The organism is Flavobacterium lacustre (assembly GCF_027474525.2).
Taxonomy (GTDB): Bacteria; Bacteroidota; Bacteroidia; order Flavobacteriales; family Flavobacteriaceae; genus Flavobacterium; species Flavobacterium lacustre.
On record NZ_CP114882.2, the window covers coordinates 2,536,647 to 2,767,332 of the forward strand.

The 230,686-nt window shown below is 33.6% G+C and carries 197 protein-coding genes, 1 tRNA gene and 1 pseudogene; 91 read left to right on the forward strand and 108 right to left on the reverse strand.

The genetic code is table 11. The features are described 5' to 3' along the window. Nucleotides 1-236: 236 nt before the first annotated feature. Both O6P34_RS11025 and O6P34_RS11030 read left to right on the forward strand, forming a co-directional pair. Entirely contained in the window at nt 237-638 is a 402-nt protein-coding gene (locus tag O6P34_RS11025) for a hypothetical protein (RefSeq protein ID WP_269684559.1), read from the forward strand. Nucleotides 639-894: 256 nt separating this feature from the next. Then, the gene (locus O6P34_RS11030; protein WP_269684560.1) at nt 895-2,124 is read left to right on the forward strand and encodes a multidrug effflux MFS transporter; all 1,230 of its coding nucleotides are present in this window, start codon (nt 895-897) and stop codon (nt 2,122-2,124) included. 3 nt (nt 2,125-2,127) lie between these two features. Here O6P34_RS11030 and O6P34_RS11035 read toward each other — a convergent pair whose 3' ends face one another. The 4 genes from O6P34_RS11035 to O6P34_RS11050 form a co-directional block, all read right to left on the reverse strand. Then, entirely contained in the window at nt 2,128-3,384 is a 1,257-nt protein-coding gene (locus tag O6P34_RS11035) for an NAD(P)/FAD-dependent oxidoreductase (protein WP_269684561.1), read from the reverse strand. 99 nt (nt 3,385-3,483) lie between these two features. Further along, nucleotides 3,484-4,821 (reverse strand): DEAD/DEAH box helicase, encoded by a 1,338-nt coding sequence (locus O6P34_RS11040; RefSeq protein ID WP_269684562.1) that lies wholly within the window; start codon nt 4,819-4,821, stop codon nt 3,484-3,486. Nucleotides 4,822-4,886: 65 nt separating this feature from the next. Then, nucleotides 4,887-6,425, reverse strand: a complete 1,539-nt coding sequence (locus tag O6P34_RS11045; protein ID WP_269684563.1) for a DEAD/DEAH box helicase — start codon at nt 6,423-6,425, stop codon at nt 4,887-4,889. A 110-nt stretch (nt 6,426-6,535) separates the two neighbouring features. Next, complete coding sequence (locus O6P34_RS11050) at nt 6,536-7,060, reverse strand: DUF6155 family protein (RefSeq protein WP_269684564.1); 525 nt, start codon at nt 7,058-7,060, stop codon at nt 6,536-6,538. Nucleotides 7,061-7,166: 106 nt separating this feature from the next. On the opposite strand from O6P34_RS11050, the gene O6P34_RS11055 reads away from it, so the two are divergent. Further along, on the forward strand, nt 7,167-7,451 hold the full coding sequence (locus tag O6P34_RS11055) for a DUF3817 domain-containing protein (protein WP_269684565.1): 285 nt from the start codon (nt 7,167-7,169) through the stop codon (nt 7,449-7,451). Further along, entirely contained in the window at nt 7,444-8,712 is a 1,269-nt protein-coding gene (locus O6P34_RS11060; protein WP_269684566.1) for a mechanosensitive ion channel family protein, read from the forward strand. The genes O6P34_RS11055 and O6P34_RS11060 overlap by 8 nt, the downstream gene beginning before the upstream one ends. A gap of 83 nt (nt 8,713-8,795) precedes the next feature. On the opposite strand, the gene O6P34_RS11065 is transcribed toward O6P34_RS11060, so the two are convergent. Then, the gene (locus O6P34_RS11065) at nt 8,796-9,179 is read right to left on the reverse strand and encodes an acyl-CoA thioesterase (protein WP_269684567.1); all 384 of its coding nucleotides are present in this window, start codon (nt 9,177-9,179) and stop codon (nt 8,796-8,798) included. 70 nt (nt 9,180-9,249) lie between these two features. On the opposite strand from O6P34_RS11065, the gene O6P34_RS11070 reads away from it, so the two are divergent. The 16 genes from O6P34_RS11070 to O6P34_RS11145 all read left to right on the forward strand — a co-directional run bounded on the left by O6P34_RS11070 (nt 9,250) and on the right by O6P34_RS11145 (nt 25,647). Further along, nucleotides 9,250-9,648: a glyoxalase gene (locus tag O6P34_RS11070; protein WP_269684568.1), complete on the forward strand. Its 399-nt coding sequence runs from the start codon at nt 9,250-9,252 to the stop codon at nt 9,646-9,648. A gap of 258 nt (nt 9,649-9,906) precedes the next feature. Next, a complete protein-coding gene (locus O6P34_RS11075) occupies nt 9,907-10,620 on the forward strand; it encodes an alpha/beta fold hydrolase (RefSeq protein ID WP_269684569.1) in 714 nt (237 codons plus the stop codon). Nucleotides 10,621-10,630: 10 nt separating this feature from the next. After that, nucleotides 10,631-11,578: an ATP-grasp domain-containing protein gene (locus tag O6P34_RS11080; protein WP_269684570.1), complete on the forward strand. Its 948-nt coding sequence runs from the start codon at nt 10,631-10,633 to the stop codon at nt 11,576-11,578. 120 nt (nt 11,579-11,698) lie between these two features. Beyond that, nucleotides 11,699-12,805, forward strand: coding sequence for a carboxylate-amine ligase (locus O6P34_RS11085; RefSeq protein WP_269684571.1), 1,107 nt, complete (start codon nt 11,699-11,701; stop codon nt 12,803-12,805). A 38-nt stretch (nt 12,806-12,843) separates the two neighbouring features. After that, nucleotides 12,844-13,674: a type 1 glutamine amidotransferase gene (locus tag O6P34_RS11090; protein ID WP_269684572.1), complete on the forward strand. Its 831-nt coding sequence runs from the start codon at nt 12,844-12,846 to the stop codon at nt 13,672-13,674. A 14-nt stretch (nt 13,675-13,688) separates the two neighbouring features. Next, a complete protein-coding gene (locus O6P34_RS11095; protein WP_269684573.1) occupies nt 13,689-14,879 on the forward strand; it encodes a hypothetical protein in 1,191 nt (396 codons plus the stop codon). 356 nt (nt 14,880-15,235) lie between these two features. After that, nucleotides 15,236-15,799 (forward strand): gluconate 2-dehydrogenase subunit 3 family protein, encoded by a 564-nt coding sequence (locus O6P34_RS11100; RefSeq protein ID WP_269684574.1) that lies wholly within the window; start codon nt 15,236-15,238, stop codon nt 15,797-15,799. A 55-nt stretch (nt 15,800-15,854) separates the two neighbouring features. Further along, the gene (locus O6P34_RS11105; RefSeq protein WP_269684575.1) at nt 15,855-17,558 is read left to right on the forward strand and encodes a GMC oxidoreductase; all 1,704 of its coding nucleotides are present in this window, start codon (nt 15,855-15,857) and stop codon (nt 17,556-17,558) included. Nucleotides 17,559-17,568: 10 nt separating this feature from the next. Beyond that, nucleotides 17,569-18,735 (forward strand): Gfo/Idh/MocA family protein, encoded by a 1,167-nt coding sequence (locus tag O6P34_RS11110; protein ID WP_269684576.1) that lies wholly within the window; start codon nt 17,569-17,571, stop codon nt 18,733-18,735. A 39-nt stretch (nt 18,736-18,774) separates the two neighbouring features. Continuing rightward, a complete protein-coding gene (locus O6P34_RS11115) occupies nt 18,775-19,827 on the forward strand; it encodes a sugar phosphate isomerase/epimerase family protein (RefSeq protein WP_269684577.1) in 1,053 nt (350 codons plus the stop codon). 13 nt (nt 19,828-19,840) lie between these two features. Next, a complete protein-coding gene (locus O6P34_RS11120) occupies nt 19,841-20,206 on the forward strand; it encodes a c-type cytochrome (RefSeq protein WP_269684578.1) in 366 nt (121 codons plus the stop codon). Between the two features lie 100 nt (nt 20,207-20,306). Beyond that, entirely contained in the window at nt 20,307-21,761 is a 1,455-nt protein-coding gene (locus O6P34_RS11125; RefSeq protein WP_269684579.1) for a Gfo/Idh/MocA family protein, read from the forward strand. Nucleotides 21,762-21,800: 39 nt separating this feature from the next. After that, nucleotides 21,801-22,532, forward strand: coding sequence for a 3-keto-disaccharide hydrolase (locus O6P34_RS11130; RefSeq protein WP_269684580.1), 732 nt, complete (start codon nt 21,801-21,803; stop codon nt 22,530-22,532). 69 nt (nt 22,533-22,601) lie between these two features. Then, nucleotides 22,602-23,840 (forward strand): nucleoside permease, encoded by a 1,239-nt coding sequence (locus O6P34_RS11135; protein ID WP_269684581.1) that lies wholly within the window; start codon nt 22,602-22,604, stop codon nt 23,838-23,840. A gap of 13 nt (nt 23,841-23,853) precedes the next feature. Beyond that, a complete protein-coding gene (locus O6P34_RS11140) occupies nt 23,854-24,747 on the forward strand; it encodes a hydroxypyruvate isomerase family protein (RefSeq protein WP_269684582.1) in 894 nt (297 codons plus the stop codon). 24 nt (nt 24,748-24,771) lie between these two features. Next, complete coding sequence (locus tag O6P34_RS11145) at nt 24,772-25,647, forward strand: sugar phosphate isomerase/epimerase family protein (protein ID WP_269684583.1); 876 nt, start codon at nt 24,772-24,774, stop codon at nt 25,645-25,647. Between the two features lie 161 nt (nt 25,648-25,808). Here the strand turns inward: O6P34_RS11145 and O6P34_RS11150 are convergent, their stop codons facing one another. Together O6P34_RS11150 and O6P34_RS11155 are read right to left on the reverse strand one after the other, a co-directional pair. Further along, the gene (locus tag O6P34_RS11150; protein WP_269684584.1) at nt 25,809-27,878 is read right to left on the reverse strand and encodes a six-hairpin glycosidase-like protein; all 2,070 of its coding nucleotides are present in this window, start codon (nt 27,876-27,878) and stop codon (nt 25,809-25,811) included. A 240-nt stretch (nt 27,879-28,118) separates the two neighbouring features. Further along, complete coding sequence (locus O6P34_RS11155; protein WP_269684585.1) at nt 28,119-29,111, reverse strand: phytanoyl-CoA dioxygenase family protein; 993 nt, start codon at nt 29,109-29,111, stop codon at nt 28,119-28,121. Between the two features lie 153 nt (nt 29,112-29,264). Here O6P34_RS11155 and O6P34_RS11160 point away from each other — a divergent pair, with 153 nt between their 5' ends. Continuing rightward, on the forward strand, nt 29,265-30,101 hold the full coding sequence (locus tag O6P34_RS11160) for an AraC family transcriptional regulator (protein ID WP_269684586.1): 837 nt from the start codon (nt 29,265-29,267) through the stop codon (nt 30,099-30,101). A 50-nt stretch (nt 30,102-30,151) separates the two neighbouring features. On the opposite strand, the gene O6P34_RS11165 is transcribed toward O6P34_RS11160, so the two are convergent. The 14 genes from O6P34_RS11165 to pckA form a co-directional block, all read right to left on the reverse strand. Then, nucleotides 30,152-31,807, reverse strand: a complete 1,656-nt coding sequence (locus O6P34_RS11165; protein WP_269684587.1) for a M1 family metallopeptidase — start codon at nt 31,805-31,807, stop codon at nt 30,152-30,154. Nucleotides 31,808-31,852: 45 nt separating this feature from the next. Further along, nucleotides 31,853-33,067 carry an ATP-grasp domain-containing protein gene (locus tag O6P34_RS11170; RefSeq protein ID WP_269684588.1) on the reverse strand — a complete coding sequence of 405 codons (1,215 nt, stop codon included), beginning with the start codon at nt 33,065-33,067 and terminating at the stop codon, nt 31,853-31,855. 3 nt (nt 33,068-33,070) lie between these two features. Then, nucleotides 33,071-34,504: a leucyl aminopeptidase family protein gene (locus tag O6P34_RS11175; RefSeq protein ID WP_269684589.1), complete on the reverse strand. Its 1,434-nt coding sequence runs from the start codon at nt 34,502-34,504 to the stop codon at nt 33,071-33,073. A gap of 51 nt (nt 34,505-34,555) precedes the next feature. Then, complete coding sequence (locus O6P34_RS11180) at nt 34,556-35,680, reverse strand: alpha/beta hydrolase (RefSeq protein ID WP_269684590.1); 1,125 nt, start codon at nt 35,678-35,680, stop codon at nt 34,556-34,558. 123 nt (nt 35,681-35,803) lie between these two features. Then, nucleotides 35,804-36,403, reverse strand: coding sequence for a bifunctional phosphoribosyl-AMP cyclohydrolase/phosphoribosyl-ATP diphosphatase HisIE (gene hisIE / locus O6P34_RS11185; protein ID WP_269684591.1), 600 nt, complete (start codon nt 36,401-36,403; stop codon nt 35,804-35,806). 83 nt (nt 36,404-36,486) lie between these two features. Beyond that, complete coding sequence (gene hisF / locus O6P34_RS11190; RefSeq protein ID WP_269684592.1) at nt 36,487-37,242, reverse strand: imidazole glycerol phosphate synthase subunit HisF; 756 nt, start codon at nt 37,240-37,242, stop codon at nt 36,487-36,489. 33 nt (nt 37,243-37,275) lie between these two features. After that, nucleotides 37,276-37,635 carry a four helix bundle protein gene (locus O6P34_RS11195; protein ID WP_269684593.1) on the reverse strand — a complete coding sequence of 120 codons (360 nt, stop codon included), beginning with the start codon at nt 37,633-37,635 and terminating at the stop codon, nt 37,276-37,278. Nucleotides 37,636-37,644: 9 nt separating this feature from the next. Further along, on the reverse strand, nt 37,645-38,376 hold the full coding sequence (gene hisA, locus O6P34_RS11200) for a 1-(5-phosphoribosyl)-5-[(5-phosphoribosylamino)methylideneamino]imidazole-4-carboxamide isomerase (protein WP_269684594.1): 732 nt from the start codon (nt 38,374-38,376) through the stop codon (nt 37,645-37,647). Between the two features lie 46 nt (nt 38,377-38,422). Then, nucleotides 38,423-39,004, reverse strand: a complete 582-nt coding sequence (gene hisH / locus O6P34_RS11205) for an imidazole glycerol phosphate synthase subunit HisH (protein ID WP_269684595.1) — start codon at nt 39,002-39,004, stop codon at nt 38,423-38,425. Between the two features lie 80 nt (nt 39,005-39,084). Further along, entirely contained in the window at nt 39,085-40,221 is a 1,137-nt protein-coding gene (gene hisB / locus O6P34_RS11210) for a bifunctional histidinol-phosphatase/imidazoleglycerol-phosphate dehydratase HisB (RefSeq protein ID WP_269684596.1), read from the reverse strand. A gap of 12 nt (nt 40,222-40,233) precedes the next feature. Continuing rightward, nucleotides 40,234-41,283 carry a histidinol-phosphate transaminase gene (hisC, locus tag O6P34_RS11215; protein WP_269684597.1) on the reverse strand — a complete coding sequence of 350 codons (1,050 nt, stop codon included), beginning with the start codon at nt 41,281-41,283 and terminating at the stop codon, nt 40,234-40,236. Then, entirely contained in the window at nt 41,273-42,565 is a 1,293-nt protein-coding gene (gene hisD / locus O6P34_RS11220; protein WP_269684598.1) for a histidinol dehydrogenase, read from the reverse strand. Before hisD ends, hisC begins: the two co-directional genes overlap by 11 nt. A 63-nt stretch (nt 42,566-42,628) precedes the next feature. Beyond that, nucleotides 42,629-43,486 (reverse strand): ATP phosphoribosyltransferase, encoded by an 858-nt coding sequence (gene hisG, locus O6P34_RS11225; protein ID WP_269684599.1) that lies wholly within the window; start codon nt 43,484-43,486, stop codon nt 42,629-42,631. A gap of 363 nt (nt 43,487-43,849) precedes the next feature. After that, nucleotides 43,850-45,457, reverse strand: a complete 1,608-nt coding sequence (gene pckA / locus O6P34_RS11230; RefSeq protein ID WP_269684600.1) for a phosphoenolpyruvate carboxykinase (ATP) — start codon at nt 45,455-45,457, stop codon at nt 43,850-43,852. A gap of 289 nt (nt 45,458-45,746) precedes the next feature. On the opposite strand from pckA, the gene O6P34_RS11235 reads away from it, so the two are divergent. After that, nucleotides 45,747-47,441: a putative transporter gene (locus O6P34_RS11235; protein ID WP_269684601.1), complete on the forward strand. Its 1,695-nt coding sequence runs from the start codon at nt 45,747-45,749 to the stop codon at nt 47,439-47,441. Between the two features lie 88 nt (nt 47,442-47,529). Here the strand turns inward: O6P34_RS11235 and O6P34_RS11240 are convergent, their stop codons facing one another. The 10 genes from O6P34_RS11240 to O6P34_RS11285 form a co-directional block, all read right to left on the reverse strand. Then, nucleotides 47,530-48,021 (reverse strand): DUF2231 domain-containing protein, encoded by a 492-nt coding sequence (locus O6P34_RS11240; protein WP_269684602.1) that lies wholly within the window; start codon nt 48,019-48,021, stop codon nt 47,530-47,532. Nucleotides 48,022-48,056: 35 nt separating this feature from the next. After that, on the reverse strand, nt 48,057-49,175 hold the full coding sequence (locus tag O6P34_RS11245) for a VIT1/CCC1 transporter family protein (protein ID WP_269684603.1): 1,119 nt from the start codon (nt 49,173-49,175) through the stop codon (nt 48,057-48,059). A 10-nt stretch (nt 49,176-49,185) separates the two neighbouring features. After that, nucleotides 49,186-50,301, reverse strand: a complete 1,116-nt coding sequence (locus O6P34_RS11250) for an efflux RND transporter periplasmic adaptor subunit (RefSeq protein WP_269684604.1) — start codon at nt 50,299-50,301, stop codon at nt 49,186-49,188. A gap of 10 nt (nt 50,302-50,311) precedes the next feature. Then, nucleotides 50,312-54,646, reverse strand: coding sequence for a CusA/CzcA family heavy metal efflux RND transporter (locus O6P34_RS11255; protein WP_269684605.1), 4,335 nt, complete (start codon nt 54,644-54,646; stop codon nt 50,312-50,314). Nucleotides 54,647-54,720: 74 nt separating this feature from the next. After that, nucleotides 54,721-56,100 (reverse strand): sensor histidine kinase, encoded by a 1,380-nt coding sequence (locus O6P34_RS11260; RefSeq protein ID WP_269684606.1) that lies wholly within the window; start codon nt 56,098-56,100, stop codon nt 54,721-54,723. A gap of 3 nt (nt 56,101-56,103) precedes the next feature. Continuing rightward, the gene (locus O6P34_RS11265) at nt 56,104-56,772 is read right to left on the reverse strand and encodes a response regulator transcription factor (RefSeq protein WP_269684607.1); all 669 of its coding nucleotides are present in this window, start codon (nt 56,770-56,772) and stop codon (nt 56,104-56,106) included. 3 nt (nt 56,773-56,775) lie between these two features. After that, a complete protein-coding gene (locus tag O6P34_RS11270; RefSeq protein WP_269684608.1) occupies nt 56,776-58,227 on the reverse strand; it encodes a DUF3570 domain-containing protein in 1,452 nt (483 codons plus the stop codon). Nucleotides 58,228-58,275: 48 nt separating this feature from the next. Continuing rightward, nucleotides 58,276-58,488, reverse strand: a complete 213-nt coding sequence (locus O6P34_RS11275) for a DUF4266 domain-containing protein (RefSeq protein WP_269684609.1) — start codon at nt 58,486-58,488, stop codon at nt 58,276-58,278. Nucleotides 58,489-58,501: 13 nt separating this feature from the next. After that, nucleotides 58,502-59,485 carry an FAD:protein FMN transferase gene (locus tag O6P34_RS11280; protein WP_269684610.1) on the reverse strand — a complete coding sequence of 328 codons (984 nt, stop codon included), beginning with the start codon at nt 59,483-59,485 and terminating at the stop codon, nt 58,502-58,504. Beyond that, the gene (locus O6P34_RS11285) at nt 59,485-59,919 is read right to left on the reverse strand and encodes a thioredoxin family protein (RefSeq protein ID WP_269684611.1); all 435 of its coding nucleotides are present in this window, start codon (nt 59,917-59,919) and stop codon (nt 59,485-59,487) included. Before O6P34_RS11285 ends, O6P34_RS11280 begins: the two co-directional genes overlap by 1 nt. 550 nt (nt 59,920-60,469) lie before the next feature. Between O6P34_RS11285 and O6P34_RS11290 the strand changes: the two genes are divergently transcribed. Continuing rightward, a complete protein-coding gene (locus O6P34_RS11290) occupies nt 60,470-62,566 on the forward strand; it encodes an LTA synthase family protein (RefSeq protein ID WP_269684612.1) in 2,097 nt (698 codons plus the stop codon). A gap of 57 nt (nt 62,567-62,623) precedes the next feature. Beyond that, the gene (locus O6P34_RS11295) at nt 62,624-63,424 is read left to right on the forward strand and encodes a YoaK family protein (protein WP_269684613.1); all 801 of its coding nucleotides are present in this window, start codon (nt 62,624-62,626) and stop codon (nt 63,422-63,424) included. Here O6P34_RS11295 and O6P34_RS11300 read toward each other — a convergent pair. The 15 genes from O6P34_RS11300 to O6P34_RS11370 all read right to left on the reverse strand — a co-directional run bounded on the left by O6P34_RS11300 (nt 63,365) and on the right by O6P34_RS11370 (nt 77,683). Beyond that, nucleotides 63,365-64,327 carry a YeiH family protein gene (locus tag O6P34_RS11300; RefSeq protein ID WP_489886165.1) on the reverse strand — a complete coding sequence of 321 codons (963 nt, stop codon included), beginning with the start codon at nt 64,325-64,327 and terminating at the stop codon, nt 63,365-63,367. The two genes, O6P34_RS11295 and O6P34_RS11300, sit on opposite strands and share 60 nt — an antisense overlap. Nucleotides 64,328-64,420: 93 nt before the next feature. Next, nucleotides 64,421-65,317: a LysR family transcriptional regulator gene (locus O6P34_RS11305; protein ID WP_269684615.1), complete on the reverse strand. Its 897-nt coding sequence runs from the start codon at nt 65,315-65,317 to the stop codon at nt 64,421-64,423. A 22-nt stretch (nt 65,318-65,339) separates the two neighbouring features. Further along, nucleotides 65,340-67,367 carry a hypothetical protein gene (locus tag O6P34_RS11310; protein ID WP_269684616.1) on the reverse strand — a complete coding sequence of 676 codons (2,028 nt, stop codon included), beginning with the start codon at nt 67,365-67,367 and terminating at the stop codon, nt 65,340-65,342. An 81-nt stretch (nt 67,368-67,448) separates the two neighbouring features. Next, a complete protein-coding gene (gene fabG / locus O6P34_RS11315; protein WP_269684617.1) occupies nt 67,449-68,195 on the reverse strand; it encodes a 3-oxoacyl-[acyl-carrier-protein] reductase in 747 nt (248 codons plus the stop codon). Between the two features lie 197 nt (nt 68,196-68,392). Beyond that, on the reverse strand, nt 68,393-68,821 hold the full coding sequence (locus O6P34_RS11320; protein WP_269684618.1) for a hypothetical protein: 429 nt from the start codon (nt 68,819-68,821) through the stop codon (nt 68,393-68,395). A gap of 80 nt (nt 68,822-68,901) precedes the next feature. Beyond that, nucleotides 68,902-69,774 carry a succinate--CoA ligase subunit alpha gene (gene sucD, locus O6P34_RS11325; RefSeq protein WP_269684619.1) on the reverse strand — a complete coding sequence of 291 codons (873 nt, stop codon included), beginning with the start codon at nt 69,772-69,774 and terminating at the stop codon, nt 68,902-68,904. A 94-nt stretch (nt 69,775-69,868) separates the two neighbouring features. Continuing rightward, entirely contained in the window at nt 69,869-70,231 is a 363-nt protein-coding gene (locus O6P34_RS11330; RefSeq protein WP_269684620.1) for a nuclear transport factor 2 family protein, read from the reverse strand. Beyond that, nucleotides 70,221-71,162, reverse strand: a complete 942-nt coding sequence (locus O6P34_RS11335; RefSeq protein ID WP_269684621.1) for a UDP-3-O-(3-hydroxymyristoyl)glucosamine N-acyltransferase — start codon at nt 71,160-71,162, stop codon at nt 70,221-70,223. The genes O6P34_RS11330 and O6P34_RS11335 overlap by 11 nt, the downstream gene beginning before the upstream one ends. Before the next feature lie 75 nt (nt 71,163-71,237). After that, nucleotides 71,238-71,804 carry an elongation factor P gene (gene efp, locus O6P34_RS11340; protein ID WP_269684622.1) on the reverse strand — a complete coding sequence of 189 codons (567 nt, stop codon included), beginning with the start codon at nt 71,802-71,804 and terminating at the stop codon, nt 71,238-71,240. 97 nt (nt 71,805-71,901) lie between these two features. Further along, nucleotides 71,902-72,687, reverse strand: a complete 786-nt coding sequence (gene lpxA, locus O6P34_RS11345; protein ID WP_269684623.1) for an acyl-ACP--UDP-N-acetylglucosamine O-acyltransferase — start codon at nt 72,685-72,687, stop codon at nt 71,902-71,904. A gap of 70 nt (nt 72,688-72,757) precedes the next feature. Then, on the reverse strand, nt 72,758-74,146 hold the full coding sequence (locus O6P34_RS11350; protein ID WP_269684624.1) for a bifunctional UDP-3-O-[3-hydroxymyristoyl] N-acetylglucosamine deacetylase/3-hydroxyacyl-ACP dehydratase: 1,389 nt from the start codon (nt 74,144-74,146) through the stop codon (nt 72,758-72,760). Continuing rightward, the gene (gene lpxD, locus O6P34_RS11355; protein ID WP_269684625.1) at nt 74,139-75,182 is read right to left on the reverse strand and encodes a UDP-3-O-(3-hydroxymyristoyl)glucosamine N-acyltransferase; all 1,044 of its coding nucleotides are present in this window, start codon (nt 75,180-75,182) and stop codon (nt 74,139-74,141) included. The genes O6P34_RS11350 and lpxD overlap by 8 nt, the downstream gene beginning before the upstream one ends. A gap of 39 nt (nt 75,183-75,221) precedes the next feature. Beyond that, nucleotides 75,222-76,451 carry an HD domain-containing protein gene (locus O6P34_RS11360; protein WP_269684626.1) on the reverse strand — a complete coding sequence of 410 codons (1,230 nt, stop codon included), beginning with the start codon at nt 76,449-76,451 and terminating at the stop codon, nt 75,222-75,224. 146 nt (nt 76,452-76,597) lie between these two features. Continuing rightward, nucleotides 76,598-77,392, reverse strand: a complete 795-nt coding sequence (locus O6P34_RS11365; RefSeq protein ID WP_269684627.1) for a 3-keto-disaccharide hydrolase — start codon at nt 77,390-77,392, stop codon at nt 76,598-76,600. Nucleotides 77,393-77,482: 90 nt separating this feature from the next. Next, nucleotides 77,483-77,683 (reverse strand): hypothetical protein, encoded by a 201-nt coding sequence (locus O6P34_RS11370; protein WP_269684628.1) that lies wholly within the window; start codon nt 77,681-77,683, stop codon nt 77,483-77,485. A 471-nt stretch (nt 77,684-78,154) separates the two neighbouring features. Here O6P34_RS11370 and O6P34_RS11375 point away from each other — a divergent pair, with 471 nt between their 5' ends. From O6P34_RS11375 to O6P34_RS11395, 5 genes are all read left to right on the forward strand, one after another. After that, entirely contained in the window at nt 78,155-78,283 is a 129-nt protein-coding gene (locus O6P34_RS11375) for a hypothetical protein (protein ID WP_269684629.1), read from the forward strand. Nucleotides 78,284-78,389: 106 nt separating this feature from the next. After that, complete coding sequence (gene porX / locus O6P34_RS11380; RefSeq protein ID WP_269684630.1) at nt 78,390-79,943, forward strand: T9SS response regulator signal transducer PorX; 1,554 nt, start codon at nt 78,390-78,392, stop codon at nt 79,941-79,943. Nucleotides 79,944-79,994: 51 nt separating this feature from the next. Continuing rightward, the gene (gene tsaE / locus O6P34_RS11385; protein WP_269684631.1) at nt 79,995-80,402 is read left to right on the forward strand and encodes a tRNA (adenosine(37)-N6)-threonylcarbamoyltransferase complex ATPase subunit type 1 TsaE; all 408 of its coding nucleotides are present in this window, start codon (nt 79,995-79,997) and stop codon (nt 80,400-80,402) included. 39 nt (nt 80,403-80,441) lie between these two features. After that, nucleotides 80,442-81,641, forward strand: coding sequence for an alanine dehydrogenase (locus O6P34_RS11390; protein ID WP_269684632.1), 1,200 nt, complete (start codon nt 80,442-80,444; stop codon nt 81,639-81,641). A 37-nt stretch (nt 81,642-81,678) separates the two neighbouring features. Beyond that, nucleotides 81,679-82,053: a DUF4258 domain-containing protein gene (locus O6P34_RS11395; RefSeq protein WP_269684633.1), complete on the forward strand. Its 375-nt coding sequence runs from the start codon at nt 81,679-81,681 to the stop codon at nt 82,051-82,053. Between the two features lie 12 nt (nt 82,054-82,065). Here the strand turns inward: O6P34_RS11395 and O6P34_RS11400 are convergent. The 3 genes and pseudogenes from O6P34_RS11400 to O6P34_RS11410 form a co-directional block, all read right to left on the reverse strand. Next, nucleotides 82,066-82,538, reverse strand: a pseudogene (locus tag O6P34_RS11400) (uracil-DNA glycosylase); the annotation flags it as partial. Between the two features lie 45 nt (nt 82,539-82,583). After that, nucleotides 82,584-82,964 carry an HU family DNA-binding protein gene (locus tag O6P34_RS11405; protein ID WP_269684634.1) on the reverse strand — a complete coding sequence of 127 codons (381 nt, stop codon included), beginning with the start codon at nt 82,962-82,964 and terminating at the stop codon, nt 82,584-82,586. Nucleotides 82,965-83,210: 246 nt separating this feature from the next. After that, nucleotides 83,211-84,365, reverse strand: coding sequence for a helix-turn-helix domain-containing protein (locus O6P34_RS11410; protein ID WP_269684635.1), 1,155 nt, complete (start codon nt 84,363-84,365; stop codon nt 83,211-83,213). Between the two features lie 394 nt (nt 84,366-84,759). Between O6P34_RS11410 and O6P34_RS11415 the strand changes: the two genes are divergently transcribed. The 4 genes from O6P34_RS11415 (at nt 84,760) to O6P34_RS11430 (ending at nt 95,110) form a co-directional block, all read left to right on the forward strand. Beyond that, complete coding sequence (locus O6P34_RS11415) at nt 84,760-88,926, forward strand: phage tail-like protein (RefSeq protein WP_269684636.1); 4,167 nt, start codon at nt 84,760-84,762, stop codon at nt 88,924-88,926. A gap of 9 nt (nt 88,927-88,935) precedes the next feature. Then, nucleotides 88,936-92,361, forward strand: coding sequence for a beta strand repeat-containing protein (locus O6P34_RS11420; RefSeq protein ID WP_269684637.1), 3,426 nt, complete (start codon nt 88,936-88,938; stop codon nt 92,359-92,361). A gap of 50 nt (nt 92,362-92,411) precedes the next feature. Beyond that, nucleotides 92,412-94,196, forward strand: coding sequence for a DUF8696 domain-containing protein (locus O6P34_RS11425; protein ID WP_269684638.1), 1,785 nt, complete (start codon nt 92,412-92,414; stop codon nt 94,194-94,196). Nucleotides 94,197-94,375: 179 nt separating this feature from the next. Then, on the forward strand, nt 94,376-95,110 hold the full coding sequence (locus tag O6P34_RS11430) for a T9SS type A sorting domain-containing protein (RefSeq protein ID WP_269684639.1): 735 nt from the start codon (nt 94,376-94,378) through the stop codon (nt 95,108-95,110). A gap of 90 nt (nt 95,111-95,200) precedes the next feature. On the opposite strand, the gene ung is transcribed toward O6P34_RS11430, so the two are convergent. Continuing rightward, nucleotides 95,201-95,887, reverse strand: a complete 687-nt coding sequence (ung, locus tag O6P34_RS11435) for a uracil-DNA glycosylase (protein ID WP_269684640.1) — start codon at nt 95,885-95,887, stop codon at nt 95,201-95,203. Between the two features lie 115 nt (nt 95,888-96,002). Between ung and O6P34_RS11440 the strand changes: the two genes are divergently transcribed. Both O6P34_RS11440 and O6P34_RS11445 read left to right on the forward strand, forming a co-directional pair. Then, nucleotides 96,003-98,168: an endonuclease MutS2 gene (locus tag O6P34_RS11440; RefSeq protein WP_269684641.1), complete on the forward strand. Its 2,166-nt coding sequence runs from the start codon at nt 96,003-96,005 to the stop codon at nt 98,166-98,168. A gap of 8 nt (nt 98,169-98,176) precedes the next feature. Next, nucleotides 98,177-98,590: a thiol-disulfide oxidoreductase DCC family protein gene (locus tag O6P34_RS11445; protein ID WP_269684642.1), complete on the forward strand. Its 414-nt coding sequence runs from the start codon at nt 98,177-98,179 to the stop codon at nt 98,588-98,590. Between the two features lie 283 nt (nt 98,591-98,873). Here the strand turns inward: O6P34_RS11445 and ettA are convergent, their stop codons facing one another. The 3 genes from ettA to holA are packed head-to-tail and all read right to left on the reverse strand — an operon-like array spanning nt 98,874 to nt 101,845. Continuing rightward, nucleotides 98,874-100,568, reverse strand: coding sequence for an energy-dependent translational throttle protein EttA (gene ettA / locus O6P34_RS11450; protein WP_269684643.1), 1,695 nt, complete (start codon nt 100,566-100,568; stop codon nt 98,874-98,876). Nucleotides 100,569-100,607: 39 nt separating this feature from the next. Further along, a complete protein-coding gene (locus O6P34_RS11455; protein WP_229329396.1) occupies nt 100,608-100,790 on the reverse strand; it encodes a CAL67264 family membrane protein in 183 nt (60 codons plus the stop codon). A gap of 50 nt (nt 100,791-100,840) precedes the next feature. Next, nucleotides 100,841-101,845 carry a DNA polymerase III subunit delta gene (gene holA / locus O6P34_RS11460; protein ID WP_269684644.1) on the reverse strand — a complete coding sequence of 335 codons (1,005 nt, stop codon included), beginning with the start codon at nt 101,843-101,845 and terminating at the stop codon, nt 100,841-100,843. 72 nt (nt 101,846-101,917) lie between these two features. Here holA and O6P34_RS11465 point away from each other — a divergent pair, with 72 nt between their 5' ends. Genes O6P34_RS11465 through O6P34_RS11475 form a run of 3 tightly spaced genes read left to right on the forward strand, consistent with a single transcriptional unit; the run spans nt 101,918 to nt 104,307 of the window. Beyond that, nucleotides 101,918-102,373, forward strand: coding sequence for a type I restriction enzyme HsdR N-terminal domain-containing protein (locus O6P34_RS11465; RefSeq protein ID WP_269684645.1), 456 nt, complete (start codon nt 101,918-101,920; stop codon nt 102,371-102,373). A gap of 49 nt (nt 102,374-102,422) precedes the next feature. Next, complete coding sequence (locus tag O6P34_RS11470; protein WP_269684646.1) at nt 102,423-103,424, forward strand: glycosyltransferase family 2 protein; 1,002 nt, start codon at nt 102,423-102,425, stop codon at nt 103,422-103,424. Between the two features lie 49 nt (nt 103,425-103,473). Continuing rightward, nucleotides 103,474-104,307 carry an OmpA/MotB family protein gene (locus tag O6P34_RS11475; RefSeq protein ID WP_269684647.1) on the forward strand — a complete coding sequence of 278 codons (834 nt, stop codon included), beginning with the start codon at nt 103,474-103,476 and terminating at the stop codon, nt 104,305-104,307. A 272-nt stretch (nt 104,308-104,579) separates the two neighbouring features. Here O6P34_RS11475 and O6P34_RS11480 read toward each other — a convergent pair whose 3' ends face one another. The 3 genes from O6P34_RS11480 to O6P34_RS11490 form a co-directional block, all read right to left on the reverse strand. After that, nucleotides 104,580-105,200, reverse strand: coding sequence for an L-threonylcarbamoyladenylate synthase (locus O6P34_RS11480; RefSeq protein ID WP_269684648.1), 621 nt, complete (start codon nt 105,198-105,200; stop codon nt 104,580-104,582). 82 nt (nt 105,201-105,282) lie between these two features. Then, entirely contained in the window at nt 105,283-107,619 is a 2,337-nt protein-coding gene (locus tag O6P34_RS11485) for an ATP-dependent helicase (protein ID WP_269684649.1), read from the reverse strand. Between the two features lie 104 nt (nt 107,620-107,723). Further along, a complete protein-coding gene (locus tag O6P34_RS11490) occupies nt 107,724-108,491 on the reverse strand; it encodes a sulfite exporter TauE/SafE family protein (RefSeq protein ID WP_269684650.1) in 768 nt (255 codons plus the stop codon). A 123-nt stretch (nt 108,492-108,614) separates the two neighbouring features. Here O6P34_RS11490 and O6P34_RS11495 point away from each other — a divergent pair, with 123 nt between their 5' ends. After that, complete coding sequence (locus O6P34_RS11495; protein ID WP_269684651.1) at nt 108,615-109,136, forward strand: DUF7935 family protein; 522 nt, start codon at nt 108,615-108,617, stop codon at nt 109,134-109,136. Nucleotides 109,137-109,156: 20 nt separating this feature from the next. Here the strand turns inward: O6P34_RS11495 and O6P34_RS11500 are convergent, their stop codons facing one another. Then, nucleotides 109,157-111,220, reverse strand: coding sequence for a M1 family metallopeptidase (locus O6P34_RS11500; protein WP_269684652.1), 2,064 nt, complete (start codon nt 111,218-111,220; stop codon nt 109,157-109,159). A 100-nt stretch (nt 111,221-111,320) separates the two neighbouring features. On the opposite strand from O6P34_RS11500, the gene O6P34_RS11505 reads away from it, so the two are divergent. Next, complete coding sequence (locus O6P34_RS11505; RefSeq protein WP_269684653.1) at nt 111,321-112,058, forward strand: Dph6-related ATP pyrophosphatase; 738 nt, start codon at nt 111,321-111,323, stop codon at nt 112,056-112,058. Nucleotides 112,059-112,120: 62 nt separating this feature from the next. Here O6P34_RS11505 and O6P34_RS11510 read toward each other — a convergent pair whose 3' ends face one another. After that, nucleotides 112,121-113,605, reverse strand: a complete 1,485-nt coding sequence (locus tag O6P34_RS11510; protein WP_269684654.1) for an aminopeptidase P N-terminal domain-containing protein — start codon at nt 113,603-113,605, stop codon at nt 112,121-112,123. Between the two features lie 90 nt (nt 113,606-113,695). Next, nucleotides 113,696-114,241, reverse strand: a complete 546-nt coding sequence (locus O6P34_RS11515) for a DUF1697 domain-containing protein (RefSeq protein ID WP_269684655.1) — start codon at nt 114,239-114,241, stop codon at nt 113,696-113,698. 86 nt (nt 114,242-114,327) lie between these two features. Here O6P34_RS11515 and recG point away from each other — a divergent pair, with 86 nt between their 5' ends. The 6 genes from recG (at nt 114,328) to O6P34_RS11545 (ending at nt 124,223) form a co-directional block, all read left to right on the forward strand. Further along, nucleotides 114,328-116,436, forward strand: a complete 2,109-nt coding sequence (gene recG, locus O6P34_RS11520; RefSeq protein WP_269684656.1) for an ATP-dependent DNA helicase RecG — start codon at nt 114,328-114,330, stop codon at nt 116,434-116,436. A gap of 272 nt (nt 116,437-116,708) precedes the next feature. Beyond that, on the forward strand, nt 116,709-117,764 hold the full coding sequence (locus O6P34_RS11525) for an efflux RND transporter periplasmic adaptor subunit (RefSeq protein ID WP_269684657.1): 1,056 nt from the start codon (nt 116,709-116,711) through the stop codon (nt 117,762-117,764). 69 nt (nt 117,765-117,833) lie between these two features. Beyond that, nucleotides 117,834-120,929 (forward strand): efflux RND transporter permease subunit, encoded by a 3,096-nt coding sequence (locus O6P34_RS11530; RefSeq protein ID WP_269684658.1) that lies wholly within the window; start codon nt 117,834-117,836, stop codon nt 120,927-120,929. A 92-nt stretch (nt 120,930-121,021) separates the two neighbouring features. Then, nucleotides 121,022-122,335 carry a TolC family protein gene (locus O6P34_RS11535; RefSeq protein WP_269684659.1) on the forward strand — a complete coding sequence of 438 codons (1,314 nt, stop codon included), beginning with the start codon at nt 121,022-121,024 and terminating at the stop codon, nt 122,333-122,335. A 25-nt stretch (nt 122,336-122,360) separates the two neighbouring features. Then, nucleotides 122,361-123,224, forward strand: a complete 864-nt coding sequence (locus tag O6P34_RS11540) for a bestrophin family protein (protein ID WP_269684660.1) — start codon at nt 122,361-122,363, stop codon at nt 123,222-123,224. Between the two features lie 75 nt (nt 123,225-123,299). After that, entirely contained in the window at nt 123,300-124,223 is a 924-nt protein-coding gene (locus O6P34_RS11545) for an AraC family transcriptional regulator (protein WP_269684661.1), read from the forward strand. Between the two features lies 1 nt (nt 124,224). On the opposite strand, the gene O6P34_RS11550 is transcribed toward O6P34_RS11545, so the two are convergent. After that, nucleotides 124,225-124,599 carry a DUF779 domain-containing protein gene (locus tag O6P34_RS11550; RefSeq protein ID WP_269684662.1) on the reverse strand — a complete coding sequence of 125 codons (375 nt, stop codon included), beginning with the start codon at nt 124,597-124,599 and terminating at the stop codon, nt 124,225-124,227. Nucleotides 124,600-124,675: 76 nt separating this feature from the next. Continuing rightward, nucleotides 124,676-126,181 carry an aldehyde dehydrogenase family protein gene (locus O6P34_RS11555; protein WP_269684663.1) on the reverse strand — a complete coding sequence of 502 codons (1,506 nt, stop codon included), beginning with the start codon at nt 126,179-126,181 and terminating at the stop codon, nt 124,676-124,678. Nucleotides 126,182-126,447: 266 nt separating this feature from the next. On the opposite strand from O6P34_RS11555, the gene pheT reads away from it, so the two are divergent. Continuing rightward, the gene (gene pheT, locus O6P34_RS11560; protein WP_269684664.1) at nt 126,448-128,868 is read left to right on the forward strand and encodes a phenylalanine--tRNA ligase subunit beta; all 2,421 of its coding nucleotides are present in this window, start codon (nt 126,448-126,450) and stop codon (nt 128,866-128,868) included. 121 nt (nt 128,869-128,989) lie between these two features. Here pheT and O6P34_RS11565 read toward each other — a convergent pair whose 3' ends face one another. The 6 genes from O6P34_RS11565 to lon all read right to left on the reverse strand — a co-directional run bounded on the left by O6P34_RS11565 (nt 128,990) and on the right by lon (nt 137,644). Next, nucleotides 128,990-129,544, reverse strand: coding sequence for a fasciclin domain-containing protein (locus tag O6P34_RS11565; RefSeq protein ID WP_269684665.1), 555 nt, complete (start codon nt 129,542-129,544; stop codon nt 128,990-128,992). 322 nt (nt 129,545-129,866) lie between these two features. Then, on the reverse strand, nt 129,867-131,645 hold the full coding sequence (gene rpsA, locus O6P34_RS11570; RefSeq protein WP_269684666.1) for a 30S ribosomal protein S1: 1,779 nt from the start codon (nt 131,643-131,645) through the stop codon (nt 129,867-129,869). 276 nt (nt 131,646-131,921) lie between these two features. Beyond that, nucleotides 131,922-133,178, reverse strand: a complete 1,257-nt coding sequence (locus O6P34_RS11575; RefSeq protein WP_269684667.1) for a nucleoside permease — start codon at nt 133,176-133,178, stop codon at nt 131,922-131,924. A 71-nt stretch (nt 133,179-133,249) separates the two neighbouring features. Further along, nucleotides 133,250-133,945: a (d)CMP kinase gene (cmk, locus tag O6P34_RS11580; protein WP_269684668.1), complete on the reverse strand. Its 696-nt coding sequence runs from the start codon at nt 133,943-133,945 to the stop codon at nt 133,250-133,252. Between the two features lie 58 nt (nt 133,946-134,003). Further along, on the reverse strand, nt 134,004-135,026 hold the full coding sequence (gene porQ / locus O6P34_RS11585; protein ID WP_269684669.1) for a type IX secretion system protein PorQ: 1,023 nt from the start codon (nt 135,024-135,026) through the stop codon (nt 134,004-134,006). Nucleotides 135,027-135,190: 164 nt separating this feature from the next. Further along, nucleotides 135,191-137,644, reverse strand: coding sequence for an endopeptidase La (gene lon, locus O6P34_RS11590; protein WP_269684670.1), 2,454 nt, complete (start codon nt 137,642-137,644; stop codon nt 135,191-135,193). A 310-nt stretch (nt 137,645-137,954) separates the two neighbouring features. On the opposite strand from lon, the gene O6P34_RS11595 reads away from it, so the two are divergent. Genes O6P34_RS11595 through O6P34_RS11610 form a run of 4 tightly spaced genes read left to right on the forward strand, consistent with a single transcriptional unit; the run spans nt 137,955 to nt 140,852 of the window. Beyond that, nucleotides 137,955-138,509 carry an RNA polymerase sigma factor gene (locus O6P34_RS11595; RefSeq protein WP_269684671.1) on the forward strand — a complete coding sequence of 185 codons (555 nt, stop codon included), beginning with the start codon at nt 137,955-137,957 and terminating at the stop codon, nt 138,507-138,509. Continuing rightward, nucleotides 138,506-139,051: an anti-sigma factor gene (locus O6P34_RS11600; protein WP_269684672.1), complete on the forward strand. Its 546-nt coding sequence runs from the start codon at nt 138,506-138,508 to the stop codon at nt 139,049-139,051. The genes O6P34_RS11595 and O6P34_RS11600 overlap by 4 nt, the downstream gene beginning before the upstream one ends. Continuing rightward, nucleotides 139,035-140,099 carry a hypothetical protein gene (locus O6P34_RS11605; protein ID WP_269684673.1) on the forward strand — a complete coding sequence of 355 codons (1,065 nt, stop codon included), beginning with the start codon at nt 139,035-139,037 and terminating at the stop codon, nt 140,097-140,099. The genes O6P34_RS11600 and O6P34_RS11605 overlap by 17 nt, the downstream gene beginning before the upstream one ends. Before the next feature lie 18 nt (nt 140,100-140,117). Then, complete coding sequence (locus tag O6P34_RS11610) at nt 140,118-140,852, forward strand: head GIN domain-containing protein (RefSeq protein ID WP_269684674.1); 735 nt, start codon at nt 140,118-140,120, stop codon at nt 140,850-140,852. A gap of 20 nt (nt 140,853-140,872) precedes the next feature. Here the strand turns inward: O6P34_RS11610 and O6P34_RS11615 are convergent, their stop codons facing one another. The 7 genes from O6P34_RS11615 to O6P34_RS11645 all read right to left on the reverse strand — a co-directional run bounded on the left by O6P34_RS11615 (nt 140,873) and on the right by O6P34_RS11645 (nt 151,930). Further along, nucleotides 140,873-142,207, reverse strand: a complete 1,335-nt coding sequence (locus O6P34_RS11615; protein ID WP_269684675.1) for an MFS transporter — start codon at nt 142,205-142,207, stop codon at nt 140,873-140,875. 136 nt (nt 142,208-142,343) lie between these two features. After that, nucleotides 142,344-143,162, reverse strand: coding sequence for a M48 family metallopeptidase (locus O6P34_RS11620; RefSeq protein ID WP_269684676.1), 819 nt, complete (start codon nt 143,160-143,162; stop codon nt 142,344-142,346). Between the two features lie 207 nt (nt 143,163-143,369). Continuing rightward, nucleotides 143,370-145,277, reverse strand: a complete 1,908-nt coding sequence (gene glgB, locus O6P34_RS11625) for a 1,4-alpha-glucan branching protein GlgB (RefSeq protein WP_269684677.1) — start codon at nt 145,275-145,277, stop codon at nt 143,370-143,372. A 54-nt stretch (nt 145,278-145,331) separates the two neighbouring features. Further along, on the reverse strand, nt 145,332-146,972 hold the full coding sequence (locus O6P34_RS11630) for a maltokinase N-terminal cap-like domain-containing protein (protein ID WP_269684678.1): 1,641 nt from the start codon (nt 146,970-146,972) through the stop codon (nt 145,332-145,334). Then, nucleotides 146,972-148,906, reverse strand: a complete 1,935-nt coding sequence (locus tag O6P34_RS11635; RefSeq protein WP_269684679.1) for an alpha-1,4-glucan--maltose-1-phosphate maltosyltransferase — start codon at nt 148,904-148,906, stop codon at nt 146,972-146,974. The genes O6P34_RS11630 and O6P34_RS11635 overlap by 1 nt, the downstream gene beginning before the upstream one ends. A gap of 326 nt (nt 148,907-149,232) precedes the next feature. Next, entirely contained in the window at nt 149,233-150,513 is a 1,281-nt protein-coding gene (locus tag O6P34_RS11640) for a glucose-1-phosphate adenylyltransferase (RefSeq protein WP_269684680.1), read from the reverse strand. Continuing rightward, complete coding sequence (locus O6P34_RS11645) at nt 150,503-151,930, reverse strand: glycogen synthase (RefSeq protein WP_269684681.1); 1,428 nt, start codon at nt 151,928-151,930, stop codon at nt 150,503-150,505. The genes O6P34_RS11640 and O6P34_RS11645 overlap by 11 nt, the downstream gene beginning before the upstream one ends. Nucleotides 151,931-152,123: 193 nt before the next feature. On the opposite strand from O6P34_RS11645, the gene O6P34_RS11650 reads away from it, so the two are divergent. The 3 genes from O6P34_RS11650 to O6P34_RS11660 all read left to right on the forward strand — a co-directional run bounded on the left by O6P34_RS11650 (nt 152,124) and on the right by O6P34_RS11660 (nt 154,102). Continuing rightward, nucleotides 152,124-152,990: an alpha/beta fold hydrolase gene (locus O6P34_RS11650; RefSeq protein WP_269684682.1), complete on the forward strand. Its 867-nt coding sequence runs from the start codon at nt 152,124-152,126 to the stop codon at nt 152,988-152,990. A gap of 74 nt (nt 152,991-153,064) precedes the next feature. After that, nucleotides 153,065-153,457, forward strand: a complete 393-nt coding sequence (gene msrB, locus O6P34_RS11655; RefSeq protein ID WP_269684683.1) for a peptide-methionine (R)-S-oxide reductase MsrB — start codon at nt 153,065-153,067, stop codon at nt 153,455-153,457. Between the two features lie 3 nt (nt 153,458-153,460). Then, entirely contained in the window at nt 153,461-154,102 is a 642-nt protein-coding gene (locus O6P34_RS11660) for an endonuclease III domain-containing protein (protein WP_269684684.1), read from the forward strand. Here the strand turns inward: O6P34_RS11660 and menD are convergent. Beyond that, entirely contained in the window at nt 154,099-155,760 is a 1,662-nt protein-coding gene (gene menD, locus O6P34_RS11665; RefSeq protein ID WP_269684685.1) for a 2-succinyl-5-enolpyruvyl-6-hydroxy-3-cyclohexene-1-carboxylic-acid synthase, read from the reverse strand. The genes O6P34_RS11660 and menD overlap by 4 nt on opposite strands. Nucleotides 155,761-155,856: 96 nt before the next feature. On the opposite strand from menD, the gene O6P34_RS11670 reads away from it, so the two are divergent. Both O6P34_RS11670 and O6P34_RS11675 read left to right on the forward strand, forming a co-directional pair. Continuing rightward, complete coding sequence (locus tag O6P34_RS11670; protein ID WP_269684686.1) at nt 155,857-156,354, forward strand: GNAT family N-acetyltransferase; 498 nt, start codon at nt 155,857-155,859, stop codon at nt 156,352-156,354. Between the two features lie 86 nt (nt 156,355-156,440). Then, nucleotides 156,441-157,397 carry a tRNA dihydrouridine synthase gene (locus tag O6P34_RS11675; RefSeq protein WP_269684687.1) on the forward strand — a complete coding sequence of 319 codons (957 nt, stop codon included), beginning with the start codon at nt 156,441-156,443 and terminating at the stop codon, nt 157,395-157,397. Between the two features lie 64 nt (nt 157,398-157,461). Here O6P34_RS11675 and O6P34_RS11680 read toward each other — a convergent pair whose 3' ends face one another. The 5 genes from O6P34_RS11680 to O6P34_RS11700 form a co-directional block, all read right to left on the reverse strand. Continuing rightward, nucleotides 157,462-158,049 carry a glutathione peroxidase gene (locus O6P34_RS11680; RefSeq protein ID WP_269684688.1) on the reverse strand — a complete coding sequence of 196 codons (588 nt, stop codon included), beginning with the start codon at nt 158,047-158,049 and terminating at the stop codon, nt 157,462-157,464. 146 nt (nt 158,050-158,195) lie between these two features. After that, on the reverse strand, nt 158,196-160,409 hold the full coding sequence (locus tag O6P34_RS11685; protein ID WP_269686754.1) for a TonB-dependent receptor: 2,214 nt from the start codon (nt 160,407-160,409) through the stop codon (nt 158,196-158,198). Between the two features lie 4 nt (nt 160,410-160,413). Further along, the gene (locus tag O6P34_RS11690) at nt 160,414-161,709 is read right to left on the reverse strand and encodes a tetratricopeptide repeat protein (protein WP_269684689.1); all 1,296 of its coding nucleotides are present in this window, start codon (nt 161,707-161,709) and stop codon (nt 160,414-160,416) included. A 103-nt stretch (nt 161,710-161,812) separates the two neighbouring features. Then, a complete protein-coding gene (locus O6P34_RS11695; protein WP_269684690.1) occupies nt 161,813-162,364 on the reverse strand; it encodes a DUF4331 family protein in 552 nt (183 codons plus the stop codon). Between the two features lie 25 nt (nt 162,365-162,389). Next, nucleotides 162,390-163,040, reverse strand: a complete 651-nt coding sequence (locus tag O6P34_RS11700) for a DUF4331 family protein (RefSeq protein WP_269684691.1) — start codon at nt 163,038-163,040, stop codon at nt 162,390-162,392. 231 nt (nt 163,041-163,271) lie between these two features. On the opposite strand from O6P34_RS11700, the gene O6P34_RS11705 reads away from it, so the two are divergent. After that, nucleotides 163,272-163,802 (forward strand): RNA polymerase sigma factor, encoded by a 531-nt coding sequence (locus O6P34_RS11705; protein ID WP_269684692.1) that lies wholly within the window; start codon nt 163,272-163,274, stop codon nt 163,800-163,802. Next, the gene (locus O6P34_RS11710; protein ID WP_269684693.1) at nt 163,802-164,587 is read left to right on the forward strand and encodes an anti-sigma factor; all 786 of its coding nucleotides are present in this window, start codon (nt 163,802-163,804) and stop codon (nt 164,585-164,587) included. Before O6P34_RS11705 ends, O6P34_RS11710 begins: the two co-directional genes overlap by 1 nt. A 162-nt stretch (nt 164,588-164,749) precedes the next feature. On the opposite strand, the gene O6P34_RS11715 is transcribed toward O6P34_RS11710, so the two are convergent. From O6P34_RS11715 to O6P34_RS11725, 3 genes are all read right to left on the reverse strand, one after another. Next, on the reverse strand, nt 164,750-165,133 hold the full coding sequence (locus O6P34_RS11715; RefSeq protein ID WP_269684694.1) for an HU family DNA-binding protein: 384 nt from the start codon (nt 165,131-165,133) through the stop codon (nt 164,750-164,752). An 811-nt stretch (nt 165,134-165,944) separates the two neighbouring features. Next, nucleotides 165,945-168,440 (reverse strand): DUF8740 domain-containing protein, encoded by a 2,496-nt coding sequence (locus O6P34_RS11720; protein WP_269684695.1) that lies wholly within the window; start codon nt 168,438-168,440, stop codon nt 165,945-165,947. 3 nt (nt 168,441-168,443) lie between these two features. Next, the gene (locus O6P34_RS11725; RefSeq protein ID WP_269684696.1) at nt 168,444-168,911 is read right to left on the reverse strand and encodes a T9SS type A sorting domain-containing protein; all 468 of its coding nucleotides are present in this window, start codon (nt 168,909-168,911) and stop codon (nt 168,444-168,446) included. A 452-nt stretch (nt 168,912-169,363) separates the two neighbouring features. Here O6P34_RS11725 and O6P34_RS11730 point away from each other — a divergent pair, with 452 nt between their 5' ends. After that, complete coding sequence (locus O6P34_RS11730) at nt 169,364-170,536, forward strand: helix-turn-helix domain-containing protein (RefSeq protein ID WP_269684697.1); 1,173 nt, start codon at nt 169,364-169,366, stop codon at nt 170,534-170,536. A 52-nt stretch (nt 170,537-170,588) separates the two neighbouring features. Here O6P34_RS11730 and O6P34_RS11735 read toward each other — a convergent pair whose 3' ends face one another. Next, nucleotides 170,589-173,792 carry a cytochrome c biogenesis protein CcsA gene (locus tag O6P34_RS11735; RefSeq protein WP_269684698.1) on the reverse strand — a complete coding sequence of 1,068 codons (3,204 nt, stop codon included), beginning with the start codon at nt 173,790-173,792 and terminating at the stop codon, nt 170,589-170,591. Nucleotides 173,793-173,991: 199 nt separating this feature from the next. On the opposite strand from O6P34_RS11735, the gene O6P34_RS11740 reads away from it, so the two are divergent. The 11 genes from O6P34_RS11740 to O6P34_RS11790 all read left to right on the forward strand — a co-directional run bounded on the left by O6P34_RS11740 (nt 173,992) and on the right by O6P34_RS11790 (nt 186,501). Further along, nucleotides 173,992-174,765 (forward strand): Rossmann-like and DUF2520 domain-containing protein, encoded by a 774-nt coding sequence (locus tag O6P34_RS11740; protein WP_269684699.1) that lies wholly within the window; start codon nt 173,992-173,994, stop codon nt 174,763-174,765. Further along, complete coding sequence (locus O6P34_RS11745) at nt 174,749-175,276, forward strand: KdsC family phosphatase (protein WP_269684700.1); 528 nt, start codon at nt 174,749-174,751, stop codon at nt 175,274-175,276. The genes O6P34_RS11740 and O6P34_RS11745 overlap by 17 nt, the downstream gene beginning before the upstream one ends. 48 nt (nt 175,277-175,324) lie before the next feature. Beyond that, complete coding sequence (locus O6P34_RS11750; RefSeq protein ID WP_269684701.1) at nt 175,325-176,245, forward strand: geranylgeranylglycerol-phosphate geranylgeranyltransferase; 921 nt, start codon at nt 175,325-175,327, stop codon at nt 176,243-176,245. After that, on the forward strand, nt 176,238-176,822 hold the full coding sequence (locus tag O6P34_RS11755; RefSeq protein WP_269684702.1) for a Maf-like protein: 585 nt from the start codon (nt 176,238-176,240) through the stop codon (nt 176,820-176,822). The genes O6P34_RS11750 and O6P34_RS11755 overlap by 8 nt, the downstream gene beginning before the upstream one ends. A gap of 11 nt (nt 176,823-176,833) precedes the next feature. After that, nucleotides 176,834-177,364, forward strand: coding sequence for a mechanosensitive ion channel domain-containing protein (locus O6P34_RS11760; protein ID WP_269684703.1), 531 nt, complete (start codon nt 176,834-176,836; stop codon nt 177,362-177,364). 158 nt (nt 177,365-177,522) lie between these two features. After that, nucleotides 177,523-178,719, forward strand: coding sequence for an AI-2E family transporter (locus O6P34_RS11765; protein WP_269684704.1), 1,197 nt, complete (start codon nt 177,523-177,525; stop codon nt 178,717-178,719). A gap of 101 nt (nt 178,720-178,820) precedes the next feature. Further along, complete coding sequence (locus tag O6P34_RS11770) at nt 178,821-180,641, forward strand: BamA/TamA family outer membrane protein (protein ID WP_269684705.1); 1,821 nt, start codon at nt 178,821-178,823, stop codon at nt 180,639-180,641. A 182-nt stretch (nt 180,642-180,823) separates the two neighbouring features. After that, on the forward strand, nt 180,824-181,141 hold the full coding sequence (locus tag O6P34_RS11775; protein WP_269684706.1) for a hypothetical protein: 318 nt from the start codon (nt 180,824-180,826) through the stop codon (nt 181,139-181,141). A gap of 171 nt (nt 181,142-181,312) precedes the next feature. Then, nucleotides 181,313-181,819, forward strand: coding sequence for a hypothetical protein (locus O6P34_RS11780; RefSeq protein WP_269684707.1), 507 nt, complete (start codon nt 181,313-181,315; stop codon nt 181,817-181,819). Between the two features lie 299 nt (nt 181,820-182,118). Further along, nucleotides 182,119-184,650: a PIG-L family deacetylase gene (locus tag O6P34_RS11785; RefSeq protein ID WP_269684708.1), complete on the forward strand. Its 2,532-nt coding sequence runs from the start codon at nt 182,119-182,121 to the stop codon at nt 184,648-184,650. Nucleotides 184,651-184,773: 123 nt separating this feature from the next. Then, nucleotides 184,774-186,501, forward strand: coding sequence for a sodium:solute symporter family protein (locus O6P34_RS11790; RefSeq protein WP_269684709.1), 1,728 nt, complete (start codon nt 184,774-184,776; stop codon nt 186,499-186,501). Between the two features lie 87 nt (nt 186,502-186,588). Here the strand turns inward: O6P34_RS11790 and O6P34_RS11795 are convergent, their stop codons facing one another. The 5 genes from O6P34_RS11795 to O6P34_RS11815 are packed head-to-tail and all read right to left on the reverse strand — an operon-like array spanning nt 186,589 to nt 190,199. Further along, complete coding sequence (locus O6P34_RS11795; protein WP_269684710.1) at nt 186,589-187,434, reverse strand: DUF2911 domain-containing protein; 846 nt, start codon at nt 187,432-187,434, stop codon at nt 186,589-186,591. Between the two features lie 53 nt (nt 187,435-187,487). Continuing rightward, a complete protein-coding gene (locus O6P34_RS11800) occupies nt 187,488-188,162 on the reverse strand; it encodes an HAD family hydrolase (protein WP_269684711.1) in 675 nt (224 codons plus the stop codon). Nucleotides 188,163-188,201: 39 nt separating this feature from the next. After that, nucleotides 188,202-188,918 (reverse strand): tRNA threonylcarbamoyladenosine dehydratase, encoded by a 717-nt coding sequence (locus O6P34_RS11805; RefSeq protein ID WP_269684712.1) that lies wholly within the window; start codon nt 188,916-188,918, stop codon nt 188,202-188,204. A gap of 34 nt (nt 188,919-188,952) precedes the next feature. Beyond that, on the reverse strand, nt 188,953-189,600 hold the full coding sequence (locus O6P34_RS11810) for a TatD family hydrolase (RefSeq protein WP_269684713.1): 648 nt from the start codon (nt 189,598-189,600) through the stop codon (nt 188,953-188,955). Then, on the reverse strand, nt 189,600-190,199 hold the full coding sequence (locus tag O6P34_RS11815; RefSeq protein ID WP_269684714.1) for a DUF1684 domain-containing protein: 600 nt from the start codon (nt 190,197-190,199) through the stop codon (nt 189,600-189,602). The genes O6P34_RS11810 and O6P34_RS11815 overlap by 1 nt, the downstream gene beginning before the upstream one ends. A gap of 97 nt (nt 190,200-190,296) precedes the next feature. Between O6P34_RS11815 and O6P34_RS11820 the strand changes: the two genes are divergently transcribed. The 4 genes from O6P34_RS11820 to O6P34_RS11835 all read left to right on the forward strand — a co-directional run bounded on the left by O6P34_RS11820 (nt 190,297) and on the right by O6P34_RS11835 (nt 194,121). Further along, a complete protein-coding gene (locus tag O6P34_RS11820) occupies nt 190,297-191,514 on the forward strand; it encodes an MDR family MFS transporter (RefSeq protein WP_269684715.1) in 1,218 nt (405 codons plus the stop codon). Nucleotides 191,515-191,639: 125 nt separating this feature from the next. Beyond that, entirely contained in the window at nt 191,640-192,008 is a 369-nt protein-coding gene (locus O6P34_RS11825) for a BlaI/MecI/CopY family transcriptional regulator (protein ID WP_269684716.1), read from the forward strand. Nucleotides 192,009-192,031: 23 nt separating this feature from the next. Further along, nucleotides 192,032-193,909, forward strand: a complete 1,878-nt coding sequence (locus O6P34_RS11830; protein WP_269684717.1) for a M56 family metallopeptidase — start codon at nt 192,032-192,034, stop codon at nt 193,907-193,909. Nucleotides 193,910-193,980: 71 nt separating this feature from the next. Then, on the forward strand, nt 193,981-194,121 hold the full coding sequence (locus tag O6P34_RS11835; RefSeq protein ID WP_269684718.1) for an SsrA-binding protein: 141 nt from the start codon (nt 193,981-193,983) through the stop codon (nt 194,119-194,121). Here O6P34_RS11835 and O6P34_RS11840 read toward each other — a convergent pair. Beyond that, nucleotides 194,118-194,630, reverse strand: a complete 513-nt coding sequence (locus O6P34_RS11840) for an adenine phosphoribosyltransferase (RefSeq protein WP_269684719.1) — start codon at nt 194,628-194,630, stop codon at nt 194,118-194,120. The two genes, O6P34_RS11835 and O6P34_RS11840, sit on opposite strands and share 4 nt — an antisense overlap. Nucleotides 194,631-194,730: 100 nt before the next feature. On the opposite strand from O6P34_RS11840, the gene O6P34_RS11845 reads away from it, so the two are divergent. The 3 genes from O6P34_RS11845 (at nt 194,731) to O6P34_RS11855 (ending at nt 197,640) form a co-directional block, all read left to right on the forward strand. Further along, nucleotides 194,731-194,804: transfer RNA gene (locus O6P34_RS11845), tRNA-Arg, on the forward strand. Nucleotides 194,805-194,940: 136 nt separating this feature from the next. Continuing rightward, nucleotides 194,941-197,031, forward strand: coding sequence for a TonB-dependent receptor family protein (locus O6P34_RS11850; RefSeq protein ID WP_269684720.1), 2,091 nt, complete (start codon nt 194,941-194,943; stop codon nt 197,029-197,031). A gap of 39 nt (nt 197,032-197,070) precedes the next feature. Beyond that, nucleotides 197,071-197,640 carry a pentapeptide repeat-containing protein gene (locus tag O6P34_RS11855; protein WP_269684721.1) on the forward strand — a complete coding sequence of 190 codons (570 nt, stop codon included), beginning with the start codon at nt 197,071-197,073 and terminating at the stop codon, nt 197,638-197,640. Here O6P34_RS11855 and O6P34_RS11860 read toward each other — a convergent pair whose 3' ends face one another. From O6P34_RS11860 to glyA, 3 genes are all read right to left on the reverse strand, one after another. Then, the gene (locus O6P34_RS11860) at nt 197,641-198,138 is read right to left on the reverse strand and encodes a GNAT family N-acetyltransferase (RefSeq protein WP_269684722.1); all 498 of its coding nucleotides are present in this window, start codon (nt 198,136-198,138) and stop codon (nt 197,641-197,643) included. A 25-nt stretch (nt 198,139-198,163) separates the two neighbouring features. Then, the gene (locus tag O6P34_RS11865; RefSeq protein ID WP_269684723.1) at nt 198,164-198,757 is read right to left on the reverse strand and encodes a MiaE family protein; all 594 of its coding nucleotides are present in this window, start codon (nt 198,755-198,757) and stop codon (nt 198,164-198,166) included. A gap of 115 nt (nt 198,758-198,872) precedes the next feature. After that, complete coding sequence (glyA, locus tag O6P34_RS11870; RefSeq protein WP_269684724.1) at nt 198,873-200,147, reverse strand: serine hydroxymethyltransferase; 1,275 nt, start codon at nt 200,145-200,147, stop codon at nt 198,873-198,875. Between the two features lie 107 nt (nt 200,148-200,254). Here glyA and fahA point away from each other — a divergent pair, with 107 nt between their 5' ends. The 12 genes from fahA (at nt 200,255) to argH (ending at nt 213,572) form a co-directional block, all read left to right on the forward strand. Next, the gene (fahA, locus tag O6P34_RS11875) at nt 200,255-201,538 is read left to right on the forward strand and encodes a fumarylacetoacetase (RefSeq protein ID WP_269684725.1); all 1,284 of its coding nucleotides are present in this window, start codon (nt 200,255-200,257) and stop codon (nt 201,536-201,538) included. Nucleotides 201,539-201,675: 137 nt separating this feature from the next. Then, a complete protein-coding gene (locus O6P34_RS11880; protein WP_269684726.1) occupies nt 201,676-202,857 on the forward strand; it encodes a hypothetical protein in 1,182 nt (393 codons plus the stop codon). A gap of 488 nt (nt 202,858-203,345) precedes the next feature. Beyond that, a complete protein-coding gene (locus O6P34_RS11885; RefSeq protein WP_269684727.1) occupies nt 203,346-203,963 on the forward strand; it encodes a GNAT family N-acetyltransferase in 618 nt (205 codons plus the stop codon). A gap of 4 nt (nt 203,964-203,967) precedes the next feature. Next, entirely contained in the window at nt 203,968-205,161 is a 1,194-nt protein-coding gene (locus tag O6P34_RS11890; RefSeq protein WP_269684728.1) for an argininosuccinate synthase, read from the forward strand. Then, nucleotides 205,154-206,131 (forward strand): N-acetyl-gamma-glutamyl-phosphate reductase, encoded by a 978-nt coding sequence (argC, locus tag O6P34_RS11895; protein WP_269684729.1) that lies wholly within the window; start codon nt 205,154-205,156, stop codon nt 206,129-206,131. Before O6P34_RS11890 ends, argC begins: the two co-directional genes overlap by 8 nt. A 74-nt stretch (nt 206,132-206,205) precedes the next feature. Next, nucleotides 206,206-207,345 (forward strand): aspartate aminotransferase family protein, encoded by a 1,140-nt coding sequence (locus O6P34_RS11900; protein ID WP_269684730.1) that lies wholly within the window; start codon nt 206,206-206,208, stop codon nt 207,343-207,345. 3 nt (nt 207,346-207,348) lie between these two features. Continuing rightward, nucleotides 207,349-208,545 carry a glutamate-5-semialdehyde dehydrogenase gene (locus O6P34_RS11905; protein ID WP_269684731.1) on the forward strand — a complete coding sequence of 399 codons (1,197 nt, stop codon included), beginning with the start codon at nt 207,349-207,351 and terminating at the stop codon, nt 208,543-208,545. Between the two features lie 78 nt (nt 208,546-208,623). Next, nucleotides 208,624-209,385, forward strand: coding sequence for a glutamate 5-kinase (gene proB, locus O6P34_RS11910; protein WP_269684732.1), 762 nt, complete (start codon nt 208,624-208,626; stop codon nt 209,383-209,385). Nucleotides 209,386-209,443: 58 nt separating this feature from the next. Then, nucleotides 209,444-210,391, forward strand: a complete 948-nt coding sequence (locus tag O6P34_RS11915; RefSeq protein ID WP_269684733.1) for an N-acetylornithine carbamoyltransferase — start codon at nt 209,444-209,446, stop codon at nt 210,389-210,391. Next, nucleotides 210,381-211,166 carry an acetylglutamate kinase gene (gene argB, locus O6P34_RS11920; protein WP_269684734.1) on the forward strand — a complete coding sequence of 262 codons (786 nt, stop codon included), beginning with the start codon at nt 210,381-210,383 and terminating at the stop codon, nt 211,164-211,166. Before O6P34_RS11915 ends, argB begins: the two co-directional genes overlap by 11 nt. After that, the gene (locus O6P34_RS11925; protein WP_269684735.1) at nt 211,163-212,233 is read left to right on the forward strand and encodes a M20 family metallo-hydrolase; all 1,071 of its coding nucleotides are present in this window, start codon (nt 211,163-211,165) and stop codon (nt 212,231-212,233) included. Before argB ends, O6P34_RS11925 begins: the two co-directional genes overlap by 4 nt. 58 nt (nt 212,234-212,291) lie before the next feature. Further along, nucleotides 212,292-213,572, forward strand: a complete 1,281-nt coding sequence (gene argH / locus O6P34_RS11930) for an argininosuccinate lyase (RefSeq protein ID WP_269684736.1) — start codon at nt 212,292-212,294, stop codon at nt 213,570-213,572. Nucleotides 213,573-213,683: 111 nt separating this feature from the next. Here argH and O6P34_RS11935 read toward each other — a convergent pair whose 3' ends face one another. The 12 genes from O6P34_RS11935 to O6P34_RS11990 form a co-directional block, all read right to left on the reverse strand. Beyond that, complete coding sequence (locus O6P34_RS11935) at nt 213,684-214,397, reverse strand: response regulator transcription factor (protein ID WP_269684737.1); 714 nt, start codon at nt 214,395-214,397, stop codon at nt 213,684-213,686. Nucleotides 214,398-214,400: 3 nt separating this feature from the next. Continuing rightward, a complete protein-coding gene (locus O6P34_RS11940) occupies nt 214,401-215,987 on the reverse strand; it encodes a sensor histidine kinase (protein ID WP_269684738.1) in 1,587 nt (528 codons plus the stop codon). Nucleotides 215,988-216,046: 59 nt separating this feature from the next. Continuing rightward, nucleotides 216,047-216,643, reverse strand: a complete 597-nt coding sequence (gene coaE / locus O6P34_RS11945) for a dephospho-CoA kinase (protein WP_269684739.1) — start codon at nt 216,641-216,643, stop codon at nt 216,047-216,049. Between the two features lies 1 nt (nt 216,644). Further along, a complete protein-coding gene (locus O6P34_RS11950) occupies nt 216,645-217,643 on the reverse strand; it encodes a glycosyltransferase family 2 protein (RefSeq protein ID WP_269684740.1) in 999 nt (332 codons plus the stop codon). Nucleotides 217,644-217,765: 122 nt separating this feature from the next. Further along, nucleotides 217,766-218,956: an enoyl-ACP reductase FabV gene (fabV, locus tag O6P34_RS11955; RefSeq protein ID WP_269684741.1), complete on the reverse strand. Its 1,191-nt coding sequence runs from the start codon at nt 218,954-218,956 to the stop codon at nt 217,766-217,768. 112 nt (nt 218,957-219,068) lie between these two features. Continuing rightward, on the reverse strand, nt 219,069-220,721 hold the full coding sequence (gene recN / locus O6P34_RS11960; RefSeq protein WP_269684742.1) for a DNA repair protein RecN: 1,653 nt from the start codon (nt 220,719-220,721) through the stop codon (nt 219,069-219,071). Between the two features lie 53 nt (nt 220,722-220,774). After that, complete coding sequence (porD, locus tag O6P34_RS11965) at nt 220,775-221,659, reverse strand: type IX secretion system protein PorD (protein WP_269684743.1); 885 nt, start codon at nt 221,657-221,659, stop codon at nt 220,775-220,777. Beyond that, on the reverse strand, nt 221,652-222,866 hold the full coding sequence (gene coaBC, locus O6P34_RS11970) for a bifunctional phosphopantothenoylcysteine decarboxylase/phosphopantothenate--cysteine ligase CoaBC (protein ID WP_269684744.1): 1,215 nt from the start codon (nt 222,864-222,866) through the stop codon (nt 221,652-221,654). The genes porD and coaBC overlap by 8 nt, the downstream gene beginning before the upstream one ends. A gap of 9 nt (nt 222,867-222,875) precedes the next feature. After that, nucleotides 222,876-223,193, reverse strand: a complete 318-nt coding sequence (locus O6P34_RS11975) for a DNA-directed RNA polymerase subunit omega (protein ID WP_026709525.1) — start codon at nt 223,191-223,193, stop codon at nt 222,876-222,878. Nucleotides 223,194-223,201: 8 nt separating this feature from the next. Next, a complete protein-coding gene (locus O6P34_RS11980; RefSeq protein WP_269684745.1) occupies nt 223,202-223,996 on the reverse strand; it encodes an outer membrane protein assembly factor BamD in 795 nt (264 codons plus the stop codon). 137 nt (nt 223,997-224,133) lie between these two features. Further along, on the reverse strand, nt 224,134-225,015 hold the full coding sequence (gene dapA, locus O6P34_RS11985) for a 4-hydroxy-tetrahydrodipicolinate synthase (RefSeq protein ID WP_269684746.1): 882 nt from the start codon (nt 225,013-225,015) through the stop codon (nt 224,134-224,136). A gap of 6 nt (nt 225,016-225,021) precedes the next feature. Then, on the reverse strand, nt 225,022-225,540 hold the full coding sequence (locus O6P34_RS11990) for a DUF6913 domain-containing protein (protein ID WP_269684747.1): 519 nt from the start codon (nt 225,538-225,540) through the stop codon (nt 225,022-225,024). A 47-nt stretch (nt 225,541-225,587) separates the two neighbouring features. Between O6P34_RS11990 and O6P34_RS11995 the strand changes: the two genes are divergently transcribed. Both O6P34_RS11995 and O6P34_RS12000 read left to right on the forward strand, forming a co-directional pair. Beyond that, the gene (locus tag O6P34_RS11995; RefSeq protein WP_269684748.1) at nt 225,588-226,367 is read left to right on the forward strand and encodes a 5'-nucleotidase C-terminal domain-containing protein; all 780 of its coding nucleotides are present in this window, start codon (nt 225,588-225,590) and stop codon (nt 226,365-226,367) included. A 130-nt stretch (nt 226,368-226,497) separates the two neighbouring features. Then, nucleotides 226,498-227,409, forward strand: a complete 912-nt coding sequence (locus O6P34_RS12000) for a bifunctional metallophosphatase/5'-nucleotidase (RefSeq protein ID WP_269684749.1) — start codon at nt 226,498-226,500, stop codon at nt 227,407-227,409. Here O6P34_RS12000 and O6P34_RS12005 read toward each other — a convergent pair. From O6P34_RS12005 to O6P34_RS12015, 3 genes are all read right to left on the reverse strand, one after another. Beyond that, a complete protein-coding gene (locus tag O6P34_RS12005; RefSeq protein WP_269684750.1) occupies nt 227,399-228,115 on the reverse strand; it encodes a hypothetical protein in 717 nt (238 codons plus the stop codon). The two genes, O6P34_RS12000 and O6P34_RS12005, sit on opposite strands and share 11 nt — an antisense overlap. A 15-nt stretch (nt 228,116-228,130) precedes the next feature. Then, complete coding sequence (ligA, locus tag O6P34_RS12010) at nt 228,131-230,128, reverse strand: NAD-dependent DNA ligase LigA (RefSeq protein WP_269684751.1); 1,998 nt, start codon at nt 230,126-230,128, stop codon at nt 228,131-228,133. Nucleotides 230,129-230,206: 78 nt separating this feature from the next. Continuing rightward, on the reverse strand, nt 230,207-230,680 hold the full coding sequence (locus O6P34_RS12015) for a DUF6495 family protein (protein WP_269684752.1): 474 nt from the start codon (nt 230,678-230,680) through the stop codon (nt 230,207-230,209). Nucleotides 230,681-230,686: the final 6 nt, after the last annotated feature.

Here is a 230,686-nt window from a genome sequence, read left to right on the forward strand (position 1 = left end):
GGGAGGGTTACGATTACCATTATATAAATATTTATAATAGGAAAACACAAAAGTATATTTCTCGTCAATATTTTGACAAGTATATTATAGATAAACCTTTGTATTAAGTTACAAGGGTTTTTTTTTAGGTTTATTATTAATTCTCTGTAGGGATTATTTATTAGCGAGATTTAAATTTTGGCACTATATTTGAAAAATAATTATCAACTTTAACCTACTAAAAAAAAATAAAAATTATGAAAAAAATTACATTGTTATTTCTGTTGTTTACTGCTTTTTCTTATTCTCAGACTACTGAGCAAGAATATAATTATTTAACAAAAGGTTATAAAGAAACTGTTTCTAAAGGTTTAGATTTAAAACAAGGCTATGAATTGCAAGATTTTTATAAATATTCAGAAACACTTTATACCTTTGATTTTAAATTATTTGTTAATCAAAAGACAAAAAAAAATTCTGCTATTTTGGTTATAGCTAATTCAAAAATGTGGAATAATTATTATTATTTATGTATTCCTATTGGTAACCCTGATTTATATCAACGTTATCAAAAGGATTTAACTCCATGGGATTCAATGATATTACAGTCTTATTCAACTGCTCTTTCTCAAATTTTATCTATTTCATTACAACCGTAAAAATCAATAAATGAACCCCAATAAAACGGGGTTTTTTTATTTCCAAATATTTACCTTAAAATTGTTTATAAACTTGTTAACAACTTGTTTGACGTTCTATGCCTCTTATTATAAATTATAGTTCAAATAAGAATAAGCATAAAAAAATGCTAACTAAAAGATATCGGTGTTTTTTATCTTGTATTGCTTACCAAATCGTTTAGATTAGCATCTTAAATATTTACATTTGCAAAAAAATATAAAAGATTCCTTTTTCATGACAAAAGCAAAATACATCAAATTAATTTTCATTTTAGGTTCATTGACAGCACTTGGGCCATTTTCGATAGACATGTATTTGCCCGGTTTTGAAGGTATTGCTAACGATTTGAATACTACTGTCGCTAAGGTTTCGATGACTCTATCTAGTTATTTTATTGGAATTTCTGCAGGACAATTATTATATGGGCCATTATTAGACCGTTTTGGAAGAAAGAAACCTTTATTTGTAGGTATTTTGGTTTATATTCTTGCTTCTTTAGGTTGCTCTTTTGTAACTAATATTGATACTTTTATAGGATTACGTTTTATACAGGCAGTTGGTAGTTGCGCTGCTGCAGTAGCTTCTGTGGCAATGGTTCGAGATTTATTTCCTGTAAAAGATATTCCCAAAGTATTTTCTTTATTGATGTTGGTTGTAGGGCTTTCGCCAATGTTAGCGCCTACAATTGGAGGTTATGTTACGGCTTATTATGGTTGGCATGTAGTATTTTTAATTTTGATGGGTTTAGGAATTATTATACTTATTGGTGCAATGATTGAACTTCCTAATACCTATGTTCCTGATACTTCAATTTCATTAAAACCAAAACTAATTATTACCAATTTTATAAGTATCCTGAGAGAGCCTCAATTTTATACTTATGCCTTTACCGGAGCAGTTGCTTTCTCTGGCTTGTTTACTTATGTGGCGTCTTCTCCTATTTTGTTTATGACTATTTTTAAAGTAGATCCTAAAACGTATGGTTGGATTTTTGCATTTATGTCTTTGAGTTTTATATCTGCCAGTCAATTGAATTCCTTTTTGTTAAGAAGATTCAAAAGTGAACAAATGATTTTTGGAGCGTTAATAACTCAAACAATATTGAGTATTATTTTTCTTGTGGCGGCTTTAAATAATTGGCTGGGTTTGTATGAAACTATAGCTTTGTTATTTTTGTTTTTAGCTTGTTTAGGAATTTCAAATCCTAATACGGCTGGTCTCACCCTTGCTCCTTTTACCAGAAATGCAGGAAGTGCTTCTGCTTTAATGGGAGCCATTCAGTTGGGATTAGGAGCATTAGCCTCTTTTGTGGTAGGTATTTTCGTTATAGATTCAGTGGTTCCAATGGTTGTAATTATGTGTATTACAACAATCACAGCTTTTGTGATTTTGAATATTGGAAAACGAAATATTAAAAAAACTATCATTAGTTCATCGGATCAGGAAGTAACGATAGTTCATTAATTTTTACTTTTTATCAGGTCTGATAATCATTCGTAAAGATTGGTCTTTTGCAAAATAAGCAGTCATCCAATTGTAAAAAGTCAATATTCGATTTCGATAGGTTATTAATGAAATTAAGTGAACAAATAACCAAATTATCCAAGCAAAAAATCCTTTGAAATGTAATTTAGGACTTGGTAAATCTACAACAGCTTTATTTTTTCCAATGATCGCCATAGCTCCTTTGTCCTTGTATACAAAAGGAATTAACGGTTTATTCTGATTCATTGATTTGAAATTTTTAGCTAAATTCAATCCTTGTTGAATGGCTACTTGAGCCACTTGCGGATGACCTCCAGGAAAATTTTTATCCGTAAGCTGGATGCAGGTATCTCCTATTGCATAAATGTTTTGGGTGCCATTAACTTTATTAAAAGCATCTGTAGCCAAACGTTTTCCACGGCCATAACTTTCTGTTGGAATTCCTTCAAATTCTCTTGCCGAAACGCCCGCTGCCCAAATTAAATTTTTGGTTTGAATCGTTTCTCCATTCGAGAAAAATACAGTATCATCTACATAATCAGTTACCCGACTGTTTAATTTTACAACAACACCAAGTTTGGTCACTGCCTCCAAGGTATCTTCTTGCGATTCCTTACTCATAGGCGATAATAAGGCATCACCACCATCGACTAAATAAATATTACTGGCCGTGGTCCCAAGTTCAGGATATTCTTTAAGGAAAATGTTTTTTCTCATCTCAGCAAACATTCCCGAAAGCTCTACTCCTGTTGGTCCGCCACCTGCAACTACGATGGTTAATAATTTTCGTCGTTTACGAATATCTTTACAAATTGCAGCTTTTTCTAAATTTTTCAGTATGGTATTTCGCATTTCAATGGCATCATTGAGCGTTTTCATCGGAATTGCATTTTTCTTCACATTTTCCATTCCAAAATAACTTGTTTCGGCTCCGGTTGCAAAGACTAAATAATCGTATGTTAATTCTCCGTTGTTGAGAATAATTTTATTTTCGGTGGGGATTACTTTTTGAAGTTCTCCCAAACGAAATTGCAGATTCTTTTTTCCGGCAAAAAATTTTCGAAAAGGATAGCTGATACTGGAAGGTTCTAAAAAAGCCGTAGCAACCTGATATATGAGTGGTGGAAAGAAATTATAGTTATTTTTATCAACAAGCGTTACATGAATTCCTTCCTCATTCAGGAGTTCTTTCGCCAAATTCAATCCAGCAAACCCACCGCCAACTATTACAATCTCCATATTTTTCTAATTTTTGTTGTATAAAAAAAAGCATCCTATAAATATAAGTTATTTACAGCATGCTTTTGAATGTACAACTATTAAAAAAAGATTAAAATATTAGTTCCTTTTTAATTTTTTAACGGGTTTTTCTGCAGGTTCATTTTTGGCTTGAAGCAAATGGTTGGCCAATAATTTCTCTATCAATTCGTCTTTGGTCAAATGATGAAAAATCGTTTTTATTTTAGTTTTTAATGCTGAATCAACCTCGTGATTGGGTTTGGTTTTAAAGATTTGTTTGGCCCACAAAAGCGTATTGTTTTCTTCGATACTTGCAACTGTTGGCTTATTAAATTCAATAAATTTGATTCCTAATTCTTTTTCGAAACCGGCAATTTCCATTACCTCTTCGGGTTGCAAAATCGTTAATGAAAGCCCCTTTGCTCCTGCTCTTGCAGTTCTTCCGCTGCGGTGTACATAAACTTCATACACATCCGGCAAATGATAATTTACCACATATGATATTTCTTTTACATCAATTCCTCTTGCGGCTAAATCTGTTGCGACTAATATATTGATGTGTCCTTCACGAAATTGCTCCATAATTCTGTCACGAATTCCTTGAGATAAACTACCGTGCAAAGCACCTGATGAAAATCGATTAATGGCTAAATTTTTAGCCAGTTTATTCACTGCAGCTTTAGTTTTACAAAAAATGATTCCGCGTTCTCCTTCTTTCGAATTCAAAAAATGCATCAAAACATCAAGTTTTTCTATCGGATTTACGACTATATATTGGTGATCAATTCCTTGATTTCCCACAGTTTCCATATTGGCACTTACCTGAACTACATTTTTATTTAAGTAATTCTGAACCAGTTGTTTTATTGTTCCTGGCAAAGTCGCCGAAAACAAAAATGTTCTGTGATCTTTAGGTATTTCGGCAATAATCTCATCTAAACCTTCTTTTAAAATCGTCACCATTTCATCGGCTTCGTCTAGAACAAGAAATTTAGTTTCTTTTAAAGAAATTGCTTTACGTTGAATCAAATCAATTAATCTTCCCGGAGTAGCAACTACAATATGTGTTGGCAATGTTAAGCGCTCTATTTGAGGTTTTATTGGGATACCTCCACAAGTGGCTGCGATAGAAACTTCGGGCAGGTATTTTGCAAAATCTTCTAAATTTCTAAAAATTTGTTGTCCTAATTCACGAGTCGGAACCAGAATTACAGCTTGAATTGTTGCTAAATTCGGGTCTATTAATTGTAAAAGAGGCAATCCAAAAGCGGCTGTTTTTCCAGTTCCAGTTTTGGCAAGTCCAACTAAATCAGTTGTGTTTGATAAAAATAGCGGAATTGTTTTTTGCTGAATTTCTGTAGGTACTACAATTCCTAATTCGGTAATCGCTTTTAGTATTGGTGCTGAAATTCCTAAATCAGAGAATTGTTTTGACATTATTTTGGATTTATAATTTTTTTAAAAGTGCTTTTGATCGTTTAGTTTTTACCGTGAAACAGGTATCAATCTGGTTCGTTCATGATTTTTTCACGGTATTTTTTACCGGTCAACAAAATCAATTTTAATTTGTAATCATCAACAAGCCATTCGCGGTAATTTTTGCTGCATTGGCTCAAACATTTAGAATATCGTTTGATACGACAATCAATATCGTCTTCTAACTCTTTTCCTAATGCCTTTGCTTCCTGTAAAGTTTCAGAATTGTCCACACACATTGCGGCATGTTGTTCTAATGATTTTTCTAAAACTACTTTTGAACGTAAATTTTGTTTAATAATTAATTTATGCTCTTCATCGACATCAAAAGTAACGACTTCAGTTTTACTGAATTTAGCCCGTAATTCCGGAGGCATCGTATATTTAAAATACAGTTCAATTTCGTTATCATCACGTAAATTCTCTAAATAAAATTCAGGCGATTTAAAGATATGTTGCCAGTTTACCGGCTCACTCCATAAACCAAAACGCGCGGCATTGTTTCCTAAATCAATAACTGTAAACTCATCTTTATTAGGCAATTTTCTGGAACCACGACCAATCATCTGGAAATATAAAGTCAATGATTTTGTGGCTCTGTTTAGGATTATTGTCTCAACTGTAGGTTCATCAAAACCAGTTGTAAGGATACCAACTGAGGTTAAAATTGCATCCGGAGTTTTTTTGAACCAATGCAAAATATCTTTTCGTTCCTCGTTATTGCTGGTGTTGTCAAGATGTCTTATCGGATATCCCGCTTCTCTAAAAGTTTCATAAACATATAGTGAAGTATTGATTCCGTTGTTGAAAATTAAGGTTTTCTTTCCCAAAGATTTTTCGGTGTAGGCATGCAACAATTTTTCTTGCATGGCCATATTCGTGTATAAATCATCGGATGATTTTACGGTATAATCACCATTAATCCCTACTTTCAATGATGTTAAACCAACATCATAACTATAAGTAACGGCTTTCGCCAAAAAACCTTTCTCAATCAAAGAACCAATAGTATCTCCTACAATTAATTCGTCATAACTTTCATGCATTGGTAATTTAATATTAGAACTCAACGGCGTGGCAGTTACTCCTAATATGAAAGCATTTTTGAAAGAACTTAATAATTTACGGAAGGAATTATAGTGGGCCTCATCGATGATTACTAAACCTACATTATCTAAATGCAGTTTTTCGTCATTGATACGGTTTTTTAAAGTTTCGACCATGGCAACAAAACAGGAATATTCGTTTTGATCCGGAAGTTCTTTTACTTTACTGTTTATGATTTTATTTTTTACGTCAAAACCTTTCAACATTTTTGAAGTTTGTTTACACAGCTCTATTCTGTGGGTCAAAACAACTACTTTTTTATCGTGTTGGGATAAATAACGACGAACAATTTCTGAAAACACCACTGTTTTACCACCACCTGTAGGCAATTGATACAATAAATGATGTTGCGCCGGAGCATTGTCAATTCGTTCAAAGATGGCATCTATATCTCCTTTTTGGTAGGCATAAAGCTCTTTTTTGTCTTCTATTTCTATTTCTAAAGTATTTTGGGACATTGATTTTTGTTGGATTTTTGCAAAAATACACCTAAAAAACAGTTTTTTTGTTAATTTTAATTAAAAAGAAATAGGACTCGTTAATTAAAATTGGTTATTAAAAACTTTTTCTATTCCAATCGCTCGATAACAGCATTAAATTCAGGTTCGTTAAACCATTTTTGTACAATAGTTTCGTTGTGAATGGAATGAATTCGGGATTTAAATTCATTCAAAATTCCATTGGATATCAAAAAAACGACAGCTTGATCAAATGAATTGAACATGCTTTTATAAAAAAGCTCTTGTTTTACAGGATGTTCCGCTGAAAATGTTTGGGCAATTTCGATATTGTAAAGCATTATATCTGCAATGATAAAAGAATCAACTCCTAAAAGAATAAAATGCTTAATGTATTTTTGGGCAACAGAACGCCTCATTTTTGGTTTGCTTCTCCTCCCCGATTTTTTTATCGGATAATATTCATGTGAGATTTTAAGTTTAGATTCCTGCAAAAGCGTTTCTTCTTTTGGATTAAAAACAAAATTATAGTACACTTTTACCGGACTAAACTTTTCATACAATTCCAAAATTTGCTCTTCGAGTTGCTCTTTATTGAGTTCGGTCAGGTATTTTTTTAAATCACGTTTGCTCATTATCAAAGTTTAAGATTACAAAAGTAAATTACTTTAGGAATCAATACACCGAAAATCAATGATAATACTTAATTTTGCTTACTATCTATATCCAAATTTTATTTTCATGCTTAAGATTTTCAAAATTATCGCTATTCTCGAAGGAATTTCCTATTTGGTTTTATTTTCAAACATGCTTTTTATTAAACCTAATCATTTTGATTTGTATAAAACATTGCTTTATCCAATTGGGATGTCACATGGCGTTTTATTCGTGGCTTACATTGTTTTGGCTGTATTACTAAAATTCAAAGAAAATTGGGATGCAAAAAAACTGGGAATTATTGGTGTAGCTTCGGTAATCCCTTTTGGTACTTTTTATATTGAAAAGAAATACTTAAAAAATGCGTAAAATAATAGAAATTATATTCAATTTTCTATATCCAATTCTCCGAAAATGGGGATTGGGAAGCACTTTTGCCTCTTATTTAAGTTTAGCTATAAATCTATTAATACTGTGTGTTTTAGCATACGGAATCTATGTTTTATCTCGGCTTATTCTGGTTACGGCTATGGCTATTGTAGCTCAAAAAACCAAAACAAGATTCGATGATTTATTGGTCAGTAACAAAACAGCCAAATACATCGCCTATCTAATTCCATTGTCATTCATTTATAAATCGGTACCGGTTATTTTAGACCGATTTGAATATTGGGAAGGCGTTTTTGGAAAAATGGTTGGTATTTATATCGTCATGTTACTTCTATGGATTGTTCGAACCATTTTTAATGCATTAAGAGATTATCTCAAATTAATACCTTCTTACAGTGATAAACCAATAGATAGTTTCATCCAGGTAATTATGATTGTCTTGTGGGCCGTTGGAATTACTGTGATTATTTCAAAATTATTTGATATCGACCAAAAGGAATTATTGACTATTTTGGGAGCAGTTTCGGCTTTGATTATCTTAATTTTCAGGGATACTTTGTTGGGATTTGTGGCTAGTGTTCAGGTTTCTATAAACGATATGGTTCGTATTGGCGATTGGATTACGATGGATAAATTTGGTGCCGATGGAGATGTGATAGAAATTAATTTGGCTACCGTAAAAGTTCGAAATTTTGATAATACCACCACTACAATCCCTACGTATAGTCTGAGTTCCGATTCTTTTCATAACTGGCGCGGTATGCTGAATTCGGATGGACGACGAATAAAAAGACATATTCTTATCAAAACAGGCAGCATCCGATTTCTTGAAGATTCAGAATTAGAAGATTTGAAAAAAATTGAACTTATAAGTGCTTATATCGATACCCGAAAACTAGAAATTGATGACTATAATTCAACTAATAAGATAGATAAATCACTGGCTATTAATGGTCGGAATTTAACCAACTTTGGTTTGTTTCGTAAATATATCACACAATATCTTCAGAATTATCCGGGATTAAACCGGGAGATGGTTATGCTTTGTCGCCAATTGCAGTCAACTTCACAAGGCACTCCGCTTGAGATTTATGCTTTTTCGCACGACAAACGTTTTGAAAATTATGAATACATCATGGCCGATATATTTGATCATATTATAGCTTCGGTTCGTTATTTTGATTTAGAAATATATGAACTGCCTTCAGAGAAAGATTCTCTTGGTTCAGAAATACAATAATAAACAAAAAATATTCAGAATTTCGTTTCAGTTTATGGAATTATTATTTGTTTCTAAAAGATAAGTAATGATTCCATTTTTTATTACAATCGATCTTTAACAAATTCAATTTGTGTTTTTCCATGCGCTTTTGGTTTTCCATCAGCACCAAGATTAACCATTGTGGTATTGTCAATTGTGATAATTGTTTCTCGTGTCATCATGTTTCTGGCTTCACAGGTAAGAACAAGCGAAGTATTTCCGAACTTAACTACATCAATTCCAATCTCTATAATATCTCCTTGTTTAGCAGAACTTCTAAAATTAATTTCCGACATATGTTTGGTAACAATTCTGGAGTTTTCTAGTTGAATAATAGAATATAAAGTTAATTCTTCGTCCAACCAAGCTAATAATTTTCCTCCAAATAAAGTTCCGTTTGGATTTAAATCTTCGGGTTTAACCCATTTTCTAGTATGAAATCGCATAGTTTTTATTTTATAAGTGCAAAATTAAACTATTCCTATTGCTATTTTTTCTATTTTTAAAGAAAAAAAGATGAATCAAAGAGATGTTTTTATAAAGGAATTTCGAGGACCAGCAATAGGGATTGTAACCGCACAATCTTCAACAGAAGAATCGTTTCAAAATGAAGTCCTTCGCCCTGTTTTGAAACTGCAGAACGATTTATTTGTCGCTTCATTCCTCAATTATATAAGTAAAAATAAAGCTGATTTTTACACACATACCGTAGAGAAAAAAATGGCTATTATAGAAAATGCAATTCAAAAAGATATTAAGTTTAGAAATGCACTGAAAGGAATGATTATCGGATTATTTACCGCCGATGAATATTGCTTGTATATAAAAAATTCCTCCAGTCTCAACAAAAGAATGATGAGTATGCTCACAGAACGATTGAAAAGCCAAGTACAATTGTTTGATGTCATAACATAAATTACAAATTTCCAAAAGTGTATTTTTAATTTACTTTAGGACTCGATTGTGCCATAATTGAATGGTTTTTTTGAATAATTTTTTATAAAAGAATGAGATGTTGACTTAAATTTTACAATTCCATAATCTTTTGATTATTCTTTGTTTTTTTTATAATAATTTTTTGACAAACTAAATTATTGATGTATTTCGTTCGTTTTTTTTCATTTTAATTGTTATATGTAATCGCACGGAATTCCTGACTTTATAAAGTTTACGATGAAAGAAGAATATTTCAAATGGTACTCACCTAATCTAAGCCGGGATATCGAAATGTTAGTTTTTGGACATTCCGGATATCCTGTGATTTTGTTTCCAACTTCTATGGGAAGTTTCCATGAAAATAAAGATATGGGACTCATTGACGCTGCAAAATGGTATGTCGAACAAGGATTAATACAAATATTTTGTCCTGCAAGCATTGATAAAGACAGTTTTTACAACAAACAAATTCTTCCGATTCATCGCATAGAAAATCATACTTGGTACGATAAAATGATTTGTCATGAGATTGTTGAAAAAGTAAGACATAATTCTCCTTCGGGAAAAGTGGTTATGGCCGGTTGTAGTTTTGGAGGGTATCATGCTGCTAATTTTGCGTTTCGTCATCCGGGATATGTGAGTCATCTGTTTTCTATGAGTGGTGCTTTTAGTATAAAAAGCTTTATGGAAGGTTTTCATAATGACGATGTGTTTTTTAATAGTCCTGAAGATTTTTTATACGGACTAAACGACCATGAACTTTGGAATATGGACATAGTTTTAGGAACCTCTAACTGGGATATTTGCTATGATGCCAATCTAAAGTTAAGTAAGGTTTTAAGCGACCGGAATGTGCATCACTGGTTAGATTTGCGCCAAGACAGGGCACACGATTGGCCGGTTTGGGAAGAAATGTTTCCTCATTATTTATCACGAATCAAGTTTTTTTAAAATATACAAGATGAAAAAAATCGGAATTTTATTTGGAATGGAAGATACCTTTCCACAAGCATTTATAGATCGTGTAAACTCAAAAAACGAAAAAGGAATTATTGCCGAGGCGGTTGCTATTGATAAAGTGGTTCAAAATAGTGATGGTGAATACGCCGTAATTATAGATCGTATTTCACAAGATGTTCCTTTTTATCGTGCGTATTTGAAAAATGCGGCTTTAACAGGAACAAATGTGATTAATAATCCGTTTTGGTGGAGTGCTGATGATAAGTTTTTTAACAATGCGTTGGCCGATACTTTGGGCGTTCCGTTGCCTAATACCGTAATTCTTCCTTCGGCGGAACATCCTACAGATACTACTGGAAAATCGTTTCGGAATTTAAAATATCCAATGGATTGGCAAGGTATTTTTGATTATGTTGGATTTCCTGCATACATGAAACCGTATGCTGGCGGTGGTTGGAAAAATGTGTATCGATTAGAAAATAAAGAAGAGTTTTGGGAAAAACATCAGGAAACGGGACAGTTAGTAATGATGTTACAAGAGGAAATTGTTTTTACAGAATATTTCAGAGTGTATTGTTTGGGCTGCAAAGCGGTTCGAATTATGCAATATGAACCTAGAAATCCCCATCATTTGAGGTATGTTATTGACGGTCCTCCTGTGGATAAAAAATTATTAGCGACTATAAAAGACTATACTTTACGACTTTGTAAAGGTTTGGGTTATGATTTTAATACAGTTGAATTTGCTGTTCGTGACGGAATTCCGTATGCGATAGATTTTGGAAATCCTGCCCCTGATGCTGAATTAAGTTCTGTTGGTGCCGAAAATTTTGAATGGGTTGTTGAGGAAGCTGCAAAAATGGCTATCGCTGCCGCAAAAAAACAAAAACCAGGTAAAATGAATTTGACTTGGGGAACCTTTATCAAAGAAGCTGTTGCGGGGAAATAAATCCAATTTGAGGATTCTCGATTGGTCCTAGCCCTGATGGAAGTGACATCCTTTTGTTCTGGAGTTCAGAACAAAAGATATAACGTACAGCAGGAAACAGCTCCTAAAAATTAAAAAAAAATGAAAAAATTACCTGTTTTCACACTTGGTGTGGAAGAAGAATATCAGATTATTGATCCTGTTACCAGAGATTTGCGTTCGCATTTGTCTAAAATTGTAGATGGTGCCAAAATCATATTGAATGAGCAAGTCAAAGCTGAAATGCATCAATCTGTTGTAGAAGTTGGTACTAATATTTGTAAAAGTGTTGCTGAGGCTAAGGCTGAAATCAAGTTTTTGCGTTCTAAAATTGTAGAATTGGCCGATAAACAAGAACTGATTGTGGGCGGCGCCGGAACGCATCCTTTTTCGAAATGGCAAGACCAGCCCATTACGGATGATCCGCGTTATCATGACATTGTGAATGAATTGCAGGATGCGGCACGTTCGAATTTAATCTTCGGAATGCATTGTCATGTGGGTATTGAAAATCGAGAAATTGGTTTGCAATTGATGAATCAGGCAACTTATTTTTTGCCACATATTTTTGCGCTTTCTACGAATTCTCCTTTTTGGGAAGGCCGACAAACGGGTTATAAATCTTTTAGAACTAAAGTTTTTGATAAGTTTCCAAGAACTGGATTGCCGGAATATTTTGATTCAGTTAGTTCGTATGAGAATTATTTGGAGACTTTGGTGAAAACCAATTGTATTGATAATCCCAAAAAAATATGGTGGGATTTACGTTTACATCCATTTTATAATACGATCGAATTCAGGATTTGTGATATGTGTTTAACGGTTGAAGAGACGATATGTATTGTTGCTATTATTCAGGCAATTGTGGCTAAATTATATAAGCTGAATATGAATAATACGAGTTTTAATATTTATCGATTGGCGTTAATCAAAGAAAATAAATTTAGAGCGGCTCGTTATGGAATCGATAATAATATGATTGATTTTGGTTTGCAAAAAGAGGTTGAAACCAAAATGCTTATTCTGGAGCTTTTAGAATTTATTGATGATGTTGTTGATGAATTAGGAAGTCGTGAAGACATAAATTATGTACATGAAATTTTGAAAAACGGAACCGGAGCAGATAAGCAACTTGCCGTTTTTCAAGAAACAAATAATCTTTCAAAAGTCGTTGACTTTATAACAAGTGAATTTACCAAGGGGTTGTAAATTAAATTACCTTTGCTAACTGTTTTTAAAGTAAAAAAATGAGCGATAAAGTCATAAAAATAGCCCTTTTGGATATGTACAACGGTGAACCTAATCAAGGAATGCGATGTATTATTGATATTATTAACCGGTTTACGCCAGTAGTGACTTTTAAAGTTTTTGATGTTAGAGGAAAATGTGAATTGCCACAAATTGATAAATATGATATTTATATTTCATCCGGCGGACCAGGAAACCCGTTGATTGGTGATGGAGATTGGGATACTAAATATTATGAATTTATTGATGCTCTGAATAAATGGAATACAGATAAACCAACAAAAAAACATGTTTTGTTTATTTGTCATTCCTTTCAAATGGCTTGTAAACACTTTGGTCTGGCCGAAATCACCAAACGCAATGACACTTCTTTTGGAGTTATGACTATTCATAAAACGAAAGAAGGGTTAGATGATCCTCTTTTTGAAGGATTGTCAGATCCATTTTATGCCATAGATTCCCGAGATTATCAGGTTGTACAGCCTAAATTGAGTGTTTTTGCTAAAAAAGGAGCTAAAATTATTTCTTTGGAAAAAATTAGGGATTATGTGCAATACGAACGCGCAATAATGGCTGTTCGTTTTACAGATTATTTTGTGGGAACACAATTTCATCCAGAAGCAGATCCGGTGAGTTTTATTACTCATTTAAGAAATAAGGAAGCCAAAAATAAAATTAGGGCTATGAAAGGCAAAAAGAAGTTCCGTAATATGCTGGAAGATTTATTAGATGACGATAAGATTTACAGAACTAACGAGACTTTGATTCCAAATTTCCTTCGCATTGCCATAAATGACTTGATAAAGACTAAAAAAATCATGTCTAATTAATCCCCCAATTCTATATGATTCCAAAATATCGGGAGTTATTTAATGCCCAATTCACAGACAAAAAATATCAGGAATTCAAAGATGATATTGCTTCCGATTTTGATTATGCGCCTACTTTTCGATTAGGGGAAACTCCTTTTTTTATTTCAAATGAATTAAAAAAACAGCTGACAGAAGGTTGTAATGAAGTTATAGCTTTGATTCAGAAAGATGGTTTTAAAGAATTAACCAATAAGGCTTTAGAATTAAATATTAAAGTGCCAAATGAAGATGAACACACCACTTTTTTGGCAATAGATTTTGGTATTTGTGAAGAAGATGGAGTTGTGATTCCAAAATTGATTGAGGTTCAGGGATTTCCAACTTTATATAATTATCAGATTAATTTATATGAAAAGTTCAGAAAGCATTATCCTTTTCTAAACGAATTAACTCCATTTATAAACAACATTAATACTGAAGAATATCTAGAGATTCTGAAAGAAGTAATTTGCAATCATCATCCTGAAGAAAATGTTATTTTACTCGAAATAGAACCTGAAAAGCAAAATACAAAAATCGATTTTCTTTATTGCCATAAAGACATTGGTATTCCTATAGTTTGTGTGACTGATGTGATTAAAAAAGGAAGACAACTTTTTTACAAAAATATAAACGGCGATTTGGTTTTAGTAAAACGCATATACAATAGAGTGATTTTTGATGAATTGAATTCGCGAACTGATTTAAAATTGAATTTTAGTTTCTCAGATGATTTAGATTTAGAATGGGCTGGACATCCCAACTGGTTTTTCAGAATTAGTAAATTTATATTACCCTACTTAAAAGGAAAATATTTTATAGAAACTACCTTATTAAGTGACTTGATAGTAATTCCCGAAGATTTAGAAAATTATGTTTTGAAACCTTTATTTTCTTTTTCGGGTTCCGGCGTTATTTTTCATGTCAAAAAGGAAGACATCGAAGCTGTTGTTGAAAAAGAGCTTTATATTTTACAAAAAAAAGTAAATTATATTCCAATTGTTCAATCTCCTGATGGAAAAGTAAAGGCAGAGGTTCGTGTTCTTTGCACATGGAAAAAAAATGATGTTTCCCCTACTCTGCTTTGCAATTTAGTTCGTTTGAGCCGTGGCGAAATGATTGGTGTTAAATTCAACAAAGATAAAGACTGGGTTGGTGGTACATTAGGATTATTTGAAAGTTAAGTTTTTTTCAAAAATTCTATCCTAAGATGTCATTTTAACGCATTGAAATTTTAATAAAACGTTTTAGCTAAACAAATAAATAGCTTAATACTTACAAAAAATATTATTTCTAGTCAAAAAAGCAGAGGTGTTCATTGTTTTTTTTGAAAAAAAAATCAATTTTTTGCAATTTTTATTAATTACAGATAGTCTTTGGTGCTTTTTTTAAATCTATTCTCTTAATAATTTATAAATTATTGAATTCTGTCAATAATTTAACATTAAAAAAATGAATCTGTCTTTTTTTTATTTATTATTGTAATACTTAAATAATTACATAATTTTCATCAATAATTAATATATTTAATATTAAAGCAATGGATAGACGGGAAGCACTAAAAAAAGTTGCATTTTTAATGGGAGGCGCAATATCTGCGACTACAATGGGGGTTTTATTTGAAAGTTTTACGGTATTGGAAAAGGATAAAAACTTTGTGTTTTTCTCTGCTTCAGATGAAGAAATTTTGGCTGAATTTGCCGATATTATTATTCCAACAACTGCATCATCTGCAGGAGCAAAAGCAGCTGGTTTAGGTGCGTTTATTCCAATGATGATTAGGGATTGTTATCCAGCGCAAATGCAACAAATGTTTGCTTCCGGAATGAAAGACATGCAGGCAAAATGTTTCAAAGATTTCAATAAAGATTTTTTGACAATGACTGTAGAAGAACGTCAGAAATTAATGAACAGCTTAAAAGATGAAGCCATTGCAACAGATAAAGCACCTTCTTTCTTTTTACTAGCCAGAGATTTAACTATATTGGGTTACTTTTCTTCAGAAATAGGTTGTACTCAAGCCCGTGAATATTTACCAGTACCAGGTCGATATGACGGAAGTGCGGACTATACACCAGGACAAAAAGCTTGGGCTACAAACTAATTACCTTTAGAATTTATTAGCTAAAAAATATTTAAAAAACCAAAAATTACTACACGTGAATATAAATACGGATTTAAAAAAACAAAATACTTATGATGCTATAGTTGTAGGATCTGGTATTAGTGGCGGTTGGGCCGCAAAAGAACTTACCGAAAAAGGATTAAGAGTTTTGATGTTGGAACGCGGAATGAACATTGAGCATGTTAAAGATTATGAATCAGCTATGAAAGCTCCATGGGAATTTCAACATGCAGGAAAACTTACCGAAGAGCAAAAAGCAACACATCCTGTTCAAACAAGAGATTACCCATACAGTGAAGCAACTGAAAAATGGTGGGTGAATGATATTGAATGTCCTTATACTGAAGACAAGCGTTTTGACTGGTACAGAGGGTTTCATGTAGGTGGAAAGTCATTAATGTGGGGACGTCAGAGTTACCGTTTTAGTGACCACAATTTTGAAGATAATGCAAAAGATGGTCATGGTAATGACTGGCCAATCCGTTATAAAGATATTTCTCCATGGTATGATTACGCAGAGAAGTTTGCAGGAATAAGTGGTCAAAATGAAAATTGGCCTTTATTGCCGGATGGTCATTTTCTTCCGCCAATGGATATGAACTGTGTAGAAAAATCAGTTAAAGAAAGAATAGAAAAACACTATAATAAATCAAGAATTATGACCATTGGCCGTACCGCAAATTTAACGGTTCCACACAACGGTCGTGGAAATTGTCAATATAGAAATTTATGTAGTCGTGGATGTCCGTTTGGTGCTTATTTCAGTACACAATCAGCTACACTTCCTGCTGCAATGGCAACCAAAAGATTAACCGTTAGACCCTACTCTATTGTGAATCACATCATTTATGATAAAGAGACTAAAAAAGCAAAAGGAGTTATGGTTATCGATGCAGAAACTAATGAAACAATGGAGTTTTATGCAAAAATTGTTTTTGTTAACGGATCTACTTTAGGCTCGACTTTTGTATTATTAAACTCTACTTCAGAAGCGCATCCTAATGGATTAGGTAATGCCAGTGGACAATTAGGACATAATTTAATGGATCACCATTTCCGTTGTGGAGCAGAAGGAAGTGCAGAAGGATTTGAAGATAAATACACTTACGGTAGAAGAGCTAATGGAATTTATATACCAAGGTATCAAAACGTAGGTAATGACAAAAGAGATTACTTAAGAGGCTTTGGTTACCAAGGTGGTGCCAGTAGAGGTTTGTGGCATAAAGAAGTAGCTGAATTAGCTTTTGGTGGAGATTTCAAAGATACTATGTCACTTCCTGCAGATTCTTGGAGCATGGGATTAGGTGGTTTTGGTGAAATGTTACCTTATTATGAAAATAAAGTTTACATCGACCATTCTAAAAAAGATAAATGGGGACAACCGGTTTTGGCTATTGATTGCGAATACAAAGAGAATGAAGCAAAAATGCGTGAAGACATGATGAATGACGCTGCTGAAATGCTTGAAGCAGCTGGAATCAAAAATGTAAAAACGTATGATAATGATTGTTATCCAGGTATGGCCATTCACGAAATGGGAACTGCGAGAATGGGTAACGATCCTAAAACATCTGTTTTAAACAAATGGAATCAAATGCATGAAGTTAATAACGTATTTGTGACAGATGGTTCTTGTATGCCTTCAATCGCTTGTCAAAATCCATCATTAACATTCATGGCTTTAACAGCTCGTGCTTGTGATTATGCAGTAAAAGAATTAAAGAAAAAAAATATCTAGGTTTCAAATTATGACAAGAAAATTAAGAATGGGAATGGTCGGTGGCGGCCAAGATGCTTTCATAGGAGCTATTCACAGATTAGCTGCAAACATGGACGGTCTTATTGAATTAAGTTGTGGTGCATTGAGCATTAATCCAGAAGTTGCTGTAGCATCTGGTAAAGCATTGTTTCTGCCAGAATCAAGAACATACCTGACTTATGAAGAAATGATTAAAGCAGAAGCAGCATTACCTGCTGATGTTCGAATGGATTTTTTGACCATTGTTACACCAAATTTTGCACATTTTGCACCAGCTATGATGGCTTTAGATTATGGTTTTAATGTAGTTATCGAAAAACCAATCACTTTTTCATTAGAAGAAGCTAAACTATTAGAACAAAAAATAAAAGAAACAGGATTAATCCTTTGTCTGACTCATACATATTCTGGTTACCCAATGGTAAAACAGGCAAAAGCAATGGTTAGTGATGGAAAACTGGGAAAAATCCGTAAAGTTTGGGTAGAATATCCTCAAGGATGGTTGAGTAAATTATCCGAGAGAGAAGGAAACGCACAAGCAGCTTGGAGAACTGACCCTAAAAAATCTGGAAAAAGTTCTGTTATGGGTGATATTGGAACTCATGCTGCTCATTTAGCCGAGTACATTACAGGTTCTAAAATTACAGATGTTTGTGCGGAATTAAACACTTTGGTTGAAGGCCGTATCATGGATGATGATGGTGCTGTAATGTTGAAATTTGATAATGGTTCAAAAGGGGTTTTAATGGCATCTCAAGTAGCAGCCGGAGAAGAAAATGCATTACGAATCAGAGTGTATGGTGAAAAAGGCGGAATCGAATGGTTTCAACATGATCCGAATACTTTAATGGTTAGATGGTTAGATGAACCTGCACAGATTTTAAGAGCTGGTGCTAATTACGGCGCGCATTTATCTTCATTTGCTACTCATAATTGCAGAACTCCTGGCGGACATCCAGAAGGATATTTAGAGGCATTTGCTAATATTTATCGCAATTTTGCCTTGACATTAGGTTGCAAATTAGAAGGAAAAGAACCAACACCTGAAATGTTAGATTTTCCTTCTGTTGATGATGGATTAAGAGGAATGGCTTTTATTGATAACGTGGTGATTTCTGCACAGTCCGATAAAAAATGGACTCCTTACGTTTTATAGTAAATTAGGAATTCATAAAAGTTTAGACAATAATAAAATATGACAACAATACAAGGACCAGCAGTCTTTTTAGCACAGTTTATTGGTGATCAAGCACCATTTAATTCTTTAGATGGAATTTGTAAATGGGCAGCTGATTTAGGTTTTAAAGGCATACAAATGCCAACCTTAGATACTCGTTTTATCGATTTACAGAAAGCTGCAGAAAGTAAAACATATGCAGATGAGTTAACCGGAAAAATGGCCTCTTATGGATTACAAATTACTGAACTATCCACTCATTTACAAGGTCAGTTAGTAGCGGTTCACCCTGCATATGATGATTTTTTTGATGGATTTGCTCCTGCTTCTCTTCGGGGAAATCCAAAAGCAAGACAAGAATGGGCGGTACAACAGTTAAAATATGCTGCAAAAGCCTCTCAAAATTTAGGATTAAATGCTCATGCAACTTTTAGTGGTTCGTTGCTTTGGCAATATTTTCACCCTTGGCCACAGCGTCCACCGGGTTTAATTGAAGAAGGTTTTGCTGAATTAGCAAAAAGATGGACGCCTATTTTGAATGAATTTGACCAAAATGGAGTTGATGTTTGTTATGAAATTCATCCGGGTGAAGATTTATTCGACGGTGAAACATACGAAATGTTTCTGAAAGCAGTTAATAATCATTCAAGAGCTTGTCTTTTATACGATCCTTCACATTTTGTATTGCAGCAATTAGATTACATTCAGTACATTGATTTTTATCATGAACGAATTAAAGCATTTCATGTTAAGGATGCCGAGTTTAATCCAACAGGAAAACAAGGGACATTCGGGGGGTACCAAAGTTGGGCAAATCGTGCCGGAAGGTATCGTTCTCCTGGTGATGGCCAAATTGACTTTAAAACTATTTTTAGCAAATTAGCGCAATACGATTTTAAAGGTTGGGCCGTTATGGAATGGGAATGTTGTATCAAAAATCAGGAAGACGGTGCTCGAGAAGGCGCTGAATTTATAAAAAATCATATCATTAAAGTGACTGAGAAAGCATTTGATGATTTTGCAGCCGTTGAAACGAACAGCCAATTAAACCGAAAAAATTTAGGATTATAAAAATAAAAAAAACATGAAATTTACTTATTTACTTTTAGGTGTCGCGATGATTACTTTATCTTCTTTTGAGAATGATAATTCAAAAGAGAAATACACAAAAAAATCGAACACTGTAGAACAACAATCAGAAGGGGAAAAATTAATCTCAAGAATGGATTGTGTTGGATGTCATAAATTAGACAAAAAATTAATTGGTCCATCCTATTTAGACATTGCCAAAAAATACGATTTGAATGATAAAAATATTAATTATTTATCTGCCAAAATTATTAAAGGCGGATCTGGAGTTTGGGGAAATATTCCAATGGCAGCTCACTCAACATTAAAGAAAGAGGATGCAAAGACAATAGCTAAATATATCTTGTCTCTAAAAAAATAAAAAAAAGACATAGTAAATTACTTTTTTAAAGAGTAGTTAACTATGTTTTTTTAATGTATAACCTATTTTTATTTAATTTACAAATTACACTAAATCATAAATGAAAAAAGAAGAAGAAAATAAAATCACAAACAACCGTCGTGATTTCATAAAAACAGGTGCTTTGGCAGCTGCAGCTTTCATGATTGTTCCTCGTCACGTTTTAGGAAGAGGATTTGTGGCGCCAAGCGATCGTCTATTGATAGCCAGTATTGGTGTAGGTGGAAAAGGAAAATCAGATATTGCTATGTTTGATAAAAGTGGAAAAGCTAATATTGCTTTCCTTTGTGATGTCGACACCAGAAGAGCTGCATCAAGTGTGAATGCTTTCCCTAAAGCCAAATATTACAAAGATTGGCGAGAAATGTTAGATAAAGAGCATAAAAATTTCGATGCTGTTTCAGTATCAACACCGGATCACAATCATGCAATTCAAGCATTGGCAGCTATGCAATTAGGCAAACATGTTTATGTTCAAAAGCCAATGGCTCATGATATTTATGAAGCACGTATTTTGACTCAAGCGGCCAAAAAATATAAAGTGGTAACCCAAATGGGAAATCAAGGTGCCTCAAATGATGGTACTAGAATAATGAAAGAATGGTACGAAGCCGGATTAATAGGCGATGTTCATACAATTCATGCTTGGACTGACAGACCGGTTTGGCCACAAGGAATTCCTTGGTCAGCCAATAAAGCAGATATTCCAAAAGAATTAGATTGGGATTTATGGTTGGGAACTGCTCCTTACAAAGAGTATGTAAACAAATTAGTGCCATTTAACTGGCGCGGTTGGTGGGATTATGGTACTGGTGCATTAGGTGATATGGGATGTCATTTATTGGAAGCTCCTTTTAGTGTTTTGAACCTAAAATATGCCAAAGATGTTCAATGTAGTGTTGGTTCAGTTTATGTAGACGAATTTCAAAGAGGGTATTTTCCTGAGAGTTGTCCGCCTTCAAGCCACGTGACTTTGACTTTTCCAAAAACCGAAAAAACCAATGGTGACGTAACAGTACATTGGATGGACGGTGGTATTCAACCGGAAAGACCATCTGAATTGGGACCTAATGAGATTTTTGGGGACGGTGGAAACGGAACATTATTCACTGGAACAAAAGGGAAAATGATGTGTGATACATATGGCTTAAATCCTAGGTTACTTCCTTTAAGTAAAAATGAAAATCTTAATGTAGCTCAGAAATATGCTAGAGTAAAAGATGGTTCTGAAGGACATTACAAACAATGGATAGAAGCTGCTATGGCAGGTTATGGTAAAAAAGAATTAAGTTCTCCTTTTGAAATTGCAGGTCCTTTAACCGAAGCTTTATTAATGGCTAATCTTGCCATCAGAGGTTATGATGTGATGAGAGAAGAACTTGGTGAAGAAGTCTATCCAGGACGTTCAGCAAAATTATTATGGGATAATGATGCCATGAGAATTACCAATTTTGATGAAGTGAACCAATTTGTGAAACGTGAGTATCGTCAAGGTTGGAAAGCTTTAACCTTATAAGCAGATTTATATTAATTCAAAAAACTAAAAATTAAAAAAATGATTAAAAATATTTGTACTTCATTAATTCTTATGGTAATGATTCAAACTGCAAATGCACAAATAGTACCAAAAGGATTTAAATCAATATTTGATGGACAAACAACAACCGGATGGCATTCTTACGGAAAAAAGACTGCTGGATCAGGTTGGAAAGTTGAAGATGGCGTTTTACATTTTGATCCAACTGCCGCAAAAGACGGTCAAGGGGGAGATCTTGTTACTGATGTTGAATACGAGAATTTTCATTTAAAATTAGAATGGAAAGTGGCTTCAAAATCTAACAGTGGAATTATTTTCTTCGTAAATGAAGATCTGGCAAAATTCAAAAATACCTATGAAACGGGATTAGAAATGCAAGTATTAGATAATGAAGGACATCCTGACGGGAAAATTGAAAAACACAGAGCTGGTGATTTATATGATTTAATCAAAAGTACTTCAGAGCCTGTTAAACCAGTTGGAGAATGGAATTCAGTTGATTTAGTATGCAAATTCGGAAAACTGACGATGTTGCTTAATGGAGTAAAAGTTGTTGAAACTACACTTTGGGATGATAATTTTAAAACGTTGATTGCAGGAAGCAAATTTGCCACTTGGCCAGGTTTTGCTGCTTTCAAAAAGGGTAAAATTGCTTTGCAAGACCACGGAGATAACGTTTGGTTCAGAAATATTATGATTAAAGAATGGAATTCTATGAAAATTACCACAGGATGTGAAGCCGGTATGTAATGGAACAAAAAAAAATAAAACCAAATACCAAAAAACTATAAATTAACCAAAAACCAAAATTAAAAACGAATGAATACTACTACCCGAATTAAATTATCTATCATGATGTTTCTGGAATTTTTTATCTGGGGCGCGTGGTTCGTAACTCTAGGTACTTTTCTGGGAAATAACCTGAGTGCTTCCGGATCTGAAACAGCAGCTGTTTTTTCCACTCAATCTTGGGGTGCAATTATTGCTCCTTTTATTATAGGTCTAATAGCTGACCGTTATTTTAATGCAGAGAAAATTTTAGGTATTCTTCATCTTGTTGGAGCATTTTTGATGTATCAAATGTATCAATCAGAAGAAGTCGGGATGTTTTACACTTACGTTTTGAGTTACATGATTTTATATATGCCAACATTGGCTTTGGTTAATTCAGTTTCATTTAATCAAATGAAAGATCCGGAAAAAGAGTTTGCCAACATTAGAGTTTGGGGAACCATTGGATGGATTTTGGCAGGGTTGTCTATTAGCTTTGTTTTTCATTGGGATTCAGCAGAGGCCGTTTCACAAGGATTATTAAAAAATACTTTTCTTTTATCAGGAATTGCCGCTTTGATTTTAGGACTTTTTAGCTTTTCGTTGCCTAAAACTCCACCAAAAGTTAGTGATGAAAAAATTAAATTAGCAGATATTATTGGTTTGGATGCTTTGAAATTATTAAAAGATAAAAACTTTGCTATCTTTTTTATCTCATCAATTCTTATCTGTATTCCTCTTGCATTCTATTATCAAAATGCGCATCCATTTTTGACAGAAGCTGGTGTTGAAAATCCTACAGGAAAAATGGCTATCGGACAAATATCTGAAGCCTTGTTCTTATTGCTTATTCCAGTGTTTTTTAGTCGTTTTGGATTCAAAAAAACTATTTTGGTTGGTATGTTAGCTTGGGCTATCCGTTACGTTTTATTTGCTTACGGTAATGGTGATGATTTAAGTTTTATGCTGATTATCGGAATCGCTTTACACGGAATTTGTTATGATTTCTTCTTTGTATCCGGTCAAATTTATACGAATTCTAAAGCTGGTGAAAAATATAAAAGTGCTGCTCAAGGTTTAATCACATTGGCTACTTATGGTGTTGGAATGTTGATAGGTTTTGCAGTTGCAGGATGGATTACTGATAATTATAAAACGATTGAAGGCACTACAAACTGGCAAATGGTATGGATTATCCCTGCAGGAATTGCTTTTGCAGTATTTTTAATTTTCGCACTTTTATTTAATGACAAAAATAAAACTCAAGAAGAAGTTCCTGCAGTTTAAAAAAAACAAATAAATGAGTTCTAATTTAAATAGAAGATCTGCAATAAAAGGAATGTTGGCTGCAACTGCCGCTTTAGGTATTCCGTCTGGATTTTCTGCTTTGGCTATGCCAAAAAATGAAACTAAATTACAATTAGGCATGTTAAAAGGAAATATTAATCATTCGGTTGCCAGATGGTGTTTTGATGATTTAGATGTTGAAACACTTTGTATAGAATCTAAAAAAATCGGAATAACCGGAATTGATTTAGTTGGTCCAAAAGATTGGCCAATATTGAAAAAATACGATATGGTTTCTACGATGTGCAACGGTGCAGAAATCAATTTAGTAGATGGTTTTAATGATATTCAATTTCATGAAATATTAATTAAAAACTATACCGAAATGATTCCGTTAGTAGCTAAAGCCGGTTATAAAAACCTAATTTGCTTTAGCGGAAGCAGAAGAGGAAAAACGGATGAAGAAGGATGGAATAATTGCGTAATTGGTTTGCAAAAACTTATTCCACTTGCCGAAAAACACAATGTAACGCTGGTTATGGAATTGCTAAACAGCAAAATTGACCATAAAGATTATCAATGTGACAGAACGCATTGGGGAGTTGAATTAGCAAAACGATTGGGTTCTGAAAATTTTAAGTTGCTTTACGATATTTATCACATGCAAATTGATGAAGGTGATGTAATTAGAAATATTAGAGAAAATCATCAATATATTGCTCATTTTCATACTGCGGGAGTTCCTGGGCGAAATGAAATTGATGAAACTCAAGAACTAAATTATCCGGCAATAATGAAAGCGATTGCCGAAGTAGGTTTTAAAGGATTTGTTGGACAAGAATTTATGCCAAAAAATCCAAACAAACTGGCTTCATTGAAACAAGCAATTACAATTTGTGATATTTAATAATCTTAAAAAAAAAATAGACTCATGATAAAAAGAAGAGAATTTTTAATAAATGCAGGTTTGGCATTAGGCGCATTAGCTATAGCACCAACATTTGCTTTTGATTCAAAGAAAAGAGCCATAGGAATTCAATTATGGACTTTGCGTGATACTTTACCAAAAGATGTAAAAGGGGTTTTGGCTCAAGTTGGAAAAGCTGGGTTTACTGAAGTGGAAACTTTTGGATATTCCGTTGATAAAGGCTTTTTTGGTACTTCAGTTCATGATTTCAAATCAATGTTAGATGATAATGGTTTGAAAGCGACTAGTAATCATTTCGATTTTAATTCGATGATTAAAGATGGTACTACTGATTTTGTAAAATCATACATAGATACTGCCAATCATTTAGGAAGTGAATATGTAACTGTACCATATATTATTTCAGAATTACGCGGAACAACAGGCGATGCATACAAAAAACTGGCTGAACAAATCAATAAAGTGGGTGAACTTTGCCAAGCTGGAGGTTTAAAATTAGCCTATCACAATCATGATTTTGAATTTACAAAATTTGGTGATACAAATGGATATGAGATTCTGTTGAATGAAACCGATAAAAATTTAGTTGATTTTGAAATGGATTTATACTGGGTAGTTCGTTCAGGAAACAATCCTTTGCAATTATTTAATCAACATCCGGGGCGTTTCAAAATGTGGCACGTAAAGGATATGGATAAACTTAACCCAGATTGGAATGCAGAAATTGGTACGGGAACTATAGATTTTAAATCTATTTTTGCCCAAGCTGAACTTGCCGGAATGAAACGTTTCTTTTTGGAACACGAATCAAACTACAAACCAAATCCAATAGAATCTGCAGTGACAAGTTTTAATTACATCAAGAAAAACTTGATCTAAGTTGTTTTTAGATTATTTATAAATATAAAAATTAAGTTTTAATCTTACTTTGACACATCAAGAGATAATTTAATTTTTGACTACATTACAAAAAATGACCGATTTTGATTTTCAATATCGGTCATTTTTATTTTCCACCAGCTTTAAAGCTCTGAGATAATTTATTTAAGCTTCACGCTCAACTCCTCATCATTTTTAATTAGACGATTAATGATAATTTTTCCCTGATCAACGACATTTAGCCTGATTCTATTTTTTTCGCGTTTAAGTTTAATGTCTATAGAGCTATCAAAGACCTTAATACTTTTTAATTCGAAATAATCCCATTTAGCAGGAAGATTTGGACGTAACAGAAAGGAATTAAAGCTTGTAGGTTCTATTCCTAGCAAACCTTCAGTAAAAATTCGGCAGTACAGCGCACTTTCTGCAGATAACTGTGCCATCCCGTTTTCCGGCCAAGCTTCAACGACATATGGAACTCTGAAACCAAGTAAACGGGTTTGGGAATAAGAGCTGAGCCTTTCTAATCCTCTATCCGCTGCACCGGCTTTAAATGCTCCTCTGAAAGCATAGAGCGTACCTCTATCCCAAAATACTTTATTTCCGTTTTCCTCTGGTTTCAATTCGGTGAGAACACCATTTGTAGACCATAACTTATCAAATAAAGCGTTTAATGTACCCGCTTTCCGTTGGTTAATCCCTACTACTAAAGGAAGGCATATCCAGGCTCGTAGTGTTTTATTCTCTTTATAATATTTATAGGTGTCCAGGCCTTCCATTTTCGCTCCGAAATAATGCTCAATTGCCGAAGACATTTTTTTAGAACGTAACTGGTAATCAGCAATCAAAGATGGCGATTTCCCCATAGCCTTTGCCAGCCTGCCAGCCTGAACCAATGCAGCATAATAAAGCGAGGAGGTTGATAAATTTGCTGATCCGCTAGGAAACCTTCCCTCCAGTTCATCACTTTCTGAGGCTACGATGCCGTCAGCAGTGACTCTTTTCCTGCTGTATTCAAGGCACCAATCAATCAATGGCCAGATTTCCTCCGCTTTTTTCCTGTCACCCGAAGCCAGCAAAAAGTGAGTTGCACCATAGGCAATCATGGCTGCATCGCCGCGGTCGTATTCTCCAAATGGAAATTGGACATCTAGTTCAAATGATGCCCAAATCTTACCCCCATCTTTGGGAATGTTTTTTTGAAAAATCCGATAAGCATTCATTGCCGCCTGCATGCCTGTTTGATAGCCAAGATAAGAAAAGAATGGACTACTGTACTCTGCTTGATCATTGGCCCAAATGCCTACATAATAATTACCTCCACCTGGTGAATGAACTAAACCTAAGCGCGATAGAAAAATACTCTCTGCCGCTCTAATTTTGGAAAAGTAAAATAATGTATTGATGGTTTTGTCAGGAGACTTGAATACTAAATTACTAGAAATACTGTCTAGAAATAAGTCACGCTTATGCTCGATGGCTGTTAAAGATCTTTCTGGTTCTGGCTCATCATTCAGTCTCGCGGTAAAGTATATGCCAAAGGTATATTGTTCGCTGGGACCAATATTTATTTCCGGCTTTGCGTCAGTTGTTATTTTTCTTAGATATTGACCATGAAATCCAGTCTCATGCTGAATCAATTCGGTAGCCCCTATCATAATCTTTTGTGACTTTTTCTCTTTATTGATCAGCGTCCATTTCTCTACAAAACAACGCTTGTCCATAGCTGGAAAAAGAGTTCTAATTACTTGGATACCGTCACGCTGTTTGAAATAAAAACTGATTTTTCCCTGAATGGAAATAGAATCCAGAACGCCTGTTTCGAACTTCTTTTCGCCCAATGTAATTACGGGTAAAATATCATCCGTATATTGTGAGCGCAAGTAGGCTCTGTACATAGATTCATTAGATTTACTAAATTTCCTAAGCTGGGGAAAGATTATATCTCTTGTTATTTCAACTTGTTTTGCTTTATTGACTTTATAGCCAATAATGCCTGATACCAGCGAACCGGACATTTCAATATTGTCATCATGGGGCAGCCTGTTCTCTTTTGTGAGATCCCAAGTAATACCTTGATTAGCGTTAGTGTGCCAGAATAGTTCGTTTTGTTGCATCAAATCTTGAGCAAATGACTGATGATAAGTAATTATAAAGAAGAACATGGTCAATAATGACCTAATTTTTAGTAGTTCAGTAGAATTCGGATTGATTGTTTTTGAAGTATTCACTAGGCTTATATTTGTTTAATCAAATATAATTAATTTGCTATTTCCTCAAAACAAAAGCCTGTTTTTATTTTGTCATAATTTTGCCTAATCTATGTTTCAGTTGAATCCTAATATGAGATAATGTTTGTCGTTTGTTTTAAATTTTCACTATCGATAGAATCGGCAGTAAAAAGCTTTGATTATATTAAGAATAACTTAATTTAAATAAAAAAAGGGATACATCATGTATCCCTTTTTTTATTACCACTTCTCTACTCCTAATAATTTTTTCCCCAATTCACTCAACTCAGCAGTTTTGTGTTTGGTTTGTTCCCAATTACGAGGGTCGCCCGGAAATGCATATCCTGTTGGGGCAATGCGGTTTTTCCAAGAGTTGATTCGCCATTCTTTTAATTCTTCATTGTCTTCTTCAGCTGGCATCATTGAGATATACTGAGCCACTCTTACTCTGTCTTTTGTCAAATTTGGACGAATTCCGTGTGGTTGTGAGCTATTAAAAATTAATAAATCACCCGCTTCCATTTTCGGTTTTACGAATTGTCCTTCAAAACCTGTTGTGTCTGGTTGAAAGCGATTTCTATCTTCTGGCTGGGTTAATTTCCAGGTATCATAAGTACGAAACAATTCTGGAATACATTGAAAACCACCCATATTTTCATCATCCGCATCCACTAAGGCTAACACACCTTGTACATTTTGAGGTTTCGTTTCCGGATCGTAATCCCAATGAATAAATCCTTTGAATTCATAATCAGGTCGTACTGGAAAATTAAGATTGACTCTGTCAATAGTTACCCATAATTTCTCTGTTCCCCAAACATCTGCAAAAGCATCATATACTTTTTGCATTTGACGGTTATCCCATTGGTATTGATGGTTGTATAATTCCACCATTCCACTATTGTTTAATTCTTTCATCTGCATTTCTGCCCTTGGCGGTGCGTACCAGGTTTCAGGATTATTGGGGTCTTTTTCTTCAAATTCCCATATGAAATCGGCTAATCTTTTTGCATTTTCTTTTGGAACCGCATTTTTGATTATGATATAGCCATTTTCAATCCAGAAATTCCATTGGTCTTCGGTCAGTTGACGAAGTGGTTCACCATTAGAACGACTATTTAATTTATGTACACTAGATTTTGCAACAGATGGATTTCCAGGAATATCTTTATGTGCATTAGTAGCCATAGTCGTTGTCATTGTAGGAGTCATGGTTTGGTTCTTGTTTTCCATATTGATATGTTTTTAAAATTTCATAATCCAAAAGTAGTAGGATATTACGAGTTGGATTTCAACAGAATTCACCATAATTTGTACTATATTGATATTTACTTTTATATTTGAACAATCAATAGTATATTTATGGAACAATTAAGATAAAAGCGTATGAAAATTGTTTTTGAAGATATCAAACGTATAGCCGGAAGTTCCTTCCGAATTTTAGTGAATCCCAAACTTAATGACTTCTATTATTGGCATTTTCATCCTGAATTTGAATTAACATTTATTGAAGCGCCTCAAGGAACTAGACGTGTAGGAAGTCATGTGGGACAATTTGAGGGTTCTGATTTGGTTTTCATTGGTTCTAATATTCCGCATTTAAATTTTGATTATGGAATAAAAACGGAATATAAAAAGGTAGTCTTACAAATTAAGGAAGATTTTTTTAAAAATGATTTTGTAAACACTCCTGAATTAGCCTCTATTTATCAATTATTTGAAAATTCAAAAAAAGTAATTTGTTTTAACGGAATTACAAAAGAATTAGTTGGTAAGCGATTAAAAGAGATTCATCATTTGCCTAATTTTGAGCAATTTATCGAAGTGTTGTCTTTATTTCAAATGTTGGCTACATCAAATGAAAAGACGTTTTTGCATGAACTTCCTTTTGATGATTTTTACAATAATAAAGAACAAAACCGACTAAAAATTGTCTTTGCATTTATTGAAAACAATTTTCAAAGAAACATAACTATTGATGAAATGGGGCAATTAACACATTTATCCAAAGCAGCTTTTTGTCGGTATTTCAAAAAAATGACTCGATTGACATTTACTGAATTCTTGAATCAGTTCAGAATTGAACAAGCTAAACGCCTTTTGAAGGAAGATAAAAATGTGACCGAAACTTGCTACGAATGTGGTTTTGAAAGCCTTTCTTATTTTAATAGAATTTTTAAAAAAGTCGTTGGACAAAATCCGATACAGTTTAAGAAAAACTAAAAAGAGTACATTTCTTATTGGTTTAAGAAATATACCCTTTCATTTTATTTTTACTCTGTTATATTAAAACTAGCAACGTAAAAATCCTTGTCGATTTCCAGTTTTGGAGTCTCCATTTTAGCTTCAATACGATTCCATTCTGTTGTAGGATTTAGTAATTTTTCTGTTCCATCCAAAGTTATTTTTACAGGCATGTTAAATCCAGAAACGCAGTTGGTCCAACGATATCCAAGTTTTCCTTCTTTGAAAAAATATTCTAAAGTAGGAATTCGGATATCTCTTAAATACTGATTAAAAAACGAATTTAAATCGATGCCAACTTGTTGACTCAGATAGTCTTCAATTTGTTTTGTAGTTACTGTTTGATGATAAAAAGTACTGTTTAGTCCTCTTAAAATACCTCTCCATTTTTCATCATCATTCACAATTTGACGTAAAGTGTGCAACATATTCCCTCCTTTTGGATACATATCGCCAGAACCCTCATTGTTTACATCGTAATTTCCAATGATTGGATTATCATTTTTAATTCCTTTTCTAGTTCCTCTGACATATTCGGCTCCGGCATCTTTGCCATAAAAATATTCTACAAAAAGACTTTCAGAATAGTTGGTAAAACTCTCATGAATCCACATATCAGCGATGTCTTTATAGGTAATATTATTGGCAAACCATTCGTGTCCTGATTCGTGAATAATAATGAAATCAAATTTCAATCCCCATCCGGTACCGCTTAAATCACGTCCTAAATAACCGTTTTGAAATTTATTTCCATAAGTTACAGAACTTTGATGTTCCATTCCTAAATATGGAGTTTCTACTAATTTGTAACTATCTTCATAAAAAGGATAAGGTCCAAACCAATGTTCGAAAGCTTTTAGCATTCTGGGAACATCTTGAAAATGTTTTTTGGCTTTCGTTAAATTATCTCTCAAAACATAATACGTACAATCTAAATCGCCTTTTTCTCCTTTGAATTTTTCTGAAAAAGTGACATAATCCCCAATATTTATATTTACACCGTAATTATTTATAGGATTAGACACATACCAATTGTAGGTTTTAGTTCCGTCTTTTTGTTGTTTTACACTTTGTAAACGACCATTAGAAACATCGGTTAAATTTTTAGGGACATTCACACTAATGAGCATATTATCTACTTCATCATACATGTGATCTTTGTTGGGCCACCAAACGCTTGCGCCCAATCCTTGACAGGAAGAAGCGATAAACGATTTGCCATTAGTGTCTTTTTTCCAGGTGATACCTCCATCCCATGGCGGGTTTACAGCAATTTTAGGTTTGCCTCCATAAAATACAGTTAGTTCTTTTGTCAATCCAACTTTTTGAGAAGCAATTAATTCGATGAAAAAAGCATTTCCTTCTCTTGTATATTTTAATGCTACTCCATCCTGAATTACTTTATCAATTTCCATCGGATTTTGTAAGTCAATTTGCATTCGATTGTATTCGTTAATTACTTTATAGCGAATAGTATTAGAACCTGTAATTGTGCTGTCTGATGGATTTACTTTTATATTTAAATGATAATATTTTACATCCCACCATGCTCGTTCTTTGGTGATGCTTCCGCGGAGACTGTCTTGTCTTGTAAATACCACATTTGATTTTGAAAGTAAACCTTGAGCATTTATTGAAGTTATGGATGCAAATGCGATACAAAGTATAAAAAAATGTTTTTTCATTTATTTAAAAAAATTTAAAAATTAGATTTCTGTGAATTAAGATTTTTAATGCAAATTAGAAACTTTATTTTGTGCTACAATCGCAGTAAAATCATTTCCGAATCTATCTGCATAAGTATTTAAAAGTTCTAAAACTCTTTCCTGTTTGTTGGATTTAACAATTAATCCAGCATGATAATCCAGGGGGACTCTAAAGCAAACTTCTGGATCTGAAAAAGAGGATAAATCAGGATGTTGAAATTTAGACAAAGTCAATACAATTCCGGCATATTCTTTTTTTATTTTTGGTAGAGTATATTTGGTTTCTTTTACCAAAGAATCTTCAATTGCTGCCCACTCTTTCCATAAATTTATATTTGAAGCTTCCGCTACCATTTCGGCTATATGCGCTCCACCGACTCTTGATGACGTTTCCAGAAAGTAGATTTTTCCGTCTTCTTTGCATTTTATAAATTCAGTATGTGCTGCGCCGTGTTTTAATCCAAAACCCTTCAAAACTTGTTCATTAACAGCTTTTATAGCTTTGTCATCTTCTGAATCATATGGAATAGTAGCCGAACGGAATACGCCACCACCTTGAGAAATTTCCATTGGCGTTGCTAAATATTTTGAAGTCAGACTGAACAAAATTTTACGGTCTAAAATCAAACTGTCACAATGGTAAACATCACCGGGTTTGAATTGTTCCAATAGATATTTGAATCGATTGTTCCCCATTTCGTTGATGTGAATCCATAAACTTTCTTTATCGTATACTTTTATAATTCCATTTGCAGAAGCTTCGGAACGCGGTTTTAAAACCCAAGGAGCTGGAATTGTATCTGCAAAAGTATTGATGTCATGATCATTAAATAAAGAACAAAAAGCAGGAATTGAAATGCCACAACTTTTTGCTCTCATGCGCATAGCGAGTTTGTCCCTAAAATAACGTCCTGTGGTTTGCCCCATTCCGTCAATTCGAAGATTCTCTCTAAGATAGGTTGCTTTTTCTACATCATAATCATCAAGAGCGACTATTGCGTCTATTTTAGTAGATTTCATTAAGTTACCCACTCCCAATAATAAATGCTCTAAATTCCATTCTATATCTTGGCCTTCCATATAAAAAATTTCATCAATATGTTCTTTTGGCCAAGGGGAATTCCTCAGTTTTTCGCTGGTTACTAAATAGACTTTGTTTCCTAAATTTTTTAAATGAATTAAAAAATCGGCGCCTTTGAAATAATTTGAAATACAGATAAAAGTTTTGGGATTTTCCATAGACTATAAATTTTCAATGAATTTAGTTAATAAATGTACTCCATACGCCGTTGCATGTTTACTTTTTGCAAATTCATCATCTCCAAAAGCGACACCTGCAATATCAAGATGTGCCCAAGCTTTATGTTCTTGTGTAAAATATTCTAAAAATTTAGCCGCGCTAATGGCTCCTGCAACTGGTTTTCCGCTGTAATTTTTAACATCGGCAATATCACTTTCAATATCGGATTTGTAGGCATCCCAAAGTGGTAACGGCCACAAACGTTCTCCAATGGCGTCACCTGATAGCTGTAATTTTTTTGAGATTTCTTCATTATTGGTAAACAAAGCTCCACATTCATAACCAAATGTTCCTACGCTACTTCCGGTAAGCGTAGCAATATCAACGATATATTCTGGTTTGTAATTTGTAATTAGATAAGAAAGTCCGTCAGCTAAGATTAATCTTCCTTCAGCATCAGTGTCGATAATTTCAATGGAATGCCCGCTGTAACTATGAATCACATCGCTTGGCAGGAAGGATTTAGCATCTACTGAATTTTCGGCACAAGGAACAATTGCAGTTACTTTTACAGGCAATTGTAAATCCGCAATTAGTTGCATCGCTCCAAATACAGCTGCTCCTCCGGCCATATCACATTTCATATGAAGCATTCCGGCTGTTTTTATATTCAAACCGCCGGTATCAAAAGTAATTCCTTTGCCCACCAGACCAATATGTTTGAGATTGGTTATATTTTCTTTTGGTGTGTAGGTCATGATAACAAATTGTGGTTCGTTTTCACTGCCTTTTCCTACCGCTAAAAAAGCGCCTAATTTTGCTATTTTGGCTGCTTCAAAATTAAGAACTTCGACCTCAAATCCATATTTTTTTCCTTTATCCTGAGCCCATTTGGCCAAGTATTTCGGGTTGACAATATTTGGAGGTAAATCAACTAAATTATAGGTTTCGAGTTGGGCTTTGGCTATTTTGATTCCTTTTTTGGCTGCAGCCAAAAAATCCTTTTCGGAGAATAATTTCAAATTAAAATCTGGTTCTAAAAAAGGATGTGTTTTTTTATCTAATTTGAAATGCCCCAAATCATAGGTGCCTAAAAATAATCCGGAAAGCATCGCTTCCACTTGATTCTCGTTTAGATTTTCAGCTAAAACTAAAGCAACGTTTGTACTTAATTTTTCTTTTTGTTTAGCAGAAATACTTCGAAAAACGGTTTTCAATGATTTATAATCAATGGTTTTTCCCAATCCGACAAACAAATAAATAGAGTTGTTTTGTTCGGCAAGATAGTGCGTGTCTTTCTTTCCAAAAAAAACTTTCGCCGGAATTTCTAATCCGTCAAAAGTGATTGGAATAATACTTTTTTCATAGGTTTCAAAAACGGGAATTATAATAGTTCCTGAAAAATTATCTAGGTTTTGAAGGGTACTTGTTGTCATTTTTCTTTATTTAATGGATAATTAAATGCGTTACAAAAAGAGTATAAAGTATTATTTTGATTGAAAAAACAACCATTCAATTGCTTTGGGAAATTCATCGCTCCAATAGGTTTCGCTATGCGTTCCGTGCCTGTTGATGCTTAAATTGATTTTGGTTTTGTCTTTAACAAATTCAGTTGTAACCAACTTTTCGTAAAATGCATGAGTATGCTCAATCATGGTTTCACTTTCGTTTCCTCCTGCATACAAATAGATTTTTGTATCCGCTGAAAAGGCTTTTTTTGGATTAATTTTAAGTTCAGGAACTACCCAAAGCGATGGCGAAAAAATCATCAGTTTTCCGTATACTTCGGGATTCTTCAATCCGCTAAAAATACTAACTAATCCGCCCATAGAGCTTCCTCCTATTCCTGTGTGTTCTCGTTCTGTTTTGGTTCTAAAATTAGCGTCAACAAATGGTTTTAATGTATCGGTAACAAAACGAATGTATTTTTTACCCTGTCCTTTTCCTAGTACTGTTTTACCTACATTATATTCTTTTACTCTATCTTCTTCGGCATGTTCAATGGCTATAATGATAATGTTTCCAATTTTGTATTCGGACATTACGGCTAGTTTCTTGTCGATTTCCCAGTTACCAAATGCGGCTTTTTCATTAAACAAGTTTTGAGCATCTTGTAAATACATTACAGGATAACGTTCTTCTGTTTTGTCGTAATCATGCGGTAGTAAGGCCCATATTTTTCTCGTTTTATTCAGTTGTGGAATCTCAAATTCATCTGAAATTAATTGCACTTTTGGTAAATAGGATTGCTTGAAAGGCAACCAGTTTTTTCGCCATCTCGCTACATGTTCTTTTTGAATTCCAGTATGCAATTTGGTTGAACGGTTTTCAGTACGATTTCCGTTTGGGTCGATTTCCACTTCGCTCCAATCGCCTTTGGTAAACTTGTACAATAATGTTTCGGGATAATCAAAACCAAGAGGAAATTTAAAATGATAGGAATTAATTCCAATTTGTTCCATCATAAAATCATTATCCTGCGTTTTCCAATTGTTGAAATTTCCGGAGATATATACCGGACGCATGTCGTCTTCATCGGTGGTTAAAATAATATATAGCCCCGTTTCTGTTTGTGTTTTAAAAGAGTTACTTTCTGAAATATTCGCTTGCATTAGGGAAATTATATTTTATAATAAGTAGTAAATATACTCCTTTGGCATTGGAAAAAAAAGAAACCCAATAGTAAATTAGGATACTATTGGGTTTTTTAAATGAAAATTATTTAAAAGAAATTTCTATTTCTGACGGCTTTTTAAAACATTCACAACGTCTTCTAGTTGAAATCCTTTGGCTTGTAATAATATTAGATAATGAAAAAGTAAATCAGCACTTTCACTCAAAAATAAATCATCATTATCATCTTTGGCTTCAATAACCACTTCTACCGCTTCCTCTCCTACTTTTTGAGCTATTTTATTAATTCCTTTTTCGAACAAAGAAGCAACATAGCTTTTCTCAGAATCAGCATTTTCTCTACGAACTTTTATTGTGCTTTCTAAATGAGAAATAAAGCCATAATCAGACTTGTTTTCTTCAGCCCAACACGTATCCGTTCCGTTGTGACAGGTTGGCCCCACGGGATTCACTTGAATTAATAAGGTATCATCATCACAGTCATTTTTGATGGAAACCAAATTCAAAAAATTACCGCTTTCTTCGCCTTTTGTCCAAAGTCTTTGTTTAGAACGGCTGTAAAAAGTTACTTTTTGAGTATCAATTGTTTTTTGATAAGCTTCGGCATTCATGTACCCTAACATCAAAACAGATTTTGTTTCGTTATCTTGAATGATTGCAGGAATTAATCCATGTGCGCTTTTTGAAAAATCTATGTTCATTTTTTCTAAGTATTAAGTGTTAAGTCGTAAGCATAAAGTCGTAAGTATTGAGCAATTCAAACTTAATAATTCCGACTTATTACTTAAATACGTACTTCTATATTGTTGTTTTTAAGTTCTTTTTTCAATGTTTTTATTTCAATTTCCTTAAAATGAAATACGCTTGCCGCCAATGCTGCATCAGCTTTTCCTTCCACAAAAGTATCCACAAAATGTTGCATATTTCCTGCGCCACCAGAAGCAATTATGGGAATATTCACCAATTCAGAAAGTGTTGCCAAAGCTTCATTAGCAAATCCATTCTTTGTTCCATCATGATTCATTGATGTAAAAAGGATCTCTCCTGCACCGCGTTCTTCAACTTCTTTTGCCCAGTCAAATAATCGCAATTCTGTAGGTACTTTTCCTCCTACAAGATGTACGATCCATTCACCATCAATTTGCTTGGCATCAATAGCTACAACTACACATTGGCTACCAAATTTTTGTGCCAAATCATTAATTAACTGCGGATTTTTTACCGCCGAGGAATTAATAGAAACTTTATCCGCTCCATTTTGTAACAATACTTCCACATCTTCAACTGCTGAAATTCCTCCACCAACAGTAAATGGAATATTGATGGTTTCCGCCACTTTGCGAACTAAATCAATCAAGGTTCTTCTTCGTTCTTCCGTTGCAGAAATATCAAGAAAAACCAATTCATCCGCTCCTTCATCCGAATAAATTTTGGCTAATTCTACGGGATCACCTGCATCTCGCAAGTCCACAAAATTAACCCCTTTTACGGTTCTTCCGTTTTTTATGTCGAGGCAAGGAATTATTCTTTTTGTTAACATCTAAATTAAGTATTAAATTGTAAGGATGAATTATTAAGTTTTTTTGATATTATTTTTAGAAGTAATAATTATGCTTTTTATTAATTTTAAGACTTCTATTCCATCATTATTTAAACTTAAAAATTCTTCATTTGAAATATAATTTGTCGCTTGTAACAATTCTAGCCAATATAAAGTTTCATCTGCTTCTTTTTGAGAAATTCCCATCTTATGAATAAAATCAGCTTTACTTTCCGCATTTTTTGCTTCTCTAATGTTTGCACCGATAGAAGTTCCAGAACGCAAAATTTGTTTACTCATTACATACTCACTTCTGGTATTTAAAGTTTTATATAAATTAACAATTCTAATGGCAAAAGAAAAACTTTTAATTTTTATTACATCTGAACTCATACTTAAAACTTATGACTTTATACTTAAAATATAGTTTTCCAGTTGTTTCAACGAAATTCTTCCTTCGTAAATTGCTTTACCAATTATAGTCCCTTCGCAACCTAATTCAGCAAGTTTAGGCAATTCATCAAAAGTAGAAATTCCTCCTGAAGCAATCAATTTTATACTTTTGGCTTCCGCCAAAATCTTAGCGTATAAATCGAAACTTGGTCCTTCAAGCATTCCGTCTTTGGCAATATCAGTGCAAATTACGTACTGAATTCCTTTGTTTTGATAATCTTGTATAAATGGCACTAAATCTTCATTTGAATCTTCTAACCAACCCGAAACAGCTACTTTTTCATTATTAGCATCTGCTCCCAAAATAATTTTATCCGCACCGTATTCTGCAATCCATTTTTCGAAAATCGCTCTATTTTTTACGGCAATACTTCCTCCTGTTATTTGGTTTGCTCCAGATTCAAAAGCAATTTTCAAATCAGAATCTGCTTTTAATCCACCTCCAAAATCAATTTTCAATTTGGTTTGTGTGGCAATTTGTTCCAATATTTTATAATTGACAATTTTGCTGGATTTTGCTCCGTCTAAATCTACTAAATGTAAATATTCGATTCCGTGTGCTTCGAATGATTTTGCCACTTCCAGCGGATTTTCGTTGTATATGATTTTGGTATTGTAATCGCCTTTCGATAAGCGAACACATTTACCTTCTATGATATCTATTGCAGGTATTATTCTCATTCCTATTTAGTCTTAATGTTTGAAAGTCAAAAGTCTTCAACTTAATTTATAATTTTAAAAAATTCCCAAGAATTTGTTCTCCTATATCTCCACTTTTTTCGGGGTGAAATTGAGTTCCATAGAAATTATCATTTTCTAAAGCCGATGAATATTCCAACTCGTAATTGGTTGTCGCAATAGTTTCAGCACAAATTGGAGCGTAAAAACTGTGAACCAAATACATGTATTCGTTCTCGGAAATTCCTTTGAACAAATCCGATTTTAGATTGTAAATATTGTTCCAGCCCATTTGTGGCACTTTTACTTTCGATGAAAATTTCACCACATCCACATCAAAAATTCCCAATCCTTTCGTATCCCCTTCTTCGGAAGAATTACACATCAATTGCATTCCTAAACAAATTCCAAAAACGGGTTGTTTTAATGTTGGAATCAAGGTATCCAAACCGCTTTCCTGCAACATTTTCATGGCATAACTTGCCTCTCCCACTCCAGGAAAGATGACTTTATCAGCTGCTTTTATTTCGTCTGGATTGTTACTCAAAACCGCATGAAAACCTAGTCTTTCGATGGCAAACATGATGCTTTGAATGTTTCCTGCTCCGTAATTTATGATAACAATTTTCATTTATATTAGTCTTAAAGTTGTAAAGTAAAAACTCTTAAAGTCAATACCGAAGTACTTTTAGAATTTCGTCTTTCAACTTATTAAAGCATTCCTTTCGTGCTTGGTAAAATCATTTTTTCAGTATCACGTTTTACGGCCACTTTTATCGCTTTGGCGAAAGCCTTGAAAATAGCTTCGATTTTGTGATGTTCGTTAGTGCCTTCGGCTTTAATGTTGATATTAGCTTTTGCTCCATCCGAGAATGATTTGAAGAAATGATAAAACATTTCTGTCGGCATCTTACCCACCATTTCACGTTTGAATTCAGTTTTCCAAACCAACCAGTTTCTCCCTCCAAAATCAATGGCTACTTGTGATAAACAATCATCCATTGGCAAACAAAAACCGTATCTTTCTATTCCTAATTTGTTTCCTAATGCTTTGGCAAAAACTTCTCCAAGCGCAATAGCTGTATCTTCAATAGTGTGGTGTTCATCGACTTCTAAATCTCCTTTTACGGTGATTTCCAAGTCCATTTGTCCGTGACGTGCGATTTGATCTAACATGTGGTCAAAAAAAGCAATCCCAGTTTCAATTTTACTTTTCCCAGTTCCGTCAAGGTTTAGTTTAATATAAATATCGGTTTCATTTGTTTTTCTTTCTATGGAAGCGGAACGTTCCTCTAATTTCAAAAACTCATAAATCGTTTTCCATTCTGTAGTTTGCAAAGCAATAATATCTTCTAATTCGTGTCTTTTAGAGGATATTTCATCACTTCCCAACTCTTCGTCAGTGTTGATAAAAATAGCTTTTGAACCTAGGTTTTTCGCTAATTCTACGTCAGTTATTCTGTCTCCAATTACGAATGAATTTTCTAAATCGTATGCTGGATTATTGATGTATTTAGTCAACATAGCTGTTCCAGGCTTACGAGTTGGTACATTTTCGTGAGGAAATGTTTTGTCGATAAAAACATCACTAAAAACGACTCCTTCATTTTCAAATGCTTTCATCACTAAATTATGAACTGGCCAAAAGTTAATTTCGGGATGAGAATCCGTTCCTAAACCATCTTGATTGGTCACCATTACCAACTCAAAATCCAATTCAGCGGCAATTTTTCCAAGATATTGAAAGGCTTTTGGATAAAATTCCAATTTTTCAAAACTGTCTAATTGATAATCATTCGGTTCCAAAACCATTGTTCCGTCACGATCTATAAAAAGTATTTTTTTCATTTTTTAAAACGTTTATAAAGAAGACAAAGCTTCTATCAATTTTTTATTTTCTACTTCCGTTCCAATAGTTAAACGCAAGGTGTTCTCACATAAAGGTTGGGTCGTTCTGTTACGAATTACGATTCCTTTTGCGATTAGTTCATCGTATCTTTTATTCGCGTCATCCACTTTTATCAAGATGAAATTAGCTTCTGTCGGATAGATTTTCTCAACAAATTTAACATTAAGCAACACTTTAAGTAAATCAGTTCTTTGTGCTATAATAGATTCTATTTCCGAATTTATTTTAGCTTCATTTCCAAGTCTAAAAATAGCTCTTTGTTGCGTTAATTCGTTTACGTTGTATGGCGGCTTAATTTTATTTAAAACCGAAATTACTTCAGCAGATGCATAGCAAATTCCCAAACGGATTCCTGCTAAACCGTAAGCTTTTGAAAGGGTTTGCGTGATAATTAAATTTGGATATTCATCTAACTTGTTAACCCAACTTTCTTTTTGAGAAAAGTCAATATATGCTTCATCTATAACCACTAAACCATTGAAGTTTTTCAACAAATAAGCAACGTTTTCATCCGAAAATGAATTTCCGGTTGGATTATTTGGAGAACATAAAAAGATGATTTTGGTATTCTCATCAACAGCGTTCATGATTTTTTCAATCTGTGGCTGAAAATCAGTTGAAAGTAAAATTTCTTTGTTTTCAACAGCATTGATATTGGCTAAAACACCGTACATTCCGTAGGTTGGTGGTAGAGTAATTACATTGTCCACTTTTGGTTCACAAAAAGCACGGAATAATAAATCCAAAACTTCATCGCTTCCGTTTCCTAATAAAATTTGATTTGTTTTAACCTTTTTTTGTTTGGCCAAAACAACTTTCACACTGCTTTGTTGTGGATCTGGATACCTGTTTACCCCGTTTTCAAAAGGGTTTTCATTAGCATCCAAAAAAATCATATCTGCGGTATCAAAATCCTCGAACTCATCACGAGCCGAAGAATAAGGCTTCATTGACTTTACGTTTTCACGGACAAAAGTATTTATATCAAAATTATTTTTCATTTTCAATCGCTTTTAAACGTAATGTAACTGCATTTTTGTGTGCTTGTAATCCTTCTGCTTCTGCCATAATTTCGATGGCTTTTCCAATATTTTGAATTCCCTTTGCAGAAATTTTCTGAAAAGTCATGGTTTTGGTAAAACTGTCCAAATTTACACCGCTATAATTTTTAGCATAACCGTTTGTTGGTAAGGTATGATTCGTTCCAGAGGCATAATCACCAGCGCTTTCCGGGGTGTAATTTCCAATAAAGACAGAACCGGCATTATGAATTCCATTACTGTAAAAATCATCAAATTCTGAACAAATAATGAAGTGTTCTGGACCGTATTCGTTGATTAATTCTAATGCAATGGTGTCATTTTCAACATAAATCAATTTAGAATTTGCAATCGCTTTCTCGGCAATGGCTTTTCTTGGTAATACATCCAGTTGAATTTGAACTTCTTTTTCAACAGCATCTATTAATTTTTTTGAAGTGGAAACTAAAATCACTTGACTGTCTGCTCCGTGTTCTGCTTGCGAAAGCAAATCGGAAGCTACGAATGCCGGAACTGCTGTATTATCAGCAACTATCAACAATTCGGAAGGTCCTGCAGGCATATCGATAGCAACTCCAAATTGGGTGGCTAATTGTTTAGCTACAGTAACAAATTGATTTCCAGGTCCAAAAATTTTATACACTTTAGAAATTGATTCGGTTCCAAAAGTCATTCCTGCAATGGCTTGTATTCCGCCTACTTTTAGAATTTTGGTTACACCACATAAATTAGCCGCATATAAAATAGCTGGGTTTATATTTCCGTTTTTATCGGGAGGAGAACACAATACGACTTCATTACAACCTGCAATTTCTGCGGGAACAGCCAGCATTAGTACTGTAGAAAATAAAGGGGCGGTTCCTCCGGGAATGTATAAACCTATTTTTTGAATTGGTCTTTTTTCTTGCCAGCAATTCACGCCTTCAATTGTTTCAACAGAAACTCTATCGGTTTTTTGAGCAGAATGGAATTTTTTTATGTTAGATTTCGCCAGTTGAATGGCTTTTTTTAATTCCGAAGGAACTGTTGCGACTGCTAGTTCTATTTCGGCTTTGGTAACTTGAATTGTATCTAATGCAGCACCGTCAAAAAGCGACGTATATTTTGCAACAGCAATATCCCCTTTTTTTTGTATTTCCTTGAAAATTTCTTTTACTGTTGCTTCAATATCATCAACAGTTTTGGTTGGTCTTTCTAAAATAGAAGACCAAGTTTCAGGTTTTGGGTTGTAGATTTTATTCATTTTTATATTTTTAACCGCAAAGTTTGCATGAATTGTATAGAAAGTTTTTTTGGTTTATTCCGTTTAAAGAACCAATTTTTCAATTGGGCAAACCAAAATTCCTTCGGCTCCGGCTTCTTTCAATTGGCTGATTACGTCCCAAAAAGTATCTTTATCAATTACGGAGTGTACGCTACTCCAACCTGGCTGAGCCAATGGTAAAACGGTAAGGCTTTTTAATACGGGTAATATTTTTCCAACCGCTTCAATTTTGTCATTAGGAACGTTCATCAAAATGTATTCTGATTTTCTGGCTCTCAATACGGATTCGATTCTAAACTGAAGAATATCGATTATTTTTTGAATTTCCGGAGTCACTTTTGGTGAGACCGCTAAAACAGCTTCACTTTTAAAAATGACTTCAACTTCTTTAAGATTGTTTTTGAATAAAGTACTTCCGCTGGAAACGATATCAACGATTGCATCTGCTAAACCAATATTTGGCGCGATTTCTACAGAGCCTGAAATTTGGTGAATGTCTACTGATAATCCAAATGAATTAAAGTATTCATTAACGGTATTGGGATAAGATGTTGCAATTCGCATTCCGTCTAAATCTTTGATGGAATTGTATTTGAACGTTTTTGGAACAGCAACTGAAACTTTACATTTTGAGAAGCCTAATTTTTGAGCAACAATGATATTTTTCCCTTTTTCAACCAAAAGATTATCTCCAACAATGGCGATATCTACAACTCCGTCAATTAAATATTGTGGAATATCGGAGTTTCTAAGATACAACACTTCTAATGGGAAATTAGTGGCTTCTGCTTTGAGTTGGTCGTTTCCGTTGTTAATAGAAATGCCACAATCTTTTAAGATTTGAATGCTGTCTTCGTTTAAACGTCCTGATTTTTGAATTGCAATTTTTAAAGTACTCATTTTTTTTGATTTTTTTTGATTTACTATTATTGTGCTTGAGTACAACGGATAGGAAATAAAAAACCCGCTTGATATACTCAAACGGGTTTTAAAATATGATGATTTACATGCATACCATTAACACATCGCTTGAGAGCAATAATGAGAATGATGATGATGCAATTGAATTGATAACATAATTTTTAATTTGATAATCCCTTGATTTCGATTGCAAATATAGTGGAAATTTTATTTAAAATGCAATTTTTAATTTAACTTAATGCTGTCTTATTGTTAAAAAAAAGAAACTAATAATGATTTTTAAAAGGAATAGCTGTTGATAAAGAACCAACAGCTATTCGGGAATCGAATTTTGAATTTAGTTTAACTTAATTTTGGACCAGCTGCAACCAAACGTTTACCTTCTTCGGTATCTGTATATTGCTCAAAGTTTTTGATGTATCTTGCTGATAAATCTTTTGCTTTAGCTTCCCATTCTTTATCGTCTTTGTATGTATCTCTTGGATCAAGAATTCCGTCACTTACATTTGGTAAAATAGTAGGAATTGTTAAATTCAAGAAAGGAATAGTTCTAGTTTCAGCTTCGTCAATTTCGCTGCTGATAATAGCATCGATAATTGCTCTTGTGTTTTTAAGTGAAATTCTTTTTCCGGTTCCGTTCCAACCTGTATTTACTAAATATGCTTTTGCTCCGTGTTCTTTCATTTTACCAATTAAGGTTTGAGAATATCTTGTTGGGTGTAAAGTCAAGAATGCTTCACCAAACGCTGGAGAAAATGATGGTTCTGGAGCTGTAATTCCTCTTTCAGTTCCTGCTAATTTTGAAGTATATCCACAAAGGAAGTGGTATTGAGCTTGATCGTCATCTAAGATTGATACTGGAGGTAATACTCCAAATGCATCAGCAGAAAGATAAATGATTTTGCTTGCATGTCCTGCTTTTGATGGCAATACAATTTTATTGATATGATATATTGGGTAAGAAACTCTAGAGTTTTCAGTGATTGAATGGTCGTAGTAATTTACTTCTCCATATTCATCCACAATAACATTTTCTAATAAAGCATCTCTTTTGATAGCTCTCCAGATGTCCGGTTCGTTTTCTTCTGTTAAGTCGATAACTTTTGCGTAGCAACCACCTTCGTAATTAAATACTCCGTTGTCATCCCATCCGTGTTCGTCATCACCAATTAAATATCTTTTTGGATCTGCAGAAAGGGTTGTTTTACCTGTTCCAGAAAGACCAAAGAATACAGCTACATCTCCTTTTTCACCAACGTTAGCAGAACAGTGCATTGAAGCCATTCCTTTTAACGGAAGGTAATAATTCATCATAGAGAACATTCCTTTTTTCATTTCTCCACCATACCAAGTTCCACCAATGATTTGAACTTTTTCTGTAAGATTGAATAATACAAAGTTTTCTGAATTTAATCCTTGTTCTTTCCAGTCTGGATTTGTTGCTTTAGAACCATTCATAACAATAAAATCAGGCTCTCCAAAGTTTTCTAGTTCATAAATAGAAGGTCTGATAAACATGTTTGTTACAAAGTGTGCTTGCCAAGCTACTTCCATTACGAAACGAACTTTTAATCGTGTATCAGCATTTGTTCCACAAAAAGCATCAACAACATATAATTTTGGAGAAGTTGAAAGTTGTTTTAAAACTAATTTTTTTAAATCATCCCAAATACCTATAGTTGTTGGGAAATTTACTTTATCATCCCAATAAATAGTGTCTTTGGTAACATCATCTTTAACAATATATCTATCCTTAGGAGAACGTCCTGTGAAAATACCGGTTTTCACTGCTACAGCACCAGTATCTGTCAATGCTCCTTTTTCATATCCTTTTCTTTTATGAGAAACTTCTGCTTGATATAATTCTTCGTAAGAAGGGTTGTAAGATACTTCATGGTAACCTGTAATTCCTAAATCGTGTAATTCCTGAATGATTTTAATGTTTTTCATCTTGTTTAATTTTAAAAATTCTTGTTATTTAATTCTATTCAAATGTATGATTGTTACTTCTGAAAAAACCTGATTTTTATCATGAAATATAAAAACATGCGCAAACGTTTTCGTATTTTACAAGGGTTTACAAGGTTTTTTAAATTTAAAAAAAGGAGCAATCAATTCATTTTATTAATTAAATTTACAAAAAGATTAACCTGATTTTTATCATATAAAAGTAATAAACTATTTTAGTTATTTGTTATCAAATTATAACTATTAAATTTAACTATTAAATTGTAACATTATGTTTGATTGGTTTAACACATTATTTAGCCCCAATAATGAACCGGACATTACTCAGTCTTTAATTGTCCTTTTAATTGCTATCAGTGTAGGTTTTTTTGCAGGAAGAATCCGAATAGGCAATATCTCTTTGGGCGTCTCTGCGGTTATGTTTGTCGGGCTTTTTTTAGGTCATTATGGCTACCGCATGGATGAAAGTATTTTAGTTTTCGTTCGTGATTTTGGCTTAATTTTATTTGTTTACGGAATTGGTATTCAAGTTGGACCTTCTTTCTTTTCTTCATTCAAGAAAGATGGATTATTATTTAATCTTTTGGCAGTTGGAGCTGTACTTTTAGGAGGAATCATAACTTATTTAATACATATAGTTACTAAAATTGATATCGAAAATGCAGTAGGTTTAATGTCAGGTTCTGTAACTAATACACCTGGTTTAGGAGCAGCAAAATCTACTTTGCAAGAAATACAAAATCAATTTCCTTCAAAAGTATTCAGTGATCCTACCATTGCTTATGCTATTACTTATCCGTTGGGTGTTTTTGGAATTATCCTAACCATTATATTATCAAAATCAGTTTTGAGAATTGATCTGATTAAAGAAACTCTTTCTTTAAAAAATAAAACTTCCGATAAAGAAAATATAATCATTAATGAAAAGTGCAGAATTACAAATTCAGATTTATTGGGTAAAAGTATTTATCAAATTTTTAAAGAATTAGATATTCATAATGTCATCATTTCACGTTTGAAAAACAGCGGTTCCAAAGTGGTTTATTCTCCTTCATTAGACACTAAAATTCATGATAAAGATGTATTGATGGTGGTTGGTAATCAAAAAGATGTGGATCATTTTATTCATTTAGTGGGTAAAATTTCAACCGATTTATTTATTGAAACCGGAGAAGATTTAATCGCAAAATTTGTTTTTGTTACAACAAAAGCCGCTACTCACAAAACATTGGCAGAGTTAGATTTGCACAATAAATTTGATTTGAAAGTAACTCGTGTAGTTCGTTCTGGATTAGAGTTATTAGCCCAGCCTTCTTTAGAACTTTTTTATGGAGACAAATTATTGATTGTTGGAAATAAAGAAGCGATTGCCGAAGTAGAAAAAATAATTGGAAACTCAGAAAAACATCTTTTGGAACCCGATTTTTTATCTCTTTTTGGAGGTTTGATTATTGGTATCATAATAGGTTCTATTCCTATTTTTATTCCTTCATTACCAGTTCCTTTAAAATTAGGATTTGCAGCAGGACCACTTATTACAGCATTATTTATCAGTCGATACGGCGGTGTGGGTGCGATACATTCTTACATCAATAACGGTGCAATTTATTTCATGAAAGATTTAGGAATTTGTTTGTTTTTTGCTGCTGTAGGAATTCATGCCGGAGCTGCTTTTTATGATAATTTCATCAAATTCAACGGATGGCTTTGGATTTATTACGGTTGCTATATTACATTTATTCCATTAATAATCATGGTTTTAGTTGGTAGATATATTTTTAAATTAAACTTTTATCAACTGGTAGGAATTATGAGTGGTGCTTATACGGATCCGGCTGCATTAGCCTTTAGTACTAAGTATTTAGACTCTGAAATCCCAAATCAGTCTTACGCCACGGTTTATCCAATGGTTACAATTTCAAGGATATTTATAGCGCAATTACTCATTTTGTTATTTGCCAGTTAGCACGAAATTTTTTTTAAAAAATACCATAAAAAAAGAGGATTTTCACTTGTAGGAAATCCTCTTTTTTTGTAAAAAAATAAATTTGTAATTAATCTTTGTCTTCTTCTTGAGTTTCTCCTGCAGTAGTAGGCAAAGCTGCATTCGCTCTGATTTCAGTATGACGAATTTCCCCTCCTGTTGTGCCAGTTTCTGTTGCAAAAAAGACACCAACAATTGCTATAATGACCGCTATAAAAGAAACAAGATTTGCTTTAGCATGTTTTTTGTAATTTAGATACAAACCAGCAAGTGAAACAACTCCTAAAGCATATAAAACAAGAGCTAATTTCTCTGCCATTTCTTCGTGTTCATGAATGATTTCTTTCCCAATCGAAGGCATGTCTTCTACAAGTTCCTCTGCTCCTTCACCAGTCCCCATACTGAATAGTGCAAAAACTGCAGCTACTACAAATAAAACATAAGCAGTACTTTTTACCGAATTGTTTTTTAAAATTAAACCTGTAATCAAAATTCCAAGCCCCAATATGGTTCCAATAATTGGAAAATGATTCACTACCATGTGTAAGTGCGCGTCGTTCATAATATAATTTGTTTTAAAAGTTTAAAAATAAAAGATTAACCTGCCAATGAAACTCCAATTAAAGACCCAATGCCATATGTAATTGCAGCGGCGGCTAATCCGAAACCAACTTGTCTGAAACCTGAAAATAATATACTTTTTCCGGTTAATAAAGTGATGGCTGCACCAATTCCAAAAAGACCTACTATACTGCTGCCAATACTCAATAAAATGGCATTTTGACCATCCAAAAGCATAAAAGGATATAAAGGAATAATGGCGCCAATTGCAAAAAGTACAAAGGAAGCAATCGCCGCTTCCCTAGCTGAACCTCCTAATTCTTCTTTATCAATTCCCAATTCCTCAGTAATAATGGCATCAATGGCTGTTTCTGGGTTTTCAAAAGCTTTATCAGCCAGTTTTTGAGCTTCAACTGCATTCATTCCTTTTGCCTGATAAAGCAATACTAATTCTTTTTTTTCTTCTTCTGGTGAGGCTTCTAATTCTTCTGTTTCTAAATCGATTTGGCGTTGGTTCAATTCTCTTGAACTTTGTACCGATAGCCATTCTCCTAATGCCATTGAAATTGCTCCTGCTAAAAGTCCGGCAATACCCGTTAATAATATCGTATCATTTGAAACTGCCGCTCCGGCAACTCCCATAACCAAACTCATATTAGAAACCAATCCGTCATTTGATCCCAAAACGGCTGCTCGTAACGCATTTCCTCCAACTGATTTATGGCGACTTTCAAATTTGGACAATAAACCGCCGGAAACATTCAATGCAGCGTTATTATTGACTGCTTCAATGATATTTAGGTGATTGTGTTCAAAACCGGTAAGTTTCTCTCCTTGTTCGATTTTATTTTTAATTGTATTAACAGCAAATTGTTTTTCAATATTGGATAAACTGCTGATAATAGAACTGTATCCAAAAATCTTCCCTAATTTCAATTGAAATTTGGCTCTTGATGAAGGGGAAGGCATTGGGTAATTGGCTTCAAATGTCAATACTTTTTCAAGCATGTGTTTTGCATGACCTTTTTCAATTTCGGCCAGGCTCTGTAAAACTCTCGATAGATTTTCATCCGATTGAATGGCTGCAATACTGTTGTACAAAAAAGCGGTATCCACTTCGGTTTGTAACTGTCCTTTTAGTTTATTTAAATCCATAAAATATCATTTAATTGGCTATATCAAACACCCCTTTTGTCAGTAGTTTTGAAGTAGCATTAATTTCTTTATTTGGAAGAATCTCTACAAATTCTTCCGATTTTTCACCTAAAGATACGGCAACTTTTTTGAAAGAATATCCTGTTTTAGTATTATCCAGTAACAACACATAATTTTTGTTGTTTTCTGTCAGCAAAGCATCTGTTGGTATGGCTAAACCTTTCTTAGAATTCACAACAATTCCAGCTTCAACAAACATTCCGGTTAATAATTTTTGTTTAATGGCATCGTCTAAATGTCCGTGAACATTGATTGTTCTGTCATTTCCTTCTATAGATTTCCCAACTAAATGTACTTCGGCTTTAAAAACTTCTTTACTGGCTTCAGGAACTCTGAAATTAATCTTCTGCCCTATTTTTACATTCAAAATATCTTTTTCAAAAACAGCTAATTCTAAATGCAAATGATTAGTATCTACAATTTCTAAAATTACATCCGAAGGCGCCATCAGCATACCAACATTAGCATTCATGATTACAATATCTCCCGAAATTGGCGAATAAATGGTAATAACCGAAGTCAGTTTTCCTTTTTCGACCTGACTCGGATTTAGGTTCAAAAGATTCAGTTTTTGTCTTAAACTTTGATAGGTTGCTTTTGCTCTTCGGTATTCACTTTCTGCTTTGAGGTAGTTTTTTTGAGAGGTTATTTTTTCATCATACAATGTTTTTTGTCTCTCGTATTCTGATTTCAAATAATTAATTTGCTCTGCAACTTCAAGATAATCTTTTTGAATATCCAAAAATTCAGTATTTTCTAATGTTAATAATGCTTGTCCTTTAGTCACTTTATCACCAACCAAAAGAGAAGTCGATTTTACATAACCTCCAATAAAAGTAGTCACTTTGGCTCTGTTTTGAGGCGGAACATCAATTCTTCCCGAAGTTTTTATAGTTACATCAAAATCTTGTTCTACCGGAGTTGAAATTTCCATTCCGGCTGATTGAAACTGGGCCTTGGTAACATTTATTAAGCCGTCGTCTTTTGGAGTTATATCTTCTGTTTTGGCATCTTTACAAGAAAAAAGTGATGCTGTTATTGCGAATAGGTATATGATTTTTTTCATTGGTTACGTATTAAAAATTAAGGTATTGTAAATCTAATTGAGTGCTGTTGAATTGTAAAATAGTGTCTAAATAATCGACTTGAATTGTTGTGGCATTTTCTAAACTTTGAATGTATTGAAAGAAATCTATTTCTCCATTTTTATAACTGCTATTGGCTACTTTTATAATTTCATCAGATAATTTTTTACCATATTGATTGTAATACGTAATGGCTTCCTTATGCTTTGTTATTTCATTCTTTTTCTGACTGATATAGCGCTCTATTTTTTGTTCTTCATTTTGCTTTTGTTGTTCCCAACTTTGCAATTCGAGTTGCGCTACTTTAGTTTTAGCAATAGTACCCGAAAACAAAATAGGAACTGCCAATCCCACTTGAAAGCCATACAAAGATTGTGATAATCCGTTATTTTTTCCTTGAAAATAATCTAAGTTGAGATCCGGTAACCAATGTTGTTTTTGTAACTGTAGCTGTGTTTTATAGTTTTTAGTAATGCTTTCTAAATAAGTATTATACAAAGACTTACTTGTTTCGTTCATTGTAGTATTTAAAGGTGCTATTGTGTTACTTTTTACACTGTAATTTTCATCAGATTGAACTAAAGAATTCAGTATTTCATATTGTGCTTTTTTGTCATTTTCAATTTGAGATAATTTGGTTCTTATTTGTCTGAATTTCGATTGTGCCGTGATTTTTTCCAGATAATTTGTCTCCCCTAATTCGAATCGGCGGTCGCTTGCTTTAGAAAAATTTTGGTACAAACTGTCTAAATAAAAATACAGTTTTTCTTGGTGTTGCAAATACACAATATGCTGATACGATTTAGAAACGGCTAATGAAAGCTTGTTTTTCTGAATCTCATAATTGGCTTTTTCTTTTTCAAATTCTGCAGAATATACCTTTTTTTGCAGTCCGTAAACCGTAGGAAAAGCGAATCGTTGTTGAATCCCGAAAACGCGTAATGGTTCGTTATTTAAAGCTAAATTATTTTGGTCATAACTGTAATAAATATTGGTTTTGTCAAAAGTATAGGCTGTTTTTATATTGGAATTCATTTTGTCCACTTGCAATTGAGCCGCTTTTATGCTTTTATTATTTTCTAAAGCTTTTGAAATTAAAGTATCTAATTCCGGATTGCTATTTTGCGAAAAAGCAAATGAAGAACTTAAAAGCAATACAAACATATAAGTTGACTTTTTATGCAATTTGAATTTAGGTTTTTTAAATTCTTTGGCATCAAAAACTTTAAACAAAATAGGCAAGACAATCATCGTTAATAAAGTAGCGGTAAATAATCCACCAATAACGACTGTGGCTAATGGTCTTTGTACCTCTGCTCCCGCCGATGATGAGATTGCCATTGGTAAAAAACCTAATGCTGCCGCAGCTGCTGTCAATAAAACCGGACGCAATCTGTCTGTTGTACCTTTTAAAATCAATTCGTCCATATTAGTCATTCCTTGATGTTTTAATTCTTTAAAATGTTCGATAAGTACAATTCCGTTTAATACTGCAATTCCAAAAAGTGCAATAAAACCTACTCCTGCAGAGATACTAAAAGGCAAATCGCGCATCCATAAAAATAATATTCCTCCCACTGCCGAAAGCGGAATGGCTGAGTACACCATTAAAGCTTCTTTGATAGAACCAAAGGCAAAATGCAGTAAGATAAATATTAAAAATAAAGCTATCGGAACGGCAATCATCAAACGGGCTTTTGCACTTTGAAGGTTTTCAAACTGACCACCATATTTTACATAATAGCCTGCAGGAAGTTTAATTTTTGTATCTACAATTTTCTGAATATCAGTAACAACGCTTTGTAAATCTCGATTTCTAACGTTGATTCCAACAACAATTCGTCTATTGGTATTGTCTCTTGAAATTTTGGCAGGACCTTCTGTATATTCAATTTTAGCCAATTCGCTTAACGGAATTTGTTCTCCATTTGGAATTGAAACATACAGGTTTTTTAAATCCTCAATACTTTGACGATTGTCTTGATCTAAACGAATAACCATATCAAAACGCTTTTCTCCTTCAAAAACATTTCCAACTGTTTTTCCTGCAAAACTCAGTGCAATCATTTCATTTAAATCGGCAATATTAAGTCCGTATCGGGCAATTTTTGAGCGGTCATATTGTACAAACATTTGTGGCAAACCTTCTGTTTTTTCAATAATTACATCTGAAGCTCCGGGTATGTTTTTAATTGCTTTTTCAATTTCGTGCGCTTTTTGAGCTAAAACATTCAAATCTTCACCAAAAATTTTAACGGCTACATCCGAGCGCGTTCCTGAAATTAATTCGTTGAAACGCATTTCTATAGGTTGCGTAAACTCGATTTCCATATTTGGAATTTCATTTTCGATAGCCGCTTTTATTTTATCGGCCAATTCGTCTTTGCTGGCTGCAGAAACCCATTCAGATTTTGGTTTTAATTTTACAATAATATCACTTTCCTCCATAGACATAGGGTCTGTTGGCACTTCTGCCGCACCAATTCGGCTAACAACTTGTTCTACTTCAGGGAAATTTTTAAGGATAATTTTTTCGATTTTGGTAGTGGTAGCAATTGTTTTTGTTAATGAAGTCCCTGTTTTTAATACCGGTTGAATCACAAAATCACCTTCGTCAAGTGTAGGAATAAATTCACCTCCCATTGTCATAAATAAACCGCTGGCAAAAAACAATAATCCTAATGCGCCATAAAGTACTTTTTTGGTATTTTTTAATGCCCAGGAAATAACGGGCAAGTACAATGAATTCAATTTACGGATTAATTTGCTGGAAATTGAATTCGGATTTTCTTCCGTTGGTTTCAAAAATAAAGAGGAAACTACGGGAACATAAGTAAAACAGAAAATCATGGCTCCAACCAATGCAAAACTAAAAGTCATTGCCATGGGTTTAAACATTTTCCCTTCAATACCAGATAATGACAATATTGGAATAAAAACAATCAAAATAATCAACTGACCAAAAATAGCCGAATTCATCATTTTTGAAGCACTTTTATACGTGATTTGGTCAATTTCTAATTGACGTTCTTCTTTGGATAAATTTACTAAATGAGCGGATTTATGAGCGATTTGAAAAGCAATAAACTCAACAATAATTACCGCTCCGTCAATGATAATCCCAAAATCGATTGCGCCTAAACTCATTAAATTAGCATCGATTCCAAAAATATTCATGAACGAAATGGCAAACAATAAACACAGCGGAATTACTGAAGCGACTACTAATCCGGAACGCCAATTTCCTAATAATAAAACCACTACGAAAATTACGATTAAACAACCTAAGATCAAGTTTTCGGCTACTGTAAATGTGGTTTTTCCAACTAATTCACTTCGTTCCAAAAAGCCATTGATGTAAACGCCTTCAGGCAAAGTTTTTTGAATCTCGGCAACTCGGTTTTTTACATCGCTGATGACTTGTTTTGAGTTTCCTCCTTTGAGCATCATTACCTGACCCAAGACTTTTTCGCCTTCGCCGTTGCCCGTAATTGCTCCAAAACGATTGGCGTGACCAAAACGGACTTCAGCTACATTTTTGACATAAACAGGCAAACCGTCAGTGGTTTTAACTACGATATTTTCAATGTCTTGAATCGAATTTACTTTTCCTTCTCCTCGAATAAAATAACTTTGATTCACTTTTTCGATATAAGCACCGCCAGCAATGCTGTTGTTTTTTTCCAAAGCTGTAAAAACATCAGTCATTGTGATATTCATGGCTTTTAAGCTGGATGGTTTAATGGCGATTTCGTACTGTTTTAGATAACCTCCCCAAGTATTAATTTCAACAACGCCTTTGATACCAGACAATTGTCGTTTGACTACCCAATCCTGAATGGTTCGCAAATCAGTAACGGAATAATTATTCTTAAATTTTGGTTTTACTTCTAATGTGTATTGGTAAATTTCTCCTAATCCGGTGGTAATTGGTCCCATTTCTGGAGTTCCAAAACCTTGCGGAATTTTCTCGGAAGCTGCTTTGATTTTTTCAGCAATCAGTTGTCTTGGTAGATAGGTTCCCAAATCATCGTCAAAAACTATAGTAACAACAGATAGTCCAAATTTGGATATTGAACGAATTTCTTTTACACCCGGCAAATTCGCCATTTCAATTTCTACAGGATAAGTAATAAATTGTTCAATATCTTGTGTAGAAAGATTTCTTGAAGTGGTAATAACCTGAACTTGGTTATTAGTCACATCGGGAACTGCTCCAATAGAGATTTGGAATACAGAAAACATACCGAATCCAAAGACTCCGAGAGTGAAGAGTAAAACAATGAGTTTGTTTTTTAAACTAAAAGCAATAATTTTTTCAAGCATTTTTACCTTATTTTATTTGTACCAAAAGTAAGGTATAAATATAAGGAATAACTTAAGAACAACTTAAGGTCGGCTTAATCAAAACTTAAAATCACTACTGTTCCGTGATTGATTTTACTTTTAATTTCGAATTTTGTATGCAGTAATTGGGCTATTTTTTTAACTATCGAAAGGCCTAAACCAGACCCTTTTATTTCGGGATGATTTGTTGGACTGGAACGATAAAAAGGATTGAAAATTTTATCTAAATCTTCAGCGGCAATCCCAATTCCGTTATCCGAAATAGTGCAAATCGTTTTTCTTTCCTTTTTAGAAAGAATTATTGAGATTTCGCCTTGTTCTTCAGAATATTTTATCGCATTACTGATAATATTGCTAATAATAATTGACACTAAATAGTTATCCGATTCTATAAAATAATCTTTTGAAAACGAATGGTTTATTGTGATTTTCTTCGTGTTTATTTTTCCCGAATACAGCGTTAATATATCTAAAATCAAAGCGTTCAAATATACTTTTTCAATTTTTAAACTTTGTTTTTGATTCTCAAAACGAGCCAGTAACAGCAATTGATCAACCAAGTTATTCAAGCGATTGACTTCGGTAATACTGTACTTTATTTTATCTTCATATTCGGCTTGAGTTCTGGACTTTCTAATCAAAACTTCGAGAGTGCCTTTTAATACCGTTAATGGTGTTCGCAGTTCGTGTGACGCATCAGAAGTGAATTGTTTTTCGCGTTCAACAGCGTTTTCTATGCGGTCTAATAAATCATTTATTGTTTTAGAAAGTACAAATAATTCGTCCTTATTTTGTGGTAAAACGATTCGGTCTTTCAGATTATCTTTTGTGATTCTTCGAGACGTTTCGGTAATCATGGTTACCGGTTTTATACTTCTGCCGGCAATTAAACGGGCAATAAGAAATAAAACAATCAATATCAGCGGAAAAGCGATGTAAAGTGTATTTCTTAAATTAGTCAAAATCATGGTGGCATCATCAAGCGACATGGCCACAAAAAGATGTCCTACAATTTTTTTTTCGTCAAAAAGAGGTACTTGTATCTGACGAATTGGTTTTTTATTTAGATAAGTATCAATAAATTGATTGTCTAATTGATACTTGTATAACTTGAGTTGAAGTCCTTTAAGATTTGGAGATTTATCAATTAGTTTATCATTAATGTCTAAAAACTGTACAAAAACCGGATTTACATTCACTGTATTATGCTCACGCGCTCTCCATTGGTCAACTTGAATCAAATAGGTATTGTTTCTGTCAATTTCAATTTCTTCAAGATGTTTCTCTACTTCGGTTTGAATATCATCATTGATGTGATTGTTTACGCTAAAATTTATGATTTTATAAATTACAAAAAACACCACCGAAATCAATAAGCCAGTGCTTAAGATATAATTGAAGGCGATTCTGTTTTTATAGGAGAATGAAAACATTTTTTAGTTTAAATCGTTAGCAATATAACCAACCCCACGAATGGTTTTGATGAGTTCTTCATCTTTGTTAAGATTGAGTTTTTTTCGAATAGCATTCATAAAAACATCAATTACGCCGGTGTCATATTCAAAATGAATGTCCCAAACATCTTCTATGATTTGGTTTCGGGTACATACATTTCCTTTATTTTTGATGAGATAAACTAACAATTCAAATTCCCTTTGTGTGAATACAATTTCTTGGTTTTCGACAAAAATCTGATGTTTAGATTGAATTATTTTTATGTTTCCAAGGGTTAAAATATCATCGGCATTTTCATTTCTGAAATGAATTTTAATACGCTCCACTAATTCATCAAAACTAAAAGGTTTTTTGATGTAATCATTGGCACCAGCTTTTAATCCTTCAATGGTTTCCTGAACAGTATCTTTGGCAGTTAGAAAAATAATAGGCGTTTTTGTATCCGTTTTTCGAATGGATTTACATACTTCAATGCCTGTCATTTTTGGCAAAATCCAATCCAAAAGAATCACATTTACTTTTTGGCTTAAAGCCAATTTGTATCCTGTTTCTCCGTCATTAGCTATTAAAACATCGTAGCCTTCCTCCTCTAAACCTTGTTTTAGAAAATTGGCAATTCCTATTTCGTCTTCAACTATTAGAATTTTCATTTTTTATTGCATTATAAACTTAAAGCCAATGGTAGCAATATTTGCTTTTAAATTATCGCTTCTTTCGTAATGATTGAATCTAAAGTCGATGTTTTTTAAACCTAATTTCCAGATTTTTGCTCCTGTAAAAATATCAGCGTAATTGATTCCAAAACCGTATTGATTGGCATCAAAAGTGGCTAAATCAGGATCAGAAGTATAGAATTCTTCTGTTGACAAATGGGTTTCGTATGGTGCATAATATTTAGAACCTGTTTGTGTATAATAACGATACATTGGGAAAACCGTAAACCGATCCGATAATTTTATAGGTAGTTCTATGCTGGCAGTATGCGATTGTATATCCCAATTATCAGAATAAAAACGGTAATAGGTTCTCAGTACAAAACGCTCATTGATGTAGTAATTTAATCTAGCGCCAATTGGCAGTTTAAAACGGCTGTCAGGTAATCTTTCGATGTCATCGGCCAGTTTAAAAACACCTGAATTACTCGCGCTTTCGTAGTTGTTGATGTATTGTGATTGTCCGATATAATAATTTGCTTTATCAGCAAAATAGATTCTATGATACGGAGTAGACAGCAAACCTTGTTGTTGCAAAACATCAAAGAAAACAGATAATTGTAATTTTTTTGAAACCACCTGAGAAAATCCAACCGATGCTGAATAAGAGTTTCTGTTTACAGAAGCAATAGTTTTGAATGCAGAAGGTAAATAAGCAGTTGTTGATTGTCCGTTTTGATCTAAAACGGTAACACCGCTAAAATAACCTTGGTTCAAAAAGTTAGCACCATAAATAGAATATTCATGAAGTTCTGTTGGGTATATTGGTCTCCATTGATCTAAATATACATTAGCTTTCACGCTTAATTCGGTGTTTTTTTCGTTGAAAAGTGTTGCAATTCCACCACCAAAACCTACTGAAGTATAATCATATTCATTAGAAAAAGAAACATCTGCGTTCCAAATAAAATCTCTGGAGTCACTACTATGTGCATAATTCGCTGATATTGCTGTTAGTTGATCGCTTTTTGAAGCTCCCGATGAAGCTTGCCAAGGAGTTCCATAAGGTCCGCTAGCTGCTGCGGCTACTTTATTATTTGATATTCTGTCATCATCTTCACCTCCACCACCTGAAGCTCCGGTAGAATTAAATGGGTTTATATTACTGGAAGATGCTGATGAATAAGCTGATATGCCCAAATCTATAGTCAAAGTAGCATCATCATTTACAGGCATATTTACCACTATATTTGATGCTACATCAGTCAATTTTTCAGAACCAATTCCTCCAGAAACAACAGATTTTGAACCATTTTGATTGTAATAACTAGCTAAAAAATCTACTTCTGTACTTTCTAAAACCCTTTTTTTGAATACCGCAGTTGTATCTTTCTCTTGCGAAAAAGCAGTAAATCCAATGAGTGATAAAAGTATTATAATTCTTATTTTCATTTTGAATATTTTGAAAATTATATTAAACGATTTAGTGTATTCAACAAATTAATTACAACCGCAACCACCACCAGATTTTCCTCCATTGGCACCAGCCGCAGCTTCTCTATATACTTGAAAAGCAGTTTCGTATCGTTCTGAAGTTCTGGCAGAAAGTTTCATGTCGGGGTCATTTATAGCTACTTTTTCATATTCTTTGACAGAATTACAAGATTGAAGAACCGCTAGAATCAAAAACAAAAAAACTATTTTCTGTATCATTTTATTTCTCTTTTTATTCGTATTTTCTAATGTCTATTCCTTTTGAAGAATGTATTTTTCCTTTGTCATCAACTATGATGCATTCAATTCCTTTGAGTTGATTGACTAAATCCAAACCAACTTCTACTCCGAGTACAAAAATTCCGGTAGCCAAAGCATCCGCAATTTCAGTTTGTTTTGCAAAAACGGATACACTTACAACGCCCATTGCCGGATAACCTGTTCTGGGATCAATGATGTGAGAATACCTGATTCCGTTGAAAATCACATATTTTTCATAACTTCCAGATGTTTCCACTGCATTGTCGTTGAGCGGAAAAGTGGCGAAAATTTTGTTTTTATTCAAAGGATTTACAATTCCTATTGTCCAGGGCTTTCCGTCGGGTTGTTTTCCCCAGGCATTTATGTCTCCGGAAACATTCACAATTCCTGAAAGACAACCTTTAGAATAGAGTAAATCTTTTACTTTATCAGCAATATAACCTTGACCAATTCCGCCAAGACCTAACTTCATTCCTTGTAATTTTAAGAAAATAGTTTGTTCTTTTTTATCTAAAATAATATTTTGATATCCAATTTTAGCCACTGATTTTTTAATAGCTTCTTCGGTTGGCATTTCTTTCATGCTACCGTCAAATTTCCAAATTTTATCCATCGATGCATATGAAATATCAAAAGCACCAGATGTGATTTGGGAAATTTTAATGGCACGTTCTACTAATTGAAACACTTCGGCATCTACTTTAACGGGTTTAATTCCTGCGTTTCTGTTGATTTCTGATATTTGTGTAGTTGGAATCCAATCGGAAATTAAATTTTCAATACGTTTTACTTCGGCTACAGCCAAATCAATATATTCGTTTGCTTTTACCGTATCATTTGCAACAGCGGTAACTTCAAACGGGCTTCCCAACATAGATAATTTTCTTTTGTGAGCAATTTGTCCAAAAGAAGCGAATGTCAGACATAAAAAAAATACAGTTATTGCTTTTTGCATTATTTTTCGAATGAGTGAATGAGTGCGATATAATCTACAGCCGAAACATTTTTGAAACCGGTCATCCCAATTATTTTTCCAGTTTTATCCAAAAGGACAACAAGTGGAAAGCTTCCGTTTTTATTGTATTTTTCAGCTAATTTATTATTTCTTTCGGATAAATCAGCGGATAATTGATTGGCTTTTTTCTTTGGAAAATCAGCTTTGTAAATAACCCAACTTTTTGCTGCTTCCGCTTGAAAAGCATCTGATTTCCATACTACATTTTCTAATTTCATACACGGCGCGCACCAATCCGATCCGGAGAAGACCAAAAGAATATTTTTGTTTTCTTTGTTGGCTTCAATTTTAGCCTCTTCAAAATTAGTTTTCCAGTTTTGAGAATATCCTATCGTTCCCATGAAAAGGAAGAGGATAATTATATGTTTTTTCATTTTTTTAAATTAAAAGTTTCATTAGTTGTAACGCAAAAGTATCTATTTATTATACGCAATAGTTTTTCAATCATAAAAATTAAGACAGAATTAATTTAGAAGTTAATTTTTATTTAAAAAAGTTTGATTTAATTGATTTTCAGCGGATTATTTTTTTTAAAATTAAACAAAAATGAGTGATGTTGTTCCGGCAAATGCTGTTTTTATGTTTCTTGAAATTATATGATTCCTTTGATGATCAGTAATTCAAGTCAGAAAAAATACTGTTGTTGAGCTAAGTGCTACTTTAAAAAAAAATATTTTCTAGTCATAATTTTTTGATTTATGTTGTTAAGTAAGTAACAAGTTAGAGAAAAAACACCCTACTTATTAAATAAACATTAAATAAATTTGACTCAATAATTTAGAGTTCGAGAAAGATTATAGATTTAATAATTGGCAAAAAAAGTACTGTTTTTAATTTAAGTGAATTTTAATTTTCATAAAATTAAGTGAGTCTTAAAAAAAAATATCAAAATAGAAGTTACATTTGTCTTTTAAACTTATTACTATGCAATTTTTGAAAAAATTTTCTCCTTTTTATAACCTTACTCTTTTTTATATTTCGGTAAGTTTTATTTTAAGAATCGTTTTACTCTTTCATCCCATTACCCAATCTACATTTGTTTGGACGGATACCATCAAGATTTTTACATTGGGTTTAATATCTGACTTTTTTGTATTTACAGTTTTGAGTGGCTTTTTATGGCTTTACCTTATTTTTATATCCAATTCAAAATACCTGAAACCTACAGGTTATATCATTTTTGGAATGTTAGTGGTTTTATTTTTATATGTTGCTTTTGGCAACACAATTCTCAATGAATACGGTGGTGCATTGCCAAAAATAGGAATGATTTTCATAGGTTTAAAAACACTTCTTTTTGGATTGTTATTGTTTCTTCCAAAATATAGGAGTAAAATTAGATTTTGGCTTTTCACTTTTGTTCTTTTTCTTTTTGTGGTTTTAATTTTGCAAAATGCAATAAGTGAATACTTTTTTTGGAATGAATTTGGAGTGAAATATAATTTTATAGCTGTAAATTATCTGGTTTATACCAATGAAGTAATCGGGAACATCATGCAATCTTATCCGGTGATTCCTTTATTTACAGGATTGTTTATTATTGCTGGAATTGTAACCTATTTTGTTGTAAAACGATCTAAAAATTATATTGAAAATATTCCTGTTTTTGCTGAAAAAATTAAAATCTCCGGAATTTATCTGACACTTTTAGGACTTTCATTATCGGTAATTCCTTTTTTAGCTTCTAAAGAAGATTCACAAAACATTTTTACAAATGAATTACAATCTAATGGTATTTATAAATTCTACTTGGCATTTATACACAGTGAATTAGATTATTTTAAGTTTTATAAAACGATTCCAAATGCTGAAGCTTATGCATTATTAAAACAGCAAATCCCTGATATATCTGATGAATCTACACTGCGATACATCAAAAGTAATGCTGCCGAAAATCATAAAAATGTAGTACTGATTACGATAGAAAGTTTCAGTGCTGATTTTATGAAAACGTATGGAAATGAGCAAAATATTACTCCTTTTTTAGATAGTTTATCCACAAAAAGTTTACTGTTTACCAATTTTTATGCTGTAGGAAACAGAACGGTTCGTGGACTTGAAGCAGTAACCTTATGTTTTCCGCCCACTGCTGGTGAAAGTGTGGTTAAAAGACAGGACAATAAAAATAAATTTTCAACTGGAAATGTTTTCAAGCAAAAAGGATACAATGTGAAATATTTATATGGAGGAGACGCGTTTTTTGATAATATGCAGGATTTCTTTTCCGGAAACGGATATGGCATTGTTGACAAGAAATCATTTTTACCAAGCGAAATCACTTTTGATAATATTTGGGGCGTTTGCGATGAGGATATGTACACTAAAGCTATTGCTGTAATGAATCAGGAGTCAAAGGAAAACAAGCCGTTTTTTAATCATATTATGACGGTTAGTAATCACAGACCATTTACATATCCTAACAATAAAATTGATATTCCCGGAGATGCGAAATCTCGTGACGGAGGTGTAAAATATACTGATTTTGCAATAAAAAAATTCTTTGAAATGGCCAAAAAACAACCTTGGTTTGCAAATACTGTCTTTGTTATTCTTGCGGACCATTGTGCTTCGAGTGCCGGTAAAACAGAACTTCCGGTAGATAAATACCGAATTCCGGCTATGATTTACTGCCCTGGTTTTATAGAACCACAAAAATATACTAAGCTAATGTCTCAAATTGATATTATGCCTACCCTATTTGGATTATTGAATTTTAATTACCAAAGTAAATTTTACGGGCAAGATGTACTAAAAACTACTTATCAGCCAAGAGCATTAATTGCGACATATCAGGATTTGGGGTATATTAAAGATAATATTTTAACAGTCATTTCTCCAAAACAACAGGTCAAACAGTTTCAGTTGAATTTAAAACCAAACCAAAAAGTAGCACAAGATTTCCAGATTTATTATGAACAAATTCCTTTGGTCAAAGAAAGAAAAGATTTAGTCGATGAAACAATCTCTTACTACCAAACGGCTTCTGATTTATTAAAGAAAAAGAAATATCAAAAACAATAAATTTAACAAAGGTCGTTTCGCGTTTCTTTGTTGTAAATTTGAGGAATAAATCATATCATGTTTCGACATCAAGGCAAAAACAGAACTTTTATTCATAATTTACGTTTGGCAACACTGTTGTCATTTGTGGCGGGAATTGTGAATGTAACCGGTGTTTTAGCGATTAAAACATTGACAACAAATGTTACCGGACATTTTGCGTATTTTGCAGAAGAAGTAATGAAGCATAATTATACGGCTGCCATTACTTTTTTTGTTTTTACTATTTTCTTTTTGGGAGGTTCCTTTACTTCTAATTTTTTAGCTGAATTGGTTTCAAAAAAAAGTCAGGAGTTGTCACATGTGCTTCCAATTTCTCTTGAAATTACTATTTTAGTTTGCGTTGGAGTATTCGGAGTACAATCGGATTTAAATACATCCGAAGGAAGAATTATAGCTTTTGCGATGCTTTTTGCGATGGGAATCCAGAATTCTTTAGTTACTAAAATTTCTCAATCAACCGTAAGAACAACCCATTTAACAGGACTTTTTACTGATTTAGGTATAGAATTATCCCAATTGTTTTTTTATAAAAAGCCAGAAGAAAACAAAAAGTTAAAAACCAGTATTTATCTCCGATTATCAATTATTACATTCTTTTTTGTAGGTTGTTTTTCAGGAGGCTTTTTGTATGGATATTTGGAAGTTAAGACTCTTTTTATAGCCGGATTTTTTCTGTTACTGGCACTTTTATATGATTATTTACGCTTACAATTTCATGTTATTAAAAGAAGAAATTTTAGATATAGAAACAGAAAATCAGTTGCTAAAGTAAATAATAGAAGTCAAAGTAATTCCCGCAATAAAAATCCAGAGTGAAATTCCTTGAAATAATGGTTTAAAACCTACGGCACTTAATACGCTTCTATTCAATCCAGAGCCAATTAAAAATAAAGTAACCGTAAGACCAACTTTAGAAGAAGAAACTATAAATGGTGCAATAACAGCACTTTGTGGTACATAAGAATTGAATACCATTGCCAATATAAAGAGTCCGATAAAATAAGGAATTTTTATACTTCGTTGTTTGTTCTTAAACAAAACTGAAGTCAATAATGCCACTGGAATAATCCATAAAGCTCTCGCTAATTTTACTGTTGTTGCTATTTGTAAGGCTTCCGGACCGTATTTACTGGCAGCGCCAATTACTGAACTGGTGTCATGAATAGCAATAGCACACCATAAACCAAATTCATTCTGAGATAAATGTAACCAATGTCCAATGGCGGGAAACAAAAATAGCGCCACAGAATTCAGAATGAAAATTACGCCTAAAGCCACCGAAGTTTGCTTTTCGTCAGATTTGATAACCGGAGCAATAGCAGCGATTGCACTTCCTCCACAAATAGCGGTTCCGCAAGAAATTAAATGAGCTGTTTTTTTATCAATTTTCAACCATTTACCTAAAAAAGTTCCTAAAATCAGGGTGCTTACTATGGAGGCAATCGTAAATATAAAACCTTCTTTTCCGGCGTTGACTGCGCTCCCTACATTCATTCCGAAACCTAATCCTACAACAGAAATCTGTAGTAAAATGGTCGTTGCTTTGTGATTGAGATGCAAGAAAGGATGTCCGAAAAGATTTGCTGCCAATAGGCCTAATATTAATGCGACAGCTGGAGAAACGAAAGAAGTTGTGCAAAATAATACCAGTAAAACAAAGAGTATTTGTTGTATTGTTTTGTTTATTTCAAAAAAATGAAATAGTGTTTTCGGACTTATTTTTTGATTCGTTTCCAATGTAAAGTAGTTGAATAATTACAGAACAAAGGTCAGTGGATAAATTGGTTTTTGCCAATTGTAAAATGTAATCGGTTATAACTTTAAATTATAGTAACTCGAAATGTTTTTAATAAATAATTCCGAAAGCGAATCTGTTTTTCCTTGCAGTGTAATGATATAAAAATAACGCTCAATAATTAAATCCTTTACATCAAGAATGGTCAGCTCTTTATTTTTAAGCTCTTTTTCTATGGCATGAATCGAAATAAAAGCAACACAGTCAGAATTGATTAAATATGATTTTATGCTTTCGGTGCTTCCTAACTGCATTTCTATATTCAATTGAGAAAGTTTAATTTCAAAAGGTTTCAATGCATATTCAATAACTTCAAGTGTTCCGGAACCTTGTTCGCGCATCAAAAAACGCATGGTTTTAAGATCTTCTTGACTTACTTCAGATTGATTCACCAATGTGTTTTTGCTGTTGCAAACTAAAACTAATTCATCTTTCAAAAATTCAGTATATCGAATGGATTGATTTTTAGACTGTCCTTCTACAATTCCAATTTCGATTTCTTTGTTGAGTAGCGCTTTTTCAATTTGTTCCGTATTTCCATTCAATAAATTTACTTTTACATCTTGTAATTTTTGATGAAAACGAGCCAAAAGCGGTGGAATAATATATTGTGAAATCGTAGTGCTGGCGCCCAATCGCAATAATCCTTGGCGCTCATTAATCAAAGTACTCATATCAAAATCAATTTCTCGATAAATTTCAAATACGTTTTGGGTATGTTTCAATAAAATTTCCCCACCTGTTGTCAGTGAAATTTTCGAACCATTTCTATCAAAAAGCTTGATTTTGTATTGTTCCTCCAATTCCTGAATGTGTTTTGAAACGGCAGGTTGTGTGATAAACAATTCAGTTGCAGCTTTGGTGAAACTCAAACGGTTGGCAACGGCGTAAAATACTTTTAGTCTAAAATCCATTACTTTAAATTTTAATGTAGAATTATAACAATCCGTTATATTTTCGAATAAACCATTCTGTCGAAAGTAAACCAGCAATTACTATTAATAACCAAACCCAGTCAATTAGTGGAGATTTGGTACTATTATTTTTTTGAATGGCTTTATATTCGTCGTTTTCTAATAATGCATTTATCAATTCACTTGCTTGGTCCGGAAAATAAATTTTACCTTTTGTTTGTGCTGCCAGCTGTGTTAATTTTTCCACATCTGGATTTACAAATTGTTTTTCGATATCAAAATCCAGAATTTCAAATTGACTGGAATACGTCGTTTTTGAATTCAATTCTTTAATAGAAAAAGTATAATTTCCAGCTGTAAATCCATCTAAATTAACTTGGTATGAATTATTTCCTTTTAATAAATCGTAATTTTTGGTTTGCTTCGTTTTTGTATTAGTTACAGCAATTGTAAGTCTTGCTTTATCATCAAATTCGTAATTTTTATTGAAATATTGTGCCGAAATTTCGATAGCTTCTCCCGAATTATAGAAACGTTCATGTGTTACAACTAAAGATTTTTTAGTATTATTTGATGCTAAAAACTGAATTGTTTTATCAATAAATACATCAAATTTTTCAAATGATTGATTGTCGATGTGACTTTGTAAACGCCATTTCCAAATATTTTCGCCCAAAAGTATAGCAGAACGTTTCCCTTGATTTTCAGAATAAGCTAATAAAGGCATACCTGTTTTGATGTTTCTGATTTTCGAAGAAAGCAAAACCGAAATATTTCCTTTGGCTGTTATTGAACCATACGGATTTTGCAAAGGAGGAAAATTTTCGAAACCAATATTATCTATAGCGAAGAGGTTAAATTGTGAATTAAATTCAGCTAAATAATCTTCTTTTTGACCACTCATTTTAAAATCAAAATTGGTTTGTTGCTGATTTAAAAAATTGAAATCGGTAGTGTTTCCTGTAATAATAAATGAATTGATTCCAGCAATTTTATTTGCTTCAATAACGGTTTTAAAAGCTGTAGTTGGTTGGTATAAAATTAAAATATTATATTCTTCTAATGATTTGATTTCTTTTGGATTAACTATTGTTACTTTGCGTTGTGCATTAGTTTCTATTGAGCGTTTTATTACACCAATATCGGGATGACTTATACTTGAAATAAGTGCTATTTTTGTTTTTTGATCGATTACTTCTACCGCAAAATTTTTGGTATTATTGAAGGTGTTTTTTTCTTTTTCTTTAGCCGTAATAATAGCTTTAAAAATTTGTAATCCTACAGTGTTTGCTGGCAAAAGCAGATTGATAATTGCTGTTTTTTTGGAAGGAGAAAACGAAATGTTCTGTCTGCTTACAACAGAATTTCCTTGTGAAATAGCAAAATCAGCCGTTATACTTTTCGTTCCAGCATATTGCAAAAAGACTTCTACCGGAAATTTATTTTTCTGGAAAGCGTATTTATTAACATTGAGTTGATTGATTTTTAAATCTAAAAATTGTGTGGTATCACCCACTACTATTGGATATACTTTATTTATTGCATCAAAACTAAACACATAATCATTTCCCGATGTTTGATTTCCGTCGGTGATAAGGACTGTTGGAAAAATTACATTTTTATGAATGCTTTTTAAGTTCTTGGCAACTGCATCAAGATTAGTTTGTTTACCATTAAAATCGAATTTTTCAGAAGATTGAAATTCAGTATCAAATTGATTCGATTGAACATCAAATTTGTCTTGTATAGCTGGATTTTTTGCTATTTTTTGATACAATTCTAATGCTTTTTCTTTTGCATTTAAAAAGGAAATAGAATTAGAATTATCAACAACTAAAGCCAAAGGTGTTTTTACAATTTCCAAATTATTTTTGGTAATAATAGGATTTATAAGCAAAATCAGAATTCCAAAAATCGATAAAAAACGCAAAAAAGCCAAAAGCAAATTGATTTTCGATTTACTTTTGGCTTTGTAATAATATTGAAAAAAGGACAAACTGCCTGCAATTACTATAGAAAGTAGTATTAATAGAACGGTAGCTGTTGTCATTCTTTTTTATTTTAAATGATGAAATCTAAATTTTGAATTCTTTCACCATTTAAAATTCATCATTTATTATTTATAATTATTTTATGTTAGCATTCCTCCGCAAACATTAAGGACTTGTCCGGTAACAAAAGCACTCATATCGGAAGCGAAGAAAAGACAAGCATTAGCTACATCTTCAGTAGTTCCGCCACGTTTCAACGGAATTCCGTCTCTCCATCCTTTTACTACATCTTCGTTTAATTTTGCAGTCATTTCAGTTTCAATAAATCCTGGAGCAATGACGTTGCAACGAATATTGCGAGATCCTAATTCAAGTGCTACCGATTTTGAAAAACCGATAACTCCGGCTTTAGAAGCAGCATAATTTGTTTGACCAGCATTTCCCTTCACTCCTACTACGGAACTCATATTGATGATCGAACCAGAGCGTTGTTTCAAAAATGTTTTCTGGATTGCTTTAGTCATATTGAAAACTGATTTTAAATTTACATCAATAACTTGATCAAAATCAGCTTCGGACATGCGCATTAATAAATTATCTTTTGTAATTCCGGCATTGTTGATTAAAATATCTACAGAACCAAATTCGGCTAAAACCGCATCAACAAAAGTTTGTGCTTCATTAAAATCAGCTGCGTTTGATTGGTATCCTTTTGCTTTAATACCAAGAGCATTAAGTTCTTTTTCTAAAGCTAAAGCTGATTCTACAGATGAGCTATAAGTAAAAGCAATATTTGCTCCGTGTTTTGCAAAAACTTCTGCAACTCCTTTTCCAATTCCGCGGCTTGCGCCTGTTATAATGGCTACCTTTCCTTCGAGTAATTTCATATTATGGTATAAGTTTATTTATTATCTAATATACAAATATAGATTATTTGCACGTTTTATGAAATTTGTAGTCTAAAAAAGTGATTTGAAATTACTGCTTTTTTAGAATACGGTTTAAAAGTAAAAAATAAGGCTTCCAATCCTACTACTTAGGAATGAAAGCCTTATTTTATATAATTTAGTAAATGTATTTTTATTTAAAAAGCAACATTCCATCTTGGTAATCTTGCATTTTCATCCAAGAAATTTTGTAAAACTTGTCCTTCTATGAAAGTTGGAATTACTTTTGTTTTCTCGTTGAAAGTTTCATACCATGTAACTTCTAATCTTTCAATGTTTTCTAATTTCATTTGTGCCGGCCAAGAATATTTTCTTCCTGTTTTTGCAAATTGATGACCGTTTACAATTTTATCATGTAATCCGCCATTTTTGCTTTTTAAAGTTCCATCATTTTGGATTGTTCCAGTTGAACCAACCATAATTAATTCTTTGGTTTCACCTTCTACAGCATAAACTAAGAATATTCCGCTTCCTGATTCGGATGCGTTACATACTTCTTCTAAACTATTTTCTGTAGTGAAAGTAAAACTATTGGTTACTTTAAATTTTTTTAACTCTTTGTACATCTTTCTTTTCTATTATATTTATTAAATAAAATACCCCACGAAAACCGTGAGGTACTTATATTTCTATAGTCTGTTTAGGATTAACCTAAAACTTCTTTTACTTTTTTTCCAATTTCAGCAGGAGAATCCACTACGTGAATACCATTCTCTCTCATGATTTGTTTTTTTGCTTCAGCAGTATCATCAGAACCTCCAACGATTGCACCTGCGTGACCCATTGTTCTTCCAGCCGGAGCAGTTACTCCTGCAATAAAACCAACAACTGGTTTACGGTTACCATCAGCTTTAATCCATTTAGCAGCATCAGCTTCTAATTGTCCACCAATTTCACCTATCATAACGATACATTCTGTTTCAGGATCGTTCATCAATAATTCAACGGCTTCTTTAGTAGTTGTTCCAATGATTGGGTCTCCACCAATACCAATTGCAGTTGTAATACCTAATCCTTGTTTTACTACTTGATCAGCTGCTTCGTAAGTTAAAGTTCCAGATTTTGAAACAATACCAACAGTTCCTTTTTTGAAAACAAAACCAGGCATAATACCTACTTTTGCTTCTCCCGGAGTAATTACACCTGGACAGTTAGGACCAATTAATCTTGCGTTTCTTTCTTTTACGTAGCTGTTGGCTTTAATCATATCTGCTACAGGAATTCCTTCTGTAATAGCTATAATCACTTTAATTCCAGCATCTGCAGCTTCCATAATTGCATCAGCAGCAAAAGCTGGTGGTACAAAAATAATAGTTGTATCAGCACCTGCTTGCTCAACAGCATCTTTTACAGTATTAAAAACGGGTCTGTCTAAATGTGTAGTTCCCCCTTTTCCAGGAGTTACACCACCAACAACGTTTGTACCGTATTCGATCATCTGTGAAGCATGGAACGTTCCTTCGCTTCCTGTAAATCCTTGAACAATTATTTTGGAATCTTTATTAACTAAAACACTCATGATATATTTTTTATGTTGTTTTTAAATTTGTGTTGCAAAAGTATAAAATAGTAAGCAGTAATTCGTATTCAGTTTTCAGTTTTTTGAAACTAAATTAAGATATTTGGCTCATTTGGTACCCTTTAAATAATTTATTGTCTTTTATTTGCCAAATTACTATAAAATGAGCCAATAACATTTCTTCTCTTGGATTCTCAATTGTCTTTACAAAATGAGAATATCGAAGGGAAACCAAATCATTTTCAGCGATAATATGACTAATTCTGACTTTAGAACGAACATAAGCTTTGCTCAATTCCTGTGATAAATTTAAAATAGAATCATAATTCATCTGAATAAAACCTTTACTGCTGTTCCAATCCAAAATGATTTCGGGATGCAAATATTCTTGCATTACGTCTCGGTCGATTAGCGCATCCGATTTGTAGAATTTTTGAACAATTTCTTTAGGAGACATATTCTTTCAATTTAGTTAGAATTTCAGGTATCTTTTTGATATTTGCCAACTGCTTTAATTTTTCTCTCGATTCTTCAATTGGGGTTCCAAAATAGGATTTCCCACCTTCTACAGATTTTGTTACTCCTGTTTGTCCCAAAATGACTGCTTTCGCTCCTATGGTGATACCACTTGTAGTGCCTACTTGTCCCCAAATCGTAACTTCATCTTCTATAATTACACAACCTGCTATGCCGGTTTGTGAGGCAATCAAACATTTTTTTCCAATAACAGTATCGTGACCAACATGCACTTGATTGTCAATTTTTGTTCCCTCTCCAATGGTTGTGTCGCCGGTAACTCCTTTGTCAATAGTACAAAGCGCACCAATGCCAACATTATTTTCGATAACAACTCTTCCGCCAGAAATCAATTGGTCATATCCTTCAGGGCGTTTTTTATAATAAAATGCATCAGCTCCAAGAACTGTTCCTGCATGAATGATTACGTTATCGCCAATTACGGTATAATCATAAATAGCTACATTAGAATGAATTAAACAATTTTTTCCAATTGAAACATGATTTCCCACAAATGTATTGGGTTGTATTACAGTTCCTTCTCCTATTTTAGCTGAAGTTGAAACAGATACATTTGAAAATTGAAAAGGTTTGAAATGATTCGTTAACGTATTAAAATCCCGAAAAGGATCATCAGAAATTAAGAGTGCTTTTCCCTCAGGACAATCTACTTTTTTGTTGATTAAAACAATTGATGCAGCAGATTGTAAAGCTTTATCATAATATTTTGGGTGGTCCACAAATACAATATCACCTTCCGTTACAACATGAATTTCATTCATTCCGAAAACTTCGAAATTTTTATCGCCTACAAATTCACAATTAAGCAAATTTGCAATTTCTTCTAAAGAGTAAACCTTTGGGAATTTCATATATTAATAAGAAAATGTTATAATTAAAAAATGTGATAATCATAGAATTATCACATTTTTTGATCGAATAGTTTACTACTCTTTTACGCGTTCCATATAAGAACCTGTTGTTGTATCTATTTTAATTTTGTCACCTTCATTGATAAATAAAGGAACATTTACAGTTGCTCCAGTCTCAACAGTTGCTGATTTTGTAGCATTTGTAGCAGTATTTCCTTTTACTCCTGGTTCAGCATATGTTACCTCTAATACTACAGAAGCAGGCATATCTACTGAAAGCGGCAAGTCAGTTTCTGTATTAATACTAATCATTACATTTTCACCTTCTTTTAATAAATCCGGAGAATCCAAAACGTTTTTGTTCAATGAAATTTGTTCGAAAGATTCTACATTCATAAAATGAAATAAATCACCTTCAGGATATAAGAATTGAAATTTATGGTTTTCTACTCTAACTTCGTCTATTTTATGTCCTGCAGAAAAAGTGTTATCCAACACTTTTCCATTGGTTAAACTTCTTAATTTGGTACGAACAAAAGCAGGACCTTTTCCTGGTTTTACGTGAAGAAATTCGATGATTTTATATATATCATTGTTGTATTTGATACACAATCCGTTTTTAATATCTGATGTAGATGCCATTTTTGTATTTATTTGTTGATTCGTTATTTGTTGGTTTCTAAGTGTTTAGTTTATTTAGATTATTCGTTTAAACAAATTAACGAATAATTTTTTTAAACTAATAATTTCCGGTGTATCCTTTCATCACCCCTCTTGACGAATTTCGGATAAAATCTATAATTTCGTCTCGTTCCGGAGTTGCTTCCATTTCTCCTTCAATAATACCAAGAGCTTGAGTTACATTGTAATTTTTTTGGTAAAGAATTCGATATATTTCTTGGATCTCTTTTATTTTTTCGGATGTAAAGCCACGTCTTCTTAACCCTACAGAATTAATTCCTACATATGACAAAGGTTCTTTTGCTGCTTTTGTATACGGAGGAACGTCTTTTCTTAATAAAGAACCACCCGAAATCATAGCATGATCACCAACACTTATAAATTGATGAACAGCTGACAATCCGCCAATAACAGCATAATCTCCAATGGTTACGTGCCCACCTAAAAGCACACCATTTACAATTATTGCATTATTGCCTATATGGCAATCGTGAGCAATATGAGCCGCCGCCATAATTAAGCAGTTATTACCAACAACTGTTTGACCAGAAGCAATTGTTCCTCTATTGATTGTTACACATTCCCTAATGGTACAATTATCACCAATGATAGCTAAAGAATCTTCTCCGCCAAACTTCAAATCCTGTGGAACTGCTGAAATAACTGCTCCAGGAAAAATATTGCAATTTTTTCCAATTCTTGCGCCTTCCATGATGGTTACATTAGAACCTATCCAAGTTCCATCACCTATAACTACATTGTTATGAATGGTTGTAAAAGGTTCAATGACAACGTTTTTGGCGATTTTTGCGCCTGGATGAACATATGCTAACGGTTGATTCATATTCTTTATTTAATCGTTTAACTGTTTAAAGGATTAATCAAATGAACGATTAATCCTTTAAACAAAAAAATTACTGTTTTCTTGCAATTTGAGCCATTAATTCAGCTTCAGCCACCAGCTTTCCATTGGCATACGCATTAGCTTGCATGTGACAAATTCCTCTTCGTATCGGAGTAATCAAATCACATTTGAATATTAAAGTATCTCCGGGAAGTACTTTATGTTTGAATTTTACTTTGTCTATTTTCATGAAAAAAGTCAAATAGTTTTCGGGATCCGGCACGGTGCTCAATACTAAAATCCCGCCGGTTTGTGCCATAGCTTCAACAATCAAAACACCTGGCATAACTGGAGCTTCCGGAAAGTGACCTACAAAGAAATTTTCATTCATGGTCACATTTTTCATTCCTACCACATGACTGTCTGACATTTCTATGATTCTGTCAATCAACAAAAATGGAGGTCTGTGCGGAAGTACTGCCATGATTTTATGAATATCCATCAAAGGCTCTTGATTTAAATCATAAACAGGAACAAAATTGCGTTGCTCAATTTTAATGATTTTAGACATTTTTTTAGCAAATTGAGTATTTACAAAATGTCCGGGCTTATTGGCTATAATTTTTCCTTGAATTCGGGTTCCAATTAAGGATAAATCCCCTACTACATCTAATAATTTATGTCTCGCAGCTTCATTTGGATAATGCAATGTAAGATTATCCAAAATTCCGTTTGGTTTTACAGTAAGTTCTTCTTTACCAAAGGCTTTTTTCAAATTTTCCATTGTAGATGCAGATATTTCTTTATCAACATAAACGATGGCATTATTTAAATCGCCTCCTTTTATTAAACCATTTTCTAATAATGATTCTAATTCATGCAAAAAGCTAAAAGTTCTTGATTCAGATATTTCAGATTTAAAATCAGAAATACTTTTCATTGTAGCATTTTGAGTTCCTAAAATTTTAGTTCCAAAATCAACCATTGCAGTAACACAATACTGATCGCTTGGCATTACTAATATTTCGCTTCCCGTAGCTTCGTCTGTAAAAGAAATAACTTCTTTAACCACATAAACATTACGTTTAGCTTCTTGTTCTACAATTCCGGCTTTTTCTACCGCTTCAACAAAATATTTAGATGAACCATCCATTATTGGAAGTTCTGAAGCATTCAATTCTATAATAACATTGTCTAAATCACAACCTACTAATGCTGCTAAAACATGTTCTGGAGTTTGGATTTTCACGCCAAGTTTTTCCAGATTAGTTCCTCTTTGTGTATTTACCACATAATTAGCATCGGCTTCTATGATAGGTTGCCCTTCCAGATCTACACGAACAAAAGTAAAGCCATTATTGACTGGCGCAGGTTTAAAAGTCATTTTAACTTCTTTTCCTGTGTGTAATCCAACTCCTGTTAGCGAGATTTCTGTTTTGATGGTCTTCTGTTTAACCATTGTTTCTATTTTTTTGGTTTAATATTTCTTTTTTTAATTCTTCTATTTCTGCAACTATCTTTGGTAGATTTTTGAAATGCACGTAGGATTTGCTAAAATCATTGTATCCAAATGTTGGACTTCCCTGCAAAATTTCATCGTCTTTTATATTTCTTCCCACGCCTGATTGCGCTTGAATACGAACATTATCGCCAATTGTCAAATGGCCTGAAATACCTACTTGACCGCCAATCATCCCGTTTTTTCCAATTTTGGTCGAACCTGCTACTCCGGTTTGCGCCGCAATTACGGTGTTTTCGCCAATCTCAACATTATGGGCAATCTGAATTTGATTGTCCAGCTTTACTCCTTTTCGGATAATAGTTGATCCCATTGTGGCTCTGTCAATCGTGGTGCATGAACCAATATCGACATTGTCTTCTATAATCACATTTCCAATTTGCGGAATTTTGGTATAGGTTCCGTCCGGATTTGGCGCAAAGCCAAAACCATCTGCCCCAATTATTGCTCCGGAGTGAATCGTACAATTATTACCAATAATGGTTTCTGAATAAATTTTTGCACCGGCAAAAATAATCACATTATCTCCTAAAACAACATTATCTCCTAAAAAACAATTGGGATAAATTTTCACATTGTTTCCTAATACCACATTTTGGCCAATATAACTGAAACTGCCCAAATATAAATTCGTTCCATATTTAGCGGTTTCCGCGATAAAGGAAGGTTGTTCAATCCCACTTTTGTTCAATTTTACTTCGTTGTAAAACTCTAATAATTTCGAAAAAGACGCATAAGCATCTTCTACTTTTATCAATGTGGTGGTCAGCGGTGCATCTGGAACAAAAGTATTGTTGACAATTGTAACGGATGCTTTGGTAGTATATATATAATTAAGGTATTTAGGATTGGCCAAAAAAGTGAGCGATCCTTCATATCCTTCTTCGATTTTAGACAACTGAGAAACTTCGGCATTGGGATTACCAACGACTTCTCCCTCTAAAATTCCCGCTATTTGTTCTGCTGTAAATTTCATTCCGACAAAAATATAAAAAATAGATTTTAAATAGTATTATTATAACAGTTGTTTTGGGAAACAGATGTAATATTTAGTGACCAATTTTGATAACGATTTCAAATTCAATTGGTCTGATGCTTCCACAACATCTTCAATGGTCTTGTCTTTTTTCAAAATTCGTATCGGCTCTGCTTCTTTGCTATAGGCCTGATTTTTTATTTTTCCTCTAAAAATAAAGTAATTCGTTTCGACTAGCGTGATGTTGTTTTCGGCAGCAAAACGCTCTTTTAGAGGCAGCAACTCTTCTAAAGCTACTTTTTCGCTGGTTAATTTTATTTTTAATAAATCTCGATTTACAATCATTTTGCTCAAAGATGACAAAATGAAATCGTCTTGTTTTTGCCAAGCTTTCAATGCGCTGATAATGTCAAAATCGTCTAATTGTGAAAATAAATCTAAGGTTTCAGCATCAAAATCATCAGCTGTAATTTTGTTTTGCAAAAAGAATTGCAGCGGTTCGCTACAAGGTAAATGTATTCCTTTCAGGGTCAATTCTTTGGCGCGTTTTAAGACTTTCGTCAAAATTAACTCTGCCACTAAACTCGTTTTGTGCAAATAAGCCTGCCAGTACATCAAGCGTCTGGAGAGCAGAAATTTCTCTACCGAATAAATCCCTTTTTCTTCGATGACCAAAACATCATCGACTACATTCATCATTTGGATTAACCGTTCTGAATTGACATTTCCTTCTGCCACACCCGAATAAAAACTGTCGCGTTTCAAGTAATCCATTCGGTCCATATCCAGTTGACTGGAAATCAATTGCAACATGAATTTTCGATCATATTCCCCTTTAAAAACCTGAATTGCCAAGCTTAATTGTCCTTTGAATTCCACATTCAATTGGTGCATAAATAATAACGAAATGGCTTCATGATGTACATCTTCAACAATACTTTTTTCCATAGCATGCGAAAACGGACCGTGACCAATATCGTGTAATAAAATGGCAATATATAACGCATTTTCTTCCTCTGCCGAAATAGAAACCCCTTTAAAACGAAGTACATCTACGGCTTTTTGCATTAAATGCATGCAACCTAAAGCGTGATGAAAACGGGTATGATTCGCTCCGGGATAAACCAAGTAAGACAATCCCATTTGGGAAATACGGCGCAAGCGTTGAAAGTAAGGATGCTGAACTAAATCGTAAATGAAGGCGTTGGGGATGGTAATAAACCCATAAATGGGATCATTGAATATTTTAAGCTTATTAATTTGACTCACAATGGAATTTTTTGGTCAACAAATATAAGAAAATTAGACGTTAAAAACGGAAACGTTTAAGAGTTGAATTGGCAATCTGATAAAAAAGAAATTTCAATGGATATGGAACAAAAAAAAGGAGCGTTTTCAGCGCTCCTTTTTAGTATTTATAGTTTTCTAATCCAGATATTTCGGAATTGATTTTTTGAATCGTGGTCTTGTAACGAAATCACATCTTCACCATGAGCTGAAGGGTAATTGTGTAAACCAATGTAAAGTGTCAATCCGTTTATGGTCGTATTGTTTTGTACTAAAACACCGTTTAAAAACACGGTAATTCTTGCCGGAGCATCAATTCTTCCGTCTGCTTTGAAGCGTGGAGCGGTATAAACCACATCGTAAGCGTTCCATTCTAAAGGGGTTTTAACAGCATTTACTAATGGCGGATGGTCTTTGTAAATACTACCCGCTTGTCCGTTGCTGTAGGTTCTGTTGTTATACGAATCTAATACTTGTAATTCGTATCGGTTCTGAAAAAATACACCACTGTTTCCTCTCGCTTGTCCTCCATCCAAAACGATATCCGGAGCGCTCCATTCTAAGTGTAATTGACAATCGCCAAAAGCCATTTTGGTTTGAATAGCTCCTGAACCTGGAACGACTTCCATATAGTCTTTGTCAACAATTTTCCATCCTGCAGGCTGGTTCACGTCTTTTTGACTTACCCATTGGTCTAAGTTTTTACCATCAAATAAAATAATGGCATCCGAAGGTGCATTTCCCAATGTTTTGGCAGGCGTGATTACTTTTACTTCTGGTTCCCAGATTTCGGTCATCTCTGGTTTCATAGGCATCGGATTAACTTCGGGAGGCGTGTTTACAAATTTGTGCTGCGCCATAGCTACTGAGGCTGAAAATAAAGCTATGCTTAATAAAAAAGGACTAAATTTTTTAGATTTCATAAAAAAATTGATTTGGTTTGATAAAAGCATAAAATTAAAATAAAATCGATTGGTTTTACATCAACATGAAAAAAAATCACACATTTGTGTTTAATCGTTTATTTTTTCTTTTTTAGCTTTTCGGATTCTCAAAATGGCAATAAGTAATAGTATTGATGAAACTATAATTTTGAAATATGCTTTTCCGTTGTGTTCAATAGAAAGGTTGCTTAAGTCAAATGATAAAAGTGCCATAAGGAATAATGCTAAACCAAATGAAAGCAAAAGTTGTGTTTTTTGGGAGTTATTCATAGTTTTATAATAGTTGTGTTTATTCTTCAAAATTATCATAATAGGTAAAATCTTTGCTGATTTTTCCGTCGGTGATGCATTCTAGTCTAATCGTGGTTATTGAAATGCTCAAAATACGTTCGTATCAGTTTTTCGTTACTGTTGGCTTCCATATTTTCTGCTTTTTGATTTGTTTCTATTCAAAAATAATATAAAAAAAGATTTTTTTCGAATTAATTTCAATTGAAGCGTTGTTTTATTGATTTTAGTTTAATCGTATTAACACAATTCACGTGTTATTTTTTTTTAAGATGTATGCGTTTCATCTCTTTATTTAATCATTTGGGTTTCGGAATTAAATTAGAGATACATAAACTTTTACCCTTTTGACCTAAAATTTTACGAACGGTAGCGTAAAAGTTTAGGTTATTTAAAATTTTGTTGGTCAAATAATCGTCTGCTTCTCGGATGGTATTGCGAATTGCGTGAGGGATGGAAGCGGCATCCTTTTTTGTCTTTTGGAAATTGCCGTTTACTACAACTGGTTCTGACGAAAAAGATACAGCGTACAGCCCGACCGGAGCTTTTGCGGAGGACACGCCCCAACACGAGCCTTGGTGATTCGGGTTCTGATGCGGTGTTGCACGAAAAATTATCATAATTTTAGCAACCGACCGTTGCAAAAAACAGTAAATTGGCACTCTGATTTTTTACTTTAAATGCTACTATGGATAAAATAAAAATACTTTGGGTGGATGATGAAATCGACCTTTTGAAACCGCATATATTATTTCTGGAAAAGAAAAATTACGAGGTAACCACTTGCAATAACGGGCTGGATGCGATTGCTATTTTTGAATCTGATAATTTTGATATTGTTTTTCTGGATGAAAATATGCCCGGTATGAGCGGTTTAGAAACGCTGTCGGAAATGAAGGAGAAAAAATCATCGGTTCCTATGATTATGATTACCAAAAGTGAGGAGGAATATATTATGGAGGAAGCGATTGGGTCTAAAATCGCGGATTATTTGATTAAACCCGTGAATCCGAATCAGATTTTATTGAGTTTGAAGAAGAATTTAGACCATTCCCGATTGGTTTCGCAAAAAACAACCTTAGATTATCAGAAGGAATTTCGTAAAATAACCATGGAAATGGCGATGGTGAACAGCTACGAAGACTGGATTGAATTGTATAAAAAATTAATTTTCTGGGAACTCGAACTCGAGAATATCAATGATCAGGGCATGATTGAAATTTTGGAATCCCAAAAAACAGAAGCTAACTCCCAATTTGGGAAATTCATAGAACGTAATTATGAGGATTGGTTTGAGCCAAAAGCTGATAAGCCAGTACAATCACACACTTTATTTAAGGAATTAGTAGTTCCCGAAATCCTGAAAAAAGATAAACCTATTCTTTTTGTCGTGATTGATAACCTGCGTTACGACCAATGGAAAGCCTTTGAAAACGTGGTAAGCAACCATTATAAACTAGAAAAAGAAGTTCCGTATTATGCTATTTTGCCAACGGCGACTCAATATGCGCGAAATGCCATTTTCTCTGGATTAACGCCACTTGAAATGGAAAAACAGTTTCCGCAATACTGGAAAAATGATCCTGAAGAAGGCGGAAAGAATCTCTTTGAAGCGGAATTTTTAACCGCACAATTGAAACGATTGGGATTGAATATTAAGGAAGATTATTTTAAAATCACCAACTTGGCCGGTGGAAAAAAACTGGTTGAAAACTTCAAAACATTAAAAAATAACGACTTGGTTACCGTGGTGTATAATTTTGTAGATATGCTTTCGCACGCTAAAACAGAAATGGATGTAGTCAAAGAACTCGCTCCGGATGATAAAGCGTATCGCTCCTTGACGTTGAGCTGGTTTAAGAATTCACCACTTTTAGAAATGATTCAGCAGGCACAAAAAATGGGTTTCAAGTTAATTTTAACTACCGATCACGGTACGATAAATGTAAAAAACCCATCGAAAGTTGTGGGAGATAAAAACACCAGTTTAAATTTGCGTTATAAAACAGGCCGCAGTTTAACCTACGAACGAAAAGATGTTTATGCGGTAAAAGAACCTAAAAAAATAGGTTTGCCTACTATAAATATGAGTAGTTCTTATATTTTTGCAAAAAATGATTTATTCTTGGCTTACGTTAATAATTTCAATTATTATGTGAGTTATTACAAGAATACATATCAGCACGGAGGGATTTCATTAGAAGAAATGATTATTCCGTTTTTGGTTTTTAACCCGAAGTAGATTTCAGGTTGCAGGTTTGAAACTAAGTATAGATTTTAAATAAAAAGAAGAATGAATATTGTTTTTTCATTAGACCAACTCGAAGAAGTTGCAAAACAAATAATAGCTCAAAACCCACATAAGGTGATTCTTTTTCATGGTGAAATGGGAGTTGGAAAAACGACTTTAATCAAACAATTGTGCAAAAGTCTGGGGGTTACTGAAGCAACAAGCAGTCCTACTTTTTCTTTAGTTAATGAATATCAAGCTAATGATAATCAGTTGGTTTATCATTTTGATTTTTATAGATTGAAAAACGAAATCGAGGCCATGGATATGGGAGTTGATGATTATTTGTATTCCGGTAATTGGTGTTTTATCGAATGGGCGGAAAAGATTCCTAGTCTGGTTCCCGAACCTCATTCGGTGGTGACAATAGAACTGCTTCCGAATGGAAAACGTTCTTTGGAATTAATTTAAAACTTTTACGTAAATTGTGCCACTAATTCAACAAGACCAATGTCAATCCTTATATCTCCATTCACAAAACAACAGCTTTTGCCTCAAGAGGAAAAACTGGAAATAACCAGAAAAAAAAGCGAACTTTTTATTGGTATCCCAAAAGAAAACAGTTATCAGGAACGTCGCATTTGTCTCACTCCGGATGCAGTAAACTCATTGACTTATCACGGACATCGTGTTATGATTGAATCAGGTGCAGGAGAAAGTTCCAGCTATTCAGATAAAGAATATAGTGATGCGGGTGCCGAAGTGACTAAGGATACCAAAAAGGTATTTGGTTGTCCAATGATATTAAAAGTGGAACCTCCAAGTCTTGCCGAAATTGAAATGATAAATCCAAAGACGATTTTGATTTCAGCCATTCAAATAAAAACCAGAAAAAAAATATATTTCGAAGCTTTGGCTAAGAAAAAAATCACGGCTCTTGCCTTTGAATACATAAAAGACGAAGACGGAACTTATCCGGCCGTGAAGTCTTTGAGCGAAATTGCAGGAACCGCCTCAATCCTTATTGCTGCTGAATTGATGATTACCAATGAGTTTGGAAAAGGATTATTATTTGGAAATATTACAGGCGTCCCTCCTACCGATGTTGTAATTTTGGGCGCAGGAACTGTTGGTGAATTTGCTGCAAAAACCGCCATTGGTTTAGGTGCCAATGTAAAAGTTTTTGATAATTCGATTACTAAATTACGTCGTTTACAAAACAATTTGAATCAACGTATTTTTACCTCTACTATTCAGCCTAAATCATTATTGAAAGCATTGAGACGTTGTGATGTCGCTATTGGTGCTATGCGAGGACTGGAACGTTGTCCAGTTGTAGTTACTGAAACTATGGTGGAACACATGAAAAAAGGTGCTGTAATTGTGGATGTGAGCATTGATACCGGAGGTTGTTTTGAAACTTCAGAAGTGACTTCACACGAGAAACCAACGTTTATCAAAAGTAATGTATTGCATTATTGTGTGCCTAATATTCCATCGCGATATTCAAAAACAGCATCCCTTTCGATAAGTAATATTATCACACCGTATTTGATGCAAATTGCTGAAGATGGTGGAATTGAAAGTGCTATTCGCTGTGATAAAGGCTTGAAAAATGGCGTGTATATGTACCACGGAATCCTAACAAATAAAGCCATTGGCGAATGGTTTGGATTGCCAGACAGCGACATTAATTTAATTGTTTTTTAAGTAAACTTTACTTTACCTTTGCCAAAAAAAATACTTCATGAAGTTTATACATCGTTTTGCTTACTATTTTATTGGTTTAATTATGGGAATGTTTTTTGTTGCTATTGTTTTTAGCGGAAAAGACACGCGTTGCAATTATTTCCCAAATGCCAGAGTTTTGAATGATTTAAGAAATAAACCTTTTAACTATTCGGATAAAGCCTCCCAAATATTAGCCGAAAGCTGGATTGACACCGTTGACATAAAAAATACGTTGAAATTTGGAGATATTGATTTTGACCAAAGTAATGTTGAAGTCGAAAAAGGAAAATTGTACGTTATAGAAGGAAAAACGTTGAAAAACCAAGAAATTACACTTAAAGTAATCAACTATTCAGACAAAGCGGTTTTGCAGGATATTATTAAAAAATAATCTGAAAATTATTTATTCTATCTGTTCAAACCATGCAATAGGTTTTAAATTATTGCTTTTCAGATATTCATTTGTTTTACTAAAGTGCTTGTTTCCAAACATTTTCCCTGATTGGCACTCATCGGAGAAGGATGCCCGGATTCTAAAAGTAAATGCTTGTTTCGGTCAATTTTCTGTCCTTTTTTATGAGCGAAATTGCCCCAAAGTAAAAAAACAACGTTTTGTTTTTCATCTGAAATTTTTTGGATAACGGCATCGGTGAAAACATTCCATTTTAAATGTTTATGGCTGTTTGGATTGTCTTCTCGGACGGTCAAAGAAGCATTCAAAAGCAAAACACCCTGCTTCGCCCAAGATTCTAAATTTCCTGTTGCAGGAAATAATAAAATGTCCAAATCATCACACATTTCCCTAAAAATATTTCGTAGCGAAGGAGGAATTTTTACTCCGTCATTTACAGAAAAACACAAGCCATTTGCTTTTCCAGATTTACACTTTCCATTTTTTCTAGATATAAGTTGGATTCACTATTACTTTCTTACAAATTTCAAATTATTGAGCATTACTTTAAACTTCTTTCCGGATCTAAAAATTACCGAGGCAGATCGAACGTTTTTTGGTGATACTGCCTCTGGAGTAGTGCTTGCGGTTCCTTTCACGCTAATTTGGAAAGCACCTAAATGCCCCAGTCTGACAATTTTACCAGCCTCTAATTCTTTGGAAACAGTAGTTACTAAACTAATAATTACCGCATAACAATCGGCTTGAGTTAAAGAGGAACTATAGGCGATTTGTTCCGAAAGTTCTTCTAAATCTATTTCACCTGTTTTGGTTGATTTGGGGTAATACAGCATCGGAGCATTTGGATTTGTGGGGTTCGTCTTTCCAATAGGTGTTATAGTAATAGCCATATAATTTATCTTTAAAGTGGGTTCAATCGGTTGGTTATTACAAAAGTAATAATTCATGCTGATGAAACAATAAATTTACCACGGTAACTTAGTTGCATTACCGCGGTAGATTACATAAGTTACCACGGTAAACAAAGAGTAATATCCATATTAATTTAGAAACTCGGTATTACGAATACAAAAAATGATAAGGTAAGGCCTAAAAAATAACTGTAATAATACAGAAAACTGTTGTTCTGCCTCAAATTAGTCCATTTTAGTACAATACTCCTGAGGAGACAATCCTGTAATGGATTTAAAACTCTTGAAGAAAGGGCTATAAGAAGAAAAACCAACATCCGTTGCGAGAGATTCCATCGTGTTGCTTTTAAGATAATCTTCTTCCATAAAACCAATAGCTTTTTGAATTCGGATTATTTTTTTAAAATCACTAAAACTGACATTGGAATGATATTTAAAGACATACAGTAAATGACTCTTTGGGATACCCAGTTTATTGGCTAAATCTTCTGCCGAAAAAGTTTCTTTAAAAAACAAATTGGAATGCAACGCCAAATGCTCAATTTCAATAATATAATTTTCTATGTTACATTGTATTTTTTCTTTCAATACAGTATCTTGGACATTTACAAGGTTTACATTATAGTCCATTTTCCATACGTTATCAAATGCTATGGAATTTTTTTTATACTCTTTAATTTTACTTTGAAGTACATCATAGCCATACAAAAATTGTGGATCAGATAATGTTTTTAAATAGATAAAAATCCATATTAAGGCTCCAACCCATAAATAACTGCTTTGATCCAAATTCCAAAACGTTTTTTCAGAAACAAAAAAACGGATTAAATAGATCAAGAATATAAGAGAAAGAACCACAAATAAAAAGGTGGTCCACTTTGTTATGGCTTTATTCTGTTTGTTAATTAATGTAATTTCGCTATTCCTGTTCCAGATGCTTTTTGTAAGGATTTTAAAAGACGCTAAATAATAGATAGAATTCATAGTTAAATTGATAACAAGCGAAATCACTTTTAGTTTACTGACTGTGGATTCAGACCATAAAAATTTGAAAACAGCCAAGGATAGAATCAGCAATGGTATAATGAAATGCAAACCTTCTTTTGCTTTGATTTCAGTTTTGTTATGAATTAAATGGGTAAAATACAAATACAGACAAGGCCAAGAGGTAACAGTAAATAAGACATTGATAAAATACAATTTATTGGCAAAAAAAGGAACATTCACCATTCCGCTGAAGAAGAATCTGGTGGAGCTTAAAAAGAAAAAAATAATTAAATACACATTAGCATGTTGATTGGATTTAAATTTAAATCCAATCAAATAAATAGTGATATAACCAAAAATAGCAGTGGTTAAATAGATTAAAGTAAAGAGCATACACCTTTTGTTTTGGTGGGGCACAGTTTTGATTTAAAGAATAAGGCACTCCTATTTCCTTTTTTACAAACCTACAACTAATTAGTTAGGATTGATACATAATAGACTTGTTATAACATAAAAACAACTTGTCATTTCTTTAAAAAAGCTATTTTTTGGAGTGACTCCCCGATTTTAATCCCTTTTCGTCGATTGTTTTTGTCACACTAATCCCTAAACCGGAGTGTTTAGCTTCTGGACTATTCGGCACTTATCAAAGCCTTCATAATCTAGGAGAACTATTTGTCAAAAGCTTGAAAACCTTTGTTCATTAGTTCAAAACCCGTAAACCTGTTTTTTTAGTTTTATTAGAGTTTGTAGCATTGCAAATTAATAATAAAAAACTAGCATTTAAATGAAGAAAATAATCTACTTACTGATTGCCATAAGTTCTATTAGTGTTTCTGCACAGGTAGGCATTGGCGTTGAAACTGCAAAAATTAATGCTTCTGCACAATTGGAGGTGAGTTCAACCACAAAAGGATTCTTGGCACCGCGAATGACAAGTGCCCAAAAAGAGGCAATTATTAATCCAGCTTCAGGTTTATTGATTTACCAAACCGATGGTACAAGCGGTTTTTATCATTATAACGGAACTCTTTGGGTTTTTAGTATTGGCGAAAAAGGTATTCAAGGTCTTCAAGGAGAACAAGGAATTGTTGGACTACAAGGTGCAACAGGTGAAACTGGATTAAAAGGTCCCGAAGGCGATAAAGGTCTAACTGGAAACCAAGGTCCTCAAGGTAATCAAGGAATTGTTGGATTGCAAGGTGAAACAGGTGAAACCGGACTGAAAGGTGCTGAAGGAGACAAAGGAGTAACGGGAGACCAAGGACCTCAAGGAGAACAAGGAATTGTTGGACTGCAAGGTGCAATAGGTGAAACTGGATTGAAAGGTGCTAAAGGTCTAACTGGAGATCAAGGTCCTCAAGGAGAACAAGGAATTGTAGGACTACAAGGTGCAATAGGTGAAACTGGATTGAAAGGTGCCGAAGGAGATAAAGGTTTAACTGGAGATCAAGGACCTCAAGGAGAACAAGGAATTGTCGGAATACAAGGTGAAACTGGATTGAAAGGTGCTGAAGGTGATAAAGGTCTAACTGGAGATCAAGGGCCTCAAGGAGAGCAAGGAATTGTGGGACTACAAGGTGAAATCGGATTGAAAGGTGCCGAAGGCGATAAAGGTCTAACTGGAGATCAAGGTCCTCAAGGAGAGCAAGGAATTGTGGGACTACAAGGTGAAACTGGATTGAAAGGTGCCGAAGGCGATAAAGGTCTAACTGGAGATCAAGGTCCTCAAGGAGAACAAGGAATTGTGGGACTACAAGGTGCGACAGGTGAAACTGGATTAAAAGGTCCCGAAGGCGATAAAGGTCTAACTGGAAACCAAGGTCCTCAAGGAGACCAAGGAATTGTTGGACTACAAGGGGAAACTGGATTGAAAGGTGCTGAAGGCGATAAAGGATTAACGGGAGATCAAGGTCCTCAAGGAGAACAAGGAATTGTGGGACTACAAGGTGCAACAGGCGAAATCGGATTGAAAGGTGCCGAAGGAGATAAAGGTCTAACTGGAGACCAAGGTCCTCAAGGAGATCAAGGAATTGTTGGACTACAAGGTGAAATCGGATTGAAAGGTGTAGCTGGAGACAAAGGTGTAGCTGGAGACCAAGGTCCTCAAGGTGATCAAGGAATTGTTGGACTACAAGGAGCAACAGGTGAAACAGGATTGAAAGGTGCTGAAGGCGACAAAGGTGTAACTGGAGACCAAGGTCCTCAAGGAGATCAAGGAATTGTTGGACTACAAGGTGCAACAGGCGAAATTGGATTAAAAGGTCCCGAAGGCGATAAAGGTCTAACTGGAAACCAAGGGCCTCAAGGAGAGCAAGGAATTGTAGGACTACAAGGTGCAATAGGTGAAACTGGATTGAAAGGTGCCGAAGGCGATAAAGGTCTAATTGGACATCAAGGTCCTCAAGGAGATCAAGGAATTGTTGGACTACAAGGTGAAACTGGATTGAAAGGTGCTGAAGGCGATAAAGGCCTAACTGGAAACCAAGGTCCTCAAGGAGATCAAGGAATTGTTGGACTACAAGGTGAAATCGGATTGAAAGGTGTTGATGGCGATAAAGGTCTAACCGGAAACCAAGGTCCTCAAGGAGAACAAGGAATTGTTGGATTACAAGGTGCAATAGGTGAAATCGGATTGCAAGGTGCTGATGGTGATAAAGGTCTAACTGGAGACAAAGGTCCTCAAGGAGACCAAGGAATTGTGGGACTGCAAGGTGCAACAGGTGATAAAGGTCTTGAAGGAGACAAAGGTCTAACTGGAAACCAAGGTCCTCAAGGAGAACAAGGAATCGTTGGACTGCAAGGTGCAATTGGAGAAACCGGATTGCAAGGTGCTGATGGTGATAAAGGTCTAACTGGAGACAAAGGTCCTCAAGGAGACCAAGGAATTTTGGGACTGCAAGGTGCAACAGGTGATAAAGGTCTTGAAGGAGACAAAGGTTTAACTGGTGACAAAGGCGCAACTGGAAATAAGGGTGCTGATGGTGTAGATGGTGCAAACGGAGTAACTGGAGATACAGGATTGAAAGGTGCTGAAGGCGACAAAGGTCCTCAGGGAGATCAGGGAATTGTTGGATTACAAGGAGAAAAAGGGTTAAGTGGCGATAATGGTACACCCACAACAGTGGGCGCTATCAGCGACACATCTAATGCAAACGGGGCTTCTATCACAGCAAACGTTTTGAATCTTGCTCCTGCTAATGCAACAAACGGCGGTGTTGTGACCACCACTGCACAGACTTTTGCAGGTGCTAAAACATTTAGTACAGATGCAGTAATCAATGGGGTTACCATTGGTAAAGGGAATAGCTCCAGTTATGGCAGCACAGCTGTTGGTGTTGATGCCTTAAAAGTAAATACAGGGGTTCTAAATACAGCATTTGGAAACGGTTCATTAGCCGCAAATACTTTGGGACAATTTAATACCGCCCAAGGCTATAATTCATTGATATTTAACACAACCGGAAATTTCAATACTGCCATAGGCCAATCGGTAATGACTGGTAATACTTCAGGACAATTTAATACCGCCCTTGGCGCAAGTGCTATGTCGGGTAATAGTACAGGTTCAAATAATACAACAATTGGTGGTGCTTCTAATGTCAGTCAAAATAATTTAACAAATGCTACCGCACTAGGATTTCAAGCAACAGTCAATGCCAGCAATACGATTCAATTGGGTAATGTTAATGTAACCAATGTAAAAACCAATGGTACAATTACTGCGGGTACCGTTACATATCCTAATACAAATGGTACTGCTAATCAGGTTTTAACTACTGATGGTGCAGGAAATGCAACTTGGGCAACAGCTGCTACAGGAACTCCGAGTGTGGATTTAACCACTAACCAAACCGTAGACGGATTAAAAACTTTTTCCAGCAATGACGGCTTTTTGGCTACGGGAAATTTTGATGTAGGTAATATTTCGTCATTGGGCGCTGGTACCAGGATGATGTGGTATCCTAAAAAAGCGGCTTTCAGAGTTGGCTCTATTGATGACAGTAAATGGGATGATGCCAATATAGGAATAGTTTCCGTGGCTATGGGATACAATACAACGGCCAGCGGAATTGCTGCCACGGCCTTGGGGTATGGCAATACTGCCAGCGCAAATTATTCCACTGCCTTGGGATTTGGGACTATTGCAAGTGGAATTAATTCCATTGCCATGGGAATGAATAATTCAGCCAGGTCTTTTGCAGAAACTGTAATTGGAACCTTTAATACGGATTATACCCCAGCGTCAACATCATCGTTTAACGCCACAGACCATTTGTTTGTAATAGGAAATGGAATAGATGGTTCACCAAGCGACGCCCTTGTGATGTTGAAAAATGGGAACACTACTTTTTCAGGACAAATAAAAACCGGTACAGTTACCTATCCTAACACAAACGGAACAAACGGGCAGGTTTTAACTACTGATGGTGCTGGAAATGCAACTTGGGCAACAGTAGCTGTAGTAACTCCAACAGATCTTTCTGGTTATGCAACAACTACTGCATTGAACAATGAGGTTTTAAGAGCACAAGATATCGAAGCAAAATTAGCTAATGATAAAGCGCCTCTAGCTTCCCCATCCTTTACTGGAGTGGTTACAGTAGGTGGAGATGGACCTAACACAAGCTATTCTTTACCAGCTAATCGCGGTACAGCCAATGATGTGCTAACTACTGATGGTGCAGGAAGTGCAACCTGGGTAACACCCGTTTCTTCAGGTTTCACATTTGAAGTAAGCGATGAACCTACTGTAACTGCTGCAGCACAAACCAGCTTTACCTTAAGTCATGTGGCTGGAGCAAACAGTAAAGTAAAAATGTATATCAATGGGATTAGAATTAGCAATGGAGCTTATGCTGTAAGCGGAACAACGGTAACCTATGATTCAACCAAGAATGGTTCTTATGCCATCTCAGTTGGAGATAGAATTCAATTTGATTTCTCTTACTAAAATTATACTATGAAAAAACTATTGAGAACTTTTGTGATTCTGATTTTATGCTATACCAATCAATATGATTGCATCGCAGGTACAGCGTTCAAAGGCATAGATAATGCGATACGAAATACAATTACACTATCAAATACAGTTGCTACTCCCGATGCCCCAACAAACTTGGTGGTTACTCCCATCAATACTGGAGGGATGATTCAGTTTACCGCCCCTACAAATGAAGGTGGATCAGCTATTACCAATTACGAGTATTCTACTGATGACGGAGCTAGTTGGACAACGCCTTCTCCTGCAGTCACTGAGAGCCCGCTAATCATTAGCAGTGGATTGACAAATTGTACTACTTATCAAGTCAAAATAAGGGCGGTAAATACTGCGGGAATTGGCGCGGCTTCAATAGCAGTAAGTTTGACTCCTAGAACATCAACCTTTGGTACCGATTGGATACGAAGAACGCCATCTGCGATTAATTCATGGATTGGCATCACTTATGGCAACGGTCTTTTTGTGGCAGTGGGTTATAGTGGCTCGGGCAATCGTGTAATGACGAGCCCTGATGGAATTACCTGGACATCCAGAACCTCGGCAGTAGATAACGACTGGCAGAGTGTAACGTATGGCAATGGACTTTTTGTGGCGGTAGCAAAGACGGGGACGGGCAACCGAGTGATGACAAGCCCGGATGGAATTACCTGGACATCCAGAACCTCTGCGGCAGATAACAACTGGACTGGCGTAACTTATGGCAATGGTCTTTTTGTGGCGGTAGCTACAACTGGTACAGGCAATCGTGTGATGATAAGTGCAGATGGAATTACCTGGACAGCTAGTACCTCAGCAGCTGATAATGACTGGAAAAGCGTTACCTATGGCAATGGTCTTTTTGTGGCGGTAGCTAAAACCGGCACAGGCAATCGTGTAATGGTAAGTGCAGATGGAATTACCTGGACAGCTAGTACCTCAGCAGCTGATAATGAATGGTCAAGCGTAACCTATGGCAATGGTCTTTTTGTAGCGGTGTCAGCAACTGGCACGGGCAATCGTGTGATGACGAGTCTGGATGGAATTACCTGGACATCCAGAACTTCGGCGACAGACAATTACTGGACTGGAGTAACCTATGGCAATGGTCTTTTTGTAGCGACACAAATTATAGGTGACAATACTATAATGGTAAGTGCTGACGGAATCAATTGGACTTCAAGGAATTCTCTAAAGTGTATAAGTATCACTTACGGAAACGGGCTATTTGTGGCGATAGATAATTCTGCACTCGGTTATATAGTAACAAGTACGTATTCTATAGCTGCAGATGCTCCAGTAATAACCTCAATTAGTCCAAGAAACAATGCCGCAAGGGTTAGTTTTACGCAAACGATACCCTCAAATATTCAACTCAGCTATTATGAATATTCCATTGATAATGGTAGTACTTGGACAGCAGCCTCTCCTACCTTTACTTCAAGTTCAATAGACATTACGAGCCTAAGTAATGGAACAAGTTATGCTATCAAAATTAGGGCTATAAATTCAGTTGGTCCTTCTTGTGTATCCAATACGATAGAGGTTACCCCTGCTTTAGGCACAGTACCCAATGCCCCCACCAGCTTAGTTTTAACTAACATTAATAATGGAGGATTAATACAATTTGCTGCGCCTGTTAGCGATGGTGGATCTACCATCACCAATTATGACTATTCTACCGACAATGGGAACACCTGGACAACGCCATCTCCAGCCATTTCCACAAGCCCGCTGATTATCAGCAGTGGATTAGTGAATTGTACGGCTTATCAGGTAAAGCTGCGTGCAGTAAACACTAATGGTTCAGGAAGTGCATCTTCAGTTGTTACCTTAACTCCTAACACTTCAATTGAATCTGGAATTTCATGGATTTCGAGAACCTCGGCAGCAGATAACAGCTGGAACAGCATAACCTACGGTAATGGGCTATTTGTGGCGGTAGCATATACTGGCACGGGCAATCGTGTAATGACAAGCCCGGATGGAATTACCTGGACATCCAGAACCTCGGCAGTAGATAACATCTGGCAATCAGTTACTTATGGCAATGGGCTATTTGTGGCGGTAGCAAATACGGGCACTGGCAATCGTGTAATGACGAGCCCGGATGGGATTATCTGGACATCAAGATTATCGGCAACGGATAATACTTGGACTTCCATTACTTATGGAAATGGGCTATTTGTGGCGGTTGCAAGTGGCACAGGCAACAAGGTCATGACGAGTCCCGATGGAATCACCTGGACATCAAGAATATCGGCAGATAACAACTGGGCTTCCATTACTTACGGCAATGGTCTATTTGTCGCGGTGTCGAGTGCTGGTAGTAACGGTATTATGACGAGTACTGATGGGGTAACCTGGACCACAAGAGTCCCACCGGTAAATATTTCCTTGAGGTCAGTTAGCTATGGCAATGGTCTATTTGTCGCAGTGGCTAGTACTGGTACTGGCAAACGAGTGATGACTAGCCCGGATGGAATTACCTGGACATCCAGAACCTCGGCAGCAGATAACTCCTGGAAGTCCGTTGCCTATGGCAATGGGTTATTTGTGGCGGTAGCAAATACGGGCACTGGCAATCGTGTAATGACGAGCCCGGATGGGATAACTTGGACTTCGAGAACATCGGCAGCGGGTAATAGCTGGGCTTCCGTTATCTATGGCAATGGGGTGTTTGTGGCAGTGGCGATAACTGGTACTGGCAACAGGGTTATGACGAGCAGTTTTTCTCCTGTGGCAGATGCCCCATTTATTACTTCAGCACCGGTTAGTGGAACTACAGCCACAGTTGCTTTTACGCAATCAATTTCTGCATTTGCACCGGCAATAACTAATTATCAATATTCTATCGATAATGGAGCAAGTTGGACCGTCTTATCACCTGCTGCAACAACCAGTCCAATTACGATAAGTAGCTTTACAGAAGCTACAAATCAAATCCAATTGCAAGCGATAAACAGTGTAGGCATTTCCTGTCCGGCAATCTATTTAGTCGTGGGCAGTAATCTTAATAAGTATGGTCAAAAAACTTTAACGTCCTCTGAATTTATAAACAAGAATGGTGCTCTCGGTTTGTGGGCGATTCGTTCCACAGGAGAAAGTATAGCCTATTCCCCTGCGCTTGCTGTCACAGATGTGGTTACTACCATTTCTGCTACAACTGCCAGCAGTGGCGGGAATATTAGTTCTGACAGAGGAGCTACCGTTACGGCTCGTGGAGTTTGCTGGAGTGTAACTACTAAGCCTACAACCGCCAATAGCAAAACAACCGATGGTAGTGGAATTGGAACTTTTACAAGTGCTATTTCAGGTCTTGCCTCTGGTACCAAGTATTACGTACGATCCTATGCCACAAATAGCGTTGGCACCACATATGGTCCAGAAGTTAGTTTTACAACGCTGTAAATTCCGCTTATTATTAAAAAGAAGTAAGCGCTTTTAATACCTATAAATAAATGAAAAATACTATTCTATCTCTCCTACTCTGCTTCTTTGGTCTTTTGGCCAAGGATTTGCAGGCCCAAGTGCTCTCGGTAGCCTCAGGCTCAGGGTTCAATATCAAGTCAGGCACCGTGGTTAGCGCCGCGGGCCTAGACCTGACACCCTCCGCTGATTTTAGTCTCAAAGCGAGTCTTTCTGGTGGCACTACCGTAAGTAATACGACAACGATACCCTCTATCAAGAGAAGTTATCAATTTAGCTGCACCACTGCATCGTTTAACGGTGCGTTGAAAATCAATTATCAAGACACAGAACTCAATGGGCTTACTGAAAGCAGTTTGAAATTGCTCTATAACAACGGTAGCGCCTGGACTATAGACAACAGCAGCACTAATAATGCAACTGACAATTTTGTATTGACCTCCTTAAGTACTAAAACCCTGAACGAGTTAAGTTTGGGCTATTGTATGGTTCCTAATGCACCAACAGTTAGTGGTGTTGCGGTTTGCAAAGGAACTTCGGCAACCTTAAATACTAGTAGTCAGGGCACCATCAATTGGTACAATGCGTCGACAGGCGGTAGTTTGTTGTACACTGGTAGCACTTATGTCACGCCACCGCTGAGTTCTTCTACAACCTATTATGTGAGTGCCACTACTTGTGCCACCAGCATTAAAAGAACAGAAGTAAAAGTTACCGTTAGCACGCCCGCTTTAGCTACCACAATATCAGGAGCAGGAACATTATGCTCTGGCAATACCAAAGTATTGACATTGACAAAAGGATATGTGGGGGCTATAAAATGGCAAATTTCCACAGATGGTATTGCCTTTACGGATGTAACTCCTGCGGTATCAACTGCCAGTTATTCAATTCCAAAAACGCTTCCTGCAGCCAAATCATATTCGTTTAGAGTGGTTATGACCAGCGGTGCCTGTTCCGCAACCACTAAACCTGTTGTGATTAGTATTGCTCCGGCTGCGGTTACTGGAACCATAGCAGCCAGCAATACGGTTTGTTCAGGAAGTGCCACAAAATTAGTGCTAACTGGTAATGTAGGAACCATTCAATGGCAATTAGCCACTACGGCAACCGGAACTTATTCGAATATCAGTGGGGCGACAGCGGCAACTTATACCACTCCGCTTTTGACGACTTCGGTTTTCTACAGAGCAATGGTAACCAGTAATGGGTGTTCGTCAGCGACTGCCGGCTTTGGAATTACGGTTCAAAAAGCTGTTGCAGGTACTGTTGCAGGAGTTCCTACTTCAAGTGTTTGTTTAACTACTCCCCCAACCTTATCTTTAAAAGGATCTTCGGGAAGCGTTTTTCAGTGGCAATCAGCCACCACAAGTACAGGCACCTATACGGCTATTACAGGAGGGACTTCTAGCACATATGTTGCCAATAATTCCAAAGTTGCAGAAACACGCTACTACAGGGTTGCTGTTTCTTATCCTAATTGTTCGACCGTCTTTACACCAACAGTGAAAGTCACTTTTAAAACGTGTTCTTCTAATTCTAAAGAGGTGGAAGAAATACCAAGCGGTACAAGATTTAGTGTAATGGCTTATCCAAATCCGTTTACGTCGAACTTTAAGTTGGGTGTTACTACATCAAGTATTGGTAAAGTCAACGTAAGTGTGTATGATATGATTGGAAGATTGGTAGAGCAACGCAAAACCGATATATCCGAAATCGCGAATCAGGAAATGGGTAACAATTATCCCTCCGGAGTTTATAATATCATTGTAACACAAGATGCGGATAGTAAAACATTACGAGTGATTAAGCGATAGTTTCTCTTAATTATGAAAATTTGTTTTGAAAGGAATTATAAGCAAAAGCGGTAAAAACCTTTCAACAGTAAATAAAAAAAATAGTACTAAACGAAGAAGAAATTGATTAATCAGTAAAATAATTAGGAATACGCCATAAAAGGCTATTCCTAATTAGGTACTGATTTAAAATTAAATTCATGAAAAAAACAAACCTAGTCCTCCTACTCTTCCTTTTTGGTGCTTTGAACAATACAATTCAGGCACAAGAACTCTCCGTGGAAAAAGGTACGGGATTCAATATCAAGTCAGGCACCGTGTTAAGCGTCGCGGGCTTGGATTTATCGCCCTCCACTGATTTTAGTCTTAGCTCAAGTCTCTCTCTCAGTAGCGCGGTCAGTAATGCTACAATAACTCCTTACATAAACAGGAGTTATCAATTTATCCCTACCACTGAAGCGTTTAGCGGTGTACTGAGAATCAATTATCAAGACACAGAACTCAATGGGCTAGTCGAAATCAGTTTGAAATTGCTTTATAACACAGGAGGTGTTTGGTCAGTTGATAACAGCAGTACTAACGATGTCTCTGCTAATTATGTAAATACTACCTTAACAGCCAAAACCTTAAATGAACTAAGCCTGGGAAATAATACTAATTTAACGGTCGAGGAGTTTCCGATAATTACTAAATTCAGTGTAATGACGTATCCAAATCCATTTGCTAATAGCTTCAAATTGGAAATCACCACATCAAGCCTCGAAAGAGTCAAAGTGAGCATATTTGACGCAATAGGAAGATTGATAGAACAACGCAATACCGATGTATCCGAAATTGCGAATCAGGAAATGGGTAGCAATTATCCTTCCGGTGTTTACACTATTATTGTAACACAAGATCCGGATACTAAGACATTGAGAGTGATTAAAAAATAGAGTACTATAATTTTATAAAGAAGCTACCCGAAAGTAATTTTCAGGTGGCTTTTTTGTTTTTAAGGAAAAAAGTTTTTGGTAGACAATGTGTTATTGATAATGATCAGAATTCCATTCAACAGGACATATTCCTTTTTCTTTCAGATATTCATTTGTTTTACTAAAATGCTTGTTTCCAAACCATTTTCCCTGATTGGCACTCATCGGAGAAGGATGCCCGGATTCTAAAATTAAATGCTTGTTTCGGTCAATTTTCAGTCCTTTTTTATGAGCGAAATTGCCCCAAAGTAAAAAAACAACGTTTTGTTTTTCATCTGAAATTTTTTGGATAACGGCATCAGTGAAAACATTCCATTTTAAATGTTTATGGCTGTTTGGATTGTCTTCTTGGACGGTCAAAGAAGCATTCAAAAGCAAAACACCCTGCTTCGCCCAAGATTCTAAATTTCCTGTTGCAGGAAATAATAAAATGTCCAAATCATCACACATTTCCCTAAAAATATTTCGTAGCGAAGGAGGAATTTTTACTCCGTCATTTACAGAAAAACACAAGCCATTTGCTTCTCCTTTTCCGTGATATGGATCTTGACCAATGATAACGACTTTTAAATCTTTAAAACTACAATTATTAAAAGCGGCAAAAATCAACTCTTTCGGAGGATAACAGGTATGGTTTTTGTATTCTTGATCTACAGTTTTGATTAAATCCTGAAAATACGATTGCTGAATTTCATCAGATAAAATAGATTGCCATTCTGCACGTAAATTAATTTGCATAAATATATTTTATGGCAAAGTTCGTAAAGTTTTTGCAAAGTGAACGAAGAAAATGGTTTTTGACTTTATTACTTTGTAACTTTGGACCTTTGACCTTAGACTTTCAATACAGAAAATGATATCCATCACCGAAAAAACATTACAAGATTTACAATTTACAACTGTACTCGAAACCATTTCGACAATTTGTAATACCGATATTGGTAAACAAAAAGCACTAGAAATTACGCCATTTAAAGACAAAGATTCTTTGATGCAGGCGTTGATGCAGACCTCAGAATACGTGTCTTCTTTTCAAAACAATAATGCGATTCCTAATCATGGTTTTGATGCCATTACGCATGAAATTAAGTTTTTGGCCATTGAAGACAGTTTCCTGGAAGTAGGCAGTTTTAGAAAAATCGCTACCATTTCCGGAACAGTAAATTTCTTGTTGAATTACTTTAAAAAGTTTGATGATTATTATCCAAATCTGAATTCAAGAGCGTCACAGGTAGAATTGACGAAAGATATTATTTTGATGATTGATGATGTCGTTGATAAATATGGAGAAATAAAAGACAATGCTTCTCCTGATTTATTGAACATTCGCCGGAACATGAATGTGGTTCGAGGCAAAGTAAATCAAAGTTTTGGTATGGCGCTTTCACAATATAATGCGTTGGGTTATTTAGACGATATTAAAGAAAGTTTTGTTCAAAACCGTAGAGTTTTAGCGGTTTTAGCTATGTATCGCCGAAAAGTGAAAGGTTCTATTCTTGGCAGTTCTAAAACCGGAAGTATCGCTTATATCGAACCCGAAGCAACATTGCATTATTCGAGAGAACTCAGCAATTTAGAATATGAAGAGAAGGAAGAAATTACCCGAATTTTAAAACAATTATCGAATGCGATTCGGCCTTATTTACCTTTATTAATTCAATACCAGGATTTTTTAAGTGATATTGATGTGATTGCTGCAAAAGCAAAATATGCAAACCGAATTAATGGGATTTTACCAACGATTACAGAGGAAAGACGCCTTTATTTTAGAGATGCCTATCATCCTATTTTATATTTGAATAACAAGCAAAAAAACGAAATTACACATCCGCAAACTATTGAACTGAATCAGGAAAATAGGATTATTGTGATTTCTGGGCCTAATGCAGGAGGAAAAACCATCTCATTAAAAACGGTTGGTTTGCTGCAATTGATGTTGCAATCCGGGATGTTGATTCCGGTTCACGAACGAAGCGAAACTTTTTTGTTTGATAGAATACTTACAGATATTGGAGATAATCAATCTATTGAAAATCATTTAAGTACATATAGTTACCGATTAAAGAACATGAATTACTTTTTGAAAAAATGTAATAGAAAAACCATGTTCCTGATTGATGAATTTGGTACTGGTTCTGATCCGGATTTAGGAGGAGCTTTGGCTGAAATATTCTTAGAAGAGTTTTATCATCGGGAAGCATTCGGGATTATAACCACACATTATTCAAACCTGAAAATTTTAGCGAATGAATTGCCATTTGCTCAAAATGCCAATATGCTTTTTGATGAAAAATCATTAGAACCCATGTATAAATTGGCTTTGGGTCAAGCTGGAAGTTCTTTTACATTTGAAGTGGCGCAGAAAAACGGAATCCCTTTTGGTTTAATTAATAGGGCCAAAAAGAAAATTGAAACTGGAAAAGTTCGTTTTGATAAAACAATTGCCACACTTCAAAAAGAACGTTCTAAAATGGAAAAAACGTCTCAAACGCTAAAAGAAGAAGAATCGAAAGCGCGGGAAGAAGGTAAAAAAATGGAAAATATCAATGTAAAAATTAAGCAAAAACTGGAAAGCTATCAGGAATTGTATGACAGCAATCAGAAAACGATTTACATTGGACAAAAAATAGAAGATATTGCCGAGAAATATTTCAATAATAAAAATAAAAAAGACCTGATTGGAGAGTTTCTGAAAATCATTGAAATTGAAAATTCTAAACGTAGAAAAGCAACTGCCAAGGAAACTAAAGCTTTGGTAGAAAAGAAAAAAGAAATTATTGAGGAAGTTACCGTTCAAGTGGAAGAAATTAGAGCTGCCAAAAAAGAAAAGAAATTAAAAGTAGTAGTCGAGAAACCAAAACCTATTTTGAAAGTGGGTGATCGTGTGAGAATGTTTGACGGAAAAGCAGTAGGAAGCATTGATTCTATTGAAAAAAACAAAGCAACCGTTAATTATGGTGTCTTTACTTCTAAAGTAAGCTTGGATGTTTTAGAATTGGTAGAAGCTGTAAAAAAATAAGTTTAATTATGCAAAACCTTCCTCCCAATAAAAAAATAATTCTCTTTGATGGCGTTTGCAATTTGTGTAATACTGCAGTTCAATTTATTATTAAATACGATAAAAAAGATGTTTTTCGATTTGTTACTTTACAGTCTGATTTAGGACATGAAATTATCAAACACATCGGAATTGATACTAAAGTAATTGATAGTATTGTGCTGTATCAACCCGGAGTTGCTTATTATTATAAATCCGCTGCAGCTCTTGAAATTGCTAAAGATTTAAACGGTATTTTTTATTGGACACGAATCCTAAAAATACTTCCCGAAAGATTAAGGAATAGCCTTTATGATTACATTGCCCGAAACCGCTACAAATGGTATGGAAAAAAAGAGACATGCATAATGCCTACAAATGCATTAAAATTAAAATTTTTATGAAAAAATTGGCAATTATGACATTTATCATGTGTTAGGTTCAACAATCACCCTAAATTTGACTAATCTTAAAAATCTTAATTATGGGAAATTTATCACTATATTCTTGGGGGAACGGTTCATTTATAATGATAGTTGTTTTTGGTTTAGTAATAATTGGTTTAATTGCAGCCGTCTTTATGATGATGAATTCCGATAAAAAGAAGAAATAAGATTGCAAAAAAAAGAGGATATCCTTATCGGTATCCTCTTTTTTGTTTTAAATAACAACCAACTTTTGAGTTTGTTAACTTCTAATCAGTTTTCTGTATTTCAAACGTTTTGGTGTTAAATCACCACCTAAACGTTTTTTCTTATTTTCCTCATAATCAGAGAAGCCACCTTCAAAATAGTATACTTCAGAGTTTCCTTCGAATGCTAAAATGTGTGTACAAATTCTATCTAAGAACCATCTGTCGTGAGAAATAACTACAGCACAACCTGCAAAATTCTCTAAACCTTCCTCTAAAGCACGAAGCGTATTAATGTCCAAATCATTCGTTGGCTCATCTAGTAACAATACGTTTCCTTCTTCTTTCAAAGTCATTGCAAGGTGTAAACGGTTGCGTTCTCCACCCGAAAGCATGGAAACTTTCTTGTTTTGTTCCCCACCACCAAAATTAAATCGGGATAAATAAGCTCTTGAATTTACTTGCTTCCCGCCCATCATGATTAATTCCTGACCGTCAGCAAAGTTTTCCCAAATTGATTTATTAGGATCAATGTTGGAGTGTGCCTGATCTACATAAGCAATTTTTACGGTATCTCCAATTAAGAATTCTCCTGAATCTGGCTTCTCTTCTCCCATTATCATTTTGAAAATAGTTGATTTACCAGCACCATTTGGTCCAATAATACCAACAATTCCTGCTTGTGGTAAAGTGAAATTTAAATTATCATATAACAATTTATCTCCAAAAGCTTTAGAAACATTTTTGGCTTCAATTACATTCGTTCCTAAACGTGGACCATTTGGAATATAAATTTCCAGATTTTCATCCAATTGTTTTTGGTCTTCATTCAATAATTTATCGTAGTTCTGTAAACGCGCTTTTTGTTTCGTTTGACGCCCTTTGGCACCTTGACGAACCCAGTCCAACTCACGTTCTAAATTCTTTCTGCGTTTTGAAGCTACTTTTTCTTCTAATGCCATACGGCTTGATTTTTGGTCTAACCAAGAAGAATAATTCCCTTTCCAAGGAATTCCTTCACCTCTGTCTAGTTCAAGAATCCAACCGGCTACATTATCTAAGAAATATCTATCGTGCGTTACTGCAATTACAGTTCCTGCGTATTGTGCTAAATGTTGTTCTAACCAAAGTACACTCTCCGCATCCAAGTGATTCGTAGGCTCATCCAGGAGTAATACGTCAGGTTGTTGCAACAACAAACGACATAAAGCTACACGACGACGCTCTCCTCCAGATAAATTCTTGATTGGTGTATCGCCTTCCGGAGTACGTAAAGCATCCATTGCAATTTCTAGTTTGGTATCAATTTCCCAAGCTCCCAATGCATCAATTTTGTCTTGTAAAAGCGCTTGACGATCCATCAATTGCTCCATTTTATCGGCATTTTCATAGACTTCCGGTAAACCAAAACTATCATTGATTTTATTGAATTCGTCTAAAACTGCCATTGTTTCGGCAACTCCTTCTCTTACAATTTCAATAACCGTTTTGTTATCGTCTAAAATAGGTTCTTGTTCTAAATAACCTACCGTGTAACCTGGTGCAAACACCACATCACCTTGGTAATTTTTGTCAACGCCTGCAATAATTTTTAATAAGGAAGATTTTCCGGAACCATTTAAACCCAAAATACCAATTTTAGCTCCATAAAAGAAACTCAAATAGATGTTTTTAAGTACCGGTTTATCTGCTCCTTGATACGTTTTACTCAATTTTGACATTGAGAAGATTACTTTTTTATCGTCTGCCATTTTGTTATTTAAATTTAAAAATTCAATATTAATTCTAATTTATACTCTTCCTTTCAAAGAGCTAAAAACCCATGCATTAGCTAAGAATCCTACGCCAACAGCTGCAAATCCCCAACCTGCTACATCATCATATCTAAAAGCGCCTAATCCTATAAGCAACAATCCCATTACAATCATTATCAAAGTAGCCCAGCCTAAGATGGTATTTTTATTCATTCCCATAAATTGTGGTATTTATATTTTAGAGGTGCAAATATCGTGAATTTTACCTGCTAATTAAATATTTTATAAAGCATTTCTCGTAATAAATCCGATTGTGACAGCGCATTAGCACCAACTCCCTTACTTTTTACATCTATGTCACGCAATGCACCAACAATCTGACTCACTTTTCGCATTGGGTAATTGCGTAATGCAACATCATAATCTTTTAGAAAAAAAGGTCTGATACCAAGTACCGCAGCAACATTATTGGGATTTTTATCTTTTAATCCGTGGTATTTTAAGAGCTGCACAAAAAAACCAAAAACTAATCCTGTTGTCACTACCAGTGGATTGTCTTTTGGATTTTTAGCAAAATTATCAGCAATAGAATAGGCTTTTAATTGGTCGCGTTCACCAATAGCTTTTCGCAATTCAAAAATATTATAATCTTTGCTAAAACCAATATTCTCTTCAATATGATGCGGAGTTATGGTACTTCCTTTGGGTAAAATGATTTGTAATTTTTCGAGTTCGTTGTTTATTTTACTCAAATCGGTTCCTAAAAATTCAACCAACATGGCTGTAGCTTTAGGCTCAATTCCATATTTTTTTCCGGATAATACCCGCTTAATCCAGTCGCCAACTTGGTTGTCATACAGTTTTTTACTTTCGTAAACAATCCCGTTTTTGGCAAGAAGTTTAGATAGTTTTTTTCGTTTATCTAACGTTTTATATTTGTAGCAAAGCACTAAAACAGTTGATGGCATAGGATTTTCGGCATAACTGTCGAGTTTATCAATGGTTCTGATTAAATCTTGCGCTTCCTTAACAATGACTACCTGACGGTCTGCCATCATAGGATACCTTTTAGCGGTAGAAACGATATCTTCAATTGTTACATCTCTGCCATAAAGAACGGTTTGATTGAAGCCTTTTTCTTCTTCCGATAAAACATGTTGTTCTATGTAATCTGAGAGTTTGTCAATATAATAAGGCTCCTCGCCCATCAAAAAATATATGGGTTTGATATTACCACTTTTTATATCATTTACAATTTTTACTACTTCATCCATTTTTTTTGGGGTTTAAAGTTTAAAGTTTGCCGCATCGTATGCAACTTTAAACTAAATAACTATTTTTGCTTTATGCAAAAACTGAATTTTCCATTCTATATATTTCGTTTCAAAAATAGCGAAAATAAAGTGTCTATTTTTGATGAAATCAGGAAAAAATTTATCATTCTTACTCCCGAAGAATGGGTTCGTCAGCATGTGGTTCAATTTTTATTAGAGGAAAAAAAGTATCCTAAATCGCTGATAAATGTCGAAAAAGTTTTAAAAGTCAACGGATTACGAAAAAGATACGATGTGGTTGTTTTTAATTCTGACGGCTCTATTTTCATATTAATTGAATGTAAAGCTCCCGAAATTAAAATTTCCCAAGCCACTTTTGATCAAATTGCCCGCTACAATATGACTATGAACTCAGAATTTTTGATGGTAACCAATGGTTTGAATCATTATTTTTGCCAAATGGATTTTGAAAACGAAAAGTATACTTTTCTGGAAAATCTACCTAATTATAATAGTCAGTCCATTTAGGATTCTTAAAAAAAACAACTGAAAAAGTGTCTGAAATATACAATATTAAATGAAAATAGCTGTCGTAATTCTCAATTGGAATGGAGTAAAATTGTTAGAACAGTTTTTACCTTCGATTATCCAATATTCACCCGAGGCAACAATTTATGTGGCGGATAATGCTTCTACGGATGCTTCTGTTTCGTATATTAATGCTCATTTCCCAACGGTAAAAATTGTTAAAAATGAGTCTAATTTTGGCTTTGCCGGAGGATATAATGAAGCTTTAAAGCACATTGATTCCGAAATTTATGCATTGGTTAATTCGGATATTGAAGTGACCGAAAATTGGTTGCAACCCATTATTAAAACTTTCGAAGCAGAACCAAAAACGGCTATTATTCAGCCAAAAATATTAGATTTTAAAAACAAAGAATATTTTGAATATGCCGGAGCAGCTGGCGGATTTATTGATAAATATGGGTATCCGTATTGTCGTGGACGTATTTTTGATACTTTGGAAAAAGATTTAGGGCAATACGATGATGATTGTGAAATATTCTGGGCTTCGGGTGCTTGTTTTTTTATCAGAAGTGCTGTTTATAAAGAATTAAATGGTTTTGATGCAGACTTCTTTGCGCATCAGGAAGAAATTGATTTGTGTTGGCGGGCGTTCAATCAAGGACATACTATTAAATACAATCCTAAATCGGTAGTTTATCATGTTGGCGGCGCTACTTTGCAACAAGGAAACCCAAGGAAGACGGAATTGAATTTTAGAAATTCTTTATTTATGTTGACCAAAAACTTGCCGAAAACCGTTTTATATCCTACTCTTTTTATTCGAATGGTTTTAGATGGTGTTGCAGGAATTAAATTTATATTTCAAGGAAATATAAAACATTTCTTTGCTATTCTAAAAGCTCATTTTTCATTTTACAGAGATTTTAATATACATTTCAAGAAAAGAGGAAAATTTCAACAGGAAAAATACTATAACACTAAAAGCATCGTTTATCTTTACTTTGTTAAGAAAGTCAAGACTTTTAAGAATATTTTGACATTCATTTAAATATTAAAAACCTAAATTTGTAGTTCACGTTTAATTAAAATTAATTTTTATGAGAAAAATAGTAATTGCTTTATCAGTTCTAGCGCTACTAACTTCATGTGTTTCTAAAAAGAAATATACAGATCTGGAAGCCAGAAACAAAGAAACCCAAGATTTGTTAAACACTTGTACGGTTAAACTAAACTCTTGTTTGGAAGAAAAAGCAGCACTTTCCGCTACTGCTGCCACCTTAAAAGAACAAAATCAAGGTTTAATAAGTGTTTCAAAAGACATGACTATTTTGTCTACTAAAGGGGCTGAAAATATTGAGAAAGCATTAGAATCTATAAAAGAGAAAGATTTAAAAATCAGCAGAATGCAAGATGCGTTAACTAAAAAAGACAGTGTTACATTGGCTTTGGTTACAAGCTTAAAAAGTTCTGTTGGAATTTCAGATCCGGATATAGAAATCAATGTTGAAAAAGGAGTTGTTTTTATCTCTATTGCTGACAAATTATTGTTTAAAAGCGGTAGTTATGAAGTAACAGACAGAGCAAAAAGTGTTTTGGCTAAAGTGGCTAAAGTAGTAAACGACAAACCTGATTTTGAATGTATGGTTGAAGGACATACGGATAGCGTACCTTACAGAGGAACAGGAATTCTTCTTGACAACTGGGATTTGAGTGTAAAACGTTCGACTTCAATTATTCGTGTATTGACAGGAGATTTAGGTGTAAATCCAGCACAGTTGATTGCTGCGGGAAGAAGCTCTTACATTCCTTTGGTAGCGAATGATTCTGCTGAAAACAAAGCTAGAAACAGAAGAACTCGTATTGTAGTTTTACCAAAAATCGATCAGTTTTATGATATGATTGAAAAAGAAATGAAAAAACAAAAACAATAGGTTTTAAATTTCAAATTGTTATTTATACTAAAAAGCGTCTCGGTATTCGAGACGCTTTTTTTGTGAATTTTAGTTTTATCGTTGTACAAAAAAAGCAGATCCAAAGACCTGCTTTCATGTATTCCCAATTCTTTTATTAATAACCAATTAAATATAAAATCAAGAATTACATTTGGTATATAGTGTTAAAAAAAAATACTATTCTTTATGATATTCCTGCTAAATTAATAAAATTAATGTTAATATAACGAAAATCAAGAATTATTTTTAATTTACAAGATTTCTAAAGTTCCTTTTCCCTCTCTTATAACAATTGGTTCATCTCCGGATAAATCAATAATAGTTGAACCCATATTGTCACCATAACCACCATCAATAACCATGTCAACTTGATTTTGCCATTTCTCAAAAATGAGTTCAGGATCTGTGGTGTATTCAATCACATCATCTTCATCTCGAATAGAAGTTGAAACAATAGGATTTCCCAATTGACGTACAATTTCTAATGCAATCGAATTATCAGGAACCCGAATTCCTACCGTTGTTTTCTTTTTAAATTCTTTCGGTAAATTATTATTTCCCGGTAAAATGAAAGTGTAAGGACCCGGCAAAGCTCTTTTTAGAATCTTAAAAGTAGCCGTATCAATTTGTTTCACATAATCCGATAAATTGCTTAAATCGTGACAAATAAACGAAAAATTAGCCTTGTCTAATTTGACGCCTTTAATTTTGGCAATGCGTTCCAATGCTTTGGTATTGGTAATATCACACCCCAAACCATAAACCGTATCGGTTGGATAAATAACTAATCCTCCATCTTTTAAAACCTTTACTACTTTTGCAATAGCAGCTTCATTGGGTTTGTCTTCGTATATTTTTATAAATTGTGCCATTTTTTTAGTTTAAAGTTTAAAATATTTAAGATTTAAAGCGCTGTTATCAGACCGATTAGAACCTTAAATCTGAAACAAATTCTTAGCCAATTACATCCAGTTTTGCAAAGCGTAAAAGTAATTTCTTGATTCCGCCAACTTCAAAACGAATTTCGGCTTTTTTATCAGCTCCTACTCCTTCCAGATTAATGATTTCTCCTTTTCCAAAGCGTTCGTGCATTACGATATTTCCTGTAACTAATTTATTGTCAAATAAATTTGCTCCGCTGGAAGATGCTCCGGAACCTGAAACAGGCTTCAGTTTTCGAATGTTTATATCCGATTTGGGTTCATTATCGGTAATGTGTTTTGGTGGTGTTCCACCTATTGGTTTTGCTAAACGCAATTTAGATTTATCTACATCACCAAAAATATCGCTGTCAATCATAGGTTTATAACGATAATTTGATTCTTCGGGAGTCAGATATTCCAAATATTGACCGTCAATTTCTTCAATAAAACGAGAAGCTTCGCTGTCCGTTAATTTTCCCCAACGATATCGGGATTGTGCATAAGTTAAATACGCTTGATGTTCCGCACGGGTCAAAGCGACATAAAACAAACGGCGTTCTTCTTCGAGTTCACTTCGAGTACTCATACTCATCGCACTTGGAAACAAATCTTCTTCCATACCAACTACAAAAACATGAGGAAATTCAAGTCCTTTGGCTAAATGTATGGTCATTAATGCCACCCGATCTTCGTCGCTGGTATCTTTGTCTAAATCCGTAGCCAAAGCCACATCTTCCATAAACTCAGACAAAGCGCCACGAGCACCGTCAATTTCTTTTTGTCCTTCGGTAAAATCTTTGATACCGTTTAACAATTCTTCAATATTCTGGATTTTAGCCATTCCTTCCGGAGTAGCATCCTTTTTTAATTCTTGTACTAAACCTGTTTTTTTAGCTACATGATCGGTAATATAAAAGGCATCCTGATTTTCATTAATTACTTGAAAACTCTGAATCATCGTTACAAAATCGAGCAATTTTTGCTTGGTTCCTGAATTTAATTTCAAGTCTATTTTGTCAATATTTTGCATCACTTCCCATATGGAACGCTTGTAATGATTGGCAGCAATAGTCAGTTTTTCAACGGTTGTGTCTCCGATTCCACGAGCCGGATAATTGATTACACGTACCAAAGCTTCTTCATCTTTTGGATTGATAACCAAACGTAAATAACACAAAACGTCTTTGATTTCTTTTCTTTGGTAAAAAGATAAACCACCATAAATCCGATACGGAATATCTCGTTTTCTCAACGCATCTTCCATGGCGCGTGATTGGGCATTGGTACGATACAAAATAGCAAAAGCACCATTATGCAATTGGTTTTGCATTTTTTGTTCAAAAATAGTGCTGGCAACAAAACGACCTTCTTCGGCATCGGTAAGGCTGCGATGCACTTTTATTTTTGGACCAAAATCATTGGCAGTCCAAACAATTTTATCGAGTTTGGTTTTGTTCTTATCAATAATCGTATTGGCGGCTTCCACAATGTTTTTTGTAGAACGATAATTTTGCTCTAATCTAAAGGTTTTCACTCCTTCATAATCTTTCTGGAAATTCAGGATGTTGTTGATGTTGGCACCACGAAACGCATAAATACTTTGCGCATCATCTCCTACCACACAGATATTTTGAAATTTATCTGATAAAGCACGAACAATCAAATATTGGGAATGATTGGTATCTTGGTACTCATCAACCAAAATATAGCGGAAACGATTCTGATATTTTGCTAAAACTTCCGGAAAACGAGTTAGTAATTCGTTGGTTTTTAAAAGTAAATCATCAAAATCCATTGCGCCGGCTTTGAAACATCGATCTACGTAATTTTGATAAATCTCACCCAATCGTGGTTTTTTGGACATTGCATCGGCTTCTTGTAATTCCGGATTATTGAAATAGGCTTTTACCGTTACCAAACTGTTTTTATAACTTGAAATTCGGCTTAAAACTTGTTTCGGTTTATAAACATCACGATCCAATTGCATTTCTTTTATAATCCCTGAAATACAACGCAAGGAATCCTGTGAATCATAAATCGTAAAATTCGAAGGATAACCCAAATGATCGGCTTCGGAACGTAATATTCGGGCAAAAACAGAGTGGAATGTTCCCATCCAAAGGTTTTTGGCTTCTCCGGAACCCACAATATCAGAGATTCTTTTTTTCATTTCTCGCGCTGCTTTATTGGTAAAAGTCAGCGACAAAATACTAAACGAATCTACACCTTGACTCATCAAATACGCAATTCGTATGGTCAAAACCCTTGTTTTACCAGAACCCGCACCCGCAATAATAATCATGGGGCCGTCTTTTTGTAAAACGGGTTCGCGTTGTGCTTCGTTAAGTTGGTCTATATATTTTTGCATGAAAATTTTCTATTGAATGCAAAAATAAGAATTTAAGAATTAGAAATTGTGTTTAAATGAGAATGAAAATCAGGTTCTATTTCTGATTAAGATTAATATCGTTTTTATTTAAAAAATACGTCGTAAGCAAAACGAATCAGCGTACCAATAACCACAATCAAAAAGAAAATTCGAATAAAACTATTTCCTTTATTAATAGCTAATTTGGCGCCAAGCCAACCTCCAAAAGCATTACTGAACGCCATAGGAATTGCAATGGCCCAAATGATTTTTCCTTTTAAAACGAACAAGCAAATTGAACCAAAATTAGTAGATAAATTAACCATTTTGGCATTTGCGGAAGCATGCAAAAAGTCAAATCCCATCAATGCAATGAAAGCCACAACCAAAAAACTTCCTGTTCCCGGTCCTATAAAACCATCGTAAAAACCAACAATAAAACTAATTCCTACTGCATTTAGAATTTGAGTTCTTGCTGAAATTGTTTTTTCAACATGTTGCCCAAAATTTTTCTTCGCATAGGTATAAATCACTAAAAAAGAGAGTACAACAAGCAACAGTGGTTTCATGAAATCATTACTGACATAAGTTAAGACCGTTGATCCTAAAAATGCCGACGGAAAAGCCAATGCCATCATTACACCCAGCAGTTTCCAATTCATTTCTACTTTTTTCAAGTATTGAAAAGCGGCAAATGAAGTACCACTGAAAGCTGGAATTTTCAATGTGCCAATAACGGTTGAAACAGGTAAATTTGGTAATAAAATCAAGCCAACAGGAGTTTGAATCAATCCGCCTCCGCCAACAATTGCATCAATAAATCCTGCCGCAAAAGCCGCTATGCACAGTAAAATAAGAATGTAGTTTTCCAAAAAATGATTATTTAAGTACTTAAAAATAGTTTGGTAAAATTAGAGTTCCCAAACAAATAATACAATTAAAATGCCGTTGAATTCCAGTCAAAAAGTATATTTTTGTTCTTTAAATTTAAAAAAATGGAATCGACCAAAATCATAGAAATTTTAGCTTATACTTTACCTTCTTTAATAACCGGAAGTGTTGCTTATTATTTATTCAATTTGTATTTTAAAGAACAACAAAATACCAGACGATGGTTGTTGCAAAAAGACGCTCAAAAAGACGCCTTGCCTTTGCGTTTACAAGCTTATGAACGTATGACTTTATTTTTAGAGCGCATTAGCTTGACTAAATTGCTAGTTCGAATCAGTCCAATTTCTATTGATAAAATGGATTATGGGAATTTAATTATTGAGCACATCGAACAAGAATTTGAGCACAATTTAACTCAACAAATTTACATGTCGGATGAATGCTGGTCTATTATTACGACGGCCAAAAATGCTACAATCCAAATGATTCGAAAAACAATTGTAACAGAAGAAATCAAGGATGCAGATGCTTTGCGTAACGTTCTTTTGAATGATTTATTAGACAAACAATCCCCTAGTAATGCGGCATTGGCATATATCAAGAATGAAGTGAGTCAAATGTGGTAAAACCAGATTTAATGCTATAATTATTCCTTCAACAATCGGTTCAGTTGAAATTGCTCTTTTTCATTCAAGTCCGGTAAAAGTCGTTCGAAAGAAATTCTCAGTATTGGTTTTTTCAATAAAATCCGAATATTGTCTCTTCCAAATTTAGAAAATTGCCACATGTGATGTGTTGTCGCATTGACCAAATTTTTCAAAACCATATCGTTGACTAAATTAAAAGCAATCAGTTTTTCTAAAGCATTTTGTCGCGTTGTAGCTTCATAATTTATAGACGAATAATGAATTAATTCTGCTATTAAGGATTCTTTATTAGTTGCATAATTGGGTGTTGAAAGCGCTAATGAAAGCCACAATGTCCTTAGATTATAATCATTGAAACCAATCCAATCTTTCGACAAGTCTAAATAGTCAAAACTATTTTCGGGAAAATTATTCCATAAATTATACAAAGCAATTTCTTGTGTTTGATACGATTTGTCGTTAAGTAATGTCTCGTATTGTTCCCTGAAATCAGCCGGAATTTGATTTAATGAACTTGCCACAGCTTGTCGGATTTGCCAATTATTTGTTGCTAAAGCTAATTCTAATAACTCTTTTTTAGCTTCAAATGTTTCGTTTTTTAATTGCAGAATAACAGCTTCTTTCACGGTATAATAGACATCAGACTGAAGTATTTTTTTTAAAAAAGCTTTCTTTTCTATCAAAGGTTTATTTTTCCATTTATCAACTTCAAATTGAACTCTTATAGCTTTGTTTTTATTTAATAAATTATTCGCTTCTAATGTGTTAAAACTTGAATTCTCAAGCCATACTTTACTAAAAGCATCTAAATCATAATGAGATACTTTTCGTATTTCAGCTAAGAAATCCTGTGTATTTACGTTTTGAAATGAATGCTTTTTTAAATACATTTTAACGGCTTTTTTAAATGCTTTTTGCCCTATATTTTCTTGTAATACAAATAAGGCCCAAGCTCCTTTTTGATAAAAAGTCAAAGAGCTGGCTTTGGCATTCAAAACAGGAATGGTATCAGTTCTGGAAGCAAATTTTAATTGTTGAGCCGATTCGTATAATTTAGCATAAAAGTAATCCTCTCCGTAAATTTCCTTTTCGGCAAGTAAGGCATAATAGGTAGCAAAACCTTCTTGTAACCAATGGTGTTTTCCGCTTTCGGCAGTTACCAAATTACCAAACCATTGGTGTGCCAATTCATGTGCGTTTACATTTGTATAACTTCGATCTTCAAAACCTACACTATCAACCACATAACGAGTGGTAAACAGTGTAGCCGAGGTGTTTTCCATTCCAGCATATAAAAAATCCCGAACGGGTACTTGCTTGTAGATTTCCCAAGGATATTTTACGCCTATTGCCGTCTCCAGAAAATCAAATATTTGCTTAGAATTGCGATATGTGTGTTCAAATTTCGATACCTCTTTAGGTTCTATATACAATTCTAAAGGAATTCCGGATTTTGATTTCTGAGAAATTTTATCATATTTTCCGATGGCTAACATCAATAAATAAGAACTCATGGGTTTTTGCATGCGGTAATTCCAAACGCAAAGCCCATATAATTCGGATTTAAATTGCAAAAGACCGTTTGAAATCACCTGATAGTCTTTATTAAAAACAATATTCAAATTAAAAACAACCTTTTCATTTACATCATCAAAACTGGGAAACCAATGACTGGTGTATTTTCCTTGTCCTTGTGTCCAAATTTCCAGATTATTATTTTCTTCGGAACCTACAAAATACATCGTTTGTTTTGGCTTTGCCGAATATTCAAAAGTCAGTTTATTATTTCCTTTTTTAAACGGAAAAATCAATTGCAATTGTTTTGTGGTATTCAAAAAAGAGATGCTGTTACCGTTGACTTTTATATTCGAAAAAGTCATGTTTTGTGCATCTATTTTGATGGTATCAATGGGTTTTAAAACTTCAAAATCATAAATTACATCACCCGAAACCATTTTTTCTGTTGGATTGATGGCAATTTTACCCAAAACCGATTTAAAATCAACAAATTGAGTTTGTTGCGCAAAGGCGAATGTAGAAATAAATAGGAATAGGTATTTCATTTAGGATTATGATTTAAACTGAAAAATTCAAAGTTACAAAGGTTTCCTAAACTAATGCGACTAATTTTGTACGTTTACTTCCAGAAAAAATTAAATCTCATTGAAAAAGAAAGCCCTATTTAACTGGAGCAGCGGAAAAGATTCTGCGCTGGCCTTATACAAAACGTTACAAAATCCTGAATTTGAAATTAGCTGCCTCTTAACCAGCGTAAACCAACAGTTTCAACGCATTTCGATGCACGGTGTTCGGGTCGGATTATTAGAACAACAAGCCAAAAGTATTGGATTGCCTTTAGAAATAATGCAAATTCCTGAAATGCCAACGATGGAAGTTTATGAAGCCGTAATGCGGGAAACTCTTTTGAAATTAAAAAATCAAGGGGTAACACATTCTGTTTTTGGCGATATTTTTCTCGAAGATTTAAGAAAATACAGGGAAGACAAATTAGCCGAAATCGGATTTGAAGGTGTTTTTCCGCTTTGGAAAATTCCAACACAAGATTTAATTCAAGAATTCATGAATTTGGGTTTTAAAACGATTGTGGTTTGCGTAAACGAACGCTTTTTGGATAAAAGTTTTGTGGGAAGAATTATAGATCAAGATTTTATAAATGACTTGCCAAAGAATGTTGATGTCTGCGGTGAAAATGGTGAATTTCATACGTTTACTTTTGACGGTCCGATTTTTTCAAAACCAATCCAATTTGAGATTGGTGAAGTAGTGTATCGAAAATACGAAAGACCAAAAGAAGAGGATGCCTCTGATACGGCTTGTGATACCAGCGCTTCAGATGCGTTTGATTTTGGATTTTGGTATTGTGATTTGGTTGAAAAATAAACACATAAAAAAACTCCGAAATCAAAAAATTCGGAGTTTTTTTATTTTTGTAAAAGACTGTATTAATCTAAATTGGGTAATGAAAAAGTATTCAAAACACTTTTTTCATTCATAAGTGCTTCAATTTCATTCGATTTTCTTGGAGCTTCCGCAGATAAATTAATTGGACCATTAGGAGTAATTAAAATATCATCTTCAATTCGTACGGCAATTCCCCACCATTTTTTATCACAATCACTTCCGTTTGGAATGTAAATCCCAGGTTCTACGGTAACAACCATATTGGCTTCAAATGCATTGTACAAGCCTGGATCATGCACATCTAATCCGATATGATGTGATGTTCCGTGTGGGAAATACTTGCGGGATTCGTCTTCTTTTTTGATAATCCCTAATTTGATTAAGCCTTCGCTAATGACTTTACGTGCAGCTTGATCAGGCGTGCTAAAACTGTTTCCGATTTTTGCTTCAGCAATTCCTGCTTCCTGTGCATCATATACTAAATCATATATCAATTTTTGTTCTGTAGAAAATTTCCCGTTGGCCGGAATCGTTCGGGTTACATCAGCACTATAACCATGATATTCCGCTCCTAAATCCATTAAAACTAAATCATTTTCAACTTTCATTTTGCTGTTTTCGATATAATGCAAAACGCAACCGTTATTCCCGGCTCCTACTATTGAAGGATATCCTTCGTATTCACTGCCATATTTTTTATAAATGAATTCATGAATCCCTTGAATTTCAATTTCTGACATTCCTGGATGCATTGCTTTCATGATTTCGCGTTGTCCCATTGCCGAAATTCGTATGGCTTTGGTCAATAAAACCATTTCCTCTTTGGATTTTTTTTCCCGCAAGCTGGCCATGTATGTCCCAATTGATTTAGAATCTAAAGTTGCTTTCTTAGAAGTAATATTTTTTTTGAGATTCATTTCGTTTTGCATTTTCGAATCTGTTGGTGAATTTGACTTTTCAGTGTAGCCAACTTGAACTTTAAAGGCTTGAATCAGTTTAAATAAATCTGCTTTTTCTCGTTTAGAATCTCTGTAATCGTTTTCAAATTCCTTAAAAAGTACGTTACTAAAACTAGAATAGTTTATGCTGGAGTTGATGAATTCTTTGCCATTCAAAGCCACATCAAAGCCTAAACTGGTTTTTGCACCTTCTGTTCCTAAACGAATTCCGGTCCATTGTTCTGCTTTTGGATTTTTTTCCTGAACATACAGTATTTCATTATACGTACTTCCGTCTTTATCCATTTGATCCTCAGAGAAAATTACTAAAACACAATTGGGTTCTTTATATCCTGTCAAATAATAAAAATCAGGATCCTGATGGTACACATAATCTACATCATTCGCTCGGTTTCGAACAGGATTGCCAAAAAATACAGCTACACTATTTTTAGGCATTTTTGCTCGCAAAGCGGCTCTTTTTTCTTTATGAAATTGAGCTGATAGGTAATCGGTTGGAGTTCCGTTTTGCGCCATGGTAACGCAAACAAAAAATACTGTGAGGATAAAAGAAAGTTTACGGGTCATATCAGGCTAAAGGTTAGAGATTTTTAATACTAAATACTTTGTTTTCAAAGTATTGATTGATAGGTAAATATAAGTGCTTTTTTTAGTAATTTATCTTTCTTCATACATTTTTAATAACTGCGTCACAGTGTTCCAATTTCGAATGGTGGCGTTTACATTTAATTTTTTCTCAATGTATTTCTGGTCGAATCGTGTTTTTCCGGCTCCAACAGCGTATTTAATATAAATTCTGCTGGCATCAATACTGGCTTCATCCGGTTTAAATTGACTGATTTTCAAATCATTCATACTGGTACTTTGTAAAGTTGCAGAAATAAAAGCCACGTATAATTTTTTGATATCGACGTCTTTTTCCTTTAAAAAAGGATTGTTCTTAAAACACGCTTCTAAATCCGCGGAACCAATAACCACAACGGGTACTTCATGACCAAAAACCTTGAAAATCTCCTGCTTTATTTTGAAACCAACGGCAGGAGCATTTTCTTCTTCGGTATCCACAAAAACATTTCCTGACTGAATATAAGTTTGCACATTTTGAAAACCAATGGCTTCCAAAGTTGTTTTTAAAGCCTCCATTTTTATCATATTGTGACCTGAAACATTGATGCCACGAAGCAATGCGAGATGAGTTGTCATTTTTAAGCTTTTTTATTTTGCTAAGATATTAATATTCCCAAACATTCCCATTTCCAAATTTCCAAACAAAAAACTATCTTCGCAGTATGCAGCAAAACCTCCTTCACACGCCCATTGAATACCTGAAAGGTGTTGGTCCCAATCGGGGCGAATTGTTGCGTAAGGAATTGGGTATTTATAAGTATCAGGATTTGGTTAATTTTTTTCCAAACCGATACATTGACAGAACGCGGTATTACAAGATTAACGAACTGCAAAATAACATTGCCGAAGTTCAGATTATTGGTAAAATCATCAATATCAAAACGGTTGAATTTGGTCGTAATCAAAAGCGGTTAGTCGCTACATTTGTTGATGATACGGGACAAATTGACCTCAATTGGTTTCAAGGACATAAATGGATTAAAGAAAGTTTGAAGCTTAATGAAGTGAGTGTTGTTTTTGGAAAATGTGCACAATACGGTAGTCAATTCAGCATGGCACATCCCGAAATTGAGTTGTTAAGCGAACACGAAAAAAGCTTACGTTCAGCGATGCAACCTGTATATCCTTCTACGGAAACCTTGACTAATCGCGGGATTACGAATCGGGTGATTAATAAACTGATGCAGCAATTGTTTCTCGAAACACAAGCTTTATTTTCGGAAACCTTACCGGATTATTTAATCAACGAATTGAAATTGATTCCAAAAAAAGCGGCTTTATTCAACATTCATTTTCCAAAAAGTAGTGACGCTTTGGCAAAAGCCCAATTCCGACTGAAATTTGAAGAATTGTTTTATATTCAGTTGCAATTAATCACGAAAAACCTGATTCGGAAACATAAAATAAAAGGACATCCTTTTACTAAAGTTGGTGAATTCTTCAACGAATTTTATCAAAATCATTTGCCTTTTCAATTGACAAATGCTCAAAAAAGAGTTATCAAAGAAATACGAACTGATATGGGCAGTAATGCTCAAATGAACCGATTGCTGCAAGGCGATGTAGGTTCCGGAAAAACCATTGTCGCTTTTATGAGCATGCTTTTGGCACTCGATAATGGCTTCCAAGCCTGCTTGATGGCGCCCACAGAAATTCTGGCTAATCAGCATTTTATTGGTTTATCCGAATTAGCCCAAACTCTAAATATAAATATTAAAATCCTGACTGGTTCTTCCAAAATTGCACAACGCAGAATTATTCATGAAGAGTTGGAAAACGGCACATTACATATTCTTATCGGAACGCATGCTTTATTGGAAGATAAAGTGAAATTTAAGAATTTAGGATTGGCTGTGATTGATGAACAACATCGTTTTGGCGTAGAACAACGCTCTAAACTGTGGAAGAAAAATGTGATTCCGCCACACATTTTAGTCATGACGGCCACGCCAATTCCTCGAACTTTAGCGATGAGTTTATATGGTGATTTAGACATTTCTGTGATTGATGAATTGCCTCCGGGACGAAAACCAATTCAAACTGTTCATCGTTTTGACAGCAACCGTTTGAAAGTTTGGAAATTCCTTCGGGACGAAATTGCTTTGGGTCGCCAAATCTATATTGTGTATCCGTTAATTCAGGAATCTGAGAAAATGGATTTCAAAGATTTGATGGATGGCTACGAGAGTATTTCCAGAGATTTTCCGTTGCCTCATTATTCCATTTCAATACTTCACGGAAAGATGAAACCGGCGGATAAAGATGCGGAGATGAAACGCTTTTCGGAAGGAAAAACTAATATTATGGTCGCCACAACCGTAATTGAAGTCGGAGTTAATGTTCCTAACGCCAGTGTGATGATTATAGAAAGTGCGGAACGATTTGGATTGTCACAATTGCATCAGCTACGCGGGCGTGTGGGGCGTGGTGCGGAACAAAGTTATTGCATCCTGATGACGAGTCATAAATTGAGTTCCGACAGTAAAACCCGAATGGAAACGATGGTACAAACGAACGATGGTTTTGAAATTGCCGAAGTCGACTTGAAACTTCGCGGTCCGGGAGATTTGATGGGAACACAACAAAGTGGCGTGCTCAACCTACAGATTGCAGATATTGTTCGGGACAGGGATATTTTGATGTTGGCCAGAAATTATGCATTAGAAATTCTCAAAAATGATGCGCCGATGCAAAAACCTGAGAATGCTATTCTAAAAACGATTTTTTTAGAAATGACCAAGAAAAAGAATATTTGGAACTACATTAGTTGATTTTTTTTATAAAGGGTTTCATACTGTTTTAAATCAGGAATCGATTTGATTTGTTTTTTTTAAATTTTATCTTTTTTTGAAAATAAAATTAAACCATTCCCTCCTTTTTGTGTCCTAAATGACCGTTTAAGTATCTATTTTTAAAGAAATATTAATATTTGTATGTACAAACGTTAAATAAAAATTAACAAATCGGCTTTTCCCAATCTTAACACCTAATTTTGTTATTTTACTAAAATAAGCATTCATTAATTCTACTTTACCTTTATACCATGAAAATAAAATACGTAGTTTACACTTTATTATTAGTTGGAATTGGTGGTTTTATCGCCTACCGAATTACAGCAAACAGCGCTAAAAATCAAGAATCACAAGATAAAGGAAACGATAAACCCATGTTGTTGACGGGTATTGTTGTAAAACCTCAGACTTTTGATAATAATTTATCGCTTTCGGGTTCTATTGAAGCCAATGAACAAGTAGAAATTCGTTCTGAAGTTTCGGGAATTGTAGAAGGGATTTATTTTCAGGAAGGAAGTTCTGTTTCAAAAGGTCAAGTTTTGTTTAAAGTCAATGATTTAGAATTACGAGCTCAGTTAACCCAAGCTTCCACCAAAGAAGGATTGGCTTCTGAAAACGAAAGACGTGCGAAATTACTTTTACAAAAAGAAGCTATCAGTCAGGAAGAATATGATGTTGCCAGAGCCGATTATAAATCAGCACAAGCGCAAAGTCAATTGATAAAAGCACAAATTGCCAAAACATCGGTAAGAGCACCGTTCTCCGGAAAAATCGGATTGCGTTCCATTTCACCGGGAACCTACATCACTCCTACTCTTTTAGTAGCAAAATTGGTGAATATCGGCCGTTTAAAAATTACTTTTTCTATTCCTGAAAAATATGCTTCACAAGTTAAGATGAACTCTTATTTAACTTTTAAAGTAGCCGGTTCAACGGAGAGTTATACTGCTAAAGTTTACGCTATTGAACCTGAAGTAGAAATTGCTACCAGAACCTTGAAAGTTCGTGCTATTGCCGAAAATAAAGACGGGAAATTATTACCGGGAACTTTTGCGAATGTAGAATTGCCTTTAGATATTATAAAAGATGCTATTGTTGTTCCAACCGAAGCTATAATTCCGGTACAAAACGGAAAGAAAGTTTTTATTTCGGATAAAGGAATGGCCAAAGAAGTTATGGTTGAAACTGCTACAAGAACTGATGCTTCTATTCTAGTGCTTTCGGGTCTAAAAGCAGGAGATACTGTGATTACCAGTGGTGTTATGTCGCTGAAAAATGAAGCTCCGGTAAAAATTAAAATAAAATAATTTTAGCTGTTACATGCTAATTTAGAGAATCTAAATTAGCTATTTAAAATCTACAATCTAAATTACAATATGAGTTTATCTACTTTAAGTATAAAAAGACCAGTATTTACAATTGTTATCAATTTAGCCATCGTGCTATTTGGTTTGATTGGTTATACTTTTCTTGGCGTTAGAGAATTTCCTTCGATAGACCCTGCTCAAGTTTCTATTCGAACTAATTATACCGGAGCAAATGCAGATATTATTGAATCCCAAATTACAGAACCTCTCGAAAAAGCAATCAATTCTATTGACGGAATTCGAAACGTAACTTCGTCGAGTGCGCAAGGAAGCAGCAATATAACTATCGAATTTAATTTGGATAAAGACCTTGAAGAAGCTGCAAATGATGTGCGGGATAAAGTGTCACAAGCCGTTAGAAATCTACCTCAAGATATTGATGCGCCACCTGTTGTTTCTAAGGCTGACGCCAATGGAGATGCCATTATTTCGATGACGGTGCAAAGCGATACCAGAAATGCATTAGAACTAAGTGATTATGCCGAAAATGTAATTTCGCAACGCCTTGAAACTATTCCCGGAGTAAGTGGTGTACAGATTTGGGGACAAAAACGATACGCGATGCGTTTATGGATTGACCCAGTAAAACTGGCTTCTTATGGATGTACGGTTTCCGAAGTTCGGGACGCTTTAAACCAACAAAATGTAGAATTACCTTCGGGAAAACTGACTGGAAGAAATACAGAATTAACGGTTAAAACGGTTGGGAATTTAGCCACTGCCGAAGAATTTAATAATATTATTATTCGTTCAGAAGGAGAAAAAGTAGTTCGTTTTAGCGATGTTGGAACCGCTACTTTAGGACCGGAAAATGTTGAAACCCAAATGACACAATCCGGAACTCCGCTAGTTGGTGTGGCGATTGTTCCGCTTCCCGGAGCGAATTATTTAGATATTTCGGCTGCTTTTTATAAGGAATTTGAAAAATTAAAAAAGGATTTACCAAAAGATATCAAACTGAATATCGCCATTGATAATACTGTTTTTGTAAAAAAATCAGTAATCGAAGTTGCTGAAACTCTTGGGATTTCAATTGTTTTGGTGATTTTAATTATCTATTTATTCTTTAGGGATTGGGCTATAGCTTTTAGACCTTTAATTGATATTCCTGTTTCTTTGATTGCGACTTTCTTTATCATGTGGCTCTTTGGCTTTTCGATAAATGTATTGACTTTGTTAGCAATCGTTCTTGCGACAGGATTAGTGGTTGATGACGGAATTGTTGTTACCGAGAATATTTTTAAAAAGGTAGAAGAAGGCATGACGCCAATTGAAGCTGCAATTAAAGGCTCAAACGAAATATTTTTTGCCGTAATTTCGATTTCAATTACATTGGCTGCAGTATTTTTACCGGTAATTTTTCTCGAAGGATTTGTTGGGCGATTGTTTAGGGAATTTGGCGTCGTCATTGGTGCAGCGGTATTGATATCGGCATTTGTTTCTTTGACTTTAACGCCCATGTTGAATGCGTATTTGATGAAAGGCGGCGAACAAAAAAAATCAAATTTTTATATTAAAACTGAACCGTATTTTCAAAAATTAAATAGTGGTTATGCCGAAGCTTTAAGCCAATTCATGAAAAAGAAATGGTTGAGTTTCCCTATTTTAATTGCTTGTTTCGGATTAATTTATTTGTTTTTTAATTTATTACAAAAAGAAACGGCTCCATATGATGACCGAAGTGGATTTGTAATGCGTATGTCAACTCCCGAAGGTTCTTCTTATGAATATACCGATCGATTCATGCAGGAAGTTTCTAAATTAGTTGACGATTCTGTTCCCAGCAAAAAAGTGAGTCTGGTAATTACCTCTCCAGGTTTTGGATCTTCATCTGTTAATAGTGGTTTTATTCGGGTTTCTTTGGTAGAACCAAATGAAAGAACCGATTCGCAAAAAGATATAGCGCAGAAATTAACGAAATGGACCAAACAATATCCGGATGCAAAAACATCGGTTATTGAGCAACCTACAATTGCCGTTAACAGACGTGGCGGTTTACCAATTCAGTACATCATTCAAGCTACTAATTTCAAAAAACTGGAAGAGAAAATTCCATTATTTATGGATGAAGTATCAAACGATCCCACATTTGCTGTGAGCGATGTAAATTTAAAGTTCAATAAGCCGGAAGTCAATGTAACCATCAATCGTGAGAAAGCGGAAAGTTTAGGAATATCTGTTATCGATATTGCGCAAACGCTTCAACTTTCGTTAAGCGGACAACGTTTTGGCTATTTCATGAGAAATGGAAAACAATATCAGGTGATTGGACAATTTGACCAAAAAGACCGTTCCAAACCGTTAGATTTAACGTCGATGTACGTAAAAAATAACAAAGGGGAATTGATACAAATGGATAATGTCGTGAGCATTGAAGAAAAAAGTAATCCACCACAATTGTATCATAACAACCGATACATGTCAGCAACTGTTTCTGCAGGTCTTGCTCCAGGCAAAAGTATCAGCGATGGAATTGACGCTATGAATGAAATAAAAGCCAAAGTTTTAGATGACACATTTACCACCGATTTAGGAGGAGAATCAAGAGATTTTGTCGAAAGTAGTTCGAATACTTCTTTTGCATTCGGATTGGCTTTAGTATTGATATTTTTGATTTTAGCGGCACAATTCGAAAGTTTTATTGATCCGATGATTATTATTTTGACCGTTCCAATGGCGGTTGCCGGAGCTTTATTCTCCTTATGGTTGTTCAATCAAACCTGGAATATTTTCAGTCAAATTGGAACCGTAATGCTAATTGGATTAGTAACCAAAAACGGAATTCTGATTGTAGAGTTTGCCAACCAATTACGAGAACAAGGAAAATCAAAACTCGAAGCTATCTTAGAAGCATCGGAAGCGCGACTCCGACCAATTTTGATGACGAGTTTAGCCATTTCATTAGGTGCCTTGCCAATTGCAATGTCACTTGGAGCTGCTTCTACGAGTAGAATTGGTATGGGAGTTGTAATTGTGGGCGGAACTATTTTCTCTTTGGTTTTAACCTTATTTGTCATTCCGGCGATGTATTTAATGTGGTCGAAAGCTAGAAAACATTATCCGGAATTTGATCATATTGAAGAATACGAAAAAGAAAGTAACTAATTTTTCGGTTTTAAAGTCAATGTTTTAAAAAAGACACAGATGATGCGAATTTTTTATTTAAAAGTAGAAATTCGTACCAAAAAAAAATATTTATGATACATACTAAAATAGGATTTCGAGCGATAATTTTAATGCTCTTTTGTGTGGTAAAAATCAATGCGCAGGACGTTTTGACTATTGAAGATGCGGTAAAAATAGCATTAGAAAATAACTATGAAATTAAAATTGCCTCTAACAATTTAAACATAGAAAAGACGAATGTGAGTTCCGGAAATGCAGGAATGCTTCCGGTGGTTACGGCTTCGATTGTGGATAATAACAGGCTTCAAAATACTTCCCAAACATTAGCTTCAGGAACAACAAATTCCTTGAAAAATGCTAAAAATAATAGTTTGACGTATGGAGTTGGTTTAGATTGGACCGTATTTGACGGTATGAAAATGTTTGCCAAACTGGATCAATTGAAAGAACTTCAAAAATTAGGAGAAGCTCAGTTGAAACTGACTATTTTGACCAAAATTGGTGATGTCACTTCTACTTATTTTAACTTGGTGGAACAACAACAACAATTGGCAGCAATTGACAGTACAATTATAATTTCAAAACAACGATTGGCTTTGGCACAAAACCGATTTACCATCGGAAAAGCATCAAAATTAGAAGTTTTGAATGCACAAGTCGATTTGAATACCGATAAAGTGAGTCTTTTGAGGCAAAAAGAATTGTATGCAAATACTAAGATTTTCTTGAACCAAATTCTTGCCCGAGATGCAAAAATTGATTTTAAAACTGTCGATGAAATTGCTGTAGATACAAAATTAGTTTTGGACGAATTAACTGCTTTGGCAGAAAAACAAAATCCACAATTAGAAGCTCAGATTATTGCCAAAAGAGTTTCGGAATTGCAGTTAAAACAAGTCAAAGCAGCCCGATATCCTACGTTGACATTAAATACTGGATATAATTTTGCTGATACGCAATCAAGTTTGGGTTTCACAACACAATCTTCAACAAGAGGATTGAATTATGGTTTTAGTGCCTCTTTAAATGTGTTTGACGGATTCTCACAAAACCGAAATGAAAAAATTGCTAAAATTGAAATTGAGAATTCTAAAATGGTAATTGAGCAACAAAGTTTAGCCTTAAAAACGCAACTGGCCACTTCTTATCAAACGTATTTGACGAATTTAGAATTGATTGATTTAGAAGAAAAAAATGAAGCAATCGCTAAACAAAACTTAGCCATTACATTAGATAAATTCAGAATTGGAACCATAACTACACTCGAATTCAGAACTGCACAATTGAATTATGTCAATGCAAAAGTGCGGTACAGCAATGCGCAATTTCAAGCTAAAATTTCAGAGATTGCTTTAAAAGAATTGGCTGGAAATATTACTTTTTAATTTATTTTTGCGTAAAATATAAAATATGACTTCTTATAACCCAAAAGATTGGATTAGCTTTATTTTTCATTTAAGCAAAGCTGATACTTTTCGAAAGTTAATTCCAATGATGTTTATTATTGGAATTTATTCTGGAATAATTGCTTATTTAGAAATTGAATATTGGCATTTACCCGAAGATAGTCACGTAAAAAATATCTCTATTATGCATGGAATGTTAGGTTTCGTGATTTCATTATTATTGGCATACCGAACAAATACCGCATATGATCGCTGGTGGGAAGGCCGAAAAATGTGGGGAGGTTTGGTAAATAACAGTCGGAATCTAGCAATAAAACTTTCGGTGGTTCTAAAAGATGGAAACGACAGGAAGTTTTTTAGAAAAATGATTCCGGGATATGCTTCTATTTTATACAAACATTTAAATGATAATGATACCAGCAAGCAGTTGTTTGATGATGTTGATTTAGAAATTGACCAACATAAACACCGACCAAATCAGATTGCGAAAATGTTATTTCAAAAAGTGAATGATTTGTACCTTACTTCAAAAATAACGGGAGATCAGCTTATTATTATCAATAGCGAAATTCAATCATTTACAGAAATTTGCGGTGCCTGCGAGCGAATCAAAAACACTCCTATTCCCTACTCTTACAGTGCTTTTATCAAAAAATTCATATTTATTTATGTGTTGACATTACCTTTTGGATATGTATTTAGTTTAGGCTATTATGTAATTCCGGTTGTAGTTTTTATCTTTTATGTATTGGCTAGTTTAGAGTTAATTGCTGAAGAAATTGAAGATCCTTTTGGTAGCGATGCAAACGATTTGCCAACAAAGAAAATTTCGGAAAACATAAAAAAACACATTGAAGAATTGATTTAATCTTTTTTTGTAAAGCTTTGTGTTTCGGACACTTATTTTTATTAAATTTAAAATTCTTTTTTAGAAGATTAAATTATGAATTCAAATCGTGCTTTTATAATTCCTCCGAGTTTAACCAACGAGAAATCGTTGAAAACACTAGTGGAAAACAGAACCGTTTATTCCCTAAATCATTGTGAGTTAAACCTTTTTGAAACCTACGAATCTTCGCAATTGGTTCCCTTAAAATTTAATGATTTAGTGGTAACCAGCATGTTAAGAGGTAAAAAAGTAATGCATTTGTTTGATGATCCTAGTTTTGAATATTTACCCGGAGAAACGGTTGTTATTCCTTCGAATGTGGAGATGAAAATTGATTTTCCTGAGGCTTCAAAAAACAATCCTACACAATGCTTAGCTTTGGCAATTGATCAAACTAAAATTTCAGAAACCCTTCATTTTCTTAACGAACGTTATCCTAAAGAAGGCAATTCCCAATTTTGGCAACTCAATTATCAAAATTATTTCTTTTACAATAATGTTGAACTGGCAAGCACCATTAATAAATTGATTAAAGAATGCATGAGTACGTCGATTACTAAAGATGCATTGGCCGACTTAACTTTACAGGAATTGTTAATCCGAATTATCCAGACACAGACCGCAAAAGCGATAGATGACGGAGTATATACCGACCCCAATAATCCTATTACGCAAGTGGTAGAATTTATTAGAACGAACTTAAAGGAAAATATAAGTCTAAAGCGATTGAGTGAAAAATCGTGTATGAGTACGACTTCTTTCTATAGATTGTTCAAAAGAGAATTAGGGATGAGTCCAATTGAATTTGTGCTGCATGAAAAGATACGATGCGCCAAAAAACTACTCAAAAACCCAACGATTCAAATCAATGAAGTCTGTTATTTGTCAGGATTTGAAGATGCTAATTATTTTATTCGATTATTCAAAAAACACGAAGGAATTACGCCAAAACAATATCAGCTTTTACATGTAAATTAGTTTATTCGATGAATCTCACCGGCTCAAGGGATTGCTCCTCTTCTTCCGTAAAAATTCGGTATTCAATTCGGAATGTTTTTTTTAATGGTGTTTCCAATGAAAATCCACCTACTCCAAAAGCGTCAATTACATCTAAAGTGAAATGCGCATGTTTCCAATATTCGAATAAATCTTTGTCAACCCAAAATTCTGTGTTTTCGATGGATCCAATGCATACATCGCCCATTCTTTGGTAAAATCCTCCTTTTTCAAAACATTGTGGTTGTGTTCCTTCGCAACATCCTCCCGCTTGATAAAACATTAAATCACCATGTTTTTCCTGTAAAATTCGGATTAATTCTACTGCTTTTTCGGTTGCATCAATTCTTTTTATCATTTTTTCTATTTTAAAATAAAACCTGACAAATTATAGAATCTGCCAGGTTTATGATTAACCAATAATCAATATTTTTCTAAAAGAAACCTAATTTCTTTTTATCATAAGAAATCAGCATGTTTTTAGTTTGACGATAGTGACCCAACATCATTTTGTGATTCTCACGACCAATTCCGGATTGTTTGTATCCTCCAAAAGGAGCTCCCGCAGGATAAGCATGATACTGATTTATCCAAACACGACCAGCTTGAATTGCTCTTGGAACCTGATAAATTTCGTGTGCGTCACGTGTCCAAACTCCAGCGCCTAAACCATACATTGTATCATTTGCAATAGCAATTGCTTCTTCGGTAGTTTTGAATGTTGTTACAGCCAAAACGGGTCCGAAAATTTCTTCCTGAAAAATACGCATTTTATTGTGTCCCTTGAAAAGTGTTGGTTTGATATAATAACCACCATCAAGGCTTCCGCCTAATTTATTTTCTTCACCTCCAATAAGTACTTCGGCACCTTCTTCTTTTCCTAATTTGATGTAAGAAAGAATTTTTTCTTTTTGAACCAAAGAAGCCTGAGCGCCCATCATCGTAGTTTTGTCTAGCGGATTTCCTAGTTTAATTGCGGCTGTTCTTTCGATTACTTTGGCAATAAATTGCTCATAAATATCTTCATGAACCAATAATCTGGAAGGACAAGTACAAATTTCCCCTTGATTTAAAGCAAACATTACTGCGCCTTCAACTGCTTTATCGAAGAAATCGTCGTCAGCATCAGCCACAGATTTCAAGAAGATATTTGGGGATTTTCCACCTAATTCTAAAGTTACAGGAATAATGTTTTCGGTAGCATATTGCATAACCAAACGACCAGTTGTTGTAGAACCCGTGAAGGCTGCTTTTGATACTTTTTTATTTGTAACCAAAGCTCTTCCTAGTTCTGCACCAAAACCATTTACGATATTGATAACTCCTGGAGGCAAAATATCTCCTATTAATTCCATTAAAACCATAATAGAAATTGGAGTACTTTCGGCTGGTTTTAAAACTACAGTATTTCCTGCGGCTAATGCTGGAGCTAATTTCCAAACGGCCATTAAAATAGGAAAATTCCAAGGGATAATTTGAGCAATAACTCCTAAAGGTTCGCTCAAAGCTATCGACACAGTTTGAGAATCTAATTCAGTGATTGAACTTTCTTCCGCGCGAATTACTCCTGCAAAATATCTGAAATGGTCAATTGCCAAAGGAATATCAGCAGCCAGAGTTTCGCGAATGGCTTTTCCGTTATCAATTGTTTCAACGGTTGCAATGTATTCTAAATTGTCTTCAATAATTTGAGCAATTTTATTTAATAGTAAACTGCGTTCTGCTACGGAAGTTTTTCCCCAAGTTTGAAAAGCATCGTAGGCAGCATCTACTGCTAAATCCAAATCAACTTTGGTTGAATGTGCTGCTCTGGTGAACACTTTCCCATCAATTGGAGAAACGACATCAAAATATTGTCCACCGATTGGTGCTACAAACTTTCCTCCTATGTAATTATCATACGTTGCCTTAAATTCAGGTCTTTGTGCTATATTACTCATATACTATGTTGTTTTTAGTTTAACCAAATTTAGTTTGATATTAGTTCGTAGAATAGCACTATTGATGCAACTAATAGCATTAAATTTTCATATGTGTTTTTTTAGTGTTATTTTTTTATATAATTCATAAATTTAATTCTTTTTTGATGTAAAATTCTTATTTTAAATACTCACTTAATGCATGAAAACAGTTATAAAAAACCAAATAAATTGTTTCTTACTCCAAACTGCAATCCTTATATTTGCATTCTTATTAAAATTCACAAATGAAAATATCTTACAACTGGTTAAAACAATTCGTTAAAATAGATTGGAAGTCCGAAGAAACGGCAGCTTTACTAACCGATTTAGGTCTTGAAGTTGAAATTGTTGATAAATACCAATCAGTAAAAGGTGGCTTAGAAGGGATTGTAGTAGGTCACGTTCTTACGTGTATACAACATCCTGATGCGGATAGATTAAAAATAACTACAGTAGATTTAGGAGACGGAATACCGGTACAAATTGTATGTGGCGCAAGTAATGTAGCGGCAGGACAAAAAGTGCCTGTGGCGACTATCGGGACTATATTATATGATGCAACAGGTGTTGCTTTTACGATAAAAAAAGGGAAAATTCGTGGTCAGGAAAGCCATGGTATGATTTGCGCTGAAGACGAATTAGGTCTTGGTGAAAGCCATGAAGGCATTATGATTCTTGATAATGCTCTGGTTCCTGGAACAAAAGCCGCTACCGTTTTTAAAATTGAAAATGATGAAGTTTTTGAAATTGGACTGACACCAAACCGTGCCGATGCAATGAGTCATTGGGGAACAGCACGCGATTTGAAAGCCGGTTTGTTACAAAGTGGTGTCAATGTAGAATTGATTACTCCTTCGGTGAGTAATTTTAGAGTTGATAAAAGAATTCTGAAAATAGATATTGATGTTAAAGAATCAAAACTTGCTCCAAGATATTGTGGAGTAACTATTTCTGGAATTACGGTAAAACCATCACCAAGCTGGTTACAAAACAGATTAAAAGCGATTGGATTAAATCCAAAAAATAATATTATTGACGTAACTAATTATGTGTTACACGAATTAGGTCAACCACTTCATGCTTTTGATGCTTCAAAAATTAATGGAAAAATTAGTGTAAAAACGTTGCCTACAGGGACTAAGTTCGTTACTCTTGATGATGTTGAAAGAACTTTGGATGAGGAGGATTTGATGATTTGTGACGAAAAAGGTCCTTTGTGTATAGCAGGAGTTTTTGGTGGAAAAAAATCGGGAGTTTCTGAAAATACAAATTCTATTTTCTTAGAAAGTGCTTATTTTAATCCGGTTAGTATTCGAAAAACGGCTAAAAGACATCAATTAAATACAGATGCTTCTTTTAGATTTGAAAGAGGAATTGATCCAACTATCACTGTTTACGCATTAAAACGCGCTGCATTATTGATTCAAGAAGTAGCTGGAGGAGAAATCACTTCGGATGTTATAGATGTGTATCCAAAGAAAATTGAAGATTTTACTGTGTTTTTAAATTTCAGTAAAGTAGCTAAAATTATTGGTCAGGAATTATCAAAAGATACGATTAAGAAAATATTAGTTTCTCTGGATATTAAAGTAAACAGCGTTTCAGATGCTGGTTTAGGACTTACAATTCCTGCGTACCGCGTTGATGTGCAAAGAGAAATTGATGTTATTGAGGAAATTCTGAGGGTTTATGGTTATAACAATATCAATTTTTCTAAGAAACTAAATGCAACGGTTTCTAATTCTCCTCGAACTGAAGATTATAAAGTTCAGAATAGCATTGCGACTCAATTAAATTCTCAGGGATTTAATGAAATGATGGCGAATTCTTTGACTACAGCATCTTATGTTCAATTATCTGATTTATTGAAAGAAGAGCATAATGTAACGATGTTGAATCCGCTGAGTGCTGATTTAGCTACAATGCGTCAATCTTTATTGTTTTCTGGATTAGAAGCTGTTTCGTATAATATCAACCGAAAAAATGCAGATTTAAAATTATTTGAATTCGGAAAATCGTACCATAACTTACCTTCGGGATACGAAGAGCGCAAACATTTAACTTTGTTTCTTTCTGGAAACAGAAATCAGGAAAGTTGGACTAATACTCAAAAACCATCAGATTTCTTTTTGTTTAAAGGGTATGTAAATGCGGTACTTTCAAGATTAGGAATTCAAAAAACACAACACCTTCCTTTGACTTCGGATGTTTTTGCCGAAGGAATTGCAATAGGTTTTGGAGAAGAAGTAATTGTAGAATTAGGAGTAGTTAAGAAATCCATCTTAAAACATTTTGGAATCAAACAAGAAGTATTTTTTGCGGATTTTAATTGGGCTTTAATTTTGAAATTGATTACTACTAAGATAAAATATGCTGAAATTCCAAAATACCCTGAAGTACGCAGAGATTTAGCTTTATTGATTGATCAAAATGTAACGTACGACAGTATTTATAATATTGCACGTCAAACGGAGAAAACACTTTTGAAGGACATTAATTTATTTGATGTTTATGAAGGAAAAAATTTAGCCGAAGGCAAAAAGTCATATGCATTGAGTTTTATCATTCAAGATAATTCGAAAACCTTAACCGATGTTCAGATTGATAAAATCATGAGTAAATTACAGAAGAATTTTGAAACTGAGCTTGGAGCAAGTTTGAGATAAAAATATTCGCATAAAATTCAAAATCCCAATTCTAAATTTTAGAATTGGGATTTTTTTATAAAACACCTTTAACCAACAGTGTTTTACAATTAACAACTAACAATTAATTCCCAATCAAAAATTATTGTTTAGGTAATAAAACGGTATCAATTACATGAATTACGCCATTAGATTGATTTACGTCGGCAATAGTAACTTTAGCTTTATTCCCGCTTTCGTCTGTAATGTATAGATCCTTTCCTTGCATCCAAGCGGTTAAGGTTTCTCCACTTACTGTTTTTAGCATTGCCTTTCCATTTCCTGCTTTAATGGCTTTTGCTACATCCATTCCGTTCATTTTTCCTGCTACTACATGGTAGGTCAAAATAGTTTGCAGGGTTTTTAAATTTTCTGGTTTCAAAAGGGTTTCGACAGTTCCCATTGGTAATTTATCAAATGCTGCATTTGTTGGGGCAAAAACGGTGAAGGGGCCGGCGCTTTGTAGTGTTTCTACTAAACCAGCTGCTTTTACTGCTGCTACCAATGTGGTGTGGTCTTTTGAGTTTACTGCATTTTCTACAATATTTTTTGTTGGATACATTGCAGCTCCTCCAACCATAACTGTTTTTTGTGCAAATGAAGTTGTTCCTAAAGCTACTGTAAATAAGGCAATCGATAAAAATTTTCTAGTTTTCATAAAATCTATTTTTTTAAGTTATATAGACATTTACGGTGTTTGATTAGGTTTGGTTTTAAAAAAGAAAATTATTTTTAAAATAGGTACTTTTTTGAATGGTGATGAAACAGGAATAAGGTCTAATTAGCCCCGATGGCAGCAAGTATCCTTTTTTTGCGTACACCAAAGTTGATTTGGAAAAGTGGTTGCTGTGCAATAAAAAGATACTGCGTACAGCGGGAGGATTGTTGTATTATATTTAACTGTTGTGCTCCTGAGAAATAAAAGCACAAAAAAAAGTCCCACATTGCTGTGGGACTTTCTATATTTAAAAAATCAAGAATTATTTTTTCTCTGATTTTTCCATTTTAGCTTTTAATGCAGCTAATACATCATTGTTATCTCCCAAAGTTGCAGCTGGTGCGTTTGTAGATGATGCAGATGAAGTATTTTCAGTAACCGCTTTCACGTTTTTCTCTTCTTCTTCACGGAAGATTGCAGTGTGAGAAGCAACAACTCTTTTGAATTCTTTGTTGAATTCGATTACTTTGAAATCAGCTGATTCTCCTTTTTTCAATTTCTTTCCGTCTTCTTTTTCAAGGTGACGAGTTGGAATGAAAGCAACGATATCATCTCCGAATTCTACAGTAGCTCCTTTGTCAACAATTTCAGAAATTTCACCTGTGTGGATAGTTCCAACTGCGAAAGAATCTTCGTATTGATCCCAAGGATTAGCAGTAGTTTGTTTGTGACCTAAAGATAATTTACGTCCTTCAACATCTAATTCTAATACAACTACGTCTAATTTTTCACCAACATTTACAAATTCTGATGGGTGTTTGATTTTCTTAGTCCAAGAAAGGTCTGAGATGTAAATCAATCCGTCAATTCCTTCTTCTAATTCTACGAAAATTCCGAAGTTTGTAAAGTTTCTAACGATACCTGTATGTTTAGACCCTACTGGGTATTTAGCAGTGATATCAGTCCAAGGATCTTGTGATAATTGTTTGATACCTAATGACATTTTACGGTCATCTCTATCAAGAGTCAAGATAACTCCTTCAACAATATCTCCTACTTTTACGAAATCTTGAGCAGAACGTAAGTGAGTAGACCAAGACATTTCAGAAACGTGGATTAAACCTTCAACACCTTCAGCAACTTCGATGAAAGCACCGTAATCAGCGATTACAACTACTTTACCTTTTACTTTATCACCAATTTTTAAGTTAGCATCTAAAGCATCCCATGGGTGAGCATTTAATTGTTTCAATCCTAATTGAATTCTTGTTTTCTCATCATCGAAATCAAGGATTACAACGTTTAATTTTTGGTCTAATTCAAGAACTTCACTTGGGTGGTTGATTCTACTCCAAGAAAGGTCAGTAATGTGAATTAATCCATCAACACCACCTAAGTCAATAAATACACCGTATGAAGTAATGTTTTTAACAACACCTTCTAATACTTGTCCTTTTTGTAATTGACCGATGATTTCTTTTTTCTGTACTTCAATATCCGCTTCGATAAGCGCTTTATGAGAAACAACAACATTTTTGAATTCGTGGTTGATTTTTACCACTTTGAATTCCATCATTTTGTTTACATATACATCGTAGTCTCTAATTGGTTTAACATCAATTTGAGATCCTGGTAAGAAAGCTTCAATTCCGAAAACGTCAACGATCATACCACCTTTAGTTCTGCATTTTACAAAACCATTAACGATTTCTCCTGTTTCGTTAGCCGAAATAACTCTATCCCATGATTTGATAGTACGTGCTTTTCTGTGAGATAATACTAGTTGACCTGTTTTGTCCTCACGGATGTCAATTAATACTTCTACTTTGTCACCTACTTTTAATGCTGGGTTGTAACGGAATTCGTTTAATGAAATAACACCTTCCGATTTTGCGTTGATATCAACGATAACGTCTCTATCTGTAATTCTAACAACTACACCTTCTACTACTTCTTCTTGATCTGTAGCGATGAAAGTTTTTGAAACTAAGTCTTCGAATTCTTGTAAGTTTTTCTCATCAACAGCATCAATACCTTCTTCGAAATTGTGCCAGTTAAAATTTGCTAAAAACTCTTCTTGTGATTTTAATTGTTCAGACATGCTGATTAAAAATTTGTATTCTGTGTTTTCTCGTGTTTCTTGATGCGGTAGAAAATACAGAAGTTGTTTATATAAATAATTGATACCTAAAGGAAACGCTGACCGCCAAAAGGTGTGCAAAAGTATGACATTAATATGAATTCGCAAAATATTTTTGAAGAGATAGTAGAAGAAAACCAAAAAGTTAATCGATTAATAATCAGTCGTATTTTATAAAATAAGAAACCCGATACTTAAAAGCACCGGGTTTGGTTTATATTTGATTGTGAATTCTATTTAATGGGTCAATTCTCCTAATACTTTTGGATCATGTTTGTATTTGAAAACAAAAGGGAAAATAAGTGCCAAAACTAATGCATAACTGGCAAAAGTAATCCAGATTCCAAACCAATCTTTACTTCCGTCCGTTAAGGTGAAATATTGTTGAATGATGTAACCGCTGGCAAAACTTCCTATTAAGGCTCCAAAACCGTTAACCATCATCATAAACATACCTTGTGCACTACCTCTAATTTTTGAATCCGTTTGGGTTTCAACAAACAAGGATCCTGAAATGTTAAAAAAGTCAAATGCCATTCCGTATACAATACAAGACATTATAATCATCCAAAGTCCGTCAGAAGGGTTTCCGAAAGCAAATAATCCAAAACGCAATACCCAAGCTAACATACTGAATAACATCACATATTTAATTCCAAATTTTCTTAAGAAAAAAGGAATTGCCAAAATAAATAAGGTTTCAGAAACTTGTGAAATAGACATGATTATTGCCGGATATCGAACAGCAATGGTATCTTTATAAATATCAACATTGGCAAAATCATGAATATAAGTATCTCCGTAAGCATTGGTCAACTGCAAGGCTGCTCCCAATAACATAGAAAATACGAAGAAAATAGCAAATTTTCGTTGTTTAAATAATTCGAAAGCATTCAATCCTAAAGCTTTTGTGAAAGAAGCGCTTTTCTCGCCTTTGCACATAGGAGGACATTTTGGTAAAGTAAATGCATAAACACCTAACAAAAATGCTACTACACCAGCAATATAAAACTGATTTGCAGAAGTTTCATTATGAGTTAAACTAACTACCCAAAGTGCAACAATAAAGCCTATTGTTCCCCAAATTCGAATGGGCGGATAATCTTTTACCACATCCATATCCTTTGCTTTTAAGGCATTATAGGCAACAGTAATTGATAAAGAAATCGTTGGCATGTAAAAAAACATATTAACCAACATCACCCAAAAAAAAGTAGTTGGATTATCGACTTGCGGTAAATAAAACAATGCTATGGCTCCAAGAAAATGAAGCAATCCGTATAGTTTTTCTGCGTTAATAAATCGATCCGAAATTATTCCGGTTAACGCAGGCATAAAAACAGAAGAAATTCCCATTGTAGAGAATATTATTCCAAACTCAGTCCCGGACCAATTCTTATTATTAAACCAATATGCCCCAATAGTAAGTAACCACGATCCCCATATAAAGAACTGAAGAAAGTTCATTATTACCAATCTATTTTTAATTCCCATAAGATGAATTGTATTTTATTTAAAAAATAGTAAGCCGTAAAACTACTATTAAAAATGGTATTGAACAAGTTTTATAAGGGATTAGTAACGTCATTTACCAATTCTAAAACAGCATCAAATTGTTCTTGTTTTGTAAGATATGAATTGTCAATTTCAATAGCATCATCCGCCATAACCAAAGGCGAATCTTCTCGATTTGTATCAATATAATCACGTTCTTCAACGTTTTTCAATACTTCTTCATAAGTAACGGGATCGCCTTTTTCCTGTAATTCATCAAAACGTCTTTGTGCTCTTGTATCTGCACCGGCTGTCATGAATATTTTGAGCTCAGCATCCGGAAAAACTACGGTTCCAATGTCTCTGCCATCCATGACTATTCCTTTATTTTTACCCATTTTTTGTTGTTGCTCCACTAATTTAGCGCGAACTTCTGAAATTTCAGCCACTTTACTCACAAAATTAGAAACTTCAATAGTTCGAATTTCAGTTTCTACGTTTGTTTCATTCAAATACATCTCAGCAAAACCTAAATCAGGATTAAATTTAAATTCTAATTTAATGAAAGGCAAACTGTTAATCAATGTTTCTTTATCAAAAAAATCAAGACTGATATAGCCGTTTTGCATCGCAAACAAAGCAACTGCGCGATACATTGCGCCTGTATCTACATATACATATCCCAATTTTTTGGCTAATTGTTTTGCCAAAGTACTTTTTCCGGTGGATGAAAATCCATCAATTGCAATAGTAATTTTTTTACTCAAAGTATGAAGTTTAAAGTTCTTAATTCTAAATTGATTCTCTGTTTTTTTATCGGATAAATTATTCCTGAAAATTTATTGTCAGTCCAAAAAGGCTTGTATTTCCAGCTAATGTGTATCTGGAATAGGAATAATTGAATTTCAATTTATTTAATTTTAATCCAAAACCTAACGAAACTCCGGAGAAATTGCGTTGTTCCAAAATTTTTAATTCTTCAGCTCTACGAAAATTGTAACCAACCCTGAGATTAAACGCTTTTTTAGGAAACAGTTCCGCCCCAAAAATAACGTGACGCAACGCATTATTAACAAATGATATTTTTTCTTCATCAGTATTGCCGTCAATTGAGTTTTCGGCACGTACAGGATTAGAAAAAGCAATATTCCATTGTTGTAAATTCTCTAAAGTAAGATGCCATCGTATGGGCACATTTTCTAGTTCTTGTGAAACACCGGCAATAATTTCTAAAGGTAATTTTTCGTTTGTTCCCGAGTATGTGGTAAATTGAGTTCCAATATTTCGAATAACTAATCCCCAATTTACATCGTTTCTTTCGTCTATAAAAAGTGCTCCAATATCTATGGCGCCTCCCAAAGAGCTATAACTTTCTAAATTCGAAGAAATCAATTTTGCATTCGCACCAATATGAATATCCGTGTTCGGAATATTGTAAGAATATCCTAATGAAAGCGCTATTTCACTACCTGAAAAACTACTGGTAGCCTGACCATTTTCATCGTAACCATCAAAATTTCCGTAATTCACATAATTAACTCCTGCCTGAAAAGTTTGCAAATGTCGGTCGTAAGTATAGGCGTAAGAAGCTGTTCCGTAGGTGACTTCTTTAAAATAACTTCCGTAATTTAATGCCAAATGATTGTCCATATCCGCATTTATAGTTGCCGGATTAAAATGTGCCTGATTCACATCGTCATCATAAATTGTGATTGTTTTTCCGCCTAAAGCTGCTTGTCTGGGAGATGTAATCAAATTCAGAAACTGATAGGTGTACTTCCCTCCTATTTGACTGTATGAAACAGAGCAAAAGAAGAATAAAAATACAAATAAGAGTTTTTTGAGCATGCTTTAAATCGCTATTTTAAAATAGTAAAACGCAATTGCGAAGATAAAATTATAAATACAATAATTGCGTGTTTGAAACTCACAATTGTAAATAAAAATTCCAAATTCTAAACTAAATAAATCTAGTTTTTGAATTTGGAATCTTATTTTAGTGCTTGTATTTATTAAGCTAAATCTTTCGCATTTTTAACTTTTTGAGTAGTCAACGCAATTTTCAGCACCTCACTCATTTCTTTTACGTAATGAAAAGTAAGTCCTTCGAGATATTCTGCTTTGATTTCATCAATATCACTTTTGTTTTCATGACATAAAATAATCTCTTTGATATTCGCTCTTTTGGCGGCCAAAATCTTTTCTTTTATTCCGCCAACCGGTAAAACTTTTCCACGCAAAGTGATTTCGCCTGTCATAGCAAGGTTTTTCTTAACTCTTTTTTGTGTCAACAAAGAAACCAAAGAAGTCAACATAGCAATTCCGGCACTTGGTCCGTCTTTTGGAGTAGCGCCCTCAGGAACGTGTAAGTGAATGTTATATTTTGAAAGTATATCAGGATTTAATCCTAATAATTCCGCATTTGCTTTAATGTATTCTAAAGCAATTGTAGCCGATTCTTTCATGACAGTACCTAGATTTCCTGTAATAGTCATTGCGCCTTTTCCTGGAGAAATCAAGGATTCTATAAATAGAATATCGCCTCCAACACTTGTCCAAGCCAATCCGGTAACAACACCGGCAACATCATTATTTTCGTATTTATCTCTTTCTAATCTTGGAACTCCTAAAACATTTATAATGTCTTCGTCAGTCACTTTTTTATTATAAGGTTCTTCCATAGCAACTGATTTTGCTGCGTTACGGATGATTTGAGCAATTTTGTTTTCAAGACCACGAACACCAGATTCTCTTGTGTAACCTTCAACGATTTTTTCTAATTGTTTTTTTCCAATGGTCAAATCCTTGCTCGTCAATCCGTGTGCAGCCAATTGTTTTGAAAATAAATGCTTACGTGCAATTTCAACTTTTTCTTCAATTGTATAACCGGACATTTTGATGATTTCCATTCGGTCTTTCAATGCCGGTTGAATCGCTGCCATATTATTAGACGTGGCAATAAACATCACTTTCGATAAATCGTAGCCCATTTCCAGGAAATTATCATAAAAAGCATTGTTTTGTTCCGGATCTAAAACTTCTAATAATGCTGATGACGGATCACCACTGTTACTGCTTGACAATTTATCTATTTCATCCAGAACAAATACTGGATTTGAAGTTCCTGCTTTCTTTAAACTTTGAATAATTCTTCCCGGCATGGCACCAATATAGGTTTTTCTATGTCCGCGAATTTCTGCTTCATCACGTAAACCTCCTAACGAAATACGCACATATTCTCTGCCTAAAGCTTCGGCTACAGATCGACCAATAGATGTTTTACCAACACCCGGAGGTCCTGTTAAACAGATTATTGGAGACTTCATGTCATTTCGAAGTTTAAGTACAGCCAAATGTTCAATCATTCTTTTCTTAACGTCTTCTAAACCAAAATGATCTTTATCTAAAACCTTTTGAGCATGTTTTAAATCGAAATTATCTTTCGAATATTCACCCCAAGGCAATTCTAAAAACAGTTCTAAATAGTTTCTTTGAATACCAAAATCAGGTGCCTGAGGATTCATTCGACGCATTTTTGATAATTCTTTTTCGAAATGAGTTTTAGTCTTTTCGTCCCATTTTTTGGTTTTAGCTTTCTGACTCATTTCGTCCATTTCTTCCTCCTGCGAAACGCCTCCCAATTCTTCTTGAATGGTTTTCATTTGCTGATGCAAGAAATATTCTCTTTGTTGTTGGTCTAAATCAAAACGAACTTTTGACTGAATATCATTTTTTAATTCTAATTTTTGAAACTCAACATTCATAAAACGCAAGGTTTCAAGAGCGCGTTCTTTCAAACCATTTATCGTCAATAAATCTTGTTTTTCCTTAACAGTCAAATTCATGTTAGAAGAAACAAAATTGATTAGAAACGACTTACTTTCAATATTTTTTATGGCAAATGTAGCTTCCGATGGAATATTTGGACTTTCCTGAATAATTTTGATAGCCAATTCTTTTAACGAATCGATTATGGCATTAAATTCAGTGTCATTTTTCTTTGGCCTTTTTTCAGAAACTTCTTTGATTGTAGCGGTGATATAAGGCTCTTCTGAAACTACTTCTGCAATTTCAAAACGTTTTTTTCCTTGAAGAATTACAGTAACATTTCCGTCAGGCATTTTAAGCACACGAAGAATTCTGGCCACCGTTCCTATTTTATTAATGTCGTCTTTTGAGGGATCTTCGTCTTCTTCATTAATTTGAGAAACCACTCCAATAACTTTTCCGGCTGCATTGGCGTCATTGATTAGTTTTATGGATTTATCTCTTCCTGCCGAAATTGGAATAACAACTCCAGGAAACAAAACCGTGTTGCGCAATGGCAAAATAGGTAATGAATCTGGTAATTCCTCGTTATTCATTTCCTCCTCATCTTCCGGAGTTAATAACGGGATTAATTCTGCTTCAGAATCAAATTCCTGAAGTGACAGATTGTCAATAGTGAGTATTTTGTGATTTGACATATTGTAATTGAGTCATTTTGTCATTAAACGTAAAAAACATTTAATACAAAGTTAGTGTATTTGTTCATTTATTTCCTTGTAAATCAAATAGTAATGTAACATTAATAAGTGATTTCTACCTATAAAATCAATCTTTATGCCATAATAAGAACGGTTATTTTATCTGGGTTCAAAAACAACTTTAAATACAATATGGTTTGAAAATATATTCCTTTTAAGCTCGATAGAAAACTAAATTTACCGTTTATATTTACAAAAGTGTAACAAATAAAAAAAAGTCAAGTCTATAGTATAAATCCCAATCAGTTGTTTGAGTTTGTCTAATCAAAATATCGAAGAATTAATTTTGCTTTGTAAGCAAAAAAATCAGCAAGCCCAATTCGAGGTTTACAATCGCTATTGTAAAGCGATGTATAATGTTGCGTATAGAATTGTGAAAGATGTACATTTTGCCGAAGATGTCATGCAGGAAGGCTTTTTGAAAGCGTTTACAAAAATAGAAGATTACAAACAAGAAGTGGCTTTTGGGGCTTGGTTGAAACGAATTATTGTGAATTGCAGCATTGATTTTTACAAAAAAAACAATCAGTTTCAACCCGAAGAATTAGAAAAAACATTGTCTAAAGTAGTAGAAACAACTTCGGATTTTACAGAAAATTTAAACTTTAATGATTTAAAAATCAAGCAGGTTTTAGATACTATTCAATCCTTAAAAGATAATTATCGAATGGTTTTGACTTTGTTTTTTATCGAAGGTTATGATCAAGAAGAAATCAGTGAAATTCTGAATATCAGTTATGCCAATTGCAGGACTACATTGAGCAGAGCAAAAGACAGTTTAAGAAAAAAATTACTAGAGATATGATACATGAAAATGAGAAATTAGACAAATTGTTTGAAAAATTTGATTCGCAATGGGACGTTCAAGAACCAGATAATAAACATGAAATTCGATTTTTAGACAAATTAAATTCGAAAACAAAAAAGAAATCCAAACGAAATTATTTTATTTCAATGGCAATCGCCGCATCTATTGTTGTATTACTGAGCATTTCTTTTTTTTACAACTCTAATGCAGAATCAAGTGAATTGAAATTTGCTTCGAAAGAAACTAAACAGACCGATTCAATTTTTACAGTTTTAATCGAAAAAGAATTAGAAAAAATAAAAGAGAAGAAATCACCTGAAAACGAAAAAATTATTGCGGATGCACTCAAGCAAATGAGAACTTTGGACAGTGATTATCAAAAAATAATCATGGAATTAGAAACGAACGGGGAAAGTAAACAAATTATTTACGCCATGATTAGCAACCTTCAAACCCGAATTTCTTTTTTACAAAACGTACTGCAGCATATTGAAGATAATGAAAACCGAAAAATAATTTCCGATGAAAAAACTATGTAATTTATTGATTTTATTAGTATTAATTCCATTTTTAGGTTTTTCAAATACTAATGATTTTACTTTTGTGAAGCAAAAAAGTATAAAGAAAGCGTATTTTGTCAATCTGGATGCGGGATTAAATATTGATAATTCTTATGGAACTATTTTTGTTACCACTTGGGATGAAGATAAAATTGAATTGGATATTTTGATAAAAGTAAGTGGCGATAGCGAAAATTGGGTAAACGAACGTATAAATGATATCAATGTTGACATTACCGCATTGAAAGGTTTGATTTCGGCCAAAACGGTAATTGCCAATTCAAGTTCTAAATACAAAGGTAAAAACAACAGTTTTGAAATTAATTATATCGTAAAAATTCCCAAAAACGGCAGTGTAAAACTCAATAATAAATATGGGAATATTACAACAACCGACCTTTTTGCCAATACCGATATCAATTGCAAATATGGAAAAATTAATTTGGGAAAGTTAAACGGAAATCGAAACGCAATTCTAATGCAATATTGTACCGATTCCAGTATTGATTTCTTGAAAAATGGAACTGTGAATGCTAAATATTCAGAAATAAAAATTGGTGAAGTCGTAAAACTTGATTTGATTTCAGATTATACAGATGTTGTTATTCAAGAAAGTGGCGATGTTAAATATTTAAGTAAATATGGAACAATCAAAATCCAAAATGTGAATTCATTAGACGCAAGCGGAAATTATTTGACCATAAAAATTGGATCTGTTTTTAATCAATTGCGATTGAATACCAAATATAGCAATGTGGGTATTTCAAGTATAAATGCCAAGGCAAATAACATTGCAATTGTTGCCGGATTTAGCGGTATTTCAATTGGATATCAACCCAATTATTTCTTTGATTTTAATGTAAGTGTTAAATACGCCGATTTTAAATACGACAGTGATTTAGACATTTATTCGAAAGAAGATAACAATAATTCAAAAGTATACAGCGGTTTTAATAAGAAAAAAGGAATTAATAATTTATCTGTAATTTCAGATTACGGGAATGTAAGTTTAACGAAGAAACAATAATCAAAAACCCCCATAACAATGAAAAAATCAATTCAATTATTTATTTGTAGTGCGTTTTTTTTAACCACATTGGCCAATGCGCAATGGTCATCAAAAGATAGAATTAAAGGAAATGGACATGTGACTACCGAAGTTCGAAAAACAACAGATTATGAGGCTATAAAAGTCGGCGGGTTTTTTGATGTGGATTTGGTTTCGGGAAATGAAGGTACGATTACCTTGGAAGGAGAAGGAAATTTACTTTCTTACTTGAAAGTGGAAGTGGTTGAGAATACATTGAGAATCTACACCGAGAAAAATAGATATATCAGTCCTAGCAAAGGTAAAACCATCAAAATAACCGTTCCGTTTGAATCGATAAACCAAGTTTCACTTTCAGGTTCGGGAGATATAAGAACAAAAAATACGATAGAATCAGAAACTTTTGTTGCTAATTTATCGGGTTCCGGCGATTTGACTTTAGACCTAAAATCGAATCAAGTTGAAGTCAATCTTAGTGGTTCCGGAGATATTGTTATAACAGGAAATACTGATAATTTCAACAGTAAATTAGCCGGTTCAGGTGATATTGACGCATCTGAATTGAATGCTAAAAATGTTGATGTTACCGTTGCTGGCTCAGGAGATAGTAAAGTAAATTGTACCGAAAGTCTCAAAGCAAGAGTTTCTGGTTCTGGTGATATTAAATACAAAGGAAATCCAAAGGAAAAAGATACTAAAGTAAATGGCTCAGGAGAAATTTCGAAAGGGTAATTATTTTGATTAGTTGTTATTCAAGGTGTTTTATGAATGTAAAACACCTTTTTTTGCACTCTTTTTAGCAAAATGACTCCAGTAACAAAGAAAATACACAAAAATACAATTGCAAATCGGGCACTTCCCGTCAGTTGATTGATAATTCCGTAGAGACTCATTCCTATAACGATTCCAATTTTTTCGGTCACATCATAAAAACTAAAAAAGGAAGCTGTGTCTACCGTTTTAGGAAGCATTTTGGAGTACGTTGATCTAGAAAGTGATTGAATTCCTCCCATCACTAATCCAACAAAACCCGCGATTGTATAGAATTCAAATGGTGTTGTGATGAAATATGCAAACACACATAAAGTCGCCCAAAAACAATTCAGAACAATTAATGTGTTTATGTTTCCATACTTTTCTGAAGCTTTAGAAGTCAATGTAGCCCCAATGATTGCTACGATTTGAATTAATAAAATACTTATAATTAATCCCATAGTCTTTTCAGAATCAGAACTCCAAATTATTTCTTGTTCTCCAAAATAAGTAGCAATAATCATTACCGTTTGAACGGCCATTCCGTATACAAAAAAGCTAAATAAAAACCTTTTTAGAACTATATTGTGTTCTAATAATTTCCAAACATTGTTGAGCTCCTTAAATCCGTTGAAGATTACTGCTTTCGTTACTTTATGTCCTTTGTTTCCTTTTGGCAAATAGAAATAGGTGTATTGACTAAAAACAATCCACCAAATTCCAACCATTACAAACGAATAGCGCATCGCTTTGATACTAGCTTCTCCTTCTGAACCGGTAATACCAAAAAAGTCAGGTTTCATTATCATAGCAAGATTGATAATCAATAGAATAACGCTTCCTACATAACCAAAAGAATACCCTCTTGCACTAACTTTATCTTGTTGCTCTGCAAATGCAATATCAGGTAAATACGAATTGTAAAATACCAAACTTGCCCAAAAACCAACTAATCCGAAGAAATAAAAAATTAAACTTAAATATATATTTTCTAAACTAAACCAATACAACCCAATACAAGAAAGCGATCCTACATAACAAAAGAATTTCATGAATATTCTTTTGTTACCAATATAATCTGCTATTCCGGATAATAATGGGGAGATTAAGGCAACCAATAAAAAAGCTGCTGCGGTAACAAAACTAATTAATGAAGTGCTGGTAAGTTCTGTTCCAAAAATTTCTAAAGAAGTAGCCCCTTTGATTTTGAATAATGCACCATAAAAAATAGGGAATATTGCTGAAGCAATGACTAAGCTGTAAACTGAATTTGCCCAATCATAAAAAGCCCAAGCATTCAATAATTTTGCACTTCCCTTTGGTAAATCTGCCATATTTAAATTTTTTACGAATTTATTTATTTCTAAACAGTAAATGTAAAAAAAATCATAAATAATGAAAATTTAATCTTTCTTTAAACTAAAAAAGCCAATTCAATTGAATTGGCTTTTTATTCTATGTATTCCCTTTTTATTTGAAAACAACTCCAAATTTTGCAGCCGTTGCTTTTGCTTCGGGAACTAAAGCTTTAAGATTTGCAATTCTGGTTGCATCAGAAGGGTGTGTACTCAAAAACTCTGGTTGTGCTTGACCTGCTGATTGCGCTGCCATTCGTTGCCAAAAAACAATTGCCTGATCCGGATTGTATCCTGCAATAGCCATCAATGTAAGTCCAATTTTATCAGCTTCACTTTCATGACTTCTGCTAAATGGAAGCATCACTCCTACTTGTGAACCCACACCATAATATTGTTGCCACATTTGCTGTTTTTCACTGCTTTGATTTCCGGTTGCAAGAGAAACTCCTACAGCTCCTATTTGTTGTAACTGTGAGGCACTCATTCGTTGTGCTCCGTGATTTGCCAATGCATGAGAAACTTCATGGCCCATAACTGTTGCTAAACCAGCGTCGTCTTTAGTCACAGGTAAAATCCCAGAATAGACAACAATTTTTCCTCCTGGCATACACCAAGCATTAATTTCCTTACTGTCTATTAATTTATACTCCCATCGATAGTCTTTCAAATATTCAGATTGACCTATCGAAGTCAGGTATTTTTCTGCGGCTAATCTGATTTTGATACCTACATTTTCTACTCTTTTTGCATCGGCAGTTCCTGAAATAACTTTGTTTTCTTTCAAGAAAGTACCATATTGCTGAAAAGAGGATGGAAATAATTCACTATTTGATACAAAATTTAGACTTTTTTTACCTGTTAATGGGTTGGTTGCACAAGAAAAAAAGAGTCCTATTGTAACGATTGCAATTGCTACTGAATGCTTTTTCATAATTTAATTTTTAGAGATGGGACAAAAATAACAGTATAAAAATAATTCTGTTTATATAATTATGGTCAAAATTATCATTTTTTTTGTTTAGTTATACTCTGATGTGATACAATTCTCTGAACATCTGTAGTTGTAATCAACAGCCAAAAAAAAACCACTATCAAATTACTGTAATTTGATAGTGGTTTATACTATAACTCTTATTTGCTATGAAATCTTGAAAGCAATCATACTCAATGGAGACAAAAGTAATTCCGTTGAATAATCTCTTCCGTCATAAGGAGTGGCTTCAATAACTAAAGCTTTTGGATTTTGAACACCGCTACCGCCATAAATAAGTTTATCACTGTTGAAAATCTCGGTTAATTTACCTTTTTTAGGTAAACCAATTCTATAATTTTTTCGCACAACTTGAGTAAAATTACATACAACAATTACATCGTCTTTTGGTTTATTTCCTTTTCTTATAAAAGTCATCACTGCATTTTGATGATCGGAATAATTAATCCATTCAAAACCTTCCTGACTAAATTGTTTTTCATACAAAGCCGGTTCGGTTTTATACAATTCATTCAAGTCTGTAATTAATTTTCTTACGCCTTCATGAAATGGATATTGCAACAAATGCCAATCTAAACTTCCTTCAAAATTCCATTCGCTGCTTTGTCCGAATTCACTACCCATAAATAACAGTTTTGTTCCAGGATGTGTAAACATATAACTGTATAATAAACGTAAATTGGCAAATTTTTGCCATTCATCTCCTGGCATTCTTCCGGCAATAGATTTTTTACCATATACTACTTCATCATGTGAAAGCGGCAACATAAAATTTTCAGAAAAAGCATAGGTCATTGAAAAAGTCAAATCATTCTGATGGTATTTTCTATACACGGTTTCTTTTTGAAAATACTCTAATGTGTCGTGCATCCAGCCCATCATCCATTTCATTCCAAATCCTAAACCACCTGAAAATGTTGGTCTTGAAACCATTGGAAAAGAAGTGCTTTCCTCAGCAATAGTTTGTACACCTTCATAATTATGATATACGGCTTCATTAAAATCTTTCAGGAAACTTATCGTATCGAGATTTTCTCTTCCACCAAAAATATTGGGTTCCCATTCTCCATCTTTTCTGGAATAATCTAAATATAACATCGAAGCTACAGCATCTACACGAAGCCCGTCAACATGATAATGTTGCAACCAAAAAAGCGCATTACTAATTAAGAAAGAGCGCACTTCATTTCGTCCGTAATTAAAAACTAAACTTTTCCAATCCGGATGATAGCCTTTTCTGCGGTCAGGATGTTCAAAAAGATTTGAACCATCAAAAAATCCTAAACCATGTGCGTCATCAGGAAAATGTGATGGAACCCAATCCAGAATTACTCCAATTCCGGCTTGGTGCAATTTATCAACCAAAACCATAAATTCTTGTGGTGTTCCAAAACGAGATGTTGGTGCAAAATACCCTACTAATTGATAACCCCATGACGGATCATACGGATATTCCATTACTGGCATAAACTCAACATGGGTAAATCCGGTTTCTTTTACATAATTGACTAATTCTTCTGCAAATTCTAAATAAGTCAAAAATCGATTTTCTGTTCCATGTCGTTTCCAAGAACCTAAATGTACTTCATAAACGGAGTATGGTTTGTCAAGACCATTATGATCTTTACGGGTTTCCATCCATTTTTTATCCTTCCATTTGTGTTCTAAATCCCAAATTACTGATGCAGTATGTGGTGGTTTTTCACAATAAAAAGCAAATGGATCCGCTTTTTCGGTAATAATTCCTCCGTTATTTGATTGTATTTTATATTTGTAAGTTGTTCCTTTTTCGATACCCGGAATAAAACCTTCCCAAATCCCTGACGAATCCCATCTTACCTGCAATTGATGTTCTCCTTGTATCCAATAATTGAAATCCCCAATTACAGAAACCGACCGGGCTGATGGAGCCCAAACGGCAAAATAAACCCCTTTCACTCCATCAACTTCGATAAGATGTGCGCCTAATTTTTCGTAAAGTCTGAAATGTTTTCCCGCTTTGAATAAATCAATATCAAAATCGGTAAAAAGGGAATGTGCTTGTACTTTGTTCATTTTTGTGATATTATTTTGTGTATTTTAATAGCAATTATTTGATGAATAACTCTTTTAATTCTTCTTTTCAAAATCCATTATACTTGCAATTCCTGTCAAAGGAATCACTGACCAACGCGGACGAGAATTTAACTCGTAACCCAATTCATAAACTGCTTTTTCTAAAAGACAGTATTTTAACAGAAAATCAATCTCGTTTCGGTAACCAATATTCAAATTTCCGCCTTGAGCTACATCAGTATAGGTTTGCAAAAATACGCCTACAAAATATTTGTATAATATTTCTCCGGCATAAAACAATTCTTTCTGTTCAAATGGATATTTGTCTTTATTATTGAAAATCGTTGCGTAAATGGCATAATGAAAAGAACGAAACATTCCTGCAACGTCTTTCAATGGCGGTTGTTTTACTTTTCGATCTCGAATTGTACTTTCCGGTTCACCTTCAAAATCTAAGATATAGAAATCCTCTCCGTTCACCAAAACTTGTCCTAAATGATAATCTCCATGAATCCTGATTCGTTCTGATTTCATTTTAGTCCAATCAAAATCAAGGAATACTTTTCTGATTTCTTTTTTATGATCTAAAAACTGATTCGCTAATTCTAAAGCTAAACCATCTAATTTATGCAAATTATTTTCCAGAATATTCAAACGATTTTGAAACTGATACGTCAATCTGTTTTTGAGCCAAACCGTATAATCACCATTATAAGTGGTTGGTGTAAATGCCGTTTCATGAATATCACTTCCTAAAGCAATATGCATTTCTGCGGTTCTTGTTGCCAATGTTTGAATTCGAAGAAAAATACTCAATCCGGCCCAATCAATTATTTCATGGGGAACTTCATTCAATTTTAATCTTTTGAAAAGTTCAATATCTGGTAATTTGGCTATTTTTATTTTCTTATGTTGCAAATTATCAAAAATTCGATCGCTTTCTTCCAACATAAATTTCCAGGCATCACCTTGATTTGGAACCAGTTTTTGCATCAATCCAAGTGTAATATTTCCTTCAGTCAATATTACACTGATGCTTCCCATATACTCCGGGGAACTTTTAAAATGCATTCTTTCCGTAAGAAAACGACTAATTTCATAATCTGGATTCATACTGATATAAATTCTTCTGAAAATCTTTAATACCAACGTATTATTATAGATAATCGAAGTATTGCTTTGCTCCACTCCCATAAACTTAGACGAAATGTATTCTTTTTCTTCCAGTTTACTTCCTTTATGAAATTTTACTTTTGAAGAGTCAGATTCTTTAGAATGTATGATTTTGTCAAATAATAATTTTCTAAAGTCTTCCTGATGTAAAGCATCAACCAAAAAACCTTCCTGATTGTTCATTTTTACAGGTGCAATCACGGTATTGGTATCTAATTCCTCTTCGGACATAAAGGCTAATGGCATGAAATAATGCTGATAAAAGGCTTCTTTGAAATTTACTTCAAGCAAAACACCAAAATAGGTATTCTCTTTTGAAGAAATTCTAAAAGAGTCAACTACCTCAATATATTTTAAAGTACTTGCTTTGCCACCATACCAACGTTTATTAATGATATAGTTTTCCAAAATATCTGACGAGAATACTTTTACAAATTCTTCGTCATCGAAAGCATTTTTCCAATCTGTTTTAAAAACAAATGGATTTTGAAATTCATCTTCATTAATTTTATGATCTATCATTAGCGCTGAATTTTAAATAAATGAAATGGCAAATCCGGAGAAAGTACTACATAATTCCATTCTTTATCCCATAAATAAGTATTTCCTGTAATCAAATCGGTTACATGAATAGGTTGATTTCCTAACTGTTGTAACGGAATTCGAACCATTGCCTGACTAGAATTATAAGCGTCTAAACTCACAACCATTAAAGTTTCATTGAGCTTGTCATCATCAAATTTGTAATACGCCATAACTTGTTCGTTATTAGTATCACAAAAAACAATATTATTGGTTTGTTGTAAAGAAAGTTGCTCTTTTCTAATGGTATTTATTCGGGTAATCAAAGTGATCAGCTTATTCTGTTTTTCCCAATCCCATTTGTAATATTCATATTTTTCAGAATTCAAATATTCTTCTTTTCCCGGAGCCATTGGAGCACAAACCATATATTCAAATACAGGACCGTAAATCCCTACGCTTGAGCTTAATGTAGCGGCTAGAAAATATTTTTGAAGGTGTACAGATTCATTCCCGCTTTGCAAAGCAAAAGGATTAATATCTGGCGTGTTGGGCCAGAAATTAGGGCGGTAAAATTCTTTTTGTTCGGATTGCGTTAATTCTTCTACATATTCGGTTAATTCTTTTTTAGAATTTCTCCAAGTAAAGTAGGTGTACGATTGGCTGAATCCTTGTTTAGCCAACTCATTCATGATTTTTGGACGTGTAAATGCTTCCGCTAAAAATAAAACGTCTGGATGTTTTTTCTTGATTTCAGCAATCAACCAACCCCAAAAATAGAATGGTTTTGTATGCGGATTATCTACTCTGTAAATTTTGATATTGCATTCTTCAATCCAAAACAGGGCAACATCTAATAATTCTTTCCAAAGGTTTTTCCAATCGCCGCTTTCAAAATAAATAGGCTGAATATCCTGGTATTTTTTAGGTGGATTTTCAGCATATTGTACCGTTCCGTCTGGTCTCCATTTAAACCATTGTGGAAAATCTTTCACATAAGGATGATCCGGAGCTGCTTGCAAAGCATAATCCATAGCCACTTCTATACCTAAATCTTGTGCTTTTTTTACTAATTCCTTAAAATCATCGATGGTTCCTAATTCAGGATGAGTTGATTTATGACCGCCATGATGAGAACCAATTCCCCAAGGCGATCCTACATCTCCATATTCTGCATTTGTAGCGTTATTTTTTCCTTTTCGATTTACTTCACCAATAGGATGAATCGGTGGAAAATATAAGGTGTCAAATCCCATTTCTGCCACTCTTGGCAAGAGTCTTTCACAGTCTTTAAAAGTTCCGTGCTTTCCTTCTTCAGGTGAAGCTGAACGGGGAAAAAACTCATACCAAGTACTAAATAATGCTTTTTTTCTGTCTACATAAACCTTTAAAGGCGTTGATTTATTCTCTAAAAAACGAATAGGATATTTCTTGAAAATGCGTGTTAATTCTTGTGAAGTAGCTTCACGAACAGCATTGTCATATTCCGATTCTGTAGTGAAATAATGGGCTAAAGTATTTAAATAGTTATTTTCGGAAGCCTCAACTTGATTGAGTATGGCACGAAGATACTCTGCTCCCTCCAGTAATTCCGATTTTACATATTGATTGTCTTGAATTTTTCGTTCTGTTCCGTGTTGCCAATTCAAAGCATAATCAACCCAACCTTCTACAAAATAGGAATAGAAACCTTGTTTTTCGACTTTAAATTCAGCAATCCATTCATCATTAAAAGTAGGAATCATTCTAACTTCATCCCAGTTTTCATCTTCTTCATGTTTGTACTTCACACAACATTCTATAACATCGTGTCCGTCAGAAAAAACAGCGGCAGTTACTATTACTTTTTGACCAACAATTCGTTTTATGGCATTAACACCACAATCTAATTGTGGGGAAACATTTTCTATTATTATTCGGGTTTGGTTCTGCATTTTGTACTTTTATTTTGTATCGGAAAAATAATGAATTTTATATATTCAGGAAGCTTTAATAAAAAAATTATTGATTTCACAATAATATAAGTGTAATAGAATTAATCATTGAGAAATTTAAAATCATTTGTCAAAAGCAATACATATATCTTTCTAATTTAGCGTATTTGAATAAAATATTTGTTAAAAAAATCCAAAACTAACAGCTAAATGTTTTTTGATTAATGGGCAAAACCAATTTTTATTAAAAAATTATAGTTTCTACTGTCTAATCTTCAAAAACAGGTGTTAGTTTTGGAATTATTTAAACATTCATAAAGAATGAATTATTTGATACTGAAATTATTAGGAATAATTGCTCCTTTTTTGATAACAACAATACCATCTTTTATAGCATATAATTCATGATTAAGGTTTTCTAGATGCTTTCCTCCTTCAATGTGAACATCATTGCCTATTCTACAGTTCTTATCTACGATGGCATTGTTTATAAAGCATCGTTCTCCAATTCCTACTAATTGTTTGTCATTATAAACATCCTCTTTCATGTCATCGATGCTTTGGTAAAAATCATTACCCATAACATAACAATTCTTGATAACGGTTCCTTCTCCTATTCTGGAACGAATTCCAATTACAGATTGATGTATTTCTTTGGCATGAATAATACAACCTTCGGAAATTAATGATTTTTCAATCGTAGTTTTTTGAAATTTTGAAGGCGGTAATAAACGAGGTCTTGTGAAAATTTTATTGTCGTTATCAAATAAATTAAACTCCGGAATATCATTTGTTAAACCAATATTAGCTTCAAAGAAAGAATCGATGTTACCAATATCTGTCCAATATCCTTCATATTGATAGCTTAATATTTTTCGGTGTCCAACGGCTTGTGGAATGATTTCTTTACCAAAATCCTTTGTATCCGGATTTTTCATTAATTCAATCAATAATTTTCTGTTGAAGATGTAAATCCCCATTGATGCCAAATAATGTTTTCCTTGGCTTTTCATCTCTTCGCTTACGTCTGATTCCCAATCAGGCAATAGCTCTGCAGCCGGTTTTTCAATAAAAGATTCAATGCAGCTTTCGGAGTTTGTTTTTAAAATCCCAAATTCAGGTGCATCTTTTGCATTTACTGGCAATGTAGCAATCGAAATATCAGCTTCTGCATTAATATGTGCTTCTAACATTTCGTTAAAATCCATTTGATACAGTTGATCTCCTGAAAGAATTAAAGCATAATCAAATTCATGATTTAAGAAATGAGGCATACATTGTCTTACAGCATCCGAAGTTCCTTGAAACCAGGTTGGGTTATCAGGCGTTTGTTCAGCAGCTAAAATATCAACGAAGGCATGACTAAAAATACTAAAGTTGTACGTGTTTTTTATATGGGCATTCAAAGAAGCCGAATTAAATTGTGTCAATACAAACATTCTATAAATATCCGAATTCATACAATTTGAGATAGGAATATCAACCAATCTGTATTTTCCTCCAATTGGCACAGCAGGTTTTGACCTTGTTTCTGTTAGCGGATACAATCTAGAACCCTGACCTCCTCCTAAAATAATTGCAATTACGTTTTTCTTTTTAGCTTTCATTTCTTTTAATAATTAAATTGTATACTTCTATATATTCTTTGCAAACGCTACTCCAAGAATGGTCAATTTGCATTCCTGATTTTCTAATTTTATTTAAAGTTTTCTTGTCCTCATACATTTTCAATGCTCTTCTTATTGAAGTACAAATATCTGTAACGCTGGTTTGCTCGTGACAAATCCCATTTCCGCCGTCTTCAAAATCTATTACTGTGTCTTTCAATCCTCCGGTTCTTCTCACTACGGGAATTGTTCCGTAACGTAAGGCATACATTTGGTTTAATCCGCAAGGTTCTACTCTTGATGGCATTAATAAAAAATCTGAACCTGCAAAAATCAAATGCGCTAAATCTTCATTGTATCCAATGAAAGTGTTGTAATTTCCTTTATAATCTGGCAATAATTGATTCAATTCTGTTTCTATAGTTTCATTTCCTGAACCTAAAATTAGAATATTAATTTCATTTAAATGCTCGGCTAAAGCCAATGCTGATGCTTGCGGCAATAAATCAGCTCCTTTTTCTTCTAATAATCGTCCAATAAAACTAAAAAGCGGTTTCGACGGGTCTAAATCAAAAATATCGCAAAGTTTCTCTTTGTTTTTTTGCTTTCCATTTTCAATCGTGTCAATCGTATAATTACTGACTAATACTTTATCAGTAGCCGGATTCCAGACTTTTTCATCAATACCATTCAAAATTCCTTTCGACTTCTGACGCACCATATTAAACAATGATTCCAATCCATTTGAAGAATGATTAATTTCATTCAAATAATTAGGTGATACAGTCGTTACCGCGCTAGCACATTTTATTCCAACAGCCAGAGAATTGATAGCATTCCCCCATTCTAAAACACCAACATGAGCCAAATCAAATTCAGGCAAATAATACAATTTATTAAATCCAAAAATCCCCTGATACAAACCACTATGAATGGTTAACACCGTTGGTATATTTTTTAATTTTTGATATTTGTGTGCATAAAGCATCATAAAAGGAATCAATCCTGTATGATGATCGTGACAGTTAATAACATCCGGAATTTCTCTTCGCCCTAAAATCCAATCTAAAGTAGCAATTTGAAAAGATACAAATCGCTCAATATCATCTTCATAACCATAAACTTCTTTGCGGTCAAATAACTCCTGAATGGCTATTACATATAATTCAAATCCCAGTTTATCTGTTTTTTCTTTGTGTACGCTAAACGGAAAATTAAAATTTCCTAATTTCACATGACTCCAATGAACACATTCAAATTCATTTTCATTTATAAATTTAGTATCATAAGCCGGAATCACTACTCGTACGTCATGCCCTTCGGTACTTTGGTATTTTGGTAATGCTCCAACAACGTCAGCCAAACCGCCTACTTTTGCCGCAGGATAACATTCTGCACTGATGTGAAATAATTCCATTTATAAAACTTTGTTTCTTTTCAATTCAACATAAAATTTGATAAAGGCATCATTTACTCCATCGTGGGTAGTTCCCAATTTTTGTGTAAATACCAATTATTACGTTAAAAAATTATAAATTATATTACTTTTATGTTTTTCTAAATTTAGTAAAAAAAAAGTAACTTATTAATACTATTAAAAATTTATTTTAATGTCAAAAAAAAACAAAAATATTTCTCAATCATTAAGAATTCCGAGGGTTATTTTATTAATAAGTAAATTTTTCGCTTTTATTTCAACAAAATTAGTAACTCTTTTTGCTTCAAAATTATTTACGACACCCATAAAACATAAGGTTCCAAAAAGAGAATTGGAAATGGACCGCAAAAGCATTCAAAATTTAATGTTAGTTCCCGCAATCAATAAGCAAGTTATGATTTATGAATACGGAGAAAGCGACAAGAAAATATTATTAGTTCATGGTTGGTCAGGAAGAGGAACACAATTATTTAAAATAGCTGATGCTTTTTTGGCTGCAGGATATTCAACCCTAAGTTTTGATGCGCCAGCTCACGGAAAATCTCCCGGAAATGAAACAATAATGGTTGATTTTATCGCTTCTATTTTGGAAATTAATACCAAATATGGACCTTTTGAAGCAGTTGTAGGTCATTCTTTAGGAGGAATGTCAGTACTAAATGCTATAAAAAGAGGATTGAACGTTAAACATGCTGTAATAATAGGAAGCGGTGATATTGTTCAGGATATTTTGGATGATTTCATTTCTAAATTAGAATTAAAACCAATAATCAGTACAAAACTTCGTTTGTATTTTGAAAAAAAGTATAACGAAAAAATGGATGATTTCTCGGGCTATAAAGCGGCATCAGAAATCACAATTCCTGTTCTTGTTATTCATGATAAAGAGGACCAAGAAGTTCCAGTAAAAGCAGGAATTCATATCCATAAACATTTAAAAAATGGAGCGCTTATATTGACCGAAGGACTAGGACACCGAAAAATTTTAGGCGATTCAAATGTAGTTCAAAAAACGGTTGAGTTCATAACCAGTAAATAATTGATTTTAAATTATATAAAAAAAATAATAATATTTAAATACTTTGAAAATTGTATTCAATAATAACTTAAAATATGAAATATCCTTTAGAAAAAACAGAACAAGAATGGAACGAATTATTAGGGCCGGAACGCTTTAGAATTCTTCGTCAAAAAGGAACCGAATATCCTCATACCGGTAAATATAATTTGCATTATGAAAAAGGAACTTATTGTTGCGGAGCCTGCAATGAACCCTTATTTGAAAGTGATTCTAAGTTTGATGCGCATTGTGGATGGCCTTCTTTTGACGAATCAATTCCCGGAAAAGTAGAATACATAACTGATACTACACACGGTATGAAACGTACCGAAATTCTATGCGCTAATTGTGGAAGTCATCTGGGACATGTTTTTAATGACGGCCCCACTAAAACCGGACAACGCTACTGTGTCAATTCATTATCTGTAGATTTTAAAGAAATATAAAACATGGATTTATTTGGTCAAACTCCAGATTGGGCAACTTATTTATCACCAATCCTGACAAAATATAAAAATAGAAAACATCCTTTAGCCTACGAAAATTTATATCAGTTAGTGGTTATGGTTATTTTATCGGCGCAAGACTCTGATGCAAATATCAATGCGGTAGCACCTGCTCTATTTGAAATATATCCAGACATGGAACGTTTATCAGTGACTAACAGAGAGGCATTATTGCCTAATATCAGCACCGTTCGGAATTTTGGAACAAAAGCCAATTGGCTGATTGAAATTGCTCAAATCATCGAAAAAAACGAGAATATTCCATTAACGATGAATGCTTTAACAGCCTTAAAAGGCATTGGAAGAAAATCCGCCAATGTAATAATGCGGGAAACAAATCAGCCAGCCGAAGGCATTATTGCCGATTTGCATGTCATTCGAGTAGCGCCAAGAATAGGTTTAATTTCTGAAACTAAAGACGGTAACAAAGTGGAAAAACAATTGATGCAGGTTTTGCCAAAATCAATTTGGGGTGAAATTGGTATGGCGATTTCTTTTCTTGGAAGAGAAATTTGTCGACCAAAACCCAAATGCGATTTATGTCCGATAAATAATTTTTGCGCTTATTATGCGAATGAAAATTAAACTAATTCTTTAAAAAACTGCAATAAAATTTGATCGTTTTTTAATGTTGGTGTGAAAACCTCAAGAATGCTTGGTTTTTCATTTTTAGTGTAAAGCATTTTCAAACTGGAATCTAAACTTTTTTCATCACTGGCAATGCTGTATTCAAATCCAAACATTTTTGCTAAATGTTCTGCTGTATGACAATGTGAAGTTTCAAAGAAAGTATTGAAAACAGGGCTTTCCTCATGTCCTGGTAAGATTCTGAAAATCCCTCCACCACCGTTATTAATCAAGATTATTTTGAAGTTTTTAGGAATATAACTATTCCACAAAGCATTGCTGTCATATAAAAAACCAATATCACCACTGATGAATACGGTTTGTTTTTCATTGGCCACAGCCGCACCAATCGCAGTCGAAGTGCTGCCGTCAATTCCACTGGTTCCTCGATTGCAATAGACTTCAATTGAAGGATCGATATCTATTAATTGTGCATATCGAATGGCAGAGCTATTACTGATTTGCAGTTGACTGTTCGTTGGTAAACTTTGAATTACTTTTTCGAAAACTTTAAAATCTGAAAAAGGAATTTTAGACAAATACAAATCCCCTTTTACTTTTCTCAGTTCTTTTACGGCATCTAATTGCTGAAAATAATCACTTTCAATTGTATTTGTAAGTGGCAAAAAGGCGCTAAAAAAGGCATTTGGATCTGCTTCAAAATGATGTGTTAAAGCATTAAAAGTATCATAAGCTCTCCAGTTATCAATATGCCAATGGTGTTTTGGTTTATACTTTCGCAAAAAAGCCTTAATCCGTTTAGAGACAACCATTCCGCCAAAAGTGACTAAAATTTCCGGAAGAAATCGTTCAAAATCCTCATTTGTAAAAGGTGTGATTATGGTGTCAATATTATTAATAAATGTTGGATGGTGAACATTAGAAGTCGTTTCGGTTAAAACCACAACTGATTTGTCTTCAGCAAAATGCGCAATTGTTTTGTCCGAAATGACATTGGGATCATTCACACCTACGAGAATCATTTTTCTAGTAGAATTGTTCCAAATGGAAGCAAATTCAGCTAAGTTTTCTATGGAATTTGTCGGAGTATTATTTGCGGAAGCGAAACTATTCACGTTCACCGAAAGTTCTGAAACGGTTTCATACAAAGGTTCTTCAAAAGGAGCGTTGATATGAACCGGACCTTTTTCGAGCATAGCACAATCAATCGCTTCGTTGATTTTTAAATCATTTTCTGCCGAAACATGCTCTTGTAAATTGGCATTGTACAACGAATGATTTGAGAATACATTTTCTTGACGAATGGTTTGACCGTCTCCAATATCAATTTTACTTTGGGGTCTGTCTGCCGAAATCACAATCAAAGGAATCTGACTGTAAAATGCTTCTGCAAAAGCAGGATAATAATTTAGTAAAGCTGAACCGGAAGTACAAACCAGCGCGATAGGTTTTTTGGTTTGTTGCGCCATTCCTACTGCAAAAAAAGCAGCACAACGCTCGTCAGCAATACTGTAACATTTAAATGCCGGATTGCTAACAAAACCAATTGTTAAAGGGGCATTTCGAGAACCTGGGGAAATTATTATGGTAGTGATTCCTTTGGCTAAACAGATTTGTATGATGCTTTGTGCTAAAGGTATTTTTGGATAAATCATTTGTTTATTTTTCTGATTACAAAGTTACAAACTTGCTGTTGCTTTTCCGTTCATTTCGGCTGATTTTTCTTAATTTTGAAAGCAAATAAATAAGAAATGAAAATTAGCTTAAGACCATATCAAACCGAAGATACACAAGCAATATTAGAAATAATTAACTATAATATTCTTAATTCAACCGCGCTTTATGATTACAATGTTAGAAGTTATGAGCAGCAAAAGAATATTTTGGAGGAAAAAATCAACAAAAATTTCCCTGTGATTGTAGCGGAACTAAATGGTAAAGTTGTGGGTTTTGGAATGTACAGCGAATTTCGCTTCAGAGAAGCTTATAAATTTACCGTTGAACATTCTGTGTATGTCGACCATGAGTATCATGGCAAAGGGATTGGAAAAGTACTATTACAGGAATTAATCCGAATCGCAAAAGCGCAAAATCTTCATACGATGATTGCGGTTATTGATGCTGAAAATGAAAGTAGTGTTGAATTTCATGAAAAATTTGGTTTCAAAATTGTTGGTGTCATCAAAGAATCCGGTTATAAATTTGACCGTTGGTTGCATTCGGTTTTCATGCAATTGATTTTAGAATAAAAAGTGATTATTGTTTCAAAAAACATAATTCAGTAAGAAAACGATAACCGTGTAAAGAATAGTATATTTGCACGACTAGAATTATTATGAACTACACCTTACTTTCATCGCCTTTACAGGGATTTACCGACTTTCGTTTTAGGAATGCCCAAAATAAATATTTTGGCGGAATTGATACTTTTTATTCTCCTTACATTCGTTTAAACGGAAAATTAGTTGTTAAATCTTCTTATGAACGGGATTTACTCCCTGAAAATAATGTTGGTTTAGAGGTAATTCCACAAATTATAACGAACGATGCCGATGAGTTTTTATTTGTTGCCAAATATGTTCAAGAAATGGGTTATAAAGAATTGAACTGGAATTTAGGATGTCCTTATCCTATGGTTACCAAGTCTGGTATGGGTTCCGGTTTGATTAAAAATACGGAACAAATCAATCATATTCTGGACAGAGCTCATTCTGAAACAGATATTATCGTATCGATGAAAATGCGTTTGGGATATGATACTACCGAAGAAATTTTGGATGTTTTGCCTATTTTAGATCAATATCCAATTAAGAATATTGCCATTCACGCGCGTATTGGAAAACAACTGTATAAAGGCGGCGTACATCTTGACGCATTTCAACATTGTATCGATAATACCAAACACAAATTGTATTATAATGGCGATATTACTTCGGTAAAAAAGTTTCAGGAGATGCAGGAACGTTTTCCAACTATTGACCATTGGATGATTGGCAGAGGTTTAATTGCGGATCCTTTTTTGCCCGGCATGATAAAAAACAATGCTGTAGAATATCCTAAAAACAAAATAGAATTATTCAGTGCGTTTCACGACACATTGTACCAAGGATATAGCGAATCACTTTCAGGATCGACTCATATCTTATTAAAAATGCATCATTTATGGGAATACTTTTCGGTTATATTTTCAAATCCCCATAAAGTTCATAAAAACATTAAAAAATCCAAAAGTATTCGAAATTATGAAGCCACTGTTGCAGAAATTTTGAAAGCCGAAATAAATCAAAAATAAAAAAGAGATTCTCTATCAAATGAGAATCTCTTTTTTTATAGTTCTAAAAAATTAAAAACTGAATTTATCCTTTGACCCAATTCACCACTTCGGTATCTGTAGGCAATGTACGTGGCGAAATCACTTTTTCTAATTCGCCTTTTTCATTGATAAGGTATTTTTGAAAATTCCATTCTACTTCTGAATCTTGTAAACCATTTTTAGATTTCTGTGTCAAAAATTGGTAAACGGCACACATATCATCACCTTTTACAGAAACTTTGTCCATCATAGGAAAAGTTACACCATAATTTTGTTGGCAAAAAGTAGCAATTTCTTCATTGGTTCCCGGCTCTTGCGAAGCAAAATTATTAGCCGGAAAACCTACAATCACAAATCCTTTATCTTTGTATTCTTTATACAATGCTTCTAAATCTTTGTATTGTGGCGTCAATCCACATTTTGAAGCCGTATTGACAATCATTATTTTTTTACCTTTTAAAGTAGAAAAATCAAAGGTGTTTCCTGATAAATCTTCTACTTTAAATTGATAAATAGTTTCTTTGGCAACTGGAATTTCATTCATATTAATTTCTGATGGTTTAGGTTGTGCGTGATTTTGACAACTGAAAAGCATAATAGCACAGCTGGCTATAAATAATAGGTTTTTCATATTTTTATTTTTTATAAAATTAGAACAATTAATTGTTTGTCAATAATTTATTTTAGTTAAACAGAAGTTAAATAAAAAAGAAGCCTAACCTCACGAAAAAAAGGTTAGACTTCTAAACAAAACAAACTAAATCTTCCTTATTAACACTAAAAAGTATAAGTAATTTTTCCTTTCATAAAAAAAGGTGTTCCCGGAGTAAAATGTATTTCTTCTACACTTTCAGATTCATTTTGCAATCTTGATTCGGTCGCAAATTGAGTTTCATTCCATGCTGTATCAAAGAGATTTTCTATCGAGATTCCGAAATTGATGCTTTTATACTGATAATTAACATTGAAATCCGATACAAAATAACCTTTGGCAACGATAGAATTATCCTCGTTTGCCGGACGACTTTTTAAATAGCGGTATCGAAGCCCGCCTGAAAAACCCTGTATTTTTTGAAAACTTAAACCTCCAGTAGTGGTAAAATCTGGCGCTAACGGAATGTAATCCTGACCTTTTGGTTCGTCAATACTTCTGGCATACGTATAATTGGCATCCGCATCAAAATACAACCAATCGTTGAGTTGATAACGCAATCCGAGTTCAGCTCCCATACGTTTTGATTTTCCGCTTGGCTCAATGATTCCGGCATCTCCAACATACACAAATTCTTGTTCTAAGAATAAATACCACAAAGCGGAGTTCACAATTAACTTGGGAAAAGGCTTCCAAATGGTACCAATATCTGTTCCTATTGCCGTTGGTAAAACTTGTTTTTCGTTATTTTGAACCACTACCCGAGTATCATTCGAATGAAATCCAATTCCTGATTTTAGAAAAAACTGTAAATTATTATTTTGAGAATAAATGAAGTTCAATTTTGGTGAAAATTTCACTTTGGATTCTGATTGTGTTTTGTAATCCGTAGTTAACTTATCTTGGTAATTGAATTTGAAATAATCCAATCGAATCGCCGGATTAATCATCAGTTTCCCAAAATTAAATTCTGAATTGAAATAGCTAAATAGATTAGACTCATCAATATCTCCTAATTTTATATTTTCTAAAACCGTTTTTCTGTTCAAAGTATGCGAAAGCTCGGAATCCTTTGTAGCATCTGCACGAAAACCAACTCCGTATTGAAACAAAACAGCAACATCATTTAAATTCGTTTTCTGATTCAATTCTGCATTCATTCCATAAATAGCCCTGTTTTCTTTCTGTTTGATTTGGTCTCCATTTATTGGATCTTCTAAAAAGAAAGTGAAATTAGAATACAATTCAAATTGATAATTTGAATAAAAAGCATTTGCTTTTAAGAATGCATTTTCATCAATTGGCTTGCTCAAACTCACATTTACATTGGTTCTGGAGGTATTTCCACCTTCTGTATCGTCAACAGCACCAAATCTTGAAATCGTTCCATCATCAATCAGACGTTGCGGAATTTGTCCGGAAGCGTCCCATTTGCTGGAAAAGCGAGAAGCTAAAACCGAGAATTTGCTGTTATCGCTAAGTATAGTTGAATATTTCCCCAATAAGTTGATTCGGTTGAAGTTTTGAGGGGAATCAAATGGCCCGTCAGTGAGAATATATTCTGTGGCAATGTAGGCGCTTTGCGTTTTTTGGTTGCCCAAAAGATTGAATAAACCAACGGTTCTCAAGGTATTAAATTGCCCTATTTCTAAACCAATACTACTTTTTTCTAATTTGTCTTTAGTTTGAAAACCTACATAGCCAGCAGTAGCAAAATTTCCTTTGTCAGCATAATAAGTTCCTTTCCCAAAATCTATTTTTTCGACCGTTTCCGGAATCACAAAATGCAAATCAGCATAGCCTTGACCGTGTGCGTGAGAGACCATGTTTACAGGTATTCCGTCAACAGCGATAGCAATATCAGTTCCGTGGTCAATGTCAAAACCTCTCAAAAAAAGTTGCTCTGCTTTGCCTCCTCCCGCATGTTGACCAATAAATAATCCGGGTACTTTTCGTAAAATTTCCTGCGAAGAATTTACAGGAGTAGTTTGTAAATCTATTTTAGAAATGACATTCATAGCCGAAAGTTTTGGTTGAATTACTATTTCATTCAATCTAAAAATATCATCTTCCAAAATAATAATCACTTCTGAAGAACTAATGGTAAAATTTGTTTTTTTGTACCCTAAAGCATTTATTTTTAAGACATCACCAACCACTGTTTTATCAATACTAAAGAAGCCAAATTCATTTGTATGTGCGTGATTTTCAGAATTTGTATTTATTAAATAGGCATTTTCTACTGGAATACCGTCCATATCAACTATTTTTCCTTTTTGGATTTGTCCATAAGAAGTTAGCCCGAAAAAAGAAATCAGGAGTAGTAATATATTTTTCATCATGTTACAATTGATTTACTTTTTTGTCAAAATTTGGTCCCAATTCATACAAACTTGAACTCAATTCTTCTTTAATTGGTATTACTTTTTGAGCTAAATTATTTGCTTTATAAATCATAGCCAAATGATATTGTACTTTCGGTTCATGCGATTTTCCAACCACATGATTTTGAGCAATTTCTAGTGCTTTTTTATTTTGTCCAATATTTAAGTAAGACCAAGCTAATAAATCATATGAATCCGGAGTTGGCCTGTGATTGACTTCAATTTTAGCAATTTCTAATGCTTTTGAAGCACTTTGTTTATCATCGGCATAAACTAGAACATTATATTTATTGTACATCGCACCATAATTATTGTTTTTTAGCATAGAAAAATAGGCGTTTTTGTTTTTAATTTCTTCGCTTTTATTTGCTTCAAATTGAGCTATGTGAGATTTTAATAAATAAAAATCAGGTGTATTATGTCTGGATGTAATTGCGTCTATAATCCTGTTGGCTTCATTTGAATTTCGTTCTTTAGAAAAAATAATCCAGGCAATTCCCTTTAAAGCATAAGAGTAATTGGGGTCTAATGCTAAGGTTTTTAGGTAACTGTCATACGATTCCTGAATTTTACCTGCATGTCCATAAAAATCCCCCAGATTAGAATAGGACCAAATTTTGAGTACTTTATTATTTTCTTTTTCAGCGATAGTTCTGGCTTTTTCCATAAAAGTAATGGCAGTTTTCAAATCACCTTTATGATCATTCCATTTTGCTAACCTAATTAAAAAATCAAAATCGTTCATGTCTCGAATGGCGTTTAGATTTTTTACTGCTTCTGCATAATTTCCTAATTCCATCTGAACGTCAAAAAGTAATTTTTGGGTTTCTTTTTTCCCCTCGCCTATTGCTAATGCTTTATTGGCTAATGTCAGCGCTTCTTTAAAACGGTGTTGCGAAATGTAATTTCTTGCTAATGATCGAATCGTTGAAACTTTTGAATAATCATAGGCTTCATTAGATTTTGTCAATAATTCTTCGGTTTTGTATAAGTTTTTAATATTTCCGGTATATTCAAAAAGGGTGCTGTAGTTTGACGCTATTAGACTTAAATAACTAATTTGATTTGGGGCAGCATCAAATTTTTTTTGCCAAAAATCAATTTCATTTTGAGCAAATGTTACTGATTTATTGTCTTTTAAAGTCAAGTATTTTTCATAATCGGCTTTCTGGGTAATTTGTTTTGGCTTAGTCTCGCAACCGAATATAAATAGGATTGTGAAAACCAAAAATGGAAGTTTTTTTAAAGTTTTCATGCTCTAATTGTTTTGTTTGTTTGTTTGTTTGTTTGTTTGTTTGTTTGTGAAGAAAAAAAACAGAGCGGCTTTACTAGTAGCACACTCTGTTTTTTTTATACTATTACCAGGCTGTTGCCAAATATGGAAAAGAGGTTCCGAAAGCTTTATCGTTAGCATTAACATTATCCGATGTAAGACCAGGATTTGAAGCTCCGGTTGAACCTCCAAAAATCAGCAATAATTCTACATCAATAACATCATCTGCCAAAGCTCTTCCGGTTAAAACATTAGTACCATCAAAGAATGTTGTAGTTCCTGTTTTTGAAACATTTATAACATCTGTAGCCAGAAGTCCTGTAAATTGTGCGGCTGTTTGTCCCAAAGCATTTGTTGTAAAATTGGGGTTTAAAGCCATTAATCGAGATTGGAATACAGATTGATATTTTGCTCCCATTGCCGAAGGAATTGCGGCATTAAAATCATCTTTTGGCTGACCTGAAGCTATAAAAACAGTATTTATTGCGGGTCTTGCCATTTGATCTTGCTGAACAAAAGTTCCTGAAAAATCAAGTGCTACCTGATTGTTATTTGTATCATCATTATTATCACAATTTACAGATACAACTGCAACCACTAAGGCAATTGTCATCATTTTGAATGTATTAGATTTCATATCGTTACGTTTTTAATAAAGTTAGTTATTGTTTTTTCTTAGTTTCTGCCCACACATTCAATGTACTTGAATTACCTAACATTGCTTTTGGAACTTCAACAACTACTGATAGTACATTTGTTCCTGCAAAAGTGTCTACGCCAGGATTATTAAATCCCGAGGCTGTTCCGCCAAGAATTGCTTTAAATTGACCTAAGTCAAAAAAGAAAGGATCATCTCTTGGTCCAGCAAAAAATTTCATTCCGTTTTTTTCAGCAGTCAAAGCTGATGCGCCATAAGAAGAAATAGTTACGCTTCCCGAAGCTGCAGCGGTTTTAATTGTACTTGAAATTCCTGTTGTACCTGGAGCTACTGGTCCAAAAAAGTACATTTTGTCATCTCTTTTTACTGCTTGAATTACTAAATCTTCCACATTATCTCCTGTGTTGTCGATATTAATTTCAATCATTACATTGTCATTAAATACCGCCGCCGCAGTTGCATTAGGACTTAACAGCCCTTGTGTATTTACAGCAAATACCAAGTTGTTTGTGTCTTGTCCTTGAAATGTGTAGACATCAGTAATATCTGCAGCATTACCCGTTACAGCCGGAGCATCGATGTGATCTGCAGCTACTAATATTAAGCCTGAAACCGCCACTAGCGATAGACCTAAAATCATTTTTGTTTTTTTCATTTTGATTTAAATTAAAAGGTTATAAAAGCATTTACGGGATTACATACAGTTTGGTTTTAATAATCTTAAAAAAAAATCAAAATATTTTATAAACTATTCATTGTCAGATTTTTAAATGTTTAAAAAAAATGTAATTATTTGAAAAAAGTATTTTTTTTAGGATAGAAACAGATATAATTTGTCAATTGTAAATAAGAATGTATAAGTTTGTAAAAGCAAAATAAAACGAATATGACCCAAGACGAATTATTAGTATTAATTTACAAGAAAGACGAAAAAGCGTTCACACACCTTTATGATATGTACTCTAAAAGTTTGTTTTCGGTGATTAAAGTTCTTGTTAAAAATACCGAAGAAGCCGAAGATGTTCTCCAAGAAGTTTTTGTAAAAATCTGGAAAAACATTGATTCTTACCACGAAAGCAAAGGCAGGTTTTATACATGGATTTTGAATATTGCCAGAAACACTTCTATAGATAAATTGCGTTCCAAGAATTTTAATAACAGTCAAAAAAACCTTTCTTCTGATAATTTCGTACATCTATTTGAAGACAGTAATAAAGTCGTAAATAAAATTGATGCTATTGGTATTCAGGAATTTGTAAAAAAGCTGAAACCCAAATGCATTCAAATAATTGATTTACTGTTTTTTAAAGGCTATACCCAGCAAGAAGCTTCAGATGAATTAGAAATTCCTTTGGGCACTGTGAAAACACACAATAGAAATTGTATCAATGATTTAAGAAATTATCTAAAAGTATAATGGAAACGAAACAATATATAGAATCCGGTATATTAGAACTTTACGTTTATGGTTTACTTAGTGAAGCCGAAAACTTAGAAGTAGCCGAGATGGCTAAAAAAAATCCAGCAATTAATGACGAAATTATTGCGATAGAAAAGGCAATTGTAGCTTTATCATCGAGTTTTTCTCCGTTTCATTCTGTGGCAAATTACGAAAAAATAAAAGCGAAACTAGAACTTAAGCACGCAGATGTAATTGAATTACAACCAAGCAGAAATTGGTCACAATACATGGGTTGGGCTGCGGCAATTATTTTGTTATTAGGCATCGGATACCAATACAATCAATTGGATCAAACTAGCAATCAGGTAGCGACAACAACACTCGAAAAAGTAAAATTAGAAAAAGATTTGAATGCTTTACAATTAAAAAACAAAGCTAATGAAACCAGTTTAGCCGTTGTTCGGGATTCGAAAAACACGGTTGTTGCTCTTGGTGGACAAGCTGCAGCTCCGGAATCTTTTGCAAAAGTGTATTGGAACAAAGAAACTAAAGTTGTTTATGTAGATGCCGCAGGATTACCGGAACCACCAAAAGGAATGGTTTATCAGGTTTGGGCTTTAAAGCTAAATCCGTTAACGCCTACCAGCATTGGATTATTAGAGAAATTTGACGTGAATAATCAAAAAATGTTTGCTGTTAATAACGCGGAAGAAGCCGAAGCTTTTGGAATTACACTTGAACCTGCCGGCGGAAGTATAACTCCTACAATGGAACAATTGTATACATTAGGAAAAGTATAAAACAGTATTTCTATAAAAACAAAAAGGTTCAACCGCAAAGTTGAACCTTTTTGTTTTAAATAATGCTTATCCCTTTAAAATAAATAAAACATTAATTACGGCTAATTATATTTTTTCATTTTAATCTATCAAATTAATTAAGCATATCAAGAATAATCTATTTTATCGCATTCTTTTAAAAACCAGATTTTTGAGTTTGGACTTCATTCTTTTGGAAGGATTGAACTTTATTTTAGAGCCTTTAATATTGGCTGTTCCCAATTCTTCCAGCGTATCGGCAGGAGTGCCTTGAACTGTTATTTGAAACGAACCCAAACTATCAATTCGCACGATGCTTCCTGCTGCTAATGCCTCGGAAATTACTTCTGTAAGACCAATGATTACACCATAACAATCGGCTTTGCTAACGGTAGATCGCGAAGCTACTATTTCGGCTAGACTGTCTAAATCTTCCTCTCCATTATGAATCGCACAAGGGTAATATTTGATTTGGGGTGGCGAAACCAATATGTTTTTCTTGGGTACCATTTTAAATTGTATGGCCATACTTGTATTGTATAATTATCATTTTATTCAATCTTTACTCCATATTTAAGTTGATGAATGTTCATTCCACTAACCTGTATTACTATTTTTGTTGTCAATAATTACAAATATAGTTAAAGATATATAAGTTTAATTAAAAATATATGCATCTTTATATAATAAGAAATATATGTTTTATTTTAAATATCTATATCTTTTTAATAATTGAACTTGATATCTTAAAAAAACACAAAGTTACTATAGAATTTTCGAGTCAGAGAAGAAAAGAGAAAGAGTTGCTTTGGATACTCTTGAATTTGTTATTACAACAAAAAATCTCCATACGAATTGCAATTTGCAAAGGGCATCGAGATTCAAGTAAATCTGTAATAGTTTTAAATTATTGATTATAAAAAATTAAAGGAAATTTAACCAATAGGTAGTTTTACCAATTGTTCATATAATTAATATCTTAAAAACAACATTATCTCCATATTGGCGTACTAACCAACTCTGTGGAACCCATATTATCCTATGGTCTTAGTATCATATTATAAAAGACCCATTCATTATTTTTTTCAATTACCGATTATAAGAATAAACTAAAGCAAGCAGTCGCGTGCTAAACTTAGTAAAAGTACGTCTCTTTTTTTTAATTAAATATTTAACACTTACGAAATAAATTAACATTTAATCAAAAATAGATTATTTGTTGCTACGAACTTTGACCTACTATAAACTAAATAGGCTGCCCTAATAAAAGGGCAGCCGTAAGTTAGTTATTCATTCTTATTACATCTTCATTGAAAACTCATCCTTATATAAAAACTTTTTAAGCAGGTGAATAAATATCTCCAGATACGTAATAGCGCAAAACGCCAGCTATATAAATAACATTTAATCTAACAGTTGCCCCTGCTTCAATATTTAAATTATTTCCTCCAGATGGAAAAATTTTACTGTAGAAGAAACCGCTCATTAGTAATGACCCTGTTTCGTTTGTATTTATAATTGTACAAGTAAAACCATTTGATAAATTATTTTCAGAAACAGTAACATTACCTGATAAATAAATAATTTTTCCTGAATCTAAATCTGTTATAAAAGTATTTGATGCATCCCTTGTAGCAGATAAGCTTGCAGGTTCTCCTGCAGGACCTTGAGGTCCCATTGGTCCTGTTGCTCCATCTAAACCATTCTGACCATCAATTCCGTTTAAACCTGCTGGTCCTTGAGGTCCCATTGGCCCTGTTGCTCCATCTAAACCATCATTTCCTGCCGGTCCTTGAGGTCCCATTGGCCCTGTTGCTCCATCCAAACCATCATTTCCTGCTGGTCCTTGAGGTCCCATTGGTCCTGTTGCACCGTCTAAACCGTTGATTCCATCAATTCCATTTAAACCTGCTGGTCCTTGAGGTCCCATTGGTCCTGTTGCTCCATCCAAACCATCATTTCCTGCAGGTCCTTGAGGTCCCATTGGTCCTGTTGCACCGTCTAAACCGTTGATTCCATCAATTCCATTTAAACCTGCTGGTCCTTGTGGTCCCATTGGACCTGTAGCTCCATCCAAACCATCGTTTCCTGCTGGTCCTTGAGGTCCCATTGGCCCTGTTGCTCCGTCTAAACCATCATTTCCTGTTGGTCCTTGAGGTCCCATCGGGCCAGTTGCTCCGTCTAAACCATTTACTCCATCAATTCCGTTTAAACCTGCGACACCTTGAGGTCCCATTGGTCCTGTAGCTCCGTCTAAACCATCATTTCCTGCTGGTCCTTGAGGTCCCATCGGTCCTGTTGCTCCATCCAAACCATCATTTCCTGCCGGTCCTTGAGGTCCCATTGGACCTGTAGCTCCATCCAAACCATCATTTCCTGCTGGTCCTTGAGGTCCCATTGGTCCTGTTGCACCGTCTAAACCGTTGATTCCATCAATTCCATTTAGACCTGCCGGTCCTTGAGGTCCCATTGGACCTGTAGCTCCATCCAAACCATCATTTCCTGCTGGTCCTTGAGGTCCCATTGGTCCTGTTGCTCCATCCAAACCATCATTTCCTGCAGGTCCTTGAGGTCCCATCGGGCCAGTTGCTCCGTCTAAACCATTCTGACCATCAATTCCGTTTAAACCTGCTACACCTTGTGGACCCATCGGTCCTGTTGCTCCATCTAAACCATTCTGACCATCAATTCCGTTTAAACCTGCTACACCTTGTGGACCCATTGGGCCTGTTGCTCCATCCAGACCATTTATTCCATCAATTCCGTTTAAACCTGCTACACCTTGAGGACCCATTGGGCCAGTTGCTCCGTCTAAACCATTTACTCCATCGATTCCGTTTAAACCTGCTGGACCTTGTGGTCCCATTGGTCCTGTAGCTCCATCCAGACCATTTATTCCATCAATTCCGTTTAAACCTGCGACACCTTGAGGTCCCATTGGTCCTGTTGCTCCATCCAGACCATTTATTCCATCAATTCCGTTTAAACCTGCTACACCTTGTGGTCCCATTGGACCTGTAGCTCCATCCAATCCGTCATTTCCATCAGCACCATTTAATCCTGCTACACCTTGTGGACCCATTGGACCTGTTGCTCCATCTAAACCATTTTGACCATCAATTCCGTTTAAACCTGCTACACCTTGTGGACCCATTGGGCCTGTTGCTCCATCTAAACCATTCTGACCATCAATTCCGTTTAAACCTGCTACACCTTGAGGACCCATTGGGCCTGTTGCTCCATCTAAACCATTTTGACCATCAATTCCGTTTAAACCTGCTACACCTTGTGGACCCATTGGGCCTGTTGTTCCATCTAAACCATTTTGACCATCAATTCCGTTTAAACCTGCTACACCTTGTGGACCCATTGGGCCTGTTGCTCCATCTAAACCGTCATTTCCAGCTATACCTTGAGGGCCAGGAATAGAACTCCCAGATGATTTAGCATATAAAGCATAAGGAACACTCATCAATTGTGAAGTACCAATTATAGTATATGAAGTACCTCCAGTTGGGTCGATTTCAGTCTTAATAAAGTAAGGACCATTTGCCCAATCAATAGTGCTATAATAACCTGTAACTGAATTTCCATTACCAATTTCCAATGTAATTAATCCATTTGCATTGGAAATGGGGGTTTGTGTTTCTGTATAAACTTCTGTACCTGTTAAAGAACCCTGTAAAATACTGATTTTAATTCCAATAGGTTGATTTACTATTAAGTTATTGTCAGAATTTCTGATTATGGCTTGGTAGCTCATAAAATCTTGTTCTTGAGCAAATGTTGTGATTGATAAAAATAATAACAATCCTAAAATATATAATTTCTTCATAGTTTAGTTAGTTTTAATGATTTTAAAAGTCTTAACTTCTTTATTGCTTTCTAACACTTTTAATAAATATATAGCATTAGGATAATGCTCCATTTGAATAGTTGTGGACGCAGTTAATATTTTATCATTAACAAGCAATCTTCCATTAAAATCAAATAATTGGTATTCAATAGGCTTAGAATTATAATCTTTTACCAGTAGATTAAGTAAGCTGGTTGTTGGATTAGGATAAAGAGTTAATTCAAGATTTATATTAGGATTATCAATTCCTAATAAAGTTTGAATTTCAAAGGGTTGCTGTATACCTTGTACTAATGATCCTATGGTATTATAGTTGACCTGTCCCATTGAATAGCTTATATTACCGTTGTTTCCCGAGGCATTTCCTCCAGAGGTTACTATAGCTTGCTGAGCGTTTATTTGAGTACAGCTTAAAATAGCACCTATAAAAAGTAATTTTTTGTTCTCCATAATTTATTTGTTTTTGGTTTATTAATCTTAATTTTTATTTGAATTAGTATCTATAAGAAAATATACAAATAGTGGTGATAATGATATTTCTTATAATTTTAAATTGTGTTAAAAAACTTTAATAAAAAACAATGATAAAAGAAAATTTTTGCCGTTTAACGACAAAAAAATGGCGTCCTGAAATTTAAAATAAATAGTAACAACTTTTCAGTTTTTAGTAACTGTTAATTAGTAAATAGCTAATCTTTTAATGGGATAAATGAAATACAGATTAAAATTTAATTCTCGTTATAAATTAAAATATGAGGATAATATTTTTAATTTTTAGTAACTTTATTATATAATAAGATTGAAAACAATAGTTTTCAGTTTTCAATTAGAACTCATGATTTTTGAGTTTAATTCAAAATCATTAAAAATAGAAATACTTAGTCTTTTATAAAAAAATTATAATGATTACAAATCTACTTTTTATTATTACTGGTCTTGTAGGTTTATTAACTGCTCTATTGATTTTTAGAAATTATAAATCCAATAGAATGATGAATCTATATATGATTTTATTAATCATAATAATTTCATTACGATTTTTCATAGGAGGACTAATCTATTTTAATTCTGATAGAACCTTTAGTTTTAACTATTTAAAATATGTAAATCTATCATCAGTTGTAATACCACTTTGCTATTTGTATTTTAAAAATTTAGTTTTTAATAAAAAAAAATTTTGTGTTAAAGACCTTGCTCATTTTGTTTTTCCAATATTCTTATATTTAGCAATAATAATACTTGAGAGCCTTTCACTATTATCCATGAAATTAGTTTTCATAATATATCCCATTTTTTGCAGCTTTGCCATAATCTATTTTATTTTATGTTTTAAAGTATTAAAAAATAATATTTGGATTAATAAAGTGGAAATAAATGTGGGGCAGAAACAAAATCAATTAATTAACAGGTGGGCTACTTATTTATTTATTGCCCTATTTATATTGTCTGTTAGATTGATGGTATCTATATTCCTTGAAATATCTAATAACAGCTACGCTAGAGGTTTTAGCTATCTATGGATATCGGCAATTATATGGTTACTAGTTTTATTTAAAATATTAATTTCTCCTGAAATCCTTTATGGCTATGATGTACTTAACAAAAAAATAAACGAAAACAGAGGTTCTAGCCTGATATTAAAAAATGTTTGGAAAACATCTGTAGATGTAAAATTATCTAATAATCATCATATTATATTAAAAGAAAAAATAGAAAAAAAATTATTGGTCTACATACAAAAAATAGAGAATCAGTCGTTTAAATATGAAATATTTAGAGATCCAAAACTGACATTGCCTGATTTTGCAAATAAATTAGAAATTCCAAAAAGTCATTTGTCATACCTATTCAAATATCATTCAACTTTATCTTTTTCTGAATATAAAAAAGTAATTAGAATTCATGATGCAATAAAGCATATAGAACTAGATTATTTAAAATCAAACACTTTAGATTCATTATCTAAAAAAGTTGGTTTTACATCGTACAATCCTTTTTTTACGAGTTTTAAAGAGATTTCAGGTGTATCACCAATAGAATATTATAAAACAATTCAAGTTGCATTTGATGAATAAGAAAAGGTTCAACTTTGCAGTTGAACCTTTTTTTATAGTAATTAGCGAAATGTTATTTCTTATAATATTTTCTGTAGTTTGGATAGGTTATCGCTCCTAATAATGATATTCCTCCTAACGAATACCAAATCCAACTTAACGAATGTGCTTCTCCGCTGGCATAAGAATGCAATCCAACTAAATGGAAATTTACTCCATAATAAGTAAATAAAATGGATACAAAAGCAAACATACTCATCAAATTAAATACCCATTTTCCTCTCAAAGAAGGAACAAATCGAGCATGAATCACAAATGCATATACCATAATACTGATTAAAGCCCATGTTTCTTTTGGGTCCCAACCCCAATAACGTCCCCAACTTTCATTAGCCCATTGTCCACCAAGAAAATTTCCTATGGTAAGCATAATTAAACCAATAGTCAAAGCCATTTCATTGATATAAGTGATTTCCTGAATATTCAAATCCATTTTGGCTTTGTTTTTTTCATTAGTAAACAAAATCAACAGTAATGAAACCGCTCCTAAAATCATTCCTAAAGCAAAAGGTCCATAACTGGCTACAATAACTGCTACGTGAATCATTAACCAATATGAATTAAGTACAGGTTGCAAATTAGCAATTTCAGGGTCAATCCAGTTCATGTAGGCTGCAGCCAAAATCATTGCGGTTACAAAAGCAGATGACGCCACAGTGAGTTTTGATTTTCGGTCGAAAGCTAAGCCAAAAAACATTGTTGCCCATGCAACATAAATAATCGATTCATAAGCATTACTCCACGGTGCATGTCCTGAAATATACCAACGCGCAATTAAACCAGCAGTATGTAATCCGAACAATAATCCAATAATGACATGCATCACATTAACTGAAATAATCAATGCTTTACGTTCTTTGAATATGTTTATAATAGTCAATAATAACATCAGGATTGCTGCCGTCAAATACCAATAGGGTAATTTTTTGAAAACATCATATTTGTTATACAATATCTCTAGCGAAATTTTTTCTTCACTTGGCAATACTTTACTACCAAACTTTTTCTGGAAACCGTTGATACTTTCCAGTAATTCATCGGCAGATTTATAATCATTAGAAGTGGTTGCGTTACTTAATGTTCCAAAATATAATGGCAAAATACTTTTGGTATACGTTGAATCCATTCCTTTCATGCCAGATTCGTTGAGTTCTAAATAAGAAATCCATTTACTGTTTTCGTCATTCGGAATAGGGAAAATCTTTAAAATTCGTCCACTCAAAGCTGATTCCATTAAGTTTACTTTCTTGTCCGTTTCGATAAAATCTTTTTCGAACTGATTTGGATTTGCATTTTTAAATGCCTCTTCTAAATACGAAGACAATTTATAATTTCCTTTTTCATCGAAAAAAGCAACAAAAGGCGCATATTTTGCATCCTTATCTATTCCTATAATTTTACGGATGCTATCGTTTCCACTTTTAATATAAATTAATGGAATTTCAATCCAAACACTCGCATACTGTGTCATGGATAGAAATGCCTGATCAGAATTCATTTCTTTATACGTATCAGAATGACTCACTTTTCGCAATAACTCTGATGAAAAAGTGTTTATTGGTTTCATCCTTCCTCCAGCATCTTGAATAATCAAACGTCCGAATTGAGCAGCGTGTTTCTCTGAAACTTTAAATTTATTCAATAAAGAATCCAATTCTTTTTGGTTAACTGCTTTTTTAGAATGGGCAGCATGACCTTCCTGAGGAGCTTCCGCTTTTGTATGAGCATGTCCGTCATGTTCTGAATGATCGTGCTCTTGCGCAAAACTGTTGAAACTCAAGGCTAACATCAAAAGGATTAGCAATGTTGCTTTTTTATTTTTGACCACTTCTAATTTTCGTTTTAAATCTGCAAAACGGGAATGTTTAGTAAACATAATCGCCATCATAGCAAAAAACAACATAAAATAACCGCTGTATGTAATCGCTGTTCCCCAGAAATCGTGGTTTACAGACAATACAGTTCCCTTTTCATCCGGATCAAAAGAAGATTGAAAAAAGCGATATCCTCCATAATCCAGAACATGATTCATATATATTTTGTAATCGAATGGTTTTAGAGAATCCTGAACGGTAACCTGGCTTTCAAAAGAAGAATAACTTTTTTCGGTTCCCGGATATTTTTGGGCAATAAAATCATTCAGTTTTATTTTAAAAGGCAAGATATACGCTTTGCTTCCATAGAAAAAACTGTAATCAATATTTCCGATTTTTATGGTTTTAGCTTCACCAATTTTTCCTTTTGAACCGATGATTGTCACTTCTTTTTCCTGACCTTCGGCAGTCACTTTCAAAACTAATGCGTCTTCATGATTTTTGGCTTTAAAATCATTGTCAGACTCATATGCTACTACTCCTTTTACAGCAGGATCAGGAAAAACAAAACGTTTTTCTCCAATGGTGTATAACGAACGCATCATCAAGGGTTGCACAATATCTTTGGTAACTTGCCCTTTCAATTTATCAGCCATGCGCATAAAATTTCCTTCAAAAGGCGTTTGAATCGTGTATTCTTTTCCTGTTGTGTTGATATTTATCGCACCTTCCGTGTATTTATTTAAGGCAAATAATACATTATGAACATTTTGAACTTCGCCTTCTTTCAAGAAATGTTCTTCACGTCCACCCTCACCTGCTTCAACTAATTTTAAATATAAAGTTCCTTTGTTATCGGGCTTAATCGTTTGTTTTGCTCCCATTATAAAGTTTTCATAGGTCACTTCAAATGGAGTATCTGCAAATTTATTTTTGATGCTAAAATTATTGTTGGTTACTGGCGAAAGCAATAAAGGTTGCTCGAAAATACGACGTTTCATTTCGCCTTTATATTCCCCGTCAACATAAACCGTAAGAAAGGTTTTATCTGAGAAAATTTGATTTTCAGCAGCGCCTTCGCGAATAGGCATCATTCCTTCATAGCTGATATATCGCGTTACAAAAGCGCCCAAAAGAATAAAAACAAAAGCTAAATGTAGTAATAAAGTTGCCCATTTTTCTTTTTTCAGTAATTGATACCGTTTTATGTTTCCAATAAAATTAATCATGAAGAAAACCATAATGGCTTCAAACCACCAAGAATTATAAACCCAAATTCGGGCGGTATCCGTATTGTATTTGCTTTCAATGAAAGTTCCAGCGCCCATTGCTATTGCAAAAGTTAAAAACAAGACTGCCATTAATCGTGTAGAAAACAAAAAAGAGTATAATTTTTTATCCATTTGTAAGGGATTACGTTTTATAAAAGTGCCACAAAAGTACTTAAAAATGTTGACTTCTATATTCGCACATTTGTTAATTTAATCCAAAATTAAGTAACGCTCCAATAGCCTAAAAATCGTGTTTTTGTAACGATTTTGATTTTAAAATCTAACCGTTTTATTAGTCAGAATTTTTCATTTTTTTTGCTAATTTTGCCACATGACTAAAATAATCATAATAGGTTCCGGAAATGTAGCGCAGCATTTAATTCGAACTTTTCAGGATGCAGCTTCTTTGAATTCCAAAATTGAATTGGTTCAGGTTTTTGCCCGACAAAAAGATTCGGTTGCCCACTTGATTGATTTAGACAAAATCGCTACTAATTTTGACGATTTATTAGAAGCCGATTTATATATCATTTCTGTTTCAGATGATGCTATTTCTAAGGTTTCATCGCAATTACCGTTTAATAATAGATTAGTCGTTCATACCTCAGGAAGTGTTGCTTTAGATGCATTAGACACTAAAAACAGAAAAGGTGTTTTTTATCCTTTACAAACTTTTTCGAAAGATAAAATGGTTGATTTTAAAGTAATCCCCATTTGCTTGGAAAGCGAAAATGCAACCGATTTTCAATTGCTGGAAAAGGTTGCAAAAACGATTTCTGAAAAAGTTTTCGCCATCAATTCAGAGCAACGAAAAGCACTTCATGTTGCAGCCGTTTTTGTCAATAATTTTGTGAATCATTTGTACCAGATAGGACATTCTATATGCACCGAAAATCAAGTTCCATTTGAAATTCTGAAACCATTAATTCAAGAAACTGCCGAAAAAATTAATACGCTTACTCCCGAAGAAGCACAAACGGGGCCGGCAAAACGACATGACAGTAAAACTATTGCAGCACATGAATTATTTTTGACAAATAAAAATCAATCTACTATTTATAAAATCCTAACACAATCAATACAAGATAATGGCAAAAAGTTATAAAGAAATAATGAATGATATTACTACGTTTGTTTTTGACGTAGATGGTGTACTTACAGACAGTTCGGTTTTTGTTACCAATGAAGGAGAAATTTTAAGAACTATGAATATTCGTGACGGTTATGCCATGAAAGCAGCTGTAGAAAGCGGGTATAATGTGTGTATTATTTCGGGCGGAAGTAATGAAGGTGTCCGAGTGAGACTTCGAAATTTAGGAATTACAGATATTCATTTAGGTACTCCAAATAAAGTAGAAACTTTTGACGAATACACTGATGTATATAACATTAACCCGGAGCATGTTTTGTATATGGGCGATGATATTCCGGATTATCACGTGATGAAATTAGTAGGATTACCAACCTGTCCTCAGGATGCTAGTCCAGAAATTAAAGCAATTTCTACTTACATTTCGCATAAAAACGGAGGAAAAGGTGCTGCTCGTGATGTTATAGAACAAGTGATGAAAGTACAAGGAAAATGGATGGCTCATTTTGATGGTAAACTTGATTAGTCTTCAAGTTTACGGATATCGTTTTAGCTTATAATTTACAATAAAGAAATGAATTTTTTAAAATTAATACGATATCCCAATTTACTCCTACTGGCGTTTATGCAGCTCATTTTTCGGTATGGTTTTTTGAAATTACAAAATATACCTTTAGCATTAAATGACTGGCAATACGGATTATTAGTCTTATCTACTGTTTTAATAGCTGCCGGAGGTTACGTTATCAACAATATTTTTGACCAAGACACTGACAATGACAATAAACCCAATAATGTAATTGTTGGCAAAAGTATTTCGGAAACAAATGCCTATTCTATTTATGTAGCATTAAATATTGTGGGCGTTTCAATTGGTTTTTATTTGTCGAATGTGATTGCTAAACCGGGCTTTGCTTCTCTCTTTATTTTGATTGCCGCAACGCTTTATTTTTATGCAGTAAACTGGAAACAAATGCTGCTTATAGGTAATTTTATTGTCGCTTTATTACTTTCATTCAGTGTAATTATTATTGGCATTTTTGATTTGTTTCCTGTTGTAAATCAAAGTAATCAACCGCTGATGGCGAATCTTTTTTCGATACTTATTGATTATGCAGTTTTTGCTTTCATGATTAATTTTATCAGAGAAATAGTTAAAGATTTAGAAGATGTAAATGGAGATTATAATCAAGGAATGAGAACTTTGCCAATTATACTTGGAATTTCGAGAACGGCTAAAGTTGTTTCTATATTGAGTTTCATTCCTGTATGTGCAATTCTTTTGTATATTAATAATTACCTTATGCCGTTGTTGTTTGTTACGATTTATCTGTTACTTTTTGTAGTGGGGCCACTACTCTATTTTAGTTTAAAAATTTGGTCTGCTAGCTCACAAAAACAGTTTCATGTTTTGAGTTCACTGTTAAAATGGATTCTGTTGTTTGGTATCCTTTCAATTCTTGTTATTAGTTTAAATATGATGTACAATGCTTAAAAATAAATTAGAAAAATACACTTTAATTCTGGCTTCGGGTTCACCAAGACGCCAACAATTCTTTAAAGATTTAGACTTAGATTTTGAAATCAGGTTGAAAGAAATTGAAGAGATTTATCCTCCTGAATTGAAAGCGGCCGAAATCACCAACTATTTAGCAGCGCTGAAAGCAAGTGCTTTTGAAGGAGAATTAAAACCCAACGAAATTCTTATCACCAGCGATACAATTGTCTGGCATAATGAAACTGCATTGGGAAAACCAAAAGACGAAGAAGATGCTTTTGCAATACTCAAATCGCTTTCAAATGCCACTCACGAAGTGATTACATCGGTCTGTTTCAAAACCCAGGAAAAAACAGATTTGATTTACGAAATTACAAAAGTGACTTTCAATATATTGACAGACGAAGCAATTCACTATTATCTAAAAAACTACAAGCCCTTTGATAAAGCAGGTTCCTACGGTATTCAGGAATGGATTGGCTTCATTGGAGTTTCAAAAATCGAAGGTTCATATGCTAATGTTATGGGAATGCCAACGGACAAAGTCTATGAATATTTAAGTAAATTAGCCTAAAAATGTAATGTATGACTTTTTTCAACGAGTTTACCCGAGAAATAATTGGCACCGGAATTCTTTTTGTTTTGTTAATTTCATTGCGAATTATCACTACAAAAGTGGTAAAAAAATATGCGAAATCAAGTCAAATTATTGAGCATCGGACGAATCTGGTCATCAAATACATTCATTTATTAATTAACATTCTGGCGGTAATTGCATTGATTACCATTTGGGGCGTTGAACCTAATGATATTTTTATTGCTCTTTCCTCGATAGCAACTGTTGTTGGTGTAGCCATGTTTGCACAATGGTCTATTTTGAGCAATATTACCTCCGGAATTATTTTGTTTTTTTCATTTCCATTCAAAATTGGTGATATCATTCGTATTCACGATAAAGATTTTCCTATCGAAGCCGAAATTAAAGACATCAGTGCGTTTCATGTTTACCTGAAAACCAAAGATGGCGAAAAGATTATTTATCCAAATAATTTGCTGCTGCAAAAAGGAATTTCAATTTTAGAAAATTATTATGAGGATAAAGAATTTGTAGATTAAAGCTTTAATTCATTGTGAAGCTTTACTATGAAGTGTAAATTTTATAACATTTAGATAGAAATCTATAAGGTTTTAGAGTTTTAAAACAAGATTTTTGTTGATTAGACTAACAATGATTTAATTCTAATAATTGAGTGTCTTTTCTAAAACAAAAAAATATGAATCCGATTATAAAAATCCCTTTTTATGCCAAAATAACCCTTATTTTATTGGGTTTAATAAGTATCACTTATATACTTTTCATTGGTCAGAATATTATTGTTCCTGTAGTGATGTCATTTTTGTTTGCCATTTTATTAGAGCCAATAGTTGCTTTTTTAAAATCAAAATTACATTTTCCGCATGTTTTGGGAGTCATTATAACAGTGCTGATTTTTGTATTGGTCATTTTGAGTTTGTTCATTTTTCTCTCTTTTAAAATTAGTGATATTATTGAAGATTTTGATAAAATAGAACGAAATCTGAATATTCATCTCAATAATATTCAACGATTTGTGCGCGACAATTTTCATTTAAGTTCTAGAGAACAAAAAGAATATTTAGATAGCGCTACCGAAGATTCCATGGAAAAAGGAAAGGAAATTATAGGAACCACTTTGCTGTCGTTTACAGATACTATTTTAAATATTACTTTAATACCTATTTATACTTTTCTGATTCTTTTGTACAAAACACATTTTATGTTGTTTTTATCCAAATTGTTTAAAAAAGAGTCTCATCCTAAACTTCGTGAGATTTTAAATCAAATTAAAGTAGCTGTAAAAAGTTACATTGTGGGTTTGATTATAGAAATGATTGTAGTTTCTATTTTAACCACTTTGGGATTTATGATAATTGGCTTAAAATATGCCATTTTGCTAGGTATTATTACCGGAATTCTAAACCTTATTCCGTACATAGGCATACTGTTTGCTGGGATTTTGAGTATTGTTGCCTCGCTGACAGGATCTCCTGATTTATCAATCATTATTGGCGTAATTGTTGTGAGTATTATTGTTCAGTTGATTGATAATAATATTTTGGTGCCTATGATTGTCAGCTCAAAAGTAGAAATAAACGCTTTTGTATCTATCATAGGAATTATAATTGGTGGTGCAATTGCAGGAGTTTCCGGAATGTTTCTGGCCATTCCTGTTTTAGCTATTTTAAAAGTGATTTTTGATAGAATTGAATCTTTAGAAGCATGGGGATATTTGATGGGAGATCATTTGCCAAAAACATATACTTGGCGCAACATAAAACTACCGCTTTTTGATTCAAAAACAGAAACAAAAAACATTTTGATAAAAACAGATATAACAGTTCCTGTATTTACGGAAACCACTACTGAAACGGATATAAATAAGAAGGAATGAAATACTGATTTAAAATTTATATAATTATTTAATAGTTGAAAAATCCCCAAAAAAGAAACTATTAAATTATTGTCGTTATAATGAAAATTAATTTTTTTCAAATGTCTCAAAAACAAAAATTGCTCCTTTTTCTGCTGGTATTCAGCTATTGTCCCCTTTCTTTTTCACAAGTAGGTCAGGCAAAAGAGGATTCTTCTGCGGTATACAAAGACATTCAAACCTATTCTAAAAAAAATAAATTTACCAAGCTGCTTCACAAATTAATCTTTGAACCGGTTAATGTAAAAATAAAAAAGAAAAGAGTTCTTCCAAGAATCCAGCAAAAATTTGAAGGCAAAATTATTCGGAATATAACTATTGAAACACTAGATCCGTTCGGATATTCTGATAAAGATTCTAACAGGGAACCGAAAAATTGGGCTGAAAAAACCGGAAATAGAATCCATCTTAAAACTAAAAAATTAGCTATTCGGAATTTATTGCTTTTTAGAGAAAACAAACCCTTAGATTCTTTGCTGATAAATGAATCAGAACGTTTAATCAGAAGTCAAAAATACATTCGAAGTGTAAGAATTGATCTTAAATTATCAGAAAAAAATTCGGATTCTGTTGATGTTTTTATTCGGGTAATCGATTCTTGGAGTCTTATTCCAAAAGGCTCTGTTTCTAGTTCCAGATCTTCTTTTGAATTGAATGAAAAAAACTTCATGGGAATTGGTCACGAATTTAAAAACAAATTCACAAATCGGTTCAGTGACGGAAAAAACGCTTATAATTTAGATTATACGGTTCCTAACATCAAGAATTCCTTTATCAAAACAACATTTAAATACAATATTGATTTAGATAATTATTTTGGTAAAAGTATCGATATAAATCGTCCTTTTTATTCGCCTTTTGCAAAATGGGCCGGCGGTATTTACTTTGATCAGCAGTTCCGAAAGGATACACTTCAGGATGTTAATCTGGTGTATGCACAACAAAATTTTAAATACAATTCTCAAGATTATTGGATTGGACATGCGTTTAGTATTTTTAAAGGAAATACCGAAAAAAACAGAACAACAAACTTGATTGTATCCGGACGTTATTTGAACATCAATTATCTCGAAAGTCCTACTATAGCCTATGATCCTGTCGATTTTTATTCTAGTGAAAAACTTTTTCTTTCAGGTATTGGTATAACTTCCAGAAAATTTATTCAAGACAAATATATATTTAGAAACGGAATTATTGAGGATGTTCCCATTGGAAAAATTTACGGAATTACCGGTGGATACCAATACAAAAATCACAAAGGAAGATTCTATTTAGGCGGTCAGGCCTCTTTTGGAAACTATTATGACTGGGGATTTCTAAGTACTAATTTTGAAGTAGGAACTTTTTTTGATAAATCGACTACGAGTCAAACTACTTTTTCCTTTCAAATCAATTATTTTACCCATCCGATAGAACTTGGAAAATGGAAATTAAGACAATTTATTAAACCACAAGTTATAATTGGTTTAAACCGTTTGAACGTTATAGGAGATCAACTTACCATTAATGAAAATTATGGTATTCAAGGGTTTAATAGCGCCGTATATGGAACTAAAAAGATGATGCTTACTTTACAAACACAAGCATATTCGCCTTGGGATTTATGGGGATTTCGTTTGAATCCGTATTTTAATTATTCGATTGCCTTATTAGGAAACGACCAAATAGGCTTACTTGATAGCAAAGCATATTCAAAAATTGGAATTGGTTTAATAATTAATAATGACTTTCTGGTATTCAGCTCTTTTCAATTATCGCTTTCTTATTATCCGTCGATTCCCGGCAGCGGGCAAAACATTTTTAAAACAAATGCTTTCGAAACTTCTGATTTTGGTTTTCAAGATTTTGAATTAGCAAAACCTCGTACCGTAATTTTTAAATAAACAATCTTTTTGTAGATCATTATTAGGCTTGTTAAATCATCTTTTGATTTCTCTAAAATTCAAAATCATAACACATTAAATATGTGAATTTTATAACTTAAAACAATAACTATACAACAAATGACAGGCTATAACTTCTATCTTTACTCTAACAATAATGTTAAACTAAAACTACAAATAAGATGAAAAAAGTTACCTTTTATTTAATGATGATGGTATTGTCATTAAGTATTTTACCTACCCAAATGATGGCTAAAGAAAAAACTCCAACAGCTATTACTAATGATTCAAAAGAAGTTCCTGCAGAAGTTAAAGTACTGCTGAATCGATTAGAAGAGATTAAAACAATGGACAAATCCGAATTAAAATCTTCAGAAAAAAAAGCATTACGTAAAGAAGTTAGAGCCATTAATGCCGAATTAAGATCTACAGGAAATGGAGTTTATTTGTCAGTTGGTGCTATCATTATTGTTATCCTTTTGTTGATTCTTTTATTATAATCCAAGTCTACCTACTTACCATAGAAAAAGAGAAGCTTCAATAACTTCTCTTTTTTATTTTAAAGAAAACCTAAAAAACCCAATTAAATGTTAATATTTTTTATTGGCACAGTTGTTGAAAATACCCTTAAACAAGTGTACATGAATAATTATTAATTAAAAAAATACAAAATGAAAACATTAAAATTAATCGCCGTAGGAATCACCCTTTTGGTATCCAGTTCGATAGAAGCACAAATTTCAGTAAACGTAAATATTGGTTCACCACCGGCTTGGGGACCTGCAGGATATTCATCAGTAGAATATTATTATTTACCGGATGTTCAAGCCTATTATGATGTAAGAGCAACCCAATTTATTTATTTTGGCGGAGGAAGATGGATTCGCTCCAGATATTTACCAAATCAATACCGAAACTATGATTTATATAACGGATATAAAGTAGTTTTAAATGATTATCATGGTTCAAGACCTTATTCTCATTACAAAGAACACAAAGTAAAATATTATAGAGGATATAAAGGAAGACCACAAAGAAATATAGGTAATCATAATAACCATTATAAAAACTATAACAATAATAGAAATTATGGTAACGACAATAGAAATAAAGGAAATAACGGGAATCATGGTCATAAAGAAGAAAGAGAACATGGTCGTGGACATGGGAAACATTAATTCCTAAACCTAATGAATTTGAAAAGAGAGCACCAAATAATGGTGCTCTCTTTTTTTATAGCATCCTTTGAAATAATTTTAACCAATCAAATAAATAGGATTGAGTTAAAGTATTAAAAATGATTTATTCCGTTTTACACTCTTGATTATTTATTTCTTTATTTGATTCAAAAAAATGCAGTTATCCTTCTACGGTGCCATTTAAAAGAAAAATATTAACATAATGTTTTGAATTAGAGTAAATAATCCGTCCTTTTTATTACTATTTTTGAAGCTAAGACAAAACAAAAATTTACGCTATGCGAAAAATTGCTATACAATTATTCTTTATTTTTCTTTTTACCATTCCGATATTGCATGCACAGCAGCCGTTAAAACCCAATTCAGTTGAAATTTATAATCAAATTCAGAAACTTAATTTTCTGGGTTCCGTTCTTTATATAGCCGCACATCCTGATGATGAAAATACACGCTTAATTTCTTATTTATCGAATGAAACCAAAGCACGAACCGGCTATTTATCACTTACACGCGGTGATGGCGGACAAAATTTGATTGGGTCACAATTGCGAGAATTATTGGGAGTAATCCGAACTCAAGAACTCATTGAAGCCCGAAAAATTGATGGTGGAGAACAACTTTTTTCCCGTGCCAATGATTTTGGCTTTTCTAAAAACCCGGGAGAAACATTAGAAATCTGGGAAAAGGAAAAAGTGCTTTCGGATGTAGTTTGGGCCATTCGAAAATTCCAGCCTGATGTAATTATCAATCGTTTTGACCATCGCTCAGCGGGAACAACTCACGGACATCATACAGCTTCTGCAATGTTAAGCGTAGAAAGTTTTAATTTAACCAATAATCCAACCATTTTTCCGGAACAATTAAATTTGGTACAGCCATGGCAGGCAAAACGCCAATTTTTCAATACTTCGTGGTGGTTTTATGGAAGTCAGGAAAAATTTAATAAAGCGGATAAAACGAATTTAATGGCGATACAAACTGGTGTTTATTTTCCTTCTATTGGAAAATCAAATCAGGAAATAGCTGCTTTAAGCCGTAGCCGACATCAATCACAAGGTTTTGGAAGCACAGGAAGCCGAGGGGAAGAAATGGAATATTTAGAATTTATAAATGGTGAACCAGTACAGAATAAATCCTCTCTTTTTGAAGGAATTGATACGAGTTGGAATCGCGTAAAAGGCGGAAAACCAATTGGCGAATTGCTGACTAAAATTGCTTCCCAATTTGACTTTAATAATCCATCAGCGAGTATTCCCGCTTTGGCGAAAGCCAATAATATGATGCAATCTTTAGACGAAAATAATTGGGCAACGTTAAAATCCGAAGAGATAAAAAAAATAATTATTGCTTGTTCCGGTTTATATCTTGAAGCTGTTGCCCCGAATCAGGAAGCCACTCCGGGAAGTCTTTTGAAACTTAAAATTGAAGCTATAAATAGGAGTCCGATTCCAATACAATTAATACAAGTAACTACTTTACCAAATCAAAAAAATACGCTTCAAAATCTGGTTTTGAAAAATAATATTTTACAAAATTTTAATCTTGATTTACAATTGCCAAGCACGGTAAATTACACACAACCGTATTGGCTACAAGATAAAGGAACCGAAGGAATGTATACGGTAAAGGAACAGAAAAATATAGGAATCCCGGATGTAATCAGGGAAGTTAAAGTAATTTTCAATGTTTTAATCAACGATATAGAAATGGCTGTTGAAAAAAATGTCGTCTATAAATATAATGATGATGTAAAAGGCGAAATCTATAATTATCTGGATATTGTTCCGGAAGTTACCACAGCTATTTTAGACAAAGTATTGCTTTTTAAAGATACCAAAAGTAAAACGGTAGGCGTGAAAATTAAATCCGGAAAAGACAATATAAAAGGAAATTTACAATTAGAATTACCCGATAATTGGATTGTTACTCCCAAATCAATTCCTTTTACTTTAGAAAAAAACGGAACAGAACAAATCGTTTATTTTGAAGTTACCGCTCCAGAAAAATCCGATGAGGCTGTTGCCAAAAGCGTTGCTATCATTGATAATAGACGATATGACAAAGAACAAATCATCATTGAATACAATCACATCACCAAACAACAAGTGTTGAAATATGCAGAAGCCAAATGCATTAAATTAGATTTAAAAACAAGCGATGAACGAATTGGATACATTATGGGTGCCGGTGATGAAGTTCCTAAAAGTTTAATGCAAATGGGATATAAAGTGACATTGCTGAAACCCGAAGACATCATTGCTGAAAAATTAACTAATCTGGATGTTATAATTACTGGAGTTCGTGCTTACAATACCGTTCAGGCATTGGCAAATAAACAAAGCATTCTTTTTGATTTTGTAAAAGAAGGAAAAACAATGCTGGTACAATACAACACTGCAACTACTCTTGTAACGCCAAATATAGCTCCATATCCTCTAAAAATTTCTGGCGATCGAGTAACAGAAGAAAATGCCGAAGTTCGCTTTTTGGCACCAAATCATGCGGTATTAAATACTCCGAATAAAATTACAGCAAAAGATTTTGAGGGCTGGAAACAAGAACAAGGATTGAATTATCCCAATGTATTTGACACTGCCTTTACTCCTATTTTATCTTCTAATGACAAAGGAGAAAAACCAAAAAACGGAGCCTTATTAGTCGCGCCATACGGAAAAGGGTATTATATTTACACCGGTTTGAGCCTTTTTAGAGAATTACCCGAAGGAGTTTCCGGAGCTTATCGATTACTGTCTAATATTATTTCACTAAAATCTCCAGTCGTTTTACCTGCTCAACAAGTAAAACCTTAAAACCGTAAAATTATGGAAACTAAAAAAATGAAAACCTGGAAAAAAAGTTACACTTGGGTTCTTGTAGCCAATGCGATTTATATTTTGATTTTTTGTCTAATCATGCAATTATACTCTTAACTTATGCAACTGTTTGATTGGATTGTACTTATAGTCACACTATTATTCATCGTTATTTATGGTGCTTGGAAAACCAAAGGAAGTAAAAACGTAGAAGATTTTATTCTGGGTAATAATGAAACGCCTTGGTACACCGTTGGACTTTCGGTTATGGCCACACAAGCGAGTGCGATTACTTTTTTATCAACTCCGGGGCAAGCGTATCATGACGGAATGGGGTTTGTACAATTCTATTTTGGATTGCCTATAGCCATGGTGATTATTTGTGTCACTTTTATTCCTATTTATCACAAATACAAAGTTTTTACTGCTTATGAATATCTCGAAAAACGATTTGATTTAAAAACGCGTTCGTTAGCCGCTTTACTTTTTTTGTTCCAAAGAGGTTTAGGAACGGGACTCACGATTTATGCACCTGCGATAATATTGTCGGCAATATTAGGATGGAATCTTACCTATATGAATATTGTTATTGGACTTTTGGTCATTATTTATACCTTTTCCGGAGGTACAAAAGCCGTGAATGTTACTCAGAAACAACAAATGTTTGTGATTATGTCTGGGATGTTTATCACCTTTTTTCTCATTTTGCATTATTTACCTAATGACATGACTTTTACCAGCGCTTTGCATATTGCCGGAGCAAATGATAAAATGAATGTTGTCAATTTCTCATTTGATCCCGAAGAAAAATATACCTTTTGGAGTGGAATCACAGGTGGTTTTTTTCTTGCTTTAGCATATTTTGGAACAGACCAATCTCAGGTTGGACGCTATTTATCTGGAAAATCAGTAAAAGAAAGCCAAATGGGACTAATCATGAACGGACTTCTAAAAGTACCTATGCAGTTCTTTATTTTACTAACCGGTGTGATGGTTTTTGTCTTTTTTCAATTTAATCCGGTTCCTTTGAATTTTAATCCGAACAATAAATTAATTATTGAAAAATCAGCATTCAAAGAGGAATATCACGTTCTGGAAAAAAAATTAGAGGTCTTGTCCGAAGATAAAAAAGTAGTCAATTTATTGTACATCGATCAACTCAATCAGGATTATGACAATCCTATTCTTCGAAAAGAATTAGTGGCCTTATCTAATAAAGAAAAAGATTTACGGGATCGTGCCAAAGAAATCATATTAAAAGCAGATAGCAACAGCGAAACGAATGATAAAGATTATGTGTTTTTTCACTTTATTCTTAATTATTTGCCCAAAGGACTTATAGGGTTATTGCTGGCTGTTATTATTTCGGCAGCGATGTCATCAACGGCTTCGGGTTTGAATGCGCTGGCATCAACAACGGCAATAGATATTTATAAACGGAATTTGAAGGAAGAAAAATCAGAGAAACATTATCTGAATGCGACTAAATTTTTCACGTTACTTTGGGGAATCATCGCTATTCTTTTTGCGTGCATCGGAACCTTATTTGAAAACTTAATTCAATTGGTAAACATCATTGGTTCTATATTTTACGGAACCGTTTTAGGAATTTTTCTGGTTGGTTTTTATATCAATCAAGTACAATCTAAAGCCATTTTTTATAGTGCGGTTTTAAGTCAAATTACTATTTTTGTAATCTATTATTATGCTATTTATATTTATCCGAGCGGTGAAGAAAAATTAGGCTATTTGTGGTTAAATTTCATTGGAGCAATACTCACAATTGTGATATCACTCTTATTTCAATGGACGATTTTCAGGAAAGAACGAACATCAATTGTGGCCTAATTTTCTAAATTTTAATAATTTTAAAACAAAAAATCCCGTTTCGAAATTCACGAAACGGGATTTTTTATTTGAAAAAGTAATAGAGAATTAATTTTTACTCCACTCTGCTATACTTTCTTTATTCATTTTTACATAATCTTGGTTTTTAGCCTTTTCTGCGGCAGCAATTGATAATTTAGCCGTTTCTATTGCTCCTTTTTTATCTCCTTGTTTTGCTTGGATTAAAGATTTTAATCGGTTGTACCAAAAAGGTTGTTCAATGCTCATTTCTAAAGCTTTATCAACATATGCTCTCGCTTTAGCAATATCACCATTAGATTGAAACAAGTATTGTGCAGCCGAAAAATAATCTCCTGCTGATGGACCTGCTAATGCTTTTTCGATATTTGAAATGGCTGTTTTTTGAGTAGGAACTTCAAATTTCATAGCTACCGAAGAATTTTCCCAAGCCATTTCTAAATAAGCGAAATTAGTATCTAAATTGTTTATTCCAATCGTGAAAGATTCCACTGCTTTTGATAATGCTTCTTCTTTTACAGTAGTTCTCAACGCCACATTAGCTTCGGTAAAATCTTCTGGTGTCCCCCAATTGTTTGTTGTGTTATAAAAAATAATTTCCCAGCTCCCAATTTTTGGAATAGTATACAAGGCGTATTTTCCTTTTTTCAATGTTTTACCATCTATTATAACATCATCACTAAATGAAATAGTGGTGTTTTCATTGGCACCAGTTCTCCATAATTTTCCAAAAGGAACTAAATTCCCAAAAACAGCTCTACCTCTTGCAGCTGGTCTGGAATAAACAACCTCTATATCTGTCAATCCAACGGTTTGAAAAATAGTCGCTTTTGGACTTGATTGAGGCGTTTTTACTTGTGCTTCGATAGTAAAATTAGCAATGATAATGGCTAATGCAATAATTATTTTTTTCATAAAAAAGGGATTAAGTTATGTATCAAATTTACAAATTCAGTTAGTTCTTATTGTTAATTATTCCTTAATTTAGAATCAATACAATTTACTTTTTCAAAATTCAACTCTTCAAAGTGGTTTATCACAAGATCTGCAGTCGATAAATCCTGATCTTTTGAATGCTCACTATTGTAACCAATACAAAATATATTTGCTGCATTTGCTGCTCTTACTCCATTGGTACTGTCTTCAATTACGATACAATTTTCTTTTGGAGCAATTGATAAACTTGCCGCATGTTCAAAAATTGCGGGATTGGGTTTTGACTTCGGGAAATCCTCACCACTTACAATATGAGTAAAATACTGATGCAAATCAAATCGAGTAAAAACACGATCAATTGTCACTTTTGAAGCAGATGACGCCACAATTAATTGCATTCCGTTTTGGTGTAAATCTTGAATTAAAGTTTTCACTCCTTCTAATAAATCCAAATCTTCTTTACTGTCGAAAGCATCATTAAAAATAGTTCTTTTTCGTAGAATCAAATCTTCTCCATCTTGGTCTATATCAAAATGTTCTTTTAGTTTTTGAAAGGTATTTCGAGTCGAATATCCTGTAAATGAAGTGTACATTGCTTCAGTAACTGTAATATTTAGTTCTCCAAATTGTTTGAAATAAGCATAACGGTGTACGAGTTCTGTATCGACAATTACACCATCCATGTCAAAAATTACGGTTTGTATCATTTTATTTTAGTTGTTTAAAATTTGCTTAATGAATTTCGGTTACTCTTTTTTTAGCAAATACCGAATCACTGTTTCAGCAACATATAAACCGAATAATCCCGGCATATAGCTATTGGTTCCGTAGAATGATTTTTTAAAATTAGAACCATCTGTCATTTTGAGACTACTTTCGTCTTGAATTTCGGAGGAAAAAACGACTTTCAATTTATCAATTTTTACTTCTTTTAATCGTCTTCGAATTGTTTTTGCAAAGAAACAATTAATGGTATTTGAAATATCTGTCACTTTTACTTTTGAAGCTTCCATTTTACCACCAGCGCCCATACTGCTTATGATTTTTACTCTTTTTCGTTTGGCTGCAATAATCAAATTCAGTTTTGGAGTCACACTGTCAATGCAATCCAAAACATAATCAAACTCTTCAGAAACGATCTCAAAAGCACGCTCCGGCGAAAGAAATTCCTGCACGCGGGTTAATTTCAATTTCGGATTAATATCCATTAATCGGTCCCCAACAACCGTAACTTTGGGTTGTCCCACTGTAGAATGTAATGCTGGTAATTGTCTGTTGATATTTGTAATATCAACTACATCGCCGTCAACAATCGTCATCGATCCCACTCCGGCTCTTGCCAAAAATTCAGCGGCAAACGAACCTACGCCACCCAATCCTACAACCAATACGTTTGCATTTTGCAATTTGTTTAATCCTTCTGCTTTAAATAAAAGCTCGGCTCTTTCCGTCCACTCTGCCATAATAAAAGTTTATTCGTTAATTTGGTTAACTGTATTATTTGTTAAAAATAGTATTAAAATTACTATTCACTATTTCCTGAATTTCTTCCACAGAAATTCCTTTATATTTTGCTGCCAAAGCATAAACTTCATGAATTCCTTCTTTAACAGTGTCTGTTTCCAAGAAAAATCGATCATTTGGCATATTTTTAAAAACAGATTCTAATTCCGGTTTTTGCAATAAATACTTTCCAAATGAAATATAAAATCCGTTATCCAATAATTGTTTGGCAACTTGTTCATTCTTTGAAAATCCATGAATTAACAGAGGAACCGAAAGGTTTAATTTTTTCTTGATGGCAATCAGTTCCTGAAAAGCCGCAACACAATGTATAACAACAGGTTTCTGATATTTTTCGGCCAAAAGTAATTGCTTTTCAAAAACATTTTGTTGCAAATCCAATGGAATTTCAATGCGTTTGTCTAATCCGCATTCACCTACAGCGAGACAATTGGGCTCTTGTAATTTACTTTCTATAATTGCTAAATCACTATTCAGCCGTTCTGTAACCATAAACCATGGATGAATTCCGATGGAATAAAAGGCAATTGAAGCATCAAATTCCTGAGGATATTGATTGACTAATTCTACTATGTCGGGCTGATTCGTGAAAATGTGTGTATGTAAATTGAAGTACTTCATTAGTCGTGAAACTTTTTGACTCCTGCTTTTATTTCAATATTCAAATCATTTTCTAAAGGTACTTTCGGACAGGAATATTTATGATTATAAGCACAATACGGGTTGTAAGAAGTATTAAAATCTATGATAATTGTATTTCCTTCCGGAACTTTCATGTCAATATATTTACCGCCAATATAACTTTCATTTCCTGAAGTCAAATCCGAAAAAGGCAAAAATAAATAGTCTTTGTATTCCGCTTTTTTAGATAATTCGATGTTTCTGTAAATATTGAGTTTAAAATCTGAACCATCAATCGTGAAATATGCTTCACCATATTTTACATACAAAGGTTTTCTGTCCGTTGACGTTTTCATTTCAAAAGGTTTTTCCTTTTTGGTTCGGACAAAACGGGCTGTAACCTTGAATTTTTCATTTATCGGATAAAAATCTAAGGTTTTGAATGTTGCCAAATCGTCAGCCATCAACGGACTGGTTCTAGCATCTGCATATTCTGCATTCAATTCTTTTTGAAATTTTTCGACAGCATCCGTAAATTTATTTTGACCAAAACCAAAATTCAGTTGTACCAATAAAACCAAAGTAAGTAACACTCTCATCTTTTAAATTTTAATGCAAAAATAGTTTAAAGTTAGAATGCCACAAAGGCGCAAAGCCACAAACTTGCTTACCTTTGTCAAAATTGAAATTTAATTCATGTTTAAAACCGCCTTTCAACGCTACATCAACAACTTCAAAGGATTTACGCGCGAAGTTTGGATTCTGGCACTCATCACTTTTATCAATAGAGCCGGCACGATGGTTTTGCCTTTTTTATCCAAATATTTAAAAGAAAATTTAGATTTTACCTACAGTCAAGTTGGTTGGATAATGGTTTCTTTTGGAATTGGTTCCATGTTAGGCTCTTGGTTGGGAGGTAAATTATCGGATAAGATTGGATTTTATAAAATAATGATTTTCAGTCTTTTTACCAGTGGGATTTTATTTTTCGTTTTGCAATATGTAACCACATTTTGGGGATTGTGTTTCGGAATGTTTGTCATAATGGCCATCGCTGATATGTTCCGACCTGCAATGTTTGTCTCTTTAAACACTTACGCCAAACCCGAAAATCGCACCAGAGCTCTAACATTAGTGCGTTTAGCGGTAAATTTAGGATTGACTGCCGGACCTGCTTTGGGAGGAATTATCATCATGAGTATTGGCTATAATGGATTATTTTGGGTTGATGGAGCAACGTGTATCCTTTCGATATTGATTTTCGCATTATTAGTTAAAGAGAAAAAAAATCCTGTAAATCCCGAAAAATTAAACCTTGAAAATACGCCTGTAACTTCCGTTTTTAAAGATAAAATATTTTGGATTTTCCTTTTTGTCTGTTTTATCACAGCGATACTTTTCTTTCAACTTTTCACTACTTTACCTTTATATCATCATGAGCGATTTGGTTTAACCGAATTTCAAAGTGGGCTTTTATTATCGTTAAATGGAATTCTAATTTTCTTTTTTGAAATGCCAATAGTGAGCATTTTTGAAAGAAAGAAAACGCATAAGCTCCAAATTATAACTTGGGGTTCATTGTTGATGGCGATAAGTTTCTTTATCTTATTGATTAATACTTGGGCAGGAATTCTGATAATCAGCATTTTATTTATAACGTTTGGAGAAATGTTTATTTTCCCTTTTTCGAATTCCTTTGCTTTAAGTCGGGCGCCAAAAGGACATGAAGGACGTTATATGGCTTTGTTTACAATGAGTTTTAGCTTGGCGCATATTGTAAGTTCAAAAACCGGTATGGATATTATTAGTCATTTTGGTTATCAATCTAATTGGTTTTTGATGGGAATCTTTGGAATTACAGCACTGCTTTGCTGTATCTGGTTGCAAAAAATATTACATAGCGAGAACAAATAATCTTTAACTTCTACCCTTTTCTTTTTTTATGTATTAAAAGCAAAACTTAAAAAATAGTTAAATAACTGCTTTTTTAGTTTGTAAACCATAAATATAGTTGTATGTTTGATTCAAATTAGAAAATCATGCAAAAACTAACGAACAAAGAAGAAGAAATCATGCATATTTTATGGAAGCTCAAAAAAGCATTTGTAAAAGAAGTCATGGCCGAAATCACAGAAGAACAGCCACATTATAACACACTTTCCACCATTGTTCGGAATCTTGAAGAAAAGGGTTTTGTATCACATAATGCCTTTGGAAACACACATCAATACTTCCCAATTGTAAGTATTGAAGATTACAGAAAACGTTTCATGAATACAGCTATTGATAATTATTTTAATAGTTCCTATAAAAATATGGTATCCTTTTTTGCCAAAGAAGAAAAAATTTCAGCTCAAGAATTGCGCGAGATTTTGGCTATGATTGAAAATCAAAATGAAAGTAAGTAATCAATAATATACTTCAAATAGTTATGGAAGCACTGTATATTTATCTCATAAAATCCAGCGGATTAATAGGTCTTTTTTATTTAGGCTATCATTTAATGTTGCGAAAAGAAACATTTTTCACCACAAATCGTTGGTTTTTATTGGCCGGTTTATTTACCTCTGTAGCTTTACCTCTTTTTGTTATTACCAAAATAATTTGGGTTGCACCTACACCAACAGCAATTGATTGGTCAAATGTTCCTATGACAACTGTTGTACAAGAAAAGACATTTGAAGATTATTTGCCTATACTCATTGGCGTTTCCTATGGAATGGGAATAGCAATTTTACTCGGAAAATTTGCTTTCGATTTTTATAGTTTAAATACGGTTTTAAGAGGAAAATTGATTCAACGACAAGCCGATTTTAAATTTATAGATATTGCTGAAAACGTAGCTCCTTTTTCTTATTTTAATACGATTGTTTATAATTCGTCTTTATACAATCCTTCAGAATTAGAAAGTATTTTAGAGCATGAAAAAGTGCATAGTGACCAAAATCATACTATTGACGTATTAATTTCAAGGTTATTTTGTGTTGTTTTTTGGTTCAATCCCTTTATTTGGTTGTACAAAAAAGCAATTCTGCAAAACCTGGAATTCATTGCAGACAGTGAAGCTTCCAAAAAAATATCAGACAAAAAAGCCTATCAAATCACTCTTTTAAAAATAACAACACAAGAAAATTGTGTTGCCATTACCAATCATTTTTATCAATCATTAATCAAAAAACGAATCGTTATGTTAAACAAAAATCAATCAAAAAAGTGGAATTCCTGGAAGTATGTTTTAATCCTTCCTGCATTAATTGCCTTTGTATTTTTATTTCAAATTGAAACCATTGCACAGGAAAAAAAATCGGAACAAATCACCGCAGAATCTTCAAAAAAGAATGAAGTTTCAGTCGATGTGTACAAAATAAATAAAAACACAACCGATGATGAATTAAAAGAAAAGACGAAAGCTTTAAAAGAAAACTATGCCATAAAAGCTGTTTTTTCGAATATTAAAAGAAACTCAAAAAACGAAATAACATCAATTTCTGTTAATTTAAAAAAGGGAGACGAAAAGACTCAGGAAATGGAAATCAAAGGAACTGAAGCTATCAAAACATTTGGAATCATTATTTCTAAAAATGAAAATGGAATCCTTACCATAGATTTTGCTGAAGATGATATTCAATTGAATAAAAAAAGTGTTTTAATTTCACCTAATGCGCCTTTGTCAACAGATAAAGAAATTTTTATCAATGGGGCAAAAGTAACTCAAAAAGATTTAGATGAGTTAAATCCTAATGAAATTGAAAGAATGGATGTCAATAAAAATCAAAATCAACATGAAATTAGAATAATTACAAAAGATTATTCAAAAATTCTTAATGAGAATGACATTTATATTGACGGTGAAAAAGTAGACCCAAGTGAATTGTCCAGAATAGACCAAAATACAATTGACAGAATGGATGTGAATAAAAACGAAAAAACAATTAGAATCATAACTAAGCATTCTAATTCTATCATTAATGGCTCTGATTTACCGATGCCTCCAACACCTCCTACGCCACCTGTTTTTAAATTTAAAAGTCCAAAACCACCTGTTTTTCCTAAAGCACCAACTGCACCAAAAGGTGATCCAATAAACGGTGATAAGAAAGCATGGAAAGAATTTGAAGCCAAAATGGAAGCTTTTGAAGCTAAAATGAAAAAACTCGAACCTCAAATGGAAGCTTTCGATAAACAAATGGAAGAATTTGATAAACAGATGGAACCGTTTAATAAAGAAATGGAAATTTTTGAAAAGAAAATGAAAGTTTATGAGCAACAAATGCAAGAATATCAATCTAAATTGAATAAGAAAAAATAATTGCTATTTTTTACCAAAAAGACGGTCTCCATCAAGACCGTCTTTTTTTATATCTTTGAAAAAAAGTAGTTATGTATAAAATTCTTGCTCAAATTAACAAAATTATTTTGCCCAGTTTTACCAAACAACGATTAGATTTGGCCAAAGCCAAAAAATGGCAAATAGCAATTATAGGTTACCGGTATTATGTTACTTGTCGTGCTATTGATTAATAGGTTATTGCAGCAAATATTTCATTGCCTTTAATTTTTTTCCTACCGTTAAGAAAAGCAAGCTCCATCAGGAAATTACACTGTACAATTTCTCCACCCAATCGTTCTACAAGTTCGCAAACCGCTTTTGCAGTACCTCCTGTGGCCAAAACATCATCGTGAATTAATATTTTATCACCTTTTTGAATGGCATCAATATGAATTTCTAAAGTATCAGTTCCGTATTCTAAATCATACGTTGCAGAAATCGTTTTGTAAGGCAATTTATTGGGTTTTCTAACGGGAATAAACCCTACATTTAATTCTTGGGCAATCAGCATTCCGAAGAAAAAGCCACGACTTTCCACTCCTATTACTTTGTCTATTTTTTTATCTTTTAAAGTAGAAACTAATAGTTCCAAGCATTTATTTCTTGCTTCGGGGTTAATTAATAAAGGAGTTATATCTTTAAATAAAATTCCTTCTTTTGGAAAACCTTGAATATCACGTATATAATTCTTAAGGGCCATATTTTTTGATTTTTATATAAAATTTCACTTGCAAGTTACACAATTATCCCTATATTTGCACCCGCTAAGACGCTCAACAAGCAATATGTCTTACAAAAATGGCCTTGTGGCGCAACTGAATAGCGCACTTGATTACGGCTCAAGAGGTTACTGGTTTGAATCCAGTCAAGGTCACAAAATAAAAACGCAATTATCTAATTATTTGATAATTGCGTTTTTTTATTTACCTCTTTTTATTATATTTAGTTCCTATTGATTTGAAAAGTTATTATAAATTTATTCTTTTTTTATTTTAATACATTAAAAACCATTGAACAAAAACTTTCCTTTCATTTTCGTTGTATTTCTAATCCTATTTTGTTTTGAACCCATTTTTGGTCAAATACAAAAAGATACAACAGCGCTTTCTGAGATTATACTTGAAGCATCTCCCATCAAAACTACTTTACAAAATACAGCAGCATCAGTTTCATTCATTACTAAAAAAGATATTAATAGAAGCGATGGCGTTATACTTACCTCTGTTTTAAATAAAATACCGGGCGTTTCCATGCAACAAGGCGCCTTAAATACCAATAGAATTACTATTAGAGGAATTGGAGCCAGAACACAATACGGAACTGCCAAAATCAAAGCTTATTTCGAAAATATTCCGCTCACAAGTGGCGAAGGCGAAACTATCATTGAAGAAATTGATATGGAATCCATTGGAAGTATTGAGATAATTAAGGGGCCAAATTCCACTAGTTTTGGTTCAGGATTAGGAGGCGTGATTCATTTGTTTCCGCAACAAACTACTTTACAGGAATCTTTTGTAAAATCAGCGACCACTTACGGTAGTTTTGGATTAATAAAACAGAATCTTTCTGCAGGTTATAGCAATGCAAAATCGAATCTGTTTTCCAGTTATACACATTTGCAAAACGATGGTTTTAGAATCAATAGCGCTTACGACAGAAAATCGTTTAATTTACATGGAAAACAAAGAATAAATACAAAGGGGAATTTATCTTTTTTAGGCATTTTCACCCGTTTAAAAGCTTTTATTCCAAGTTCTATAAATGAAACTGATTTCTACAACAATCCCGAAAAAGCAGCTTCAAACTGGGCTGCTGCCAAAGGAAACGAATCGTATGATAAATTGTTAATGGGAATGGGATACAGTCATCTGTTTTCTGAAAAATGGTCTTTCAAGACAAGTGTTTTTTTAAATATAAAAAAGGCAAATGAAGCAAGACCTTTTGATATTCTTAATGAAAAAACTAATTCTTTGGGATTTCGTTCTACAGTAAATTATAAATCTACATTGTTTTCAGTTCCATTTGAAGCAAGCCTTGGAACAGAAATGTTAGCTGAAAAATATCAATTTTCTCTGTTCGAAAATTTATATGCATCACAACCGGGACAAGGAAGTATAACCGGAAATCAATTTAGTGGAATAAACCAAAATCGGGACTACATCAATTATTTTTTACAAATGGAGCTTCAATTACTCCAAAACCTCTATTTAGAAAGTGGATTGGCATTAAACAAAACGAACTATTCTTTAAAAGATGTTTTTCAAAACAATGCTTTACCTCAAAAATCAGCTTACAGTTTTGGTTCCGTTTGGTCTCCCAGACTTGGTTTGTCATATAAAATTACTGATGGAAAAAACATATATACTTCAATTAGCAATGGATTTTCAGTACCTTCAGTAGCAGAATCAATGACTCCCGAAGGAGAAATAAATACCAATTTAAAACCAGAAATGGGTTGGAATTATGAATTGGGTTTCAAAGGGAATTGGTTAAATACCAAATTATACACAGAACTTGTACTTTATAGCACTCAAATCTCAAACTTATTAGTTGCCCGACGCACTGCCGATGATCGATATGTTGGTATTAATGCGGGAGAAAGTTCTCATATTGGTATTGAATTTTCTATAAATTATTTACTTCTAAAAACTTCAAACTGGCAAATAAAACCTTATTTTTCAGGGACAATTAATACTTTCAAATTCAACCATTTTATAGATGGTGATTCAGATTATTCTGGGAATGCACTCACGGGAGTTCCTGACTCACAATGGAATCTAGGAATAGATTTGAGTACCGAAAAGGGTTTTAGCTTAAACACATCTTTTAGCAGCGTAGGCAAAATTCCTATGAATGATCAAAATTCAAAATATACTAATGCATACCGTTTATTAGATATTAAAGCAACGTATCGTTTTAAAATGCTAAAAATCATAAAAACGGAATTATCTTCGGGAATTAATAATGCGTTTGATAAGTTATATGCCGCTAATATTTTGCCAAATGCCGTAGGTTTTGGTAATGCACTTCCCCGATATTATTATCCCGGAAATCCCAGAAATTATTATGGAGGAATTTCGATTGCTTATGTATTTGAATAACTGTTTCAATTTTTACTTTTACCAATTAAAAAAACTTAAATGCCTGAATATTTTCTAGACATCAAATACGAAAACAGGACTTACACTGTTGAAGAATTAAATTTTAAGGAATTTGAGTGTTGTACTTTTATAAACTGTAATTTTTCGGATTGTAATTTTATTGATGTCACTTTTATAGATTGCGTCTTCAATGATTGTATATTTAGCGGAGCCAAAATAAATCATGTGGCTTTAAGAACTGTATTTTTTAATCGCTGCGAAATCAAAGATGTTAATTTTGCTATGTGTAACAAACTCATTTTTGAGGTTCATTTCAAAGATTGCATTTTAGATTTTTCTAAATTTTACACTTTAAAAATAAAAGGAACTTCATTTACCAACTGTAGTTTGGTAGCAATTGACTTTATGAGTACCGATTTGACAGAAGTAATTTTTGAAAATTGCGATTTATATCGTTCTGAATTTGCCAAAGCAATTGCTAATAAAGCGAACTTTAAAACAAGCTATAATTATACGATTGATCCTGTAAAAACTAAAATTAAGAAAGCTGTATTTGCTCTTGAAGGCATAAAAGGATTGCTTTTCAAGCATGATATTTTGGTAAAATAATTAGAGTTTTTTCTCCATTTTATAATCTTCCATCAAATAACCATAATCTAATTCTATGTCTTCTTCACCTGTGATTTCAAAACCCATTTTTTGATAAAAAGTACACGCTTTATTAAATCGGTTTACATTCAAAGAAACTATTTTTGAATGATTTTCTTTCGCAGAATTTACTACTGCATCAATCAGCAACTTACCGGCTCCTTTGCCTTGAGCTTCCGGAAGTAAATATATCTTATGTAGTCGAGTGGTGTTTTGATTTAAATAATTATGCTGAAAAGATGCAAATCCAAGACAAAAATTAGCTTCATGAATCAATATAAAAGAATGTCCTTTGTTTGTCATCAAATCAATTAAAGTTTCGGGCGCGTAGAATTTCTCCAACATATAATCCAATTGTTCTTTACTGAGAATAGTACCATAAGTACTTGGCCAGGAATTATAAGCAATTTCCTGGATTATTTTCACATCAACTATTGAAGCTTTTTGAATCGTAATCATTCATATTATAAATTTGGACTTTAATTTATCCGTGTATGGTTTCACTTTTTCCGTAATTAGCGATAACGGATTCTTCGAACTCCAGCCATTCTCTCCACCGTTTTTCGACATCGATTCCAGTTCCGTATTTTCGAGCATAGGTAATAAAAGTAGTGTAATGTCCGGCTTCACTTTCCATTAAATCTCTGTAAAAAACAGATAATTCTTCGTCTTGAATATTTTCCGAAAGTACTTTAAAACGCTCACAACTTCGGGCTTCAATCATTGCCGAAAACAACAAACGTTCTACCAAACCGGAAACTCTGCTCCCGTCTCCGCTTTTTTTCATGTACAAATACAATTCATTGACATAATCGTCTTTGCGCTCCCGTCCCAATTTTAAACCACGTTTGATAATAATATTATGCACTTGCTCAAAATGATCAATTTCTTCTTTGGCCAAAGCCAATAAATCCTGAACTAAATCCTGATATTCTGAATTATTGGTGATAATGGTTATAGCATTTGTAGCTGCTTTTTGTTCGCACCACGCATGATCTGTCAAAATTTCTTCAATATTTTTTTCTACAATATTTACCCAGCGGGGATCGGTTGGTAATTTTAATCTTAGTACAGACATAATTTTAGAGTTAGAAAGTCATAATATCAAAAGTCGAAAGCCAAAAGTAAGACAGAATATTAAATTCTATTCCAAGACTTTCGACTTTCGACTTTAAAAATTTAAGAAGTATTTATTAATATACGAAAATAGCTCTTTCGCTCATCATTTCGTTAACTTCATTAGCTACTTCTTCAATAACATCTTCGTTAGTGTGGTTCATTAAAACTTTATCGATTAATGCCACAATAGTTTCCATGTCTTCTTCAAGTAAACCACGAGTTGTAATAGCTGCAGTTCCTACACGAATTCCTGAAGTTACAAACGGTGATTTATCATCAAAAGGAACCATGTTTTTATTTACGGTAATTTCTGCTTTTACTAATGCATTTTCAGCATCTTTTCCAGAAATATTTTTGTTTCTTAGATCAATCAACATCATATGGTTATCTGTCCCGCCAGAGATGATTTCATACCCTCTTTTTACAAAAGCATCAGCCATAGCATTTGCGTTTTTCTGTAATTGTAAAGCATATGTAAAGAATTCATCTTTTAATGCTTCTCCAAAAGCTACCGCTTTAGCAGCAATGATGTGCATCAAAGGTCCACCTTGATTTCCAGGGAAAACAGCTAAATCTAATAAAGAAGACATCATTCTGATTTCACCTTTTGGAGTAGTTAAACCAAATGGATTTTCGAAATCTTTACCCATCATTATCAAACCACCACGAGGTCCACGTAATGTTTTGTGAGTTGTAGTTGTTACAATATGACAATGAGGTAATGGATCATTCATCAATCCTTTAGCAATAAGTCCTGCCGGATGAGAAATATCTGCTAATAAAATAGCACCAACGCTGTCAGCAATTACTCTGAAACGTGCAAAATCCATATCACGAGAATAAGCCGATGCTCCTGCAATGATTAATTTTGGTTGTTCTTTAGTGGCAATTTCTTGAATTTTATCATAATCTAATCTTCCGGTTTCCTTATCTACACCGTAGAAAGAAGGCGTATATAAACGACCTGAAAAATTTACCGGAGAACCATGAGTTAAATGACCACCATGAGCTAAGTCAAAACCTAAAATTTTATCTCCAGGTTTAATACAAGCATGATAAACAGCTGTATTAGCTTGTGAACCAGAGTGTGGTTGTACATTTGCATAAGCAGCACCAAATAATTCTTTGGCTCTGTCAATAGCAATTTGTTCGATAACATCAACTACTTCGCAACCGCCGTAGTATCTTTTGCCTGGATAACCTTCGGCATATTTATTGGTTAAAACAGATCCTGCAGCTTCTAATACTTCGTCACTTACGAAGTTTTCTGAAGCGATAAGTTCTAATCCATGTATTTGTCTTTCTTGTTCTTCAAGAATAAGGTCAAAAATTTGTTCGTCGCGTTGCATTTCTTTGAATTTGGTTAATTTGTTGCAAAAATACAAAAAAACGTTTGGTAAATAGTTAGATTATAATATATTTGATGAGTAATTTTCAACAAATTAATTAACAAAACATGCCAATATCCGCTAACAATACCAATAGAAAATCATGGTTAGAAGTTCCTGCCAACAGCGATTTTCCCATTCAAAACATTCCTTTTGGTGTTTTTTTAACCAAAGAAAATGTGGTGACTGTAGGGACACGTATTGGTGATTTCGCTATAGATTTAGGCGCTTTACAACAACTTAACTACTTCGAAGGAATTGAGTTAACTGATGATATGTTCATGCAAGACACGCTGAACGATTTTATTTCGGATGGAAAAAAAACTTGGCGATTGGTTCGAAATCGCATTGCAGATATTTTCGATGAAAAAAATCCAACATTACGCGACAATTCAAATCATCGTGATATCGTTATTTTTAAAATGGAAGATGTAGAAATGCAATTACCAGTTCTTATTGGTGATTATACTGATTTTTATTCCAGTAGAGAACATGCAACAAACGTAGGAAAAATGTTTCGCGATCCGGAAAATGCATTATTGCCAAATTGGCTTCACATTCCTGTTGGGTATCACGGCAGAAGTTCAACTATAATTCCGTCTGGTATTCCAGTTCACAGACCTATGGGGCAAACATTGCCAAACGGAGAAAGTACACCTGTTTTTGGACCTTCTCGTTCAGTAGATTTTGAACTAGAAACGGCTTTCATAACTACAGATGCTAATATAATGGGAGAAAACATTCCTGTATATGAAGCTGAGGATTATATTTTTGGAATGGTTTTATTGAATGATTGGAGCGCACGAGATATTCAAAAATGGGAATACGTTCCGCTTGGACCGTTCTTGTCTAAAAACTTTGCCACTTCTATTTCTCCTTGGATTGTGACTATGGATGCGCTGGAACCTTTTAGAACTAAAGGTCCAAAACAAAATCCGGCACCGCTTCCCTATTTACAACTCAAAGGCAAAAATTCATTTGATATTAATCTTGAAGTAGCCATCACTCCTGAAAACGGAACTCCAAATGTTATTTCGAATTCAAACTTTAAATATATGTATTGGAATATGAGCCAGCAATTAGCGCATCATACTTCCAATGGTTGCAGAGTAAATTCGGGCGATATGATGGGTTCAGGAACTATTTCAGGCCCAACTCCAGACAGCTTTGGTTCTATGTTAGAATTAACTTGGGGCGGAAAAAATCCAATACAATTAAATGATGGAACTGAACGTAAATTTATAAATGATGGTGATACAGTTACCATGAAAGGTTTTTGTAAAAACAATGAAGTTCGATTAGGATTTGGAGAAGTTTCAAGCCAATTGCTTCCTCCTTTTGTTCGAAAATAAAAGAGAATCAAGATAATATAGTCCGACATTTTGTAAAACATGTCGGATTTTTTTTGGCATTATTTTTGGCTTTCAAAAATATAAAAGTCTTAAAAAAGTCAAAAAAATAAACAGTAAATTTGTAAAAATTTTATACCATGAAAAAAATTACCCTTGTATTAGCATTGTTAATCGTTATTTCATCATGTGGAGTAAAACAAACTCAAAACTTATTGAGTTCGGGCAATTATGACGAAGCAATCAATAATGCCGTTTCAAACTTACGTACCAATAAAGATAAAAAAGGTAAACAAGAATACGTCTATTTACTTGAAGAAGCTTTTGCTAAAGCCAAAGAAAGAGATTTAAATACTATAAATCTTCTTGTAAAAGAATCAAATCCGGCGCAAATCGAAAAGCTGTATAATTTATACATTCAATTAAATGACCGTCAGGAAAAAATAAAACCAATTCTTCCGTTGCAATTAATTAAAGAAGGAAGAACTGCTATTTTTCCTTTTGAAAATTACAATGAGGAAATTGTTTCCAGCAAAAATGCCCTTTCCGGTTATTTATATGACAATGCAAAAGCTTTAATTCGTACCAAAATAAAAATGAACCAACGCAAAGCTTTTGATGATTTGACTTATTTGAATCAACTTAATCCTAACTATAAGGATATTCAAAAACTAATGGAAGAAGCGCAGTTCAAGGGAACTGATTTTGTTTTAGTAAGTACCAAAAACGAAACAAATATGATTATTCCGGTTCGTTTGCAGAATGATTTATTAGATTTTAATACCTACGGACTGAATGATAAATGGACCGTTTATCATAATAATAAACAAAAAGGGATTGATTATGATTACAGCATGTTAATCCGTTTTAGAGGAATTTACATTTCGCCTGAGCAAATAAAAGAAAAAGAATTTGTAAAAGAACGCCAAATAAAAGACGGTCAAAAAAAATTAATTGATGCCAACGGAAAAGTAGTTTTGGATGAAAAAGGAAAAGAAATTTATGTTGATAATTATAAAAACGCTACCGTACGTATATTTGAATTTCGACAATTAAAATCTTGTCAAGTAACTGCTAAAGTGGAATATATCAATTTTAAAAACAACGAATTGATGCAATCGTTTCCTTTAACTAGTGAATTTATATTCGAAAATAAGTACGCTACTTATAAAGGTGACAGACGTGCATCTGACGATAATTACTCTTCGTATTTTGATAAAAAGGCAGTTCCTTTTCCAAGTAATGAACAAATGGTTTATGACACAGGAGAAGATTTAAAAGCTAAAATCAAGAATATTTTGAATACAAATAGATTTAAATAATATTGAAAAAGAAGTTCAAATTCATAATTTGACAAACAAACTATAAAAAAAGTGATTTTGACTTTACAAAACACTTTTTTTATAGTGAAAAATAAATTATTCGCAAAAATTTAGTTTTAAACTAAAAATTGATTTTTTATTGCAAAATTAATTGTAATTTTGCACCAATGAATACGACAAGTTTACATATAACTTCAATGTCACGGACAAACCTACCTACTACTTCTCCCGAAGTACGGATGCTATTAGTATAGTCTCCAAATTAGTGTTTCGTTTTATTTTTATTCATTTTTCATTTTACCATTTTGAAATCACAAGCTTTTTTTATTGGATTTTCATATCCAAAAAATAACAAAACTATTTTATTAATCAATTATAATTCAATTTGTTGTATAACAAACTGTAATTATTTTAATTCCTAGTTAATCGTGATTGCTTTTCAAAAAAAGAGACCAACTCAAGTTTTAACATCTAATTCGACTATTGAAATGAATATTTCTATCGTAGTAGCACAAGAAGAACACTATAAATATTCGCAAGAAATATGCGAAACCATAGAATTATCGGCCTTATTGAGAGGAACGGGAATTGCCAAAAGAACACCGGAATACATCCAAAAAAAGATGGAAACCAGAGATGCCATGATTGCGTTGATTGATGGTAAATTTGCAGGTTTTTGTTATATCGAAAGCTGGCAACACGGAAAATTCGTGGCGCATTCCGGATTAATTGTGCATCCTGATTTCAGGAATTTAGGTTTGGCAAAAAAAATCAAATCTAAAGTATTTGATTATTCTTTAGAAAAATATCCGGACGCTAAAGTTTTTGGAATCACAACAGGATTAGCCGTTATGAAAATTAACTCTGATTTAGGATACAAACCAGTACCTTTTTCAGAATTGACTACAGATCCAAGTTTTTGGAACGGATGTCAAACGTGTACCAATTTTGAAATTTTAAAAAGCAAAGAAAATAAAATGTGCCTGTGTACAGGAATGCTTTATGACCCAAAAGAAAAAGTAAAAGATCCACCAAAACATCCATTTAACGTAAAAGTTCTCAACCGATTAAAGAAAATTAAAGAAGCATTGTTCTTAAAAAAATAATATCATGAAAAAAGTAGTATTAGCATACAGCGGAGGTCTTGACACCTCATATTGTCTTAAATATTTAAAAAATGAAAAAGGATATGAAGTTCACACAGTATTAATCAATACAGGTGGATTTGATGAAGCAGAATTAACAGCAATCGAAGAAAGAGCCTATGAATTAGGAAGTGCAAAACATGCTAATTTGACTATTGTTGATAAATATTATGACAAAGCGATTAAATATTTAATCTACGGTAATGTATTAAAAAACAATACATATCCTTTATCTGTAAGTGCTGAACGTGTTTTTCAGGCAATTGAAGCTATAAAATATGCTAAATCTGTAGGCGCAAGTGCTATTGCTCACGGAAGTACAGGTGCAGGAAATGACCAAATCCGTTTTGATTTGATTTTTCAAACCATCGCTCCAGAAATTGAAATCATCACTCCTATCAGAGATTTGAAATTATCTCGTCAAGAAGAAGTAGATTATTTAGCAAAAAATGGCGTGCATTATTCTTGGGAAAAAGCACAATATTCTATCAATAAAGGACTTTGGGGAACCAGTGTTGGAGGAAAAGAAACATTAACTTCAAATCAATCTTTACCAAGTGAAGCGTATCCTTCGCAGTTGCAAAAAGAAGGTGAAGAAAAAGTGACATTGCAATTTGAAAAAGGACAATTAGTAGGAATCAATGGCGTTTTAGATGCACCTACAAAAAACATAGTGCTTCTTGAAAAATTAGCGAATGCTTATGCCATTGGTAGAGATATTCATGTTGGCGATACCATCATCGGCATCAAAGGAAGAGTTGGTTTTGAAGCTGCTGCTCCTTTAATTATCATCAAAGCGCATCATTTATTAGAGAAACACACACTTGGTAAATGGCAACAATACTGGAAAGAACAATTAGGAAACTGGTACGGAATGTTGTTTCATGAAGGTCAATTTTTAGATCCTGTGATGCGTAATATCGAATCATTCTTAGAGGATACTCAAAAAACAGTAAATGGAACGGTAATCGTATCTTTGAAACCATACCATTTTTCGCTTGACGGAATTGAATCTGAAAATGATTTGATGAACACCGGTTTTGGTCAATATGGAGAAATGAATAATGCTTGGACATCAGATGATGCGAAAGGATTTATTAAAATTTTAGGGAATGCCCAAAACATATTTTCATCTGTAAATAAATTGACTCATGATTAATATTGGAATAATTGGTGGTTCCGGCTATACAGCTGGTGAACTCATCAGAATATTAATGCATCATCCCAACGCCAAAATTGATTTTGTGTATAGTACCACAAATGCCGGGAAACCACTTTCAATTGCACACCATGATTTGTTGGGCGATATTGAAATGAATTTTACTGATACTGTAAATCCAAATGTAAATGTTGTTTTCTTATGTTTGGGTCACGGAAAATCGAAAGCATTTTTAGAACAAAATCAATTTGCAAATCATACTAAAATAATCGATTTAGGAAATGATTTCAGATTGACTAAAGATAAAGTTTTTGACGGGAAATCATTTGTTTACGGATTACCGGAACTGAATAAATCAGCCATTAAAAACGCTCAATTCATAGCAAATCCAGGTTGTTTTGCAACAGCAATTCAACTGGCACTATTGCCATTGGCTAAAAACAAAATGCTTACAACTGACGTTCATATCAACGCTACAACAGGAAGCACAGGCGCTGGAGTTACACCTTCGGAAACCACGCATTTTAGTTGGAGAGCTAATAATATGTCACATTACAAAGCTTTTGAACACCAACATTTGGGAGAAATTAACCAAAGTGTAAATCAATTGCAAGCAGATTACGCAAACGAATTGATTTTTGTACCCAACAGAGGTGATTTTGCAAGAGGGATTTTTGCCACTTTATACACAACAATCGATGAAAATCTGGAAGATGTTGTAGCAAAATACGAAGCTTTTTATAAAAACCAACCTTTTGTAACTGTTACTACTACCGGAATCAATATGAAACAAGTAGTACAAACTAATAAATGTATCATTAGTTTAATGAAAAAAGGAAACCGTCTTTTGATTACTTCAGTAATTGATAATTTAACAAAAGGTGCTTCGGGACAAGCCATTCAAAATATGAATCTGCTATTTGGATTGGATGAAACTACCGGATTGCATTTGAAGCCAAGCGGGTTTTAGATGTTTGTTTGGTTAATCGTTAATTCGGTTAATCGATTAAACAAATAACCCATTAACAGATTAAACTAAAAAAAATGAACTTATTTGACGTTTATCCTTTATACCCAATCACGCCTGTAAAGGCGCTTGATTATACCATTACAGATGAGAATGGTATAGAATATTTAGATCTATATGGTGGTCATGGTGTAATTTCTATTGGCCATACACACCCGGAATATGTTGCTAAACTTAAAAATCAATTGGATAATATTGGTTTTTATTCGAATGCCATCCAAAACCCTTTACAAGTAGAATTAGCTGAAAAGTTAGGAAGACTTTCAGGATATGAGGATTTCTCCTTGTTTTTATGTAGTTCTGGAGCTGAAGCCAATGAAAACGCATTAAAATTAGCCTCTTTTCATACCGGAAAATCACGTGTAATTTCTTTTGACAATGCCTTTCACGGAAGAACATCTGCTGCTGTAGCCACTACTGATAATAAAAAAATTGTTGCACCAATCAATGCACAACAAATTGTTACCTTTTTGCCTCTAAATGAGATTGATTTGGTTGAAGCCGAATTGAAAAAAGAAGATGTTTGTTGCGTTATTATTGAAGGAATTCAAGGAGTTGGTGGTTTAGACGAAGGAACAACTGAATTTTTTCAGGCTTTAGAAAAAATATGTGACCAATATAATGTTGTTTTGATTTTGGACGAAGTTCAGTCAGGATACGGAAGAAGCGGTAAATTTTTCGCTCATCAATACCACGGAATTAAACCGGATATTATTTGTCTGGCAAAAGGAATGGGCAACGGATTCCCTATTGGCGGAATTATGATTTCTCCAAAATTTACTGCAAGTTATGGATTACTGGGAACTACTTTTGGCGGAAGCCATTTAGCTTGTGCGGCAGGAATTGCAGTTTTGGACGTTATGGAAAACCAAAAATTAATGGATAATGTACATGAGGTTCACGCTTATTTTATTGAAGCCATCAAGCAAGTTCCTGAAGTTATTAAGGTAAAAGGAAAAGGATTAATGTTAGGAGTTGAATTTTCTTTTGACGTAAGTGCTTTGCGCAAAAAGATGATTGTTGATAAACATATTTTTACAGGAAATGCCAATAATAAAAACTTACTAAGAATTCTTCCTCCATTGACAATCAAGAAAGAAGCCATTGACACCTTTATTATTGCTTTAAAAGAATCACTTGTTGAAATACAATCTTAAATTATGAGCCTATTGCTACCCATAGAAAAAAGAAACGCTGTTTTGAACCGAATGGCAGAACTTCTTGAACAAGAAAGAGCCACTATTAAAACGGTGAATCAACAGGATTTAAACAATTATTCTGGAGATGATTTAGCTATGGAAAAAAGGCTTTTGGTTGACGATACCAAGATTGACGGAATGATTCTTTCTTTGCAACAACTGTTCACTCAAGAAGATCCTGTAGGCAAAGTTCGTTTTGATTTCACCCATGATAATGGTTTAAAAATCTACAATAAAACAGCCGCTTTTGGATCGATTCTAATTATATATGAATCCAGACCTGATGTTACGGTTGAAGCGGGCGGAATTGCTTTTAAATCTGGAAATAAAATTTTACTTAAAGGCGGAAAAGAATCGTTACAATCAAATTTGAAAATTGTTGCGCTTTGGCATCAAGCCTTAAAAGAAAATGAAGTTGATACAAAATGGGTTGAATACTTAAATTATAACCGAGAGGAAACGCAGGCTTTTCTGGAAAGACCAACTCAAAAAGTAGATTTAATTGTACCTAGAGGCGGTGAAAACTTAATCAACTTTGTTAAGAAACACGCCACTTGTCCGGTAATTGTCAGCGGGCGTGGAAACAATTTTGTGTATGTAAATGCCGAAGCTGATTTAGACAAAGCTCTTGCTATAATTATAAACGGAAAAACCTCAAATATATCAGTTTGCAATGCTTTAGATAAAGTTTTAATTGATACTAATCTTGATAATTGGGAAGTATTTGCACAGAAAGTTGTTTCGGAATTGCAACAAAAAAACGTTATGGTTTTAGGTGATGAAACTATTTCAAAAACCACAAATATTCCCCAAATTGAATCAGATTCGGTTTGGTACGAGGAATTTTTAGATTATAAAATTGTAATTGGTACAACCAATTCTGACCAAGATGCAATTGATAAAATCAATAAATATTGTGGCGGACATTCGGCTTCAATAATAACAAAGAATGATAGTATTGCACAAGAATTTATGGAAAACGTAGATACTGCTGCAGTTTATCAAAATGCTTCTACCCGATTTACAGATGGCGGACAATTTGGACTTGGAGGAGAATTGGCGATAAGTACCGATAAATTACACCAAAGAGGACCAATTGGTTTACAACATTTAGTAACCAATAAATGGTATATTTACGGAGACGGACAAATCAGATAATTTTATTGGATTTCAGATTAAATACGTAAAGAATTAAGAATATTAACAGAACAGTTTGCGCCCTTTGCGGTTAAAAAAATGGCTAAAAAAAGAATTTTATTAAAAATTGGAAGTAATACGTTAACCAAAGAAACCAATCATATTTCGAGAGGAAAGATAGAAGATATTGGTATGCAAATTGCCGCGCTGAAAGAAGATTATGAATTTGTAATTGTAAGCTCAGGAGCAATTGCTGCAGCGAAACAATTTGTAAAACTAGAATCTCCGGATAACGAAATTTTTGTAAAACAAGCTTTGGCTTCTATCGGTCAGCCTCATTTGATGCGGATTTTTCATGAAAATTTTAGTGATTTAGGATTGCATACGTCACAATGCTTGCTGTCCTATTCTGATTTTGAAAAAAAACAAACTAAAGTAAATATTGTAAATACTATAAATGTATTAGTCAAAAACAATTATATTCCAATTATTAACGAAAACGATACGGTTGCAACCGACGAAATTAAGTTTGGTGATAACGATAAATTAGCTGCACTAACAGCAGTTTTGTTGGACGTTGATATTTTGATTATTGCCACTAATACTAATGGAATTTACACTAAAGCTTCTATCAAAAACACTATTCCTGAAACCATTTCTTTGGTAACTGATTTAGATTCCCTTCAAAATGAAATTGGTGATTCAAAATCTTCCCATGGAACTGGTGGAATGCAATCTAAAATTGATTCGGCTGCTATTGCCAAAGCCGCTAACATTGAAACTTGGATTGTTAATGGATTAGAAGATAACTTTATATTGAAAGCATTAAATAACGAAATACCTTTTACTAAAATAATTTAATTCGAATATTGAATTGCCAGATTTTCACACAATTCATGATTCATAATTCATAATTACAATGAACTACATCTCCATAGAAAATATAGATTCCCTTCAAAAATGGGTGAAACAGGCTTTAAAAATCAAGAAAAATCCACTTAAAAATAAAAAACTAGGGAAGAATAAAACCTTAGGAATGTTATTTTTTAATCCAAGCTTAAGAACTCGTTTGAGTACACAAAAAGCGGCTCTAAATTTGGGGATGAATGTGATGGTAATGAATTTTACAAATGAAGGTTGGACGCTGGAGTTTGGTGATGGAGCAATTATGGATCAAGGTGCTTCAGAACATATCAAAGAAGCAGCTGCAGTGGTTTCGCAATATTGTGACATTATTGCTATCAGAGCATTCGCAGGATTGACAGACAAAGAAAAAGACAATGCCGAGACTGTTCTTACTGGTTTCTTAAAATATGCAACTGTTCCCGTTGTTAATATGGAAAGTGCAACCGGACATCCTTTGCAATCGCTTGCAGATGCGATAACTATGGAAGAACACAAAACAACTCACCGACCAAAAGTAGTCTTGACTTGGGCACCACATCCTAAAGCATTACCTCAGGCTGTAGCAAATTCATTTGTACAAATGATGCAATTACAAGAGGCTGATTTTGTGATTACACATCCAAAAGGTTACGAATTGAATCCAGAAATAACGAAAGATTCAACAATTGAATATGATCAAAATAAAGCTTTTGAAAATGCTGATTTTATTTATGCCAAAAACTGGAGTAATTATAACGATTACGGAAAAATAACAAATTCAGATCCTAATTGGACTGTGAATGCCGCAAAAATGGCACTTACGAATAACGCAAAATTCATGCATTGTTTACCCGTAAGACGTAATGTAATTGTCTCTGACGAAGTGATTGACAGCGAAAATTCTATTGTTATAGAGCAAGCCAATAACAGAACCTATTCGGCACAATTAGTGTTGCAAAAAATATTAGAAAATGGAAAATAAAAAACCATTAACCCTAATAAAAATTGGAGGAAATATCATTGACAATCCAATCGAATTAGCACAGTTTTTATCTGATTTTTCTAAAATTGAAGGATACAAAGTGCTTGTTCACGGCGGTGGAAAATCAGCAACGAAAATGGCAACAAGTATTGGTCTGGTTCCCCAAATGATTGATGGGCGACGTATCACAGATGCTGCAATGCTTGATGTAGTAGTGATGATTTATGCGGGACAAATCAACAAAGATATCGTTGCGCAATTACAGGCAAATGAGACTAATGCCATGGGATTTTCCGGAGCTGATGGAAATCTAATCCAATCGGAAAAAAGAAACCATCCAACAATAGATTATGGTTTTGTAGGCGATGTGAAAAAAGTAAATACTTCTTTATTAGAAACTTTACTTATCAACGGAATCACTCCTGTTTTTTGTGCCATAACGCACGATAAAAAAGGACAATTATTGAACACTAATGCTGATACAATTGCAAGTGAATTATCCATTGCCCTATCGGAAGTTTTTGAAGTAACTTTGAATTATTGTTTCGAAAAACAAGGCGTATTATATGATGCCGAAGATGATTCGTCAGTAATCACGTCTATAAATCAAGAATTATATGCTAAATTAAAAGCCGAAAAAGCGATACATTCAGGTATGATTCCAAAATTAGACAACTGTTTTAATAGTTTGTCTAAAGGAGTTCAAAAAATAAAAATTGGGCATCACCGAATGTTGCAAGACAAGAAGGCATTGTATACCACTATCACTTTATGAAAAATATAGAAACTCTTACACAAGAAGCCATTACGTTACTAAAAGCACTGATTGAGACTCCTTCCTTTTCGAGCGAAGAAGCTCAAACAGCACTTTTGATTGAAAAATGGTTTATACAAAATGACATCCCTTTCAAAAGAGAAAATAATAATATTTGGGCTTTCAATGAACATTTTGATGCCAACAAACCAACGCTTTTACTAAATTCTCACCACGATACTGTAAAACCAAATCAAGGTTATACCAACAATCCATTTGAAGCCATTGTAAAAGATGGTAAATTATTTGGATTAGGTAGTAATGATGCCGGCGGTTGTTTAGTTTCACTTTTGGCTACTTTTGTTCATTTTTATTCCAATGAAAATTTGCCTTACAATATTGTAATGGTCGCTTCTGCGGAAGAAGAAAGTAGCGGTAAAAATGGACTAAACAGCGTTTTGAAACAGTTACCGGAACTCGAATGTGCCATTGTTGGAGAACCTACTTTAATGCAATTAGCTGTTGCCGAAAAAGGATTATTGGTATTGGATGTAATCGTAAAAGGAACTGCAAGTCATGCTGCGCACAATAATCCTGATAATCCTATTTACAATGCGATGTCTGTAATTGAATGGTTCAAAACTTTTCAATTCGAAAAAATATCTGATGTTTTAGGACCTGTAAAAATGACCGTAACGCAAGTAACTGCAGGGAAACAGCACAATGTTGTTCCAGCTGAATGCCATTTGGTTGTTGATATAAGAGTCAATGATTGTTACAACAATACCGAAATTTTAGAAACGGTAAGAAAGCATCTGACAGCCGAAATCAATCCGCGTTCCATGCATTTAAACGCATCTTCAATTCCACTTAATCATGGATTAGTTCAAGCCGGAATCGCATTAGGAAGAACAACTTATGGTTCTCCTACCCTTTCTGACCAATCAGTTTTGAGCTGTAAATCATTAAAATTAGGACCTGGCGAAACCCTGCGGTCCCACTCTGCTGACGAATTTATATTTATAAACGAAATTGAAGAAGGAATTCAATTGTATATCAAAATTCTAACTAACTTTTTCAAACAATAATATGTACGGACAAGTCAAAACTTGTCCTTGATATAATACGATACAAAAAAATACACCTATGAAACTTTGGGAAAAAGGAATACCAACAGATAAGCAAATTGAACATTTTACAGTAGGAAATGACCGAGAATTAGATTTGGTCTTAGCTAAATATGATGCTTTAGGTTCTATTGCTCACGCAAAAATGCTTGGCACAATTGGACTTCTGACTGATTCAGAAACGGTTTCTTTGGTTTTGGCTTTAGAAGAAATTATTGCAGATGTAGAGAAAGGGAATTTTGAAATAGAAGACAGTTTTGAGGACGTACATTCTAAAATCGAATATTTACTGACAGTGAAATTAGGAGATGCTGGAAAAAAAATTCATACTGCCCGTTCCCGCAACGATCAAGTTTTAGTTGACGTTAATTTATATCTTAAAGATGTTGTTAAAGAACTAAAAGAGCAAGTAAAAACGTTGTTCGATTTACTTATGGAATCGGCAGATAAACATCAGAATGTTTTATTGCCAGGATATACTCATCTTCAAATTGCAATGCCATCTTCATTCGGTATGTGGTTTTCTGCTTATGCTGAAACTTTAATTGATGATGTAACGATGTTGAATGCCGCTTTAAAAATTGTGGACCAAAATCCATTAGGTTCAGCTGCGGGTTACGGAAGTTCATTTCCTATCAACAGAACATTCACAACAGAGGAATTAGGTTTTGAAACCTTAAAATTTAATTCGGTAGCCGCTCAAATGAGCCGTGGAAAGTCTGAAAAAACGGTTGCTTTTGCCATGAGCAGTGTTGCAGCTACACTGTCAAAATTTGCAATGGATGTATGTTTGTATATGAGTCAGAATTTTGATTTTATCAGTTTACCGGCTCACCTTACAACTGGTTCCAGTATTATGCCACACAAGAAAAACCCTGATGTTTTTGAATTGATTCGTGGTAAATGCAATAAAATTCAAGCTTTGCCTTATGAAATCACTTTGATTACTAATAACCTTCCAAGTGGCTACCACAGAGATTTACAATTGTTGAAAGAAGGGCTGTTTCCTGCAATACAAAATCTAAAAGCCTGTTTAGATATTGCTATTTTTTCTATCAAGGATATCAAAGTAAAAGATAATATACTAGCAGATAAAAAATACAATTACCTTTTTACTGTAGACACACTAAACGAAATGGTTGTTGCCGGAATTCCTTTCAGAGACGCTTACAAAGCAGTAGCAGAGCAATTAGAAAATGGTAGTTTTCAGTCTCCAAAAGAGACCAAACATACACACGAAGGAAGCATCAATAACTTATGCTTAGAAGCTATAAAGGAAAAAATGAAGCGGTCTTATTAATTCAAAATAAATCCCATTTATAAAAATCCATTCCATGTTGAATGGATTTTTTTATATTCTAAAATTTTAAATAAAAAAAGCTCTGATTTCTCAGAGCTTTCGTTTTTGTTTTTATGCAACTTTATTTTTTACAACCAATCTAAATCCTTCACCATGAATATTTAAGATTTCTACATCTTCGTCTAATTTAAGATACTTTCTTAATTTAGCGATATAAACATCCATACTTCGTGATGTAAAATAGTTGTCATCTCTCCAAATTTTTGTCAATGCTAATTCTCTTGGCATCAAGTCATTTTCATGAAGAATCAACATTTTCAATAATTCATTTTCTTTAGGAGATAACTTTATAGGCTCTTCGTCACCAAAAGTTAAAAATCTCAATTTAGAGTTTAAATGAAACTTACCGATGTTAAACTCAAATTGTACTTGCTCCGCTTTAGTATCAGATGATTTTCTTTGAATGATAGCTTTAATTTTCATCAATAATACTTCTGAATCAAAAGGTTTATTAAGATAATCATCAGCTCCGGCTTTATATCCTTTTAACACATCTTCTTTCATAGATTTTGCTGTTAAAAAAATGATAGGCACTTCGTTGTTTTTCTCTCTTATTTCTTTTGCTAAAGTATATCCATCTTTATAAGGCATCATTACATCTAAAATACATAAGTCGTAGGAATCTTTTTTGAATTTTTCAAAACCTTCCATACCGTTTTTCGCCAAAACAACATCAAAATCGTTCAGCATTAAATAGTCTTTTAGTACAGCACCAAAATTAAGGTCATCTTCAACTAAAAGTATTTTTTTATTTACATTTTCCATATTTTAATTTATTAGTGGTATTTTTATTATGAAGGTACTTCCTTTTCCCTTTTCACTTTCTACATAAACTTGACCATTATGGTCTTCTACAATTCTTTTAACATAGGCTAAACCTAATCCATGTCCTTTTACGTTATGAATGTCGCCTGTATGTTCTCTGTAAAATTTTTCAAAAATTCTTTTCTGAGCCACCTTACTCATTCCCAAACCATTATCTTTTACTTTTATGAGAACCATATCTTTAATATTCTCCGTGTAAATATCAATCTTTGGAGTATTGGGTGAATACTTAATCGCATTTTCCAATATATTCACAATCACATTGGTAAAATGTACATCATTGATTAAAACTGAAGTTCTGGCAGCATCAAAATGTGTTGTTATAGAACCTTCTCTGTCTTCAAGAATCAAATTTACATGCTCGATAGCATCATAAATAATATCCTCAATATTGCTGGATTCTTTTTCAATATCCAATTCTTTTTTCTCTAATTTTGAAATGCGTAACACATTCTCAACTTGGGCATGCATTCTTTTATTCTCGTCCCTTATCATTTGCAGATATCGCAATACCTTCTCTTTATCATCAATTATTTTCGGGTTTCTTATTGCATCAAGAGCCAAATTGATAGTGGCAATTGGTGTTTTAAACTCATGGGTCATATTATTAATAAAATCATTTTTGATTTCAGAAATTTGACGTTGACGAATCAATTGACTTAACGCACTTGAATAAGCTATAATAATAATAAGCGTAAAAATGATAGACAATATTGTTATACTAACGAGTTCTGACAATAAAAATTTCTTTTTATGCGGAAATGTAACTAGTAATTTATATTTTTCATTCCCTTCATTATCTGTAAAAATAGGAATGGAATATGTTGCATTTTTATCGTATTTAAAATCACTAGATCGTATTTTAGTCTGAATACCATTGTTTAATATTCCAAACTCAAATTTAGTTTTCACACCATATTCTTCTAATTCTTTTTTTATCAGTTTTTGCAAAACATCTCTCGAAACACGTTCTTCTAAAGGCATTGCAGACAAAACATCTTTTGCTGAAATTTCAAAAAGCGCATTATCCAAAATGTCCAGATTCCCTGATTTTTCAACCCTTACGTCTGGTATTAAACTTTGACTGGTTCCGGAATTATCAACTATATTATTATTGTTATAAACTTCAGTTACACGTTTAGAACTAAAACTTTTAAATTTTTCACTATCAAATTTTTTATCAAAGAACGAAGGCGATATATTGTAATCTTCAGAAATAATACTGTTAGAATAAATAATTGTTTTATTCGTTCTTGGATTTTTTTGAACATAATAAAATTCCAATAAATCATCTTTTTTTGGAACTTTTCCCGTACTGTCTTTATAATGATTTATCTTATCATAAAAACTGTAAGCTTCTTGTTTTTGAAGTTTGTCGGCGACATTACCAATAACCTGTTTTACATGAAATTTAAACTGTTCGTCATTATTTTTAAACGAGGTATTAAACCAATATACTTGGACAAGAATTATCCCTATTAAGGACAGACTCATCAATAAAACTAACAATCTAAAAAAAAGTTTATTCATCGAAACAAAATTAGTATTTTAACAATATATTAAATAATAGATTAACCAAATATTAACATCTAACCTTCATTTTGTTGAATATTTAAAATTTTAAGAATTTCTTCTGCTTTCAGTTTTGCAGTTTCAATATTTCTATTATCAATTATAAAGTTACTTTTTGAAATGCGTTGTTCATCATTCCATTGTGCGTTTATTCTTTTTAAAACCTGTTCTCGGTTTGTTTTATCTCTTTCAATAACTCTTTGAATTCTAGACTCTAAAGGTGCCGTTACTGTTATTATATAATCGCAGTTTTTATAATTGCCACTTTCAAATAAAATTGCAGCTTCATAAATAACAAACGGAGAGGCTTTATGGTTTAGCAACCATTTTTCAAAATGATTTCGTACTGCCGGATGAACAATCGCGTTGAGTTGATCTAATTTCTCTGAATCTGCAAAAACAATCTCCGCTAGTTTTGCCCTGTTCAAAATAGTATTGTCAAAAATACTTTCTCCAAATTTTTCTTTAATTGAATCTTTGACCTCCGAGGATTCCATCAGCTTTTTTGCCTCATCATCGGCTATATATACTGGGATTCCCAAAGTTGAAAAATAATTGGCAATCGTAGTTTTACCACTTCCAATACCACCTGTCAACCCAATTATTTTTGTCATATTAAATTTTGAAAAATAATTCCGGAAAAGCTTCTTGAGGTTTTTGTTTCATAATAATTACTTTGATATACGATTTCAAAAAACCCAAACCATAACCATAAAACTGTTTCCAAACTGCAATTAGAGATAAATATCCTATTTTTAGACTTTTATTTTGATAAGTAGACACCAAAAACAATACCAAAAAATATAGAATATACAATTGAAGTAAAGTATCCTGATTAAAAAGAAGCAATACTATTGAAAGAAAAAATCCAATTATAAATACCGTAGGAAAGAAAAAAGTCAGTTTATTATATTGTGGATACCAACTGTTTAAAATAGGTCTTGCTTTACCAAATTTATTCACTTGAACCGAAAATTTATCCCAATCAATTCTTCTTTTGTGATAAACGAATGCTTTTGTAAAAAGTTTGGTTTCGAAACCTAAATTCCACAACCGTATTGATAAATCAGGATCTTCTCCGGGATGAATATTTCCAAAACCTTTTGATGCTTCAAAAGCTTTTCTGGACATTCCCATATTAAAACTTCTAGGTTGGAATTTGTCAATTTTCTCAGAACCACCACGAATTCCTCCTGTTGTCAAAAAAGAAGTCATAGCAAAATTAATCGCTTTCTGTATATCCGAAAAACTATCTAATGCCTTATCCGGCCCACCAAAACAATCGACATAATTTTGTTTTAAAGCTTTATCAACTTCGGATAAATAGTGATTTGGAATTATACAATCAGAATCAAAAATGATGAAATAATCTCCATTTGCTTTTTTCATTCCATAATTCCTTGAATCTCCCGGACCTGAATTTTCTTTATAACAATATGACAAATGCAATTTACCCGCATACTTGCGCACCACATCATCACACCGCAACGAAGAACCGTCTTCAACTATTACAACTTCAAAATTTTTGGTATAATCTTGTTGTGACAAACTTTCTAATAGTTCATCAACTTCATCTGGACGATTGTAAACAGGTATAATTAGAGAAAAAAGCATAATTATTAATACGTATTATGGTGTGTATTTTGTGATTTTAAATTTTAACAAATATACTCTTTATCCATAAAAAAACCATCAATTATTCATTGATGGTTTAGTATGATATGAGGATAAATTAATTAAGCTATACTTGAAATTCTTACTACTTCATTTGTATCTGCTAAATAATCTACTCCTTCGAATCCAAATCCAAAAAGATTAAGAAAATCTTGTTTGTATCCAGCTAAATCTCCTAATTGTGGTAAAGTTTCTGTAGTTGCTTCTAACCATAATTTTGCTACCTTAGCCTGTACATCTTCTCTCATCTCCCAATCGTCAATACGGATTCTTCCATTTTCATCAACTGGAATTTCATTTCCAGAATACAATCTGTCTTGATACAAACGCTGAATTTGCTCAATACATCCTTCATGAATTCCCTCTTCTTTCATTATTTTATATAACAATGAAATATACAATGGAATTACAGGAATTGCAGAACTTGCTTGTGTTACCAAAGCTTTATTTACAGAAACAAAAGCTTTTCCTTTAATGTCTTTCAAACTGTCCGAAATAGAAAATGCAGTAGCTTCAAGATGATCTTTGGCACGACCAATTGTTCCTTTTCTATACACCGCCTCCGTTAATGATGGCCCAATATAAGAATAAGCAACAGTCGTAGCTCCTGGAGCTAATAGATTTTCTGATTTTAAAGCATCAATCCACATTGCCCAATCTTCACCACCCATTACAGCAACAGTATTTGCAATATCTTCTTCATTACATGGCTCTATCGAAATTTCAGAAACAATTCCAGTATGAAAATCAACTGTTTTGTTAGTAAAAGTAGATCCAATCGGTTTCAAAACAGAACGGTGCAAAACACCTGTAACCGGATGAATACGAACTGGCGAAGCTAGACTGTAAATGATTAAATCTATTTGACCTAAATCAGCTTTGATTAAGTCTAAAGTTTGTTTTTTTATTTCATTAGAAAAAGCATCTCCATTGATACTTTTTGCATACAATCCTGCTTTATGAGCTTCTTTTTCAAAAGCTGCAGAATTATACCAACCTGGAGATCCCGGTTTTCCTTCCAAAGGAGGTTTTTCAAAAAACACGCCAATTGTAGCGGCATCAGATCCAAAAGCACTTGTAATCCTCGAAGCCAGACCAAAACCGGTTGAAGCTCCAATTACCAATACTTTTTTAGCACCATCGATTGGTCCTTTAGATTGTACATATGCAATTTGATTTTTAACATTTTGTTCGCATCCTTCTGGGTGAGATGTCAAACAAATAAATCCTCTCATTCTAGGTTCTATAATCATATCAGGCTATTCGTTAATTTATTTTGTTAATCGGAGCTCTTTAAATCCGAAAATATTTTTTAATTTTTAACTAAATTTTATTGAATTTGAATGGCAAATATAGCTCATTTTTTTAGTTCAGCAAGGCTTTAGCATGATTTAAGGCTGAATCCGAAACAACAGTTCCAGATAACATTTGTGCTATTTCCACAACCCTTTCATCAGTATTCAACAACTTTAATTCGGATTGAGTATCATCGCCAACCGTAGACTTATAGACCTTGAAATGTGCGGTTCCTTTAGCTGCGATTTGTGGTAAATGTGTGATAGCAAAAATCTGCATTGAAGTACTCATTTCTTTCATGATTTCACCCATTCGAATAGCAATTTCTCCAGAAACTCCCGTATCAATTTCATCAAAAATTAAAGTTGGTAATTTTGAATATTGCGCTAAAATTGCCTTAACAGCCAGCATAATCCTTGACATTTCTCCGCCCGAAGCCACTTTTTTCAACAATCCAAAATCAGTTCCTTTGTTCGCCGAAAACAAAAATTGAATTTCATCTTTTCCATTTGCATAATAGTTTGGAGTAGCATTAATATCAATGTTAAAGCGCACATTAGGCATTCCTAATGTTTCTAAAATCGCAATTAATTTTTGAGATAAAACAGGAATTGATCCTACTCTATTTTCATGAATTACGGTAGATAAAGCATCTAATGCAATGGTTTTTTCTTGAATAGTATGCGATAGTTCTGAAATTTCCTCTTCTAAATTTCCAATCTCTAAAATAGAATTTTCTAATTTAGTTTGGATTTCCAATAACTCATCTACTGTAGTAACCTGATGCTTCTTTTGCAAATTAAAAATCAACTGTAACTTCTGACTGATTAATTCTAATTGTTCCGGATCATTTATTAATTTCTCTGAACATCGGTTTAGTTCATCTGAAATATCATCAAATTCTATCGTAATACTTGTTATTCTTTTTAATAAGGAATGATAATCCGGTGAAAAAGAAGCAATTTTTTGTAAAGAAACTTTAATTTCTTTCAAATGATCCAAAACCCCAATTTGTTCTTCATTGGCAATAGCCAAGGATTTATCAATTGATTCTTTTATTATTTCGACATTATTGAGTTTCTCAAAATCTGCTTCAAGCACTTCTTGTTCTCCTGATTTCAGTTGTGCCGATACCAATTCTTCTAATAAAAAGGTATTGTATTCTTGTTCTTTTATCGAATCGCCTTGTCTTTTGAGCAATATATTTAAATGCGATTTATCCGCTTTATAACTTTTTAAAAGAGTTTGATACTGCAAAATATCGTGTTGATTATTCGCAATAGCGTCAATAATTTTAAATTGAACATTTTCATCCGAAAGTTCCTGAGTTTGTTGTTGCGAATGAATGTCAATCAAATACAAACTTAATTCCTGCAATTCCTGAAGGTTTACAGGACTGTCATTTATAAATGCTCTTGATTTTCCCGAAGGCAAGATTTCACGTCGAATAATTGTATCCTCTTCATAATCTAAATCATTTGCCTCAAAAAATGGAAGTAAGTTATATTTTGAAATCTCAAAGTGCGCTTCAATAATACACTTTTCTTCTTTGTTTTTCAATGAAGTTAAATCGGCTCTTTTTCCTAAAACGAGTCCTAAAGCTCCTAATATTATCGATTTACCGGCACCTGTTTCTCCTGTAATAATTGAAAAACCTTTAGAAAAATCAATAGATAATTTTTCTATTAAGGCATAGTTTTTTATCGATAGTGATGTAATCATTTATATATATTTTGTAATGAAAAACTAGGTTTTGTACTGATAAAAGAAAACAACTAATACTTAATTGATGCCCATTTACTGGAATTCAAAGGGGAAATTTTATTCAAATTCTCAACTAAGTCTGTTATAGAAATACTTGGGCCACCAGAAAAAACAGAAACAATTTCGTCGTATTTAGCATCAAAAAATACACGGGTCAAAAATGCATTTGGTCGTAATACGTTTACTTTATTAAGATTAAGTACCGCTGTTTTTATCTTTTCTTTAGCTGATTTTAAATCTTGGTGCATTATATCCAATCCAGCATGATAATTTAAAGAAGTCTGTCTAATCTCTACAAAAGTTGGAGATAGCATATCATTTATTAAAAAATACCTGTTTTGATTTCCATCCGATTGACTCCAACCTTTATAACCGCCTTGTTGTGCTACATTAGCAATATTTTGGGCAGAATCAAAATAAGGATTACCCGCTAGTGGCAAAAAAGTATCAGCATCCATACCTAAAATCATATAACTGTAAAAAGATACTACAGAAACCAAATTAGATTCGAAAACCGAAGGATTATAAAGTAAATTTTCAAACTCTGTGTAGGTAAAACTAAAGTCTTTATCATTAAAATTTAAAACCGGTGAAGAATAAGACGAATTAAAAATTAGCCTTGAAGACTGCACTTGGATAGTTCCTGTAAATTGGTCTGAATTATTTGATGACAACGTAATGTACATCGAACAGTTTATTTTTTCGTTTTGCTTCAGGGCTTGCCCCGTCCAATCTGTTTTATTTACAAACTCAGTTAATGAAGATTGCAAGGTTTTAAAAACTTGTTGATTAGCATTAGAAAGCCTTTGTGCATTAACGGTAACCGTACAATTCAACTGTTGTGCTTGTGATAGTGAACAAACAAAAAAGAAGAAAAAAGCAATTATTTTATTCATAAAAAAAGGCTATTACTTTGTTTAGTATATCATCCGCAACTGCTTCTTTCGATTTTAATTCCATAGGTTCAATATGGAAAGATTTATCGATAAAAGTAATTTTATTTGTGTCTTTTCCAAAACCTGCCCCTTTATCCTGCAAAGAATTTAAGACTATCAAATCTAAGTTTTTTTTCTGAATTTTTAACTTCGCATTTTCAATTTCATTTTCGGTTTCCAAAGCAAATCCAATCAAAAACTGATTTTTTTTATTTGCTCCAAAAGAAGCCAGTATATCTTTTGTTCTTTCGAGTTCAATTGTAAACTCGTCAGCCGCTTTTTTTATTTTTTGGGTGGCAACATTCTTTGGCTTATAATCAGCAACTGCAGCTGCTGCAATCGCAACATCTACATCTGCGTAATGCTCATGACAGGCATCGTACATTTCCTGAGCCGAAACAACGGGAATAACTTCTATCAAAGAATTATGAACTTTGCAATTTGTAGGACCGGAAACTAGTATTACCGAAGCTCCTAAATTTGCTGCGCTCAATGCAATATCAAATCCCATTTTTCCCGAAGAATGATTCCCTATAAAACGCACAGGATCTATTGCTTCGTATGTAGGCCCCGCAGTTATCAGTATTTTTTTTCCTTTAAGTGGTAGTTTGCTTTCTAAATCGGCTTCCAAAAAGGCAATTATATTTTCCGGTTCCGCCATTCTTCCCTCTCCTGATAAACCACTGGCTAACTCGCCGTTTTCAGCAGGAATCAATGTATTCCCAAATTGAGTTAAAGCACTAAAATTAGCAATTGTAGTAGGATGTTTGTACATATCCAAGTCCATTGCCGGGGCAAAATAAACAGGACATTTTGCAGATAAATACACTGCCATCAGAAGATTATCACAAGTGCCGTTAGCCATTTTTGATAATGTATTGGCAGTTGCAGGAGCAATAAGCATCAAATCAGCCCAAAGTGCTAATTCGACATGATTATTCCAAGTTCCGTTGTTTTCTTCTTCTTGATTGTAAAAAGTGGAATGTACAGGATTTTTTGATAACGTAGATAACGTTAGAGGAGTTATAAAATCCTTAGAAGCAGGTGTCATGATCACTTGGACATGTGCACCTGCTTTTATGAAAAGGCGTACCAATGAAGCTGTTTTATAGGCAGCAATTCCACCAGAAATACCTAGTAAAATTTTCTTACCGTTTAAAACTGACATTGTTGTAGCTTATTTATTTGAATCTCTGTGGTAAATTTTACCGTCTAACCATTCTTGAACGGCTAAAGCATGTGGCTTAGGCAATTTTTCGTAAAACTTTGAAACCTCAATTTGCTCTTTGTTTTCAAAAACTTCTTCAAGACTGTCATTATATGTAGCAAATTCTTCCAATTTCTCAGTCAATTCTTTTTTGATTTCAGAATTGATTTGGTTTGCTCTTTTAGCCATAATGGTTATCGCTTCATACACATTACCAGTAGGTTCTTCAATAACAGTTTTGTTGTATGTTATTGTATTTACTGGAGCATTCGTCTTTTTTAAATCCATGACTTTTTTTATTTAGTAAATTTTTGTAAATCTTTTTCTATTCGGGCAAACATGTCACCCGCTTTTTCTTTGTATTGAGTTTCAGCATTAAATTTTATCAAGTTAGAATACGCTGTTTTAGCTACATTCAATCGATCTTCCATTTTTGCAGGAACGCTGTTGATTGCTAATTGATACGCTGAATCTAATTTGTAAAACAAAGCATCTTCTTTAAAAGGTGTTCCAGGATAATCTGCTATAAAATTATCAAAAGCAACTAAGGCTGATTTATAATCGGAAATCGTATTATATCCTTTTGCATTTTCATAAACCTTTTTCTCTATTTTTTCATTTAATACTTTTACAATTGCATTGGCTTCTGCTAAATATTCTGAATTTGGATAATTATCAATAAATGACTGTAATTTATCAATTGCTTTTATCGTATCAACTTGATCTAAACTGTAAACTGGAGACAACATCGAGTAGCTTTTGGCCCCTAAAAAGGAAGCTTCTTGTAACTTTTCGCTTTTTGGATAACTTGAAACAAAGCTTTCGAATTGGTAACCGGCTAAATAATATTGTTTGGTCTTAAAATAGGATTGTGAAAACATGTAGAACAATTTTTCCGCCTGAGGTTTCCCTCTGTAAGCAGGCGCAATTTGTTCAAAAATACGAATGGCTTTTGAATACTTTCCAGCATCATATAATTTACTGGCCATATCGAATTTAACAGCAACATCTTCGGATTTTAATGCTTTTTGGTATTCGTTACAAGAACCCAAAAAAAGAACAACAAGCAATAAAGATACTATTTTTTTCATTTTTTTACTTTTATTATGATTTTTCAATCGAATTCAACCTATAAAAAATCATACCGAAGTTTCGGTGGCAAATTTAGGTATTAATTTAGCTACTACAAAATATTTTTTTGCTTAAAAAAAAGCGGTATTTATTGGGCTTATTTATCGATATTCTTGATAAACTGGTTGATTCGATTCGCTAATGATTCGTCAACTGTAACCAATGGTAAACGAACGGTATTCTCCGCTATTCCCAATGACAGAAACACTTGTTTGATTCCTGCAGGATTTCCTTGCTCAAAAATCATGTCGATACATTCATCTAAAAGGTACTGCGATTTGAATGCTTCATCTACTTTTCGGTTAAGTCCTAATCGAATCATTTCTGAAAACTCTTTTGGGAAACCTTGTCCAATTACGGATATAACGCCAGATCCTCCTGCTAAAACCATAGGTAAAGCAATCATATCATCTCCGGAAATAACCATAAAATCGTTAGGTTTATTCTTCAACAATTGCATCGCTTGAACTAAATCTCCTGCTGCTTCTTTGATAGCAACTACATTTTTAAAATCATTCGCTAATCTCAGAACGGTTGCCGGTAACATATTACTCCCGGTTCTTCCAGGTACATTGTACAAAATTACAGGTATTGGAGAAGCTTCGGCAACTGCTTTAAAATGCTGATATATTCCTTCTTGAGTTGGTTTATTATAATATGGAGAAACAGAAAGTATCGCTGTAAATGCTGAAAAGTCTCTCGTTTTTAATTCTTCAACAACTTTTAAAGTATTATTCCCTCCTACTCCAAGGACTAAAGGCAATCTGCCATTATTAGCCTCAATTACGGAATCAATAACTAATTCTTTTTCTTCTTGTGATAAAGTTGCATTTTCGGCTGTGGTGCCCAATACCACAAGATATTCAATTCCGCCGTCAATAGAAAAATTTACAATTCTTTTTAATGCTTCTGTATCAATTGAAAAATCTTGTTTGAAAGGAGTTACTAGAGCAACACCAGTTCCTATTAATGATTGCATATTAGATTATATTTTGTTTAATATTTTTAAATATCTGAATAATTCATGCACAAAAACTTTGTAATTTTCGGCATTGGTATTAATCATCAAATGATTCAGTCGCTTGTCTATTGAGGAAAATCCAACTTTGAATTGGGCTTTTGAATTATGGGTGATAAACAACAAAGTTGCTTTTTCGACATCATAATAACTAATCAACAAATCGAACTTTTCCTTAATAAAATCATTTATTACAGGATCCGAAACAGTTCCGTTCCAATTAAGGTGTTTTGCACCAAAAGTAGGTTGAATGTACTGCTCATTCTTTTTAATTTTATCCCTGTAAACTATAATTTTGATGTTTTTCTCTTCAATTCCATTGGTAACTAATTCTTTTACCAAGTCTTCTTTATCCGAAAAATAACTCTCATCTACAAGTAAACCAACTGTTTGTATACCATCAGAAGCAGCATTTGTTTTTACATTATGCAACCTGTTTTTTAATGTTTTTTTTACAATAAAATCCTTTATATAATTTAAAAACATACTACTTTTACTTGTTTACAAAATTAATTAATTAAGTCACATTTAAAATGGTAAATCTAAAAAAGTATAACGGTGTTTTAAAACTTTTTGTTATATTCTTAACACTTTTTTTTGTTATTTCCTGCAGCAAGCAACCCTATTATGTTTCTAAAATAGAGGGGAAACGAATTCCGATTACCGAAAAGCAAAATCAAGTCCCTGAAATTGAAAACTTTATTAAACCGTATCGAGAACATATCAACAAAGATTTAGACAGTGTTTTAGCGTATTGCCCGGAAACATTAGATAAAAGTTCTGGAGAATGGCAAACTACAATTGGTAATTTGATGGCTGATGTTACTTTACAGAGAGGAAATCTTGTATTTAATGCCAGAGAAAAAAAGAATATCGATATCTGCTTACTCAACAACGGCGGGATTCGTTCAATTCTTCCAAAGGGGAATGTAACTTCCAGAACCGCTTTTGAAATCATGCCATTTGAAAACAGCCTTGTTGTTATTGCATTGAAAGGAGAACAAATTTTAGAATTGGTTGACTATTTTATAGTAACTAAAAAAGCCCATCCATTAGCTGGAATGTCATTTACTATTGACAAAAATAATCAACCAAAAAACGTACTTGTGCACGGAAAAACGGTTGAAAAAGAAGCTATTTATTATGTGGCAACAAATGATTATTTATCTAATGGCGGAGATAATATGAACTTCTTCAAAAAAGGGATTCAGAAATTTGATTTAGATTATAAGCTAAGAAACATTCTGATTGATTATTTCAAAGAAGTGGATACTATTCCTGTTACAAAAGATGTCCGAATTACTGTTGAGTAAAATTTTAATGTCCCGCTAAAAAAAATAGTCCTGAAAAAATAGAATGCCTAGCCCCGATTGCAGAGAAAATCCCACGCTTTTTTGCGTGGATTGAAACGGAAAGCTGGATTAAGCTCCAAAAAATAAAAAAATGAAAAGAAGAGATTTTATAGAAAAAACAGCTGCAGGTACAGCATTGCTTGGTTTAGGTGTTTCGATGAGCAGTTTTAAATCTGTTGATATAAAACACTTAACGATTTTGCATACTAATGATGTTCACAGTTATATCGATCCTTTTCCGGCGGATCATCCCAGAAATCCGAATATGGGTGGCGTGGTTCGCAGAGCGGCTTTGATTGAAACGATTCGAAAAGAAAACCCCAATCTTTTACTGCTTGATGCTGGTGATATTTTTCAAGGAACTCCTTATTTTAACTATTATGGTGGTGAATTGGAATTTAAATTGATGAGCATGATGCAATATGATTTGTCAACCATTGGGAATCATGATTTTGATAACGCTGTAGAAGGTTTGCGCGCTCAAATGCCTCACGCCACTTTTGAATTTGTTTCTGCGAATTATGATTTTAAAAATACCGCAATGGATGGTTTTGTTAAACCGTATAAAATCTTCCATAAAAACGGAATAAAAGTAGGTGTTTTTGGTCTTGGAATTGAACTTGAAGGTTTGGTCGATAAGAGAATGTACAAAGAAACGGTTTGGAATAATCCTGTTGAGACAGCGCAAGACATGGTTCGTATTTTAAAGAAAGAACAAAAATGTGATTTAGTAATTTGTTTGTCACATTTGGGATACAAATACAAAGAGGAGCCAACAAAAATTTGTGATTTGAAATTAGCGGAATTAACTCAGGATATTGATTTGATAATTGGTGGTCATACTCATACTTTCCTGGATAAACCAACGATTGTGAAAAACAGTGTTGGGAGAGAGGTTTTAGTGAATCAAGTTGGTTGTTACGGTATCAATCTGGGTAGAATTGATTTTTACTTAGACAATGACAAAGCTAAATCTCATGAAGCAAAATCTATTATTGTATAATTTTATTTGGGTCTAAAGCAAAATTAGAATTTTCAACATCGATTACATATTTATAAAAAATGTAATAGACCGCAATATTTAAAGTCATAGCCAATGGTCTAAAAATAGTTGGCGCTAATGATGAAAGATAATATTTTTCAATAAAAACTATAAAATATTGAGTAACCGATACTAATCCAAAAATCAATAGTAGCGGACTTTTTTTGACATCATTCATCACATAATTAGATACGGCAATTCCTCCGATAATAGAAATTAATATATTTTGAATTATCAAAATAAAATAACTTTTTGAAGTGATTCCCGTAGAAATAGATAATAAATAAAAAAAGAGAAAAATAAACGGAAGAACTGCTATACATAAAGGAATGTAATCTCTTAATTTAATTAATTTTACAATATAATAAATCATCAAGATTCGATGTACAAAAAAGAAAAGCAATCCTATAAATAGCATTTTCTCAGTATTAGGAATAAAGAATGCATTCGTAATTAATGAAAATAGTATTGCAACAAAAAAAAGCGGATTTTTTTGGGCTGAAGTGTTCCAATACAGAATCATCAATAGTATTGAAATTAGTGGTTTAAAAACAAATAGCAGTGGTTTGTTAGCCAATGATTCAACTGTAACCTCAATGGCTGCTACAGCAAAAAACAAAATTGTAAGCCATTTTTCAGTGCTGTTTTTATCTTTAGAAACTAACATATACGGTATTTATTTTTAATTTATTAAATCCATAAATTCATTTTCAGAGATTATAGGAATATTGAGTTTATTCGCTTTTTCTAATTTTGCAGGTCCCATATTATCTCCCGCAACAACATAATCTGTTTTTGCAGAAATAGAACTTCCTACTTTGCCACCGTTATCTTCAATGGCTTTTTTCAAATCATCTCTCGAGAATTTTTCGAAAACACCAGAAACAACGAATGTTTTGCCGATGAGTTTAGTAGTTGCGTTTGGGTTTACTTTTTCAACAACTTCAAATTGTATTCCGTATTTTTTCAGTCGGTCAATGATTTTTCTGTTTTCTTGATTTTCAAAGAAATCAAGTACACTTTGAGCAATTCTATCCCCAATTTCATCTACTAAAATTAAGTCCATCAAACTGGCTTGACTCAGAGCATCAATACTTTTATAATGCTTCGCTAATTTTTTAGCCACTGTCTCACCAACAAATCGAATGCCTAAAGCAAATAACACACGCTCAAAAGGAACCTCTTTTGAATGTGCTACTCCTTTCACTAAATTCTCTGCCGATTTTTGAGCCATTCGTTCCAAAGGTAATATCTGCTCAACAGTTAACTCATATAAATCTGCATAATTGTGTACTAACCCATTATTGAACAATAAGGCTACTGTTTCTCCACCAAGTCCTTCAATATCCATCGCTTTTCTGGAAATATAATGCTGAATTCGACCTATAATCTGTGGTGGACAACCATAAAAATTAGGACAATAATGATTTGCTTCTCCTTCACCTCGTATTAATTCTGTATTGCATTCAGGACAATGAGTGATATATTCGGTAACACTTGCATTTTCGGGACGCTGACTTAAATCAACAGCAATTATTTTAGGGATTATCTCTCCTCCTTTTTCCACAAAAACGGTATCTCCTACTCGAATATCTAATTTTTCTATTTGATCAGCATTATGCAAAGAAGCACGTTTTACAATTGTTCCTGCCAATTGTACAGGTTCTAAATTAGCAACAGGAGTAATCGCTCCTGTTCGTCCCACTTGGTAAGAAATGGATTTTAATTTAGTGGAAACTTGTTCTGATTTGAATTTATAAGCAATTGCCCAACGTGGCGATTTGGCCGTAAAGCCCAATTCATCTTGATGCTGGAAACTATTTACTTTTATTACCACGCCATCCGTTTCATAGGGAAGATTATGTCTATGCGTATCCCAATAATCAATGTATTGAAAAACTTCTTCCATATTATGAGCTAACTTGGCTTCTTTTGGAGCTTTGAAACCCCAACTTCTTGCAGTTTCTAAACCTTCAAATTGCGTATTGAAAGGTAAATTATTCCCTATCAAAAAGTATAACAAACAATCTAAAGGACGTTTAGCCACTTCGGTACTGTCTTGCAATTTTAAACTTCCTGAAGCAGTATTTCTAGGATTTGAATACGGTGTTTCACCAATTTCAATCAATTCCTGATTCATTTTTTCAAATCCGGCAAAAGGTAAAATAATCTCTCCTCGCACAGCAAATTTTTCGGGATAGTTCCCTTTTAATTGCAATGGTATTGATTTTATAGTTTTAATATTATTGGTCACATCATCTCCTTGAAAACCATCGCCTCGGGTAACAGCGCGTTTAAGTTTTCCGTTTTCATACGTAATACTTATGGAAGCACCATCATATTTAAGTTCGCAGGTATATTCTAATGGCACATTGCCTAATACTTTTTGGATACGGATTTCCCAGTCAATTAAATCTTCTTTAGAATAAGAATTATCTAAGGAATACATACGATATTCGTGTGGTACAGTCTGAAAGTTCTTTGTAATGGCACCACCGATGCGTTGTGTTGGTGAATTTTCATCAAAAAATTCTGGATATTTATTTTCTAAATCTTGAAGCTGTTTTAACTTCAAATCAAATTCAAAGTCAGAAATCGTTGGTTTATCTAACACATAGTAATTATAATTGTGTTGATTTAATTCGGCTCTTAAGGTTTGAATTGTATTTTGAATGTCCATAGAAAATAAAAAAATTGGCTATTATAATGCTTTAAATAATGCACTAAAATAACCAAATTAAAAGAAATAACGATAAAATTACGATTCAATAATCGAATTTATTTGTTGATATAATTGTCCGTCACTTAAGAAAGCACCTTGTTGTATCAATCCAAAAATGGACACATTGCGTTCGTCAGTAAATTCTTTTTTACCTACTTTCATTTCAATAGTATCCGTAAACATATTATCACTAAGCCATTGTAAGCCTTCACGGGTCAAAAAATCAGTTTCAGGAACTAATGATTTCAAAACAATAGACTTCACATAAGTATCAAAACAATGAAAAAGAAAAATATGATTTTTAGAAAAATGCTCTAAATACACAGCTTTTGTCAGAACGCCTTCCCAAATTAAATCTGAAAACACATCTAATTCCTGCTCTGCTATTTCCGGTTTTTCGGTTTTAATCACATCCCATTCGGCTTGATCAATTGCCTGAGTAGCCAGAAAAGTACTGAATTCCTGATTCAATTCTTCAAATTGCTCTTTTGTTAATCTTGAGTATTTCATTTCTAC

Coding starts and splice junctions, on each gene's coding strand:
- O6P34_RS11485 (WP_269684649.1), bottom strand. CDS start 107,619: ATGCAAAAATATATAGACCAACTTAACGAAGCACAACGCGAACCCGTT.
- O6P34_RS11265 (WP_269684607.1), bottom strand. CDS start 56,772: ATGAAAATTCTAATAGTTGAAGACGAAATAGGAATTGCCAATTTTCTA.
- O6P34_RS11425 (WP_269684638.1), top strand. CDS start 92,412: ATGAAAAATACTATTCTATCTCTCCTACTCTGCTTCTTTGGTCTTTTG.
- O6P34_RS11685 (WP_269686754.1), bottom strand. CDS start 160,409: ATGAAAAATATATTACTACTCCTGATTTCTTTTTTCGGGCTAACTTCT.
- O6P34_RS11720 (WP_269684695.1), bottom strand. CDS start 168,440: ATGAAGAAATTATATATTTTAGGATTGTTATTATTTTTATCAATCACA.
- O6P34_RS11285 (WP_269684611.1), bottom strand. CDS start 59,919: ATGAAAAAACATATAATTATCCTCTTCCTTTTCATGGGAACGATAGGA.
- O6P34_RS11090 (WP_269684572.1), top strand. CDS start 12,844: ATGAGCGATAAAGTCATAAAAATAGCCCTTTTGGATATGTACAACGGT.
- O6P34_RS11060 (WP_269684566.1), top strand. CDS start 7,444: ATGCGTAAAATAATAGAAATTATATTCAATTTTCTATATCCAATTCTC.
- O6P34_RS12000 (WP_269684749.1), top strand. CDS start 226,498: ATGAAAAGAAGAGATTTTATAGAAAAAACAGCTGCAGGTACAGCATTG.
- O6P34_RS11670 (WP_269684686.1), top strand. CDS start 155,857: ATGAAAATTAGCTTAAGACCATATCAAACCGAAGATACACAAGCAATA.
- recG (WP_269684656.1), top strand. CDS start 114,328: ATGCAGCAAAACCTCCTTCACACGCCCATTGAATACCTGAAAGGTGTT.
- O6P34_RS11235 (WP_269684601.1), top strand. CDS start 45,747: ATGTTTGATTGGTTTAACACATTATTTAGCCCCAATAATGAACCGGAC.
- O6P34_RS11760 (WP_269684703.1), top strand. CDS start 176,834: ATGACTTTTTTCAACGAGTTTACCCGAGAAATAATTGGCACCGGAATT.
- O6P34_RS11250 (WP_269684604.1), bottom strand. CDS start 50,301: ATGAAAAAAATCATATACCTATTCGCAATAACAGCATCACTTTTTTCT.
- porQ (WP_269684669.1), bottom strand. CDS start 135,026: ATGCTCAAAAAACTCTTATTTGTATTTTTATTCTTCTTTTGCTCTGTT.
- argH (WP_269684736.1), top strand. CDS start 212,292: ATGAAACTTTGGGAAAAAGGAATACCAACAGATAAGCAAATTGAACAT.
- O6P34_RS11470 (WP_269684646.1), top strand. CDS start 102,423: ATGAAAATAGCTGTCGTAATTCTCAATTGGAATGGAGTAAAATTGTTA.
- O6P34_RS11310 (WP_269684616.1), bottom strand. CDS start 67,367: ATGACAACAGCTACCGTTCTATTAATACTACTTTCTATAGTAATTGCA.
- O6P34_RS11415 (WP_269684636.1), top strand. CDS start 84,760: ATGAAGAAAATAATCTACTTACTGATTGCCATAAGTTCTATTAGTGTT.
- O6P34_RS11755 (WP_269684702.1), top strand. CDS start 176,238: ATGCTTAAAAATAAATTAGAAAAATACACTTTAATTCTGGCTTCGGGT.
- fabG (WP_269684617.1), bottom strand. CDS start 68,195: ATGAAATTACTCGAAGGAAAGGTAGCCATTATAACAGGCGCAAGCCGC.
- O6P34_RS11125 (WP_269684579.1), top strand. CDS start 20,307: ATGAAAAAAGAAGAAGAAAATAAAATCACAAACAACCGTCGTGATTTC.
- O6P34_RS11545 (WP_269684661.1), top strand. CDS start 123,300: ATGAATTCAAATCGTGCTTTTATAATTCCTCCGAGTTTAACCAACGAG.
- msrB (WP_269684683.1), top strand. CDS start 153,065: ATGAAATATCCTTTAGAAAAAACAGAACAAGAATGGAACGAATTATTA.
- O6P34_RS11035 (WP_269684561.1), bottom strand. CDS start 3,384: ATGGAGATTGTAATAGTTGGCGGTGGGTTTGCTGGATTGAATTTGGCG.
- fahA (WP_269684725.1), top strand. CDS start 200,255: ATGCCAATATCCGCTAACAATACCAATAGAAAATCATGGTTAGAAGTT.
- O6P34_RS11410 (WP_269684635.1), bottom strand. CDS start 84,365: ATGCTCTTTACTTTAATCTATTTAACCACTGCTATTTTTGGTTATATC.
- glyA (WP_269684724.1), bottom strand. CDS start 200,147: ATGCAACGCGACGAACAAATTTTTGACCTTATTCTTGAAGAACAAGAA.
- O6P34_RS11455 (WP_229329396.1), bottom strand. CDS start 100,790: ATGGGAATGAATAAAAATACCATCTTAGGCTGGGCTACTTTGATAATG.
- O6P34_RS11855 (WP_269684721.1), top strand. CDS start 197,071: ATGCCTGAATATTTTCTAGACATCAAATACGAAAACAGGACTTACACT.
- O6P34_RS11810 (WP_269684713.1), bottom strand. CDS start 189,600: ATGAAGTACTTCAATTTACATACACACATTTTCACGAATCAGCCCGAC.
- O6P34_RS11390 (WP_269684632.1), top strand. CDS start 80,442: ATGTCAATCCTTATATCTCCATTCACAAAACAACAGCTTTTGCCTCAA.
- hisH (WP_269684595.1), bottom strand. CDS start 39,004: ATGAAAATTGTTATCATAAATTACGGAGCAGGAAACATTCAAAGCATC.
- O6P34_RS11365 (WP_269684627.1), bottom strand. CDS start 77,392: ATGAAATCTAAAAAATTTAGTCCTTTTTTATTAAGCATAGCTTTATTT.
- O6P34_RS11675 (WP_269684687.1), top strand. CDS start 156,441: ATGAACTACACCTTACTTTCATCGCCTTTACAGGGATTTACCGACTTT.
- O6P34_RS11175 (WP_269684589.1), bottom strand. CDS start 34,504: ATGACAACAAGTACCCTTCAAAACCTAGATAATTTTTCAGGAACTATT.
- O6P34_RS11615 (WP_269684675.1), bottom strand. CDS start 142,207: ATGGCAGATTTACCAAAGGGAAGTGCAAAATTATTGAATGCTTGGGCT.
- O6P34_RS11055 (WP_269684565.1), top strand. CDS start 7,167: ATGCTTAAGATTTTCAAAATTATCGCTATTCTCGAAGGAATTTCCTAT.
- O6P34_RS11905 (WP_269684731.1), top strand. CDS start 207,349: ATGAGCCTATTGCTACCCATAGAAAAAAGAAACGCTGTTTTGAACCGA.
- O6P34_RS11710 (WP_269684693.1), top strand. CDS start 163,802: ATGGAAACGAAACAATATATAGAATCCGGTATATTAGAACTTTACGTT.
- O6P34_RS11975 (WP_026709525.1), bottom strand. CDS start 223,193: ATGGATTTAAAAAAGACGAATGCTCCAGTAAATACAATAACATACAAC.
- O6P34_RS11770 (WP_269684705.1), top strand. CDS start 178,821: ATGTCTCAAAAACAAAAATTGCTCCTTTTTCTGCTGGTATTCAGCTAT.
- O6P34_RS11110 (WP_269684576.1), top strand. CDS start 17,569: ATGACAAGAAAATTAAGAATGGGAATGGTCGGTGGCGGCCAAGATGCT.
- glgB (WP_269684677.1), bottom strand. CDS start 145,277: ATGAACAAAGTACAAGCACATTCCCTTTTTACCGATTTTGATATTGAT.
- O6P34_RS11170 (WP_269684588.1), bottom strand. CDS start 33,067: ATGGAAAATCCCAAAACTTTTATCTGTATTTCAAATTATTTCAAAGGC.
- O6P34_RS11990 (WP_269684747.1), bottom strand. CDS start 225,540: ATGTTTTTAAATTATATAAAGGATTTTATTGTAAAAAAAACATTAAAA.
- O6P34_RS11165 (WP_269684587.1), bottom strand. CDS start 31,807: ATGAAAAAACATTTTTTTATACTTTGTATCGCATTTGCATCCATAACT.
- O6P34_RS11500 (WP_269684652.1), bottom strand. CDS start 111,220: ATGAAATACCTATTCCTATTTATTTCTACATTCGCCTTTGCGCAACAA.
- O6P34_RS11950 (WP_269684740.1), bottom strand. CDS start 217,643: ATGCTTTTTTCTCTAATTATACCTGTTTACAATCGTCCAGATGAAGTT.
- O6P34_RS11195 (WP_269684593.1), bottom strand. CDS start 37,635: ATGAGTTCAGATGTAATAAAAATTAAAAGTTTTTCTTTTGCCATTAGA.
- O6P34_RS11095 (WP_269684573.1), top strand. CDS start 13,689: ATGATTCCAAAATATCGGGAGTTATTTAATGCCCAATTCACAGACAAA.
- O6P34_RS11445 (WP_269684642.1), top strand. CDS start 98,177: ATGCAAAACCTTCCTCCCAATAAAAAAATAATTCTCTTTGATGGCGTT.
- O6P34_RS11740 (WP_269684699.1), top strand. CDS start 173,992: ATGACTAAAATAATCATAATAGGTTCCGGAAATGTAGCGCAGCATTTA.
- O6P34_RS11705 (WP_269684692.1), top strand. CDS start 163,272: ATGACCCAAGACGAATTATTAGTATTAATTTACAAGAAAGACGAAAAA.
- O6P34_RS11780 (WP_269684707.1), top strand. CDS start 181,313: ATGAAAACATTAAAATTAATCGCCGTAGGAATCACCCTTTTGGTATCC.
- O6P34_RS11830 (WP_269684717.1), top strand. CDS start 192,032: ATGGAAGCACTGTATATTTATCTCATAAAATCCAGCGGATTAATAGGT.
- O6P34_RS11940 (WP_269684738.1), bottom strand. CDS start 215,987: ATGAATAAACTTTTTTTTAGATTGTTAGTTTTATTGATGAGTCTGTCC.
- tsaE (WP_269684631.1), top strand. CDS start 79,995: ATGAATATTGTTTTTTCATTAGACCAACTCGAAGAAGTTGCAAAACAA.
- O6P34_RS11550 (WP_269684662.1), bottom strand. CDS start 124,599: ATGATAAAAAGAATTGATGCAACCGAAAAAGCAGTAGAATTAATCCGA.
- O6P34_RS11800 (WP_269684711.1), bottom strand. CDS start 188,162: ATGATACAAACCGTAATTTTTGACATGGATGGTGTAATTGTCGATACA.
- O6P34_RS11240 (WP_269684602.1), bottom strand. CDS start 48,021: ATGAACGACGCGCACTTACACATGGTAGTGAATCATTTTCCAATTATT.
- O6P34_RS11085 (WP_269684571.1), top strand. CDS start 11,699: ATGAAAAAATTACCTGTTTTCACACTTGGTGTGGAAGAAGAATATCAG.
- O6P34_RS11255 (WP_269684605.1), bottom strand. CDS start 54,646: ATGCTTGAAAAAATTATTGCTTTTAGTTTAAAAAACAAACTCATTGTT.
- O6P34_RS11075 (WP_269684569.1), top strand. CDS start 9,907: ATGAAAGAAGAATATTTCAAATGGTACTCACCTAATCTAAGCCGGGAT.
- O6P34_RS11495 (WP_269684651.1), top strand. CDS start 108,615: ATGGAATCGACCAAAATCATAGAAATTTTAGCTTATACTTTACCTTCT.
- O6P34_RS11980 (WP_269684745.1), bottom strand. CDS start 223,996: ATGAAAAAAATAGTATCTTTATTGCTTGTTGTTCTTTTTTTGGGTTCT.
- O6P34_RS11785 (WP_269684708.1), top strand. CDS start 182,119: ATGCGAAAAATTGCTATACAATTATTCTTTATTTTTCTTTTTACCATT.
- O6P34_RS11115 (WP_269684577.1), top strand. CDS start 18,775: ATGACAACAATACAAGGACCAGCAGTCTTTTTAGCACAGTTTATTGGT.
- O6P34_RS11750 (WP_269684701.1), top strand. CDS start 175,325: ATGAATTTTTTAAAATTAATACGATATCCCAATTTACTCCTACTGGCG.
- O6P34_RS11480 (WP_269684648.1), bottom strand. CDS start 105,200: ATGGCACAATTTATAAAAATATACGAAGACAAACCCAATGAAGCTGCT.
- O6P34_RS11290 (WP_269684612.1), top strand. CDS start 60,470: ATGCAATTTTTGAAAAAATTTTCTCCTTTTTATAACCTTACTCTTTTT.
- O6P34_RS11525 (WP_269684657.1), top strand. CDS start 116,709: ATGAAAATAAAATACGTAGTTTACACTTTATTATTAGTTGGAATTGGT.
- O6P34_RS11375 (WP_269684629.1), top strand. CDS start 78,155: ATGGAAGCGGCATCCTTTTTTGTCTTTTGGAAATTGCCGTTTACTACA.
- O6P34_RS11765 (WP_269684704.1), top strand. CDS start 177,523: ATGAATCCGATTATAAAAATCCCTTTTTATGCCAAAATAACCCTTATT.
- hisG (WP_269684599.1), bottom strand. CDS start 43,486: ATGAGTACTTTAAAAATTGCAATTCAAAAATCAGGACGTTTAAACGAA.
- O6P34_RS11350 (WP_269684624.1), bottom strand. CDS start 74,146: ATGGTTAAACAGAAGACCATCAAAACAGAAATCTCGCTAACAGGAGTT.
- O6P34_RS11835 (WP_269684718.1), top strand. CDS start 193,981: ATGTATAAAATTCTTGCTCAAATTAACAAAATTATTTTGCCCAGTTTT.
- O6P34_RS11070 (WP_269684568.1), top strand. CDS start 9,250: ATGAATCAAAGAGATGTTTTTATAAAGGAATTTCGAGGACCAGCAATA.
- argC (WP_269684729.1), top strand. CDS start 205,154: ATGATTAATATTGGAATAATTGGTGGTTCCGGCTATACAGCTGGTGAA.
- ung (WP_269684640.1), bottom strand. CDS start 95,887: ATGCAAATTAATTTACGTGCAGAATGGCAATCTATTTTATCTGATGAA.
- O6P34_RS11180 (WP_269684590.1), bottom strand. CDS start 35,680: ATGCAAGCGAATATTTCAGAAAGTAACTCTTTTAAAACACAAACAGAA.
- O6P34_RS11795 (WP_269684710.1), bottom strand. CDS start 187,434: ATGAAAAAAATAATTATTGCATTAGCCATTATCATTGCTAATTTTACT.
- O6P34_RS11515 (WP_269684655.1), bottom strand. CDS start 114,241: ATGACAACTCATCTCGCATTGCTTCGTGGCATCAATGTTTCAGGTCAC.
- O6P34_RS11370 (WP_269684628.1), bottom strand. CDS start 77,683: ATGAATAACTCCCAAAAAACACAACTTTTGCTTTCATTTGGTTTAGCA.
- O6P34_RS11260 (WP_269684606.1), bottom strand. CDS start 56,100: ATGTTTTCATTCTCCTATAAAAACAGAATCGCCTTCAATTATATCTTA.
- O6P34_RS11640 (WP_269684680.1), bottom strand. CDS start 150,513: ATGAAAGCTAAAAAGAAAAACGTAATTGCAATTATTTTAGGAGGAGGT.
- O6P34_RS11080 (WP_269684570.1), top strand. CDS start 10,631: ATGAAAAAAATCGGAATTTTATTTGGAATGGAAGATACCTTTCCACAA.
- O6P34_RS11120 (WP_269684578.1), top strand. CDS start 19,841: ATGAAATTTACTTATTTACTTTTAGGTGTCGCGATGATTACTTTATCT.
- O6P34_RS11440 (WP_269684641.1), top strand. CDS start 96,003: ATGATATCCATCACCGAAAAAACATTACAAGATTTACAATTTACAACT.
- sucD (WP_269684619.1), bottom strand. CDS start 69,774: ATGAGTGTTTTAGTTAATAAAGATTCCAAAATAATTGTTCAAGGATTT.
- O6P34_RS11725 (WP_269684696.1), bottom strand. CDS start 168,911: ATGGAGAACAAAAAATTACTTTTTATAGGTGCTATTTTAAGCTGTACT.
- lpxA (WP_269684623.1), bottom strand. CDS start 72,687: ATGAATCAACCGTTAGCATATGTTCATCCAGGCGCAAAAATCGCCAAA.
- fabV (WP_269684741.1), bottom strand. CDS start 218,956: ATGATTATAGAACCTAGAATGAGAGGATTTATTTGTTTGACATCTCAC.
- O6P34_RS11805 (WP_269684712.1), bottom strand. CDS start 188,918: ATGGCAGAGTGGACGGAAAGAGCCGAGCTTTTATTTAAAGCAGAAGGA.
- efp (WP_269684622.1), bottom strand. CDS start 71,804: ATGGCATCTACATCAGATATTAAAAACGGATTGTGTATCAAATACAAC.
- O6P34_RS11135 (WP_269684581.1), top strand. CDS start 22,602: ATGAATACTACTACCCGAATTAAATTATCTATCATGATGTTTCTGGAA.
- porD (WP_269684743.1), bottom strand. CDS start 221,659: ATGAATAAAATAATTGCTTTTTTCTTCTTTTTTGTTTGTTCACTATCA.
- O6P34_RS11395 (WP_269684633.1), top strand. CDS start 81,679: ATGAAGTTTATACATCGTTTTGCTTACTATTTTATTGGTTTAATTATG.
- recN (WP_269684742.1), bottom strand. CDS start 220,721: ATGATTACATCACTATCGATAAAAAACTATGCCTTAATAGAAAAATTA.
- argB (WP_269684734.1), top strand. CDS start 210,381: ATGGAAAATAAAAAACCATTAACCCTAATAAAAATTGGAGGAAATATC.
- O6P34_RS11715 (WP_269684694.1), bottom strand. CDS start 165,133: ATGGCCATACAATTTAAAATGGTACCCAAGAAAAACATATTGGTTTCG.
- hisF (WP_269684592.1), bottom strand. CDS start 37,242: ATGTTAACAAAAAGAATAATTCCTTGCCTCGACATAAAAAACGGAAGA.
- O6P34_RS11320 (WP_269684618.1), bottom strand. CDS start 68,821: ATGTACAAAGAGTTAAAAAAATTTAAAGTAACCAATAGTTTTACTTTC.
- O6P34_RS11745 (WP_269684700.1), top strand. CDS start 174,749: ATGGCAAAAAGTTATAAAGAAATAATGAATGATATTACTACGTTTGTT.
- O6P34_RS11995 (WP_269684748.1), top strand. CDS start 225,588: ATGGTAAATCTAAAAAAGTATAACGGTGTTTTAAAACTTTTTGTTATA.
- O6P34_RS11245 (WP_269684603.1), bottom strand. CDS start 49,175: ATGGATTTAAATAAACTAAAAGGACAGTTACAAACCGAAGTGGATACC.
- O6P34_RS11735 (WP_269684698.1), bottom strand. CDS start 173,792: ATGGATAAAAAATTATACTCTTTTTTGTTTTCTACACGATTAATGGCA.
- O6P34_RS11900 (WP_269684730.1), top strand. CDS start 206,206: ATGAACTTATTTGACGTTTATCCTTTATACCCAATCACGCCTGTAAAG.
- O6P34_RS11045 (WP_269684563.1), bottom strand. CDS start 6,425: ATGTCCCAAAATACTTTAGAAATAGAAATAGAAGACAAAAAAGAGCTT.
- porX (WP_269684630.1), top strand. CDS start 78,390: ATGGATAAAATAAAAATACTTTGGGTGGATGATGAAATCGACCTTTTG.
- O6P34_RS11510 (WP_269684654.1), bottom strand. CDS start 113,605: ATGACCCGTAAACTTTCTTTTATCCTCACAGTATTTTTTGTTTGCGTT.
- O6P34_RS12005 (WP_269684750.1), bottom strand. CDS start 228,115: ATGTTAGTTTCTAAAGATAAAAACAGCACTGAAAAATGGCTTACAATT.
- O6P34_RS11635 (WP_269684679.1), bottom strand. CDS start 148,906: ATGCAGAACCAAACCCGAATAATAATAGAAAATGTTTCCCCACAATTA.
- O6P34_RS11305 (WP_269684615.1), bottom strand. CDS start 65,317: ATGGATTTTAGACTAAAAGTATTTTACGCCGTTGCCAACCGTTTGAGT.
- O6P34_RS11540 (WP_269684660.1), top strand. CDS start 122,361: ATGACTTCTTATAACCCAAAAGATTGGATTAGCTTTATTTTTCATTTA.
- hisB (WP_269684596.1), bottom strand. CDS start 40,221: ATGAAAAAAATACTTTTTATAGATCGTGACGGAACAATGGTTTTGGAA.
- O6P34_RS11155 (WP_269684585.1), bottom strand. CDS start 29,111: ATGGAAAACAAGAACCAAACCATGACTCCTACAATGACAACGACTATG.
- hisIE (WP_269684591.1), bottom strand. CDS start 36,403: ATGAACATAGATTTTTCAAAAAGCGCACATGGATTAATTCCTGCAATC.
- O6P34_RS11555 (WP_269684663.1), bottom strand. CDS start 126,181: ATGAGTAATATAGCACAAAGACCTGAATTTAAGGCAACGTATGATAAT.
- O6P34_RS11730 (WP_269684697.1), top strand. CDS start 169,364: ATGATTACAAATCTACTTTTTATTATTACTGGTCTTGTAGGTTTATTA.
- O6P34_RS11885 (WP_269684727.1), top strand. CDS start 203,346: ATGAATATTTCTATCGTAGTAGCACAAGAAGAACACTATAAATATTCG.
- O6P34_RS11275 (WP_269684609.1), bottom strand. CDS start 58,488: ATGATACAGAAAATAGTTTTTTTGTTTTTGATTCTAGCGGTTCTTCAA.
- O6P34_RS12015 (WP_269684752.1), bottom strand. CDS start 230,680: ATGAAATACTCAAGATTAACAAAAGAGCAATTTGAAGAATTGAATCAG.
- O6P34_RS11600 (WP_269684672.1), top strand. CDS start 138,506: ATGATACATGAAAATGAGAAATTAGACAAATTGTTTGAAAAATTTGAT.
- O6P34_RS11130 (WP_269684580.1), top strand. CDS start 21,801: ATGATTAAAAATATTTGTACTTCATTAATTCTTATGGTAATGATTCAA.
- hisA (WP_269684594.1), bottom strand. CDS start 38,376: ATGAGAATAATACCTGCAATAGATATCATAGAAGGTAAATGTGTTCGC.
- menD (WP_269684685.1), bottom strand. CDS start 155,760: ATGATTTATCCAAAAATACCTTTAGCACAAAGCATCATACAAATCTGT.
- O6P34_RS11880 (WP_269684726.1), top strand. CDS start 201,676: ATGAAAAAAATTACCCTTGTATTAGCATTGTTAATCGTTATTTCATCA.
- O6P34_RS11815 (WP_269684714.1), bottom strand. CDS start 190,199: ATGAGAGTGTTACTTACTTTGGTTTTATTGGTACAACTGAATTTTGGT.
- coaE (WP_269684739.1), bottom strand. CDS start 216,643: ATGACAAAAATAATTGGGTTGACAGGTGGTATTGGAAGTGGTAAAACT.
- O6P34_RS11040 (WP_269684562.1), bottom strand. CDS start 4,821: ATGTCAAAACAATTCTCTGATTTAGGAATTTCAGCACCAATACTAAAA.
- O6P34_RS11405 (WP_269684634.1), bottom strand. CDS start 82,964: ATGGCTATTACTATAACACCTATTGGAAAGACGAACCCCACAAATCCA.
- O6P34_RS11650 (WP_269684682.1), top strand. CDS start 152,124: ATGTCAAAAAAAAACAAAAATATTTCTCAATCATTAAGAATTCCGAGG.
- O6P34_RS11865 (WP_269684723.1), bottom strand. CDS start 198,757: ATGTCTGTACTAAGATTAAAATTACCAACCGATCCCCGCTGGGTAAAT.
- ligA (WP_269684751.1), bottom strand. CDS start 230,128: ATGGACATTCAAAATACAATTCAAACCTTAAGAGCCGAATTAAATCAA.
- O6P34_RS11025 (WP_269684559.1), top strand. CDS start 237: ATGAAAAAAATTACATTGTTATTTCTGTTGTTTACTGCTTTTTCTTAT.
- holA (WP_269684644.1), bottom strand. CDS start 101,845: ATGGATGAAGTAGTAAAAATTGTAAATGATATAAAAAGTGGTAATATC.
- O6P34_RS11660 (WP_269684684.1), top strand. CDS start 153,461: ATGGATTTATTTGGTCAAACTCCAGATTGGGCAACTTATTTATCACCA.
- O6P34_RS11915 (WP_269684733.1), top strand. CDS start 209,444: ATGAACTACATCTCCATAGAAAATATAGATTCCCTTCAAAAATGGGTG.
- O6P34_RS11840 (WP_269684719.1), bottom strand. CDS start 194,630: ATGGCCCTTAAGAATTATATACGTGATATTCAAGGTTTTCCAAAAGAA.
- O6P34_RS11145 (WP_269684583.1), top strand. CDS start 24,772: ATGATAAAAAGAAGAGAATTTTTAATAAATGCAGGTTTGGCATTAGGC.
- O6P34_RS11890 (WP_269684728.1), top strand. CDS start 203,968: ATGAAAAAAGTAGTATTAGCATACAGCGGAGGTCTTGACACCTCATAT.
- O6P34_RS11925 (WP_269684735.1), top strand. CDS start 211,163: ATGAAAAATATAGAAACTCTTACACAAGAAGCCATTACGTTACTAAAA.
- O6P34_RS11820 (WP_269684715.1), top strand. CDS start 190,297: ATGTTTAAAACCGCCTTTCAACGCTACATCAACAACTTCAAAGGATTT.
- O6P34_RS11630 (WP_269684678.1), bottom strand. CDS start 146,972: ATGATAGATCATAAAATTAATGAAGATGAATTTCAAAATCCATTTGTT.
- O6P34_RS11790 (WP_269684709.1), top strand. CDS start 184,774: ATGCAACTGTTTGATTGGATTGTACTTATAGTCACACTATTATTCATC.
- O6P34_RS11610 (WP_269684674.1), top strand. CDS start 140,118: ATGAAAAAATCAATTCAATTATTTATTTGTAGTGCGTTTTTTTTAACC.
- O6P34_RS11530 (WP_269684658.1), top strand. CDS start 117,834: ATGAGTTTATCTACTTTAAGTATAAAAAGACCAGTATTTACAATTGTT.
- O6P34_RS11775 (WP_269684706.1), top strand. CDS start 180,824: ATGAAAAAAGTTACCTTTTATTTAATGATGATGGTATTGTCATTAAGT.
- O6P34_RS11825 (WP_269684716.1), top strand. CDS start 191,640: ATGCAAAAACTAACGAACAAAGAAGAAGAAATCATGCATATTTTATGG.
- O6P34_RS11535 (WP_269684659.1), top strand. CDS start 121,022: ATGATACATACTAAAATAGGATTTCGAGCGATAATTTTAATGCTCTTT.
- pheT (WP_269684664.1), top strand. CDS start 126,448: ATGAAAATATCTTACAACTGGTTAAAACAATTCGTTAAAATAGATTGG.
- O6P34_RS11935 (WP_269684737.1), bottom strand. CDS start 214,397: ATGGAAAATGTAAATAAAAAAATACTTTTAGTTGAAGATGACCTTAAT.
- O6P34_RS11695 (WP_269684690.1), bottom strand. CDS start 162,364: ATGAAATCTAATACATTCAAAATGATGACAATTGCCTTAGTGGTTGCA.
- rpsA (WP_269684666.1), bottom strand. CDS start 131,645: ATGTCTGAACAATTAAAATCACAAGAAGAGTTTTTAGCAAATTTTAAC.
- O6P34_RS11645 (WP_269684681.1), bottom strand. CDS start 151,930: ATGGAATTATTTCACATCAGTGCAGAATGTTATCCTGCGGCAAAAGTA.
- O6P34_RS11295 (WP_269684613.1), top strand. CDS start 62,624: ATGTTTCGACATCAAGGCAAAAACAGAACTTTTATTCATAATTTACGT.
- O6P34_RS11330 (WP_269684620.1), bottom strand. CDS start 70,231: ATGTCTCCTAAAGAAATTGTTCAAAAATTCTACAAATCGGATGCGCTA.
- ettA (WP_269684643.1), bottom strand. CDS start 100,568: ATGGCAGACGATAAAAAAGTAATCTTCTCAATGTCAAAATTGAGTAAA.
- O6P34_RS11620 (WP_269684676.1), bottom strand. CDS start 143,162: ATGAAAAAGCATTCAGTAGCAATTGCAATCGTTACAATAGGACTCTTT.
- O6P34_RS11565 (WP_269684665.1), bottom strand. CDS start 129,544: ATGAAAACTAGAAAATTTTTATCGATTGCCTTATTTACAGTAGCTTTA.
- coaBC (WP_269684744.1), bottom strand. CDS start 222,866: ATGTCAGTTTTAAACGGTAAGAAAATTTTACTAGGTATTTCTGGTGGA.
- pckA (WP_269684600.1), bottom strand. CDS start 45,457: ATGAAAAACATTAAAATCATTCAGGAATTACACGATTTAGGAATTACA.
- O6P34_RS11335 (WP_269684621.1), bottom strand. CDS start 71,162: ATGAAATTCCCAAAGGTTTACTCTTTAGAAGAAATTGCAAATTTGCTT.
- O6P34_RS11050 (WP_269684564.1), bottom strand. CDS start 7,060: ATGAGCAAACGTGATTTAAAAAAATACCTGACCGAACTCAATAAAGAG.
- dapA (WP_269684746.1), bottom strand. CDS start 225,015: ATGCAATCATTAATAGGAACTGGTGTTGCTCTAGTAACTCCTTTCAAA.
- O6P34_RS11280 (WP_269684610.1), bottom strand. CDS start 59,485: ATGCAAAAAGCAATAACTGTATTTTTTTTATGTCTGACATTCGCTTCT.
- O6P34_RS11680 (WP_269684688.1), bottom strand. CDS start 158,049: ATGAAAAACCTATTATTTATAGCCAGCTGTGCTATTATGCTTTTCAGT.
- O6P34_RS11160 (WP_269684586.1), top strand. CDS start 29,265: ATGAAAATTGTTTTTGAAGATATCAAACGTATAGCCGGAAGTTCCTTC.
- O6P34_RS11700 (WP_269684691.1), bottom strand. CDS start 163,040: ATGAAAAAAACAAAAATGATTTTAGGTCTATCGCTAGTGGCGGTTTCA.
- O6P34_RS11690 (WP_269684689.1), bottom strand. CDS start 161,709: ATGAAAACTTTAAAAAAACTTCCATTTTTGGTTTTCACAATCCTATTT.
- O6P34_RS11065 (WP_269684567.1), bottom strand. CDS start 9,179: ATGCGATTTCATACTAGAAAATGGGTTAAACCCGAAGATTTAAATCCA.
- proB (WP_269684732.1), top strand. CDS start 208,624: ATGGCTAAAAAAAGAATTTTATTAAAAATTGGAAGTAATACGTTAACC.
- hisD (WP_269684598.1), bottom strand. CDS start 42,565: ATGAATAAAATCTACAACCCAAAACCTGAAACTTGGTCTTCTATTTTA.
- lon (WP_269684670.1), bottom strand. CDS start 137,644: ATGTCAAATCACAAAATACTCACTATTGACAATCTGTCACTTCAGGAA.
- O6P34_RS11140 (WP_269684582.1), top strand. CDS start 23,854: ATGAGTTCTAATTTAAATAGAAGATCTGCAATAAAAGGAATGTTGGCT.
- O6P34_RS11100 (WP_269684574.1), top strand. CDS start 15,236: ATGGATAGACGGGAAGCACTAAAAAAAGTTGCATTTTTAATGGGAGGC.
- O6P34_RS11430 (WP_269684639.1), top strand. CDS start 94,376: ATGAAAAAAACAAACCTAGTCCTCCTACTCTTCCTTTTTGGTGCTTTG.
- lpxD (WP_269684625.1), bottom strand. CDS start 75,182: ATGAAATTTACAGCAGAACAAATAGCGGGAATTTTAGAGGGAGAAGTC.
- O6P34_RS11605 (WP_269684673.1), top strand. CDS start 139,035: ATGAAAAAACTATGTAATTTATTGATTTTATTAGTATTAATTCCATTT.
- O6P34_RS11465 (WP_269684645.1), top strand. CDS start 101,918: ATGCAAAAACTGAATTTTCCATTCTATATATTTCGTTTCAAAAATAGC.
- O6P34_RS11475 (WP_269684647.1), top strand. CDS start 103,474: ATGAGAAAAATAGTAATTGCTTTATCAGTTCTAGCGCTACTAACTTCA.
- O6P34_RS11030 (WP_269684560.1), top strand. CDS start 895: ATGACAAAAGCAAAATACATCAAATTAATTTTCATTTTAGGTTCATTG.
- O6P34_RS11575 (WP_269684667.1), bottom strand. CDS start 133,178: ATGGGAATTAAAAATAGATTGGTAATAATGAACTTTCTTCAGTTCTTT.
- O6P34_RS11860 (WP_269684722.1), bottom strand. CDS start 198,138: ATGATTACGATTCAAAAAGCTTCAATAGTTGATGTGAAAATAATCCAG.
- O6P34_RS11270 (WP_269684608.1), bottom strand. CDS start 58,227: ATGAAAATAAGAATTATAATACTTTTATCACTCATTGGATTTACTGCT.
- hisC (WP_269684597.1), bottom strand. CDS start 41,283: ATGAAAAATAATTTTGATATAAATACTTTTGTCCGTGAAAACGTAAAG.
- O6P34_RS11420 (WP_269684637.1), top strand. CDS start 88,936: ATGAAAAAACTATTGAGAACTTTTGTGATTCTGATTTTATGCTATACC.